Annotated in this window: 191 protein-coding genes, 8 tRNA genes and 1 pseudogene (1 of these 200 only partly in view); 66 read left to right on the forward strand and 134 right to left on the reverse strand. The window is 52.5% G+C overall.

The genetic code is table 11. The features are described from left to right. Window positions 1–25: 25 nt before the first annotated feature. From ACKPCT_RS05870 to ACKPCT_RS05900, 7 genes are all read right to left on the reverse strand, one after another. On the reverse strand, window positions 26–1057 hold the full coding sequence (locus ACKPCT_RS05870) for a LacI family DNA-binding transcriptional regulator (RefSeq protein ID WP_319568660.1): 1032 nt from the start codon (window positions 1055–1057) through the stop codon (window positions 26–28). A gap of 52 nt (window positions 1058–1109) precedes the next feature. Continuing rightward, window positions 1110–2093, reverse strand: coding sequence for an ABC transporter permease (locus ACKPCT_RS05875; protein WP_407652478.1), 984 nt, complete (start codon window positions 2091–2093; stop codon window positions 1110–1112). A gap of 5 nt (window positions 2094–2098) precedes the next feature. Beyond that, window positions 2099–3076, reverse strand: coding sequence for an ABC transporter permease (locus ACKPCT_RS05880; protein ID WP_090073640.1), 978 nt, complete (start codon window positions 3074–3076; stop codon window positions 2099–2101). Beyond that, window positions 3073–4581: a sugar ABC transporter ATP-binding protein gene (locus ACKPCT_RS05885; RefSeq protein ID WP_319568662.1), complete on the reverse strand. Its 1509-nt coding sequence runs from the start codon at window positions 4579–4581 to the stop codon at window positions 3073–3075. Before ACKPCT_RS05885 ends, ACKPCT_RS05880 begins: the two co-directional genes overlap by 4 nt. Window positions 4582–4654: 73 nt before the next feature. After that, window positions 4655–5647 (reverse strand): ABC transporter substrate-binding protein, encoded by a 993-nt coding sequence (locus ACKPCT_RS05890; RefSeq protein ID WP_319569389.1) that lies wholly within the window; start codon window positions 5645–5647, stop codon window positions 4655–4657. Between the two features lie 338 nt (window positions 5648–5985). Beyond that, on the reverse strand, window positions 5986–7500 hold the full coding sequence (locus tag ACKPCT_RS05895) for a sensor histidine kinase (RefSeq protein ID WP_090073645.1): 1515 nt from the start codon (window positions 7498–7500) through the stop codon (window positions 5986–5988). A gap of 15 nt (window positions 7501–7515) precedes the next feature. Next, window positions 7516–8247: a response regulator gene (locus ACKPCT_RS05900; protein WP_090073646.1), complete on the reverse strand. Its 732-nt coding sequence runs from the start codon at window positions 8245–8247 to the stop codon at window positions 7516–7518. A gap of 196 nt (window positions 8248–8443) precedes the next feature. Here ACKPCT_RS05900 and ACKPCT_RS05905 point away from each other — a divergent pair, with 196 nt between their 5' ends. The 4 genes from ACKPCT_RS05905 to ACKPCT_RS05920 all read left to right on the forward strand — a co-directional run bounded on the left by ACKPCT_RS05905 (window position 8444) and on the right by ACKPCT_RS05920 (window position 12722). Beyond that, window positions 8444–9694, forward strand: coding sequence for an ABC transporter substrate-binding protein (locus ACKPCT_RS05905; protein WP_090073648.1), 1251 nt, complete (start codon window positions 8444–8446; stop codon window positions 9692–9694). Window positions 9695–9818: 124 nt separating this feature from the next. Beyond that, window positions 9819–10715: a carbohydrate ABC transporter permease gene (locus ACKPCT_RS05910; protein ID WP_090073649.1), complete on the forward strand. Its 897-nt coding sequence runs from the start codon at window positions 9819–9821 to the stop codon at window positions 10713–10715. After that, window positions 10708–11595, forward strand: coding sequence for a carbohydrate ABC transporter permease (locus tag ACKPCT_RS05915; protein ID WP_090073651.1), 888 nt, complete (start codon window positions 10708–10710; stop codon window positions 11593–11595). Before ACKPCT_RS05910 ends, ACKPCT_RS05915 begins: the two co-directional genes overlap by 8 nt. An 11-nt stretch (window positions 11596–11606) precedes the next feature. Beyond that, the gene (locus ACKPCT_RS05920) at window positions 11607–12722 is read left to right on the forward strand and encodes an ABC transporter ATP-binding protein (RefSeq protein ID WP_090073653.1); all 1116 of its coding nucleotides are present in this window, start codon (window positions 11607–11609) and stop codon (window positions 12720–12722) included. 177 nt (window positions 12723–12899) lie between these two features. On the opposite strand, the gene ACKPCT_RS05925 is transcribed toward ACKPCT_RS05920, so the two are convergent. Then, the gene (locus ACKPCT_RS05925; protein ID WP_319568663.1) at window positions 12900–13790 is read right to left on the reverse strand and encodes a DAPG hydrolase family protein; all 891 of its coding nucleotides are present in this window, start codon (window positions 13788–13790) and stop codon (window positions 12900–12902) included. A gap of 273 nt (window positions 13791–14063) precedes the next feature. On the opposite strand from ACKPCT_RS05925, the gene ACKPCT_RS05930 reads away from it, so the two are divergent. Then, window positions 14064–14969 carry a LysR family transcriptional regulator gene (locus tag ACKPCT_RS05930; protein ID WP_319568664.1) on the forward strand — a complete coding sequence of 302 codons (906 nt, stop codon included), beginning with the start codon at window positions 14064–14066 and terminating at the stop codon, window positions 14967–14969. 526 nt (window positions 14970–15495) lie between these two features. On the opposite strand, the gene ACKPCT_RS05935 is transcribed toward ACKPCT_RS05930, so the two are convergent. From ACKPCT_RS05935 to ACKPCT_RS05965, 7 genes are all read right to left on the reverse strand, one after another. Then, a complete protein-coding gene (locus ACKPCT_RS05935) occupies window positions 15496–16566 on the reverse strand; it encodes a BMP family ABC transporter substrate-binding protein (RefSeq protein WP_090073805.1) in 1071 nt (356 codons plus the stop codon). Window positions 16567–16713: 147 nt separating this feature from the next. Further along, a complete protein-coding gene (locus tag ACKPCT_RS05940; protein ID WP_090073657.1) occupies window positions 16714–17634 on the reverse strand; it encodes an ABC transporter permease in 921 nt (306 codons plus the stop codon). Further along, window positions 17634–18722, reverse strand: coding sequence for an ABC transporter permease (locus ACKPCT_RS05945; protein ID WP_090073659.1), 1089 nt, complete (start codon window positions 18720–18722; stop codon window positions 17634–17636). The genes ACKPCT_RS05940 and ACKPCT_RS05945 overlap by 1 nt, the downstream gene beginning before the upstream one ends. Beyond that, window positions 18712–20301 carry an ABC transporter ATP-binding protein gene (locus ACKPCT_RS05950; RefSeq protein WP_090073661.1) on the reverse strand — a complete coding sequence of 530 codons (1590 nt, stop codon included), beginning with the start codon at window positions 20299–20301 and terminating at the stop codon, window positions 18712–18714. The genes ACKPCT_RS05945 and ACKPCT_RS05950 overlap by 11 nt, the downstream gene beginning before the upstream one ends. A gap of 309 nt (window positions 20302–20610) precedes the next feature. After that, on the reverse strand, window positions 20611–21495 hold the full coding sequence (locus tag ACKPCT_RS05955) for a LysR family transcriptional regulator (protein WP_210186765.1): 885 nt from the start codon (window positions 21493–21495) through the stop codon (window positions 20611–20613). A gap of 251 nt (window positions 21496–21746) precedes the next feature. Continuing rightward, window positions 21747–22442 carry a CDP-alcohol phosphatidyltransferase family protein gene (locus tag ACKPCT_RS05960; protein WP_090073664.1) on the reverse strand — a complete coding sequence of 232 codons (696 nt, stop codon included), beginning with the start codon at window positions 22440–22442 and terminating at the stop codon, window positions 21747–21749. 64 nt (window positions 22443–22506) lie between these two features. Further along, window positions 22507–23502, reverse strand: coding sequence for a DUF2182 domain-containing protein (locus tag ACKPCT_RS05965; RefSeq protein ID WP_090073665.1), 996 nt, complete (start codon window positions 23500–23502; stop codon window positions 22507–22509). Between the two features lie 203 nt (window positions 23503–23705). On the opposite strand from ACKPCT_RS05965, the gene ACKPCT_RS05970 reads away from it, so the two are divergent. The 4 genes from ACKPCT_RS05970 to hspQ all read left to right on the forward strand — a co-directional run bounded on the left by ACKPCT_RS05970 (window position 23706) and on the right by hspQ (window position 27784). Next, complete coding sequence (locus tag ACKPCT_RS05970; protein ID WP_319568665.1) at window positions 23706–24935, forward strand: FAD-dependent monooxygenase; 1230 nt, start codon at window positions 23706–23708, stop codon at window positions 24933–24935. A 133-nt stretch (window positions 24936–25068) separates the two neighbouring features. Further along, on the forward strand, window positions 25069–25941 hold the full coding sequence (locus ACKPCT_RS05975; protein ID WP_175528089.1) for a lysophospholipid acyltransferase family protein: 873 nt from the start codon (window positions 25069–25071) through the stop codon (window positions 25939–25941). A 197-nt stretch (window positions 25942–26138) separates the two neighbouring features. Then, on the forward strand, window positions 26139–27185 hold the full coding sequence (locus tag ACKPCT_RS05980; RefSeq protein WP_319569390.1) for an HpcH/HpaI aldolase/citrate lyase family protein: 1047 nt from the start codon (window positions 26139–26141) through the stop codon (window positions 27183–27185). A gap of 275 nt (window positions 27186–27460) precedes the next feature. After that, window positions 27461–27784 carry a heat shock protein HspQ gene (gene hspQ, locus ACKPCT_RS05985; protein WP_090073811.1) on the forward strand — a complete coding sequence of 108 codons (324 nt, stop codon included), beginning with the start codon at window positions 27461–27463 and terminating at the stop codon, window positions 27782–27784. Between the two features lie 88 nt (window positions 27785–27872). On the opposite strand, the gene ACKPCT_RS05990 is transcribed toward hspQ, so the two are convergent. After that, window positions 27873–28514 (reverse strand): invasion associated locus B family protein, encoded by a 642-nt coding sequence (locus ACKPCT_RS05990; protein ID WP_090073668.1) that lies wholly within the window; start codon window positions 28512–28514, stop codon window positions 27873–27875. Window positions 28515–28926: 412 nt separating this feature from the next. Here ACKPCT_RS05990 and ACKPCT_RS05995 point away from each other — a divergent pair, with 412 nt between their 5' ends. The 3 genes from ACKPCT_RS05995 (at window position 28927) to ACKPCT_RS06005 (ending at window position 34024) form a co-directional block, all read left to right on the forward strand. Next, entirely contained in the window at window positions 28927–30762 is a 1836-nt protein-coding gene (locus tag ACKPCT_RS05995; protein ID WP_319568666.1) for an extracellular solute-binding protein, read from the forward strand. 137 nt (window positions 30763–30899) lie between these two features. Then, window positions 30900–32606 (forward strand): AMP-binding protein, encoded by a 1707-nt coding sequence (locus ACKPCT_RS06000; protein ID WP_319568667.1) that lies wholly within the window; start codon window positions 30900–30902, stop codon window positions 32604–32606. 68 nt (window positions 32607–32674) lie between these two features. Beyond that, entirely contained in the window at window positions 32675–34024 is a 1350-nt protein-coding gene (locus tag ACKPCT_RS06005) for a diguanylate cyclase domain-containing protein (RefSeq protein WP_319568668.1), read from the forward strand. A 469-nt stretch (window positions 34025–34493) separates the two neighbouring features. Here the strand turns inward: ACKPCT_RS06005 and mfd are convergent, their stop codons facing one another. Further along, window positions 34494–37997: a transcription-repair coupling factor gene (gene mfd, locus ACKPCT_RS06010; protein ID WP_319568669.1), complete on the reverse strand. Its 3504-nt coding sequence runs from the start codon at window positions 37995–37997 to the stop codon at window positions 34494–34496. A gap of 108 nt (window positions 37998–38105) precedes the next feature. Beyond that, a complete protein-coding gene (locus ACKPCT_RS06015) occupies window positions 38106–38405 on the reverse strand; it encodes an FAD assembly factor SdhE (RefSeq protein ID WP_090073675.1) in 300 nt (99 codons plus the stop codon). A 182-nt stretch (window positions 38406–38587) separates the two neighbouring features. Between ACKPCT_RS06015 and recG the strand changes: the two genes are divergently transcribed. Then, a complete protein-coding gene (gene recG, locus ACKPCT_RS06020) occupies window positions 38588–40693 on the forward strand; it encodes an ATP-dependent DNA helicase RecG (RefSeq protein ID WP_319568670.1) in 2106 nt (701 codons plus the stop codon). Between the two features lie 57 nt (window positions 40694–40750). On the opposite strand, the gene ACKPCT_RS06025 is transcribed toward recG, so the two are convergent. Then, on the reverse strand, window positions 40751–41587 hold the full coding sequence (locus tag ACKPCT_RS06025; RefSeq protein ID WP_090073679.1) for a DUF502 domain-containing protein: 837 nt from the start codon (window positions 41585–41587) through the stop codon (window positions 40751–40753). Between the two features lie 311 nt (window positions 41588–41898). Between ACKPCT_RS06025 and ACKPCT_RS06030 the strand changes: the two genes are divergently transcribed. Further along, window positions 41899–42276, forward strand: coding sequence for a YbaN family protein (locus ACKPCT_RS06030; protein ID WP_090073680.1), 378 nt, complete (start codon window positions 41899–41901; stop codon window positions 42274–42276). Between the two features lie 16 nt (window positions 42277–42292). On the opposite strand, the gene ACKPCT_RS06035 is transcribed toward ACKPCT_RS06030, so the two are convergent. The 3 genes from ACKPCT_RS06035 to glmU all read right to left on the reverse strand — a co-directional run bounded on the left by ACKPCT_RS06035 (window position 42293) and on the right by glmU (window position 46262). Beyond that, entirely contained in the window at window positions 42293–42877 is a 585-nt protein-coding gene (locus ACKPCT_RS06035; protein WP_090073682.1) for a GNAT family N-acetyltransferase, read from the reverse strand. Between the two features lie 67 nt (window positions 42878–42944). Beyond that, the gene (gene glmS / locus ACKPCT_RS06040) at window positions 42945–44771 is read right to left on the reverse strand and encodes a glutamine--fructose-6-phosphate transaminase (isomerizing) (protein ID WP_319568671.1); all 1827 of its coding nucleotides are present in this window, start codon (window positions 44769–44771) and stop codon (window positions 42945–42947) included. Window positions 44772–44915: 144 nt separating this feature from the next. Next, window positions 44916–46262, reverse strand: a complete 1347-nt coding sequence (glmU, locus tag ACKPCT_RS06045; protein ID WP_319568672.1) for a bifunctional UDP-N-acetylglucosamine diphosphorylase/glucosamine-1-phosphate N-acetyltransferase GlmU — start codon at window positions 46260–46262, stop codon at window positions 44916–44918. A gap of 166 nt (window positions 46263–46428) precedes the next feature. On the opposite strand from glmU, the gene ACKPCT_RS06050 reads away from it, so the two are divergent. Then, window positions 46429–47493 (forward strand): SPOR domain-containing protein, encoded by a 1065-nt coding sequence (locus ACKPCT_RS06050; protein ID WP_319568673.1) that lies wholly within the window; start codon window positions 46429–46431, stop codon window positions 47491–47493. Window positions 47494–47627: 134 nt separating this feature from the next. Next, window positions 47628–48560 (forward strand): DMT family transporter, encoded by a 933-nt coding sequence (locus tag ACKPCT_RS06055; RefSeq protein ID WP_090073690.1) that lies wholly within the window; start codon window positions 47628–47630, stop codon window positions 48558–48560. A 61-nt stretch (window positions 48561–48621) separates the two neighbouring features. On the opposite strand, the gene ACKPCT_RS06060 is transcribed toward ACKPCT_RS06055, so the two are convergent. Beyond that, window positions 48622–49359 carry a cytochrome c biogenesis CcdA family protein gene (locus ACKPCT_RS06060; protein WP_090073691.1) on the reverse strand — a complete coding sequence of 246 codons (738 nt, stop codon included), beginning with the start codon at window positions 49357–49359 and terminating at the stop codon, window positions 48622–48624. Window positions 49360–49780: 421 nt separating this feature from the next. Here ACKPCT_RS06060 and ACKPCT_RS06065 point away from each other — a divergent pair. The 3 genes from ACKPCT_RS06065 (at window position 49781) to ACKPCT_RS06075 (ending at window position 50444) form a co-directional block, all read left to right on the forward strand. Further along, window positions 49781–49856, forward strand: a tRNA-Lys gene (locus tag ACKPCT_RS06065). Between the two features lie 213 nt (window positions 49857–50069). Beyond that, window positions 50070–50145 (forward strand) — tRNA-Lys (locus ACKPCT_RS06070). 223 nt (window positions 50146–50368) lie between these two features. Next, window positions 50369–50444, forward strand: a tRNA-Lys gene (locus tag ACKPCT_RS06075). A gap of 143 nt (window positions 50445–50587) precedes the next feature. Here ACKPCT_RS06075 and tgt read toward each other — a convergent pair. From tgt to coaD, 6 genes are all read right to left on the reverse strand, one after another. Further along, window positions 50588–51748: a tRNA guanosine(34) transglycosylase Tgt gene (tgt, locus tag ACKPCT_RS06080; RefSeq protein WP_319569391.1), complete on the reverse strand. Its 1161-nt coding sequence runs from the start codon at window positions 51746–51748 to the stop codon at window positions 50588–50590. A gap of 50 nt (window positions 51749–51798) precedes the next feature. Further along, entirely contained in the window at window positions 51799–52881 is a 1083-nt protein-coding gene (gene queA / locus ACKPCT_RS06085) for a tRNA preQ1(34) S-adenosylmethionine ribosyltransferase-isomerase QueA (protein ID WP_319568674.1), read from the reverse strand. Window positions 52882–52926: 45 nt separating this feature from the next. Then, complete coding sequence (locus ACKPCT_RS06090) at window positions 52927–53331, reverse strand: VOC family protein (protein ID WP_319568675.1); 405 nt, start codon at window positions 53329–53331, stop codon at window positions 52927–52929. Between the two features lie 39 nt (window positions 53332–53370). Then, window positions 53371–53844, reverse strand: a complete 474-nt coding sequence (locus ACKPCT_RS06095; RefSeq protein WP_319512785.1) for a peptidylprolyl isomerase — start codon at window positions 53842–53844, stop codon at window positions 53371–53373. Window positions 53845–53927: 83 nt separating this feature from the next. After that, window positions 53928–54434, reverse strand: coding sequence for a peptidylprolyl isomerase (locus tag ACKPCT_RS06100; protein WP_090073815.1), 507 nt, complete (start codon window positions 54432–54434; stop codon window positions 53928–53930). Between the two features lie 53 nt (window positions 54435–54487). Further along, window positions 54488–54988 (reverse strand): pantetheine-phosphate adenylyltransferase, encoded by a 501-nt coding sequence (gene coaD, locus ACKPCT_RS06105; protein ID WP_090073699.1) that lies wholly within the window; start codon window positions 54986–54988, stop codon window positions 54488–54490. Window positions 54989–55166: 178 nt separating this feature from the next. On the opposite strand from coaD, the gene ACKPCT_RS06110 reads away from it, so the two are divergent. After that, a complete protein-coding gene (locus ACKPCT_RS06110; protein ID WP_090073700.1) occupies window positions 55167–55430 on the forward strand; it encodes a hypothetical protein in 264 nt (87 codons plus the stop codon). A 207-nt stretch (window positions 55431–55637) separates the two neighbouring features. On the opposite strand, the gene gyrA is transcribed toward ACKPCT_RS06110, so the two are convergent. Further along, complete coding sequence (gene gyrA / locus ACKPCT_RS06115) at window positions 55638–58364, reverse strand: DNA gyrase subunit A (protein WP_090073701.1); 2727 nt, start codon at window positions 58362–58364, stop codon at window positions 55638–55640. A gap of 291 nt (window positions 58365–58655) precedes the next feature. On the opposite strand from gyrA, the gene ACKPCT_RS06120 reads away from it, so the two are divergent. Further along, window positions 58656–59288, forward strand: a complete 633-nt coding sequence (locus ACKPCT_RS06120) for a MarC family protein (RefSeq protein WP_319512781.1) — start codon at window positions 58656–58658, stop codon at window positions 59286–59288. Between the two features lie 66 nt (window positions 59289–59354). Here the strand turns inward: ACKPCT_RS06120 and ACKPCT_RS06125 are convergent, their stop codons facing one another. The 4 genes from ACKPCT_RS06125 to ACKPCT_RS06140 all read right to left on the reverse strand — a co-directional run bounded on the left by ACKPCT_RS06125 (window position 59355) and on the right by ACKPCT_RS06140 (window position 65135). Further along, the gene (locus tag ACKPCT_RS06125) at window positions 59355–60047 is read right to left on the reverse strand and encodes a DarT1-associated NADAR antitoxin family protein (protein ID WP_319568676.1); all 693 of its coding nucleotides are present in this window, start codon (window positions 60045–60047) and stop codon (window positions 59355–59357) included. A gap of 1 nt (window position 60048) precedes the next feature. Beyond that, entirely contained in the window at window positions 60049–60669 is a 621-nt protein-coding gene (locus ACKPCT_RS06130) for a DarT ssDNA thymidine ADP-ribosyltransferase family protein (RefSeq protein WP_319568677.1), read from the reverse strand. A gap of 227 nt (window positions 60670–60896) precedes the next feature. Continuing rightward, window positions 60897–64103, reverse strand: coding sequence for an efflux RND transporter permease subunit (locus ACKPCT_RS06135; RefSeq protein ID WP_319568678.1), 3207 nt, complete (start codon window positions 64101–64103; stop codon window positions 60897–60899). A gap of 18 nt (window positions 64104–64121) precedes the next feature. Then, window positions 64122–65135, reverse strand: a complete 1014-nt coding sequence (locus tag ACKPCT_RS06140) for an efflux RND transporter periplasmic adaptor subunit (RefSeq protein WP_319568679.1) — start codon at window positions 65133–65135, stop codon at window positions 64122–64124. 171 nt (window positions 65136–65306) lie between these two features. On the opposite strand from ACKPCT_RS06140, the gene ACKPCT_RS06145 reads away from it, so the two are divergent. Continuing rightward, on the forward strand, window positions 65307–66254 hold the full coding sequence (locus ACKPCT_RS06145) for a cation diffusion facilitator family transporter (protein ID WP_090073710.1): 948 nt from the start codon (window positions 65307–65309) through the stop codon (window positions 66252–66254). 119 nt (window positions 66255–66373) lie between these two features. Here the strand turns inward: ACKPCT_RS06145 and ACKPCT_RS06150 are convergent, their stop codons facing one another. Beyond that, entirely contained in the window at window positions 66374–66913 is a 540-nt protein-coding gene (locus tag ACKPCT_RS06150) for a single-stranded DNA-binding protein (protein WP_090073711.1), read from the reverse strand. Between the two features lie 386 nt (window positions 66914–67299). Here ACKPCT_RS06150 and uvrA point away from each other — a divergent pair, with 386 nt between their 5' ends. Then, window positions 67300–70194, forward strand: coding sequence for an excinuclease ABC subunit UvrA (gene uvrA, locus ACKPCT_RS06155; RefSeq protein WP_319568680.1), 2895 nt, complete (start codon window positions 67300–67302; stop codon window positions 70192–70194). Window positions 70195–71186: 992 nt separating this feature from the next. Here the strand turns inward: uvrA and ACKPCT_RS06160 are convergent. Next, window positions 71187–71807: a hypothetical protein gene (locus tag ACKPCT_RS06160; RefSeq protein ID WP_319568681.1), complete on the reverse strand. Its 621-nt coding sequence runs from the start codon at window positions 71805–71807 to the stop codon at window positions 71187–71189. 243 nt (window positions 71808–72050) lie between these two features. Here ACKPCT_RS06160 and trmFO point away from each other — a divergent pair, with 243 nt between their 5' ends. After that, complete coding sequence (gene trmFO / locus ACKPCT_RS06165) at window positions 72051–73457, forward strand: methylenetetrahydrofolate--tRNA-(uracil(54)-C(5))-methyltransferase (FADH(2)-oxidizing) TrmFO (protein ID WP_244544715.1); 1407 nt, start codon at window positions 72051–72053, stop codon at window positions 73455–73457. Window positions 73458–73461: 4 nt separating this feature from the next. On the opposite strand, the gene ACKPCT_RS06170 is transcribed toward trmFO, so the two are convergent. The 5 genes from ACKPCT_RS06170 to yajC all read right to left on the reverse strand — a co-directional run bounded on the left by ACKPCT_RS06170 (window position 73462) and on the right by yajC (window position 77899). Beyond that, entirely contained in the window at window positions 73462–74331 is an 870-nt protein-coding gene (locus ACKPCT_RS06170; protein ID WP_319568682.1) for a squalene/phytoene synthase family protein, read from the reverse strand. 24 nt (window positions 74332–74355) lie between these two features. Next, the gene (locus tag ACKPCT_RS06175) at window positions 74356–74751 is read right to left on the reverse strand and encodes an Mth938-like domain-containing protein (protein WP_319569392.1); all 396 of its coding nucleotides are present in this window, start codon (window positions 74749–74751) and stop codon (window positions 74356–74358) included. A 123-nt stretch (window positions 74752–74874) separates the two neighbouring features. Next, window positions 74875–75834 carry a protein translocase subunit SecF gene (gene secF, locus ACKPCT_RS06180; protein ID WP_244544716.1) on the reverse strand — a complete coding sequence of 320 codons (960 nt, stop codon included), beginning with the start codon at window positions 75832–75834 and terminating at the stop codon, window positions 74875–74877. An 18-nt stretch (window positions 75835–75852) separates the two neighbouring features. Next, on the reverse strand, window positions 75853–77487 hold the full coding sequence (gene secD, locus ACKPCT_RS06185) for a protein translocase subunit SecD (RefSeq protein WP_319568683.1): 1635 nt from the start codon (window positions 77485–77487) through the stop codon (window positions 75853–75855). Between the two features lie 76 nt (window positions 77488–77563). Continuing rightward, complete coding sequence (yajC, locus tag ACKPCT_RS06190) at window positions 77564–77899, reverse strand: preprotein translocase subunit YajC (protein ID WP_090073721.1); 336 nt, start codon at window positions 77897–77899, stop codon at window positions 77564–77566. Window positions 77900–78151: 252 nt separating this feature from the next. Here yajC and ACKPCT_RS06195 point away from each other — a divergent pair, with 252 nt between their 5' ends. After that, a complete protein-coding gene (locus tag ACKPCT_RS06195) occupies window positions 78152–79030 on the forward strand; it encodes an ATP-binding protein (RefSeq protein ID WP_319568684.1) in 879 nt (292 codons plus the stop codon). Between the two features lie 23 nt (window positions 79031–79053). Here the strand turns inward: ACKPCT_RS06195 and ACKPCT_RS06200 are convergent, their stop codons facing one another. The 5 genes from ACKPCT_RS06200 to ACKPCT_RS06220 all read right to left on the reverse strand — a co-directional run bounded on the left by ACKPCT_RS06200 (window position 79054) and on the right by ACKPCT_RS06220 (window position 86010). Further along, window positions 79054–79305 carry a hypothetical protein gene (locus ACKPCT_RS06200; RefSeq protein WP_090073723.1) on the reverse strand — a complete coding sequence of 84 codons (252 nt, stop codon included), beginning with the start codon at window positions 79303–79305 and terminating at the stop codon, window positions 79054–79056. A gap of 149 nt (window positions 79306–79454) precedes the next feature. After that, window positions 79455–82313: a valine--tRNA ligase gene (locus ACKPCT_RS06205; RefSeq protein WP_319568685.1), complete on the reverse strand. Its 2859-nt coding sequence runs from the start codon at window positions 82311–82313 to the stop codon at window positions 79455–79457. Window positions 82314–82575: 262 nt separating this feature from the next. Beyond that, entirely contained in the window at window positions 82576–83295 is a 720-nt protein-coding gene (locus ACKPCT_RS06210) for a PopZ family protein (protein WP_090073822.1), read from the reverse strand. 325 nt (window positions 83296–83620) lie between these two features. After that, a complete protein-coding gene (locus ACKPCT_RS06215) occupies window positions 83621–85006 on the reverse strand; it encodes a TolC family outer membrane protein (protein WP_210186767.1) in 1386 nt (461 codons plus the stop codon). Between the two features lie 350 nt (window positions 85007–85356). Beyond that, window positions 85357–86010, reverse strand: a complete 654-nt coding sequence (locus tag ACKPCT_RS06220; protein ID WP_090073727.1) for a protein-L-isoaspartate O-methyltransferase family protein — start codon at window positions 86008–86010, stop codon at window positions 85357–85359. Window positions 86011–86298: 288 nt separating this feature from the next. Between ACKPCT_RS06220 and ACKPCT_RS06225 the strand changes: the two genes are divergently transcribed. Further along, a tRNA-Cys gene (locus ACKPCT_RS06225) sits at window positions 86299–86372 on the forward strand. 124 nt (window positions 86373–86496) lie between these two features. Here the strand turns inward: ACKPCT_RS06225 and ACKPCT_RS06230 are convergent. Further along, window positions 86497–87468, reverse strand: coding sequence for a sensor domain-containing diguanylate cyclase (locus ACKPCT_RS06230; protein WP_319568686.1), 972 nt, complete (start codon window positions 87466–87468; stop codon window positions 86497–86499). A 516-nt stretch (window positions 87469–87984) separates the two neighbouring features. Between ACKPCT_RS06230 and cobD the strand changes: the two genes are divergently transcribed. Next, window positions 87985–89013 (forward strand): threonine-phosphate decarboxylase CobD, encoded by a 1029-nt coding sequence (gene cobD, locus ACKPCT_RS06235; RefSeq protein WP_090073730.1) that lies wholly within the window; start codon window positions 87985–87987, stop codon window positions 89011–89013. Beyond that, window positions 89010–90005, forward strand: a complete 996-nt coding sequence (gene cbiB, locus ACKPCT_RS06240) for an adenosylcobinamide-phosphate synthase CbiB (RefSeq protein WP_319568687.1) — start codon at window positions 89010–89012, stop codon at window positions 90003–90005. The genes cobD and cbiB overlap by 4 nt, the downstream gene beginning before the upstream one ends. Before the next feature lie 45 nt (window positions 90006–90050). Here the strand turns inward: cbiB and cobU are convergent, their stop codons facing one another. After that, window positions 90051–90605, reverse strand: coding sequence for a bifunctional adenosylcobinamide kinase/adenosylcobinamide-phosphate guanylyltransferase (gene cobU, locus ACKPCT_RS06245; RefSeq protein WP_319568688.1), 555 nt, complete (start codon window positions 90603–90605; stop codon window positions 90051–90053). After that, window positions 90602–90886, reverse strand: coding sequence for a hypothetical protein (locus ACKPCT_RS06250; protein WP_244544719.1), 285 nt, complete (start codon window positions 90884–90886; stop codon window positions 90602–90604). The genes cobU and ACKPCT_RS06250 overlap by 4 nt, the downstream gene beginning before the upstream one ends. Window positions 90887–91149: 263 nt before the next feature. Between ACKPCT_RS06250 and ACKPCT_RS06255 the strand changes: the two genes are divergently transcribed. Beyond that, window positions 91150–91225, forward strand: a tRNA-Asn gene (locus tag ACKPCT_RS06255). 61 nt (window positions 91226–91286) lie between these two features. Here the strand turns inward: ACKPCT_RS06255 and ACKPCT_RS06260 are convergent. The 3 genes from ACKPCT_RS06260 to ACKPCT_RS06270 all read right to left on the reverse strand — a co-directional run bounded on the left by ACKPCT_RS06260 (window position 91287) and on the right by ACKPCT_RS06270 (window position 96840). After that, the gene (locus ACKPCT_RS06260) at window positions 91287–94379 is read right to left on the reverse strand and encodes an efflux RND transporter permease subunit (RefSeq protein WP_319568689.1); all 3093 of its coding nucleotides are present in this window, start codon (window positions 94377–94379) and stop codon (window positions 91287–91289) included. A gap of 2 nt (window positions 94380–94381) precedes the next feature. After that, the gene (locus ACKPCT_RS06265; RefSeq protein WP_319568690.1) at window positions 94382–95719 is read right to left on the reverse strand and encodes an efflux RND transporter periplasmic adaptor subunit; all 1338 of its coding nucleotides are present in this window, start codon (window positions 95717–95719) and stop codon (window positions 94382–94384) included. Window positions 95720–95946: 227 nt separating this feature from the next. After that, window positions 95947–96840 carry a LysR family transcriptional regulator gene (locus ACKPCT_RS06270; protein ID WP_319568691.1) on the reverse strand — a complete coding sequence of 298 codons (894 nt, stop codon included), beginning with the start codon at window positions 96838–96840 and terminating at the stop codon, window positions 95947–95949. Window positions 96841–96953: 113 nt separating this feature from the next. On the opposite strand from ACKPCT_RS06270, the gene ACKPCT_RS06275 reads away from it, so the two are divergent. The 3 genes from ACKPCT_RS06275 to ACKPCT_RS06285 all read left to right on the forward strand — a co-directional run bounded on the left by ACKPCT_RS06275 (window position 96954) and on the right by ACKPCT_RS06285 (window position 98666). Continuing rightward, window positions 96954–97502, forward strand: coding sequence for a carboxymuconolactone decarboxylase family protein (locus ACKPCT_RS06275; RefSeq protein WP_319568692.1), 549 nt, complete (start codon window positions 96954–96956; stop codon window positions 97500–97502). A gap of 83 nt (window positions 97503–97585) precedes the next feature. Then, window positions 97586–98050, forward strand: a complete 465-nt coding sequence (locus ACKPCT_RS06280) for a nuclear transport factor 2 family protein (RefSeq protein ID WP_319568693.1) — start codon at window positions 97586–97588, stop codon at window positions 98048–98050. Window position 98051: 1 nt separating this feature from the next. After that, the gene (locus ACKPCT_RS06285) at window positions 98052–98666 is read left to right on the forward strand and encodes a pyridoxamine 5'-phosphate oxidase family protein (RefSeq protein ID WP_319568694.1); all 615 of its coding nucleotides are present in this window, start codon (window positions 98052–98054) and stop codon (window positions 98664–98666) included. Here the strand turns inward: ACKPCT_RS06285 and ACKPCT_RS06290 are convergent. Together ACKPCT_RS06290 and ACKPCT_RS06295 are read right to left on the reverse strand one after the other, a co-directional pair. Continuing rightward, window positions 98663–100675 (reverse strand): acyltransferase family protein, encoded by a 2013-nt coding sequence (locus ACKPCT_RS06290; protein WP_319568695.1) that lies wholly within the window; start codon window positions 100673–100675, stop codon window positions 98663–98665. The genes ACKPCT_RS06285 and ACKPCT_RS06290 overlap by 4 nt on opposite strands. 251 nt (window positions 100676–100926) lie before the next feature. Further along, complete coding sequence (locus ACKPCT_RS06295) at window positions 100927–103746, reverse strand: Calx-beta domain-containing protein (RefSeq protein ID WP_319568696.1); 2820 nt, start codon at window positions 103744–103746, stop codon at window positions 100927–100929. A 621-nt stretch (window positions 103747–104367) separates the two neighbouring features. Here ACKPCT_RS06295 and ACKPCT_RS06300 point away from each other — a divergent pair. Both ACKPCT_RS06300 and ACKPCT_RS06305 read left to right on the forward strand, forming a co-directional pair. Next, entirely contained in the window at window positions 104368–105408 is a 1041-nt protein-coding gene (locus tag ACKPCT_RS06300; protein WP_210186768.1) for a four-carbon acid sugar kinase family protein, read from the forward strand. A gap of 69 nt (window positions 105409–105477) precedes the next feature. After that, window positions 105478–106170, forward strand: coding sequence for a FadR/GntR family transcriptional regulator (locus tag ACKPCT_RS06305; protein ID WP_244544720.1), 693 nt, complete (start codon window positions 105478–105480; stop codon window positions 106168–106170). 181 nt (window positions 106171–106351) lie between these two features. Here the strand turns inward: ACKPCT_RS06305 and pdxA are convergent, their stop codons facing one another. The 6 genes from pdxA to ACKPCT_RS06335 form a co-directional block, all read right to left on the reverse strand. Further along, window positions 106352–107338 carry a 4-hydroxythreonine-4-phosphate dehydrogenase PdxA gene (gene pdxA / locus ACKPCT_RS06310; protein ID WP_319568697.1) on the reverse strand — a complete coding sequence of 329 codons (987 nt, stop codon included), beginning with the start codon at window positions 107336–107338 and terminating at the stop codon, window positions 106352–106354. 57 nt (window positions 107339–107395) lie between these two features. Further along, the gene (locus ACKPCT_RS06315; protein WP_319568698.1) at window positions 107396–108358 is read right to left on the reverse strand and encodes a phosphoglycerate dehydrogenase; all 963 of its coding nucleotides are present in this window, start codon (window positions 108356–108358) and stop codon (window positions 107396–107398) included. Then, window positions 108358–109242, reverse strand: coding sequence for a dihydrodipicolinate synthase family protein (locus ACKPCT_RS06320; RefSeq protein ID WP_319568699.1), 885 nt, complete (start codon window positions 109240–109242; stop codon window positions 108358–108360). The genes ACKPCT_RS06315 and ACKPCT_RS06320 overlap by 1 nt, the downstream gene beginning before the upstream one ends. 4 nt (window positions 109243–109246) lie before the next feature. Continuing rightward, window positions 109247–110749: a tripartite tricarboxylate transporter permease gene (locus ACKPCT_RS06325; RefSeq protein WP_319568700.1), complete on the reverse strand. Its 1503-nt coding sequence runs from the start codon at window positions 110747–110749 to the stop codon at window positions 109247–109249. A 120-nt stretch (window positions 110750–110869) separates the two neighbouring features. Continuing rightward, on the reverse strand, window positions 110870–111835 hold the full coding sequence (locus ACKPCT_RS06330; protein ID WP_090073757.1) for a Bug family tripartite tricarboxylate transporter substrate binding protein: 966 nt from the start codon (window positions 111833–111835) through the stop codon (window positions 110870–110872). A 39-nt stretch (window positions 111836–111874) separates the two neighbouring features. Next, window positions 111875–112336, reverse strand: a complete 462-nt coding sequence (locus ACKPCT_RS06335) for a tripartite tricarboxylate transporter TctB family protein (RefSeq protein ID WP_090073759.1) — start codon at window positions 112334–112336, stop codon at window positions 111875–111877. Window positions 112337–112735: 399 nt separating this feature from the next. Between ACKPCT_RS06335 and ACKPCT_RS06340 the strand changes: the two genes are divergently transcribed. From ACKPCT_RS06340 to ACKPCT_RS06360, 5 genes are all read left to right on the forward strand, one after another. Next, window positions 112736–113854 carry an iron-containing alcohol dehydrogenase family protein gene (locus ACKPCT_RS06340; protein ID WP_319568701.1) on the forward strand — a complete coding sequence of 373 codons (1119 nt, stop codon included), beginning with the start codon at window positions 112736–112738 and terminating at the stop codon, window positions 113852–113854. Between the two features lie 211 nt (window positions 113855–114065). Then, window positions 114066–114782 carry an alanyl-tRNA editing protein gene (locus ACKPCT_RS06345; protein WP_090073762.1) on the forward strand — a complete coding sequence of 239 codons (717 nt, stop codon included), beginning with the start codon at window positions 114066–114068 and terminating at the stop codon, window positions 114780–114782. Window positions 114783–115106: 324 nt separating this feature from the next. Further along, the gene (locus ACKPCT_RS06350) at window positions 115107–115454 is read left to right on the forward strand and encodes a carboxymuconolactone decarboxylase family protein (protein ID WP_090073764.1); all 348 of its coding nucleotides are present in this window, start codon (window positions 115107–115109) and stop codon (window positions 115452–115454) included. A 219-nt stretch (window positions 115455–115673) separates the two neighbouring features. Beyond that, window positions 115674–116522, forward strand: a complete 849-nt coding sequence (gene sseA, locus ACKPCT_RS06355; protein ID WP_319568702.1) for a 3-mercaptopyruvate sulfurtransferase — start codon at window positions 115674–115676, stop codon at window positions 116520–116522. A 202-nt stretch (window positions 116523–116724) separates the two neighbouring features. Continuing rightward, on the forward strand, window positions 116725–117375 hold the full coding sequence (locus ACKPCT_RS06360; RefSeq protein ID WP_175528093.1) for an outer membrane protein: 651 nt from the start codon (window positions 116725–116727) through the stop codon (window positions 117373–117375). 119 nt (window positions 117376–117494) lie between these two features. Here the strand turns inward: ACKPCT_RS06360 and ACKPCT_RS06365 are convergent, their stop codons facing one another. The 4 genes from ACKPCT_RS06365 to ACKPCT_RS06380 form a co-directional block, all read right to left on the reverse strand. Then, complete coding sequence (locus ACKPCT_RS06365; protein ID WP_090073768.1) at window positions 117495–118289, reverse strand: amino acid ABC transporter ATP-binding protein; 795 nt, start codon at window positions 118287–118289, stop codon at window positions 117495–117497. An 18-nt stretch (window positions 118290–118307) separates the two neighbouring features. Next, on the reverse strand, window positions 118308–119612 hold the full coding sequence (locus ACKPCT_RS06370; RefSeq protein WP_319568703.1) for an amino acid ABC transporter permease: 1305 nt from the start codon (window positions 119610–119612) through the stop codon (window positions 118308–118310). 9 nt (window positions 119613–119621) lie between these two features. Then, window positions 119622–120815 (reverse strand): amino acid ABC transporter permease, encoded by a 1194-nt coding sequence (locus tag ACKPCT_RS06375; RefSeq protein WP_319568704.1) that lies wholly within the window; start codon window positions 120813–120815, stop codon window positions 119622–119624. Window positions 120816–120969: 154 nt separating this feature from the next. Next, a complete protein-coding gene (locus tag ACKPCT_RS06380) occupies window positions 120970–121986 on the reverse strand; it encodes an amino acid ABC transporter substrate-binding protein (protein WP_090073830.1) in 1017 nt (338 codons plus the stop codon). 322 nt (window positions 121987–122308) lie between these two features. Between ACKPCT_RS06380 and metC the strand changes: the two genes are divergently transcribed. After that, window positions 122309–123487: a cystathionine beta-lyase gene (gene metC / locus ACKPCT_RS06385; protein ID WP_319568705.1), complete on the forward strand. Its 1179-nt coding sequence runs from the start codon at window positions 122309–122311 to the stop codon at window positions 123485–123487. 155 nt (window positions 123488–123642) lie between these two features. Then, window positions 123643–124845, forward strand: a complete 1203-nt coding sequence (locus tag ACKPCT_RS06390) for a hypothetical protein (RefSeq protein ID WP_319568706.1) — start codon at window positions 123643–123645, stop codon at window positions 124843–124845. Window positions 124846–124852: 7 nt separating this feature from the next. On the opposite strand, the gene ACKPCT_RS06395 is transcribed toward ACKPCT_RS06390, so the two are convergent. The 4 genes from ACKPCT_RS06395 to ACKPCT_RS06410 form a co-directional block, all read right to left on the reverse strand. Further along, window positions 124853–125200: a lipid-A-disaccharide synthase N-terminal domain-containing protein gene (locus ACKPCT_RS06395; RefSeq protein WP_090073777.1), complete on the reverse strand. Its 348-nt coding sequence runs from the start codon at window positions 125198–125200 to the stop codon at window positions 124853–124855. Window positions 125201–125233: 33 nt separating this feature from the next. Next, window positions 125234–126028, reverse strand: a complete 795-nt coding sequence (locus ACKPCT_RS06400; protein WP_319568707.1) for a glycosyltransferase family 2 protein — start codon at window positions 126026–126028, stop codon at window positions 125234–125236. 154 nt (window positions 126029–126182) lie between these two features. Next, window positions 126183–127031, reverse strand: a complete 849-nt coding sequence (locus tag ACKPCT_RS06405) for a phosphatase PAP2 family protein (RefSeq protein WP_319568708.1) — start codon at window positions 127029–127031, stop codon at window positions 126183–126185. 29 nt (window positions 127032–127060) lie between these two features. Further along, on the reverse strand, window positions 127061–128812 hold the full coding sequence (locus ACKPCT_RS06410; protein WP_319568709.1) for an ArnT family glycosyltransferase: 1752 nt from the start codon (window positions 128810–128812) through the stop codon (window positions 127061–127063). Between the two features lie 534 nt (window positions 128813–129346). Here ACKPCT_RS06410 and ACKPCT_RS06415 point away from each other — a divergent pair. Continuing rightward, on the forward strand, window positions 129347–130216 hold the full coding sequence (locus ACKPCT_RS06415; protein ID WP_210186769.1) for a response regulator: 870 nt from the start codon (window positions 129347–129349) through the stop codon (window positions 130214–130216). A gap of 61 nt (window positions 130217–130277) precedes the next feature. On the opposite strand, the gene ACKPCT_RS06420 is transcribed toward ACKPCT_RS06415, so the two are convergent. The 11 genes from ACKPCT_RS06420 to ACKPCT_RS06470 all read right to left on the reverse strand — a co-directional run bounded on the left by ACKPCT_RS06420 (window position 130278) and on the right by ACKPCT_RS06470 (window position 138362). Further along, window positions 130278–131612 carry a TrkH family potassium uptake protein gene (locus tag ACKPCT_RS06420; protein WP_175528094.1) on the reverse strand — a complete coding sequence of 445 codons (1335 nt, stop codon included), beginning with the start codon at window positions 131610–131612 and terminating at the stop codon, window positions 130278–130280. Window positions 131613–131617: 5 nt separating this feature from the next. After that, complete coding sequence (locus ACKPCT_RS06425) at window positions 131618–132286, reverse strand: potassium channel family protein (RefSeq protein ID WP_319568710.1); 669 nt, start codon at window positions 132284–132286, stop codon at window positions 131618–131620. 82 nt (window positions 132287–132368) lie between these two features. Then, window positions 132369–133409 (reverse strand): quaternary amine ABC transporter ATP-binding protein, encoded by a 1041-nt coding sequence (locus ACKPCT_RS06430; RefSeq protein ID WP_244544721.1) that lies wholly within the window; start codon window positions 133407–133409, stop codon window positions 132369–132371. Then, on the reverse strand, window positions 133406–134242 hold the full coding sequence (choW, locus tag ACKPCT_RS06435; protein WP_090073837.1) for a choline ABC transporter permease subunit: 837 nt from the start codon (window positions 134240–134242) through the stop codon (window positions 133406–133408). Before choW ends, ACKPCT_RS06430 begins: the two co-directional genes overlap by 4 nt. Window positions 134243–134335: 93 nt before the next feature. After that, complete coding sequence (choX, locus tag ACKPCT_RS06440; RefSeq protein ID WP_407652456.1) at window positions 134336–135256, reverse strand: choline ABC transporter substrate-binding protein; 921 nt, start codon at window positions 135254–135256, stop codon at window positions 134336–134338. A 178-nt stretch (window positions 135257–135434) separates the two neighbouring features. Next, window positions 135435–135511, reverse strand: a tRNA-Arg gene (locus ACKPCT_RS06445). A 65-nt stretch (window positions 135512–135576) separates the two neighbouring features. Beyond that, window positions 135577–135888: an ETC complex I subunit gene (locus ACKPCT_RS06450; protein WP_175528164.1), complete on the reverse strand. Its 312-nt coding sequence runs from the start codon at window positions 135886–135888 to the stop codon at window positions 135577–135579. A 40-nt stretch (window positions 135889–135928) separates the two neighbouring features. Next, window positions 135929–136005: transfer RNA gene (locus ACKPCT_RS06455), tRNA-Pro, on the reverse strand. Window positions 136006–136104: 99 nt separating this feature from the next. Continuing rightward, entirely contained in the window at window positions 136105–136647 is a 543-nt protein-coding gene (locus ACKPCT_RS06460; RefSeq protein WP_319568711.1) for a DUF192 domain-containing protein, read from the reverse strand. A gap of 158 nt (window positions 136648–136805) precedes the next feature. Then, window positions 136806–137387, reverse strand: a complete 582-nt coding sequence (locus tag ACKPCT_RS06465) for a cold-shock protein (RefSeq protein WP_090074814.1) — start codon at window positions 137385–137387, stop codon at window positions 136806–136808. Between the two features lie 219 nt (window positions 137388–137606). Further along, window positions 137607–138362, reverse strand: a complete 756-nt coding sequence (locus tag ACKPCT_RS06470; protein ID WP_319568712.1) for an SIR2 family NAD-dependent protein deacylase — start codon at window positions 138360–138362, stop codon at window positions 137607–137609. Between the two features lie 55 nt (window positions 138363–138417). On the opposite strand from ACKPCT_RS06470, the gene ACKPCT_RS06475 reads away from it, so the two are divergent. Together ACKPCT_RS06475 and ACKPCT_RS06480 are read left to right on the forward strand one after the other, a co-directional pair. After that, window positions 138418–138837 carry a VOC family protein gene (locus ACKPCT_RS06475; protein WP_319568713.1) on the forward strand — a complete coding sequence of 140 codons (420 nt, stop codon included), beginning with the start codon at window positions 138418–138420 and terminating at the stop codon, window positions 138835–138837. A gap of 269 nt (window positions 138838–139106) precedes the next feature. Beyond that, window positions 139107–140891, forward strand: coding sequence for a monovalent cation:proton antiporter-2 (CPA2) family protein (locus tag ACKPCT_RS06480; protein WP_090074811.1), 1785 nt, complete (start codon window positions 139107–139109; stop codon window positions 140889–140891). A 47-nt stretch (window positions 140892–140938) separates the two neighbouring features. Here ACKPCT_RS06480 and ACKPCT_RS06485 read toward each other — a convergent pair whose 3' ends face one another. After that, window positions 140939–141865 carry a sulfurtransferase gene (locus ACKPCT_RS06485; RefSeq protein ID WP_319568714.1) on the reverse strand — a complete coding sequence of 309 codons (927 nt, stop codon included), beginning with the start codon at window positions 141863–141865 and terminating at the stop codon, window positions 140939–140941. Window positions 141866–141918: 53 nt separating this feature from the next. Further along, window positions 141919–142386: a hypothetical protein gene (locus ACKPCT_RS06490; protein ID WP_319568715.1), complete on the reverse strand. Its 468-nt coding sequence runs from the start codon at window positions 142384–142386 to the stop codon at window positions 141919–141921. A gap of 385 nt (window positions 142387–142771) precedes the next feature. Between ACKPCT_RS06490 and ACKPCT_RS06495 the strand changes: the two genes are divergently transcribed. After that, a complete protein-coding gene (locus ACKPCT_RS06495; protein WP_319568716.1) occupies window positions 142772–144463 on the forward strand; it encodes a U32 family peptidase C-terminal domain-containing protein in 1692 nt (563 codons plus the stop codon). A 60-nt stretch (window positions 144464–144523) separates the two neighbouring features. Here ACKPCT_RS06495 and ACKPCT_RS06500 read toward each other — a convergent pair whose 3' ends face one another. Together ACKPCT_RS06500 and ACKPCT_RS06505 are read right to left on the reverse strand one after the other, a co-directional pair. Beyond that, window positions 144524–145714, reverse strand: a complete 1191-nt coding sequence (locus ACKPCT_RS06500; protein WP_319568717.1) for a saccharopine dehydrogenase family protein — start codon at window positions 145712–145714, stop codon at window positions 144524–144526. Between the two features lie 314 nt (window positions 145715–146028). Next, a complete protein-coding gene (locus ACKPCT_RS06505) occupies window positions 146029–147186 on the reverse strand; it encodes a saccharopine dehydrogenase family protein (RefSeq protein ID WP_090074806.1) in 1158 nt (385 codons plus the stop codon). 201 nt (window positions 147187–147387) lie between these two features. Between ACKPCT_RS06505 and ACKPCT_RS06510 the strand changes: the two genes are divergently transcribed. From ACKPCT_RS06510 to ACKPCT_RS06520, 3 genes are all read left to right on the forward strand, one after another. Continuing rightward, on the forward strand, window positions 147388–149058 hold the full coding sequence (locus ACKPCT_RS06510) for a formate--tetrahydrofolate ligase (protein ID WP_319568718.1): 1671 nt from the start codon (window positions 147388–147390) through the stop codon (window positions 149056–149058). Window positions 149059–149128: 70 nt separating this feature from the next. Beyond that, entirely contained in the window at window positions 149129–150043 is a 915-nt protein-coding gene (gene folD / locus ACKPCT_RS06515) for a bifunctional methylenetetrahydrofolate dehydrogenase/methenyltetrahydrofolate cyclohydrolase FolD (RefSeq protein ID WP_319568719.1), read from the forward strand. 127 nt (window positions 150044–150170) lie between these two features. Then, window positions 150171–150491 carry a DUF1992 domain-containing protein gene (locus tag ACKPCT_RS06520; RefSeq protein WP_175528162.1) on the forward strand — a complete coding sequence of 107 codons (321 nt, stop codon included), beginning with the start codon at window positions 150171–150173 and terminating at the stop codon, window positions 150489–150491. Window positions 150492–150586: 95 nt separating this feature from the next. Here the strand turns inward: ACKPCT_RS06520 and ACKPCT_RS06525 are convergent, their stop codons facing one another. From ACKPCT_RS06525 to ACKPCT_RS06540, 4 genes are read right to left on the reverse strand one after another with little or no spacing between them, the layout of a single operon-like run. After that, window positions 150587–151225 (reverse strand): sarcosine oxidase subunit gamma, encoded by a 639-nt coding sequence (locus tag ACKPCT_RS06525; protein WP_319568720.1) that lies wholly within the window; start codon window positions 151223–151225, stop codon window positions 150587–150589. Next, complete coding sequence (locus ACKPCT_RS06530; protein ID WP_319568721.1) at window positions 151176–154187, reverse strand: sarcosine oxidase subunit alpha family protein; 3012 nt, start codon at window positions 154185–154187, stop codon at window positions 151176–151178. The genes ACKPCT_RS06525 and ACKPCT_RS06530 overlap by 50 nt, the downstream gene beginning before the upstream one ends. Next, window positions 154184–154495: a sarcosine oxidase subunit delta gene (locus ACKPCT_RS06535; protein WP_090074800.1), complete on the reverse strand. Its 312-nt coding sequence runs from the start codon at window positions 154493–154495 to the stop codon at window positions 154184–154186. Before ACKPCT_RS06535 ends, ACKPCT_RS06530 begins: the two co-directional genes overlap by 4 nt. A 14-nt stretch (window positions 154496–154509) precedes the next feature. Next, window positions 154510–155757: a sarcosine oxidase subunit beta family protein gene (locus tag ACKPCT_RS06540; RefSeq protein WP_319568722.1), complete on the reverse strand. Its 1248-nt coding sequence runs from the start codon at window positions 155755–155757 to the stop codon at window positions 154510–154512. Window positions 155758–156763: 1006 nt separating this feature from the next. Here ACKPCT_RS06540 and ACKPCT_RS06545 point away from each other — a divergent pair. The 3 genes from ACKPCT_RS06545 to ACKPCT_RS06555 all read left to right on the forward strand — a co-directional run bounded on the left by ACKPCT_RS06545 (window position 156764) and on the right by ACKPCT_RS06555 (window position 157874). After that, a complete protein-coding gene (locus ACKPCT_RS06545; RefSeq protein ID WP_090074798.1) occupies window positions 156764–156973 on the forward strand; it encodes a cold-shock protein in 210 nt (69 codons plus the stop codon). A gap of 209 nt (window positions 156974–157182) precedes the next feature. Then, window positions 157183–157515: a hypothetical protein gene (locus ACKPCT_RS06550; protein ID WP_090074797.1), complete on the forward strand. Its 333-nt coding sequence runs from the start codon at window positions 157183–157185 to the stop codon at window positions 157513–157515. 182 nt (window positions 157516–157697) lie between these two features. Next, window positions 157698–157874 (forward strand): hypothetical protein, encoded by a 177-nt coding sequence (locus ACKPCT_RS06555; protein ID WP_319568723.1) that lies wholly within the window; start codon window positions 157698–157700, stop codon window positions 157872–157874. Window positions 157875–158091: 217 nt separating this feature from the next. On the opposite strand, the gene ACKPCT_RS06560 is transcribed toward ACKPCT_RS06555, so the two are convergent. The 4 genes from ACKPCT_RS06560 to ACKPCT_RS06575 all read right to left on the reverse strand — a co-directional run bounded on the left by ACKPCT_RS06560 (window position 158092) and on the right by ACKPCT_RS06575 (window position 162416). Then, window positions 158092–159441 (reverse strand): family 4 glycosyl hydrolase, encoded by a 1350-nt coding sequence (locus ACKPCT_RS06560; protein ID WP_319568724.1) that lies wholly within the window; start codon window positions 159439–159441, stop codon window positions 158092–158094. A gap of 121 nt (window positions 159442–159562) precedes the next feature. Further along, window positions 159563–160867, reverse strand: coding sequence for a TRAP transporter large permease (locus tag ACKPCT_RS06565; RefSeq protein WP_319568725.1), 1305 nt, complete (start codon window positions 160865–160867; stop codon window positions 159563–159565). Continuing rightward, the gene (locus ACKPCT_RS06570) at window positions 160857–161315 is read right to left on the reverse strand and encodes a TRAP transporter small permease (RefSeq protein ID WP_175528159.1); all 459 of its coding nucleotides are present in this window, start codon (window positions 161313–161315) and stop codon (window positions 160857–160859) included. Before ACKPCT_RS06570 ends, ACKPCT_RS06565 begins: the two co-directional genes overlap by 11 nt. A gap of 120 nt (window positions 161316–161435) precedes the next feature. Continuing rightward, window positions 161436–162416: a TRAP transporter substrate-binding protein gene (locus ACKPCT_RS06575; RefSeq protein WP_090074793.1), complete on the reverse strand. Its 981-nt coding sequence runs from the start codon at window positions 162414–162416 to the stop codon at window positions 161436–161438. Window positions 162417–162714: 298 nt separating this feature from the next. On the opposite strand from ACKPCT_RS06575, the gene ACKPCT_RS06580 reads away from it, so the two are divergent. After that, a complete protein-coding gene (locus ACKPCT_RS06580; RefSeq protein ID WP_090074792.1) occupies window positions 162715–163632 on the forward strand; it encodes a LysR family transcriptional regulator in 918 nt (305 codons plus the stop codon). 298 nt (window positions 163633–163930) lie between these two features. After that, the gene (gene mprF, locus ACKPCT_RS06585) at window positions 163931–166543 is read left to right on the forward strand and encodes a bifunctional lysylphosphatidylglycerol flippase/synthetase MprF (RefSeq protein ID WP_319568726.1); all 2613 of its coding nucleotides are present in this window, start codon (window positions 163931–163933) and stop codon (window positions 166541–166543) included. Window positions 166544–166605: 62 nt separating this feature from the next. Here mprF and ACKPCT_RS06590 read toward each other — a convergent pair whose 3' ends face one another. The 9 genes from ACKPCT_RS06590 to ACKPCT_RS06630 form a co-directional block, all read right to left on the reverse strand. Next, window positions 166606–167490 (reverse strand): dihydrodipicolinate synthase family protein, encoded by an 885-nt coding sequence (locus ACKPCT_RS06590; RefSeq protein WP_090074790.1) that lies wholly within the window; start codon window positions 167488–167490, stop codon window positions 166606–166608. A gap of 60 nt (window positions 167491–167550) precedes the next feature. Then, window positions 167551–168435 (reverse strand): ribokinase, encoded by an 885-nt coding sequence (locus ACKPCT_RS06595; RefSeq protein ID WP_319568727.1) that lies wholly within the window; start codon window positions 168433–168435, stop codon window positions 167551–167553. Between the two features lie 68 nt (window positions 168436–168503). After that, the gene (locus tag ACKPCT_RS06600) at window positions 168504–169553 is read right to left on the reverse strand and encodes an ABC transporter ATP-binding protein (protein ID WP_319568728.1); all 1050 of its coding nucleotides are present in this window, start codon (window positions 169551–169553) and stop codon (window positions 168504–168506) included. Beyond that, a complete protein-coding gene (locus ACKPCT_RS06605; RefSeq protein ID WP_319568729.1) occupies window positions 169550–170557 on the reverse strand; it encodes an ABC transporter ATP-binding protein in 1008 nt (335 codons plus the stop codon). Before ACKPCT_RS06605 ends, ACKPCT_RS06600 begins: the two co-directional genes overlap by 4 nt. A gap of 3 nt (window positions 170558–170560) precedes the next feature. Then, complete coding sequence (locus ACKPCT_RS06610; RefSeq protein WP_407652479.1) at window positions 170561–171517, reverse strand: ABC transporter permease; 957 nt, start codon at window positions 171515–171517, stop codon at window positions 170561–170563. 5 nt (window positions 171518–171522) lie between these two features. Beyond that, window positions 171523–172500, reverse strand: a complete 978-nt coding sequence (locus tag ACKPCT_RS06615) for an ABC transporter permease (RefSeq protein ID WP_319568731.1) — start codon at window positions 172498–172500, stop codon at window positions 171523–171525. Further along, window positions 172497–173555 carry a nucleoside hydrolase gene (locus tag ACKPCT_RS06620; RefSeq protein ID WP_319568732.1) on the reverse strand — a complete coding sequence of 353 codons (1059 nt, stop codon included), beginning with the start codon at window positions 173553–173555 and terminating at the stop codon, window positions 172497–172499. Before ACKPCT_RS06620 ends, ACKPCT_RS06615 begins: the two co-directional genes overlap by 4 nt. A 4-nt stretch (window positions 173556–173559) precedes the next feature. Then, on the reverse strand, window positions 173560–174537 hold the full coding sequence (locus ACKPCT_RS06625; protein ID WP_319568733.1) for a nucleoside hydrolase: 978 nt from the start codon (window positions 174535–174537) through the stop codon (window positions 173560–173562). An 84-nt stretch (window positions 174538–174621) separates the two neighbouring features. Next, window positions 174622–176187: an ABC transporter substrate-binding protein gene (locus ACKPCT_RS06630; protein ID WP_319568734.1), complete on the reverse strand. Its 1566-nt coding sequence runs from the start codon at window positions 176185–176187 to the stop codon at window positions 174622–174624. Window positions 176188–176367: 180 nt separating this feature from the next. Between ACKPCT_RS06630 and ACKPCT_RS06635 the strand changes: the two genes are divergently transcribed. Then, the gene (locus tag ACKPCT_RS06635) at window positions 176368–177216 is read left to right on the forward strand and encodes a LysR family transcriptional regulator (protein WP_407652457.1); all 849 of its coding nucleotides are present in this window, start codon (window positions 176368–176370) and stop codon (window positions 177214–177216) included. Between the two features lie 41 nt (window positions 177217–177257). On the opposite strand, the gene ACKPCT_RS06640 is transcribed toward ACKPCT_RS06635, so the two are convergent. Next, on the reverse strand, window positions 177258–178373 hold the full coding sequence (locus tag ACKPCT_RS06640; protein WP_319568736.1) for a LacI family DNA-binding transcriptional regulator: 1116 nt from the start codon (window positions 178371–178373) through the stop codon (window positions 177258–177260). 110 nt (window positions 178374–178483) lie between these two features. Here ACKPCT_RS06640 and ACKPCT_RS06645 point away from each other — a divergent pair, with 110 nt between their 5' ends. The 6 genes from ACKPCT_RS06645 (at window position 178484) to eda (ending at window position 185079) form a co-directional block, all read left to right on the forward strand. After that, window positions 178484–179509 (forward strand): TRAP transporter substrate-binding protein, encoded by a 1026-nt coding sequence (locus tag ACKPCT_RS06645; protein ID WP_319568737.1) that lies wholly within the window; start codon window positions 178484–178486, stop codon window positions 179507–179509. A 171-nt stretch (window positions 179510–179680) separates the two neighbouring features. Further along, a complete protein-coding gene (locus ACKPCT_RS06650; protein ID WP_090074779.1) occupies window positions 179681–180256 on the forward strand; it encodes a TRAP transporter small permease subunit in 576 nt (191 codons plus the stop codon). After that, window positions 180253–181572 carry a TRAP transporter large permease gene (locus tag ACKPCT_RS06655; protein ID WP_407652458.1) on the forward strand — a complete coding sequence of 440 codons (1320 nt, stop codon included), beginning with the start codon at window positions 180253–180255 and terminating at the stop codon, window positions 181570–181572. The genes ACKPCT_RS06650 and ACKPCT_RS06655 overlap by 4 nt, the downstream gene beginning before the upstream one ends. A 28-nt stretch (window positions 181573–181600) precedes the next feature. After that, complete coding sequence (locus ACKPCT_RS06660; protein ID WP_319568738.1) at window positions 181601–183400, forward strand: IlvD/Edd family dehydratase; 1800 nt, start codon at window positions 181601–181603, stop codon at window positions 183398–183400. 121 nt (window positions 183401–183521) lie between these two features. Further along, entirely contained in the window at window positions 183522–184451 is a 930-nt protein-coding gene (locus ACKPCT_RS06665) for a PfkB family carbohydrate kinase (RefSeq protein WP_319568739.1), read from the forward strand. After that, a complete protein-coding gene (eda, locus tag ACKPCT_RS06670) occupies window positions 184444–185079 on the forward strand; it encodes a bifunctional 4-hydroxy-2-oxoglutarate aldolase/2-dehydro-3-deoxy-phosphogluconate aldolase (RefSeq protein ID WP_319568740.1) in 636 nt (211 codons plus the stop codon). Before ACKPCT_RS06665 ends, eda begins: the two co-directional genes overlap by 8 nt. 135 nt (window positions 185080–185214) lie before the next feature. Here the strand turns inward: eda and ACKPCT_RS06675 are convergent, their stop codons facing one another. From ACKPCT_RS06675 to ACKPCT_RS06770, 20 genes are all read right to left on the reverse strand, one after another. Further along, window positions 185215–186693 (reverse strand): mannitol dehydrogenase family protein, encoded by a 1479-nt coding sequence (locus ACKPCT_RS06675; protein WP_319568741.1) that lies wholly within the window; start codon window positions 186691–186693, stop codon window positions 185215–185217. Continuing rightward, window positions 186681–187454, reverse strand: coding sequence for an L-iditol 2-dehydrogenase (locus ACKPCT_RS06680; RefSeq protein WP_090074862.1), 774 nt, complete (start codon window positions 187452–187454; stop codon window positions 186681–186683). Before ACKPCT_RS06680 ends, ACKPCT_RS06675 begins: the two co-directional genes overlap by 13 nt. After that, on the reverse strand, window positions 187451–188461 hold the full coding sequence (locus ACKPCT_RS06685) for an ABC transporter ATP-binding protein (protein WP_319569395.1): 1011 nt from the start codon (window positions 188459–188461) through the stop codon (window positions 187451–187453). The genes ACKPCT_RS06680 and ACKPCT_RS06685 overlap by 4 nt, the downstream gene beginning before the upstream one ends. A gap of 9 nt (window positions 188462–188470) precedes the next feature. Next, window positions 188471–189307, reverse strand: a complete 837-nt coding sequence (locus ACKPCT_RS06690) for a carbohydrate ABC transporter permease (protein ID WP_090074774.1) — start codon at window positions 189305–189307, stop codon at window positions 188471–188473. Window positions 189308–189318: 11 nt separating this feature from the next. Further along, on the reverse strand, window positions 189319–190257 hold the full coding sequence (locus ACKPCT_RS06695; protein WP_319568742.1) for a carbohydrate ABC transporter permease: 939 nt from the start codon (window positions 190255–190257) through the stop codon (window positions 189319–189321). A gap of 164 nt (window positions 190258–190421) precedes the next feature. Beyond that, window positions 190422–191717 carry an ABC transporter substrate-binding protein gene (locus tag ACKPCT_RS06700; RefSeq protein WP_407652459.1) on the reverse strand — a complete coding sequence of 432 codons (1296 nt, stop codon included), beginning with the start codon at window positions 191715–191717 and terminating at the stop codon, window positions 190422–190424. A 96-nt stretch (window positions 191718–191813) separates the two neighbouring features. Then, window positions 191814–192848, reverse strand: coding sequence for a LacI family DNA-binding transcriptional regulator (locus tag ACKPCT_RS06705; RefSeq protein WP_319568743.1), 1035 nt, complete (start codon window positions 192846–192848; stop codon window positions 191814–191816). Between the two features lie 247 nt (window positions 192849–193095). Next, window positions 193096–194118 (reverse strand): TRAP transporter substrate-binding protein, encoded by a 1023-nt coding sequence (locus ACKPCT_RS06710; RefSeq protein WP_319568744.1) that lies wholly within the window; start codon window positions 194116–194118, stop codon window positions 193096–193098. Window positions 194119–194501: 383 nt separating this feature from the next. Next, complete coding sequence (locus ACKPCT_RS06715; protein WP_319568745.1) at window positions 194502–196442, reverse strand: FAD-dependent monooxygenase; 1941 nt, start codon at window positions 196440–196442, stop codon at window positions 194502–194504. Between the two features lie 134 nt (window positions 196443–196576). Beyond that, window positions 196577–197431: a 3,4-dihydroxyphenylacetate 2,3-dioxygenase gene (gene hpaD, locus ACKPCT_RS06720; protein WP_319568746.1), complete on the reverse strand. Its 855-nt coding sequence runs from the start codon at window positions 197429–197431 to the stop codon at window positions 196577–196579. A 62-nt stretch (window positions 197432–197493) separates the two neighbouring features. Then, window positions 197494–198807 carry a TRAP transporter large permease gene (locus ACKPCT_RS06725; RefSeq protein WP_090074768.1) on the reverse strand — a complete coding sequence of 438 codons (1314 nt, stop codon included), beginning with the start codon at window positions 198805–198807 and terminating at the stop codon, window positions 197494–197496. Window position 198808: 1 nt separating this feature from the next. Further along, window positions 198809–199309: a TRAP transporter small permease gene (locus ACKPCT_RS06730; RefSeq protein ID WP_090074767.1), complete on the reverse strand. Its 501-nt coding sequence runs from the start codon at window positions 199307–199309 to the stop codon at window positions 198809–198811. After that, on the reverse strand, window positions 199306–200331 hold the full coding sequence (locus tag ACKPCT_RS06735; protein WP_319568747.1) for a TRAP transporter substrate-binding protein: 1026 nt from the start codon (window positions 200329–200331) through the stop codon (window positions 199306–199308). Before ACKPCT_RS06735 ends, ACKPCT_RS06730 begins: the two co-directional genes overlap by 4 nt. Window positions 200332–200483: 152 nt before the next feature. Beyond that, the gene (locus ACKPCT_RS06740) at window positions 200484–201245 is read right to left on the reverse strand and encodes an HpcH/HpaI aldolase/citrate lyase family protein (RefSeq protein WP_319568748.1); all 762 of its coding nucleotides are present in this window, start codon (window positions 201243–201245) and stop codon (window positions 200484–200486) included. A gap of 11 nt (window positions 201246–201256) precedes the next feature. Beyond that, window positions 201257–202057, reverse strand: coding sequence for a 2-oxo-hept-4-ene-1,7-dioate hydratase (gene hpaH / locus ACKPCT_RS06745; protein ID WP_319568749.1), 801 nt, complete (start codon window positions 202055–202057; stop codon window positions 201257–201259). Further along, a complete protein-coding gene (locus ACKPCT_RS06750) occupies window positions 202051–202929 on the reverse strand; it encodes a fumarylacetoacetate hydrolase family protein (RefSeq protein WP_319514526.1) in 879 nt (292 codons plus the stop codon). Before ACKPCT_RS06750 ends, hpaH begins: the two co-directional genes overlap by 7 nt. Before the next feature lie 11 nt (window positions 202930–202940). Beyond that, window positions 202941–204392 carry an NAD-dependent succinate-semialdehyde dehydrogenase gene (locus ACKPCT_RS06755; protein ID WP_319569397.1) on the reverse strand — a complete coding sequence of 484 codons (1452 nt, stop codon included), beginning with the start codon at window positions 204390–204392 and terminating at the stop codon, window positions 202941–202943. 59 nt (window positions 204393–204451) lie between these two features. Beyond that, window positions 204452–205432 carry a 3,4-dihydroxyphenylacetate 2,3-dioxygenase gene (gene hpaD, locus ACKPCT_RS06760; RefSeq protein WP_319568750.1) on the reverse strand — a complete coding sequence of 327 codons (981 nt, stop codon included), beginning with the start codon at window positions 205430–205432 and terminating at the stop codon, window positions 204452–204454. A gap of 125 nt (window positions 205433–205557) precedes the next feature. Beyond that, window positions 205558–207066, reverse strand: a complete 1509-nt coding sequence (gene hpaE / locus ACKPCT_RS06765) for a 5-carboxymethyl-2-hydroxymuconate semialdehyde dehydrogenase (protein ID WP_319568751.1) — start codon at window positions 207064–207066, stop codon at window positions 205558–205560. A 10-nt stretch (window positions 207067–207076) separates the two neighbouring features. After that, window positions 207077–207466 carry a 5-carboxymethyl-2-hydroxymuconate Delta-isomerase gene (locus ACKPCT_RS06770; protein WP_319568752.1) on the reverse strand — a complete coding sequence of 130 codons (390 nt, stop codon included), beginning with the start codon at window positions 207464–207466 and terminating at the stop codon, window positions 207077–207079. Between the two features lie 167 nt (window positions 207467–207633). On the opposite strand from ACKPCT_RS06770, the gene hpaR reads away from it, so the two are divergent. Then, entirely contained in the window at window positions 207634–208098 is a 465-nt protein-coding gene (gene hpaR / locus ACKPCT_RS06775; protein WP_319568753.1) for a homoprotocatechuate degradation operon regulator HpaR, read from the forward strand. A 497-nt stretch (window positions 208099–208595) separates the two neighbouring features. On the opposite strand, the gene ACKPCT_RS06780 is transcribed toward hpaR, so the two are convergent. Beyond that, on the reverse strand, window positions 208596–209564 hold the full coding sequence (locus ACKPCT_RS06780; RefSeq protein WP_319568754.1) for a quinone oxidoreductase family protein: 969 nt from the start codon (window positions 209562–209564) through the stop codon (window positions 208596–208598). Between the two features lie 82 nt (window positions 209565–209646). Here ACKPCT_RS06780 and ACKPCT_RS06785 point away from each other — a divergent pair, with 82 nt between their 5' ends. Further along, entirely contained in the window at window positions 209647–210522 is an 876-nt protein-coding gene (locus ACKPCT_RS06785; RefSeq protein WP_319568755.1) for a LysR family transcriptional regulator, read from the forward strand. A 651-nt stretch (window positions 210523–211173) separates the two neighbouring features. Here the strand turns inward: ACKPCT_RS06785 and ACKPCT_RS06790 are convergent. The 7 genes and pseudogenes from ACKPCT_RS06790 to ACKPCT_RS06820 all read right to left on the reverse strand — a co-directional run bounded on the left by ACKPCT_RS06790 (window position 211174) and on the right by ACKPCT_RS06820 (window position 216280). After that, window positions 211174–211977, reverse strand: coding sequence for an amidohydrolase family protein (locus ACKPCT_RS06790; RefSeq protein ID WP_319568756.1), 804 nt, complete (start codon window positions 211975–211977; stop codon window positions 211174–211176). Next, on the reverse strand, window positions 211970–213022 hold the full coding sequence (locus ACKPCT_RS06795; protein ID WP_407652460.1) for a tripartite tricarboxylate transporter permease: 1053 nt from the start codon (window positions 213020–213022) through the stop codon (window positions 211970–211972). Before ACKPCT_RS06795 ends, ACKPCT_RS06790 begins: the two co-directional genes overlap by 8 nt. Window positions 213023–213050: 28 nt before the next feature. Then, on the reverse strand, window positions 213051–213458 hold the full coding sequence (locus ACKPCT_RS06800) for a tripartite tricarboxylate transporter permease (RefSeq protein WP_319568758.1): 408 nt from the start codon (window positions 213456–213458) through the stop codon (window positions 213051–213053). A 35-nt stretch (window positions 213459–213493) separates the two neighbouring features. Next, window positions 213494–213952, reverse strand: a complete 459-nt coding sequence (locus ACKPCT_RS06805) for a tripartite tricarboxylate transporter TctB family protein (protein WP_210186811.1) — start codon at window positions 213950–213952, stop codon at window positions 213494–213496. A gap of 10 nt (window positions 213953–213962) precedes the next feature. Then, window positions 213963–214916: a Bug family tripartite tricarboxylate transporter substrate binding protein gene (locus ACKPCT_RS06810; protein WP_090074751.1), complete on the reverse strand. Its 954-nt coding sequence runs from the start codon at window positions 214914–214916 to the stop codon at window positions 213963–213965. 515 nt (window positions 214917–215431) lie between these two features. Continuing rightward, window positions 215432–215593 (reverse strand): annotated as a pseudogene (locus tag ACKPCT_RS06815) (transposase); the annotation flags it as partial. A gap of 612 nt (window positions 215594–216205) precedes the next feature. Continuing rightward, a tRNA-Glu gene (locus tag ACKPCT_RS06820) sits at window positions 216206–216280 on the reverse strand. 196 nt (window positions 216281–216476) lie between these two features. Here ACKPCT_RS06820 and ACKPCT_RS06825 point away from each other — a divergent pair. Continuing rightward, a complete protein-coding gene (locus ACKPCT_RS06825) occupies window positions 216477–217421 on the forward strand; it encodes a bifunctional helix-turn-helix transcriptional regulator/GNAT family N-acetyltransferase (protein ID WP_319568759.1) in 945 nt (314 codons plus the stop codon). 21 nt (window positions 217422–217442) lie between these two features. On the opposite strand, the gene recJ is transcribed toward ACKPCT_RS06825, so the two are convergent. From recJ to ACKPCT_RS06850, 5 genes are all read right to left on the reverse strand, one after another. Then, window positions 217443–219257: a single-stranded-DNA-specific exonuclease RecJ gene (gene recJ / locus ACKPCT_RS06830; RefSeq protein ID WP_319568760.1), complete on the reverse strand. Its 1815-nt coding sequence runs from the start codon at window positions 219255–219257 to the stop codon at window positions 217443–217445. Between the two features lie 128 nt (window positions 219258–219385). Beyond that, a complete protein-coding gene (glpX, locus tag ACKPCT_RS06835) occupies window positions 219386–220375 on the reverse strand; it encodes a class II fructose-bisphosphatase (RefSeq protein ID WP_319568761.1) in 990 nt (329 codons plus the stop codon). Window positions 220376–220461: 86 nt separating this feature from the next. Continuing rightward, window positions 220462–221790 carry a homoserine dehydrogenase gene (locus ACKPCT_RS06840; RefSeq protein WP_319568762.1) on the reverse strand — a complete coding sequence of 443 codons (1329 nt, stop codon included), beginning with the start codon at window positions 221788–221790 and terminating at the stop codon, window positions 220462–220464. Window positions 221791–222013: 223 nt separating this feature from the next. Continuing rightward, window positions 222014–223189, reverse strand: coding sequence for an LL-diaminopimelate aminotransferase (locus tag ACKPCT_RS06845; RefSeq protein ID WP_090074745.1), 1176 nt, complete (start codon window positions 223187–223189; stop codon window positions 222014–222016). A 231-nt stretch (window positions 223190–223420) separates the two neighbouring features. Then, complete coding sequence (locus ACKPCT_RS06850; RefSeq protein ID WP_319568763.1) at window positions 223421–223792, reverse strand: hypothetical protein; 372 nt, start codon at window positions 223790–223792, stop codon at window positions 223421–223423. Window positions 223793–224198: 406 nt separating this feature from the next. Between ACKPCT_RS06850 and phaC the strand changes: the two genes are divergently transcribed. The 3 genes from phaC to ACKPCT_RS06865 form a co-directional block, all read left to right on the forward strand. After that, window positions 224199–226082, forward strand: a complete 1884-nt coding sequence (gene phaC / locus ACKPCT_RS06855) for a class I poly(R)-hydroxyalkanoic acid synthase (protein WP_319568764.1) — start codon at window positions 224199–224201, stop codon at window positions 226080–226082. A gap of 326 nt (window positions 226083–226408) precedes the next feature. Beyond that, complete coding sequence (locus ACKPCT_RS06860; protein ID WP_319568765.1) at window positions 226409–227467, forward strand: ABC transporter ATP-binding protein; 1059 nt, start codon at window positions 226409–226411, stop codon at window positions 227465–227467. Between the two features lie 657 nt (window positions 227468–228124). Beyond that, window positions 228125–230686, forward strand: the 5' portion of a protein-coding gene (locus tag ACKPCT_RS06865; RefSeq protein WP_319568766.1) for a glutamate synthase-related protein. It continues 2919 nt past the right edge of the window; the window shows 2562 of its 5481 coding nt (coding positions 1–2562); it begins with the start codon at window positions 228125–228127; its stop codon lies beyond the right edge, outside the window.

Raw genomic sequence — 230686 nt, forward strand, 5'->3', positions numbered from 1 at the left:
ACAGCCAATCAAGCCGGATTCCTGCTCAATACGATGGATGATAGGTCTTTTGTGGCGGTGGTGCGGTTGTTTCCCTGATGACAATCTCTGTTGGAACCACGATGGAGTCCGTGTCCGGATTATCGCCGGAAAGATGGGCGAGCAGCCGTGTCATGGCACGACGTCCAATTTCAAGGCATGGCTGGCGCACGGTCGTCAAGGCGGGCACGAAAGCCTCGGCGAGATAGGTGTCATCAAAGCCGAAGATCGAAAGATCCTCGGGTACGGAAAGCCCTCTCTTTTTGGCCGCACGTATGGCGCCGAAAGCCATTTCATCATTGGCCGTGTAAATGGCGGTCGGTGGGTCTGGCAGATCAAGAAGACGGTCGGCGGCTCTCTCTCCGCTTTGATAGCTGAAATTGCCCTGTTGGATATAGGCCTCCGGCAGCTTGAGCCCGTCGGCCATCATGGCGTGGCGAAATCCCGCCAAACGCCTCACGCTCATGCCTTCGGGAATGGGGCCTGCGATATAGGCAATCTTCTGGTGCCCCAGCGAGACGAGATGATCAATCGCCTCGATGGAGGCGTATTCATTGTCAATGACCACGTGGGTCAAGTCGACATTGTCGATCATTTCAAGAGCCACAACCACTTTTTGGGAGATGTCGTGAGGCAAGTCGCAATCGAGCGGCATTTTGCCGGTCATCAGAATCATTCCGTCAGCACGGCCATCGCTCAACATGTTGAAATAGTCGGCTTCTCGCTTGGGGTCGTCCTCGGTGTTGGCCATCAAGAGCGAGTAACCTGCATCATGGGCTATGCTTTCTGCGCCCTTGAAGATATCCAGATAAAAGGGGTTGCCGATGTCGCGGACCACCACCAAGATCGACATTGTCTTCTGGGTTCTGAGGTTGCGCGCGCTTATGTTGGGGCGATAGTGCAGTGTTTCGGCAATCGCGCGAATATGGCTAAGTGTCGGCTCCGCGACCAGCCCTGTGCCACTCAAGGCGCGCGAGACCGTCGTCGGCGATACACCGGCCTTGAGTGCGATATCTTTGATTTTTGCCCTCTTGTTCACGATTGCCCTCGTTCGCTTCTTATGGTCCCCCTTTTTGTTCCTGTTGTTGTTGCTATCCGCGCAAGGCCTTGCTGCGACCATAGAACAAGAGGAGAACAAGCAGGGTGAGGCCAAACACGACCTGTCGACCGGATTCGCCTATGCTGAGTGTGGTCAGGATGCTTTGCATCAGGATCAACAGGAAAGCACCGGCCATCGTGCCTGTATAGCCGCCTTTGCCTCCGGAAAGTGGGGTTCCTCCGAGAACAACCGCGATGATCGAAGACAGCATGTAGCTATCGCCCACATTGGCAAAGGAGGTACCTGAATAGCCAAGAATGCAGATGCCCGCGAGCGCTGCGAACATGCTCGACAGGGCGAACAGCATGATGCGGATCAGCCGCACCGGCACACCCGCCATATAGGCGGCATTTTCGTTTGAGCCGATGGCGTAAATCTTGTGTCCAAGGGATGTGCGCATCAGCAGGAAGGCCATCAGCAGCCCTACCGCTGCCCAGAGCCATATGATGCCGGGTAGATTGAACAGGAAGGGTTTGGAGACAAAATTGGCAAGCGCAGGAGCTGCTAGGCCCGATGGAATGCCCTGTCTTATGACCACCAGAAGGCCCTGAAGCACGCCGAGCATGCCAAGGGTCATCACAAGCGGCGGAATGCCGAAAATGGTTACGCCAACGCCATTGATCAGACCTACCAGCCCGCCAGCAGCGAGACAAACGAGGATGGCGGCAATGATATTGGCGTTGCTGCCATCCATGACATTGCCAGCGAGCACGGCGCTCAGGGATACGACCCCTCCGACAGAGAGGTCGATCCCCTCGCGTCCCCCCAATATAACCAGATTTTGCCCGGCAGCGACGATACCGAGCAAGGCTGCCACGATGAGCAGACGCAGGATCTGTTCCATCGAAGCAAAGCCGGGTGACAATGCTTCGCCCGCAGTGAGCAGAAGCACGATCAGAATGAATGCGACCAGAAGCGGGTTTTTCAGATAGACAAAGAGTGTGGATCGGGACACTTGCGGGTTGCTATGCTGCATGATGGTCATTGGTTGATCCTCTTGGAAGCCAGAACACCGAGCATCAGCACCACAAGGATTGTCGCCCCTTGGGCCAGATTCTGCCATTGCGACGGGACGCCTGCATAAAAGACAAGCGAGCTGATCAAGCCGATGATGATCGCTCCGATGGCCGAGCCAAAGGCTGACCCGATGCCGCCGGAAAGGGCTGTCCCCCCCAGCACAACAGCGGCCACGCTCGACAGTGTCATGGCTCCGCCCACGAGCGGATCGCCGCTGGCCGTATCACCCGTGATGCAGAAGGCGGCAAGGGCTGCAAAAATACCGCAGATGATATAGCCGTAGATCCGGATGCGCGTCACTGACAGGCCGGATTGATAAGCCGATAGCTGTCCATTGCCCACGGCGAGCAGCTTGGTGACAAGCCCGGTTTTCGCCATGATAGCCAGAAGCGCGATCAGAATGGCGATGAAGAAGAAGACATTGGGAATGCCATAGCTGCGCCCACCATAGACCTTCCAGAAGAGGCTTGGTGCCGGCATGCCAGCCACCGGCAATACCCAGAGCGCGATACCGGAAATAAGAATGCTGGTGGCAAAGGTTGCCACGATGGCTTGCATACGCAAGCCGGAGACGACGATGCCATTCATCAGGCCACATAAGGCGCCGATCGCTATGCCTGCGCCCAGCGCTAACAAAACCACATAGGGTTCGCCGCCGAATTGGCTCATGATCACCACAATGGATACATTGACCAGAGACAGGATGGCTCCCACAGACAGGTCAATATCGGCGGTGTAGACCACAAAGGTCTGGCCCACGGACAGAAACACAAGGGCAAGATAGGTGCTCGCAACGCCCTTGAGCGCACGCACCGTCATACTGTTGGGTTCGGCGATGCCGTTCAGGATGAACAGCAGCATCAGCATGCCAAGCGCCGGTATGAAGGGAAAGCGCCTTAACAAGGTTGCCATGCGGGATTTGAATGATATGGCCTTGGTCATTGTGCCCCCGAATATGCTGCCTCATAGAGGTTGAAGCGTGTCTTGTCTTCGCCCACGAGTTCGCGCGAAACCGAGCCATTGTTGAAGACCAGAATGCGGTCTGAATGGGCAAGCAGCTCGCCATCTTCGGACGAATAGAGAATAATCGCCATGCCTTCGTCCGCGAGCTTGCGCACCAGCGCGAAGAGTTCGCTTTTGGCGCTGAGGTCGATGCCCTTTGTCGGGTCGTCCAACAACAGGATATCGGGCGGATTGGTCAACCAGCGGGCGATGACCACCTTCTGCTGGTTGCCTCCCGAAAGAGAGCTGATGGAGGCTCCGAGGCTGGAATATTTGGTATTGAGTGCGCCGAGAGCAGGCTCGATGATGCGTGCAAGCACACTCGGGAAGGCGAGAAATGTCTTGTCCTTGAGGAAATGGATGGGCGACACATTTTCCATGATGGAACGGCCGGTTATGACACCATCACGCACGCGATCACCGGAAACATAGGAAAAGCCATTCTTGATGGCCGCGCGCGGGTTTGTCGGGTGAACCGCCTCACCATTGAGCAGCAGTGAGCCGGACTGGAGCTTTTCGGCGCCAAACAGGGTGCGTAGCAAGGTCGATTGACCCTGACCGTGCAAGCCTCCAAGGCCGAGGATTTCACCCTTGGCAAGGGAAAAGCCGACATTGCGAATATGCGCTCCCGAGAGTCCTTCGGCGACCAGACAGCTTTCGGTCTTCTTTTCGGCTTGCGGGGCTAGGCTGGCCTCTAGGGCTGCGGCTTCGGGCTGCTCTCCGATCATGTCACGAATGACTGTAGAGTGATCCGTCTCTTCAATAAGGCGCGAGGAAACTGTTGTGCCGTCGCGAATGACGGTGATCCTGTCCGCAATATCGAAGATCTCGTCCATACGATGGGAAATGAAGATGATCGACCGCCCCTCGTCCTTCAGCTCGCGCAAGATGGAGAAAAAGCATTCCACCTGCGAGCGATCAAGCGCTGAGGTCGGTTCATCAAAAATCAGGATCTCGGCTTCGCTGGCCAGCGTCTTCATGATTTCAACCAGTTGTTTCTGGTCGGGGCGCAGCTTCGCCACCGGAGCATCGGGGGTGAACCCCTCTCCGATTACCGTTTCGAATTTGCTGATATAATGCTCAGCTCTCTTGTTGAGTTCGGCATCATCTATCAGGCCACCTGCATGGGTTGGCAGGTGATAAAGGTTGATATTCTGGGCGATTGATAGGCTGTTGGCCAGGCTCAGCTCTTGATAGAACAGGCAAATGCCCATTTCCCGCGCAGCTTGCGGGCCAAACAGCGTGACCGGTTTGCCATTGAGTTCAAACGTGCCGCCATCTGGCCGAACGCTGCCAGCGATGACCTTGCAGAGCGTGCTCTTGCCCGATCCATTGGCTCCAATCAAAACATGGATTTCGCCGCGCTCGAGCAGCAGATCCCCGGAGGCCAAAGCAGTTGTTGCACCGTAATATTTGCAAATCTGCTGTAGCTTCAATCGACTCATGGCGATGCACCTTCGTTATCGTCTGTCGAAGGATGCCGCAGACACTTTAGGTCTGCGGCATCACTCATCGTGATTACTTGAAGTATGCTTCCGCTTCGTCGATGCTCAGCGCGCTTGTGTAGGAATAGAAGCCCGGTTTGCCTTCCAGTTCCTTGGCAACAGTTTCGACATTGTCCCCGTCGATGAACGGAATAGGCAGATACATGGCGTTCTTATACTGGCCTGCAGAGGCCGGTTCTTTCAGTTCCCTACCCTGAAGCATAAACACCGCGACATTGAGAGCGCTGGCCATGACGCCAGGAGGGTTCACAGAGGCGCCTGAGGTGAAATCATTCTTCACCCACAGATCGATGAAGTCCTTGCGGATTTCGCCTGTTGCTGCCACTTCACCGGCTTTTCCGGCATCCATCAGAGAGCGCCAGGCACCCGCTGCCATGCCATCCTGTACCCAGACACCGTCGATATCGGGATAGGTTGCCAGTAGGTTCTGCATGGCCTGCTGGCCTTGTGCCTGATCCCAGTTGGCGTTGACTTCGTTGACGACCTTGATATCAGGATATTGGTCAAACACACTGGTATAGCCAGCAATGCGCATTTCATTGGCCGGATGTCCGGCAACGCCGTTGATGGCGACCACCTGCCCTGAGCCTTCAAGGGTATCTGCGAGCCACTGTGCACTCAGAGCGGCCCAGTTGGTCTGATCGATGCCCACATAGATTGCGTCTTCCGAGGAGACTTCCGCATCGGTCGAAATGACCAGAATGCCATCTTCCTTGGCTTGTGCGAAGACCGGGTCAAAGGCGGTCGGGCTGTTGGGGTTGATGATAATGGCATCGACGCCCTGATTGATGAAATTGCGAACATGCGCAATCTGTCCGGGCACATCAACGTTGGCGCTTTGCACAACGACCTTGATGTCTACGCCCTTGTCTTTCCATTTTTCGGCAGCTGCTTGAGCTTCCTCAATCATCTGGGTGCGCCATTCAGAGCCAACCCAGCCGTTTGACAAGCCGATGGTAAAGTCTTCAGCTTGCGCTACAGGAACAGCCAGAGCCATCACGGCCATCCCCAGAAGTGCTGTTTTCAACTTCATCTGCTTCCTCCCATGTCACAAATGATGGTTGCAGTCTGGGGAGAAATGAAATCGATTTCAAACAAAATTATGAATTCGATTTCATCCCTATTCATTGGCTGTTCTGGGGGGGCTTTGAGAAAAGCTAAAACTTTGGTTTGTAAGGCTTTGAATCTGCAAGAAGACTTTACACATGTGCGAATGCTGTGCCCTATTGTCTGTTGGTTGACACGCCGATTGCATGAATTGTCAATGCTACTAAGTTCTCTAATTCAGAGGCAGATTATCGACAGGTTCTTGTCCATCGAATGCGCTTTACGGACCTTTCGGTACTAGTTCGTGAAAATGTCGCGTGGCAGTGTGATTTCAACGCGCAGGCCTTCGTTGCTATTGTTGAGGGTCATTTCGCCCTTGTGGTTGTGCACGATTTCATTGGCGATACTCAGCCCCAGCCCAACGCCTTTGGTTTTATGGCCTTCATTGCCCCGCTCGAAAGGAAGCAACACCTTTTCGATCTGGTCACTGGGGATGCCTGGACCTCCATCAACGATGGTGATAACGGTCTGCTCGCTGCCATCATAGCCAAGAAACACCTTGGCGTATTTCCCATATTTGAGGCTGTTATCAATGATGTTTGAGAGTGCCCGGCGCAACTGTTTGGGCTTGCCTATCATGAAACCGCGTGTCTGGGTGGAGAGCTCGATGGATGGGGCGACGCTGAATACGGAAGCAACCCCTTCAATTTCAATCGGAAGCGTTGAGTCAAAGCTCACATCCTTGTCCATATCCTGATAGTCATCGCACAGGCTGGTGATGAGCGAACTCAGCGAGAAGCGATGACGCTCTTCGGTATTCTTGTGCAGAGAGAGGAAATCAAGCGCCCCTTCCACAAGATCGTGGATGGTTTCCAGATCGCTGGCAAAGCGCTCTCGGGTCTCTTCTTCCTTGATCATTTCCGTGCGAAGCAACATGCGGGTTACAGGCGTACGCAGATCGTGGGAAATGGCAGCAAGGCCGAGTAGCTGTCGTTCGCGTTCCCGGTCGAAACGTTTGACCAGTTCGCGCATATTGTCCTGAATGGCTAGCGCCTCAGTGGGAGCGAACGGTCCGAGAGATTTGCGCGTGTATTTGGTGCCTTGGCTCAGCTTTCTGAATGGCAGCATGAGAGTGGAGGAAAAGGGGAAGCAAAGCGAAAGAGTGAGTGCGGCGACGAAGAGCGTGAGGAATGCGCCTTGTGTCTCGGAAAAACGCGCCCGCCAGAGCAAGGGAGACGAGATTTCAAGCACCTGATCTTGTTCAAGGAAGATATAGAGCGTGGCTTCTATATCCTGTCTGGCGATGGCCAGAGAAAGGGATGCCAGACGCACAGAAGCCGGGATGGGCTGATTGAAGGTGCGTGATCCATCTGTCGCATCCAGTGTCGGGTTATAGATGCTGTCTTGCTGCAAATCCGTGCTGTTGTTGCGCGAACTGAGCAGTCCCGGTAAAGGCGGATTATCCCTGAAGCGAACCGCTGCCCTGACGCGCTTATCGTTCAATATAAGGATCAGCGGTGACACAAAGCTGTCTTGCTCCCTTGGGAAGCTATTATGAAAGCGGAAGCTATAGGGTTTCTCCTGTCCAGCGCAATTCATTTTGGCCGGTTCGAGACTATTGAGGCAGCGCTCTATGATCTGAGACAGGCGGCCGCCCGTCATTTCTGCAATGGAGAGCTCTGCTCTTCGGTCCAGATAGGTTTGCACCACTATCCAGGTCGTAGCGATACCTGCCATGAAGGCCAGAGAGAGCATTGTCGCGATACGCGCGGCATGGCTGCGTGGGAATATGGACAGAATGGATTGCCGCATGGCCTTCAGCTCTTTCTAGAGAGTGGTCGATCGCGCTGAACTCGTTCCATTGGAGCTTTCAATCTCGCAACAGAATTTGTAGCCCTGATTGCGCACCGTACGGATGTACTGAGCCTTGCTATCCACGTCGGTCAGCTTCTTGCGCAAGCGACTAACCAGAATATCAATACGGCGATCACCAGGCTCAATGTCATGGCCAATCAGCAGCTGGGCCAATTCGTCACGGGATACCGGATTGGGGGACGCCTGTGCCAATATGGAGAGAACGGCATATTCGCGCGTGCTGAGCGGAACAAGCAGATTCCTTGGCGCATGCAACTGCTCGTTCGTCAGATCCAATACCCAGCCATCAAAGGAGAGCTTGCCAGCGGATGTCTTGCGCTCGCCCGGCCCTGTGCGCCTTAACAGCGCATTGATGCGCGCCAACAGTTCGCGTGGATTGAAGGGCTTCTCCATATAGTCATCGGCTCCCAGTTCCAACCCGATGATGCGTTCGGTGTCTCCCTTTACTGCCGAGAGGATGATAATCGGAACAGAAGACGTGGCCCTCACCTTCTTGCAGAATTCAAGGCCGCTTTCACCGGGCAACATCAGATCGACGATCAGTAGATCAAACATGACATTGCCGCGCCTATAGGCAACCTCTGCGGATTCCGAGACCACGCACTGAAAATGGCGTGCATCCAGATAGGAAGACAAAAGCGCTGAAATTTCAGGATCATCCTCAATGATATGGATACGCTGCATCCTGTTTCCTCCCCCCTAATACTCTTGACTAATCCATTTTAGACAACAAGAGTGTCAATGTTACAATTTGTAACATACATCGGTACCAAACACAGTTTCTGATACAAAAACTTACAAAAACCGGCTGCTGGTTCCAGAGAATCCATTCTACAATCAATAGGCATATTTTGTTTTCATTTTATCTTGGGAGGAAAAAATGAAATCTCTGAAGCTCGCTCTTATGGGAGCGATTGCGTTGGCTGCTACGCCACTTGCAGCTCAGGCTGAACCTGTTGCCGAAGTCCTGCACTATTGGACATCTGGCGGGGAAGCCAAGGCCATCAAGGAACTTCAACAAGCATTTCAAAAACGTGGCGGTAAATGGATCGACGCGCCTGTCGCTGGTGGCGGCGGCGATGCGCAGGCCGCAGTGCTGCGTTCTCGCGTATTGGCGGGTGATCCACCTGCTGCCGTTCAGATCAAAGGGCCGAATATTGCCGAATGGGCAGAAGCTGGCGCTCTGGGCGATTTGTCCGACGTAGCCAACGCTCAAGGCTGGGACGACATCCTGCCACAAGCCATCAAGAATGTTGTCAAATATGATGGTCATTATGTTGCCGTGCCGGTCAACGTGCATCGTGTCGACTGGATCTGGGCTAACCCGGAAGTTCTGGCAAAAGTCGGAGCTGAAGTGCCAAAGACCTGGGACGAATTCAACGCAACGGCTGACAAGCTAAAGGAAGCCGGTATCGTTCCGTTGGCCTATGGTGGGCAGCCCTGGCAGGATGCAACGGTTTTCGAAACCGTCGTTCTGGGCATCGGTGGCATCGATTTCTACAAGAAAGCAATGGTAGATCTGGATGAGGACGCTCTTGGCTCTGACACCATGATCAAGGTGTTCGACCAGATGCGGAAAATGCGTGACTATATTGATCCCGATTATCCGGGTCGCGACTGGAACCTGGCCACCGCTATGGTTATGCGCGGGGAAGCCGCCATGCAGATCATGGGCGACTGGGCCAAAGGCGAATTCGCCGCGGCGGGCAAGAAACCCGGCGTCGACTATATCTGCGCTCCTACACCATCCGATGGTGGCTATATTCTGAACTCTGATAGCTTCGCCATGTTCAATGTCTCAGGCGAAGACAAGAAAGAAGGACAGGATTTGTTGGCAGAACTGATCCTGGGTAAGGAGTTCCAGGAAACTTTCAATCTTTACAAGGGATCTATTCCTGCTCGCATGGATGTGCCTATGGATAAATTCGACTCCTGCGCCATCAAATCCATGGAAGACATGACTTCTGCTGCCAAAAATGACACGTTGGTCGGCTCTGTTGCTCACGAGATTGCACAGGCTGGCGCCGTTCGCGGTGCTTTCCTTGACGTTGTAACGGCGCACTTCAATTCTGACATGTCCTCAGAAGAAGCAACCAAGAAACTGATCGATGCGATCAGGCTCGCCAAATAAAAGCTTGCGGGGTTTGGGCCGGCCTTTTGGTCGGCCCTTTCATCCAGGGAGGCTTTCCGCTCCTTTCATATCGCTTGAAAGCAGAGTTTGCCTTGGCCTCCACACCCCAGAAAGGAGAGCCCAAATGGCTAGTGTTGCGGGAAAAATCGCGGTTAGGCTGGAGAGACTGATCCCCAAGCTTGTAATCGCTCCCGGCTTTTTGGCGATATTGCTGTTTGTCTACGGATTCATTATCTGGACGGCCTATATCTCTTTTTCCAAGTCGAAGATGCTGCCCAATTACACCCTGATCGGATTACGTCCGTATGAGCGATTGTTCCAGATGGACCGGTGGAATGTCGCATTCACGAACCTGATAATCTTTGGTGTGGCCTTCATCGCCATATCCATCATTATTGGTGTTTTGCTGGCAATTTTGCTTGATCAGCGCATTCGTATAGAGGGCGCGATCCGCACGATTTACCTCTACCCAATGGCGATTTCCTTCGTGATCACCGGTACCGCCTGGAAATGGATCATGAACCCGTCTCTGGGCCTGGAGACCGTGGTGCGCTCATGGGGCTGGGAGTCTTTTTCCTTTGGATGGATCGTCGATCAGAATATGGCTGTCTATGCGCTTGTCATGGCGGCCGTCTGGCAATCATCCGGTTTCGTCATGGCCCTGTTCCTTTCAGCGCTGAGGAGCGTTGATCAGGATATCATCAAGGCAGCCAGTCTGGATGGGGCATCGACCGCCAAGATCTATCTCAGGATCATTCTGCCTTCCATGCGGCCGGTTTTCATGAGTGCGGTGGTCATTCTGGCCCATCTCGCCATCAAGAGCTTCGATCTCGTGGTTGCATTGACCAACGGTGGCCCGGGATACTCCTCTACGCTGCCAGCCAACTTCATGTATGAGATGACCTTCCGCCGCAACGAGATCGGCGTTGGTGCCGCATCAGCCATCATTATGCTTCTAACCGTGATGGCGATCATGGTGCCATATCTCTATTCAGAACTGAGGGGGTCGAAAAATGTCTAATCTGGATATCGTAAGACCCGAAAATTCGTCATTCCAGTGGGTCGGACGGCTGCTGATCTGGAGCATTTTGTTGCTGTTTTGCTTCTGGTTTCTTATGCCTGCCTATGTGGTTATCAGCACATCTTTGAAAAATCTGGAAGAAATTCGGGGCGGTTCGCTGCTGGCCTTGCCTCATGAATTGAATTTTACCGCATGGCAGCATGCATGGAATCAGGCCTGTATCGGTGTTCAATGCACCGGCTTGCAGCCCTATTTCATGAATTCGGTGATGATGGCCATTCCAGCGGTGTTGTTTTCAACAATCCTTGGCGCGCTGACCGGATACACGCTGACCAAATGGCGTTTCAAGGGCAGCAACATCATCTTTGCGCTCATTCTGTTTGGCTGCTTTGTGCCGTTTCAGGTGGTTATCCTGCCAATGGCTCAGACGCTTGGTATTCTGAGGCTCACCAACACGGTTTATGGCCTCATTCTGGTGCATTCTGTCTATGGCCTCGCCTTCACCACCCTGTTTTTCAGGAACTATTATGTCACGATTCCTGATGAACTCATTCGGGCTGCGACCATTGATGGCGCCGGATTTTTCACGATCTTCTTCCGTATCCTTTTGCCAATTTCCCCACCAATCATCGTGGTGGCGGTCATTTGGCAATTCACCCAGATCTGGAATGACTTCCTCTTCGGTGTCAGCTTTACCACCGGAGGGTCGCAGCCGCTGATGGTTGCGCTCAACAACCTTGTAAACACGACCACCGGGGTCAAGCAGTATAACGTTGATATGGCTGCTGCCCTGATCACCGCAGCGCCGACGCTGCTGGTTTATATCGTTGCCGGTCGATATTTTGTCCGCGGCCTGACCGCAGGCTCGGTAAAAGGATAAGGAGAAGAAATATGGCATCCCTATCAATAAGAAATGCGGTCAAACGCTTTGGGGCGGTCGAGGTCATCAAGAATGTATCCCTCGATCTCAATGATGGTGAATTCCTCGTTCTCCTTGGCGCCTCGGGGTGTGGCAAATCCACTCTGTTGAATATGATTGCCGGTCTGGAGAATATCACGGAAGGAGAAATCCGGATCGGAGATCGGGTCGTCAATGATGTGCATCCCAAGGACCGAGACATCGCGATGGTGTTCCAGTCCTATGCGCTCTATCCGAATATGACCGTGGAGAAAAACATCGCCTTCGGTCTGGAGATGCGCGGCATCCCGAAGGAGGAACGCAACAAGCTGGTGTCGGAAGTGGCGACCATGTTGCAGATTGATCACTTGCTGGACCGGAAACCGGCGCAGCTTTCGGGCGGCCAGAGGCAGCGCGTGGCCATGGGGCGGGCCCTTGTGCGCCGACCAGAAATCTTCCTGTTCGACGAGCCACTGTCAAACCTTGACGCCAAGTTGCGTCTTGAAATGCGCACGGAAATCAAGCGTTTACACAAGGAACTTAACGCCACGATCGTGTATGTGACTCATGACCAGATCGAAGCAATGACGCTGGCGGACCGGATTGCCATCCTTAAGGACGGCATCGTGCAGCAATATGCGACACCGGCAGAGATCTATAACAAACCTACCAACGTCTTTATCGCCAGTCTGGTCGGGTCACCGCCGATGAATTTTCTCAATGCGCGGCTTGAAACCGTGGATGATGATGTGGTGGCCCATGTTCCGCTGACCAAAGATCCCGACGGTCAAAAGCTTGATCTTTCGCTCAAGGGCTATGACTCCGATTTGTCCGCCTATATCGGCAAGGAGGTCATAATCGGCATTCGTCCTGAAAATATCAGCTACACCGAAGAACCTGTAAAGGATGGCCATGAAGTGGTTCAAGGTGAAGTGGATGTTGTCGAGCCAACAGGGGCTGATACTCTCTGCCACATCAAATGGGGCATCAACTCGGTGCTGGCCCGCATCAACAACCGCATCGATGTTGCTATCGGAGACAAGTTCAATTGTGCAATCGATATGAAGCGCACCAATGTCTTCGATAAGAAAACGGAAACGCGTATCTGAAGCGCTCATTGGATTTTAAACAAAAAAGCCGGTCAAGAGATGGCTCTGACCGGCTTTCCTTATAGAGAGGTTTGTCATACGGGTGACTGGCCTCTCAGTCGGGTCGCGCCTTTGGCTCACTTTAATCCCCACATTAAGTGGCGATTGGCGCCTACCCGATACAATATGCCAATTGGTTCAAATCATCGGGCTATTCCCCATATCCGCGTAAATGCGTGGTAGCATCTCGCCAAGGCGGGTAAACTCTCGTAAGCAATGCTGGGCGAGACCTTTCACCGCTGGCGCAGGAACCGCTCTGTCCGGTGGGAGCATGAGGCGAGGTTTGCCATCTCTGATCAGATAGCCCATCCAGAAACGCGTACGGTGTTCAAGGCCCAGTTCTGTTTTCCGGAAGGAATGGCACATGATGGCTGGTGCCGGTATTGCATCCTTTGCTGCTCCAACCGGTTTGGACAACCCGAAACCTCCTGCAAAGGCGGCTATGTTGGGCTCCCTGAAGCGCTCTATGTCGAACCCGAAATCTTGAGGCGAGAGGAATTGAATGGCGATATTCTCCATGCCACCGCCGGCGTCTTCTGTCACATAGTGCACCCTGCCCCAATTACGCTTTGAAAGCGGAATGCTCTCATCCAGCAGCCGCTCTCTATCTTCTGGAGAGACTTGAGTGTCCGCGTGGCAATCGGGATACCAGAGGCGATAGCGCAGACCTTCGAGCGGATGCCAGACAAACCACCAATCGATCATGTCCGTCGTGACATCGGGGTAGAGCATTTTGTTGGCAATGAAACCGGCTCCGTTGGGCAGTATACACCAGCCTGTTTCCGTTTCCAGATATCCCGGATCGAGAAGATCATTGATCTGGTCTGGTAAAATCGCCTTTTGAGGATTACAGGGTTCGTCTATCAGTGCGAGTTGCGACGGATCGGGTTCAGGAATGGCTTCCTTAAAATATTTGGCCAAGGGGCCTGCCAGTTCTGCGTCTGTAAGAGGTAGTCTGGCTGTCTTTTGCGCTGCTTGCGCGAAATACAGATCGGAGTCTATGGCGGGAAAAGGCGTTGGCTCAAGCATCCAGACAGTCCTTTCTGACACCACGCTTTGTCAAGGCCCAGTGCGTCAAGTGTAACTCTCTGAGGTCCACGTGATCCTCCCGTATCTCGAAGTCCCGAACACTATCCTCAAATCTGTTTCTAATCGGATAGCGGGCATAAAATATTTTTTCAACCATAATTTGGCGTAAAGGTTTGGGTTTATTGACTTAGTCCCTTTGCTCGGTGCTGATTTTATGAGTATCGTCAGTGAAAGGCCAATCAGTGAAACTCATAAGCGAAATAAGTCAAATTGATGGATAAGTTTGATCTCAATCTTCTGCGGAGCCTTCAGCTTTTGCTCAAAACATGCAATGTGACACTGGCTGCAAAGGCCCAAGGCGTGAGCCAGTCTGCCATGAGTTACAATCTGGCTCGACTGCGCACCCATTTTGGGGATGAACTCTTGACCCGTCAGGGCGGCAAAATGGTTATGACTCCATTTGCGCACGGGCTTCAATCACCCCTTGAGGAGGTATTTGCCAGTCTGGAAGCGCTTACCGTCAAGGATAAGTCTCTGGATCTTGCCCAGTGTCATGAGAGTTTTGTCATTGCGCTGCCAGATATCGCTGAAGCCGATTTTGCACCCGGATTGTTGGCTCTGGTCCGAAGAGAAGCGCCTAACATGACGTTGCATTTTAACCCTCTTGGGTCGATTGATGTCTATGATGAGCTCGATAGTGGCTCCATTCATTTCGCAATCGGAGCCTATCTGGAAGGACGTGTGCACCATAAGCGGAAACTCATGTTTTATGAGCAATTCCTTTGCCTTTACAATCCAGCATTTTTCGACGAGATCTTGCCTGATGAGCTAGAACAATGGTTGGCCTTGCCGCATTTGGTCATGCAGGAAAGCAAGGGCGAGCCGGATCCGCTGCGGCGGGCTTTGGGCAAAACCTACAAGCGGCTCAAAGTGGCGGCTACCACATCACGGCTAATGCTTGTTCCGCATCTGATAAAGCAAGCGCCAGTGGTTTCCACTCTGCCCTCAAGCATTGCCATGCGCTTTGCTCAGCAGCATGGCTTTAAGGTAGCGGTGCCGCCGTTTAAGCTCAAGGAAGTTCCTATAGCGCTTGTCTGGCATGCCTCCTTTGATAAGTCTCCGGCGCATGTCTGGCTGCGGAATACCATCAGTAACTCTTTTCATCCCACCCATGGTTAGGCAGGTTTGTATCGGTTCCGATCTGGAGAGAGGAGCGTTATGAGAGGGGGGGCTCAAAAAAAATGAGGCCCGACCTGTTGGCTGGACCTCATTGACAGCAATCGTTAGAACGGGTCCCCCAAATAAAACGGCTCCTGGAGTGCTGCCCTGGAAACTTCTGGTGATAAAATATCAACGTTATGGATTTTGCGCCAACTCAACTCAAAAAGCAAGTCTAGAAATGTACCAGTTCAATTGCATATTCTTTAAAATATATACTTTAGGATAAAATGTTTGTTGATTTTTTGGATTCTTGTTCCATGTATTAGGTGCTGTTTGATTATGATTTTAATGAGATATTCTCGTTATTAAGCCTGTTGGGCGTTTTTTATAAATAAACGAAAATAGAATGGGACATCTATTCTCAATTCTCGGGAAAGCGGGCGAAATGTTGGTTGGGTGAGTGTTCTGAATACAAAAATCCCCCGAGACATTATGTCACGAGGGCTTTTTTATTCAGAAATGGCTAAGAGCCGAGTTCTGCATATTATTGCGGAACTTTGCCGTCGATGCCCTGAACGTACCAGTTCATGCCGAGCAGAGTGCCGTCGTCAAGGGTTTCGCCTTCTTTGACCGCCAGGGTGCCGTCCTGCTTGTAGACCGGGCCGTCAAATGGATGCAGCTCGCCAGACTTGATCTTTGCTTCGGTTTCAGCGGCCATTTTGGCAACGTCTTCCGGCATGTTGGTGAAGTCTGCCATGTGAACCATTTCCATGTCAAAGCCACCCCAGGTGTCTTCAGACTTCCAGGAGCCATCCATGACGGCCTGAACGCGGGAAATGTAGTATTCGTCCCAATGGTCGACAATCGCCGTCAGCTGGTTTTTCGGAGCAAACTTGATCATGTCGGAAGCCTGACCGAAGCCAACCACACCGCGTTCTGCTGCTACCTGCAAAGGTGCTGCGGAATCAGTGTGTTGAACCAGGATGTCGGCGCCTTGGTCGATGAGTGCTTTGGCCGCGTCAGCTTCCTTGCCCGGGTCGAACCAGCTGTTGATCCAGATGATCTTGACCTTGATGTCCGGATCGATAGACTGTGCGCCCAGCATGAAAGAGTTGATGCCGCGAATAACTTCCGGAATCGGGGTTGCGCCGATGTAACCAACAATCTTGGACTTGGTCATCTTGGCTGCGATCTGACCGATCACATAGCGGCCTTCATAGAAACGGGCAGCATAGGTGGATACGTTGTCAGCGCGTTTATAGCCGGTTGCGTGTTCGAACTTCACGTCAGGGTATTTCTTGGCTACCTTCACGGTCGGGTTCATGTAACCGAAAGACGTGGTGAAGATGATGTCGTTGCCTGCGCGAGCCAGCTTTTCGATAACGCGTTCAGCGTCCGGGCCTTCAGAAACGCTTTCGACATAGGTGGTTTCAACCTTGTCGCCGAATTTCTTTTCGATAGCCTGACGGCCCTGATCGTGCTGATAGGACCAGCCCATGTCTCCCACTGGTCCGACATAAACAAAGCCGACTTTGGTTTTGTCTGCAGCCTGTGCCCCCAGAGAGGCGGTCAGGCCGAGAGCGACGGCTGCTGCCGCTGCGAATAGTTTACGCATATGTTGCATCCCTCTTTCATTGCCTGATCCGATGGTTCGGATCATGTTCTGAGACTTGTCTCTTTTATGGCGCGCTGCCCTCACAAAAAGACCAGAGCGCTGTTTGTTGCTGCCAACTATGGCAGAAAGCGACCAAAAGCTTGGCCGTCAACGGTCTGGAACAAAGGATTGTCCCAGACAGGAAGGTGTATTGACCCGAGCCACTGTGCGGTTGCGGGAAATGAAAACCAATGCGACGATTGTTGCGAGATAGGGCAAGGCCGATAGCAGCTGCGAAGGCACTTCCCAGCCAGCGCCTTGCGCATGGAACTGTAAGATCAGAACTGCACCAAACAGATAGGCTCCGGCGATTGTACGCCATGGTAGCCAGGAGGCGAACACAACCAGCGCCAGTGCGATCCAGCCGCGGCCTGCTGTCATGTTTTCGATCCACAAGTTGGTGTAGACGAGCGATAGATATGAGCCAGAGAGACCGGAGCAAACGCCGCCGAACAGAACGGCATAAAGGCGCACCCGGTTGACATTGTAACCCAGTGCATGGGCGGAGTTATGGTTTTCGCCCACAGATCGCAAGATGAGGCCCGTGCGACTCTTGAACAGGAACCAGCTTACGCCGAAGACGAGCGCAATGGTCATATAAAACAGGATGTCCTGATTGAATATGGCGTCCCCGATGACGGGGATGTCAGATAGAACCGGAATATCAAGGGTCGGGAGTTTGACGCCGGGTGTGCCAACATAATGCTCGCCGATCATGCCGGAAAAGCCCAAACCCAGCAGACTGAGCGCTAGGCCGGTCGCATATTGGTTGGCCACCAGGCCCAAGGTCAGGAACGCAAAGAGTAGCGCCATGACTGCGCCCCCTGCGATACCGGCCAGAATGCCCAGATAGGGGTTGCCGGTGGTCAGCGATGTGGCAAAGGCACAGACCGCACCCATGATCATCATGCCTTCGACACCGAGATTGAGAACTCCGGACCGTTCCACGACAAGCTCACCGATTGCGGCAAGCAGAAGCGGGGTTGAGGCCGTTACAATAGAGACAAGCAAGGCATCTGCGAATTCCATCAGGCGACCTCTTTTGCGCGCAGCTTGTTGCGCCACACAATGCGTATACGATAGTGAATGAGCGTGTCACAGGCCAGAACATAGAAGAGCAGAATGCCCTGGAATGCCTTGGCTGTTTTTTCCGAAATGCCTAGATCAACCTGTGCGGCCTCGCCACCCAGATAGGAAAGAGCCAGCAACAGGCCAGCAAAGATGGCGCCAATCGGGTTGAGGCGGCCCAGAAAGGCCACGATGATGGCAGTGAAGCCATAGCCCGGCGAAATGGTCGGACGCAGCTGGCCAATTGGTCCGGCAACCTCGAGAATACCGGCAAGCCCTGTGAGCGCGCCAGACACGACGAAGGCGAACACGGTCATCTTTTCCTTTGAGAAACCGGCAAAGTTCCCTGCCCTCGGTGTTTCGCCGATGACCTTGATTTCAAAGCCTTTCAGCGTGCGGATGAAGAGCACGAAGACAAGGATTGCAGCAACGACGGCGAATACCGCGCCGATATGCATCCGCCCACCTTCAAACAGGCTTGGCGTCAGCGCATAATCATTGAACAGGCGGCTTTCTGGGAAATTGTAACCATCCGGGTCTTTCCATGGGCCACGCACGAGGAAATCGAGGAACAGCAGCGCCACATAGGTGAGCATCAGGCTGGTCAGGATTTCGTTGGTGGCAAAGCGGTTCTTAAGCAAGGCCGGAATATAGGCAAATAGCCCGCCGCCGATCGCGCCCATGGCCAGCATGATTGGGAATACGGCATAATTCTGGAAGTCCGGGAACATGATCGGCAGCACGGAGCCGAAGATGGCTCCCATGGTAAACTGCCCCTCAGCGCCGATGTTCCAGTTGTTCGAGCGGTAGCAGATTGTCAGACCCACCGCGATCAGAATGAGTGGTGATGCCTTGACGACCAGCTCCTGAAGACTCCATGGGTCCAGCAGAGGCTCCACGAAATAGACATAGAGGGCCTTGCCGGGGTTAAAGCCGAGCAGACCAAACATGATGGCGCCGGTGATCAGCGTCAGGATAATCGCCAAAACGGGTGACATGAGGGACATGACTTGGGATGGCGCGCCGCGCTTTTGCATTTCAAGCCGCATTGGAGCCTCCATCTTCAGGCGTTGCCTTGGCGGGGATCGACAGATCAACGTCATCTGGCGCATCGCCGTGGACCCCACCCATGAGCAGGCCAACACGTTCAAGGGTCATTTCTTCTACTGGCTTCGCCTCAGAGAGGGAGCCCTTGTTGATGACCGCGATGCGGTCTGCAATTTCAAAAATCTCGTCAAGATCCTGTGAAATGACCAAAACGGCAGTGCCTTTTCTGGCCAGATCAATCAGCGCTTGACGAATGAGCGCTGCTGCCCCTGCATCCACGCCCCATGTGGGCTGGGAGACGATGAGAATGGTCGGGGATCGGTCAATCTCGCGACCGACAACGAATTTTTGCAGGTTGCCACCAGAAAGGCTGCCTGCATTCGGGTCTGGTTCGCCTTTACGGATATCGAAATTTTCGGCAATTCGCTGACCGACTTTGCCGGTTTTGGTGCGCTTGATGAACATGCCCTTGCGGGTCATTGATGGCACATCGGAGCCATGGCGGGTCAACAGAACATTTTCTGATAGCCGCAAGGATGGAACAACCGCATGGCTTAGCCGCTCTTCAGGCACGAAGGCAGCGCCAAGCTTGCGGCGTATGGTGATGCTCTTGTTGCCGACTTTCTGACCATCGATCACAACGGCATCGGCCAGTGTCGCCCGTTCGCCCGAAATGGCGTCGAACAACTCGGACTGCCCATTGCCAGCCACACCGGCAATGGCAACGACTTCTCCCCCCTTTAGGGAGAGACAGATATCCTTGAGTTCAATGGCAAATGGCCCTGATGCGGGTAGATCCAGATGCTCCAGCTGAAGTCTTACCGGGGCATTGGACAGATCGGCTTTCTCGCGCTCAACGGATTTGACGCTCGAGCCAACCATGAGGCTGGCGAGCGAAGACGCCGTTTCTTGAGACGGCGTGCACTGGGCTACCAGCTTGCCATGACGCAGGATAGTGGCCGTATCACAAATGCGCTGCACCTCTTCCAGCCTGTGGCTGATATAGAGGATCGAGCGCCCTTCGCTGGCCAGACGCAGCAGCGTTTTGAATAACAATTCAGCTTCTTGCGGGGTCAAAACGGAGGTTGGTTCATCCATGATGATGAGTTGAGGATCTTGCAGCAGGCACCGTACGATCTCGATGCGCTGGCGTTCCCCGACTGACAGATCTGCTACCAGATTGTTCGCCTTGAGAGGCAGCCCATATTCGTTGCTGACCTGCTCAATGCGCTTGGCAAGATCCGACATCTTCTGCCCTTTGGGCAAAGCCAAGGCGATATTCTCCACGACTGTCATGCTGTCGAACAGGGAAAAATGCTGGAAAACCATGCCGATACCGAGCTTGCGCGCTTCAGCCGGGTCTTTCAGATGGACTTTTTTGCCTTTCCAGATGATCTCGCCCGCAGTGGGCTCAAGAGATCCGTAAAGCATTTTAACAAGGGTCGATTTGCCTGCACCATTCTCGCCCAGAAGTGCGTGGATTTCGCCCGGTTGCACGACAAGATCCACCGCGTCATTGGCCAGCAGAGTGCCAAAGCGCTTGGTAAGGCCTTTGGCTTCAAGAAGGGGAACTGATGTCATCACGACCTGTTTACAGAGCTTGTTTTGAACGATTTCCCATCATTCCCATAAATGCAAAACACTGAATGCTTCTTTAGCAGTCAGTGTAGCGGCGGAAAATCGCCAATCTTATTACAGCTTGGGTTCACACTCTGTTTAAGTGACAATGAATTGACAATCCATACGCAAAATCCTTTTCGTCGCTAAAATTTTGACCTTTTAACGAATTTTTTGAATGGAAATTAATCAGGTCTAATAAATGTGCACAATTAGTGATCAGATGGTCTCTGACTGTTCTCCTTATGCGTCTGATGGCAGGGTGATTGTTGCTCAGGAAAAGCGATTGTTGAAGAATTGCTGAGCATGAGTCAGGAACATCGCCGGGGCCAGCTTCAACTTGCGCTGCTGATGGGTCAGGATCGACAGCGTATTATAATGAAGCTGTTCATCGGTAAGCGGCACGAAACGCAATTCTGCATGATCGAGCGAGTCGTTAAGGCCAATCCGGGTTTGAAAACAGACCCCTAGGTCCCGCGCTGCCAATCGGCGCATCATTTGAAGCGTGCTGACTTCTGCAAAAATGGATGGCTCGGTTTCTGTCTTTGCGAGCAAGCGGTCAAGGGCTGTGCGAAGGGACAGACCGCGCGACGGCAGGATGATCGGGAAATCCAGACAATCATGAAAGCAGCAGGAATCCATCTGGGCGAGCGGGTGATTCTTGTTCACCACGGCACCGATTTCAAAGGCGTGGGAATAATTGACCGCAAGCAGGTCTTCATCCGGCGGATCGAAACAAAAGCCGATGTCGGCGTCGGAATCGATGATCTGACGGGCGATATTGTCGGAATGGGTCACCGTGATCCTGAGCTGGATATCGGGATAGCTCTTGCCAAAGGAAGCCGCAAGATCGGACAGAAGTTCGGTTGCAACGCTTTCTACGCTGGCGATGCGTACAATGCCGCGCTTGAGGCCACGCAGGGCGTCCAGTTCAGAGGTTGTCTGTTCGAAGTCGCGCAGAACATGGGTAACGTGTCGCAAGAGAATCTCACCGGCGGGTGAGAGTTGCAGCCGGCGCCCTACCCGCTCAAACAGCGGTACACCCAGGCTGTCTTCGAGCCAGAGAATTTGTCGATTGACGGCCGAGGAGGCAACATTGAGTTCACGACTAGCCGCGCGGATCGCACCATGCTCGGCAACCGCCGCAAAATAACGCAAAGCCGGAGAATAAAGAAGTCGAGCGCGGTCCAGGATGCTGCTCCATGGTTTGGTGTTTTTCTGCTAGGACATTGACATATATAGCAGGATGAAACAAGCACGACGGATTGCCAAGCGCCTTGGATTGTTCACATTGTGTGTAAGGTATCGTCTGTTTATGGCAACAACCGAAGAGAACAGGATGTCTCCCGCAAAGGCATTGGTTGACTTTCGGAGCGTGCTTTTGATCTGTTGGGCTGCCCTTATTGCTGTCAGCTTGCGGGTCTGATCCTGCGCAAATGGAGTAGTGGTCCGATGGCGAACAGGTAGATGCCGCTGATTGCCAGAATAATACGGTCCAGTGACGTTGGCACCATATTGTTGAAAACGACATGGCAGGCAAATACGGACCAGACGGCCACGAAAACCAGTGTCAGCGGGCGCAGGGATTTGACCCGGACAGGATGAACGAACTCAACGGGAATAAATTGGGCCGCAGCCAACAACACAATTATGATGAAGCCGGTGATCGGATCTGGCGTGAAGAGGAAATAATAAAAGAGCACCCCATTCCAGACCGCCGGAAAGCCACGAAAGGCATTCGAGGGGCATTTCATCTGGTCATTGGCAAAATACAAACCGCCGGTTACGACGATGATGGCACCCGCGATAAGCGAATAAGGCATTGGCATCAAATCCGCTTTCATGAAAGCGAAAGCAGGGATAAAGACATAGGTCGCATAGTCGATGACAAAATCCAGACTGTTGCCACTCCAATTGGGCAAAATCTGCGTGACTTTCATTTTGCGCGCAATCGGTCCATCGATGCCATCGACGAACTGGGCGGCGAGCAGCCAGAAGAACAAGGCTGTCCAGTCGCTGTTCGAAGCGGCCAGTGTTGCCAACAAGGCAAATGCTGCACCAGAGGCAGTCAACAGATGAACTAGAAATGCGGTTTGTTTTTGCATGCGCTGTCCCTATCCCAAACTGCTGCGGGAAGCAATCGGAAACATCAGGCAACTGCCACAAAAATCAAATGCCGAGAATGGTTCGCCCTGCAGGGGAGATGGAGAGCACTAAAAGTCCCCAGATTATGAGGAAAATACCGATACCGCGCGTTACCCATGGATTGGGAACAACCTTCTCTATTGCCATCAATAATCCCAGAATTGCCATCCAAATCACATTCATGACCCCAACAGCAAACATCACAACCATGAGCGCCCATGTGCAGCCGGTGCAAAACAGCCCCTGCTCCAGTCCCATGATATAAGAGCCAGCAAAAGAGCGGAAGAAGCCCTTCTCCGTGCGTCGATTGAAATAGGGAAAGGGCAGCTGGCAACGTAACAGACAGGCCTGCTTGGCTGGTGTAAATTGATAAATGCCAGCGAGCAGCAATGTGCTTGCAGAGAATACCATGGATGCGGGTGCCATAACTGGTGACATGGTCTGGATTTCCGTCAGTCCCCATTGCAGCAGGGTGGCTAGGAAGGCAAAGCCGATCCAGATGCTTAGATAGCCCAAAGTCAGCAACAAGACGGAGAATGGTCCGGCTTTTCTGCCCTTTGCTTCTTGCACGGACGCATAGCTTTTCAGAATTGGTGCGGCGGTGGGTAACATCATGGCAATCGCCATCATGACCCACATGGCAAAGACGATGATGAGATCCTGCATGCCCCAGGCGTCCAGACTGGGCATGCCGAAATGGCCGATAGCAGCAGACGGCGCGCAAACAGCGGCGATGAAGGCACGCGTTGTCGGGTCCAGGCTCTCAAATCCGTTGAAAACGTTGAAGGCAGACATGCCAGGCCCAAGTGCGCGCATGTCCATGTCCGGTGCCATGTCGACTACCATGGCAAACAAATAGAACCATGCAAAAAGAGAGGCCGCTGCGATCGCCAGAAAGAGGGCGATGCGAGGCTTTGCTTCGGCTGCAGCGAGTTCGGGATGCTCCGCACGGAAGCGGGCCATTTGCTTTTGTAATTCCCGGCTGCTGCTGGTGTCGAAAAAATTTCCCAGTGGACTCATCTGGACACCGCCTTTTCTTCGTAAGTGGATTCACGCTGTCATATGAACCGGAGTTGGTGCAAATTGCAAGATAGCCATGGTGTCATAGTGTCAAGGCGGTATAGATGCTCTGATCGGCTCAGGCTGGATTTTCTGCCCCTTACAGGCTATGACCCATGCGAACTCATATGATCCTGCGGAATCAGTCCGCAAAGGGAGCTGTCATGTCGCACGAAAGAAAAGTGGATGTTGCTGTGGTTGGAAGCGGGCCTGCAGGCCATGTTGCTGCCATCCAAATGGCAAAGCTCGGACTCTCTTGTGTTCTGATTGGCCCTGAGCATGGCGGTGAAGACGGGCGAACCACGGCCCTGCTTGGCAGCTCGGTGCCCTATCTTCAAAGTCTGGGACTTTGGGATGGCATTGCAGCGGAGGGGCAAGCCCTCAAGATCATGCGTCTCATTGACGATACCGGACGCCTTTTTAAGGCGCCGACAACGGAATTTGACAGCTCCGAGATCGATCTGGAGGCCTTTGGCTACAATATTGATAACAATCGCCTCGTTGCCACCTTGCATGCCGCTTTGGAAGTGCAGGATCAGGAGCGTGTTATTCAGGATAAGCAGCTCGCTCGCTCTGTTCGGTTGGAGAGCGATGGGGCCATGATCGAGATGGAGGATGGCTCTGTCTGGCAGGCACGGCTTGCCATTGCTGCGGACGGACGCAAGTCCATCGTGCGGGAGGCAGCCGGAGTGGAGATGCGCAAATGGGCCTACCCGCAGACCGCCATGGTGGTCAACCTGCATCATCCCTCAACACCGCACAACAATATCTCGACAGAGTTTCACACCAAGACAGGCCCCTTCACGCTGGTGCCCTATCGAGACGGCTTTACATCAAGTCTCGTGTGTGTGGTCAAGCCTGAAGACGCCGAACGCCTTAAGGGAATGGATCGGCATTTGTTGGCGCTTGAGCTGGAGCGACGATCCCATTCTATTTACGGCGCGTTTGAGGTCATCAGTGATCCGCAGAGCTTCCCGCTTTCCGGCATGGTGGCGAAACAGTTTTACGGTCCGCGTGCAGCGTTGATTGCAGAGAGCGCCCATGCCTTCCCGCCAATCGGGGCACAGGGGCTCAATCTCAGTCTGCGCGATATCTCCAGCTTGGCCGATGTCATTCGAGAAGATGGCGCAGGCGATCCCGGCGCAGATGATGTGGTGCAGACCTATGGTCAGCTGCGGCGCAGCGATATCTGGTCTCGCACAGCAGGAGTGCATATGCTCAATATGTCGCTCATCTCCGCCCTGCCCTTCGGGCAAGGAGCGCGCACGGCCGGTTTGGCACTTGCCAACATGGTTCCTTCCTTACGCAAGTTGATGATGAAAGCGGGACTGGATGCGCCAACGAAGATTGGTTGGACTGCTGACGCCATCAACAAGCGCGAGAAACATTCTTAGTTTTATCCGGCGTGGGCGCTTGGCTGGAACGCAAGCTTTCCACATTGTACATTGCGCTTTTGTGTCACTGAGCTACAAAGGGCCGATACCGAACCGTCCGGTGGGAATTAACAGAAGGCCGCAGGTATTTTGCATGAAGAAAGTCACGCTGGCTCATCGCATTGAATATGCATTGCTGATGTTTGTCATCTTTATCCTGCGATCGATGCCACTCTATGTGTCTTCCGGTTTCATGGGCTGGCTCTGGCGCTCAATCGCACCACGCCTTAGGCGACAGAAGCGGGCGATGGAGCATCTTCGGCTCGCCTTTCCAGAAAAATCCGACGACGAGCTCTATGCCATTACTCTTGCTATGTGGGAGAATCTCGGGCGGACCTTCGCCGAGGCCGTGCTGGCTGACAAAATCGCCAAACGCATGGACGAACTGGTCGAGCAGCCTGAGAATTACCGGCTGATCGTGGACGAGATCAAGCGATCCGGCGGCGTGATCGTCTCTCTGCATTCTGGCAACTGGGAACTGGGCGGCGCGATTTCTTCGCATAACGGGTTTGATTGCTCTGTCGTCATGCAGAAGCTCAAGAATCCTCTGGTTCATGACTATATGGTGCGAAAGCGCGCCGAAACCTTCAGTGGTGGCGTGTTTGTGAAAGGCGACCGTGCCGGTATGCGTGCGCTTACGTCAGTTTCTGGCGGAACGGCTGTGGCGATCATGGGCGATTTGCGCGATCGTCACGGGGCCACAATCGACTTTTTTGGCCGCCCTGCCCCGACCAACAGCTTTCCTGCCCGTCTGGCTCGCAAGAAAGGGGCTCCGCTTATTGCGTTGCGTATCAAACGCACCAGAGGCATTCACTTCAAGGTGCAGGCTGAAATCGTTCCGATGCCCCACAGTGACGCAGTTGAAGACGATATTCTGCAAGCGACCATCGCTGAACAGGCCCAGTTTGAGAGCTGGATCCGTGAAGCTCCGGACCAATGGATGTGGGCACATCGCCGCTGGGGCTAAGCGGGGCGAATTGCCTTGCTCGCGCACCCTACTCTGGCCCGTCAATACGCCATAGCTTCTACCTCTTCCGTATCTTCCCCTACAGTCTTATTGCGCTGCAGCAATTTTTGCGGTGCAAATAGGCGCGAGGATTGCGCTGCTCGATTTGGGCAAAATCGAGAGCTTCTTGCGGCAGCGCGCATAAGGGGAGAGAGATGATGAAAACGCCACGTGCATTTTACAAACCATTGGCCATTGGGGCGCCTGTTCCCTATCGCGACTTGCCGGTGAGAGTGGAGCGCATGATTCATTTCGTGCCGCCGCATATCGAGAAGATGCGCGCCAAGATTCCTGATCTTATCCAGACGGTTGATGTGATATTGGGCAATCTGGAAGATGCCATCCCGGCAGATATGAAAGAAGAAGCGCGAGCTGGTTTCATCCAGTTGGCAAAAGACAATGATTTTGGTTCTACCGGCCTTTGGACGCGCGTTAATTGCCTCAATTCCCCGTGGTTTCTGGACGATGTCATCGATATCGTTTCGCAAGTGGGCAACAAGCTTGATGTCATCATGCTGCCCAAGGTGGAAGGCGCTTGGGATATTCACTATCTCGATCAGCTCCTCGCGCAACTGGAGGCCAAGCACGGGGTTGAAAAGCCGATCCTGATTCACGCGATTTTGGAAACGGCAGAGGGTGTGGCCAATGTGGAATCCATTTGTGCCGCCTCCCCGCGTATGCATGGCATTTCCCTTGGGCCTGCGGACCTCGCCGCATCGCGTGGTATGAAAACGACTCGCGTGGGCGGTGGCCATCCGGGTTATCGGGTGCTTGGTGATGTAGAAGAAGGCACAGAGCGTGCTTTCTACCAGCAGGATCTATGGCACTACACCATGGCCAAGATGGTCGATGCCTGCATGACCTACGGTCTCAAGGCCTTTTATGGTCCCTTTGGGGATTTCTCCGATCCTGACGCTTGCGAGGCGCAATTCCGCAACAGCTTCCTTTTGGGCTGTATGGGAACATGGTCTCTGCACCCCTCACAGGTGAGCATTGCAAAGCGTGTTTTCAGTCCGGACGTAGATGAAGTCAAAATGGCCTTGCGTATTCTGGAAGCCATGCCAGATGGAACCGGAGCCGTAATGATCGACGGCAAAATGCAGGATGATGCCACTTGGAAACAAGCCAAGGTGATCGTCGATCTGGCAAAACAGGTGGCGGAGAAAGATCCGGAAATGGGCGCACTTTATGGTTTGTCCGGCTAGCTTTATGATCTCCGCTGCGGGCGTCTATTGGCACTGACAAGCGGATAAAATGCGTAAAAAGGCTCGGAATCGAGCAAATATTGGCCAGCCTCGTGTTGGCCTTTATTGACTTGGCTTGCCGAGTGTGATGAGTACAGTCCTTCACTTTTTAACGAGCTGATCAAAAGAATGTTCATAGCGTCTGCATCAAAATATATGCTAGGCTAAGGACAATGGCCTTTTGCGAGGCAACGTTAGGCAACTATAAGAAAATGGAGCCTGGTCTCATGGCGGAAATGAAAATAGCAAAATTTCAGATCGGTCAGATCGTGCGCCACCGGGTTTATTCTTTCCGTGGCGTCGTTTTCGACGTCGATCCCGAGTTTGACAATTCGGAAGAATGGTATGATTCCATTCCTGAAGATGTTCGCCCGCGTCGCGATCAGCCTTTCTATCATATCTTTGCGGAGAATGATGAGACGGAATATGTGGCCTATGTGTCCGAGCAGAATTTGCTCAAGGACAGTTCAGGTGAACCTATTCGGCATCCGCAGGTTCGGCAACTCTTCAAGGGCATGAAAGAAGGCATCTATCAGCCGGAAGATGATCTGGTAAATTAGACCGAAAGAGCCGATTCAAAATGTCGCAATAAAAACCGCGATCCGAAATGAACGGATCGCGGTTTTTATTTGTAAAGCCATGACTGGCCTATTCGGCCTTCTGCTTCTGATCAAGCAGCTTCTGGCGCTGTTCTTCAGCACGTTTGCGCAGCAGTTCCTGAAGCTTCTGCTGTTCTTCAGCGGTTTTCTTCAGATCGATCGGGTCGCCGTCATAGCTTGCAGTGAAGCCGCTCAGGGTTAGATCAAAGCGCACTGGCTGTGCTTGCTGGTTGAGCGCGGTGACAGAGATGGTTGCGCCCTTTTTCATCTGATCGACGAATGTGGCGTCAACAGCTACGTCAGAGAAGCATGCATTGGGGAAGCAGATGGAGAAGGTTCCCTTGATCTGCTTGCCTTTGTCGATCTGTATGGTCAGGCCGTGACGCAGCAGCATGCCCGGCGTGATAGCGATGACGAGCGCCTTGCGTTTGGCCCCTTCCAGCTCACGCAGCGAAATCGAAGCAAGAAACTGGCCGGTTTCAGCCTTCAGTTCCTGAGTGATCGCGCAGAGCTGCTTTTTGGTTTTCGCATCTTCGCTGCAGAATTTCATCCAATGCGGAGCATTGGCGTTGTTTGCTTGTGCTTGTGCCTGGGCGCTGTGCACGGGTGCAAGAAATGCGATCGCTGTGAGGGCCATGGTGGCCGACGCAACCGGCAAAATTCTTTTGAAAGCCCTGTCAAACATGACCATTAATAAAAATCCCGATTTTGTTCCGTTACTGCAGGAAGGCGAAGTTCCTGTTCTATATGTCGATCTGTGCGACACTCGATCGTTATGACTGATATTGAAATTGCAGATCTCGTCTTTGCTTTTCCCAGCATCTATGCCAAACGCGGCAAACGGTTGCAATTCAACAGCAGTCCTGAATCCAAAACTAGCCTCTTCATTCACAATGAATTGGGCAGAATAGTGACTATGCGCTATTTCTTCTACAAGCTGTCCGCACAAAATTCCAGAGGCAGAATCATGCTGCGGTGGTTTTCCCGCCTGTGTTAGATTGTTTGCAGAGACTGATTCAACTTATTTCCTCCGGTTCTCCGGTTTGCGACAAAGGACCCCTCATATGGTTTTGGGAGATATTCGCCAGCTATCGATGCAGAAAATGGCTTCGAAGAAGATGCTCTTTTCGGTGCTTGCCGCTTGCGCGTTGATGCTTTCTCCAATTGCAGCAAGCCAGACAAAGGCAGAGCCTGTTCACGGCATCGCCATGCATGGTCAGCCCAAATATGACAAGGATTTCGCCTATCTGGATTATGTCAATCCTAACGCAACCAAAGGCGGCAAGATCACATATGGGCTACAGGGCAGTTTTGACAGTCTCAACCCGTTCTTGCTTAAGGGCGTCGCTCCGCGCGGCCTTTGGGATGTGGACTATGGCCATAATGTCTATGAAGCATTGTTGGCGCGCAGTGACGATGAGGCCTTCTCGCTTTATGGCTTGATTGCCGAATGGGTCGATATGCCCGAAGATCGCTCTTCCATTACCTTCAAAATTCGTGATGAAGCACGCTTTTCGGATGGAACCCCCATCACGGTTGAAGATGTCAAATTCACGATCGATTTGCTGCGTGAGTATGGTCGCCCCGCCTACACAAGCCGAATCAAGCGTATTGCTGCGCTGGAAGAGCCGGGCGAAGGGCAAATCCGTTTTGTGTTTGAAAATGGCGAAGACCGAGAGTTGCCCCTGCTGATCGGTATGCTGCCAGTGTTACCCAAACATGCAATCGATCCGGAGAAATTCTCCAAGTCCGGTATGTATCAGTTTATCGGCTCCGGTCCTTATATGATCAATGAAGTGGATCCTGGCTCGAAGATTGTGCTCAAACGGAACCCTGATTACTGGGGCAAGGATTTGCCCATCAAGGTGGGAAAAGACAATTTCGATGAAATCCAGATCGAATATTATCGGGACGGCACAGCAATGTTCGAGGCCTTCAAGAAAGGCAAGTTTGATCTTCAGCCAGAGTCCGATCCTGCACGGTGGGCCGATCAATATGATTTCAATGCCGTAGAAAAGGGGGACGTCGAAAAAAAGGTCTTTCAGTCCAATCTACCTACCGGCATGTCGGCCTTTGTTTTCAATACGCGCAAACCCGTTTTTCAAAACCGCATTGTTCGGCGCACGCTGGCGACGCTATTTGATTTCGATTGGGTGAACAAGAATCTCTATCACGGCCTCTTCAAGCGTTCAGGCAGCTACTTCCAGAATTCCTCTCTTTCTGCGCTTGGTTTGCCGATGAATGATCGGGAAAAGGAATTGCTGGCTCCTTATCTGGATGAAATGGACCCCGATATTCTGGATGGCAGCTACGCCCCGGTTTCAGCTGCCAATAACAGCGAGATGCGCAAAGTGATGCGTAACGCCATGAAGGCGCTGGCCTCCCAAGGCTATGGGCTGAAGGATGGGGCCATGGTGAATCTGGCCACAGGTGCACCACTTGCTTTTGAATTTCTGTCTACTTCCAAAGAGGAAGAGCGCCTTGCGTTGGTCTATGCGCGTGTGCTGGAGCGATTGGGCATTAAGATGGAAATACGGACCGTCGATTCCGCGCAATATTGGGAGCGGCGCAAGACCATGGATTTCGACATGATGAAGATGTCCTGGAGCGCATCCCTTTCACCTGGGAATGAACAAATGTCCCGTTGGCATTCCTCCCAGAGAGATGTGGATGGGTGGTTTAATCAGGCCGGCGCTGATGACCCTGCCATTGATGCGATGATTGATGCTCTTCTCTCTGCGCGCAGTCAGGACGATTTTACGGCGGCCGTTCGAGCCTTTGACCGAACGCTGATCAACGGCTTTTATGGTGTTCCGCTCTTTCACAAGGGCGAGCAATGGGTTGGTTTATGGAAGAGGATTCGCTATCCGGAAACAGAGGCCAAGGGGCGTCCGTTGGCTGGATATCGTCCGACAACCTTCTGGTATGATGGGGAATAGCAGAAAAAAGCTGCTGTTTTTTGCAAGAAACAAGCAGAAACGGTAGTATAGCCCTCATAAAAGCTGTGTGGCAGATATCGGAATCAGCTACAATTTATTAAAACTGTTTGCGTGTCTAACATACCAAGAGGTCCAGAATGCTCCTCTCAACCCCTGAACAAATCGAAACCTATTCTTCATCAGGTCTGTGGGGGGAAGATCGCCTTGATTTGGTTTTTGCGCGGCACGCCGAGCAACGGCCGGATGATCTGGCACTGATAGATGATCAGGGTTTGCATTCGGTGAGCGGTCGAAGACCTCAATGCCTCTCTTTCATTCGCACATGGCGGCGTGTGGTTGCGCTCTGTGAGTTTCTCACTGGCATTGGCATGAAAGCCGATACGGTGGTTGCGATGCTCATTCCGCCTAGTGCCGACGCCGCTGTGCTGACACTGGTGGCGAGCCGCATGGGCATCATTCTGGCGCCAATCCCTCTCACAAGTGGCGAAGCGGATTTGCGCGAGAAGCTTGAACAGGTCGGTGCCAAGGCGATTGTGTGCTGCTCCCATTATGAAGAAGAAGCTGTGGCGGTGCGCGTGCGCAATGTGGCCGCCGAGATGTTTTCCATCCGCTTTGTTTTTTGCATCGGGGAGAATGCGCCTGAAGGTCTTATTGATCTTGGCGATATTCTGGATGGCGAGGACAATGTGGCCGAAGACGGATTGTTCGAGCATGGCAGCCAGATCAGCGCCAACAGCGTTTTGGCGATCCACTGGAGCTCTGCGGGGAGCGAACAGGCCATGCCGATTGGGCGCAGCCACAATCAGTTACTTGCCATTGCGCGCTATGTTCATGAACAAACGGATCTTAGTAGCGAGCATTGCTCTTTTGTGAGCCACCATTTGTCCGGGCTGATCGGCTTCGCTGTGGGAATGGTTGCGGCTCTTGATGTCGGGGCTCGACTTCAGTTCCACAATTTCCGGACGCTCGGGCGCTATATCAATGCATTGGCCGAGTTTGGCGGGCAGCATGTGGTGTTGCCTGGTGGCCTTTGGGAAGAGGCGCACGCACTCCTGCCGATGCAGGTGCGCGAGCAGCTTATCAGCATCATGCTGGTATGGAATCGTGTGCATGCAGAGCAAACCGTTTTTGCAGAGAATGAAACCGCAGCTCGCCTGATCGACCTGACCAACTTCAAGGATCTTGCCCTCTTCTCGCAAATCCGGCGTCATCCAAGTGAGGTAGGATCGGTGCCCTTGGGGGCAATCAATTCTCTGCATGATCCTTCGCGCGTCTGGATGGAAACCTTCCTTTACGGCATGGAAGAATCTCGCGCACAGACCGACAGCGCGATTGTCGGGGGTGAACTCTGCCTCAAGGGAGCCATGCTGCCTCATTGTGCCTTTCCGCTGGCCGGTGCTGTAGAAGGCAAGACACTGCGTGCGACGGAAGACGGTTTCATTCATACCGAAATTGGCTGTCATCTTGTAACCGAAGAACATGGCGATCAGCGTGCTCTGTTCCGCCCGCTTGGAGATTTGGGCGACGTGTTGGCCTTTGGTGGCTTTACCGAGCGTGGGACGGATCTTGATGCTCTTTATCGGGATTGTATCGTGGTCGCCGATGCGGCGGCATTTGTTGTACCTTCGGAGGAAAACAATCCTGCCCATTTGATGGCCGCGCTCGTGGTGGATGACAAGGAGACTGCGCGGGAAGAATTTTACGCCTATCTCAAGGAAAAACGCGTTTCCAGCATGAAATGGCCACGCGATATCATATTTGTCGAAGCTATTCCGCGCCAGACGAATGGCAGGGTCATGCGAGAAAGCCTGATCGAGGCCAGTCAGGTGGCCAACGTCGCATAATTCCGTTTTGCGCTATTTTTGAATGGCGTTTTTCTGTTCCTTTTCATATGAAGGCGTAAGTCAGCCGAATGGCCAAGCATGCACTCATTTTCACTTCTTCTGATCTTGGCCTTGATACTCCAGCTTGGGCAGATGTTCTCATTCAAGTCAATTTTGCGGTCTGGTCTCATTATGTCCATTCGGATGAAGATCTGGACAAGGTCTCGCAAGAAGCCGGCATCCTGCTGCTGGATCTGTTCGACGTAAAGAGCGAGGATGTGCCCTCTTTGGTCGCCCGAGCCGATGCCTTGCGCAAGCAGTTCGGCTTTGCTGATGCGCGGGTGCCGATGGTGGCCATCGCCGATACATCCATCAGTCTCACCGAAGAACAGATGAAACCCTTCGCTGATGTGCTCAAACCGCCGTTGACGCAGGATCTGATCGCCAATCGTCTGACATCTCTTATGCGCCTGGCAACCATGCGCCGGGAGGCCGAGAGACGGTCGCTGACTTTCAAGCGGTTTGGCGTGGGCTTGCCTGTGGTGCCGCCGCCTAAGGATCTCGATAAGCAAAGCCTGCTTTATCTTGGGGCTGGAGCGGCTTTCCTGCCGGTTCAGCTGGCATTGCCCGAGACGGTGGAAACGGTGGCTGCCCTCACGCCTTCCATGGCTTTGCATTATCTGGAAATGAAGCCATTTGATGCGCTCGTCGTGGAGCTTTGCGACTATAATGAGCATCTCGTCGAATTTATCTCCGAACTTCGGCGCAATCCCAACTATTTCTCATTCCCGATTATTCTGGTCTGCCACAAGCGGGCTGTTCAGGATGGATTGGCAGGTCTTGCGGCCGGGGCTACGGATATTGTCTCTTTCCCCTTCTCCGAACGCTTCTTTGAGAACCGTATAGATATTCTCGTGCGGGAAGAGCGCTATCGGCGCCAATTGCGCAAGATCTTCTCTGAAGCTCGATTGCTGATGCCGACCGATGAAGTGACACGGCTCTATTCAGAGGAGTTTCTCAAATCTCATCTGGATGTGTTGCGGGAGGAAGACGCCGGAGCTTCGGTGACTTTCGTTGGTTTTGATATCACGTTCGATTTAGTGCATGAAAAAAGAGGCGGCGAGAGTCTGCCCCCTGCTCTGCTGGCCAAGGTCAGTCGGCTTATTGCCTCCCTGATGCGGGCCGAAGACATGCTGGCCCGTCTTGATAATGGCTCAGTGGTTGCCTTTTTTCCGGATACGGATCTGTTTGAAGCCCGCATGGCGTTGCAGCGCATTCGCTCGATTGTTCAGCTCAGCCCGTTTGTGGAGCATAGTTCGACGCGGGCGGTCTATGTCACGCTGGACTTCTCTTTGCACTATTGCGATACGCGCAGCCCGGATTTCGATGTCGACAAGATCCTCAAGGATCTGTTTGAAAATCCTGTTGTGCGATTTTGAATATTTTGATGCAATTAAAATATACTATGTGCAATGAGATCTGTTGCCTATTTGGTCAATTCTAACCTTTTGAATAGTCAAATTAAGCCACCTTTTCCCAACTGACATGCAATTGTCAGTACCTGCAAGATAACACGCTAAAAATGCACAGCCACCAAAGGTAATTGTCGCTGCTCCTGCGTCATGTTCACTTTTGTATACTTCTTCAGCGCCGTACATGCATGTTGCAAGTGCGATATGAGTCCCTGGGTACTCGGCAAGAAGCTGCACGATTTCATCTCCAACTCTGTCACTCATTTCTTGCAATTTAGGGCAACTGATAGTTTGTGCAAATATGGGGGGCGAAATTACGAAAAGAAATAACGTACTAATGAAAATAACTCGAATATTTTTTGAAAACATCTGAAGTACCCTATAAAATTGAAATATTTAAAAAGATACTTTTGATTGTATTTTTGTATTTTGAAACTTATGTGACAGATTGTGCCAGCTTGGCCAGTTGCGTCATGATCACGGCCGTGCCCTTGAGGCGGTCGCTGGCAGAGTTCCAGCTGCGGGCCAAAAAGATCTTCTGATCAGGCCGGAGTTTGGCAAGGCTTCCCTGCTCGGTAATATATTGAACCAGCCCCGCAGGGTTTGCGAACTCGTTGTTGCGGAAAGCAAGCACGGCGCCTTTGGGGCCTGCATCGATCTTCTCGACATTGGCCTTGCGGCAGAGCCCTTTGATATAGACGATCTTGAGCAGATGTTTGACCTCTTCGGGCTGAGGGCCGAACCGGTCTGTCAGCTCGGAACCGAATTCATCAATCTCGTCAGCTTCCACCAGATCGGCCAGACGGCGATAGAGATTGAGCCGGAGTTGTAGATCATGCACATAACTGTCCGGAATGAGAACCGGAGTGCCAATGGAAATCTGCGGTGACCATTTGTCTTCCATGATGGTCAAATCACCGGAACGCAGGGATGCCACGGCTTCTTCCAGCATCTGCTGATATAGCTCGTAGCCGACTTCCTTGACATGGCCGGATTGTTCTTCGCCCAACAGGTTGCCTGCACCGCGTATATCGAGATCGTGGCTGGCAAGCTGGAAGCCTGCGCCCAAGGTATCGAGGCTTTGCAGAACCTTGAGGCGTCGCTCTGCGGTTGGCGTGAGGGTCTTTTTAGCGGGAACAGTAAAGAGCGCATAGGCACGGGTTTTGGAACGCCCTACCCGCCCACGCAGCTGGTAAAGCTGGGAAAGACCGAACATATCGGCACGATGCACGATCAGGGTGTTGGCCGTTGGAACGTCAATGCCCGATTCCACGATGGTGGTAGAGAGCAACACATCGAACTTGCCGTCATAGAAGGCTGTCATAATGTCATCGAGTTGACCGGCGGGCATCTGTCCATGGGCAACAGCAACCTTGACTTCAGGCACCTGCTCTTCAAGGAAGGTGTGGACTTGAGCAATGTCGGACACGCGCGGACAGACATAGAAACTCTGGCCGCCGCGATAGCGCTCACGCAACAGGGCTTCACGGATGGTGAGCTTGTCAAAGGGTGAGATAAAGGTGCGTACGGCAAGCCGGTCTACCGGCGGCGTTGCGATCAACGACAATTCGCGGACGCCCGTAAGCGCCAATTGCAGGGTCCTCGGGATCGGTGTCGCGGACAGGGTCAATACGTGCACATCCGCGCGCAGTTCTTTCAGGCGCTCCTTGTGTTTGACGCCAAAATGCTGTTCCTCGTCAATGATCAGCAGCCCGAGATCTCGGAAATCGACGGATTTGCCAAGCAACGCATGGGTGCCAACGACGATATCGACAGAACCGTCCTTGAGGCCTCTTTTCGTCTCATTGAGCTTTTTGGTGGTGACCAGGCGGGAGGCCTGTTCGATGACCAGCGGGAAACCGGCGAAGCGATCCACGAAATTCTTGTAATGCTGACGCGCAAGCAAGGTGGTCGGCACGACCACCGCGACCTGACGGCCGTTCATCGCCGCGATAAAGGCCGCGCGCAGTGCGACCTCGGTTTTGCCAAAGCCCACGTCACCGCAAATGAGGCGATCCATCGGACGGCCGGAGCCCATATCGTCGAAGACCTGCTCGATGGCATTGAACTGGTCTTCGGTCTCGTCAAACGGGAAGCGAGCGACAAATTCGTCATACAGCCCTTCCGGCGGCGTGATGCGTTCGGCCTTGCGCAATTCACGTTCGGCAGCGACCTTGATCAACTGATCCGCCATCATGCGGATCCGTTCTTTCATCTTGGATTTACGTGCCTGCCAGGCAACGCCGCCCAGCTTGTCCAGCTGCGCTTCGGTGTCTTCGGAGCCGTATCGCGAGAGCAGTTCGATATTCTCGACCGGCAGGAAGAGCTTGTCGCCGCCAGCATAGTGGATTTCCAGACAATCATGCGGTGCGCCCGCTGCATCGACGGTCTGAAGGCCCATAAAACGCCCAATACCATGCTCGATGTGAACAACGATGTCGCCTTCGGTCAGGCTGGCAGCTTCGGTCAGAACGTCAGAGCTTTTCTTGCGGCGGCGCTTGGACCGGACAAGGCGGTCGCCCAGAATGTCCTGTTCGCCAATCACCACATCCTTGTCGGTTTCAAAACCGCTTTCTAGCTCAAGGACCGTCAGGCCGACCTGATTGGGTTTGATGACCTGTCGCGCTTGCCATGTCTCGAAGGGAACAAGGCCCCGCATCTCATGGTCTGTCAGCACCTGATGCATGCGCTCGGCTGAACCCGGGGTCCAGCAGGCGATGGTGACGCGTTTTTTATTCTCCTTGACGGTCTTGATATGCTCGATGACCGCGTCGAACACGTTGACATTCTCTGCGCTGCGCTCGGCAGCAAAGGTGCGTCCCTGCTTGCCGCCCATATTGACGACTGTTTCAACGCCGGTTTCGGGCACATCAAAGGGGGAAAGCCTTACGCGCTTCTGGGAGCCAAGAATGCCCGACCAGCCTTCGCGATCCAGATAGAGCAGATGAGGCTCAACCGGCTTATAGGGCACGCCCTGATCTAACCCGCTATCAAGGGTTTCGCGGCGGGCGGCATAATGATCCTGAATAACATCCAGCCGCTCGGTGATGGCATCATCGCTGAGTGGATCGAGGATCACCGGCGCATCATCGGTAAAATCGAACAGCGTTTGCAGATCTTCATTGAAATAGGGCAACCAATGCTCGATGCCTTGATAGCGATGGCCGTTTGAAATGGCTTGATAGAGCAGATCGTCGCGTGTGGTTGCGCCGAAATTGGATGTATAGCGCCGCCGGAAATTGGAAATGGCGTCTTCGGTGAGAACCACTTCTGACGCTGAGACAAGATCAATACCGCGCAGTTGGCCGACTGTGCGCTGGGTATGTTGATCGAACTTGCGGATGCTTTCCAGCGTATCGCCAAAGAAGTCCAGTCTGACCGGCTCCTCTGCTCCGGGCACGAAAAGATCGACAATACCGCCTCTTACAGCATATTCGCCATGTTCGCGCACAGTCGGAGTGCGCAGAAAGCCGTTTGTCTCCAGCCATACTATGAGGTCGTCCATGTCGACCGAATTGCCCGGCTTGGCAGACCAGCTCTGCTTTTTGACCGACTCTTTGCTCGGCACGCGCTGGAGCATGGCATTGACGGAGGTCAGCAGGATGACGGGGGCATCAAAGATATTGTAGGCAAGCCGCGACAGCGCGGTCATGCGACGGGCTGAAATTTCGGCATTGGGCGACACCCTGTCATAGGGCACGCAATCCCATGCCGGAAAAGACAGGCAGGTGAGCTTGGGCGAAAAGAATTTGAGCGCCTGCTCCATGGAGGCCATGCGTCGGTCATCGCGCGCAATATAGACGGCGGCGATTTTCTTGCTCTTGTCTGCCTTCAGGTGGGCTTCAGCCACTTCGGCAACGGCCAATCCCTCCAGTCCATCAGGCACATGGCTGACGTGGAGCATCATGGAAGAGGCTAGGGATTTGGCAATTGTGGACATGGCGGAGAAACAGCAAGGAGGTTGGTGCTACAAGACGGGAAAAGGCTCTATAGCACGAATAGAGCCTTTCTGTCTCTTGGGTCTTTTGAATGTAGGGTGGCAGGCGGCTTATAGAAGCCCGGACTCGAAATTTTTGTGATAGTGCTTGATTCTATGGAACATCGGGCAGTCGAAAGCTTCGGGCACGGGCAGCTCATTGGTGAACCACTGCATCAGGTCTCTGTCATGTTGGTCCATGAGCATTTCCAACTGGTCCAACTCATCATCGGTCAGATTGTCCAGTTCATTGTCGACGAAGCGGCCCAGCATCAGGTCCATTTCCTTGACGCCACGGTGCCAGGCACGCATCAAAATCTTTTTGTGCCGTACATCCATACCTTCACTGCTGCGGGTGGTGCCATGGGACATAGTTGTTTGCTCCTTTAGGGCGTTGTCATTCTTTGCCTCTGTATAGCGACTAGAAGGCGCCTTGTCAGCTATAGATCGTTCGTCTATCACAAAACAAAAGGAGAACATGTATTGACGCGGCCCTTTGAGTTGGCCATGCTTGATGTTAGCCCGTTCCCGTTTACAGAATCATACTTACTGCAATGCGCCCGAACCGTCTCAATCACTATTTTGCGTCTCTGACGACACTGAAGGGTGTTGGCCCGAAAATCAGCCAGTCCTTTGCGCGGCTGTTGCGAGGCGATGTGCTTTTGGAAGCGCGGCGGATCGATCTGCTGTTGCATATGCCCGTCGCTGTTATTGATCGCAGTTTGCAGCCTGCGCTCGCCGAGGCGCCAGATGGCGTGATCGTGACGCTGTGCCTGACGATTGACAAGCATCTGCCGCCACCACGGCATAACAAGCGGGTGCCCTATCGGATTCTGGCCCATGACGAGACCGACGAAATCACGATCACCTATTTCCATGCCAATGGCGGCTATTTAGAGCGGCAAATGCCCGTTGGTTCTGTGCGATATGTTTCGGGCAAGCTGGAGCGCTTTAACGGGGTGCCGCAGATAACGCACCCGGACCATGTGGTGTCCGAGGATGATTTCGCTACCATGCCGCTGATTGAGCCGGTCTATCCTTTGACCGCCGGTCTGTCTGGCAAGATGGTACACAAGACCGTTGAGGCTAGCCTTGAAGATCTTGAGCCTTTGCCGGAGTGGCAGGAAAAGGCATTGCTTGAACGTGAAGGCTGGCCAGCCTTCCATGAAGCACTGGACCGCATTCATAATCCTCTGGGGTTGGCGGATCTTGATCTGACATCTATCGCCAGACGTCGGTTGGCTTATGATGAATGTCTGGCCAGTCAGCTTGCGCTGTCGCTGGTGCGTAGCAATGTGAAGAAAGCCAAGGGGCTGGCGCGTCTTTGGGAGGGCAAACTCAAAGCCGAGCTTACAGAGGCCCTGCCCTTTACGCTCACGGGGAGCCAGCAACAGGCCATCGCCGAGATTGAGGAAGATCTGGCCCTGCCTGAGCGGATGCTGCGTCTGGTTCAGGGCGATGTGGGTAGCGGCAAGACGATGGTCGCCCTGATGGCGGCAGCGGATGTCATCGAGTCCGGTGCACAGGTGGCCATGATGGCTCCGACGGACCTTTTGGCACGGCAGCATTATCAGTCCGTCAAAGCGCTTTGCGAGGCCGTCGGTATTCGCGTGGCCGTGATGACGGGCAAGGACAGCGCCGGAGTGAAGCGACAAACGCTCAAGGCGCTGGAACAGGGGGATATTGACTTTCTCATCGGAACCCATGCCCTCTTCCAGCCGTCTGTGGTGTTTGCCGATCTGGGATTGGCCATCGTTGATGAGCAGCATCGGTTTGGCGTACATCAGCGTTTGACGCTGTCTGACAAAGGGGTGGCGACCGATCTTCTGGTGATGACGGCAACGCCAATTCCGCGCACCTTGGTGCTCACCCATTATGGCGACATGGATGTATCGCTGTTGACCGAAAAACCCGCCGGTCGCAAGCCCATTGAAACCCGCACCATGTCGCTTGATAGGCTTGGAGAGTTGGTCGGTCGGCTCAACACTGCGCTTGAAAAAGGTGCCAAATGCTATTGGGTCTGCCCGCTGGTTGAAGAATCCGAAGTGCTTGAAGTCACAGCCGCAGAAGACAGGTACGAGAGCCTCAAGAAGGTGTTTGGTGATAAGGTTGAGCTTATCCATGGCCGTATGTCAGCTGATGAGAAAAAGGCGGCGATGGAGCATTTCAAGGATGGTGACGCACAAATCCTTGTTGCGACCACGGTGATTGAAGTGGGCGTGGATGTGCCTGAAGCCACCATCATGGTGATTGAACATGCCGAGCGCTTTGGCTTGGCTCAGTTGCATCAGTTGCGCGGGCGTGTCGGGCGCGGCGACAAGGCCTCTTCCTGCATTTTGCTGTTTCAGGGTCCTTTGGGCAACATCGCCAAGGAGCGGCTCAACATGATGCGCGAAACCGAGGACGGGTTCCGCATTGCAGAGGCCGATTTACGCCTGCGGGGCGAAGGCGATGTGCTGGGGACCAAGCAATCTGGCATGCCGGGGTTTCGGGTCACCGACCCTGAGGTGCATAAGGATCTGATGGAAATGGCGCGCAAGGAAGCACGTCTCATTATCGAGATGGATCCGGGGCTGACTGGCAAGCGCGGGGATGCCTTGCGTGATCTTCTGTATCTATTCGGAAGAGATGAAGCCATCCGGCTTTTGAAGGCTGGATAGCCAACAAGGACGCCCGCCAATCGGGGCGTCCAAGATGGGAAGAGCGAAGGTGAGCCCTTATTCGGCAGGTTCTGACTCTTTGGATTTTACTTTCTTGAGTGAAGAAAGTTGATCCTTTGACGCTGGGGCCTTTTCTTCGTCATCCACCTCTATGTCGATCAGTTTTCGGGCCTTTTCGTGGTCTTCTTCAACGGCATGCTTTGCGATGAATTCAGGAGAGACCAAACCAGCTGACACCACGAGCTTGGCGGCATCCTCAACGCTCATGTCGAGCATGATGATGTCACGGCGTGGCACAAACAGCAGGAAACCGGATGTCGGGTTCGGGGTGGTTGGCAGGAATACCGAGATATATCCCTGATGGGCATCACCCGGCTTTTCTTTCTCCTCAATGCGGTGGGCTACTTCACCGGTCGTTTCAGTGGCAACGAAAGCAAGAGCCCAAAGGTCGCGGCGAGGATATTCGATAACCACAGCCTTGGTGAATGTCTTGCCCTTTTGCGACAGCGCCGTTTCGAAAATCTGCTTGAGGGCATTGTAAAGGTTGCGTACGAGCGGCATCCGCCCGACGAACACCTCACCGAAGGTCAACAACGAACGTCCGACAAAGTTCGCCGTCAGAAAACCCAGTATCGTCAGGATGAGGAAGGAAAAGACAAGCCCTACCCCGGGCACGGAAAATGGCAGATAGTTATCCGGGTTGTAGATATGCGGAATATAGGGCTTTACGGTGGAATCGACCCAGCCGATGAAGGCCCATGTGATGTAAAGCGTGATCCCGATTGGGGCAGCGATGACAAGGCCGGTCAGAAAATAGTTTCGCACGCGGGCGCCAAAGGTGAGCCTGCCGCGATCCAGAGGGCCTTTTTTTTCTTCATTATTCTTCGATGTCATCTGTGTTGTTTCCGTATGAGATTGGCACCTGATGCGTCAATTGTCTCTTTCCATGTTCCTTTGGGGCGCAGAAAGAGTCAGATTCAACCTCGGGCCTGATCATGATGTGAGATGGCAAGCTGTCAATCAATTTACGCACTCAATCTATACTAAGATAATGCGCCCTGCTTCGACTTAAAAGATTAAGAAAGCGGTTTCCTGCTCGAAAAATGAGCGAGACCAGTTGTAGAATGGCATTTAACGCAATATCTTGTATGTAATGTTCAGAATTTTCCCCGTTTTTTGTTGCTAAAGGCCAAAAGGGCACAAGCATGAAAAGGTTTCAACAGCCGCTCTATTTGCTTGCGGGTCTTGTCTTGACGGGCATCGGCATTGTGGGCGCTTTTTTGCCTCTGCTGCCCTCGACCATCTTTTTCATTCTGGCCACCTTCTGTTTTGCCAGATCGTCACCACGGCTTGAAGCCTGGCTCTTGCAGCACAGAGTGTTTGGGCCACCGGTTCTGGCATGGCGCGATCATAAGGCGATACCGCGCAAGGCTAAATATTTTGCCTTTGGCGGCATGGCGCTGGGCTTTGCCATGTTTGTTACTGCGGTTCAGCCCGGTGTCTGGCTTTTGATCCCGGTGATCCTGTTTTTTGCCGGTTCCGCGCTTTATGTCGGCACGCGGCCGGATGGCCCGGACGACTGAGCCGAGCGGTGGGTGCTCAGCCCTGAATGGCTGAGGCTGAAGGCGTTTCCTGGTGCTTTTCTCTCAGCGCGTCCCATTCTTCGCGCAGGATACCGTAACCCAGAGAGTCAAAATATTTGCCGTCGAGTATTCGAGCCTTGCGGTAGCAGGCCTCCTGCTTCAGACCGATTTTTTCTGCAAGAGCCATCATGCCAGCGTTGCCGGACCATGTTGTGAGGCCGATCCGCACAAGCGCAGGCCGCTCAGCCAATTGCTTGTCTATCCACATGGGCAAGGCCTTAGAACCAATGCCCCTGCCCCAATGTGATTGATTGAAGAGGACAATGCCCACTTCCAGCCAGTTGGTTCTCTGGTCTTTCCAGTAGTAGGAAACCTCACCCAGAATACGGCCATTTTCTTCATCACAAACCAGTTGAAAATTGAAAGACGGGTTCGGCTTGGTCAGCTCGAAACCGAATTCCATGATTTTCTTGTTCTGATCTGCTTCTGTCGGCATGCCCAGATAAGGGCCATTGAGACGATGAAACGCCTGCTTGGGGGCTATCAGGGCGCGGTATAGTGGCAGGTCTTCAAGCGTTATGGTCCGCAGGATAAGGGGCATGGGGGTACACTTGACTGCCCGCCAGCCAAAGGCAAGCGGGCCTGTTTGTGTGAATGGTGCAGATGGCTTATTCCACAGTTACGGATTTTGCAAGGTTGCGTGGCTGGTCCACGTCAGTACCCATGAAATTGGCAGTGTAGTAAGCCAGCATCTGCACAGGCAGAGCGAAGACAATCGGTGCGATGACGTCTGGGACGGTGGGCATGACGATTGTGGTGCTGTCTTCCAGCGCATTCTTCTTGGCGCCCGACTCATCGGTGATGAGAATGATCCGGCCATCGCGGGCGGCGACTTCCTGCATGTTGGAAACGGTCTTGTCGTAATAGCTGTCATCGGGAGCGATGACGACGACCGGCATGGTTTCGTCAATCAGCGCGATCGGGCCGTGCTTGAGTTCCCCTGCCGCATAGCCTTCGGCGTGAATGTAGGAGATTTCCTTCAGTTTCAACGCGCCTTCCATGGCCAGCGGGAAGTTGGTTCCACGGCCCAGATAAAGCACATGCTTGACCTTGGAAAGCTCATGGGCCAGATCGGCGATGGTGTTGTCTGCCTTCAATGCCTGACGGATGAATTTGGGCAACTCGCTCAACGCTTTGACATAGGCTTGCTCTTCTCCTGCCGAAATGGTTCCACGCGCACGGCCTGCCATGATGGCAAGGGCGAGCAGAACCGAGAGCTGACAGGTGAAAGCCTTGGTGGACGCGACGCCGATTTCTGCTCCGGCAAGGGTTGGGAAAATGACATCGCTTTCGCGCGCTATGGTGCTTTCGGGCACATTGACGATGGAGGCAATATGCTGGCCTTCCTGTTTGCAATAGCGCAAGGAAGCCAGCGTATCGGCGGTTTCGCCAGACTGGGAGATAAAGAGCGCCAGCCCATTCTCCTGCATTGGCATTTCGCGGTAGCGAAATTCGGAGGCGACATCCATGTCGACCGGAATGCGGGCAAGCTTCTCAAACCAGTATTTGGCGACCACGCCTGCATAGTAAGCCGTGCCGCAAGCGCTAAGCGAGATGCGGTTAAGGCTAGCAAAATCAAACGGCAGTTTGCCCTTGAAGCGAACTGTTCCGTTGGCAAAATCCACATAATGGGCCAGCGTATGCTGAATCACTTCTGGCTGTTCATGGATTTCCTTTTCCATGAAATGCTTATAGTTGCCCTTGTCCACGATGTTCGCAGACGCAAGTGCCGTGGTGGCCTGCCGTTCGACATGCATGTTGTCTTCATTATAGAAAGTGGCCGTCCTTCTGGTCAGGACAACCCAGTCGCCTTCTTCCAGATAGGTCACCTCATCGGTGAACGGCGCAAGGGCGAAGGAATCAGAGCCCAGATACATCTCGCCATCCCCATGGCCAACGGCCAATGGAGAGCCTCGGCGGGCACCGATCATCAGGTCCTCTTCGCCGCCAAAGATGATCGCGAGAGAAAACGCGCCTTCCAGACGACCCAGAACGGCGGAGACGGCTTCTATGGGGCGCTTGCCTGCCTGCATTTCGTCATGAATAAGATGCACGACAGTTTCGGTGTCGGTTTCTGTCTCGAATTTATGCCCCTTGGCTGTCAACTCTTCGCGCAACTCGCGAAAATTCTCGATAATGCCGTTATGCACCGCAGCCACGTTGCCAGCCTGATGGGGATGCGCATTGATCTCGTTTGGAATGCCGTGGGTTGCCCAACGGGTGTGGCCGATGCCGATGGTGCCCGGCAATGGGTTTTCAGTCAGCAACTGTTCCAGATTGCGCAGTTTGCCAGCAGCGCGGCGTCTGTCGAGTTTGTTCTGGTTGATCGTGGCGACACCGGCGGAATCATAGCCGCGATATTCAAGCCTCTTGAGGGCATCCACCAATTGTGGCGCTACCGCTTCCTTACCAAGAATTCCGACAATTCCACACATGGCAATCTCTTTCCAACTGACTACGGATAATTTGATTTGAATAATCACTAACGCACTGTTGTGAGATTCTTGAAATCAAATCCGATTGCAGTTTCTAACGAAAACGGAAAAAGGGACGCAAAGCGCCCCTTTGTTCACACTTAATTATTTGGAATCTTTTGATTTTTTGTAACGAAACTGTGCGGCCCAGCCTGCCTTGACGATGGGTCTTGCGCGTGTGAATGCCAGATCATCAGCGTTAACAGGATCGGTGATGACGCTGCCTGCGCCAATGATTGCACCGTCTCCAATGGTTGCCGGAGCCACCAAAGATGTGTTGGAACCGATGAAGGCGCCTTTGCCGATATCTGTCTTGAACTTGTTGAAGCCATCATAGTTGCAAGTGATGGTGCCTGCGCCGATATTCGCCTTGGAGCCGATGCGTGCGTCGCCGATATAGGTCAGGTGGTTGACCTTTGCGCCCTCTTCTACAAGAGATTTCTTGATCTCCACGAAGTTGCCCACCTTCGCTTTTGCTTCCAGAACTGTGCCCGGACGTAGACGCGCATAGGGGCCAATGGCGCAGCCCTCGCCGATTTCTGCATCTTCGAAATAGCAGTTGGCTAAAATGGTGACATTGTCCGCCACGGTTACGCCGGGAGCGAAAAAGACGTTTGGCTCAATGGTGATGTCTTGGCCCAATTTCGTATCATAGGCAAAGAAAACAGTTTCTGGCGCGGTCAGTGTAACACCATTATCCATGGCTTCCTGACGGGCTCTTTGTTGGAATGTCGCTTCAACCTTGGCCAGATGGGCGCGGCTGTTGACCCCCTGCAGTTCGGATTCCGGGGCCTCGATTGCTGTCACTTTGAGCCCTTGTGCGTTGGCCAGTTCCACCGCATCGGTGAGATAATATTCGCCCTGCGAATTGTTGTTCTCTATCTTGTCCAGAAGCTCGAGTAAATGAGCCCCGGAGAAGCCCATGATTCCACCGTTGCAGAAATTGATCTGGAATTCCTCGGGGGTGCAGTCCTTGGCTTCGCGAATGGCGACCAGATTGCCATCTGATTCGAGCAAGCGCCCGTAAGGGTCCGGAGTCTCTGTCCGGAAGCCCAGAACGACAACGTCAAAGCCTTCCGCCAGCTTTTCGCGCATGGCGCTGATCGTTTCTGCGCGCAAGAGCGGGGTATCGCCAAAGAGCACGATGACATCGTCCTTTGCCTCTTCCAGAGCTTCGCGTGCGGCCAGAACCGCATGGGCGGTGCCCAGACGTTCTGTCTGCTCGCAAGCTACGACAGATGGATGCATCTTGCGGGCAGCCTGCAAAACAGGATCCATATCCGGTCCGACGATGAGGGCGACCTGATCGACATCGGCCTGATGAGCGGCGTGGGCCACATGACCAACCATAGACAGCCCGGCGATCTTGTGAAGGACCTTGGGTGTTTTTGATTTCATGCGGGTGCCGTGTCCGGCTGCCAGAATGATTGCCTGGCATGTGCGATGTGTCATCTTTAGCCTCCTGAGACCTGTCTTTGCAGAGTAAAGGACCGTTTATAGTATTTTCCTAAGGAACAATTGAAACAGATATACGAACGGGCCTTGCGGTTACAGCAAAAAAAGACTTTCCTTAAAAATGCGTGAAACATAAGATTCGCGCGTGTAAGGAGGCATTTGTATGGCGCGGCCAGGCAAAGCCATCTTCGATGTGACCATGATGGCCGGTTGGGCGTTTGCGGCAGTGCTAACAGGTTTGGTTGCCTTGACGATGGTGGATGACACCGGTGATTCCGCCCGAGACCCCAATGTTGTGGCAACATTGGACAGCGCCGATGCACGTCTAGTTACCGGGTCTATCGATCAAATGCCGTCCGCCAACCTTGAAAAGGCACTTGGTGAGTCGGAAACGGCTCTCGTCGACCAACAGAATCAGACCTTCAATCCGTTTTCGAAACGAACTGAGATCAATGCGCAGCAGTTGCAGGACTTAATCGCTGAATTGCACAAGATCAAGCAGGAAGTCGGTGCGTTTCATGTAACAATGAAACGGTTGCGTGATGAAAATGATCGTCTGAAACAGCGTTTGGCCAAACTGGAGCTTGATGGCCCTGTTGGGCAGAGTGGCTCAGTACGCGTCGTGGACCTTCCACGACGGGATGATAGCCGCAACCCCTTTATTCTGGCCAATGGTCAGATCTCTCAGCCTATTGATACCCAATCAACGGGATCCATCGGAGCAACCGGCGCTTTGGAAGCCAATAGCGGTTCGTTTGACCCCTTCAAGGTGAATGATCAACCGAACATCAAGGTGACCGAGCAGCCTTTGACGATGGATTTTGAAAGGTCTGCGCCTCATGACGCACAGATGCTGCCCAAAGACAAACCCACAGAGCACGTGGCTTCAGACGGTGCGTTTCAGCCTGTCAGTCAGGTTGTTTCTGCTCCAACAGACGTAAGGTTAAGTAGTCAAACGTCATTTGGGATTGATCTAGGAGCTTTTGTTTCCATCAGTGATATCCGAGCAGCATGGCAAGAGGTTTCTGGTGCGCAGAAGAATCTGGTTGGTGATTTGCGTCCGCTTAGTCGGGTTACAGAGCTTGACGATGGGCGGTTGGCTCTTCACCTCGTTCTTGGGCCTATTCCCAACGCAGCACAGGCTGCGTCGGTTTGTGCGCAATTGAACTATGCCAATTATGATTGTTCGGTTTCCGCCTATCGTGGACAAAGCCTTGCTTTGAACTAGAATGCGGTTTTGTTATCAGTAGGCCTGCTCTTTTGTATGGTGTCTGTCGACAGATAGAGATTGTTTCCGCTCTTTAAAGCAATTATTATCGGCCCCAGAATACCCTCCTTCTTCCAGTTTTTCGGAATTGTCTCTTGTCTCCCAAGTTCTTTGCCTATCTGCTGATGGCGGTCTGCCCGTTTCTGCTCGCCTCGAATATTGTTGTCGGTGCTGCTGCCGTTCATACGATTGAACCCTTTACGCTCACCTTCCTGCGCTGGGGGATTGCGTCAGCGCTCGTTTTGCCCTTTGCGTGGTCATCACTTTATGCCAACCGCAAGGCGCTCCTGTCTGAGTGGAAACTTATTCTGCTGACGGCTTTCATGGGGATGGGATTTAGCGGTTCGGGCGTTTATATGGCGCTCAAACACACCTCGGCCACCAATGGCACGCTGATCTATTCCTCCTGTCCGATCATTATCATCCTGCTGGAATGGATCTTCAGGGGACGCAAGATCTCGCTACGCGAAGCCATAGGGATTATTCTGGGTTTTACCGGTGTGTTGCTGATTGTGTGTAAAGGTCACCTTGAAACGCTATTGGCGATTGAATTTTCAAGCGGCGATCTGCTGTTTGTGGCGGCGGCAACTTCTTGGGCTGTCTACACGGTGCTCTCGAAGAAAAAGCTGTTTCAATCGCTTTCCACGATTGGCATGTTCACGATTGTTGGGCTGGTGGGCGCTGTTATCCAGATCCCGTTCATGATCTGGGAATTAGCCAATTATGACACGCTGCCCACCGGTATGAATCAATGGTTGAGCGTGGCTGGATTGGTCTTTTCGGCCTCTATCGGGGCGCTACTGGCCTATCAATATATGATCCGGGTGCTTGGTCCGGCAACGGCAGGCCTTGTGATGTATTTGATGCCGCCCTTCGGTATTTTTATGGCCGTGATGTTCCTTGGCGAAGACTTCAGAATTTTCCATCTTGTCGGCTTTATTTTGGTGATGAGTGGCGTTGTGCTGGCAACCTTTCCACTCAGCCTTCTGCGCAGACATAGAGCGGTAGAGGCTGTTGCTCAGGAGTAAGCGCCCTTCAAGCTGGCTTGGTCTTTAAAAGGGGTTGGGAGCTGCTTCCAGCCCCTTTCCTTTAGCCGATGGAGTTGAGAGCTGGCAGCATTTCCTGAAGCCAGAAGGCTGCATTCTGCACCTGACCAGTGATGAAAAGAATGCCAGTCAGGACCAGCAAAGCCCCCATGACCTTTTCAACGGTTCCCATATGCTTGCGAAAGCGTTGCATGGTGCTCATGAACTGCCCGGCAAAGAGCGCTGCGAGTAGGAACGGCACGCCCAGACCAAGGCTGTAGGCGGTCAGGAGCATCATGCCGCGTTGAACATTTTCCTCGGTTCCCGCGATTGCCAGAATCGTTGCGAGGACGGGGCCGATGCAGGGGGTCCAGCCAAAGGCAAAAGCCAATCCAATCAAATAGGCGCCAATGATCCCTGCCGGCTTTTTTTGAACGTTTACGCGCGCTTCACGGTAAAGGAAGGCAATTCTGAAAACGCCCAGAAAGTGCAGTCCCATGATGATGATGATGGCGCCAGCAACATAGGAAAAGAAACCCGAATAGAGCTTGAGATATTGCCCTATCACCGAGGCCCCTGCACCCAGAAGCACGAAGATGGTGGTAAAGCCCAGAACGAAGGCCAGAGCGGAAATGAAAATGCGCGTTGCTGCACGCTGTTTGTTCTCGTTGCCGGTGAACTCATCCATGCTCACGCCAGCAATATAGCAAAGATAAGGCGGCACCAACGGCAGAACGCAAGGGGAAATGAAGGAGATGAAGCCAGCGAGAATCGCGCCGGTGATCGATACATCAAAATTCATTTCCTAGCTCCTTCAATTGCGAAATACCAAATTTTCGAATTCATGTTTAAAAAAAAGCGCGGTTTTCTGCTTAGGGGGTGGAGATTGCTTTGTCCAATCACGCTGTCGCGATATGCCTTGCACTCGTCATCCATTTCAGCTGTAGCATGCTGCTTTTAAATATGATGTCCATATCCCTATTTATCCACCTTTGCACTCGGAGATCGGATAAGGGGGCACGATGCCGTTCAGGTCGATTCCAGGAGGTCAGAAACCCAGAGATTGAAGCGTGCATCCAAACACGCCTTGATCGCTTCTCTATTCAGGTTTGAAATCACGAATTTATGACCTTAATGAGGGTTTTCCACGAAAAGTAAAATGAATTTGGCGAGGGTGTTGACTGGGGCGCAAAATGCGTTACAACAGCGCTCACCAACGTTAAGTGCCCGTAGCTCAGTTGGTAGAGCATCCGACTTTTAATCGGACGGTCGAAGGTTCGAATCCTTCCGGGCATACCATTTTCCTCGAAATTTGAAGCGCTTATGGGATTCTCTTAATTGAGGAATTCAGTCGTTTTGGTTTTTAGGTTTGGTTTGGTTTTCCAGACAAATTTGTTGTAGAAAACCATATTTAGCGGAATTCATCGCTCGACTGAGTGGAAAATTCTGCTACAAGGGTCCGGCCTTTAACACAAAGGCAATGCGATGGTTTTACCATCACTTATGGAATATGTGCCCGTAGCTCAGTTGGTAGAGCATCCGACTTTTAATCGGACGGTCGAAGGTTCGAATCCTTCCGGGCATACCATTCCCCTCTCCCCCCAAATCATTGATATTGCAAAGAAGACATCTGGTCTGGCTTGTGATGCAGGCCGCTTTGCATCGACGTGTTCCGCTTGGATGAAAAAATTTAACAAAACGGTGCAGAACACCCAAAAGCGTATTAACGCGTATATTGATTTTTTCTCCTGCTCTGGTAAAAGACTGTCATCAAATTGATAAACAAGACTTCTCGTTTTGTTGTTGGTTAAGCGCCATTAGCTCAGCTGGTAGAGCATCCGACTCTTAATCGGACGGTCCAAGGTTCGAACCCTTGATGGCGTACCACTCTCTTCTTTCACTTTGACCTGCGTTTTATGCATAGACGATTTATGTCATCTCTGGCTGCGTTCTCAGATTTGGCCTAAAGAAAAGGCCACAGCCTCTGGAAGAGACTATGGCCTTGTTGTTAAATGGGACACACAAGCGCTCTAGAGGGCTGGCATATCGCCCCGAGCCCAGCCTTCCTTGACTTCGGCCTTATGGTCTTCAAACCGGCCCGCCTCGATCGCATCACGCATGCCATGCATCAGGCTCTGATAGTAAGCAAGATTGTTCCAGGAAAGCAGCATGGCGCCGAGGGCCTCGTTGGATTTGACGAGGTGATAGAGATAGGCTCGGGAATAGTCACGCGCGGCTGGACAATCGCTCTCAGGGTCCAGTGGGCGCGGATCATCCTTGTGACGGGCATTCTTGAGGTTGACCTTGCCAAAGCGCGTAAAGGCCAAGCCATGGCGTCCTGCCCGTGTTGGCATGACACAGTCAAACATGTCTACACCGCGGCTGACCGCTTCCATCAGGTCATCGGGTGTTCCGACGCCCATCAGATAGCGTGGTTTGTTCTCTGGCAGAATAGGACATGTGACATCGAGAATGTCCAGCATGACGGCCTGAGGCTCACCCACAGCCAATCCGCCGATGGAATAGCCTTTGAGATCCATTGCCTTGAGAGCCAAAGCTGATTCTTCACGCAGACGCGGGATGTCTCCCCCCTGAACAATGCCAAACATGGCCTGACCGGGACGGTCGCCAAATTGAGTCTTGCACCGCTCCGCCCAACGCAGGGAAAGCTGCATGGCCTTTTCAATTTCAATTTCCTTGGCTGGCAGACGCGTGCATTCATCCAGCTGCATCTGAATGTCAGATCCGAGCAGGCACTGGATTTCGATGGAGCGTTCCGGCGTCATCATGAATTTGGCGCCATCAATGTGGGATTTGAACTCAACCCCCTCTTCGCTCATCTTGCGCAACTGCGCCAGAGACATGACCTGAAACCCACCCGAATCCGTCAGAATCGGGTAAGGCCAGTTGGCAAATTTATGCAAGCCCCCAAGGGCATCCACACGCTCCGCACCGGGGCGCAGCATCAGATGATAGGTGTTGCCCAATATGACATCGGCCCCAAGGTCGCGCACTTGTCCCGGATACATGAATTTGACCGTTGCGGCGGTGCCTACCGGCATGAAGGCTGGCGTGCGAATGGTGCCGCGCGGCATGAAGACTTCACCGCGCCGTGCCTTGCCATCCGTTGCCAAAAGCTTGAAGCCAAATTCGGTTGGAGCCGGATTGGGCACAGGCTGGCCTTTGTTCATGCGGTCGGCGCCAAGAGGTGGCGTGGTTTCACTCGGTTGCATCTGATCTGTCATTTGGTCTCTTCTCCTTGCGCCGCGCCTTCTTGTCTTTCAGGCAGCAGAAGCGAAGAATCTCCGTAGGAATAGAAGCGATAGCCATTGGCAATGGCGTGGGCATAGGCCGCCTGCATGCGATCGCGCCCCATAATGGCGGAAACGAGCATGAACAGGGTTGATTTTGGCAAATGGAAGTTGGTCATCAAGCCATCAATGGCGCGGAAGTGATAGCCGGGCGTGATGAAGATATCCGTATCTCCGCAGAAAGGCCGAATGACGCCGTCGTCCCCTGCCGCGCTCTCCAGAAGCCGCAGGGATGTGGTGCCGACAGCAATGATACGGTTGCCGCGGGCGTGGACTGCGTTGAGCTTCTCGGCAAGCGCGGCGCTGATTTCGCCCCACTCGGCATGCATCTTGTGATCGTTGGTGTCTTCTGCCTTAACCGGCAGGAAGGTGCCTGCGCCAACATGCAGTGTCACGAAATGGCGCTCGATCTTCTTTTCATCAAGCATGGAAAACAGACGGTCAGTAAAATGCAAACCGGCCGTGGGGGCAGCTACAGCGCCATCCTTGTCTGCGTAGATCGTCTGGTAATCGGTCTTGTCTTTTTCGTCTTCTGCGCGTTTTGAGGCAATATAGGGGGGCAACGGGATATGTCCCACGGATGCGATGGCCCGATCAAGGGCCGGTCCGTCGCAGTTGAACCGCAGACACACCTCGCCCGCATCGCCTTTTTCTGAAATTTCTGCCGAGAACCTATCGCTGAAGTCAATGCGATCACCCAGCTGGACTTTCTTGGCTGGTCGAGCAAAGGCGCGCCAGGTGGAAAGATCTTCGCGCTTGTGCAGATTGAAATGGATGCCTGCGCGGATTTCGCCCCGTACCCGCGTGCCGGAAAGCTCGGCAGGAATAACCTTTGTGTCATTGAAAACAAGCGCATCGCCCGGCTCAAGAAAATCGGGAAGGTTGAGCACGCTATGGTCTTCGAAAGCGCCGGTTGGTGGCACTAGAAGCAGCTTTGCTTCATCGCGCGGATTGTGGGGGCGCAAGGCGATAGAGTCTTGGGGGAGATCAAAGTCGAAGGAGTCGACGCGCATGGTTCAGGCGATTCTCAAATGGGCGTTTATAGGGCGCCCGGTCATTCAGTTCGACCAAGCGCGGTTTTGCAGGACAACACGATATCCATCGGGATCTTCAAAGGTGATCCCGTCGACATCCCAATAGGTATTGTTGGATTGAACGGGTTCATATCCCGCATTGCGCATCATATCAACCCGTTTCTGCCATTCTGTCTTGTCTGGCAGATAGAAGACGAGCAGGCCTTCTTCATCAGGGGCTTTAGGGGCGGTTATCCCCTGCTCTTTGGTGAATTCAAGATGATAGGGTGCATTCGGGTGGCCGATGATCAGTCCATCAAAGCCATTGTGCCCTTTAAAGGAGCCGAGAAGGGAAAAGCCCAGACCATCGCAATAGAAGCGTTTGATGGCTTCGAAATTGCGACATGAGCGGGCGACGCGCATTTTGGGAAAACGGGTGTCATAGCTCATGGTGGTCCGGGCTCTTCAATCTTTAATGTGCGTCAGACCTTAGAGGTCTGCTGCGACTTTCATGGAAACAATGCTGTCGGGATCCTGAACTGGTTCGCCGCGCTTGATCTTGTCGATATTTTCCATGCCCTCGATAACGTCACCCCAGTAGGTATACTGGTTGTCGAGCCAAGGAGCGGTATCAAAGCAGATGAAGAACTGGCTGTTGGCAGAGTTCGGGTCCATAGCGCGGGCCATGGAGCAAGAGCCGCGAAGATGCTTGGTTGCGGAGAATTCTGCTTTCAGGTTCGGTTTGTCGGAACCGCCGGTGCCGGTGCCATGCGGGCAGCCAACCTGCGCCATGAAGCCGTCGATCACGCGGTGGAAGACGATTCCATCGTAAAAGCCTTCGCGAGCCAACTCTTTGAGGCGTTCGCAATGGGCCGGTGCCAGGTCCGGGCGCAGCGCGATGACAACCTTGCCTTTTGTGGTTTCCATAACGAGTGTGTTTTCGGGATCTTTAATCTCTGCCAATTGTCTCTTCCTTATTGGTTCGAAAGGGTCCTTGAATTCAAGCCACAGGTGGCTTCATCCTGTTGAAGTGTGTTTTAATGGAGTTATTCGGCTGCATCTGCAGCGACCTGCATCTTAACGATGACGTCAGGATTGCGCGGCGGTTCGCCCTTGTTGATCTGGTCAATATATTCCATGCCGGAGGTGACCTCACCCCACACGGTATATTGGCGATTGAGCCATGGCGCATTACCGAAAGTGATAAAAAACTGGCTGTTGGCGCTATTGGGGTTGTTGGTGCGGGCCATGCCAATGGTGCCGCGCTTGAAGGCGTGGTTGCTGAACTCGGCTTTCAGATCAGGAAGATCAGATCCGCCAGCGCCTGTCCCGAGAGGGTCGCCCGTTTGGGCCATAAAGCCATCAATGACCCGATGGAATTTGAGGCCATCATAAAAGCCTTCTCTTGTCAGGGTTTTGATGCGTTTGACATGGTTTGGGGCAATATCGGGAAGCAGCTTGATGACCACCCGGCCATATTTGGTGTCCAGATAGAGCGTGTTCTCCTTGTCCTGAGCCTGTGCGGTCAGGGGAGCAGTCAGCGCAAGCGCCATAACGAGAGCGATGCATGCCAATGTGCGATGAATGAGAGCCATGAAATTTCCTGTCAGCTAGTGAGCTTCTGTTGGAATGCGGCCTGAACTGCATCAGGCACAAACGGAGATATGTCTCCGCCCAAGGTTGCTACCTGCCTTACAAGGCTGGCGGCAATGTGGCGGACTGCTCCGCTCGAAGGCAAATAGATCGTATGAATTTCTGGCGCCAGTGTTTCATTCATACCCGTCATTTGCATTTCGTAATCGAAGTCTGTGCCGTCGCGTAGGCCGCGGATCAGAATGGTGGCGTCAACGCGTTTGGCAACGTCGATGACAAGGTCATCAAAAGCCACCACTTCAAGCACGGTGTTCGTATCCCGCGCGATGGGCGCAACCACTTGGTTGATCAGGGCAAAGCGTTCATCCTTGGAGAAGAATGGTTTCTTGCCGTGATGCACACCAATGGCGAGCACGAGCTTGTCCACGATATGGCACGCGCGCTCAACGATATCGAGGTGCCCCAAGGTGATCGGATCGAAGGATCCCGGGTATATGGCGATTTTGTCTGTCATGAAGAAAGTCCTAGACTCACCGCTCTTCAAGCACAAGACAGAAATGGTCTAACAAACAAGGAAGAAAAAAAATTGAACCATTCTGCACCTTCGCGCGTCTTATAAATGAAGGATGTTAACGAAGGTGAATGAAAGATGAACGGCTCGCTCAGTGCCCTTTCATCTGAGGAGCTCTAAAATGGACACGAAAAGACAGAATGAGGATCCTGTATTCGGGACTGATAAAATGACTGCTCTTAAAAGAACCAAGTTAATCGTAGCAACTGGCCTTCTTGTTTGCTTCATGGGGCTGACCTTTATTGCAGCAAGCGGGCATGCCGCCCTCTCTGAAGGTTATGGTTCCGATTTTGAACTCTCAAGTCTGTCTCTTTGGAATGATGTCCAGTCTGGCCAGTGCATTGCGCGAAAAGGAGCGCAAACCTGTGAGCCGGTGAGCCTCTAAATTCCATAGAATACCCTACCCCGGTGGCTTGGACGATGGTCCATGGCGACACCACCGAGATTTCTGACCTGGTAGAATAAGCAAGTGATCTTGACGGATCACTTGCTTATTTTTTGCGGCTTCTTTATCTCTGCCGTTTTGGGCAAATAAAAAGGGCTCCATGAGAGCCCTTTTCTTTCGTGATCATATTGAATGCCGCCGAAGCGCTTATTCCTGTTCTGGCGTATCATCCGAAGGCGTATCGTCAGAAGGCGTTTCGCCGGATGGTGCTTCACCTGTCGGATCAACACCCGTCTCGTCGGTTTCCTCTTTTTCGTCCTCAGGAATACGCTCTACCGAAACCACACTCTCGTTTTCACGGGTCTTGAAGACCGTGACACCCTGAGTGGAGCGACCTGCGATGCGGATACCATCAATCGGACAACGAATGAGCTGGCCACCATTGGTGACAAGCATGATCTGGTCGGTTTCTTCAGCCGGGAAGCTGGCGACCAGACGTCCGTTGCGCTCGTTGACTGCCATGGCGACGATGCCTTTGCCGCCACGACCCGAGGTGCGATATTCATAGCAGGAAGAGCGCTTGCCGTAGCCATTTTCCGAAAGGGTTAGAACAAACTGTTCTGCCGCTCCCATTTCAGCGTAGCGTTCAACCGGCAATGCGGTGGTTGGTGCATCTGCGGCGACTTCTGCCCCATCCTCGCCATTGACGGCGCGACGGGCGGCATTTGCCTGACGTAGATACTCGTTTCTTTCTTCAGGCGTTGCATCGAAGTGATGAAGGATCGACATGGAGATGACCTTGTCGTCTTCTTCAAGACGGATGCCGCGCACGCCGGTGGACCCGCGAGACTGGAAAACTCGCACATCTTCAACCGGGAAGCGGATGCATTGGCCCTTGGCTGTGGTCAGAAGAACATCATCGGTCGCGCTGCAGGTTTCAACGCCGACGATGCCGTCTTCAGACCCGTCTTCAAACTTCATGGCGATCTTACCGTTGCGGTTGACCTGTTTGAAGTCCGACAGCTTGTTACGACGCACGGAGCCGGAAACGGTGGCGAACATCAGGTCGAGCGTATCCCAGCTCTCTTCATCTTCCGGCAGAGGAAGGATCGACGTGATGATTTCGCCTTGTTGCAGTGGCAACAGGTTGATCAGGGCCTTGCCCTTGCCTTGAGGGGCAGAGAGTGGCAGGCGCCAGACCTTCATCTTGTAGGCAATGCCGCGCGAGGAGAAGAACAGCACCGGCGTGTGGGTATTGCCCACAAACAGCCGCGTGACGAAATCTTCGTCCTTGGTGGCCATGCCCGAGCGCCCCTTGCCACCACGACGCTGTGCGCGGTAGGTGGAAAGCGGAACGCGCTTGATGTAGCCGGAGTGCGAGAAGGTAACGACCATGTCTTCGCGCTGGATCAGATCTTCGTCGTCAAAGTCTGCGCCGCCCTCGACAATTTCCGTTTTACGCGGGGTGGCGAACTCTTCCTTGAGCGCGAGCATTTCATCTTTAACGATGGTGAAAATGCGTTCACGTGAGCGCAGGATGTCAAGATAGTCCGAGATCTTCTCACCCAGCGCATTCAGTTCATCGCCAACCTCATCACGCCCCAGAGCTGTCAGGCGCTGCAGGCGCAGATCGAGAATGGCGCGTGCCTGCTCTTCAGAGAGGTTATAGGTGCCATCTTCATGAATCGTGTGTCGCGGATCGTCGATCAGCGTGATCAGGGGCGCAACATCTTCCGCAGGCCAGCGGCGTTCCATCAACTGGGCCCGGGCCGTTGCCGGATCCGGTGCCTGACGGATGGTGCGGATGACTTCATCAATGTTGGCAACAGCGATGGCCAAGCCAACCAGCACATGAGCCCGATCACGGGCCTTGTTGAGCAGGAACTTGGTCCGGCGGCTGACAACTTCTTCGCGGAAGGCGTTGAAGGCGACCAGAATATCACGCAGGTTCATCAGCTCTGGTTTGCCACCATTCAGCGCAACCATGTTGCAGCCGAAAGAGGTTTGCAGCTGGCTGAAGCGGTAGAGCTGATTGAGAACGACATCGGGGACCGCGTCGCGTTTCAATTCAATAACAACGCGCATGCCCTGACGGTCAGATTCGTCGCGAATATCGGAGATGCCTTCGATGCGCTTGTCGCGCACGGCTTCAGCGATCTTCTCGATCATCGTCGCCTTGTTTACCTGATAGGGAATCTCGTGAACGATCAGCGCCATGCGGTCCTTGCGGATCTCTTCCACATCGACCTTGCTTCGCATCATGACCGAGCCGCGGCCCGTTGCATATGCGCTGCGAATGCCGGCACGGCCAAGAATGATGCCGCCGGTCGGGAAGTCCGGACCCGGGACGATTTCCATCAGCTCTTCGGGGCTGAGGCTCGGATTGTCGATAAGAGCAACGGACGCGTCAATCACTTCGCCCAGATTGTGCGGCGGAATGTTGGTTGCCATGCCGACGGCGATACCCCCTGCCCCGTTGACCAGCAGGTCCGGGAATTTGGCAGGCAGAACAGCCGGTTCGCTTTCGGAGCCGTCATAGTTATCGACGAAATCAACGGTGTCCTTGTCCAGATCGTCCAGCAATGTGGAGGCGACCTTTTCAAGGCGACATTCCGTATAACGCATGGCAGCAGCACTGTCGCCATCGACCGAGCCGAAGTTACCCTGGCCCTCGACAAGCGGAACGCGCAGGGAGAAGTCCTGCGTCATGCGCACCAATGCATCATAAATGGCACTATCACCATGAGGGTGATATTTACCCATGACGTCACCGACAACACGCGCAGACTTGCGGTACGCCTTATTCCACTCGTAGCCATTTTCATGCATCGAATAAAGAATACGGCGATGCACCGGCTTGAGGCCGTCGCGAACATCGGGCAGCGCACGAGACACGATCACGCTCATCGCATAATCGAGATAACTGCGCTTCATTTCATCCGTTATGGATACGGGCTTGATATCGGTACCGGGACCGTCGCCCGAGAGTGTATCTTGTGTATCTGTCAAAGGAGAATCTCTATCCCTGTCAAAAGGTATCCCTGTATAGCTGATTTAGCCTCGTGCAGCAAAGTTTTGCTCGCTTCCTGTGCGCAAAATGGCGCAACAATCACAGGATGGATGTTGAATATGTTGCACGCATGGTCAATGATGGGGTTCACATTTGATATTGCATCGCTTTATCGCACATTGTCCAACCCTGTTTTTCGCAGAAAGGCGCCCTGAATGCCGCCAATTGACGTCATGCTCAATGCATTTGTCACCCTTTTCGTTACCATTGATCCGATTGGTCTTGCGCCGATCTTTCTTGCTGTAACCAGCGGTGCATCCAAGCAGGCACGCATTAAAATCGGGACACGTGCGGTTATCGTGGCTGCGGGGATTTTGTTGATTTTCGCGCTGATTGGCCATGTCATACTGCAGGTTCTGGGTATTTCGCTGCCAGCCTTCCGAATCGCCGGTGGTCTTCTGTTGTTTGCCATTGCCTTCGAGATGGTGTTTGAAAAGCGCGAAAAGCGGAAATCGCAGTCTGCCGAGCAAGCGCTCTCAGATGATGAGATGCATGACATTGCAGTCTTCCCGTTGGCGATCCCGCTCATCGCCGGGCCCGGCGCTATCTCCGCCGTACTGCTTTTGGGCTCTCAATCCTCTGACTGGATCAGCCGCGGGGCGATCTTCGCGATCGTCATTTTTGTGCTTTTGCTGGTGCTGCTGACCTTCGTCGTCGCGGGCTGGGTGGAAAAGATGATGGGCGAAAGCGGACGGAACATCCTGACCCGCCTGCTCGGCGTTCTTCTTGCCGCGCTTTCGGTGCAATTCATCGCCGATGGCATCAAGGCGATCATCGCTGTCGGGTGAAGGGCCGGTTCGAGTCCATAGAGGATGTTGAAAGTCAATATCCTCGCGTGGATGCTCAATAGGCAATCAGATTAGCGAACGCTGAAGTGGAATTCTTCGTTCACGACGTTCGTAAAAAGGTGTCAATAGCTCTTTAAATGAGAGTTCAGATTCCAGAGCTTCTGCAAGGGCACCGCATCTTACCAAAGAAACATACAACGCAGCAGAGAAGGCTTGACAGTTCACCGACTTGTCCGGATTAAACTCGATGTCGGAAAAACCTGCGAACCTACATATATCGGCAGAAAGCTCTTCGTCCTTGTGAAGCGTATTGATGTATAGCCAATCATAGAAAAATGTGCGTGGCTGAATCGGAAACTGCTTTTTAAAGAATTTGAACCCTGTGAGTGTACCGTTCTGTCTTACACGGATTTCCTTCTTTGCTTGTTTTGCGGTCATGTCATATATGTCAGGGAATGGGCCAGAGAAAGCAAAGACCTTGCTCCCTTGAAAAGCGGACTCGACAGAAATTTTGCGATTAGTTGACTTTGTGACAAACGAAAGATTGAAAGCGCTTGCTTTTACCCCTAACTCATCCTCCGATTTGCTTGAAATCTCGAGAATCGGGCTCAACCCAGCTTCGTCGGCGGCGTCATGTAAGGCGGAGATTGATTTCTGCTTTTGGCTGACTGCGAACCCAGGGAACCATTCGAACTCAATTTCCACCTCCTCTACTCCCGGATTGCCCTCGGTCGGAACATATACAAAACGTTTTGCCATTTCACGTCCAGTGTTCGTAGTCTTCTCGCGGTTTAAAAAGTTGCGGTAATGATTGTACACTTTTATCCTTGAAGCGAGTGTAATTATACAGAATTTCAGCTCTCTGAGCATCGTTTTGTGCGCCGACACCAATGATGTATTTCGATTCTATGTCTGCAAAAACCAAAACTTCTGCTTGTGGGTCCGTGGTGAAGTGATCCGGAATACCAAGATCACTGCGCTTCACAGGACCTATGTCCGAAAACATTGCGTCGAAAGATGCTTTATTTTGCAAGCTTTGGGGATTTGTATCTTTGTAGCATCCGGTCGCGGCATTTCTCGCATAGTAGGCACAGGGCTTTTGGATCAGAACGTTTGGATGGAGGAAAAGAACCACCCAAGTGTCGTCTGCGTAGTCTTGCCGAGCACGATAAAACATTTTGTAGTTTGGGAATCCGATAGATACAGACAAGGTTTCTGGATGTCTATCAAGCCTCATGTCGTCATTGAAATTGTAACATAATCCTCGGCGATCCAACTCAGTGCGGCGTAAGAGTCCGTTTATCATAATACTAGGGAAGTTGGAATATTTAGTGAAATGCACTAAATATTTGATACCACGCCCGGTCAAACGATCTTGCATTGAGGTAAGGTTCCTTCATTAACTCTACTTCCGTTTTAGTAGTGTTGATAAATAAACACAACCAAAACAGAAGGAGCTAATACCAAAATGTAACGATAACCGTTGCTATGCACCGAATGCCCGCTTCGTCCGCATAGCTGAAATTTGTTCGTCAGTATAAACGTCTTAACAAAAAGCCCGACACACTGTGCCGGGCTTTTCTTTTGTTTGTGTGCTCTTCCTTCTCGCTAGACCGGCCGGTCAGTCCCTTTGAGGGCGATATAGATGGCCGGGATGACCAGCACTGTCAGCAGGGTTGAGGACGCCAAGCCGAACAGAAGCGAAATGGCGAGGCCCTGGAAGATCGGGTCTGCGAGAATGACCACAGCACCAATCATCGCGGCAAGTGCCGTGAGCATGATGGGTTTGAAGCGGATGGAGCCCGCTTCCAGCAGGACTTCCTCGAGCGGCCTGCCCGACCCCTTTTCATGGCCAACGAAATCGACCAGCAGGATCGAGTTCCTGACGATGATACCGGCAAGCGCAATGAAGCCGATCATCGAGGTGGCCGAGAATGGTGCATGGAAGATCCAGTGACCAATCATGATGCCGATGAGTGTCAGCGGGATGGGCGTCAGGACCACCAGCGGCACGCGGAAGGAGTGGAATTGCGCAACCACAAGGGCATAGATGGCAAGGATGGCGATGCCAAAGGCTGCCCCCATGTCACGGAAAGTGACCCACGTGACTTCCCATTCGCCGTCCCACAAAAGAGCGACTTCTGAATCATCCTCAGGCTGCCCGTGCAGAATGATCTTCGGCTTTGGCAGATCACCCCAGTCATGGGCATCGATTTTGTCCTGTACGGCCAGCATGCCGTAAATAGGCGCCTCGAAGTCTCCGGCAAGGTCGGCCTGAACCATTTCGTTCGGACGTCCATTGTGGCGATAGATCGGGAAGCTTGCCTGCTCGCGATCAATGCGGATCACGTCGCCAAGTTCCACCACGCCGCGTTCGTCGGGAATGGCGTTCTGCGGCACCGGAATGGTCAGGAGCCGTTCGGAAATGGTGAGGTCGGATTTGTCCGGTTTCACAGCGATCTCAACCGGTCGACGTCCGCCGCCCTTATGGGAATAGCCGACCACCTGACCGTTCAGATAATAGGAGATCGTGTTGTAGACATCGCCTTGTGAAACATTGTGATATTCCAGATTGTCCTGATCGATGCGCAGGCGTGCCCGTGTCGTTGGTGTGCCGAAGCTGTCGTCGACATCGACAATGAACGGGACTTCCTCAAACAGCTTGCGCACTTCGGTTGCCACGGCACGACGGGTTTCCGGATTGGGTCCATAGATCTCAGCAAGAAGCGTCGAGAGAACCGGCGGTCCAGGTGGCACTTCCACCACCTTCAGCACGGTGCCTTCTGGCGCAGGCAGATCCTTGATCAGATCACGCACTTCAAGGGCAATCTCATGGCTTGTGCGGCTTCTATCCGCCTTGCCAGACAGGTTGATCTGCAGATCGCCCATTTCCGGGTTGGAGCGGAAGAAATAGTGCCGAACAAGGCCGTTGAAGCCAAACGGAGCTGCTGTGCCTGCGTGAGACTGGATGGACTTGATTTCCTCAACGCCCTCCAGTTTGTGGGCTGCCGCCAGCAGAAGCCGGTCGGTATCTTCCATGGAAGAGCCCTCAGGCAGATCAGCAATGACCTGCATTTCCGATTTGTTGTCAAAGGGCAAGAGCTTCACGGTTACATGCTTGGTATAGATCAGCATGGTCGATCCGATGGTGGCAAAGCCGACGATCAGCAGGAAGGCCCAGGCGTGGCTGCGACCGTGGAGTACGGGTCTGGCAAAGGAGCGATAGACGCGCCCCAACACGCCGCCGTCCTCAGCTTCGCTATGGCCCGGTTTGCCGATGAGATTCATCAGCCATGGGGTCAGCATGACAGCAACGAAGAAGGACAGCACCATTGCGGCAGAGGCAACGGCCGGAATCGGGCTCATATAGGGGCCCATCATGCCGGATACGAACATCATTGGCAGAAGCGCAGCCACAACAGTCAGCGTGGCGATAACAGTCGGGTTGCCCACCTCGGCTACGCCTTCGATGGCTGCCTGAATCTTGGAGCGATCATCCTTCATGGCCCAGTGTCGCGAGATGTTTTCGATCATCACGATGGCATCATCCACGAGGATGCCGATGGCGAAGATCAACGCGAACAGGGATACGCGGTTGATCGTGTAGCCCATCAGATAGGCCGCAGCGAGTGTCAGAAGGATGGTCGTCGGGATGACGATCAACACAACGATGCCTTCGCGAACGCCAATGGCGAGCCCCACAAGAATAACGATGGATACGGTCGCCAGCCCCAGATGATAGAGCAGTTCGTTGGCTTTTTCGTTGGCCGTTTCACCATAGTCGCGGGTTACGTCCACCTGAATGCCCTGAGGGATGATTTCCCCCTTGAGCTGTTCGACGCGATCCAGAATGGAATGCGCGATGACAACGGCGTTGGCACCCTTGCGCTTGGCAATGGCCAGCTCAACAGCGGGCAATCTGTTGAAGCCGCCCCCTTCTTTTGGCGTCAGGTTCCAGACGCGGTGGTCATCCTGACTGCCTCCAACCACGATGGTGGCTACATCCTTGACGTAGACCGGGCGTCCATCAAGCGTGGTGAGGAGCAAAAGGCCGATATCAGGCATACCATCAAGGGTCTGACCAACGGCAACAGGCACTGTTTTGCCCGCTTCACGCACGGAACTGGCCGTGAAGGATTTGTTCGCTGCCTGTATCTTGCCAACCAGCTGTTGCAAAGTGACGCCGTAGAGGGCCAGTTTTTCCGGGTCCGGTTCCACGCGGATCTGGTTGGTCTGGCCGCCGACGATATAGGTCAGGCCAATATTGTCGAGCTTGGCCAATTCTACGCGCAGCTCGTCCGCTATGTCATAAAGAGCGGTATCGTTCCACTTGTCAGCTACCGATGGCTCGGGAGACAGAGTGAGCACCGTGATGGCGACATCATCGATGCCGCGTCCAACGATTAGGGGTTCGGATATGCCCACGGGCATCCGGTCCAGATTGGCGCGAATCTTGTCATGCACCCTGAGAACGGCGGCATCAGAATCCGTTCCCACAAGAAAACGGGCCGTTACGATGACGCGGTCGTCATAGGTGTTGGAATAGACATGATCGATGCCATTGATGCTCTTGATGATGGTTTCCAGCGGTTCCGTGATAAGCTTGACAGCATCTTCTGCCTTGAGGCCATTCGCAGAGACCTGAATATCCACCATCGGCACTGAAATCTGCGGCTCTTCCTCGCGAGGCAACATCATTAGGGCGATGACGCCAAGCGCGAAAGCCGTAATCAGCATCAAGGGCGTCAGGGGCGACGTGATAAAATTCTTGGCCAGGTTGCCCGAAATGCCAAGAGCATGGGATTTCTTACTCATTTTATGACTTTCGTCCCTTTATGGCTGAATGAGTTCGTCGCCGACAGCAACGCCGGTCAGAATTTCAATCATGTTTTTGCCATTCTCATTGTAGGGTTGGCCCACCTGCACCGCGATTTCAGTCGGTTGGCCGTCTATGCCCTTGGCACGCACAAAATCGATGCCTGAACGGGTGAAGACCAGATCACGCGGCACGAGATAAGCCATGCGGCTGCCCGCTCCGACGCGAACCTGAATGCGTTCGCCAACAAAATAGTCGCCCAAGCCTTCAACGCTGGCATCGGCAAGAACCCGCCCATCCGAGATCTCCGGATAAACCTTGACGATCTCGCCGGTTTGCAGACAGGACGGATCGCACTCCATGCCACGACCGGCCAGTTCGATCGGGTCTCCCTTCTTGAGGAATTGGGCGTGGCGCTCTGGCAGAGCCATGCGCAGGATATAGTTGTCTTTGGCAATGGTGGCGATGGATTCGCCGGTCATCACCACGGCACCAACCGTGATGGGCACTTCAAGCACACGCCCGGCCTGAGGCGCCAAAACAGCCCCCTCCTCCATCTGGCGAACAACGACTGCTTTTTGTGCTTTGGCTGCATCGAGATTGCTCTGGGCGACATCAAACTGTGTGTTTGCAGAATCAAGCCGCGCTTTCGTGGTCGAGCCGCGTTCGAAAAGCTGCTGGGCCCTATCAAGTTCGGTCTTGAGGTTGGCTACTTGTCGCTGCGCCGCATTGATCTGGGCATCAAGGGCTTCGATCTGAAGGCTCAGCTTGGGGTCTCGCACCATGGCGATGGTTTCTCCAGCCTCGACATAGCTGCCCTCAGTGACGTTCAGTTCCTCCACGGTGCCAGATGTCCGCACGCGGGCCGAGAGGGAATCTGTGCTCTGCACGGTGGCAAAAACCGCCTTTTTGTCTTCAATGGATGTTTGCTGGACTGTGAAGCTGTTTGCGGTGGTCGCATAGCCTGCAACGGTCAGAGCGAACAAACAGGCCGAAAGAAAAGTGCCTCGTTTTTGGAGTGCATTGCGCATGGAAACTCTCTCCTGCTGTCAAATTACGTATATTAGTAATTACGAATATACGAAAACAATTACATTGTCAAAGCCTCATCTCCAGTTTTTGTCTATTTTCATACTCAGGTCTATCCGGTAGAAGATTGAGCGACAATTTGCTTATAGATACCGTCGTTGGGAGAAAATAACGTGGCATCTCACGGTTCAAAGAAAGTCATTTATGCAGCATTGGCTGGCAATACGTTGATTTCAATTACGAAATTCGTCGCAGCTACAATTACAGGATCATCCGCGATGCTGTCGGAAGGCATTCATAGCCTTGTCGATACCGGTAATCAGGGATTGTTACTCTATGGTATAAGACGCTCCGGGAGACCTGCAGACATCAAGCATCCTTTCGGCTATGGGGCTGAATTGTATTTCTGGGCGTTCGTTGTGGCTCTGCTTATTTTTGCTGTCGGTGCCGGTTTGTCTCTGTATGAGGGCATTGAAAAAGTGCTGCATCCCGAACCGATCGGAGACCCGACGATCAACTTTGTCGTATTGGGAGTGGCCTTCTGCTTTGAAGGGTGGGCTTGGTTTGTGGCCTTGCGCGAATTCCGCAATACGAAGGGCAAGCGGAGTTATTTTCAGGCGGTTGCAGACTCCAAAGACCCAACGGTCTTCACTGTGCTGTTTGAAGACAGTGCGGCCATGCTCGGCCTCATCGTTGCAGCTGTAGGTATTGGCCTTTCCCATTATCTTGAGCTTCCCTGGATGGATGGGGCGGCCTCTATTGTTATCGGCCTTATTCTTGGCATGACCGCGATATTGCTGGCCTATGAAACCAAGAGCCTGTTGATTGGGGAAGCTGCTTCCACCGAGAGCGAGGCCGAGATCGCTGCAATCGTCAATGCGCATCCGGCCGTGACCACGGTCAATGAATTGCGCACCATGCATCGTGGGCCGAACGAAATTCTTCTCGCGCTTAGTCTCGATTTTCGCGATGACATGATTGTGGGGCAGTTGGAGACAGTGATTGCAGATCTTGAGCGTCACATTCGTGAGCGTGTGCCGCAGGTCCATCGCGTCTATATTGAAGCGCAGTCTTATGTAGACCACAAATCGGTCGAAGCGCAGCTGACTTCATCTCACTGAGTTACTCGAGATCCTTTGAACCGATATGCGTTGTAACGACTGGCTAAAAAATAGATCTTTAAAGGAAAAACCCGGCATTGAGCCGGGTTTTTGATTCTTTATCTGTGATGGGATACGCATCAAAACGGAATATCGTCGTCCATTTCGTCGCGGAAGCCACCAGAAGGCTGGCCACCCCCTGAAGGGCCCTGCCCGCCGCCGCCGAAGCCGCCCGGGTTTCCGCCACCATAACCACCGCCACCAGGGCCGCCGAAATCGCCGCCACCGGACTGGCCGCCGCCAAATCCGCCACCGCCACCGCCTTCGCCGCGGTTATCCAGCATGGTGAGGTTGCCATTAAAGCCTTGTAAGACGACTTCTGTGGAATATCGATCCTGTCCGCTCTGGTCCTGCCACTTGCGCGTCTGCAGCTGGCCTTCCAGATAGACCTTTGAGCCTTTTCTGAGATACTGCTCGGCGATCCGACACAGGCCCTCATTGAAAATGACCACGCGGTGCCATTCGGTCCGTTCGCGCCGTTCGCCAGAGTTGCGATCTTTCCAGCTTTCGGAAGTGGCGACAGACAGGTTGCAGATCGGGCGGCCATCCTGAGTTCTGCGAATATCGGGATCTGCTCCCAGATTGCCAACCAGAATGACTTTGTTTACGCTACCGGCCATTGCTTTGTCCTTTGTTTCTTTGCTGTGTCCTGATGATCCGATCAGGGTTTTGGCACAGCATATGCGGCTTCGCTGCTGACTTCCATATGGGCTTTGGCGCAATCCCCATCCTTTGGTTCATGCGTAATTTGCATAGTCGTGTTGCAATGAATAGGTTCACAACATAGAACAAATCAGGTACAAATAAAAGCCCTGCGCCTAACATGACCATGATTGGAAGCAATCAAAATTGGCCATTGCCTTGATTTTTATAAACCGATATTGCATCGGGAGAAAAATGTGACCCGTTGCCAAGGGAGCTGTGATCTCTGGCTCTCCAGGCATCGTAAAGCATAGTCGGGTGAAAACCAGACGCCTGCCTCGCGCTGATAGAAAGACTGTTTGACATGACGATTGATAAAAAAGTGTCCGTTGCACCTTCGATGAAAGCGATATCGATTCGCGGTGCCCGGGAACATAATCTCAAGAATGTTGATCTTGATATTCCGCGCGATCAGCTCGTGGTCATGACCGGCCTGTCTGGCTCCGGCAAAAGCTCGCTAGCGTTTGATACCGTCTATGCCGAAGGGCAGCGACGCTATGTTGAATCCCTCTCGGCCTATGCTCGCCAGTTTCTTGAAATGATGCAGAAGCCCGATGTGGATTCCATTGAGGGGCTTTCTCCTGCCATTTCCATCGAACAGAAAACGACCTCGCGTAACCCGCGTTCGACAGTCGGGACCGTGACTGAGATCTATGACTATCTGCGCCTTCTGTTCGCGCGCGTGGGTATTCCTTATAGTCCGGCGACAGGCTTGCCGATTGAAAGCCAGACGGTCAGCCAGATGGTGGACCGTGTCATGGAGCTGCCCGAGAAGACCCGCTTTTTGCTTTTGGCGCCCATTGTGCGTGGGCGCAAGGGCGAGTTCCGCAAGGAGTTAGCCGAGTTGGTCAAGCGCGGGCTCACGCGCTTCCGGATTGACGGGCAGATGTATGATGACGGCGATTTGCCGACGCTGGACAAGAAGTTCAAACACAATATCGAGGTTGTCGTTCACCGTATGGTGGTCAAGGAAGGCATCGAGAAACGCCTTGCCGACTCGCTCGAATTGGCTCTGGAGTTGGCCGATGGGCTGGCCATCGTCGAAATGGTGGATCAGAAGGAAGAGAATGGGGAAGCCAAGCGGGTTACTTTTTCGGAGAAGTTCGCCTGCCCTGTTTCCGGTTTCACCATTCCGGAGATCGAACCAAGGCTCTTTTCCTTTAACAATCCGTTCGGCGCCTGCCCTGTTTGTGATGGTCTGGGGAGTGAACTTCAGGTGAGCCCCGAGCTCGTCATCCCTGACAACTCCCGGAGCATCAAGGATGGGGCGATTGCGCCTTGGTCCAAGACCTCGTCTCCCTTCTATCGCCAGACGTTGGAGGCGTTGGCCAAGCATTTCGATTTCTCTCTTACGGTTCCCTGGATCGAGCTGCCCTTCAAGGCGCAGGAAGTCATTCTCTATGGTACCGGCAAGGAGAAGGTGCTCTTTGTTTATGATGACGGGGCGCGATCCTACAAGACGACCAAACCGTTTGAAGGTGTCATTCCCAATCTTGAGCGTCGGTTTAGAGAAACCGAGAGCAGCATGGTGCGCGAGGATATTGGCAAATATCAATCTGCCCACGCTTGCTCTGCCTGTGATGGGCATCGCCTCAAACCCGAAGCGCTTGCGGTCAAGCTGGATGGCAAGCATATCTCACAGATTTCAAGTCTTTCCATTCGCGCCGCAGCCCGGTGGGTGCAGGATCTGCCCGCCACCCTGTCTGAAAAACAGATCGAGATTGCGGAACGTATCCTTAAGGAAATTCGCGAGCGGCTGAAGTTCCTCAACGATGTTGGCCTTGAATATCTGACGCTCTCGCGTGGTTCGGGGTCGCTCTCTGGCGGTGAAAGCCAGCGCATCCGGTTGGCCTCCCAGATTGGTTCTGGGTTGACCGGAGTTCTTTATGTTTTGGATGAGCCATCTATCGGCTTGCATCAACGCGATAACGCACGCTTGTTGGAAACACTCAAGCATTTGAGGGATCTAGGCAACACGGTGATTGTCGTTGAGCATGATGAAGACGCTGTGTTGGAAGCTGACTTCGTTGTCGATGTTGGGCCTGGGGCTGGTATTCACGGTGGGCACATCGTGTCTCAAGGCACGCCGGCCGAAATCATGGCCGATCCGGCGTCTCTCACGGGCCAGTATCTTTCTGGTGCGAAGACCGTTTCTGTTGACCATAGTCGCCGCAAGGGAAAGAAAAAGAAACAGATCACGGTCGTCAATGCGCGTGGCAACAACCTCAAAAATGTTACGGCTTCCATTCCTCTTGGCACTTTTACATGTGTGACCGGGGTGTCTGGCGGCGGCAAGTCCACTTTCCTTATTGATACGCTATATAAGAGCGCGGCCATGAAGCTGAACAGGGCGAGGGAGATGCCCTCGCCGCATGAGCGGATCGAAGGGCTGGAGCATGTCGACAAGGTGATCGATATCGACCAGTCCCCCATCGGACGGACGCCGCGCTCCAACCCGGCCACCTATACTGGCGCCTTCACGCCTATTAGAGACTGGTTCGCGGGGCTGCCCGAAGCCAAGGCGCGCGGCTATGCACCCGGTCGCTTTTCCTTCAATGTTAAAGGCGGGCGTTGTGAAGCTTGTCAGGGCGACGGCGTCATCAAGATCGAGATGCATTTTCTGCCGGATGTCTATGTTACATGTGATGTTTGCAAAGGGCATCGCTATAACCGAGAAACACTGGAAGTTCAGTTCAAGGGTAAGTCGATTTCAGACGTACTTGATATGACCGTTGATGAAGCGGCTGACTTCTTCTCTGCGGTTCCTGCTGTACGTGACAGGATGGTGACTTTGCAACGGGTCGGTTTGGGCTATGTGAAAGTGGGGCAACAAGCCACGACGCTTTCTGGTGGCGAGGCGCAAAGGGTCAAGCTTGCCAAGGAGCTTTCGAAACGCTCAACGGGGCGGACGCTCTATATTCTGGATGAACCGACCACAGGCTTGCATTTTCATGATGTGGCCAAGCTGCTCGAAGTTCTTCATGAATTGGTCAATCAGGGCAACACGGTTGCCGTGATTGAGCATAATCTTGAAGTGATCCAGACTGCAGACTGGATTCTTGATCTTGGACCGGAAGGTGGTGACGGCGGCGGGCAGATCGTCGTTGAAGGAACGCCTGAGGACGTCATGAAGTGCGAAGAAAGCTACACGGGTCAGTTTTTGAAAGAACTGAAGGAACGGCGTGATTCTAAATCGTGAGTCCTTTTTGATTTTTATTGAGGGAAAATACGTAATACTTTCGGCGATGCACAATGAGAATTGTTTCTGGGAAAAATTTCAAGCTATTGAACTTGTTCATTTTTTTCCAAAACTCTCATTGTGTTTTAGCATGCATTGATCTAAATCACTGATGTGATCGCTATTTGTGTTGCGTTGCAAAATTCGAAATAATGAATATTGCAATTTTCTGACTTTCCTTCTCAAGATTTTTGCTTTTCACAAGCCCCCTGCTCTTGACCAAGTAAGCATACGTCCTACTACGTATGTTCGCGTGATTTTGAGATTCGAAACCGCATATTTCCAAGTCATTGAAGTGATGTATTAATTTCCTGAATTTCGTTCTGGCTATGCGAAATGTGTGGGGCCTTTGAAATAGCAATGACGGTTTTGCATGATCTGCAAGACAGCTATGCATATTTTTGCAGTGCAAATGTCGGGAGTCTTTTGCTATCTATTTATCAACAGCAACGAGATGTTGATTAGAAATCGAAACAGTCATCTCTTTAGAGATGCAGAGTCACTTGAAGGTTCGGCAACGTAGGATCGAAAAGATGCTTGATACGGTTGTTCAGAATTATAGGCAGTGGCGCAATTTTCGTGACACGGTCGATAATCTTAATCGTCTGTCGAATAGAGAATGCGAAGTCAGCATTTCTCGTGCAGACGTAACGCAGACCGCACGACGCGCGGTTGGTATGTAACAGATTTATAGGAATCCAAACTTTCTCCTCCTCCCGAAAGTCTGAGACGTTTCGAAACGATTCCTCCCCGTTTTGAAACACCCTTAGAAGCCCACCGGATCTCCTCCCCCGGTGGGCTTTTCTAATTTCAGGCATCTAAATCCAAAGAATCGACACTCAACGGTCAGTGGCCGCAGAATGTGTTTTTTGTTATGCGCAGATGCTCTGCCAGCCAGCTATCTCCAGGCTTAGCGGCTGAGCATCATGGTGTGCTGTGGGATAAAAGAGGCTCTAATGTCTGGCTGGGGATTCAGCCATCCAGTCTTCCAGAGGCTTGATCTTGGGAAAGACGCCATTGTCATAGATCCAGCTATCGATCGCGTAGCTTCTGTCATTCTCGGTATTGAGTACGACGGCGGTTGCGTGAGGGTAGCGGCCATCAAGGAAGAAGCCTCGTGCGACCGGCGATTGAACCTTGTGGTATTTCAGAAAGCCATGCTGCTGGGCAAAAGTGATGAGCGATGTGGTGTTACTGGCTTCGTCTATGCAGTCCATCTGGCCGGGAACACCTGCATTTTTCATATCCAACCCGCCTTTGTCCTTATCTGAACCGACATACGGACCGACGCGTTTTTCAAACCAAGCAACAGCATTGCCTATGGCCTTAAGCTCCGCCTCGGGGCTTTTGCGTCCGGCGTAGAGTATTCTCTTGAGTTTTGCAAGATCGCCCTTGGTAAAGTGATAGCCATATTTCAGGCTGCAGCCGAATGCGTGGCAAACATAGATGGTAGTTTTCGTGGGGGCGCGATTGTTCATGGCGCTGATCCAGCCGCTGGTGGAGCTGGATGTCTGGGCGTTGCATCCTGCCAACGCAATCAAAAGGGGAACGGTTGTTATGAGTTTGAATTTCATGAAGATTGTTCCCGCTTGATAGGCCTTCGATCTGTGGTTCAATGTGTGTTATCACTGCGTCGTCAAACTGCCAACAAAAAAGTGGCTATTGTCCTACGAACAAGACCCGAGTTTCCTGCGATGAAATTTGGGTCAGATTTTCAGCATGTCTTGCATTTTTCCAAAACAGTGTTAGGTATCGCTACTCGACGGATTTCTGCCGGTTCGTCAGGCATAGTCAATCCAAACAGAAAGATCAGCGAAGTGACACAGAGCAACAAATCGGTGCGTATCATCGGGGCCGGGCTTGCCGGATCAGAGGCCGCCTGGCAACTGGCCAATGCGGGCATTCCGGTTACCCTTCATGAAATGAGGCCGAATCGTTCAACGGATGCTCATTTGACGGATCATTGCGCCGAGCTTGTATGCTCCAACTCTTTCCGTTCGGATGATCATGAGGCCAATGCGGTTGGCCTGTTGCATCAGGAAATGCGTGAAGCTGGCTCGCTGATCATGGCATGCGCAGATGCCAATTCCATTCCGGCTGGCGGCGCTTTGGCGGTTGCAAGGGAAGCTTTTTCTGAAGCGGTGACGGAAAAGCTCTCCAGTCATCCCCTGATAGTAATTGAACGAGGAGAGCTGGACTCCCTGCCCTCTGCGGATGAAGGCCCCTGTTTGGTGGCGACCGGTCCGTTGACGTCCGAGGCCCTGTCCAAGTCTATTTTGGCGCTGACGGGCGAAGAGTCCCTCGCCTTTTATGATGCGATTGCGCCAATCATTCATTTCGATTCCATCGATATGGATAAAGCCTGGTTTCAGTCGCGATATGACAAAAAAGGCCCGTCGGGCACCGGAGCTGACTATATCAACTGCGCCATGAATGAAGCGGAATATACCGCTTTCCTCGAGGCTATGTTGAGCGCTGATAAAGCCGAGTTCAAGGAATGGGAAAAGGCGAAATATTTTGACGGCTGCTTGCCCATCGAGGTCATGGCCGAACGTGGACGGGACACGCCCCGTTATGGTCCGATGAAACCGGTTGGCCTGACCAACCCGCATAAGCCTGATGAAGACCCGTTTGCAGTCGTCCAGCTCAGACAGGATAACAAGTTAGGTACCTTGTTCAATATCGTCGGCTTTCAGACCAAGATGAAATATGGTGCGCAAGCTGAGGTGTTTCGTATGATCCCGGGGTTGGAAAATGCCCAGTTCGCGCGGCTTGGCGGTATTCATCGCAATACCTTCCTCAATTCGCCCAAGCTTCTTGATGAAAGCTTGCGGCTGAAGAGCCATCCGCACCTGCGTTTTGCCGGACAGATTACCGGTTGTGAAGGCTATGTGGAATCCGCTTCTATTGGCTTGCTCGCTGGTCGTTTCATTGCAGCTGAAATGCATGAGCGGGCTGCTGTGCCTCCACCTGAGACTACGGCTTTTGGTGCCTTGTTGGCTCATATTACCGGTGGGCACTTGATTGACTCCAACGGAGGCAAACGCTCTTTCCAGCCAATGAATATCAATTTTGGCTTGTTTCCACCGGTCGAATTTTCTCGCCGACGTGAGGATGGATCCAAGATGCGTGGCGTAGAAAAGCAGCTTTCCAAGAAAAAAGCTCTTTCCAAACGCGCGCTGGATGACACGAAAGCCTGGTTGGACGCCATTCAAATCAGCTGATTTTCTAGAATTTGCTGGCCATACGCCAAATGCTCCAATAGCTGCGCCAGTTGGAAATCTCAAGATGATCATGAGGTTTCCGCTGGCGTTTTAGTAATATTAGCGGTACAGGTGCGAGAGCCATAAAGGCTGGTGTCAGATGGGCGTTTCCACCCTCTTTTATGTTTTTGAGACCCTCTATGGACTCTTTGTGCAAATCGGACGCTTTCTGGCACAAGGCCATGATCGCCTCTGCGCTCTGCTTGGAGTGCGGCGCAGCGTAAAGGTCCTGCTCTGAAAGGCCAAAACTTTCAAATATATCAAGCGGCAGAAAGAGCTGTTTTGCCTTTGCCGCTTCTGGCCACGTCCGAAGGTGTTCAGCCAGGCTTATGGCCTTGCCTGCTGTCATGAATAGCAGGGCAAGCTGGTCTGGCGATTGGCCATCATTCAAAATGCGACAGGCAAGAGCGAGGCGCATGCCCTTTGTCGATCTCGCGTAGCTATCATAGGTGTTGTCATCCGGAATCGGACTGGTGGAAAGATCTAATGAGTAGGCATCCACGATGGCTTCCAGTTGATCGGACGGGAGCTGGAACTTTTTCTGCGTTTGCTTGAGTGCTGTAGCCAGGGGGCCAATATTGGCCAGCCCGCATCCGTCGGTGAAGTTTGATTGGTTGTCCGATAGGATGTCTCGCCACCATTGCAGTCTGATTTCGCCCATTTCTTTTGAGCTGACCTGAGCGGGTATGCGGCGAAGAGTGGTAAGAAAGGCAAAAAGCGCCATCAGTGCAGGCCGCTTCTCTTGCGGGGCCGTCAGGGCCGCGAAATGGCTGACAGGATCGAGGGCCTTTAATTCACTCTGGCAGAAAGAAAAGATATCTTCGGAACCAGACATGGAGTACTCCGCGTTGATGGTCGGTTATGACACTGGAAATAACGCCGCAGCAACGGCCCGGTCCTCAGATAGCAGAATATTCAAGGTTCTTACCGCTGCGCCCGTGTCCATGATATCCAGCTTTATGCCCGCTTGACGTATGTGGTTCGCAAGCGATTGGGCGAGTGGCACAATGAGATTGCCCGTTCCAAGGATCAGAAGTTCGATGTCGCGGCTTTCAGCCAGCAGCTTTTCAAAGTGATCAGTCGTCAGAGCATTGACTGTTTCGACGTCCCAGCGGTGCACGCCACTGGGCAAAAACAGAATGGCTCCCTGATGGGACATTTCGCCAAAGCGGAAGCCGCCATTGCCATAGAAATCGATTGGGTCATGTCCGGGATAATAGGCATCTGTCATTTCAAGGCCGGATGCCGGAGCCATAGTATCTTGGTCTGTTTCAACCGTTGGATCAGTGTCCACGCCAGAGGTTGTCTCTCCGGCGTGGGAATTGTCTTTCAAATTGGGCGAGGCCTTTTTGCCCTGCAGCCATTTGAATACCATCGATCAGGACGCTGCTGTGCCTTCTACTTCTTCTCCATCGTCTGGCTTCTGAACATGTTCAGACCGCAGATTGAAGAAGATCAGCAGTGGGGCTGCGATGAAGATCGATGAGTAGGTGCCGACGAAAACACCCCAGATCATGGCGAAGGTGAAGGAGCGAATGACCTCCCCGCCAAGGAAATAGAGCGAGCCAAGTGCCAGCAAAGTTGTGAAGGATGTCAGGGTCGTACGAGAGAGCGTCCGGTTGATGGACTGGTCAAGCACTTCCTTGAGCGGCATCTTCTTGTATTTGCGCAAATCTTCACGAATACGGTCGTAAACAACCACGGTATCGTTCAAAGAATAACCGACAATCGTCAGGATAGCTGCGATGGTGGTCAGGTTGAAGTCGATCTGCAACAATGCGAACACACCGATGGTCATGATCACGTCATGCGCCGTAGCGGCAACAGCCCCAACAGCAAACTGCCATTCGAACCGGAACCAGATATAGACCATGATGGCGAGCAACGCCGAGAGGACCGAGATGGCGCCGGTCGTTGCCAGTTCGCCCGAAACTCGGGGACCAACCACCTCAACGCGGCGGTAAGTCACTGCGTTACCGAGGGTTTCCTTGACCAGAGACACGACACGCTGCTGTGCCTCTTCTGCGCTTTCGCCTTCGCCGCCCTGGGTTTGAACGCGGATCAGCACGTCATTCGGTGCGCCGAATTCCTGTACTTCCACATCGCCCAGATCCAACGCATTGAGGTTGCCACGGATAGACGCCAGATCGGCGACATCTTCAGCCGTCTGGATTTCAATCAGAGTACCGCCCTTGAAGTCGATGCCGTAATTGAGGCCCGCGATCAAGAACAATACAATGGATGCGACAAGCAAGGTGGCTGAAAGCGGAAAGCTCCAGTACCGATGCCGCATGAACCGGATTTTGGTGCCATCCGGGATAAAACGAATTGGTTTCATTTTCTTATCTCCGGTAGGTCAGATTGGCAGATTGGATGGGCGACGGTATTTGATCCATGTCGCAACAATCAATCGGTTGAAAGTGAATGCCGAGAAGACGGTCGTTACGATGCCAACGGCCAGCGTAATAGCAAATCCTCGCACTGGACCGGAGCCCAGAGAAAAGAGGATCACTGCGGCGATAAATGTCGTGATGTTGGCGTCGAGAATGGTGCCCAAAGCGCGGGAGTAACCCGCATCAATTGCAGCAATTGTAGAGCGACCATAATTGTTTTCTTCTCGTATGCGTTCGAAAATAAGAACGTTTGCGTCCACTGCCATGCCGACGGTCAACACGATACCGGCGATGCCGGGCAATGTGAGCGTGGCACCGAGGAAGGAAAGTACCCCGAGCAACAGGCAAACGTTCACCGCCAGCGCGATATTGGCAAAAATGCCGAACAGGCCATAGGCAATGATCATGAAGATCACGACGGCAAAAGCACCCACGATACCGGCAATTTCACCGGCAGCAATGGAGTCAGCGCCAAGGCCCGGACCAACCGTCCGTTCTTCAACAATGGTCAGCTTGGCGGGCAACGCACCGGCGCGCATCAACACGGCAAGGTCGTTGGCGCTTTCGGCTGTAAAGGAGCCGGAAATAATGCCGGAACCGCCGCGGATTGGTTCGCGGATGGATGGGGCTGAAATAACCTCTTCATCAAGTACGATGGCGAATGGCAGGCCAACATTCTGCTCGGTAACGCGAGCAAACTTTTTAGCGCCCGATGTATTGAAGCGGAAGGAGACAACCGGTTCGTTTGTACGGGAATCAAATGTGGGCTGCGCGTCATCCAGTTCGTCACCGGAAATCAGAACGCGTTTCTTGACGAGATATGGAACACGGTTTTCCTGAGCTGTCGGGTTCTGTGGATCGTCAGCCTCGTAGAGAATTTCGGAATCCAGCGGTGGACGCGTCTGAAGAGCCGTTTCTGGCGCCATGGACGTGTCGACCATACGGAAAGACAGGTTCGCGGTTGTTTCTAGAATGTCTTTCAGGCGATCCGGGTCTTGCAGGCCAGGGACCTGAACAAGAATGCGATCTTCCCCTTCGCGCTGAATGGATGGTTCGGTCGTTCCGAGTTCGTCAACGCGGCGGCGAATGACTTCTACCGACTGAGCCACTGCGTTTGATACGCGCGAGGTGATGCCCTCCTCGGTCAACACAAGGCGCATCAGGCCATCGTCATTGACTTCGAGCGAGGTTTCCATCGCGCCACCACCAGTGAGTAGCGAGGTCGAGACAGGTTGAACCAGATCTTGCAATTTTTCACGCGCAGCGTCTAGCTGCGTGATATCGCGGATGCGGACCTGAACAGCGCCATCTCTGGCAGCCAGACCAGTGTAACCGATTTTATCTTCACGCAAAGCAGAACGGACATCACCGCGCAGGATCTCGAGCCGATCCTCGATAATGCCTTCTTTTTCCACCTGCATGAGAATGTGCGCACCACCTTGCAGGTCAAGACCAAGCACAATCTTGCTGTTTGGCAGCCAGCTTGGATAATCGGCTTGCAGTTCCTGGTCGGAAAAGAGGTTGGGAATAGAAAAGAGAAGGCCTACAATCACCACTAGCAAAACCAGTGTCACCTTCCATCGGGCAAAATGTAGCATAAGGCTATCCTACCACCATAGGCAGTGCACCCGGACCATGTCCGAGTGCATATGAGTATCAAATATTCGAATGCGATTATTTAGCGTCGCCTGCTGGCTCGCTCTTGGAGCGGACTTCGGCAATCGACTTACGCATCAATTTGATCTTTACGCCTTCTGCAATTTCGACAGAAATTTCATTTTCGTCAGTCGCATTGGTCACTTTGCCGACAATGCCGCCATTGGAGACGATTGTGTCGCCACGACGAACATTGGAAATCAATGCAGCGTGCTTTTTCATCTGCTGACGTTGCGGGCGAATGATCAGGAAATACATGATCACGAAAATCAGGATGAACGGCAAAACGGAAATCAGGAATTCCGGACCGGCGGCGGCACCTGCGCCCTGTGCATAAGCTGGCGTTACAAACATTTCTTGCTCCTTTGAGGCCAGTATGGACGTATCCCGTCCCTTTAGGCTTTTGTAAATTTGAGCGGACTATAGCGGTCCCGGCGGAGATTGCAAATAGTCAGTTGATGGTTTGCAACGTCCGGTCCAATTCTGCTAATCAAGGCTTAGACATAATGATCCTTTGTGCAAAGGGAAAGGGTGAAGGCAGCCATTATTGCTGTTTTTCTGCACCTAATTTGGCACAGGGCGACAAAAGACGGAGACTCCGGTTTCATGACTGCCAAAACACTTGCTGATATTGCCGCAATTCTGAAGGACATACATGCGAGCATCGAGCGTGCTGTCCCCCCACTTCCCGAAGATGTGGATCTTGGAGCGGCGGATGCCTTTGTCTGGCATGCAGATCCGGTACCGCATTTGCAGGCGGTCAGCAAGGTAAACCGGGTGGAGCTTTCTCTCCTCAAAGCGGTCGATCGCAACCGCGATATGATCCTTGAAAATACCCAACGTTTTGCCAAGGGCCTGCCTGCCAACAACGCCCTGCTCTGGGGCGCGCGCGGCATGGGCAAGAGTTCGCTCGTGAAGGCCTGTCATGCGGCGGTCAACAAGGAACTGGAAGGCAAGGCGACCGCACTCAAGCTGATAGAGATTGCGCGCGAGGATATCGATAGCCTGCCAATCCTGATGAATATCCTCAGAGAGCACGAAGAGCGCTGCATTCTCTTCTGTGATGACCTGTCGTTCGATACTGGCGAGACGGCCTATAAGTCGCTCAAGGCGGTTTTGGACGGGGGTATCGAAGGCCGTCCGGGGAATGTATTGTTCTATGCGACCTCGAACCGGCGCCACCTGATGCCACGGGACATGATCGAGAATGAACGCTCAACCTCGATCAACCCGAGTGAGGCCGTACAGGAAAAGGTATCCCTCTCCGATCGTTTCGGGCTTTGGATCGGGTTTCACAATTGCTCTCAGAATGACTATCTGGCGATGGTTGAGGGCTACGTGACTGAATATGGCATCGAGGTGGATGCGGATGAGTTGCGTTCTTCTGCGCTGGAATGGTCAACGACGCGTGGATCCCGCTCAGGCCGTGTAGCCTGGCAGTTCATTCAGGATCTCGCTGGCGCCAAGGGTGTGCAGATTTCGTAAAGACAGCGCCCTTTTGTCTGGCGCTAGTGGGTTATTCTCTGCGCGATGAAACGAAGCTCGGAGCCGATTGCCATTGTTTTGCCGATACGGTCAGGGTGCGTAACGATGAAGGAAGCATCCTCACTCATCGTGTAGCGCGTCCTGTCGTTGATCGGTAGTGTTTGTTCATAGAGCTTTCTCAATAAATGCTCTACCTGACTCTGTTCCATCCGCCTGAAGGATCTGGAGTAGAATTCTTCGGCGCAATCATATCCCTTGATGACCCAGTCAGACATAAAATCCTCCCAGTGTTAAGGTGCATTTGATGGGCCTTACAATGCGAGTTTACGCCTGTTTGCTCTTCTCCTCAATTCAAACAAGGGATATAGAAACCCCGCCAGCGGATGCTAACGGGGTTTCAATTTGTGTCGTGTGCGACCAGACGCTAGAGAGCGGCCAGAATGCGGTCGAGGGCTTCTTGAACCTTGGCTTTCAGTTCATTCTGCTCGGCCAGTTTGGCTTTTTGCTCTTCAACGATCTCTGCTGGAGCGTTGGCAACGAACTTCTCGTTGCCCAGCTTTTTCTCGAATTTTTCGGCGACCTTGGCGATCTTGTCGAGGTCTTTTTCGAGACGCGCCTTTTCCGCATCCAGATCGATGATGCCTGCCAGTGGCAGCGCAACGGTTGCTTCATGAACAACAACCTGAGCGGAGCCCTGTGGCACGGCTTCAGAGACCTTGATGTCTTCAACGCGCGCCAGACGCTTGATGATGGCATCATGGGCTGCAAGGCGGGCCTTGGTTTCCTCGGATGCACCAACAACTTCCAGCTTGAGCTGAGTGGATGGCTTGATATTCATCTCAGACCGGATCGACCGAATGGCAGAGATCATGTCGACCAGCCAGTTGATGTCATCAGCTGCGCCGGTGTCCTTGATGTCAAAGCTCGGCCAGTCTTCAAGAATGAGCAAACCCTTGCGAGCCGGACCGGCTTTGCCGGTTTCTGCCCAGAGTTCTTCCGTGATGAATGGCATGATCGGATGCAGAAGCAGACAGATCTGGTCCAAAACCCAAGCTGCACAAGCCTGTGTTTCGCTCTTGGCTGCGCTCTCGCCCTCGGCCTGCAGAACAGGTTTGGAAAGCTCGATATACCAGTCGCAATAAAGGTTCCAGACAAAGCGATAAAGCGTGTTGGCGGCATCATTGAAGCGATAGGATTCAATGGCGTCAGACACTTCGTTCGCCGCTTTGGCCAACTCGGCAACGATCCACTGGTTGACCGTTTCTTTAACGGCCGAAGGATCAAAGTCAGCGGTGCGTTCGCAGCCATTCATCTGAGTGAAACGGGTTGCGTTCCAGAGCTTGGTGCCGAAGTTGCGGTAGCCTGCAACGCGGCTGGTGGCCAGCTTGATGTCGCGCCCCTGTGCAGCCATGGCCGTCAGGGTGAAGCGAACGGCGTCCGCACCATATTCGTCAACCAGATCGAGCGGATCGATGACGTTGCCTTTGGATTTGGACATCTTGGCGCCATGCTCATCGCGCACCAGCGCATGAACATAAACGGTGTGGAACGGCTCTTCCTTCATGAAGTGCATGGACATCATCATCATGCGAGCAACCCAGAAGAAGATGATGTCAAAGCCGGTAACCAGAACGTCGGTCTGGTAATAGCGTTCCAGCTCGGGCGTCTTGTCAGGCCAGCCAAGGGTGGAGAATGGCCACAGAGCAGAGGAGAACCAGGTGTCCAGCACGTCTTCGTCGCGCTTCAGGTCTACATCCGTGCCATAATGCGCCTTGGCCTGTTCAGCCGCTTCTGCATCATCATGGGCAACAAAGATGTGATCATCCGGGCCAAACCAGGCCGGAATGCGATGGCCCCACCAGAGCTGACGGGAAATACACCAAGGTTCGATATTTTCCATCCACTCGAAATAGGTCTTTTCCCAATTCTGCGGAACGAACTTGGTGCGCCCTTCCCTGACCGAGTCGATCGCTGGACCCGCAAGGGTCTTGGCGTCGGCAAACCATTGGTCAGTCAGCATTGGTTCAATGACAACACCGGAGCGGTCGCCGAACGGCTGCATGATCTTCTTGTTTTCGACGAAAGGAACGTCGTTGCCTTCTTCATCCTTGGCGAAAACGCAAAGGCCTTCAGCGTTGATGGCGTCAACGATCTGCTTGCGAGCCTCGAAGCGATCAAGACCGCGATATTCGTCAGGAACGAGGTTGATTTCATCCACTTCGCGTTCGCCGGGCAATTCGCCGGTCTTGGCGATTTCCAGCGCTTTGGCAGCGCATTCGGCATAAGGGGCGCCATCGGCGCGCATGCCTGCCTGTACGTCCATCAGACGGTAGCAAGGGATCTTGTTGCGTCGGGCAACCTGATAGTCATTAAAATCGTGCGCGCCGGTAATTTTAACGGCACCAGAGCCAAAGTCCGGATCGGGATATTCATCACAAATGATCGGGATCAGACGACGATGCTCTTTCGGTCCAACCGGGATTTCACAAAGCTTGCCAACGATTGGTGCATAGCGCTCATCGGACGGATGAACCGCAACGGCGCCATCGCCCAGCATGGTTTCAGGACGGGTCGTTGCAATGGAAATATAGTCGCGTTCTTCGGTGAAGAGGACATTGCCGTCTTCATCCTTCTCGACATAGGTGTAGGTTTCACCGCCTGCGAGTGGATATTTGAAGTGCCACATATGGCCGTCGACTTCCTTGTTCTCGACTTCGAGATCGGAAATCGCGGTTTCAAATTTCGGGTCCCAATTGACCAGGCGTTTGCCACGGTAGATCAGGCCTTCTTTGTAAAGCTGAATGAAAACCTTCTGAACGGCCTTGGAGAGGCCCTCGTCCATAGTGAAGCGTTCGCGAGACCAGTCAGCAGTGGCACCAAGGCGACGCAGCTGATTGAAGATGGTGCCTCCGGATTCGCCCTTCCACTGCCAGACGCGATCAACAAAGGCATCGCGGCCCATGGAGCGGCGGTCCGGCTCATTGTTGGCGGCCAGTTGGCGTTCAACAACCATCTGTGTTGCGATACCTGCATGGTCCATGCCTGGCTGCCAGAGGACGTCCAGCCCCTTCATGCGGTGATAGCGGATCATGACGTCCTGAAGGGTGTTGTTCAGGGCATGTCCCATGTGCAACGAGCCGGTGACGTTCGGTGGTGGGATGACGATGGAGAAGCTGTCCTGTCCATCCTTCTTGCCAGCGCCGGCTTTGAATGCGCCGGCTTTTTCCCATTCATCATAAAGGCGCGGCTCTACGGTCGCCGCATCAAAAGTTTTTTCAAGCATTGCACATCCATATTGCAGATCGCCCAGCGCGTTCGCTTGCAGATCTGTCATTCTGAGGCTTGAACCGACACAAGCAGAGCTACGACAGCGCACTGGTCGGTACGAAAACTGTATCGGTTATGGTGTAAATCCCATTCCCCCAAAACTGTCAACCATTTGCGAGGCTAACTGGTCAAACTTCGTGCTATGGGCGCAATTTTTACGACAAAAACACGCAATTGGGGGAGTCTTGAGACGATTGTGAAGGAGTTGGGGCGGGCGATCAGCGGTAATGCTGCTCGCCCCTGGACACTCGTTCGATCTCCGCACGCACCAAGCGTTCTACCATCACTGGCAAATTTTGGTCGAGCCATGCCTTGAGCATCGGGCGCAGCATATCTTCGACGACATTTTCAATCGTGCGTGAGTTGTTGTTCAAGATTGTATGAGTCAAATCACCAAAGGCGCTGGTGACCTTCTGAGATGTGTCATCGGAGACCAGAGGTGCGCCGCGTTCGACATTCGGCAGAGGTCCATCGGGCATTGAAGCGGAACTGAAGGCAGACTGAAGAGCTTCAGGAACAGCCTCTTCCAGCTTCTGATTGACGATATCCTCGATCGGAGCCGTTTCCTCCTGCTCCTTGGTTGCCTGCTCTGCATTGGCGAACATGACGTCGTCGTCTTGGGGTTCGACAAAGTCGGATTCTTGCCATTCGGATGAAAGCTCAAGAACGTCTTCTTCCTTGGGGGCTTCTTCCTCTTCCATGGCAGCCATAGCTGCGGCCATGTCGATTTCCTCTTCTTCCGGTTCCGGCTGAGGAGAAGGTTCATCAAACAGGGCGTCGAGCGCTTCCTGACTCATGGCTTCATCGGGATCTGCCTCTGGCTCTTTGGCTGGAGTTGCTTCATCTCCGATAGCAGCTTCTTCATCCGAGATAATCCTACGGATGGAAGCGAGAATCTCCTCCATGGAAGGTTCTTGAGCTGCACTGGAATTTGACATGGCCTCACCCGAAACTAACGACAAACAGGTCATAGAGCGCGCATGTTGCGCCGTGAACATGATTCGCCCATCTTTTAACTATAGAGTGTTTGTCAATTTGTTGAAATCTGTTCCGCAAAAAAGCATCAATGAGATGTGGAGTGAAGGAAATATGCGTTAATTTCCCCGTAATCCTGCTCTTTTCGATCATGCGCAACAAATGAACGATGCTGAAATACTTGTTTTGGTGCGCGATCAATTTGGTCTCAGACCTACCAAAACGCGAAAAGCCGACTATGAGCCGGCTTTTCGTTTGAGTTTTCTTCGCGATCTGAATGTTGGCTACTCAGCGTCCATCTGGGGTGCGCAAGCCAACCCACTTGTCACGAACCGCGTTGTAGTGCTCGGTAGGATCGTAACGCTGCACTTTCAGCTTCAGATTGGAAGCGGAAAGATTGCCGGTTGCGGAGGCAACCGCAAAAGATGCAACGATGCGATCATGTTGCGCCTGAACCAAGGCAATGCGTGCAGAGATCAGGTCTTCCTGCTGATCAAGAACGTCGAGCAGTGTACGCTGACCAACTTTCTGTTCTTCGATCACACCCTGCGTGGCCAGTCGTGCTGCCTTGACCTGTGCCTGAGCGGCTGTGATGGACGGGATACTAGCCTGCAGGGCCGCCCATGCGGAAGCGATGCCGGCTCGAATCTGTGCTCGCGCCAGATCCAGCTGAATGCGCGCCTGACCGAGACTTTCCTTGGCCTGACGAACAGCTGAATGGTTGGCGCCGCCAGAGTAAAGCGGAATGCTGATGTTACCGGTAATGGAAGCGCTGTTGGTTGCGCCGTCAATGTTGGCATTATTGTTGTTGTTCGACCAGCTTCGGCCGGCTTGCCCTGTTACTGAAACAGTGGGAAGCAATGCGCCTTCAGCGATCTTTACAGCCAATTCGGATACATCAACATTGTAGGTTGCTGAGCGGATGGCCGGATGCTGGGAAAGGCCCTGATTGACGGCTGCGTTCAAGGATTTGGGGAACAGATTGTCAACCGAATAGCCGGCAACCAGAGTGCCTGCCTTTTTGCCAACCAGTTGTTCGTAGGTTGCGCGGCTTGCCGTCAGATTGGCTTCCGCAGCATGTACCATGGAAATTGCTGCAGCGAGGCTTGCTTCAGCCTGATTGACGTCGGTATTGATGGTTTCACCAACGGCGAAGCGATCTCTTGCGGAGCGCGCCTGCTCTCTCAGGAAAGCAACATTCTGTTTGCGCAACTCAAGAATGGCCTGGTTCTGCAGGATGTCCATATAAGCTGTGGCTACTTCGAGCAAAACGGACTGTTCTGTGCTTTTGAGGCTTTCTCTTGCTGCTTCAATGGCTGCTTCAGCTTGCTTGACACCATTTTGGGTGCGATTGCCACGATAAAGAATCTGTTGGACCTGAAGCACCATGTTCAGCGTATTGGCTTGGCTATTTTCCAGATACCCGGAACGGAATTCGGAATTTGTCCAACTGCGCTGGGCTGATGCTGTCCCCGAAATCGTCGGGCGATAACCTGCCAGGGCCTGAGGCACATTTTCGTCGGTTGCGCGCAAACCAGCACGCGCCGCGTTGAGCGTCGGGTTGTTGCTATATGCAAGCGACAATGCGTTTGAAAGATTTTCAGCAGAAGCGCCATGCACGTTGCATAGCAGTGCAGTTAAAGCACATAGCGAAATTGTCCGAAGCCTAGCCACACCATTACTCCTAAATGAATTTTCGACATGGTTAGCCTCACCACGTCGATACTTGGATGTTCTTTTGTCGAGGACCATAATAGGAAGACAAATGTATTCCTAGAGGTCAGTCGTTCGATTCTCTTAAAAAAATGTGAATACTGCTTTATTGCAACACTTTAAGAAACGGTGCCGTAAAGATGTAGCCACTATTTTGTCGCACAATGATGTCGTGCATGTGTATCATATTGTGGAAGCTAAAGGATTTCCTCGTGGAAATGTTCTTCCAAGATACTGGTAGCGGTCATTTCTGCTCTTAATTCCTGATTCTGACGGCGAGTCATTATGAAATGATTATCAGGCGATTGCGCTTAGAAATGAAAGGCTTGCGGCTTCTGGAATTCTCTCAGCACTGGCGCGTTGGTATCAAAAGCGGAAATGCTGGAAAAGTTGTCTCCCTTGCGCAGGATGCGCACCGCTTCAGCCATGGTTTTATCACCCTTTGCTGCAACAAGGGTTCCCCCTTCTTTTAACTGCATGAGGAGTGATTGAGGGATCTCTTCCACGGTGCCATTGATGAATATGACATCATAAGGCCCTTCGGAAGGAACGCCTTCTTTTACATCGCCCGGAATTACAGCGACATTGTCATACCCCAGATCCGAAATGGCTGCCTCTGCGGCTGTCGCCAGCGCCTCATCGCTTTCCACTGCAACGACTGTGTTGGATAGCCAAGATGCGATAGCAGCCGTGTACCCAGAGCCAGAGCCGATGATCAGAACGAGATCGTCTGGTTTTATGTCGGCCAGTTGCAGCATTTTCGCCAAAGGCGATGGTTGCGTCATCACGCGCGTATCGGAGATGCGGATGTCTGCGTCCGAATAAGCCAATTCCTGTTTGCTGTCTGGAACAAACTTTTCTCGCGGCACCGAAAGGAAGGCTTTCAGAATAGCGTAGGACGTGACATCTGTCGTGCGGATCTGGTTGTCCACCATGTTACGCCGCGCTTGATCGAACTGGATCATCTTCCGAACTCCTCATCGCTTCACAGGCCTGTACCGGCGGGCTTATAGAGTGCACTATATTAAGTGCTATTCCTTCCGTGGGAAGGCGTATTTCTTTTCAATTTCAATATCGCTCTGATGGCGTCGTGGCAAGGGCAAAGGCTGTATATATACTTAAAGGTGTATGACTTTCTGTGCCGGGAGATAAAATTTCTGGGGGTGTTATCAAAAATGTCAAAAATGTCGTGGATTTGGACTTGAGACATCAATAGCCATTTGCTATTGAGCTTCCACCACATACGCACGGATGGCTCGATGGCGGAGTGGTGACGCAGCGGATTGCAAATCCGTGTACGCCGGTTCGATTCCGGCTCGAGCCTCCAACTCTCCTAAATAATTCAAGCGCTTATTAAGACTTGCTAAAGCAGGTCTTCTGGTTTTGTGCATGCTGTGACATCTGCCTCCTCTTTCATGGCGCGCTTTTTACACTGGCCAGATAAGGACATGTCATGCTGCGATTGTGACGGTTCTGTTCCTGCCTTTGCTTTTCGCCTGATAGAGACATTTATCCGCGACGCGTAACAATTCCGTGACAGAATAGACGTTGCTTGTGTTGAGGGATGAGACGCCAAAGCTGGTGGTAACGGAAATCTCCTGATTACAATAGTAGGTTGGCATATTGGCAATGCTTGTGCGGATTCGTTCCGCAATTTGAAAGGCGTCAGCTATTTCGGTCTGGGGTAGCAATATGGTGAACTCCTCCCCTCCAAAACGAGCTGGTGTATCAAAAGCGCGTATCTGGCTGCGACAGATATCTGCGATCTGCTGCAACACTCTGTCCCCTGCCGCATGGCCATAAGAATCATTCACTTTCTTGAATCTGTCGATATCGAAAAGGATCAGACTCAAATCGGAATCATATCGTTTTGAACGTTCAAGTTCTTGTCGCGCCTTGAGCCAAAAGCCCTGTCTTTGTTGCAGTCCGGTCAGGCAATCGAATGTTGCGAGAGATCTGAGTTCGATTTCGTCAATCACAACGCGCCCCATATCATATAGATTGGCCAGTTGATCGTGAGTAAGCTTGCGTGGCTTGTGGTCCATGATGCAAAGGACGCCAAGATGATGGCCCGAAGGCGATGTCAAAGGCACGCCCGCGTAAAAGCGGATCTTGTGCGGGCCCTGTACGATATCGGAGTTTTTGAAGCGATCATCCAGCAAACTGTCTTCGACAACGAGTGGGTGGCCACTTTCCAATGCGACGGCGCAAAAAGACCCTTCTCTGGTGGCCTCATCCAGATGCAGCCCCTGCTTGGATTTGAACCATTGGCGGTTTTCGTCTGCAAGGGAAATGAGGGCGATTGGGGTATCAAGCAAATCTCTGGTCAGGCGTGTAATGCGGTCAAATGTCTCTTCTGGTTCGGTGTCCAGAATCGCATAGCGCTTCAATTCCTGCAGGCGGCGATGTTCAGTACAAGTCACCAGAAAACTCCCTTGACTGGTGGGGGCAATTTGGCCGGTATTTTGCACAGAGTTTATTAATAAAATGTGACCTCAAGTTGTGATCGTAATTGAATAAAACTTGCCGAAAATTGCACTTTCATGCGGAATGAAATGGCCTTTCTGTAAATGGCCAATTTCTGGCGCGTTCTTGACGGGCATGGAAAAAATATGCGTTATTACATAGATTTATGGACGTTTCATTAGTTATGTTGGGGTCTGATGCGAACATGACCCAGGCCTTTTCTGCTATTGAAAAATTGATTACAATTGCATCTATTGGGCGGCCCTGTTGGGAAAGGTGCAAAAGTTAACGCAATGGGTGCGCTCTATTTGTAAATGCTATTGTTTTGTTGAATTCTCAAATCAATTTGGCATTGGCAATTATTCTGGTCATATCAATCCGAACGGTTGCTCAAAAGCCCGTTTGGGTTTGCATCCCATGGCTAAAAGGTCTATGCGTTAGTCTCAATTGCCGAACAATTTGGGGCTTGGATTATGGTAGCCAGCGACGACAACATTATGATGCATGGGGGCGATCTGTCCGCAGCAATGAACCGATATGGCGGAACACGGGAAGGTTGGCTGGATCTATCTGCTGGTATCAACCACGTGTCTTATCCATTTGATAGAGATTCTGCACTGGATTCAATTGGTTGTCTTCCGACACAAGCGGATCTTGTCGATTGTCTGGCAGCTGCGCGCGTGGCTTACAATGTTCCCGATGAAGTATCGATTGTTGCGTCATCCGGGACGCAGTCTCTTATTCAGTCCATGCCGGTGCTGTTGGGCACAAACCAGAGTTGCCTCATTCTCGGACCGACCTATTCTGAGCATCAGCGCGCCATGGCGCGTGCCGGTGTTGATGTGGCAATGGTCAATGAAGTGCCGAAGGAATTCTTCCCGGGCGATTGCCTGCTGGTTTGCAACCCGAACAATCCCGATGGTCGGACGCTGGAAGCGGAGTTGCTGGTTGAGTTGGCGAGCAAGCTGCATCGCCAGCGGGGGCTGCTCATCGTTGATGAGGCCTTTGCGGATGTAAATCCTCAGTTGAGCGTAATGCCGCATCTCGCTGAAATGCCAAACTGCGTCATTCTGCGCTCCTTTGGCAAATTCTTTGGTCTGTCCGGCATCCGGCTCGGCTTCCTCATGGGGCATGAGGTCCAGATTAGCAAGATTCGCGACATGCTGGGTCCTTGGGCTGTTTCCACCCCTGCCCTGCGCGTTGGCACTCAAGCGCTGAGTGATCTGGAATGGCAAAAGAGCCAGCGTGAAAAGCTTCAGGCTCAAGCCGAGCTGATGGACAAGGTACTCGATAAACGTGGTCTTTACACCGCTGGAGGCACGTCGCTTTTCCGTCTGGTGATCAAGGAAGACGCTCGCGATCTTCATCGCAAGCTGGCTGAAATGCACATCTGGTCACGGATCTTCGACTATCGCTCCGATTATATCCGTTTCGGTATTCCTATCGATCAGAAAGCGATGAACCGATTTGACGAAGCACTTGGCAAGGTTATGTATCGGTGATTCCATTTGGTGGACTGTTCGCAGGTGCGGTCCTTCTGGCTTTGCTTCTGGACGCGGTGTTTGGTGAGCCTGATTGGTTATGGCGCCGGATGCCGCATCCTGTGGTTTTTTTCGGTAAAGCGATTTCCTTTTTCGAGAAACGTTTCAATCGCCCCAAGGACCAAAGTGCCTTATTGGGGCGGTTAGCGGGGACTTTTCCCCTGGCTATCCTTCTTCTGCTGGGCTGCGCTCTGGGAACCGGGATACAGCTCGGGTTGATGGAGCTTGGTGGCGTTGGGGGCGTTCTGATTGCCGTGATTGCTTCGACCCTGCTCGCTCAGAAAAGTCTTTATGAGCATGTGGAGCGGGTCGCCGTGCCGCTATCACAATCTGACTTGCAAGGTGCACGCGCTGCTGTTTCCATGATTGTCGGACGCGACACCAGTAAGCTAGACGAGGCGGGCGTTACGCGCGCGGCCATAGAGAGTCTTGCGGAGAACTATTCCGATGGAATCGTTGCACCACTTTTTTGGCTGGTGCTGTTCGGCCTGCCGGGGCTTATTTGCTATAAAATCGTCAATACTGCCGATAGCATGATTGGTCACCGGAATGAGCGCTACCTCTATTTCGGCTGGGCGGCGGCGAGGCTCGATGATGTGCTCAATCTCATTCCGGCGCGTCTCACCATGATTCTATTGCTTTTCTCGCCTGTTTCCCTGCATCGCTCCCGCACGGTTGCCTTCCAGTCATGGACGCGCTTTTTCGCTGATGCACGGCGCCACCGGTCTCCCAACGCCGGCTGGCCTGAAGGGGCCATGGCCCGCAGGCTTGACATTGCCCTCTCCGGCCCGCGCTATTATGAAAGCGTGTTGGTGGATGAGCCGTTTGTCAACGACACAGGAAGGCGGCAGATCGGAGCAGATGATATTGTGCTGGCTCTAAAGCTGTATGGACGTGCCTGTCAGTGCCAGTTTGTGATCGTTGCACTGCTTGGCACCGGCGCTCTGATCTAAAGGCTGGAAGTCCTTGTGTAGAGCTTCCGACTTATTGCCTCTTCGTCAAAGAACGAGCTTTGGTTGGTCATTTGGTTTGAGCAGAAGGGGTAAGCCGCAGCGCACTTCAACGACACGCTCACACGCTTTGGCAAGTTGCTGATTCAATCTGCCCTGATGGTCGCGGAATTGCCGCACCAGCGGGGATGACGGAACAATCCCCTGCCCCACTTCATTTGAAACGATAACAATATGAGCATGCGTTTCTGCCATGGCATCGAGAAAGCCGCCCACATGGTCTTGCAGCGGTAAATCATGATAAGTCAGATTGTTAAGCCAAAGAGTGGCACAGTCTATTAGAAGCACTGTCTCTGCGTTGTCATGTTCTTTCACGACGCGATCAATGGCGATCTCTTCTTCGATCGCTTGCCAGCGTGGGCCCCGGTCGTCCTTGTGTTTCTGTATCCGTGCTGCCATCTCCTTGTCGCCAGAAAAAACCGGTGACGTAGCCACATAGATCAGATTGAAGGGACTGTCTTCACAGAGCGTCTGAGCAAATGCGCTTTTGCCAGATCTCGCTCCGCCCACAACGAGCGTCGTTCGTGCGGAATGCGTCTTCATGCCAGATCATGCTCCTGTGTTTTCTGAGGCGCTGGAAGCAGTTGGCTTCTCTTGCGCTTTTCCATCTTGATGGCGATCTTTCTGCGATATTTGCGTAAGAATGGCAAATCGATCGAAAGGATCAGTAGGCCGAGCGGGAGCATCCAGAATCCGAGGATCGGTAAGAATCCGAGTATACCACCCAGAATCAAAAGCACGCCCAAGACCTTTCTGGCAAATGGTGACTGGGGTATTTTTATCGTTTTGGGACCAAAGCGAAATTCTTTTTGCGGGCTGATCATCTGACGGGCAATCTTTGCGATGTTGTTGATAATTTACTCTTTTTGCCAATCCACCACGGCAAAACAGCGGAATTATGGCGCTTATGCACTGCTTGGTGCTGTTCTGCAGTTTAAGCTTTCTATGACAGTTGCCCTGTCTTTTCCACTGATCCACAAGAGAAATTAAAAAGATGAAAAAAGGGGCTTGGCAAGCGCGGCTCTCTCCATTAGAAACCACCTCACCAACGTTGAGACGGAAACAACGGATCAACGAAAAAGAGTTTTCCCCAGTAGCTCAGTTGGTAGAGCAAGCGACTGTTAATCGCTGGGTCGCTGGTTCGAGTCCGGCCTGGGGAGCCATATTAAAGGCCTGTTACTTTCGAGTAACAGGCCTTTTTGATTCCTTACATCATGGTGTCGATCAGGCCTTTTTCTTTCCGTATCCGAAGTCTGTCAGAATGGCGAAGAGGCTAGGCACAAGGAAGAGCGACAACACGGTGGCGGTGAGCAAGCCAAAGGCGAGACTGTTGACCAGCGGGATAAGGAATTGCGCCTGTGTGCTCGTCTCGGAGAGCAGCGGCAACAAGCCTGCTATCGTTGTGAGGGATGTCATCACCACAGCGCGCAAACGGGCCTTGGCTGCCTGCTTTGTTGCCTGCAACGGGTCGTGCCCTGCTGCCATTTCCTCATGGATGAAGGATACCAGCAGGATAGAGTTGTTGACTACCACGCCGGAAAGTGTTGCCAATCCCACAAGGCTTGGTATGGAGATATCCAGCCCCATGAGAAGATGGCCGATTACCATGCCGATTGCACCCAGAGGAATGGCTGCCAGCACCACGAAAGGCAAGACATAGCTTCTAAACTGGAAGCTGAGCAGGATGAAGACGAACGCCAGCCCGATATAGAAGTTGGTGAGAAGCGAACCGCCTGTTGTGGCTGCTTCCTTGCCCTGTCCATTGAAGGCGACGCTTACTGCCGGATATGCTTTCTTCAATTGCGGTACGAACCCGGTTTTCACTTCCATCATCAATTCGCGCGCATTGACTACTTTGGGTTTGATGGAGCCCTGAATGGTGACCGTGCGCAGACCGTCCACGCGGTTGATGCGAGCATAGCCGCGACTCTCGGTGATATCCGCTACGGTCGATAGTGGGATTTTTGATCCGTCTGTTGCCGTCACATAGATGGAGTTGATCCCTCCCCGGCTATCAATGGCGCCTTCGGCCAGCCTGACGCGCACATCAACGCCGTAGCGACCCGTCTGGATCTCCAGACCTGTATTGCCCTGAACGACCGCTCTGAGCTCTTCTGAGACGGATTTGGCTGTCAGGCCAAGGCCTCCGGCGTCATCATGCAGCTTGACGATAAACTCGGGTTTGCCTGGGCGCAGATCATCCAGCACATCCACCACGCCTTCGTAATTATAGAGGAAGGCCTTGAGGTCGTTGCCTGCCTGCTTGATCTGTTCAAGATTGCTGCCGCGCAAACGGATGTCGATGGCGTTGCCAGCCACTCCGCGTTCCTTGTCGGTGAATTTCATGGCAAGGCTGCCCGGAACCGGTCCGGTATATTTACGCCATTTGGAGAGCATTTCCTGAAGCGAGCCCTCCCGATCTTGCGCCCGCAGGAGATCGGCACTGATGGTTGCCAGATGGGGGCCCTTCTCGTTGGCGTCTGCGTTGATCCCGTAATAGACAAGGACGTTGTTCACCAGATCCTTGCCATCTTTCTGCATGGGGGCGAAATCCGCGTTGACCTTGTCGAGCGCTTTGACGACCTGCTGCACAGCCAGCTCAGTCTCAGAAAGTGGCGTCCCCTGAGGCATCAGGATACGAGCCTGAATCGTGTCGCTTTCCAGATTGGGAAAGGACCGGAATTTCAGCATCCCGCTGGAGAAGGCGCCAAAGGAGAGAATCAGCAACGCAATGATGAAGCCAGTCGTGAGATAACGCCAACTCACGGCCCAATCGATCATCGGGCCGAAAATACCGGTTCTAAAGCGCTCAAAGCCTCGCTCGAAAGCGGCATGAAAACGGGATTGCTTTCGGCTGCCCTGATTCTTGAGCGAGTGATAAAGGTGCGATGGCAGGATCAGGAAAGCCTCGATGAGGCTGATTGCAAGCGTAATGACCAGAATAACCGGAAGTACCTTGAGGACAGCGCCGATCTTGCCTGCCATAAGGGCCAGTGGGCCAACAATGAGGATTGTCGTCAGGAAGGAGGAAATGACGCTTGGCAGTACCTGCCTTGTGCCGTTTACGGCTGCTTCCAGCTCACTCTCGCCCCGCTTGAGGCGGGCGCCGATATTTTCCGATATGACGATCGCGTCGTCCATCAAGAGGCCGGTGGAGACAATGAGCCCAACCATGGTCATGGTGTTGAGCGTATAGCCCAGCCCTTGCATGGCGAAAATTGCACCCAGGAAGGAGACCGGCAGTCCCATGGCAACCCAGAAGCTGTAGCGCAGGGAGAAGAAGACCCACATGGTCAGGAACACGAGAACAAGCCCCTGTATGCCGTTGTCGGTGAGGATCCGCAGCCGGTCGACGATGTTCGGCGACACATCCTGCGAGATATCGAGACTGACACCCGGAGGGGCGCTGGCACGTTCGCTTTCCAGAATGGTATCGATGAGGGTCTTGATCTTCAGGGTATCCTGATTGGGCGTCTTGGCAATTTCAATCAGGGCGGCGCGCTGGCCGTTGAAAGTGACTTTGTCCTCGGCAAATTCGAAAGTCTTGGTGACGGTGGCGATGTCTTTCAGGCGAACGATGCCACCATCATCTGAGCTCTTGATGACGAGTTCGGCAAATTCACGTGGTTTGCGCCTCTGGTCCGCATAGCGCAACACCAGATCGCCACTCTTTGTTTCCAATGTGCCTGCTGGCAGGTCGACGCTCTGCACCTTGATGGCGTTGGCCACATCGGTGATGCTAAGGCCCAGGTCGCGTAAGGCCGTTTCGGATACACGAATGTCAATCAATGGGTCGGCAAAGCCCTTCATTGTGGCTTGCGCGATCTGCTTGTTGCGCATTACCCGCGAGAGCACCTTGTCGGCATAGGCAAACAGGGCGCCCGGATCGTCAATGCCGGTAATCGCGATTGTCGAGATTGTTGCGGTCCGCTCCATCTTGGTAACGGTGGGGCGCTCTACATTGGCCGGAAAACCGGTAATGGCTTCAATCTCGCTTTTGATATCGTTGTAGAAGGTATCAAAATCGCGCCCCTCGATCATGGTCACGACTGCGATGGCGAGATTTTCTCTGGCTTCACAGGTCATTTCCAGCTTGTCGGGAATAACGCCGAGCGCTTCTTCGAAGCGGAGGCATACCGCCTCTTCAACGTCCAGCGCCGTGGCGCCGGGATAGCTGACGCGAGCCTCCACCTGGGTGGGGTCGGTTGCCGGGAATGTGTCGCGTTGCAGTTTCGGCAAAGCCAGAATGCCGATCAGCAGAATGCCGACCATCAGCAGGTTGGCTGCTGTGGGATGTTTGGCGAAATAGCGGATCATGACTATTTGTTCCCCTCGCTAGGCGCTTTGCCAGAGGCTTCAGCCATTACACGTTCCAGAAGCTTCTTGTCCGGTTTTGGCCCGACTAGCATGCCGTCCACCGGTGCAGGCAGGTCGGATACGACCACCTTGTCATTTGGTTCAAGACCTGACATCAGAACCGCAATGTCGCCCTGAATATAAGCCACCTTGACCGGCTTGAAATGCAGACGCTTTTCAGCGTCCACAACCATCACCTTGCCTTTGCGAATGGCTGATGCGGGAACAGCAATCTTGTCCTTCTTAGGTTGCCCCTGAAGGATGACTTCTACGGCGGTATCTTTGACCAAAGGTGGTTTTTGGCCCGGAGTTGCCTGACCATACGGGTCTGTAACGGTCAACACGATGCCGCGGGTTCTGGTTTTGGGGTTCATGACCGCCGAAACGCGGTCGACCTTGGCATCCCACAGGATATCTTTTTTCGGTGTGCGCAGGATCACCTTGGCTTTCAAGGCGTCATGTCTCTGCGATAGTCCGCCTCCCTCTGCAAGAGCTTCCAATGGAGCCCCCTCCTCGCCAGCTTTGCCAAAGAGTGGATTGAGCGCGCCAATGGGGAATTGCGCGACGATTTCCGCAATGGCTATGCCATCCCCCGAGAAAAGCTGTTGGCCCTTGTTTACATATTGGCCGACGGCGATATCTACGCTTTCGAGCCGTACATCGAAGGGGGCTTTCAGCTCGGTGCGCTCCCGGTTGAGTGCAGCAATTTCGCGCTGTTGCAGCAGCACTTTGCGTTCAGCCTCATTCAATTTGAGCGCGCTCAACAAAGACTGCACCTTGGCATCCTGCGTCAGCAGTGCTCGCTCTGCGGTGTCTACAATCGATTGGGACGCCGAGCCGCGTGAAAGCAATTCGGTTTTGCGGGCCAGATCTTCCTTGAGTAAAGCAAGAGAGCGCTCCTCGATCTTTAATGATACCTTCGTGGTTTCATCTTTTGCATCAAGGGCTTCACTTTGAGCGTCTATCTGAGCCAGGGCTAGGTCATATTCACGTTCGTCGATACGAAGAAGGCTGGTTCCCGCTGCAATGAGCAAACCGTCACGGAGTTTTTCCGAAGTCCAGACTACCGGGCCTGCGACTTGCGCCACGGCATCCCATGTGCGGCTGGGCTGCACCTTGCCAAAGCCTGATATGGAAGGAATTGCGGAGACGGGTTTGGTGGCAATCACTTTGACCGGCGTTGCTTTTTCCTGTTTATCGGTTGCTGCCCTTGGAGGCTTGGCCGCTTGGCTGAAAAACATGAAAAGAGCGATTGCTATCAAGATGGGCGGAAGAACAAGAGTCTTTTTCAGAATGTTCATGGCGAGGCTCATGGTGCTTTCGAAACAGGGAAGAATCAGGACAGAATTTCCTTTAATTCAATGTTTTGAAAGTAGCTTGCGGTTGAGCCTTTGTACAAGTCGCAAATCTTATCCTATGGTATCCTTTTGTATCCATTGAGGCGAGACGTCGCGGTTTGCTGCGATATGCAAACGCGCGGCTATGTCGATAGAGATGGGAGTGTTGCAAGTTGGAGTTTGTAGATGTTCTAGCTGAGGACACTGCGCAAACGCGGTGAGGCGAAGTCTATGAAACTGCGCAGCTTTTGTGGCACCGGTCGACCGAGATAGATAATGTTGACGGGCCATGGCTGTGGCTCATCTTCCATAAGGATGATTTCCAAGCGGCCCTCTTTGACTGCTTTGGATACCTGATAGGACAAAACACGCGTTATACCCAATCCGGAAGCGGCGGCTTCGATTGCGGCCTCGGCGGTATTGACGCCGAGACGCGTATTGACCGGCACTTGTCTTGCGGATTTGTCTGAACCGAATGACCAGCGGTCTGCGGGCATTAGATTTTCAAATGTGACGCAGGAATGAGAGACAAGGTCTTCTGGCGTCTGTGGGTGTCCATGGTTTTGCAGATAGGATGGGCTCGCACAGGCCACTTGTCGCACCTCACCCAATCGGCGCGCGCGCAAGCTGCTGTCTGGCAAATGGCCAATGCGTATGGCTGCATCTATTTGCTCTTCCTGAAGATTGACACTGCGATCCGTTTGCTCCAGACGCGCCGTTACATCCGGGTAGGACGCCAGAAAATCTGTCAGCACCGGCAATATGTGCAAGCGCCCGAACACAATCGGTGCCGTTAGCGTCAAGAGCCCCTTGGGTTCAGAAAACTCCCCGGCCGCAGTGCGCTCTGCTTCATCAACTTCCTCAAGAATTTGGCGACAGGCCGCTACATAGGCTGTGCCCTGATCAGTCACTGTCAGGCCACGGGCCGACCGGTTGAGAATGGTGGTGCCGATACGGCTTTCAAGGTCGGATATCCGACGACTGACCGTTGTGAGTGGCAAACCAAGGCTGCGCGCTGCGGCTGAGAGACTACCCGCATCAACAACGGCAACGAGAACAGACATGGCGTCAAGACGATCAGACATGTTTCCAAATTCCGGAAGGTTTCCTTCCAATCTTATTGTCTTATCAAATAAATTGGAAGCCCTATTTTGACTGCATCGAAAGCAAACGCGATACTAACAAAGGAGAAACAAACATGTCTCGCATACCATACCCATCCACGATTGATGCAGCCCCAGAAGCGTCTCGCCCCCTTCTTGAACAAGTAACCAAGCAGTTGGGCAGCGCGCCGAACCTCTTCCGTCTTGCAGGGGTAAACCCTGCTGCTCTTGAAGGCTATCTTGGTCTTTTCGGTGCGTTGGGCAAAGGACAGTTGCCTGCGGCCACTCGTGAGCGGATTGCGCTGGCTATCTCCGAGTTTAACGGCTGCGGCTATTGCCTTTCGGCTCACACCTATCTGGCAACCAACATTGCCAAGCTGCCAGCCGAAGAGATTTCCGCAAACCGTCAAGGGCGCTCCACTGATGCAAAGGCAAATGCCGCCATCGTCTTTGCTTTGGCAGTTGCCAAAAACCGCGGTCACATCGCAGATGCCGATTTGGCCGCAGTCCGCGCTGCTGGCTACGACAATGCTCAGGTTATCGAAATTGTCCTGCATGTCGCGTTCAATATCTGGACCAACTATCTCAACGAAGTCGCCAAAACAGAGATCGACTTCCCAGTGGCAGAAGGCGTCGCCGCCTAATCGGTGCCCAACTGGCGGCGTTCCCTGTGTTCGCCGCCTTTTTTCTTCTCCCTATTCTTATCATCTCGCTTGAGGAGTTTCTCATGAGCCGACCACCCCTACCCCCGTTTTCGCGCAATGATGCTGTTCGAAAAGTCCGTCTGGCCGAAGACGCCTGGAACAGCCGCGACCCCGAAGCGGTTTCGCTCGCTTATACGCCAGAAAGCCGTTGGCGCAACCGCAGCACATTCCTCAATGGACGCGCGGAGATTGTTGCCTTTCTGAGCGAGAAATGGAGCAAAGAGCTGGACTATCGCCTGATCAAGGAACTCTGGGCCTTTCAAGGTAACCGGATTGCAGTGCGGTTTGCCTATGAATGGCAGGATAAAACCGGTCAATGGACACGGTCCTATGGAAATGAGAACTGGGAATTCGATGAAGAAGGACTGATGGCAGTGCGCTTTGCCTGCATCAATGACCTGCCCATCAAGGAAACGGATCGTCTTTTCCGTTGGCCACTGGGGCGTCGGCCTGATGATCATCCATCCCTTGCTGAGCTGGGGCTGTAAGATGATCCCTCATGGTTTCACACCTAGTGATGTGGCGTTTTCATGCGCGGTAAAAGCCACACAAGAGGCGAAGGGCTCGCGAGAGCTCTATGCCCGTATGGAACAAAAGCGCCCATGGTCCGAACGAGTGACGCCGGAACTGGAGCGTTTCATATCGCAGCAGACGAGCTTTTTCCTTGGCACAGCCAATGCTCAGGGCCAACCTTATATTCAGCATCGGGGCGGGCCCGCTGGATTTCTGCAAGTGCTCACCGATACCCGACTTGCTTTTGCCGATCTGGCTGGAAACAGGCAATATATCACGCTTGGCAATCTTTCGGAAAATCAGCAAGCCTATCTGTTTTTGATCGACTACCAAGAAGCGCGGCGTATCAAGCTTTGGGGCACGGCAAGCGTGGTGGAAGATGATGAAGCGCTGCTGGATCAGCTCAAAATGGCGGAGAGCAAGGGGCGACCTGAGCGGGTTATCCTGTTTGATCTTATCGCGTGGGACGTCAATTGTCCGCAGCATATTCCTCGCAAGATGGACACAGGCAAAGTGTCTGAACTGCTTGCGGAGCGGGACGCGCGCATTGCAGATCTTGAAGCGCGGCTTGCGCGACGCGATGCGCGTTAATTCAGGGCTCTATGGCTTGAGCGCATCGCCGCGATGATATCGGGCAAGATGAGATCAACCCCAAGATTGCTTAGGTGATCATCATCAATATAAAGCGGTCTTTTCCCCTCTACCACCGCGCATGCGCCTTGAGAACAAAACCTCTCATGAGGATAAACAACGGTAACGTCGGGTCTTTTGGCCAACCGCTCCAGGGCCTGGAGTGTTTTGGCCTGTCGCTTGTCAAATGCTTCTCGCTTAGAGATGGGCAACAGGAAGTCGAGATTTGTTGAGCGAATAAGCATCTCGGGTACGTTATAGTCGATCTCGGGCACGGGGCCGACAATGACGACATGAGCACCCAGATCTGTAAAATTGGCTACGGTGCGCGCCAAGGCATCGTTGAAATTGATTTTCTGGCCATTGTTCTTGTCGTCGAACAGCGGTGTAGGCAAGCCCCCATCGCCGGGCGAAACCATATCCGAGGCATAGTTGCCCCAGCGGGTGGAGAGTACAACAAGAGGCACCTTTTTCGCTTTTACGACTTCCTGTAAATAGTGTCCCAGTTGTGCGCATTCCTCGCGGTTTTTCAGCTTTGATATATGAACGTCCAGTAGCGCCGGACAGGCTGGCATCACGGCCAATATGCCACTCATACCAAGCTTATTAAGGTCAGGCTTGAGTTCATGCCAAAGCATTCCTGCATGGCTATCGCCCCACATGATGAACAGCTCATTGTTGCTTGCGCCCTCAGTCTGACATGAAGAGATCGCCGCTTTGCGCATGCCGTGCAATCCTTCAATCGGTGTACAAGGCGGAACCGGGGAGCCCTTATTTTCAACCTGATAATAGATCTCTTGTGCTGGCGGGTTCAACCGCTGCGGAATACCCTTCAAATTGATCACGATACCGGCTATCAGGCACAGGGCAGCTAGTATTGCCCCCATCCCGCCAAGGGCCAGACTATGGCGACGCCCTTCACGCGCTCGCCGTAAGGGGGTTTCTATGAATTTCCAGCTGAGAAAAGACAAGCCGGTGGCAAGCAGGAACAGAACGCATTTCTCTGCAAAAACTAGGTCGCGCCCTAGATACAAGGCCGGAAATACGATGATTGGCCAGTGGAACAAATAGAGCGAATAGGAAATCTGGCCAAAGAACAGTGCTGGAGGAGACGTGACAACCCTTTTGTAAAAACTGCCGTTTCGCGGAACGATTTGCACCAGAACTGCCGTTGCCGAGACGGGCAACAAAGCGACAAGGCCGGGGAACGTGGTGTTCTCATCTATGAGCGTTACGGATGCAACAAGGCCAATGATTGCCGAATAGGTCAAGACAGCTGACAGCGCTTTGCCCGGCTTGAAGCGACCGTCCCAATAGGCGATCAGCCCACCAACACCAATTTCCCAGAAGCGTGTGATGGGCATATAGAAGGCAAAGTTGCTGTCAAAAAGCAAATAGACGGTAAGCACATTGCTGATGAAGGAAATAGCGAGCAAGGCCAGCAGAGCCATCAGAATAGCTTTGGAACGATTGGTCGCAAAGCGTGCCGATAGCAGCAGCAACAGGGGAATGAGGAGGTAGAATTGGAACTCTACACCGAGCGACCATGTGTGTAGCAACGGGATGGTTCTGGCCGCTGCGGCAAAATAGTCCAGACGATCATTGAAATAGATATTGGAGCCGGAAAATAACGCAGCAACGGATGATTCCGCCAGTGAAACAAACTCCTTGGGCGTGTTGATGATGAAGCCAACCGCCAGCGCGAGGGCGACAACCAAAATCAGCGCAGGATAGATCCTGCGGATGCGCCGGTCGTAAAAGCCTGCAAGCGAGAATTTCCCATCGATAATGTCTGGCAGCATGCTGCGCAGAATGACATATCCGGAAATAACATAAAAAACATCTACCCCAACGAAGCCACCAGGAATGAAGGCAAAGTTGAGATGGAACAGGAAGACAGAAAGCACCGCGAATGCCCGTAAACCGTCGATATCCGTGCGATAGCTGGCGCTTTTCACTGGGTCTTTCATCGCTTATCTGGTCCGTGCATTTGGGTCTGTTGGTCTGTTTGTTGCAGAAACTATTGGAAACACCAAATCAAGTAAAGCAATTGATGATTAGCAACATATAGGCGTGAAAAATCCACCTCCTTTTTCGAGAGAAAGAAGGAGAGATCGAGGCGTATATGGCACCGTGATTTTATGAAATGAGAGCGCGCTTGTTGACAGCGATCTATTGCCATCTCTGTCAACTAGCGACAGACACGTCGGGTTACGACGGGTTACAATGTGATATCCAATCCATCGAGTGAAGTCAGATTGACCAACTCAATTTCGAAGTCGGCAACAGCATCGCCGTTATTGTCCGCGAAAAGCATGATGCTTGAGCCCGAGGTCTGGATCCAGACAGCGTTGGCGCTAGCTCCTGCACTGGAAAATTGGAAGCTATCATTTCCTGCCGCCGACAGGTTGGCATCAATGCCAGAGAGATCAATCTGATCTTCCCGGCTCTCGAAGAGGTAGATCATGTCATGCTGGGCTGCGCCCGCCCGGCTATCATTGATGCTATTGAAGACAAAGGTATCAACTGCATTGTCATTGCCTGCATACATTTTGTCGGCTCCGGCGGATCCTATCAGTCTGTCAGCACCCGCGCCCGCATAGAGCTGATCGTTGCCCAGGCCCCCGTTGAGGATGTCATTGCCATTTCCACCATTGAGTATGTCGTTGCCCTGATTGCCATTGAGACGATCATTGCCCAGCTGCCCGTTGAGACGGTCAAAACCGGTGCCGCCATTAAGAGTGTCGTTTCCTCCCTTGCCATTCAACGTATCATTTCCGGCAAGGCCATTAAGGCGGTTGTTACCCATGTTGCCATTCATGATATTGGCTTGCATGTTGCCGGTGCCGTTGATGTTGGCGTTGCCCGACAGGGTCAGATGCTCGATATACTGACTGTTGGCCTTGAGATTGTAGTTGGTGGTGCTGAAGACACGATCGATTCCCTGCCCGGCGAGCTCGTTGATCTTGTCGTTATAGGCGTCGACATAATAGGTGTCGTTGCCGCCATTGCCCGACATGGTGTCCAAGCCTGCTCCACCATAGAGGCGGTCATTATGGGCGCCTCCAAACAGCGTGTCGTTGCCGTTGCCGCCATAGAGCACATCATTGCCATTGCCACCAAACAGGCGGTCATTGCCCTGATTGCCGTTAAGGGTGTCATAGCCATTGTGGCCATAAAGACGGTCATTGCCGGTGCCTCCTATGAGGGTATCAGCCCCGCCCCTGCCGTAGAGTGAGTCATTTCCCGCGAGGCCATTGAGCCGGTTGTTGCCCATGTTGCCATTCATGATGTTGGCTTGCATGTTGCCGGTGCCGTTGATATTGGCGTTACCCGTAAGCGTCAGATGCTCGATATATTGGCTGTTGGCTTTGAGATTGTAGTTGGATGAACTGAAGACACGGTCGGTGCCTTCTCCGGGCTGTTCGTTGACCTTGTCGCCATAGGCGTTGACGTAATAGATGTCATTGCCCGCATTGCCTGACATGGTGTCCAGACCGGCTCCGCCATAAATTCGGTCGTTGCCCGCGCCTCCAACAATCGTGTCATTGCCTGCATAACCGAAGATAGTGTCATTTCCCACGCCGCCAGACAGACTATTGTTTGCCGCATTGCCGCGGATGGTCTGGTTCGTTACATCCGTATTCTGGATGGTAGCAATGCCAGTGGAATCCGCGCTTCCATTGGCAATGCTGCCATTGGGCGTAACGACGAGAGAGAAGATTTCATCTCCCTCACTGACCGTGTCATTAAGGAGCGTAACGCCAACAGACGCGACGGTCTGGCCCGCAAGAAAGGTGACCGTTCCGCTTTTGGCAACATAATCCTGTCCAGCCGTCGCAGTCCCGTTTTCCGTGCTGTAACTGAGTGTAATATCCGAGCTGGATGGCTGAGAAAGTTGCAGTTCGAAAAACACCAGCTTGCCGCTGGTCGTGCCTTCGCTGACGACCGGATCGGAAACAAACAAAGAGACGTCGGTTGCGCTGCCGTCGTCATCCTGAATGATGCCCGTGGCAGAAATACTATCTTCGCCTCCTGCCAAAACGGCGTTTGTTGGCTCATACAGAACGACAGAGAAATTCTCGTACTTTTCAACGTCCGAATCCGCCAGAATAGAGATGATTACCTGTCGCTCTGTTTGCCCAGGTTCGAATGTGATCGTATCATACTTGGTGTAATAGTCGCTCAATGCCGTAGCGCTGCCGTCTTCGCGTGTTGTTGCTCTGACGGTAACGGTGTCGCTGGATGGCTCGGAAAGTGTAACCGTGAAATAGAGATAGGTCTGGTAGTCTGCTTCTTCCATCACACCGCCGGAAAGGGAAACGACGGGCTGGTTTCCCGACCCAGCATCGTCATCGAGTAGATAGGCAGTGCCCGTGGAATCCTCGACAGAATTTGCGATGCTAGAGTTTGGTGTGACAACAAGGTTGAAAAACTCATCCCCTTCGGTGGTGGTGTCGCCAGATATATCCACTGCAATGGTGGCGACGGTCTGGCCCGCTTGAAAGGTTACTGTTCCGCTTTTGGCGGTATAGTCAACGCCTGCGACAGCAGAGCCATCAACGGTCTGATAGGCCAGAGAAATACTCGACGTGGGTGCCTCGGAAAGACGGATCTCGAAGACAGCTTGCTTGGTTCCGCTATCCCCTTCATGGATGATCGGGTCAGAGACAAACAGAGCAAGATCGGAACCGCTGCCATCATTATCCTCGATAATGCCGGTGGCCGTCATGCGATTTTCTCCGCCTGCCAGCGTGGCATTGACAGGGTTGGTCAGTACAACGGTAAAGTTCTCGTCTGCCTCATCTATAGAGTCGCTTTGAGAAAAAATGTAGAACGTCTTTTCAGTTTCGCCTGCAGCAAACGTCAAGGTGCCAGAACCGATATTCACGTCGTCCTGAATGCGGGCGCTACCATCTTGCAGTATGCCCCAATCGACGGATACCTCCGAAGTGGATGCTTCCGAGAGGGTGGCGGTGAAAAGAAAGGGAAATGCTTCTGTGCGAGACAGACTGGCAATGGAGATAATGGGATCCGGCATTCGTTACTCTCTCAAGTGTCAACCAACTGATATGGTGGCAATTGATCCTGTCAATCCTGCCAGCGAAATTGCAGGAGAGAACTCGGTCTGAGCCTTTGGGAAATCCGGATGCATTTTTAAGCGCAGCGCAGCTCAGAAGTCAGAAACAATTGGTTTTTTCGATCTAAAGTTACGTCGTACATACACGTACACAGTAAGGGCAAAGGGTTCATGATGCAAACTTGATTTGAGAAATTCTAAATTAAATTCAAAAAATGGAGATCTATCCATCTCGACTTTGTTGTTTGAAAACAATGGTATAGCTTTCAGTTATGGTTTTGTGTATCACTACTTAATTTCTTAAATTTTGAAATGTGATTATCTAAACTGTGCTGGGTAATAGTTACCTTTTGCCTCTGGGAGAACATCTATTTTTCGTTCTGACAAAGAAACCTTTAGCGTAATAATTGCAGCCAAAGAACCGGTGCTTCTCGACTTGCAAATTTGTCAATAAAATTTTCTTTACACATGGGTACGGCTAAATGCGTTGTTGGATTAAGGCACAGAACATGCTATATTTTTCAAATCAAATATCCCGTGCATCACGTGGAATTCAAAATTAACAAATATATGGGTCTAGACGTGAAGTTAGTTATCGTTGCTGACGATTTGACAGGGGCGCTTGATAGTTCTGTTGCCTTTGCGGATCGTGGCCTGAAAGTTCTCTGTGCCTTGTCTGTTTCCGAGTTGCCTGCGGCTATGTCCGAGGGGGCCGATGTTGTTGCCGTGTCCACGGGTTCCAGAGAAATTTCTCAGGAAGATGCTGTTTCTCGTGTGAAACAGGTATTGTCGATGATCCGATCCCACGAGGGTGCGCAATCACTTCGCATTTTCAAAAAGGTCGACAGTCGCCTCAAAGGGCATGTGGCCGCTGAGATCAAGGCGCTGGGATTTGCAAGTGATCAGACACTGATTTGTCCGGCTATTCCGCGTCTGGGGCGCTTTGTCGAAAACGGGCTTCTGGTTGGCGCAGGTGTTGATACGCCCATTGCTGTCACTGACATCGCAGATTTACCGGAAACATGCGGTCTTGATGCTGCTACGCAACAAGACATCGAGGCTGCCATTTCAGGATTTGCAGATGATGGCCTGTTTGTTGGTGCAGCTGGCCTTGCCGAAGCGTTGGCGAGCAAAATTGCACCCGATCCAAGAACGGACGCTATGCCTGCGCCTGAGGCCCCTGCCCTGTTTGCCATCGGGTCACGCGATCCTGTAACTCTGGCCCAGCTTGGAACGTTCAACATTGTTGGGGCGCCAAACGGGGTTGTGCCAGAGCCTGCCGCATTGCAGAAGGATGTAAAGGTCATCCAGATGACGCCCGGTGAAACTGTTATTTCGGGTCAGGAAGCCGGAGACCTGTTTGCCGACGGTATTTCTAAATGGATTGCACACGCAAAACCCCGCACATTCCTAGGATGTGGGGGAGAAAGTGCCGCAGCTATTTGCGCGCGCTTGAATATCGGAATCTTACAAGTTCTTGGTGAGGTGCTGCCAGGCCTGCCCATGTCGAAATCCATTGGAAGCGGCGATCACTTGTATATCATAACGAAATCAGGTGGCTTTGGGTCTAAGGACACACTTGTAAATTTGGCGTCAAAGCTAGTAAAAGACAGAATGAATTAATGCCAGAGGTTTAGAATCGTGACTCAGAGCAGTGAAGCCAATGAAACAAAGAGCCGGCCAAGAAGGCTTTTGGCTGACAAGGTGTATCACACCCTGTTCAGCCGGATTTCAAATGGCGACTATCCAGTCAATCAACGCATGCCGTCGGAACATCATTTGTCTGAAGAACTCGGTGTCTCCAGGCCGGTGCTGCGCAGTGCTCTTGAAAAGCTTCGCAAGGAAGGCATGATCTATGCCCGGCAAGGTGCAGGTAATTTCGTGCGTGCGCCTTCTGTTTCTCCGGTTGGCTTTGCGCGGGTGGAAACGCTTGCCGATATCCAGAGATGCTATGAGTTCAGGCTGAATCTTGAAACAACCTCTGCTGTTCTGGCTGCGGAGCGGCACAATAAGGCCATTCTTACCGATATGGAAGAAGCTTTGGAAATGATGCGGACAGCAACCGGCAGTCTGGTCCACAGGGAAGATGCCGACTTTGCTTTCCATATTGCTATCGCTAAAGCTTCAAACAACCACTATTTCGAAACGGCGATGCGTGCCTTGCGCGAACATATCTATGTGGGCATGCAGATGCATGGGCAATCCCTGCTTAATGAGGGTGGTAAGGCGCTTTATCATGTGTTTGAAGAGCATGATGAAATCTATCAGGCTATCAAGAATCACGATAGCCAGCTGGCTTCATCCCTGATGCGTGCCCACCTTGAGCATTCGCGGGATCGTTTGTTTGGTGGTGGCCTTATTGATCTGACAATGCCGGATCAGTAACGCATTATTTTTTGTAATTGAGCATCGAACATGAGCGCGGAGATCATCAGGTCTCTGCGCTTTTTCTTTGTCTGTTGCGGCACATGCTTGTGGCACACCCGAAGGAAGGTAAAAAAGAGGGAGCCCGAAGGCTCCCATAAAGGTGGATTAGTTTGAATAGGGATCAGGAGAAAAGGTGATATCACCGTTTGTCCCTAGTTGCCGCAAGCTTGCTTGCGTAATCGAGGGTGCTCAGCATATTGACGTGATTTGCCTTGCCGGTACCCGCGATGTCAAAGGCCGTTCCGTGGTCTACGGAGCAGCGATCAATTGGCAAACCGAGCGAAACATTGACCGCTGAATCAAAGGCAATGATCTTGATCGGGATGTGGCCCTGATCGTGATACTGCGCAATGACAAGGTCAAAGGCGCCGTTATGTGCGCGGTGATAGACGGTATCGGCCGGAACTGGTCCGACAACATTGATGCCTTCTTTCTGCGCCATTTCAACGCCGGGCAAGGTATGCTCGTCATCTTCATCGCCGAAGAGACCACCTTCCCCGCAATGGGGGTTGATGCCTGCAACAGCAATGCGCGGATTGTCATATCCCATCCGCTTGAAGTGCTTGTGGCCCATGCGGATGGTGTCAAGTACGCGTTCAGGCGTGGAGCGCTCGATGGCGGTCTTGAGAGACACATGGGTGGAGATATGCAGCACGTTCAGTGTTTTGGACGCCAGCAACATGAAGGAGCTTTTCGAGCCGGTCAGATGGGCCAGCATGCCGGTGTGACCATCATAGTGATGGCCGGCAGCGTTGAGGGCGGCCTTGTTGATCGGTGCGGTCACAATGCAGGCAGCTTCGCCAGCTTGCACCATGTCAACAGCCTTCTTGATATACTGGAAGGAAGCTTCGCCACAGGCCGGTGACAGAACGCCGAATTCGCCGGGCAGTCCTTCAATTGGCAGATGGATGACGGCCAGAGACCCTTCCTGACCCACAGTGCCATGCGCGTGCAATGGTAGGTCCACTTTGCTCACCGCGATTGCGCGTTCCAGCGTGTCCATGTCGCCGATAACAGCATACTGGGCTCTCTGTTCGGCAGAAAGCGCTGCCATGGCTTTTACAGTCACTTCCGCGCCTACGCCGGAAGGATCGCCCATGGTGATGACTACCGGGCTGTTAGACATGTCTCTCTCCTTAGAATAGAAACGGAGGGCTTTGCAGCCCTCACCTGTTTTTCTTACCTATTTCAGGTCGCCGGCATTGAGGCAACGCTTCGGCATGCCGCCTTCCATGATGGTGGCAATGTCTTCAACGACCATCAAGCCAACATTCTCAACTGCTTCCTTAGTATCGGCACCGGAATGCGGGGTAAAGATCGCATTGGGGTGGCTAAAGACCGGATGAGAGGTTTCAGGTGGTTCCGTGACATAGGCATCAATGGCAACACCGCCCAACTGGCCGCTATCCAGAGCCGCAGCAATGGCGTCCAGTTCAACAACTTCACCGCGGGCAAGATTGATCAGTTTAGCGCCCGGTTTCATCTTGGCGATGGTATCCGGGTTGATCAGTGCTGCATTGTCCTTGCCGCCGAAGATATGCAGGGACACATAATCGGATTTGCCCAGCAGGTCTTCAAGAGACAGGATTTCGATGCTGTTCTCTTTGGCGAATGCCATGTCAGCATAAGGATCGGTTGCAACAACCTTCATGCCAACGCCGATGGCCAGTTTGGCGAGGCGTTTGCCGATGTTGCCGAGGCCTACGATGCCCAGGGTCTTGCCGCCAAGCTGAGTGCCAACGCGGCGTTCCCATTTGCTACTGGTCACGCAAACATGCCCCTGCGGGATGAAGCGGGCCATGGCATACATGAAGCCGACTGCGAGCTCTGCAACAGCGTCTGCGTTCGCGGCAGGCGTGTTGCAAACCGGCATGTTTTTGGCGGAGCAGGCTGGAATGTCGATATTGTCGACCCCTACCCCATGCTTGATGACGGCCTTGAGATTGTCCGCACCGACCAGTGTATCCGCAGTGACAGGAACCAGACCGACAACAAGGATGTCTGCATCTGCGATCTGCTCGGAAACACCGCCGTCCGGTTTGGAGGTGTCATCACAGCGCACGAGATCCCACCCGTGAGCCGCGATTTCATCTGGCACCCGGCCATGTTTGCCAAAGCCGGGTGAAGTGGTGAGTACCTTAACCATTATTTGATCAGCTCATATTTCTTGAGAAGGGCTTCAACCTGTTTGTCCTGCTCAGGATCTGGCAGAAGGGCTGGCTGACGGGAGGCACCAACAGAGTGATCCATGACCCACAGGGCACGCTTCACCATGGCTGGAGGGAAGCCGAGGCCATAGAGGTCTTTACGGAAGTTGCCGTAGATTTCCTGTGCTGCTGCAGCGCCCGCTTCGTCGCCAGCATTGAAGCAGGATACGATCTTGGCAAGCACTTCAGGCATCACGTTGCCGAGGCCGGAGATGCAGCCAGCAGCGCCATTCTGCAAAGCCCAGTGAACCAGATGGTCAGGGCCAGAATAGACGTCAAAGCCTTCTACGTCCTTGCCAACCTGCATGTAAGCTTCCAGCGTTTCTTGCTGACCACCAGAATCCTTGATGCCGGCAATGTTCGGATGGGACGAAAGCTTGCGAGCGGTTTCCGGCTCGATATGGTTCTGGGTACGTGCCGGGATATCATAGAGATAGATCGGCGTGTTGACTGCGTCAGCAACCGTCAGATAGTGACGTTCCAGACCGTCCTGTGTGCAGGCGATGAAGAAAGGCGCAATGACTGCGATACCATCAACACCAATACGGTCGAATTCTTTGGCAAGCTTGACCGTTTCAAAGGTTGCAGGCATGCCAGCATTGACGATGACTTTGCATTTGCCTTTGGCTTCGGAAACCACTTCGTCAGTCAGGCGTACCTTTTCGTCAAAGGTCAGGGCTGAGAAATCGCCGTTTGTGCCTGCGCACAGGATGTTGTTTCCTGCTTCGATCTGCCGACGTACCTGGGCGCGGGTTGCTTCGTAATTAAGTGTCTCGTCTTCGTTAAAGCATGTGACGAGTGCAACATATGCCTCTTTGGTCATGGGGTTACTCCGTTGGGTTTGTGGCTTGCTTGGAATTTTTGGAATTCGCAATAGCCTTGGAAATGAATGGCCAGCCAAGTGACAGAATTGTGAGGCCAATGAACAGAAGGGTGATCGGGCCGGAGATGAATTCAATTACATTGTCACCGGTCTGAAGAAGACCGCGGCGCAGGTTTGATTCCATCATTGGGCCAAGGATAAGGGCGATACACAGGGCAGCCTGACTGAAGCCGAATTTCTGCATACCCCAGCCCAGAACCCCGAAGCCTACCATCGTCAGCAAGTCGACCTGGTTCAGGTTGATCGAGAAGGAACCGATGAAGCAGAAAATGACGATGGAGATCGTGAGCATTCTGCGTGGAACCATCAGGATCTTAGAGAAGAGCGGGATGAGCGCCATGCCGAAGATGAACATGAAGATCGTTGCGATGAAGGTGCCGCCGAAGATGCCGACGACAACGTCCGGGTTGGTCTGGAAGAGCATCGGTCCGGGAGCGAGGCCCTGGATCATCAGACCGCCCATGAGAACGGCAGTCACAACATCGCCAGGAACGCCAAGGGCAAGCAGCGGGATAAGAGCCGAAGCGCAAACCGCGTTGTTGGCGCTTTCGGTTGCGGCAACCCCTGGGACGTGACCGGTGCCGAATTTCTCCGGCGTTTTTGAAGAGCGACGGGCTTCGTTATAGGAAATCCAGGAGGCGGTGCCAGAACCTGTGCCCGGTACGATACCGATAAAGGTACCGATCAGGGAACCGCGGATCAGGGCCGAGGCACTTTCTTTCATTTCCTGCATTGTTGGCCAGCGTCCGGTCACGTTGGTGATGATTGAATCATCCTTGGTGGACAGGCGTTCGAGCTGGGTGAAAACTTCAGACAGAGCGAACAAGCCAATCAGGGCTGGTGTGAAGGCAAAGCCGGAGGCAAACCCATTGATGCCGAAGGTGTAGCGCATGACGCCGGAAATCGGGTCTGCCCCCACACAGGCGATCAAAATGCCAAGCAAACCCGAAATAGCCCCCTTCACCAGATCGCCAGAGAGCGATGCAATGATGGTCAGGCCGAAAAGAGCAAGGGCAAAATATTCCGGAGCACCGAATTCCAAAGCGACGCTGGCGAGCTGCGGGGCAAGCGTTGCGAGCACAATGGCTGCGATGAGGCCGCCAACGGTAGAGGCGATGGTCGCCATTCCGAGGGCCTTACCCGCCTGCCCTTTTTGAGCGAGTGGATAGCCGTCAAGCACGGTGGCTGCAGAGGCTGGCGTGCCGGGGGTTCTAAGGAGAATGGACGAAACACACCCACCATAGATGCCGCCAATATAAATGCCGATCAACATGTTCAGGCCCATGACGGGCGTCATGCTGAAAGTGAGGGGAATGAGCAGGGCAACACCCATTGTGGCAGTCAGGCCAGGCAGGGCGCCGATTACCAGCCCGCCCAAAGTGCCCAGAGCAATCGTCCAGAGTACTTCGAAGTCAAGGAGGGGTGCGAGATAGGAGAGCGTGTCCATGGTCAACTTTCAGGCAAATCTGCTGAAGTCTTCGTCTTCAGACGTGACAGTTGTTTTCGTTGGAGTCTGGAGCGCGGGGACCGCGCTCCAGTAATAGTCGGCTTGAGCAAGCGATTTGGCTTACTTGTTCATGCCCAGCATGCCGAGGTCTTCGAGGACCTTCTTGGCAACGTCACTGTCGTTGTGAACGCGCTTTTCGAAGGTTTCAGCGTCTTCGTAGGTTACGAATTCGCCCATGTCGGTCATCTTCTGAATGAATGCAGGGTCAGTTGCGACGGTTTTAACCGCGTCACGCAGCCATGCCAGAGCATCGGCGTCTACATTCTTCGGAGCGATCAGGCCTTTCCAGGAAGACCATGTGAAGTCAACGCCCTTTTCGACTGCCGTCGGGGTGTCGGGGAACAGGTCGATGCGTTTTTCTTCCATGACGAACAGAGGCGTCATCTGGCCAGCGTCAGCAGCAGCTTTGGCTTCTGCCGGTGAGGCAACCATGGCATCGATATGACCGCCGATGCAGGCTGTGCGGGCTTTGGAAGAGCCCTGGAACGGGATAGACTCGATCTTGATGCCGGCTGCTTCAGCGAATGCCTCTGCGGAGACCTGGTTGGCACCGCCAGCACCGGAGTTGCCGACTTGCGGCTTCTTGGATTTTGCATAGTCTACGAAGCTGTCAAAATCGGTGAACGGTGCGTCTTTACAAGCAACCATTACCTGCAGGGAACGAGCAAACAGACCAACAAAGTTGAAGTCGTCTACTTCATAGTCAGCGCCGCCAATATGTGGCTTGATGGCGATCGGACCCTGAGCAGCAGCGCCGAGGGTGTAACCATCAGGACGACCATGAACGGCTGCAGATGTACCGATAGCACCGCCGCCACCTGGCTGGTTACGGATAACCATCTGTTTGTCTTCGAAGTTCTTTTCGAAGATGTCAGCGAAGACACGCAGGGAAAGGTCGGTAGAGCCACCTGCGGAGTAAGGGACAATGACCTGAATAGGACGTGCCGGGAAATCTGCTGCGGAGACTGTGCCAGCGGCCATGACTGCGGCAGCTGCGACGGAAAGGGTGAGTAGTGATTTTTTCATTCTTTATCCTCCCGAGAATGAACGGTTTGGCTATAGGGTTTATGGCAGCCAGACCGACAGAAGTTCTGTGAAGCCATAATAGACGGCGAGTGTCATGATCACCGGGAACAGGGCAAAGACGAGCCAGCGTCTTTCGCCAAGCAACCAGAGACCAACGAAGAAGGTCACGAGTGTGGCTGGTATGTAGCCGATTGGATAAAATGCGATTGCATAGGCGACCAGAAGGAGTACGAAAGCCAGCATGATGAGCAAAGTGTGCGCATCAGGCATAGAAATGGTCTTGGCTTCTTCCCCACCCGCTTGGGCTTTGGCGCGAAAAATCAAAAGAAGAGATAAGAGCGCGGTGCCACCAATCATGAGCCATGGGACCATGGATGGGCCGGCAACTGAACTGCTCATGCCGCTTTTGATGTCCAGCGTTAGCCAGGCTGAGATAGCGCAGAAGATCAGCAAACCACTGCCAATCCACATGTCGCTTTTGGGTTCCGATACTGTCGACATTTAGTCCTCCAATTAGGGGCGAGGCTGGTTGGCCCCACAGGTCTCCTCGGACCTTGATGGCTACCATGCTTACAATCTGCCAATTTGTCAACTTAAATTGTATCGCCTAGCGAATAGTATAGGTGCTTCTGTTGGCGTGTGTGAATTTATAGTCCTTTACCGTTGATAGAAAAACTCTTCTATATCATTGAATAATAACTGAAAAATTCGATTGTTGATTTGCAATGCTGGTATGCATTTCGTGTTTGGTGGGTTTAATGGTTGGAATTTACATGTAAATACAAGATTGACAAATATTCTATTTGGGCGCAATTTGGGCGTTGAGTTTAATAAAGAGACGGGTGTTTTCATTCGTTCATACAGATATCCGGAAGATCTTCGTTGGGAGGAATTCAACTGATGCTAACCCTTACATCTCCACTAGAAATGCAGTTTCCATCTGTCATCAGGTTTGGCGAAGGGACCATTGGTACCCTTGCTGACTGGATCAAGCAGAAGGGATATAAAGCCCCCTTCGTTGTCGCAGATGCTGTCAATGTTGCGCGACTAGATCTTCTCGGGCTGGAAAATGTTACCTGTTTTGGTGATGTTGTGCCGGAACCTGATATTGCCAATATGGAAAAGGCTGTTGAGGCTGCCGCCGGTTGCGATGTCGTTATCGGGTTTGGTGGCGGGTCTGCCATGGATCTTGCCAAGCTTGTAGCTGTTCTCGTTTGGCAGGATGTCAAATTTGACGATATCTCAGGCCCTCACCGCGCCCTCCCCCGCAAAGTCGGCCTTGTTCAGATTCCGACGACTGCCGGTACTGGCTCTGAAGTTGGCACGCGCGCATTGGTGACCAATCCGGAAACCATGAGCAAGGTTGCAACGGAAAGCGTCCATATGCTGGCTGACCTGGCCATCGTCGATCCCACCATGACCATGACGGTTCCTGCCATGGTAACTGCGGCAACGGGTGTTGATGCCATGGCCCATTGCGTAGAAGCTTTCACGTCCAAACGCTCCCACCCGATCATCGATAGCTATGCGCTGCAGGGTATTGAACTTGTTGGTAAATATCTCAAACGTGCGGTTGAGGATGGTTCAGATGCAGAAGCCCGCACGGGCTTGGCTCTGGCTGCTTTTTATGGCGGTGTTTGTCTTGGTCCGGTCAATACGACCTCGGGGCATGCCATTTCCTACCCTCTGGGAACGCGCTACAAACTGGCGCATGGCATCGCAAATGCGCTGATTTTCCCGCATACGCTGGCTGCCAATGCACCGGCTGCACCTGAGAAGACCGCTAAGGTTTGCAAGGCTCTGGGCTTCACCGGCACCACGACACCAGATGTTCTGGCAGGGGCTCGTTCTTTCTGCGAAGCGCTTGGGCTTGACATGCGTCTACGCGCACATGGCGTGCCAGAAGAAGACCTCGCTTCCATGGCGAAAGAAGCGCACGACATTCGTCGCCTGCTCGACTGGAACCCTGTTGATTTGTCTGTTGCCGATATCGAGGCGATCTATCGTCAGGCTTACTAAGCAATAAGCAACCATTCTGGTTCACTTCCTCCCTTGTGAACCAGCTGAGCGCTCTCTTCAGTCCTCCAAGACAGAGAGCGCTTTTTTTTGCCATTTTTCTTGGTGAGATGACGTCGATTGCAGTCCCTTGCTCTTCTCTCATGGCCGTGCAACAGTGTGAATACTGCAGTCCTGCAAACAATTTTCATAGACAATTTGTGAGGCAATTCCCGTGACCAAAGATCTGTTTCGTGATGATTCTTACCTGACCGGCTGCGAAGCCAAGGTCGTTGATATAAGGGAAGATGGATCCATCGTTCTGGATCAAACCGTATTCTACGCCATGGGGGGTGGGCAGCCTGGGGATGCGGGCGTTCTTACAGCGGCCGATGGCACAAAGGTCGATGTCGCAACGACGTTAAAAGACAAGGAAAGTTCTGATATTCTTCATGTTCCGGCCGAAGGTCAGGGCCATTCATTGTCTGTGGGCGACACTGTGAGTTGTGAAATCAATTGGGATCTGCGCTATAAATATATGCGCTTTCACACGGCTCTGCATTTGCTCTCTGTTGCAGTTCCCTACCCCGTGACTGGTGGTCAGGTCGGTGAAAAGGAAGCGCGCCTCGATTTCAAGTTGCCCGATCCTGATTTTACAAAAGAATCTCTCACCGAAATGCTAATGAAGCTCATCAATCAGGATCACGAGGTCTCAACCCGTTGGATCTCTGATGAAGAGCTTGACGCCCAGCCAGATCTTGTGAAGACCATGTCTGTTCAGCCGCCGCGTGGGTCTGGCAAAGTTCGTCTGGTTGCAATTGGCGACGTGGATTTACAACCCTGTGGCGGGTCTCATGTCAAGAAAACATCCGAGATTGGTGCCGTTGTTGTGTCCAAGATTGAAAATAAGGGTAAACAGAATCGCAGAATTCGAATCAAATTCGCCGACTGAATATAAAGTTGGGCTGGGCTTCATTTAGTACTGTCTCAATTATTGAGACTGGCTTGCGTCTCTTTATCGCGATATTGTTAGTTCAAAACTGGACGCGCCCCGTCCAATCATATGTTAAACAGCGTTATAGTGTTCAGCAGATGCCTGAGATGGACAGGTGTTGATTATGCGCATTCGGGGAATCATAAATCCAAGTTTTAAACAAGCAGAACAAATACTCAATATTTGTACCTGAATATGTTTGAAACTATTGAAATAACATGCAGGAGCGCGTAATACATTAGTCGACCATCATGGTTCACAATTCTAAAAATGAGGTTCGTAATGGCTTCCGATTACAAACAAATGATGAAAGACGTTTCTTCGCAGGTTGCGGTTCTGAAAAAGGACCAGCCAGACACCATCGCCGGATTCTATGCCATGGCTGGTGGAGCGACCAAGAATGGCGCGCTTGACGAAAAGACCAAAGAGCTGATCACCCTGGCAATTGCTGTTGCCTTGCGCTGCGAGCCTTGCATGGCTTTCCATACTGCTGCATTGGTTCGCCTTGGTGTCACCAAGGAAGAACTCGAAGAAACACTCGGTTGCGCCATTTATATGGGCGGCGGCCCGGCTCTCATGTATTCTGCCCATGCAATGGAAGCATTCGAACAGCTTTCCAAAAAGGATTAATCGATCCGGCAGTTCGAGTATTTTTCAAAGACAGAAAGGTCGGCCTGCGCCGGCCTTTTTTGTGTTTGGTCGTCAGCGCTGGGTCGCTCTTTCTTTTTAGTCGTGATTTGTTGTTTGCAAAGATGGTGTCTGCCATTGATAAAATGCTATGCATTGGAATGACTTGTCACCGCTCTTGGCGGCAGCTTGTCGTCAGAGGAAAAGTGTCGGAGAATAAACATGGCTGAGCGTACGAAGTGGTTGGTGGATTCGGAATGGTTGGAAGCGCATCTGGATAGCCCTGATGTCGTTATTCTAGATGGCTCCTGGTATTTGCCTCAGCTTGAACGTGATCCTAAGGCCGAATTCAGGCGTGCGCATATTCCGGGTGCGCTGTTTTTCGATATTGACGAAATTGCAGACTTGTCTACGGATTTGCCGCACATGTTGCCAAGTGCAGAATTGTTTAACGCCGAAGTCTCTAAAATGGGAATCAGTGATGGCCAAACCGTGGTGGTTTATGATGGGCTGGGACTAAGCTCCGCACCGCGCCTTTGGTGGACCTTCCGCGTTATGGGTGTCAAAGACGTTTATATCCTTGATGGGGGGCTGCCGAAATGGAAGGCTGAGAAAAGGCCGGTTACGGATGAGATCCGACCACGCGCGCGCGGTCGTTTCAATGCACAGTTGGACCATGGGGCCGTGCGCAATTTTGATGACATGCTCAAGGCGATCAAGGATGACGGCGTAGAGATTGTTGATGCGCGCTCGGAAGAACGTTGGCGTGGGATTGCACCTGAGCCCCGCCCTCACCTGTCCTCTGGTCGCATGCCTGGCTCAAAGAATGTTCCCTTCAACGGCCTTATCGATGATAACGGCCAATTGAAGGATGTTGCGTTTTTGAAAGAGCGCTTTATTGAGGCCGGTGTCGACCTGTCCAAGCCCATCATCACCTCGTGCGGTTCGGGTGCGACAGCTGCGATCCTCTTTCTAGCACTCGACACAATGGGGCAGAAAAAGCTTTCACTTTATGACGGTTCTTGGACAGAATGGGCCTCAAGGGACGATAGCATCATCGAAAAAGACTAGCATTTTTACGGTTTTCCACCGGATAACTTCATAATTTTGCTTTGATTTGACGGTTTCAGCATGACAGATGTTGCAAAGTTGTCACGGCGGAGTGTCGTCACATTTATGGCTTATTTCGACCACTTTAGGAACAAGTCTCACTGCTAAACGTTAGTCTCTTACGTAATTCACACGAGAAGACAACAAACTAGCGGTGATGAATATGAAAAGAGTAATTATTTCAAGTGCGGTTGTTTTGATGGCTGCGACCGGGGCCAGCATGGCTGCTGACCTGCCGCAATCTGATCCCTACGTAGCGCCTCCGGCTCCGGCTGAGGTCATGGCGGGTAATCCATGGGAAGGTGCTTATGCCGGTGTTGCACTTGGCGGCATCTGGAGCGAAACCAACTCCAATGGCGGTTCTGCTTCTGTGGATGGGGACGGTATGACACTTGGTGGTTATGCTGGTTACAACATGGTTTATGATCATGTCGTGTTCGGCCCTGAATTGCTCGCCAACTACAATACTATCAACGACAAAAGCGCAACCACTCGCTTTGAAAGCAACTGGGACGCCGAATTGCGCGCCCGCGCAGGCTATGATATGGGCTTCTTTATGCCTTATGCAGCCGTTGGCGTTGGTTTTCAGGATGCTGAACTCACCAACCTTGCAACGGATGCAAATGACGACAATGTCCATACCTTTGTCGGTCTGACCGGTGGTGTGGAAGCCATGGTTGCTGAAAATGTATCCATGCGTGCAGAGGCCGGTTACCGTTGGTCTGATGACAAAACCTACAATATCGGTGGTGCCAGCACCAAGACAGATATTGATGGCGCGGTGGCAAAAGTCGGCCTGACCTATCACTTCTAAGATCGCGCTATTTGCGACAGAGCCTGATTGGCTCACCTGACCTTTGTATTTTGAAAAAAAGAGCCCGGGCATTTGCCCGGGCTCTGTTGTTTCTGCCAAGATTATCCAGAGGTTTGTTTCTAGTGAAGAATCTGGCTAAGGAACAGCTTGGTGCGTTCATGCTGAGGATTGGTAAAGAATTCCTCAGGCTCGTTCTGTTCAACGATCTGGCCTGCATCCATGAAGATCACGCGGTTGGCGACCTGCCGGGCAAAACCCATTTCGTGGGTCACACAGAGCATGGTCATGCCTTCTTCGGCCAAAGAGACCATAACGTCGAGCACTTCCTTGATCATTTCAGGGTCAAGGGCTGATGTCGGCTCATCGAACAGCATGATGCGCGGATTCATGCAAAGCGAGCGAGCGATCGCCACACGCTGTTGTTGACCACCGGAAAGCTGTCCGGGATATTTCAGGGCCTGCTCCGGAATCTTGACGCGTTCCAGATAGTGCATGGCAATCTCTTCGGCTTCCTTCTTGGGCATATTGCGTACCCAGATTGGAGCCAGCGTCAGGTTTTCCAAGATTGTTAGATGCGGGAAAAGGTTGAAGTGCTGGAACACCATGCCCACTTCCCTGCGGATCTCGTCGATCTTTTTCAAGTCGTTGGTCAACTCGATACCATCGACAATAATTTTGCCTTCCTGATGCTCTTCAAGACGGTTGATGCAGCGGATCATCGTCGATTTGCCCGAGCCGGAAGGACCGGCAATAACGATGCGTTCGCCACGCATGACTTTCAAATTGATGTCTCTGAGTACATGGAAGTCACCGTACCATTTGTTCATACCATCGATTTCGATGGCAACATCGGTCTCGGAGATTTGCATTTTTTTGACTTCGGCCGGAGACGCTTCGACTGCGTTGTCACTCATTTTATTACTCCTGACTGCTTATCGTTTATGACCGGTGTGCAGCCGGTTTTCCATGAAGATTGAATATCGGGACATACCGAAGCAGAAGATCCAGAAGGTCATAGCTGCAAAGAGGTAACCCGTATGTGATGTAACAGGGGTCGACCAGGTTGGATCAGTGAAGGAGGATTGTACCTGCCCCAGAAGATCGAACAGACCAATGATCAAAACCAGTGTCGTATCCTTGAATAGCCCGATGAAAGTGTTCACGATGCCCGGAATGACGAGTTTGAGAGCCTGCGGCATAATGATCAAGCCGGTAGACTGCCAGAATGTCAGACCAAGAGCGTCTGCCCCTTCATACTGTCCTTTGGGTATGGCTTGCAAGCCTCCTCGAACGACCTCCGCCATATAGGCAGCGGAGAAAAGGGCCACACCGATCAACGCACGCAACAACTTGTCGAAATTGACGCCTTCCGGCAGGAAAAGCGGAAGCACGACAGACGACATGAAGAGCACCGTAATGAGTGGTACGCCGCGCCAGAACTCGATAAAGATTATCGACACCAAGCGGACAACCGGCATCTGGGATCTGCGGCCAAGTGCCAGCACGATCCCCAAAGGCAAGGATGCCACAATGCCGGTGATCGCAATGACCAGGGTAACAAGGAATCCGCCCCAGTTTGCCGTTTCAACGGGTTCCAGTCCGAAATCGATGGACATGACCGCATAAATGATGGCAATGCCGACTCCGATGGCCGACAGGGTCAGAAGAACCGGCTTCATCTTGCCTTGCGTGGCATAGGTGATCAATGCTCCCAATCCCAGAACAATCGCAAAGCCGACAATAAAGCCAACGATATGATCTTCAAAAGACAGGTTGCCACCCGACAGCAGAATGAATGTCATGACCGGGAAGACCAGCAACATGAACAGAACGTTGGCCCGCTTGAACGGAACAGACGGGATTAACGTTGGAATGAGACCTAGTACGCCGACGATGAAGACGATATTGACGCGCCAGATTTGGTCATCAGGATAGCGTCCATAGACGAACTGCGGGAAATAGGCCTTCACATAGGCCCAGCATGCACCATGAGCAGCGCCATTGGCGATGCAGGCTTCTCGGTCGGAGCCTTCCCAAACGGCATTGAGCAGGGCGAAGGGAATGATTGCGCTCAGGATCTGATAGATCACAAAGATACCGAACAGCGTCAATAAGGCATTCGGGATCGAGGATAGGAGATTCTGATGCATCCAGTAGAGCGGCCCTTGCGATGAAATCGGGGCAGACCGCTCGTCGAGCATTTCCTTACGGACAAAGGAGAATGGTTTTTGTGACATGAGGTTCTCCTATCTCTCTACCAACGCAATGGACCGGTTGTACCAGTTCATCAGGATCGATGTTAACAGCGAGATACTGAGATAGACGATCATCCAGACGGCAATAACTTCGATCGCCTGCCCTGTCTGGTTGAGCACAGTGCCGCCTACCGAAACGATATCGGGATAGGCGATGGCAACGGCCAGAGAGGAGTTCTTCGTCAAGTTTAGATATTGGCTTGTGAGCGGCGGTATGATGACGCGCATGGCCTGAGGAATGATGACCAGACGCAAGGTCGGACCATTGCGCAAGCCCAGTGCATGGGCCGCTTCCGTTTGGCCATGGTTCACAGCCAGAATACCCGCACGAACAATCTCGGCAATGAAGGCGCCGGTATAGATCGTCAAAGCCAGCAGCAAGCCGACAAATTCGGGAATGACCTTCATGCCACCTTTGAAGTTGAAGCCTTTGAGCTGCGCATAATCGTAGCTGACGGGCATGCCGGAGACGAGATAGGCTAGAAATGGTAGAATTATAATGAGTCCCAGACTGGTCAGAAAGGCCGGGAACCGTTGACCGGTTGCCATTTGTCGGCGTTTTGCCCAAATGCTGATGCCTATGCTGGCGACAATTGCAATCACAAGTGCCAGCAGAATATTACCTGATCCATCTTCAAAAACAGGGCGCGGCATATAGAGCCCGCGGTTGTTGAGGAAGAAGATATCAAATATCGATGATGACTGCTTGGGATGCGGCAGTGAGCGCAAAACTGCGAAGTACCAAAAGAAAAGCTGCAGCAACAAAGGAATGTTGCGCACGATTTCAATATACATCGTAGCGAGTTTTGAAATGACCCAGTTGTTGGAGAGCCGTGCAACACCCATGACGAAGCCAACGATCGTGGCAAGAAAAATGCCGATCACGGCGATCAAAAGCGTATTCAAAAGCCCCGCGAGCAATGCTTGCCCGTAGGTAGATGTTGCGGAAAGGTCGATAAGGGTCTGGTTCGGCAAAAAGCCAGCGGTGTTTCCCAGAAAACCGAACCCGGAAGCAATATTTTGTTTTTCCAGGTTATGGGAGGCGTTTTGAACGATGCTCCAGAAAAAATATACGAGCCCGGCGACCAGCAAGAGCTGATAAATAATGCCCCTTACCTTCGGATCGTTGAATATCGATCCTTTGGCAGAGCTTCGCTCGGCGGTCTGTTGAGGTTTAGCAGCCATATTATCCTCGTGTGACACCGACCTATCTAAAAAGGCCGATCTATCGAGTGCGACATCCAAACAGTATGCGCGTTTAGATTTTGTTATTCTTTAGATGACGCTTATAAAAAACCCCGGCGGACGGTTTTGTCCTGCCGGGGATCTTTATTGCCAATTAGCGGATAGGCGGTGCGTACTGGAAGCCACCGTTAGACCACAGGGCATTTACGCCGCGGGAAATTTTCAGCGGAGTATCCGGACCTACGTTGTTATCAAAGATTTCAGCGTAGTTACCAACCTGCTTGATGATGTTGTAAGCCCAGTCGTTGGACAGGCCGATATTTTCGCCGAAAGCACCTTCAACGCCGACAAGACGACGGATTGCAGGGTTTTTGCTTTCTTTCATTTCTTCAACATTGGCGGAAGACACGCCGAGTTCTTCAGCGTTGATCATGGCGAAAAGAGACCATTTCACAATGTTGAACCATTCGTCGTCGCCCTGACGGACAACTGGGCCGAGAGGCTCTTTGGAAATGATTTCTGGCAGAACAATATGTTCGTCAGGGTTGGTGAGTTTCAGACGCTGTGCATAGAGACCGGAAGCGTCAGTGGTGTAAACGTCGCAACGACCGCTGTCATAAGCCTGAACAACTTCGTCAGACTTTTCGAACTGAACCAGTTCGAGCTGCATGTCATGAGAGCGGAAATAGTCGGTAACGTTCAGCTCGGTGGTGGTGCCGGTGTTGGTGCAAACAGAAGCGCCATCAAGCTCCAGAGCAGAAGTGATCCCCAGAGATTCACGAACCATGAAGCCCTGACCATCATAATAGTTCACACCAGCGAAGTTCAGACCCAGAGATGTGTCACGGGTCATGGTCCAGGTGGTGTTACGGGAAAGAAGATCAATTTCGCTGGATTGCAGAGCAGTGAAACGCTCTTTAGCAGACAGCGGGGTGTATTTAACAGCAGTAGCATCGCCAAATACGGCAGCAGCAACAGCGCGGCAAACGTCAACGTCGATGCCGGTCCAGTTGCCCTGATCGTCCGGGTTGGAGAAGCCTGGCAGACCCTGGCTAACACCGCACTGAACAGCGCCTTTGGCTTTAACATCTTCAAGGGTTGTTGCGCTGGCAGCGGACGCGCCTACAGCCATGGCAGAACCCATAAGTACGGAAATAAGAACTTTCTTCATTTTGCAGCCTTCGTTTGTTGCCCAAATAAGAATAGGATTGTCTCGATAAGTTTCAGATAGCAATGGATTGCATGAGCAGCCCATGCCCCTGTCGTTTTTGTTGGCCAAGCGTTAAATATACCGTTTGACAGGGGGTATCTCAGAAAATTATTGCACTTGGGTCAAGAGGCAAAATACAGACATGCGGACAATAAGACGAATTTCGCACGAAAATTGTGCACGGATGTCGTAAAACTGAAACTATCTGTTCTTTTTTATGGTTTTAGCAGTTAAATATGCTGAACTTCAAACGGACTAACAGTGCCAGGAGGGCCAAATAAAAATGGCTAAAAACGAAAAATGCACAAAAAACTATCACACTGACACAAGATTAGTCACTACCGGACGAAACCCGGAAGAAAATGATGGTTTTGTAAATCCACCCGTGATTCATGGATCTACCGTAATCTTCAAGTCTACAGAAGAACTTTACTCTGGCAAGGCTAAGTATTCTTACGGGCGCAGAGGAACCCCCACGACCAATGCACTGCGTGATGCTTTAACGGATCTAGAAGGTGCGGCTGGAACAGTTCTGGTGCCGTCCGGGTTGGCTGCCTGTTCGCTGGCCTTGCTTGCTGCCTGTAAAAGTGGTGACCATGTCTTGATCACCGATAGCGCCTACGAGCCGACACGGCATTTTGCTGACACGGTGCTTATTTCCATGGGCGTCGAGGTTGATTACTATGACCCTCTGATCGGCGCTGACATCGGGACGCTCTTTAAGGACAACACCAGTGCGGTATTTACTGAAGCGCCCGGCTCCCAGACCTTTGAGATGCAGGATATTCCTGCGATCGTGAAAGCGGCTCATGCACGCGATATTCTGGTCCTGCTCGACAACACCTGGGCTTCGCCGCTCTATTTCGACAGCATGGGGCATGGCGTTGACATGACCATTCAGGCGGGCACAAAATATATTGTTGGTCACTCTGATGTCATGCTGGGCGCGGTTTCTGCCAATGAAAAAGCATGGCCACGTCTGGAAGCCGTGCATGGGGCCATGGGATATCATGTGGGGCCGAATGACGTTTATCTCGCCTTGCGCGGCCTAAGGACAATGGGGCTGCGGTTGAGGCAGCATCAGGAGAGCGCCCTCGAGATTGCCAAATGGCTGGAGGCTCGCCCCGAAGTGGATCGTGTTCTTTTTCCGGCGTTAGAAAGCGACCCCGGGCACGCCATCTGGAAACGGGACTTCAAAGGAGCTTGCGGACTTATGGGCGTTGTGCTTAAGGACTGCACGCAAAAGCAGGCCTTTGCTTTCATTGATGCGCTGGAGCTGTTTGCGCTCGGCTTCAGTTGGGGAGGTTTTGAAAGCCTCATCACCTATGTTGATCCGCGTAGCTATCGCACGGCAACCACGTGGGACGACCCGGGCAAATTGATCCGATTGCATGTCGGGCTGGAAGATATTGTTGACTTGAAAGAGGATCTGGAAAAAGGATTTGCTGTTCTCAAGATCTAAAGATTAAATGTCGTCGCGGTTAAGATAAGCGGGTTGCCTTACTGGTGATCCGCTTTTGTTTGGGAACAAATTCCTCGTCCGGGCGTTATATGAGGGTAGTCTGTCTTGTGGTCATCGTGACGCTCGACAGGTTGCTTTTATTTGAGACTAAGTTCATGACACAAATAGCCTTTTTTGTAGTAGCAATAGCCGTTGTCGTTTTTCTGGAATTTTCGAATTTTTCTCGTAGTAAAGAGTGGCAAGCAACCATAACACCTCTGGCATCCATTGTTGGAAGTGGGTTTCTTGTTTCAGCGCCGCTGCTTGTTCGATCATTTGGTGGATTTGCTGCCCCGGCCATGATGGTGCTTGTCTTCCTGGCTTTTTTCTTTGGCTGGGCAATCCGTTACAATATTGTCGTTGTTGAAAGCGAGTTGGATAAGGGCCGTGATAAGCTCCTCTCGTCCGTTGAAGAACTAAGCCATATTATTCTCGCTTTTGCCTATTTCATATCTGTCGCATATTATTTGTCCCTACTGGGGAGTTTCCTGCTCACGTCTTTCGGCATCCATAGCAATCACTGGGGCACAGTTATCGCTTTGGGGCTGCTTTTAGGTATCGGTATTCTGGGGTGGTCAGGCGGAGCAGAAAGGGTTGCAAGGCTTGAACGATTTGCGACAACCTTCAATCTCGCAGTGATTGGAGGGTTTCTGGCTTCCCTCGCAGTTATGAATTCACAGATAATGCTTGATGGAAGTGCGTTTTCCGCAGTCGCTGGAAAGCTGTCCACCGCCTCTATTCCTGTGCTACTAGGCCTTTTGGTCGTTGTGCAAGGATTTGAGACGACCCGGTTTACCGGAGGGCGCTTCAAGGCGGATACACGGACAAAGGCGATGAGAGACGCGCAACTTATTTCCGGCATTATTTATCTCGTCTTCTTTTTGCTGTTGTTGCCTCTTTACAAAGATTTGCAACAAGGAGAAGGCGTAGCCGCGGTGATTACCGTCGCCGGTTCTGTTGGACTAATATTGCCTGCAGCACTAACGATTGCTGCGATGGGGAGCCAGATATCGGCAGCTCTTGCAGATGGTATTGGCAATGTCGGTCTCATTCGAGAGGTAACGCACGGCAAGGTAGACGCAAGACATGCCTATCTTCTGGTGACAGTGATCGGCATGGGTATATTGCTGGCAACCAATGTAAATGAGGTCATCTCTCTTGCCAGTCGTGCATTCGCTTTATTTTATGCTCTCCAGTGCTTCGTGGCTTTCGAGGCAGCCAGGAAGAGACCGCAGGACAAATGGCGCAGCTTCGCTTTTTTGATGCTTGCAATTGTTGCTACCGCGATCTTTATGTTTGGTCACGCCGCCGCCGCTTGATGCATTGCTATTCGACGGGCGTATTTTCCATCAACTTCTTGGCTTTGTGTTCCTTGAAGATCAGCCAAACATTGCGAAGATAGATCAGCAGGCCTGCCCCCTGCCCCACAATAAATACAGGATCGGCCCGTTTGAGCGCATAGATGAACAACAGAGCGCCTCCGCCGATGGAAAAAAACCAGAAGGCGACGGGCATGATGGACTTGCCTGCGCGCTCACTGGCAATCCACTGGACCACAAAGCGCATCGTAAACATGGCCTGTGCCACAAAACCAAGGACCAGCCAGACGTCCCACTGCGCGACAAAAACAGTATTGAGCCAGACTTGAATGTCATTCCACAAAGTTGAGTGCATCAAAGGGTCTTTCTAAACATTCTTGCGCGAAGGTTAGTGCTGATCATTGCCAGAGGCATCTGAAGAGATGTCGGGGCTGAGGTCGATTTCGGTGATAACAGGAATTTTCTTACGACGCTTGCGCAGCCAGAGAACACCAAACAGGTCGATGATGCCAACCCAAAGGCGATCGAAAATACCATATTTGGAAACGCCGTGACTGCGCCCGCGGTCAATCACATCGATATGGACCACCTTCAATCCTTCGCGTACGACCAAGGCGGGCAGAAAACGGTGCCATGCTTCAAAGAATGGCAGATTGAGAAAAACCTGCCGGCGGATAACCTTGAGACCGCAACCGGAATCGCGGGTGTTGTCCTTGAGCATGGACTGGCGGATCTTGTTCGCAAGGCGTGAGCCATGCTTTTTGACAAAGCCATCCGTACGTTTCATACGCTGCCCCGCAGCCAGAGCATGATCGGGACCTCCTGCTTTGAGGGCGTCAATCATCTGGGGGAAGAAGGCCGGATCATTCTGGCCGTCACCGTCAAGGGTTGCGATGAATTCCCCCTTGGCGAGTAGAAGCCCCGTACGCACGGCGTTGGACTGCCCGCAGGAGGCTTCGTGACGCACGTGACGCAGCCACGGGCGTGTAGCGGCTGCTTCTTTCAGAAAAGGCCCTGTATCGTCCGTCGAGCCATCATCCACGATAATCAGTTCGAATGCGCGCTCTTTAAGGGCTGCATGCACTTCGTCGATGAGAAAAGCCAGATTTTCTCTTTCATTCTTGCATGGAATAACCACACTGACTTCAAGGGTGTGGTTGAGCGGTGGCAAGGTGGATAGCATGGTGCATTCCCGACGCTGAGTATGGTTTCGATAAGTCTTGCATCGTGGTCTGAATGCAATCCGGCCAATCAGTAGCCCAGAGAATGCGACAGCTTTAAGATGCTCAGCCTTGCGAGGTGATCATTTCGGCACTTTATGCCGAGTTGCTCACTCTTTAGGCTTTTTGCACTAGCATGTGAAGAGCTTTCATGAATTTGGCAAAGGAAAATCCGCCGGTTTTTGGCAATCTGATTAATCCCTCTTGCGCGCGAAACAGCAGCCTGCGTTTTGTGCTGTATTTTGCAAGGAACCATGTAAAAACCGCGCCGTATACAAATCCTGCAACAATATCTGACGGATAATGCGCGCCAACGACAACGCGGGAAAAGGCGATCCAGAGCCCGGCGGCGATCCAAAGCCATTTAAGGCGCGGAAACAACAGCGTAAGAGCAATGGCCATGGCACCAGCCGTTGTGGAATGTCCGGAAGGAAAGCTCTGAAAGGAGGACGCAAATCCGGGTGAATTGAAATAGTGCGCGCCAAACTCCTCGAAATAGCGGGGTCTGCCGCGGCCAAAGAGTATTTTCAGGATATTGTTCGACAGCCCTGCCCCGGCAACAGCGATAAAGATGAAAAGTCCCGCCAATTGTATCTGGCAAAGGGCGGCCTTTGCACCAAGGCTCAGGCGTTGCCATGGAAGCAGAGCTGTCATGAGAACCGCGAGGCCCGATGGCACGAGATAATTCTCAGATTTGCCCCAGCGTGTCACGCTTTGGAAAAGATCGTAGGTTTCTTTTGAGAGCGTTGCTTTCCAATGGCCAGCCGCCTCATCGACAAAGAGCATGCCCAGAGCGATGAAGCTCAAAGTCACCACCAGAACCAACACCCAATCGGGCTCCTTGATGATCGGGTCATACCGTTTCGACCTGGCATGGAAAGCGCGTACGGCTCTTAGAGTCGAAAAGGCAGAATACTGGCTTTTCAACTGGATGAGCGCGGTTTTTACACGAGTAAACGAGGACATATGCCTTTTCGTCTCAATCCTTGCTTTTCTTACATCTTATAGCGATAGAGGCCGAAACTTTGCCATTTGCCACCATTGAGCTTATAGCCCTCAACGGTTGCTGCTTGTTCAAAGTCCCCTCGTCTATCCCCCAACGCATCGAGGAAGGCAGGCTGTTGCTGCTGTTCAACAATTGCGAGGCGACATCCTGCTTCCTTTACGAAGTCGGCGGCACCTTTGCCATTGGTAAGCAATGTGTCTGTTCCGATGAGGAAGACAAGGCTCGGCTCGCTATAGCCCGCACTGGCCACTTCAACGCTCTCGCAAGGCTTGACCATATTGACGCTTTCCTGCAGCTGGTTAGATATCCAGACAGAACGCAATTGAGGGAAAATGGTTCCATGCAGCGAGAGATACAGAACAGGCGCTGTAAGGCACGCAAGTGTGAAGGCAGCCATTACGCGGCCGCGTGTCAACACGGCATAGCTGAGCAACCCAAGACCGGCCGCCACAAGTCCAAGACCGAAGGCAGCAGGGTTGATGATCCCTTCAATGAAAATCAGACCGATGGGAGCACCCAGCCCCAGAATGACTGCGACAATGGGAATGAGTAGGGAGACAATACGTCCCCACAGGCTCGCCCAACTGGTAGCGCGGGCCTCAAGCGCTTCTGCCATAAGAATGGCAAGAGCAGGCATTGCGGGCAACACATAGTGTGGCAGCTTTGTCGGAACGAGTTCGAAAATGATCCAGGTAGGCAAGAGCCACGCCAGAGCAAAGAATACCGTCCGCTGCGCCCGTTGTTTCCAAATCCAGACGACGGACAAAATGAAAAAGACGGAGATAGGCCAGAAAGTGCCGATGCTGGCCGCAAGATAGGTGCCCGGAGGAGCGCCATGGGATTCTTTGCCGGAAGCGACCTTGGCCATCATGTCCTTGCCGATGGAATCCATGTAGAAGGCCCAATCGGTTTTGATGCCGATTGCCAGAAACCACGGAATGGTTATGACAAGGAACAGCGGGAGGCCATATTTCCAGCCAAAGCCCTTCAGCCAACCAACAGATCGCTCCCGAATGGAAAGAGTGATTATGGTCATGATGCTGACCATCAGGATGATCGGTCCTTTGATCAAAACGCCGAAGGCAAGAGCGACCCAGAGTAAGGCGCCCTTCCCTTTGCTCAAGCCACTCCGCAGATCATACATTTCCCAAAGGAGCCACTGCACGGCGAGAATTGTGGCGAGCAGCATGGCGTCCGTTTTGGCCAGCCGCGCTTCGACACCCAGCAATATGGCTGCGGCCATACCAAGGCCGGCGAGAAAGCCGCTGCGCACAGATCCCATGCGCATGCCGACAAGGAAGGTCAAGCCAACGCTGAGCATGGCTCCGGCAAGTGACGGGATGCGGTAGGCCCAAATCGGGGCGTCCCAGTCCTGTCCCGTCGCCTTGACGCTGGCCACTTGCAGCCAATAGATGCCGACCGGCTTTTTGTAGCGTGTCTCATCCTGAAAGCGGATGTCGACATAGTCTCCGGTTTCCATCATCTGTTTTGAGGCCTGAGCGAAGCGGGCTTCATCACGATCAACTGGCGGAATGGAATTGAAGCCGGGCAGAAAACAAACAAGCGCAAAAAGCATCAGTGCTATGAAGGCCTTGGTGCGCGAAGAGCAAAGCGATGACAGATGATGCTCGATGGAATCGCTTAAGGATGTGATCCAGTCCACTTCAGGCTTTTGTGGACCCGTGGTCTGATAGCCGGGAGGACTGTTTGGATCGACAGAAAATGGGCCAAAATCTGACATGGATGTCTCCTAGAATGCTATTCAGCTCCAGCGTATAAATGGGACTGGTGTTTGTTGTTTAGCGGATTTCGAGTGGGTTGGACAGAGCTCTTGCCCATTCGGGATGAAAAAGCTTGGTATGACATGTCCCCTCTGCCCAACAATTACAATATATGAAATTTGGGTGCTCTCGCGTTCGAAGAAGCGTGGCTGTGAAGGGTGCCGATTATGAAAAATGAGGCGAATTGCGTGTAGGAAATTTTGGAATATGGACTGGGATGTATAAATATATTTAGCACTCAATGGTGGTTTGGTTTGGGCCTATTCCGACTATTTGTAGAAAATTATTCTATAAAATTCAATGCTTTACACTAAATATTGTGCTTGTTTTGATTGCGTAACTCAAAACCTAGTAGGGTGTGGTATGATCTTTTTATCTAAACCGGAACAATTGTGGTCATGAAATAGTAATTTTTGTTTTTTATGTCAAAAGCACTCAGCCAACCAACTGGCCCTTCCTATTTACCAATATTTTTTGCGCTAGAGCGAAATGATATGATTTCTCCGAAAAAGGTTCAGCAAGAACCCCATGTTCTTCACAAGATGCTTCGGGTGCTTGTTGCCGATGATAGCGCGATTACGCGCGATGTTATTCGACGCGGCATTCTGGCTTTCAAGAATGATCATTATCTGGACGTCACCTTTGTGGCGGATGGCGCGGAGGCGCTAAAGGTTCTGAAGTCTAAAAAGATCGATGTCGCCTTTATCGATATCCATATGCCGGGCCTGACCGGTCCACAGCTTGTTTCCGAATTACCGAATACGGTTTCCAAAGAATGCTTGACCATCGCCATCTCTGGACGAATGGATGAAAAGTCTGAAGCCGTTCTGAAGGAATTTGGCGCTTATCATTTTATGCAGAAGCCGTTCAAAGCGCAGGATGCTGCTGATGTTTTCATGACTTATATCGTCATGACACAGACCTATCGCATTCTCGTTGTTGACGATTCTGCTACGATGCGAAAACTGACGAAGAAGATCCTTGGGAAAAGCCGGTTCGGCTTTGAAGTCATAGAAGCAGACAGTGCCCGTACCGCACTACAGGCAATCGTCGCCGAGCGCCCTAACCTTATTCTGACAGATTTTCATATGCCGGATGTTGACGGGTTGGAGCTTGCGGGCATGATCCGCAGTGTTTCGGAGCGCATTGGCATCTATATGATGTCGACGAGCGACACCGATCATCTGGAGCGGTCTGCCGCCTTTGTTGGCATCACCGGTTTCCTGAAAAAGCCCTTCACGGCGGCCGATATCGATAGCATCATGCACAAAAGGCTCGATCTCGATACGCCCAAATTTGGCAAGACGAGACCCATGTTCACCTTCCTTGAGCGACCAGTGAATAGCAATCAGGTCTTTATCTAAGCTTGACGGTCTGTCGCTAACGATAAGAAATCGATAGGCCTAGACTATCAATTTGCATTGACTATCCCAGATAGACAGTGCCGGATGGGTAGGAAATCCGTTTTGATTTTTGGGTCGCTAGCACGAACCCGATCGTCAGAGGACCAACGCGCCCAACAAACATAATGAACATGATGATGGTGCGGCCGATCTGGTCAAGATCACCAGTGACGCCTCTGGAAAGACCTACCGTTCCGAATGCAGATACGGTTTCAAAGGCGATATCCAGAAAGTTACCTTCGTGGAACACAAGCATCACAAACATGCTCGATATAATCAGGGCAAGTGACACCATTGCCAGCGCCAGAACCTTCATGATTTGATCGGCGCCGAGCCTGCGTCCGAAAATGTCGATGGCTGTTTGGCGCTTGAAGAAGGCGATGGTAGCCAACAAGAGCACGATGAAAGTCGTGACCTTGATCCCTCCACCGGTGGACGTACTGCCGGAGCCTATCACCATCAGGATCATGAACATCAGAGTGGTGCTGTCATTAAGGGAGGCCATGTCGACGGTGTTAAAGCCCGCCGTTCTAGGGGTTGCCGCCTGAAACAGACTGACAACAAGCTTGGTTCCCCAATTCATTCCACCCAGTGTCTCGGGATTGTTCCACTCCATCAAGGTGAATGCCAGAGTTGAGAATACGAGCAGAATAGCAGTGCCAAAGAGCATCAGCTTGGTGTGCAGTGAGTATTTGCGCCATGAGCGCAGCTGCCAGACATCTGCAATAACCGTAAAGCCCAGTCCGCCAATTACAAAGAGCAGTATGATTGTCAGGTTCAGCAACGGATTCCCCGCCCATTGACTGAGGCTATCAGAATAGAGTGAGAAACCGGCATTGTTGAAGGCGGAAACCGAGTGGAACACCGCACTCCATGCCCCTTGAGCCACGCCCAGATCTGGAATGAAGACAATGGAGAGAACAAGTGCGCCGACCAACTCACATAGAAGCACTATGCGTATGATGACCTTTGTCAGGGCCATGAGATCAGTTGCCGAGGTCTGATTGAGGTCTTCTCGTAAATAGATGCGATTGGAAAAGCCTATGGGAAGGCCGAGCATGGAAAGGATGAGGACCGCAAATGTCATCAAGCCCAATCCACCTAGCTGGATCATGCTGCAGATAATGATCTGGCCATAGATCGTGAAGTCCCTGCCCGTATCGAGCACGGCAAGACCTGTGACTGTGACCGCTGACGTGGCGGTAAATATCGCATCAGACCAGCCAATGGGCGCCACCGTCGCGACGGGCAGCTTCAGGCCGATGGTTCCAGCTACGATGAGGGAGGCATAAAGCAGGACGAGCACCAACGGTGGCGGCAATTGCGTCGCTTTGCGTTTACTGTGCGATACGACCATGATTGTCAGCTCCGGGCACGCAGAGTGTCTCCAAACTGTCTCAAGTTGGCGCGTTTGCCCAGCAGAAGCAGCTTGTCGCCTTCTTTGAGGGTTGCTTGTTGGTTTTCGCCTGAAAAATATTGGCTTTCTCGCATGAACCCGAGTACGCGCAACTCTCCGTGGTTAAACCAATCCGGATCGGATAAGGATTTGCCTTCCAGTACTTCTGGCACCTTGAAGTCGACCACATGGAAACCATTGCCAAGGCTGACATAATCACGCACCTGCGGATTGTGGAGCATTTGCGCAATATGCTGACCGACTTCCTGTTCAGGCAGAATGACGCGGTCCGCCCCGAGGCGCGATAGAATTCTGTGGTGGGTTTTGTTGAGGGCCTTCACCCATATGGTTTCCACGCCGAGAAGTTTGATGTTCATGGTGCATAGGATGTTGGCTTCCAGGTCTTCGCCGATGGCAATAATCGCAACATCATAGTCGGCCAGTCCAGCTTCTTTCAGAGCTGATTCATCCTTGCCGTCTGCAATGATGGCTTCACTCAGCGTATCAGCTAGACGGGCTACATTCTGTTCGTTCACATCGATGCCCAGCACATGATTGCCAAAATTGGCCAACTCGCTGGCGACTGTGCTGCCAAATGTGCCAAGGCCAATAACGGCAAAGCTGCGGCTCTTCATTGCATCAAACCTCAAATGGATTCATGGTTCTTCATCATAGCGATAGAAAGCGGAGAAATACAATCGTAGATCAGGCGGCGCTTTAGTTGCTATCTTCGGACAGGTGTCCCGAGAGAAGCTGCAATGCGTTGCGAGAGGATAGCTCGCCGATGATTTCTCCGTCCCGAGTAACCCCCAAAGGAGTTTGTGTGGTAACCAGATGATCCAGGCTTTCCGACAGAAGCGTATCGTGGGCGATTGTCATTTCATAGCTGCTCCGGCTGGCCTTGACCATGCCGTCACTCACCCTGAGAACGCCCAGGGGATTCATGTTGGCAACAAAGTCCGAAACATAAGCATCGGCTGGTTTGGAAAAAATCGTTTGTGGCGTGCCGATCTGCTTTATGAGGCCCCCTTCCATGATGGCAATCCGGTTGCCAAGCTTAAAGGCTTCATCCAGATCATGACTGACAAACAGGATCGTACGCTTTAACTTTTGCTGCAGGTCGAGCAACTCATCCTGCAGCTTGCAACGGATCAGCGGATCAAGGGCGGAGAATGGTTCATCCATCAGCAGGATCGGGGCTTGTGTAGCAAAGGCTCGTGCGAGCCCTACCCGCTGCTGCATACCGCCGGATAGCTCGCTGACCTGATTGTCAGCCCAGTTTTCCAAGCCGACGAGGGCCAGCTGTTCCAACACGGCTTCCCGCCGGTGGCGTTTGGGCATGCCGGCCAATTCAAGGCCAAGCCCGACATTCTCGGCTACCGTCCGCCAAGGTAGAAGAGCAAATTGCTGAAACACCATGGCGACGCGATTGCGCCTGATTTTACGCAATTGCATTGCGGATGCTTTGGTGACATCAAGCAGCGCATTGCCATTGTTGACATGGACTGCGCCGCGTATCACCGGGTTGAGGCCATTGACAGCGCGCAAAAGAGTGGACTTGCCAGAGCCGGAAAGCCCCATCAGCACGAAGATTTCGCCCTCCTCGACTTCCAGAGAACAATCACGCACGGCCATGAGTTGATTGGTCTTTTCCTGAATAGCAGCGCGGTCCCATTCCTTATCCATAAATGGCAAGGCGGTTTCCGGGTCGTCTCCGAAGACGATTGAAACCTGATCCAGTTTAATGGCGGTGGTCAATTTTCGCGCTTCCTGTTCAAAATGCGATCAAGGATGATCGCGACAACGACGATGACAAAGCCGCTCTCAAAGCCGAGGCTCGTATTGACCTGATTGAGCGCCCGAACCACCGGTACACCGAGCCCATCCGCTCCAACAAGTGCCGAGATCACCACCATCGACAAGGCGAGCATGATGGTCTGGTTGAGACCTGTCATGATTTGCGGCATCGCATAAGGCAATTCGGCCTTTAACAGTACATCTTTCTTCGTGCCTCCAAACGCTTTCACGGCTTCAACGAGCGTGGGCGGGGTCGACGAAATGCCCAATTGGGTCAAACGGATCGGGGCTGGCAAAACGAACACCACCGTCGCGATCAGCCCCGGCACCATACCGATGCCAAAAAAAACGATGGCGGGAATGAGATAAACGAAGGTCGGAAGGGTTTGCATCAAATCAAGGATCGGGCGCATAACAGCATAAAGGCGCGGCCGATGGGCCGCAGCAATGCCGACGGGTACTCCGAGCGCCATACACACGGCGCAAGACGAGAGGACAAGCGTCAGGCTTTCGGTGGTCTCGCGCCAGTAGCCCTGATTGAGGATAAAGAGAAATCCGACACCAACAAGCAGGCAAGTCTTCCAGCTGCGTTGCAAAATCCACGTAATGGCAACGAACACGGCAATGATGATGAGTGGATGCGGGGTGTGCAGTAACCATAGTATGCCATCGATGATATTCTCGATGGTTATGCTCATTGCATCAAGGGCGCCTTCCAAATTCCAGCGAATCCATTCAAAGATTGCGCTTGCCCAATCCCCTACGGGGATCTTGTGGGAATAGAGCCATTCCAAAGCTGGCATTCCTTATGTCTTGATGCGCTCATGTCTCAGCGTATCTTTCATTTGACGAGGCCCCGTTGTGCACGGGCCCCGTCGCTTGCGAGATTACAGCCCCAGAGAATCCTTGGCTGCTGGCAAAGCGTTTTCGCCTTCGCGTGTTTTTACACCATCAAGCCATTGATCCAAAATGGAAGGATTGTCTTTCAACCAAATCTTTGCGGCTTCTTCCGGCTTGATGCCGTCATCCAGAATATAGCCCATAATCTCATTCTCCATTTTCAGGGAGAATTCGAGATTGCTCAGCAGTTTGCCCACATTGGGGCATTCTTTGACATAGCCTGCACGGGTATTGGTGTAAACTGTTGCGCCGCCGTAATTTTCTCCGAAATAGTCATCGCCTCCGCTTAGATAGGTGAGCTTGAAGCTTGAGTTCATCGGATGAGGCTCCCAGCCGAGGAAAACGACCGGCTTGTCGCGCTTGGAAAGGCGCTGCACCTGACTGAGCATGCCCTGTTCGGAGCTTTCGCGCAGTTTGAAATCGCCAAGATCAAAGGCATTCTTCTCGATCATGGACATGATCAGACGGTTGCCGTCATTACCCGGTTCGATACCGTAGATCGTATCCTTCAACGCGTCGCCATGTTCGGCAATACTGTCAAAACTCGTAATGCCTAACTTCGCTCCGGCTTCGTTGGTGGCGAGCGTATATTTCGCGCCCTCTAGGTTGGCGCGAACGGTATCCACCGTCCCCTTTTCTCGATAGGGCTTGATGTCAGCTTCCATCGTGGGGAGCCAAGTACCCAAAAAGACGTCTACCTTGCCTTCCTCCAGCGAAATATAGGTAACAGGCAGGGAGAGCATACGGGTCTCTGTTTTATAGCCAAGGGCCTGCAAAACCGTTGCCGTTGTTGCCGTTGTTGCCGTAATGTCTGTCCAGCCCACATCCGAAAATGTCACTTCAGAACAATCTGCAAAAGCTGCGGATGTCGACATGATTAAAATGGTTGTGGCAGTAGACAGTTTCATAATTCTCTCTCTTTTCCAAATCGGTCCCAAATTTTTCGCAATGCTATTGATTGCGGCCTCGATAAACAAGGGACACCATAAAGAAATTGAATGTCTATTTGATAATCCGGCAATGGTGCACGCATGCCCCAAGTCGCATGAATGCAGCATCACGTCAGAATGACCATGGGAAAAGAAGTGGTGACCCCTGCAGGATTCGAACCTGCGACCTGCTGATTAGAAGTCAGCTGCTCTATCCAACTGAGCTAAGGGGCCATCTTGTTGCGAAGGGAACTGTATCCCCTGCTGGGTATATCTGCAGCATGGAAGTGCTGCTGAGATTAGTGGGTCCAGTTTCCCTCAACGCGCGTGGTGGAGAAATTGTCAGAGTAAGCTTTGACGTTTCTCTTGCGCTCTTTGGGTTTCATAACCAGATAGTCGATATTCTCACGTTCAGCATATGCTATTGCGGCTTCTTTGGTGGGAAACGACAAATTAATCTGCTGGCGTGTATCCGCTGAAGACATATGGCCCATCAGAGGGTCGATTTTTCGGGCAGAAACGGGTTCAAAGGTCAAATGCCAATCCTGACTTGTTGCCTGACCGGACTGCATGGCATTTTTCGAGGGTTTGAAAATTCTCGCTTTTGTCATGGTGCCCTTTCTGACAGGTCTGCCGAATAACCCCATTGAATGGTCGGAGCGAGAGGATTCGAACCTCCGACCCTCTGGTCCCAAACCAGATGCGCTACCAGGCTGCGCTACGCTCCGTGCCAAGCATCGGGCTGATCATGAAACCAGCCCGAAGCGGAATGGCGATTGAATAGCAACAGCATGCCTCCTGGGCAAGCGCAAAAGATGACTCTCTGTCTATTTTGATAATTTGGGTGTGAACAATTGATGAAGCAGTTCGTCACCCACTTTGATATTAAGCTTGTCCACGGTTCCTTTCGGAACTTCAAGAACATATCGAACCGGCCCTGCGGATCCGATGACAGATTCAGAAAGTGGCGTGGTTCCCTTGACGATATGATGGATGCGACCGTCAGGTTCTACAAAGATCATATCAAGGGATATATAGGTATTCTTCATCCACATATAGACAGGCTCGGTATTGCCAAAGTCGAAGAGCATGCCGTTTCTGTCCGCAAGGCTTGTGCGATACATGAGGCCTTTCATGCGGCTGGCGTCGTCGAGCGCCAATTCGATTGTGAATGCGTGGTTCGTCTGCCCGCTTTTGATGACGAGATGCGTTTCTTCAGCCAAAAAGGTGCTGATTTCATACTCTGATATCGTTGCTGGAATCTGTGCTGAGTGGGCGTGTGCCGAAAGCCAAATGGCCAAACCAGCATAAACAATCAGACTAAGCAGGATCAGTGACTGGAGTGAAAACTGGCTTTTGCGCATCTGCATTGGAAATTACCTTAGGTAAAGCGCTGGCAACAAAAAGTTTCGCTGCCCGACCGAGCATCCTGTGAGGGCTGACACAGATCTATATTTAGGCTCAGAAATGGGCAATGAAATGACCAAGCCGAAGACTTGGTGCCGGCAAGAAAGAAAATAAGGTCAATCTAATGGGATGAAGGAATGTGAGCACCGGTAGACGGGCGAATTTCAGTGGCCATCTTCCCTTTTGGGCTGGGGCCATATCTGACAAGCACTTCCTGATGCGGGCGCAATTCGGTGAGGCCATAAATGCGCAGCGTTTCCATATGAATGAAAATGTCAGCGGTCCCCTCACCTTGTGTCAGAAAGCCAAAGCCTTTTTCCCGGTTGAACCATTTCACCCAAGCTTTTTCCAACTCGCTGGTGGGGTTCACTTTGACATGGGTGTTTGCTGGCGGAAGCTGTGAAGGATGGACGGCGCTGCTCTCATCCATGGAAAGAATGCGCAGGGCCTGAAGCCCCTTTGGGCCTTGGAGAACTTCACAAACAACGCGCGCGCCTTCATATGCAGTGCGGTATCCGTCGCGGCGCAGGCAGGTTACATGGAGCAATATATCCGAGCTGTTATCATCAGGCACAATGAAACCGAATCCTTTTGCAACATCAAACCATTTGATTTTGCCTGCAATTTGCGTGACGTCCAATGCCGCATCATCGGCAGTGCCAATGTCAAAAAGTTGCTGCTCTGGTACGACTTTTACACCCATAGCCCTGCCTCAACGCAATTCGTAGCCTCGTTCCCGACTCAATACACTGGTCGATTCTCGGAACGAGGATATCATCTTGACCAGAGACTGCATCAATAATTTTTTAACTTTTTAAGTGATTGGGGTTTGAGACTCTTTGCCCGGAACAAGCTTTTGGCAACTGCCCAAATAATGGTCCTGCAAGTGATCAAATAGTAACTGACTTCTTCAAGAATAGCGTCAGGCTATCAATTTCATGATTGAGCCTATTTCTTGTTGGGACGTCATATCGGCGAGTTCGTCAAGGGGTGTTGAATCTCTATTGATTATGACCAGCTTAGCGCCATGCTGCTTGGCAATTTGCGGGAGTCCTGCGGCTGGATAGACAACCAAGGAAGACCCAAGAACGATAAAGAGATCGCAGTCTCCAGAGTGTCTCATCGCACGCATCATTTTTTCTTCCGGCATCGCCTGTCCAAAATTGATGATGGACGTTTTGACCAATCCACCGCAGTGGGGACATAGAGGAGAGTGGCTGGTTTCTTCGATGTGCCGTTTTGCTTCTGCCAGGGTCATTTCCGCGCCGCAATCAAGGCAACTGGCGACGGTTCCGTTGCCGTGAATCTCGATGATTTTATCCGGATTCTGGCCGCTTCTCTGATGCAGTCCATCAATATTCTGGGTGATCGTGCAGTCCAGTTTCCCGCGCTTTTCAAGACGCACGAGCGCTTTGTGACCCTCATTTGCCTCCGCTGCCAAAAATTCTTCATTTTGGATGAAACGTCTACGCCAGTCTTCCAGACGCGTGTCTTCATCTGCAACGAAATCATCAAACATGATCGGGTCCATCTTAGCCCAAAGGCCATTGGGAGAACGAAAATCAGGGATACCGCTTTCCGTACTAATCCCAGCGCCGGTAAAGGCGACGATATGATCGGCATGGTCAATCAGTTCCAGGAGCTGTTGGGCAAGCTGTTCAGGGCTATTGAAATTCATTTCATCAATCCTATAGTTAGGGGACGACTTTATTCAGCTCTAGGGAAGCATTCATATGAAATATCTCCATACGATGGTGCGAGTCAGCAGCATTGAAGAATCTCTCGATTTTTATTGCAACAAACTCGGTCTGAAAGAAGTCCGCCGTTCAGAAAATCCCGATGGGCGTTTTACGCTCATTTTCCTCTCGGTTGATGGTGAGTTGGAAAATTGCGTTGAACTGACCTACAACTGGGATCCTGAAGAATATGGCGAAGGTCGCAACTTCGGCCACCTCGCTTATGAAGTAGACAATATTTATGAATTTTGTCAAAAATTGATGGACGCCGGTGTTGTTATCAGCCGTCCGCCTCGCGACGGCAATATGGCATTTGTTCGGTCTCCTGATAATATCTCTATCGAGTTGTTGCAGAAGGGTGATCCGCTGCCACCGGCCGAGCCATGGGCATCCATGAAAAATACCGGTAAATGGTAAGCCAACATCTGCGTTGACCTGTTGTCGCGTATAAATTCCAGCCTTTCCGATTGTTTCGGGAAGGCTTTTTTGTAGCCTGATAGTGGAACATATGCGCTGTCATCACATAATCGATACAACGGATGGGTGGATGGTTGTTAGCTTTCCATGCATTCGCGCGGGCACATTATATATTCACCATTTTCAGGGCTATAATGGATTAGAATCAGTATTTCTTTGTAGATTTGGTTTGCTCCAATTATCTCGGTACCGGCAACATGTAGGCGCATATGGCTAATCCCACAGAACCCCTGTTTTTCTCCGAAGCAATCGTATTTCTGGGCGCGGCTGTCGTTGCGGTTCCAATTGCAAAGAGAGCCGGAGTTGGTGCGATTATTGGCTACCTCATCGCAGGCATTGTGATTGGGCCATTTGGGTTGGGGGCAATTCAGTCCGTTGAAAAAATCCAGCCAGTGGCCGAGTTGGGCGTCGTCTTGTTGTTGTTTGTGCTCGGGTTAGAGCTCAATCCAAACCGGTTATGGCGCATGAAGAGCGATATATTCGGGCTGGGAACCAGCCAGATCCTGTTGACCGGGTTCGTTCTTTCCGGTGTCATGATTTTGCTCGGGCTTCCCAATACGGTTGCCATCATCGGCGGCTTTGGCATGGCGCTTTCATCGACGGCATTTGCTGTGCAAATTTTAAAAGATCGGGGCGATTTTTCGTCTGTCTATGGGCAGCGTGCTTTTGGTATCTTGTTGATGCAGGATATTGCCATAGTGCCCTTGTTGGCGATGGTAGATATTCTTGTATCAGGCGGCGCTACACACGCAGAAAGCTCAGCCTGGAACCAGATCGGAATCACGGTTGCTGCCGTGCTTCTAGTGATCGTCGTTGGTAAGTATCTCCTTTCCCATCTGTTCGCTATTCTGGCCAATACGCAAGCGCGCGAAATGATGCTGGCGGCGGCGTTATTGGTGGCACTTGGCAGCGCGGCGTTGATGCATTGGGCTGGATTGTCGATGGCTTTGGGGTCTTTTCTGGCTGGCATCATGCTCGCCGAATCCAGCTACCGGCACACGCTTGAAGCTGATATCTTTCCCTTCCGCTCGCTCCTGATGGGCCTCTTCTTCATGACAGTGGGCATGACACTTAATTTGCCAATCACACTAGCTTATCTCTGGCAGATTATTGTTGGCGTAATCGTGGTCATGGGGCTGAAGGGGCTGGTTTTGTGGCTTCTTGCGAAAATGACCGGCTCTCCGAACGCAGACGCCATGAGAATTGCTGTTACCCTCCCTCAAGCTGGCGAATTCACCTTTGTTCTGTTTGCTGCTGCCACCTCAACCGGTTTTGAAAGCGATCTCTTCACGGTCATGTCTGCGGTCGTCATTCTCTCCATGATCATGACGCCGCTGGTGGGCAAGGCCTATGCCGCCTATATCGCTCGTCGAACCGTCACGGGGGAACGAGAACCAGATGCTGCCCCTGAGAAATTTGACGATCATGCTCCACAGGTACTGGTGGTGGGGTTTGGGCGTTTCGGCATGGTGGTGGCCCAGATGCTCATGTCCAACGGGCTGGGCGTCGTTGCCATTGACAACAATGCGCGCCGGGCTGTTCAAGCGCGCCGGTTGGGCCTTCCCGTTTATTATGGCGATGCGACACGCGAAGATGTGCTTCGGGCTGCGGGGGCTGAAGATGCCCTGCTTATAGCGTTATGCGTTGAGAATGAACAGGTGATGGCCCATGCGATCGAGCTAATCAAGCAGTGCTTTCCCAAGGCCAAAATCTTCTGCCGTGCGACGGACAGGGCACATGCTGTGCAGCTCGCCTTAAGCGAAGTTGACTACCATATTCGAGAAACCTTCGAGAGTGGCATCACCTTCGGGCGGGAAGCTCTTGACCAGCTTGGCATCTCAACGGAGCGAATTGTTGAGATCGAAACGGAGGTCAGACAGCAGGATCTTGAACGCGTTGTTCTTGATTCCGAATCCGACGCAGCAAAGAATAGCGAGAAACTAAAAGAAACGACCGCGCCCGACAAATCAAAGAAAAAGAGTGCTGTCGGCTAAAGGAGCGAGCGCTTGGCATATGCTCTGCTCGCTCATTTCTTTACAGCTTATTTGGGAATGGCAATTGGGTAGTCGGGATATTTTGTCCATTCGGCCATAGAGCCGTCATATAGACGCACATCCTTGTTACCTAGCAATTCATGCGAGACGAACCAACCCAATGAGGCTCTGTGGCCAGAATTGCAAAAAGCGATCTGGGGGCCGCTCATAGGAATATTGCGGTCGGTAAAGATCTTTTTGATTTCCGGCAGAGACAGAAACTGTCCACCCTTAATCGGTTCTACAAGCTTGTCAAAGGGGAGGTTTTTTGAGTTCGGAATGGTCCCGGGCCGTGCGCCCCCTACCTTGCCATAAAATTCGCCCTCGGAGCGATAGTCGACGAAGGATGTGCCTTTTTTCCATTCTGCCAATATTTCTGCGGCCTCAGGCGCCTTGGAGAGATCGGCCATAGCCTCATAATCAACCCGATTGACCGGTACAGGCTGTTTCGACCAATTCGCTTCGGGTAGTTCGCTATAGGCAATCAGGCCGCCATCAAGAATGGAAATTTCTTTATGCCCTAAAATCTTGAAAGTCCAATAGACTCTGGTTGCTATGGCCATTTCATTTGCATTGACGCCGATTGGCGCCAGAATGACATGGGTGTCCTTGGATATACCCAGAGAACCGATCAGTTCAATGAGATAGCGCGTGTCGGGCAACGACATGCCTTTTTTGGGCTTGGGTTGTCGCCATTTATTGAAATCGGTGTTGACGGCCCCGAGAATATGAACGCGGGCATATCCTTCTGCGGGTTGCAGATCCAGTATGGCGATGTTTTCATCAGCATAATGAGTTTGCAGCCATTGGGGCGACACAAGTGGGGTCGCGGCTTGAGCGACGCCGGTAATTGTAGAAAAAACAATCCCCGCGCAGACAGAGAGCGCTGCGCGAAGGTAAATGGATGGATCTTTAATATGGCATTTCAAATTCATCGAGACGCAAGCCTTCTGTTGAACTTAAACTGACATATTAAATAGCACTTTCCTCAGTAGAAGACCAAGAGGAGAATAATGACAATTGCCAGTGCAATAAGCGCCCACATTTGCGGGCCGCCCAGAAAGCCCTTTACTGCCGCTTCTTCAGCTTCCGCCTCGAGTTCTTCAACCGGGTTTTTTGCCTCGTGAAGAACGTCTTCAAACTCGGGTTTATCATTGCTCATGTCATTTCCCTCCAGTTGATCAAATTCGGCTACAAAGCGCGAAAAATAGTCCGACACGATTGCCTTGCTGACGGTGGGGTCATTTTTGACCAGCTTGCCATTCAGTGTCGTATGCAGAGTGCTGTTTAACTCAAGGACCGTCATTTCCCCCTCTTCTTCAGTGAGGGTGATTTTATGACCGCCCTTTGGCAATAAAGCTGCAGGATCTGTTCCTTGCCAATCTACTTCAAGATAGGGACTATTTTCCCCCGCATCAACGAAGTGATACAGATAATGGATGATTTTTCCATCCAAGACGGAGCTATTTATGGTCGCAAGAAGTGTATTTGAGTCCAGTTGTTCAACGTCAATACAATTAGGAAGGAGTCTTTTTAAAGTTACGGGCGACTTAAGACATCTCTTTATTCTTTTGTAATTTGCTGGAAGTCTATATTCACTCTTAAACTGCATGGGGGTGCCTTATTTCGTGTCGTGCGCCTATTGCTATTTGAATGCTGGTTTGGCATGTGGCAGCTATTTCGTTCCTTCGATCATAACATGCGGGATCCGTATTTTTAACTAATATGTTGGCCCAGTACAAATTCGTGTTCGTCATGAACGAGAAAATACCTACTTTGTGACTGGAAAGAGCCGCTTTTGTTTGATATCAAACACGCCTTATCCCGAATAGGAGTTATCTATGAGCGTGTCCGAGACATCCACTCTTGCGACAAGGGTCAAGAGGCCTGAACGAAGCGAACTACTGATGCCTGCAGGTAATCTAGAAAAGCTGAAGATGGCGGTGCTTTATGGCGCTGATGCGATCTATATGGGCACGCCAGACATGAGTCTCAGAACCAAGTCCCAGATGACGCTGGAAGATGTGGTTGAGGGGATCGAGTTCGCCCATGCACATGGCAAGCGGGTTTATCTAACGCTCAATCTGTTTTCTCACAACAAGGACATCGACAAGCTGCCGCAATATGTCGAGACAGTGCGCAAGGTGAAGCCGGATGGGCTAATCGTTGCCGATCCGGGTGTCTTCATGTTCGTCAAGGCGCAAGCGCCCGAGTTGGAATTGCATGTCTCAACGCAGGCAAATGTTTGTTCGTGGCAATCGGTTAAATTCTGGGAAAGCCAGGGAGCCAGCCTCGTTGTTATGGGGCGTGAGGTTTCTTATCCGGAGCTCGCCGAGGTGCGGGAGAAATGCCCTGACCTGAAGCTTGAGGCCTTTGTGCATGGCTCCATGTGCATGACCTATTCCGGCCGCTGCCTGTTGTCGAACTTCATGGCTGAGCGCGGCGCCAATCAGGGCTCCTGCGCAAACAGCTGTCGCTGGAAATACAAAGTACATATGAAGTTACGTGACGGCACTGTGCGCGAACTGAAGCTGAGCGAAGAAAATCTGGAACTGTTTGACTTCTTCCTAGAGGAGGAACAGCGCCCCGGAGAATTGATGCAGATTGTTGAGGATGAGCGCGGTTCCTACATTCTCAATAGCCGGGATCTTTGCATCATGCCCAAGCTGCCAGACTATCTTTCCATTGGCGTTGATAGCCTCAAGGTCGAAGGGCGCGGCAAAAGCCCATACTATGTGGCCCTTGTTGCCCGCGCATACCGCATGGCGATTGATGATTGGTATGAAGACCCGGACAATTGGGATCCTGAAGCCTATATGGAAGAGCTGGCAACGGTACCAAACCGCGGCTATACGCTTGCTTTCCATGAAGGGCGTCTGACCAATTATGCTCATGGCTATGAAGAGACCTCGACCTTTGCTGAGTGGGAATTTGCGGGCATGGTCAAGGAAGTGCGCGATGATGCTTTTGTTGTTCTGGTCAAGAACAAGCTCGAGGCGGGTGATGTTTTCGAGTTTGTCTCCCCTCACCTGCGTTCGCCCATTCCGATCCGCCTTTATGAATTTGAGGATGCCAAAAATGGCACAATCAAGGATGTGGTCAATCCGGGCACGAATCCCGAAATCCGCATTCCCTTCTCGCTGTTTGATCACGAAGATCCTGGCTTGCTGGCCCAGCATGTGCCCGTTATGACCGTCGTACGCAAGGAACGCGCCTTGACGCCGGCGCAGTGGGCGCGACTGAAGCATGATGCTGAAGCCCATGAACTTGAGCTAGGTACCGGCGATGAAGGTCTCTACGGCCGCAAGAATGTGAAGCTTCAAGACGCTCTGGATGCAGACCAGACAAAGCGCTCAACCAAGAGCCCGCGCCTTGGCACAGAAGGCTGCTGTGGTCGTGGCTGTAATGGCTGCACCATCTTCTGGAATGACCCGAAATATGAGAAGGCGCGTACGCTGCTTGCCAAGAACGAACAAGGCAAGTTGCTAACCAAGCAACAGGCACGGCAAGAAGTTATCAAGAAGGTTTCATAACAAATAAGAAGGGAGGGTTTGGCACCCTCCCTTCTTTATATGCGATTGGGATAACTGTTTTTATTCAGCTGCAATAATACGGGATTGGACACAGTAATCTGTGTGATGCACCGCATCTCCCAACTCGGAGATGGTCTCTAGCCATTCGCGAATGACAGCGGGATCTGAGGGCGCAGCCTGCACGCCGGGCTTCAATTTGCCCTTAAAGGCGGCTTCCGTCGCCAGACTGACGGTGTTGGAGACAAGACGCGCCATGGCGCTGGCATGTCTGGTTCCGACGCTATCTATACTTTTGGCCTTGTGCCAGATTGTGATGCCGTTTCGCATAACTTTTAATTCGACCGTCAGCACGACGCGATCAAATTCGCCATCTTCATACAGATAGTCTGCCCAGAGCTTGTCGCTTAGCGGGCCAAGTTCGGCATCTACCTTGTCCGCGTCTGTTGTTTCAATGGTATTGAAAATATCTTTCCATGCTTCGGCCCAACCATTCAGACGCAAAGTACCGCGCACGAAACGCTTCATGGTCCAGTCTTCCGAGATGCCATAGTGCGGCATGAAGACAACCGAGTTGCGGTTCGGGTAGGACTGGAATGTTTCCATGCCCTCAGCAAGGGCCACATCATAGGATTTTACAGCGTCCCATGGTTTGGCGATGTCGATTTCCTTGCCTTCAACGATGGCTTTGGCCGGGTTTTTCAGCGCCTTGAGCACGCCAAGGGGCGACCAGCTGAATTTGTAGGTAAAGTCGTTGGCAATGGCCGGAAAACCACCACAATAGGATTGGAAGTCGTGCTCGTTGTCGGGCGAGAATTGCGGGCTGGCTTTATAATCTTCAATGAGCAAATGTGAAAGCAAATGATCAATGCCGGGGTCAAGCCCGACTTCATTGATAAAGATAAGCCCCTTATCTTTTGCCTCGGCATCAAGCTCTGCCATCTCCGGGCTGATATATGATGAGGAAACAAAGTTTGCCCCCTTCTCAAGGCATAGCTTGGCGATGTTGAGATGCATGGAGGCGGGCAACATGGAAACGACAATGTCGCCCACTGCAATTGCCTTTGCCAACTCGTCGTTGTCGGCTTTATGCAGCGTTACGTTGCCGGTAAGGCCTTTTGTTGCTGCCTTGGCTTTTTCAAGATCCTGCTCCCAAAGATTGACGGGGTAGTCTTTGGCGACAAGTCTGCGGATGCCGGGAACGGAGGCCAGTCCGGCGCCGAGCCAGTGAATTTTCTTGAGTGGTTCGCTCATTGATAACGCTCCAGAGGAAGGGTGTTAGGCAGCTTCTGACTGTCTTTTGTCTGAGCTTTGCGCTTCCTGGTGGGGCGTTCAAGTGGCTTTGTCGGTCACTTTGGCAAAATGGCGGGCATTTTCGTCAATCTGTTTGTGCTAATGACGCAAATGGACAGAATGCCAATGAATTGGGCATGCCTAATAATTAATCTCTGTGCGTTAGTCTTTCGTTTTATGCTTATCCCTAATGGAGCGAAATAAAATATGTTCTTGCGAGTCAAAAAGGCCCGACAGATGCCGGACCTTTGATGCAATGGCTAAATGATGCTCTATCAGGACACATGTTCGGTCAGGTGGAACTCATCCCCATGCGCCTTGATTTCTTCAAACCAGCGATGGATCGTTGTAGGATCTGACGGTGCTGCGGATACGCCCGCAGGGAGAGAGCCTTCCAAAACAGTTTCAACCGCGAGGCTAACAGTAATGGAGACGAGCCGCGCCATGGCTGAGAATTCTTTGCTGCCTTTGGAATCAAGGGCATAGTCTTTGTGCCAGACAACCTTGCCATCTTTGCTGGCCTTCAGGTCAACAACCAGAACAACCCTGTCCGGTTCTCCCTCATCATAAGCATAGTCCGTCCAGAGCTGCTCGCTCATGGCCGCCAGTTTTGCATCGCCATCCGGACCTGCCAATTCATTTTCAACGAAATGGAAAATATCGGCCCACGCATCTGACCAGCCATCAAGGCGCAAGGTGCCGCGTACGAAGGTGTGGACGTTCCAATCGCTGCCCATGCCATAGGCTTGCATGAAGGGCAAGGAGTTGCGGTTTGGATAGGACTGAAAGACTTCTGCGCCACCTGGCAGATTGGCAGAATAGTCTGAAATCGCATCCCATGGTTTCTGTGTGTTGACTTCCTTGCCGCCCATGATGGCTTTTGCCGGGCTTTTGAGAGCCTTGAGAACCCCAAGGGGAGACCAGCTGAATTTATAGCGGAAGTCGTTGGCAACAGCTGGGAAGCCGCCGCAGAAGGACCGGAATTCGTGGCTATTGGCCGGATCGTAAGCGTCGCTTGCCTTGTAATCGCTCATAAGGAGATGGGCTAGCAAATGGTCAAGACCGGGGTCGAGGCCCACTTCGTTGACGAAGGTCAGCCCCTTGGCCTTTGCTTTTTCGTCCAATGCAGCCATTTCCGGACTGACATAGGAAGACGAAACAAAATGAGCGTCTTTCTCAAGGCAAAGTTCGGCAATTTGTAAGTGCATCGTGGCAGGCAGCATGGAAACAGCGACATCTCCGGGCTTCAATTCTGCACTGAGAGCATCAAGGGTGAATTCCTTGACATCGAATGAGCCGCTCAATCCTTGCGTTGCTGCCTCTGCTTTGGAGAGGGTACGGTTCCAAAGGGTGATTTCTCGGTTTTTGGAAATAAGGCGGCGGATACCCGGCACGGAAGAAAGCCCCGCACCAAGCCAATGAATATGTGACATACTACTGTTTCCCTCGTATTTTGTTTCCCTTTGGTATACCAGTATTTTTGTCACCTGCAAGGCGTGACTGCCTGACTTGTCGAAAGAATGGCATTTGTTACAGGGGTAGCTTGATTTTTGCCTGTTGTTCGCAATACATCATCTTAACAGAACCAAAACCAGAGCATTCCACTGTCCGATTAAAAGTGAGACCCGCTATCGATGCAAAGTGATATAGACATTGCCCGCGCCGCCACACTGAAACCAATCGCCCAGATAGGCGAACACCTTTCTATTCCCGCAGAACAGCTAATCCCCTTCGGACATGACAAAGCCAAGCTCTCGCAAGACTGCATGAACGCACTGGCAGATCGCCCCAATGGCAAGCTTATTCTGGTGACGGCCATAAGTCCTACTCCCGCGGGGGAAGGCAAGACAACCACCACAGTTGGGTTGGGTGATGCGCTCAATGCGATTGGCAAGAAGGCAAGCGTCTGTATTCGCGAAGCCTCGCTGGGGCCCTGTTTTGGCGTTAAGGGTGGCGCCGCTGGTGGCGGCATGGCGCAGGTTGTTCCGATGGAAGAAATGAACCTGCATTTCACGGGTGATTTTCATGCGGTAACAGCGGCGCACAATCTGCTCGCCGCGATGGTCGACAATCACATCTATTGGGGCAATGAACTCGACATTGATGTGCGGCGGATCAAATGGCGTCGCGTTGTTGACTTGAATGACCGATCCTTACGGCAGATCACGACGGGACTTGGCGGTGTTGCGAACGGATTTCCGTCAGAATCTGGTTTCGACATTACTGTCGCCTCAGAGGTGATGGCCATTCTTTGTCTGGCAGAAAACCATAAGGATTTGCAGCGCCGTTTGGGCGACATTATTGTTGGCTATCGCAGGGACCGCACACCTGTCTATTGCCGCGATATCGGCGCTGACGGGGCCATGACGGTTCTGCTTAAACAGGCCATCCTGCCCAATCTGGTGCAGACGCTGGAGAATAATCCTGCCTTTGTGCATGGCGGCCCTTTCGCTAATATTGCTCACGGCTGCAACTCGGTGCTTTCCACCAAGGCTGCACTCAAGCTTTCCGATTATGTCGTAACGGAAGCTGGCTTTGGAGCCGATCTCGGGGCGGAGAAATTCTTCAACATCAAATGCCGCAAAGCAGGTGTCGCGCCTGATGCTGCCGTTATTGTGGCAACCGTCAGGGCGCTCAAGATGAATGGCGGCGTAGCCAAGGCCGATTTGGGCACCCCTGATGAGGATGCTGTTTTGGCTGGATGTGCGAATCTTGGTCGCCACATCGAGAATGTCAAAAAGTTCGAAGTTCCTGTCGTTGTTGCAATCAATCATTTCACCTCGGACACCGTAGAAGAAACCGCCGTGGTGCAGCGTTATGTTGAGAGCATGGGATGCAAGGCCATTCTGTGTACGCACTGGGCGGATGGCTCCAAAGGGGCTGTGGCGTTGGCCGAAGCCGTTGTAGCCATGACAGAGCAGGAAAAGCCGCAATTCAAGTTGCTTTATCGGGATTCCATGTCGTTCGTGACAAAAATCGAGATTGTGGCCAAGGAGATTTATGGCGCTAGGGGTGTTCTCATCAACCAGAAGATCCGCCAGCAACTGGAGCAATGGGAAGCGGAGGGTTATGGCGAGCTGCCTGTTTGCATGGCGAAGACCCAATATAGCTTCTCAACAGACCCGACGCTGCTGGGCGCACCAAGTGATTTTGACGTCCCTGTCAGAGAAGTTCGCCTTTCTGCCGGGGCGGGTTTCATTGTCGTGATTTGCGGGGAAATCATGACAATGCCGGGACTGCCGCGCAAACCGGCGGCCCTGTCTATCCACCTTAATGAAAAAGGCGACATTGAAGGCTTGTTCTAAGGAGTCTATAGCTGTTGGCAACTTATTGCCGCATGAGCATGGAATCACACGTCTTGAAAGAGAGAAGCACATGACCGCAACACGCATTGATGGCAAGGCGATTGCCGCAGCGCTGAGAGAAAAAATTGCCGTCGAGGGCAAAAAACTGATCGATGAGACCGGCGTCGTGCCAGGCATTGCAGTGGTCATTGTTGGAGAAGATCCTGCCAGCAAGGTTTATGTCGCGTCCAAAGGCAAAGCTGCCAATGAATGCCATTTCAAATCGGTGGAACATGCTCTGCCAGCAGATACTTCAGAAGACACACTCTTGTCTCTTGTGGGCGAGTTGAATGAAGACGAAAGCATTCATGGCATTCTGGTTCAGCTCCCCCTGCCTGATCATATTGATGAATCCAAGGTGCTGGAATTGATCCGCCCTGACAAGGATGTTGACGGGTTTCATCCAATCAATGTAGGGCTGCTCACTGCAGGAGCCAAAGACAAGGCAATGGTGCCCTGTACGCCAGCGGGGTCGCTTATTCTGACCAAGAGGTCTCTGGGTGATCTTTCCGGCAAATCCGCGGTGGTGGTCGGGCGCTCCAACATTGTTGGCAAACCGATGGCGGCTCTTTTGCTGGCAGAAAGCTGCACGGTAACCATCGCGCATAGCCGGACAAAGGATTTGCCAAGCGTTGTGAAGGCTGCGGATATTGTTGTTGCTGCGGTTGGTCGCCCCCAAATGATCAAGGGCGACTGGATCAAGGATGGTGCGTGTGTCATCGACGTGGGGATCAACCGCATCCCCGCTCCCGAACGTGGGGAAGGCAAAACGCGGCTTGTTGGCGATGTTGATTATGATGGCGCTGCAGAGCATGCGGGTTTCATAACGCCGGTTCCGGGTGGCGTTGGTCCGATGACCATTGCGTTGCTGATGGCCAATACACTCACCTCCGCACGGCGTGCCGCTGGCTTGGAAGACCTTGACTACGCAGCGCTTCTTGGCTGATGCGCTCGGACTGTAAGGCGGTTTGGTCTGGCTCATCAAAGAGCCGTCCACATAACCTTCTACTCATTGAAGTGTCATGAATTTGATCTTATCTTTAAAGGGCCGGAACGGTCTGATGGAGTAAATGATGCCTAACAAAGACGTCACTGAATATCTTATTGCGAAAGTGAAATCGGAAGGTTTGCTTGAAGGTTATAAGCGTGCACGCAAACCCAAGCCACCTCAACAGAGTGACGATACCTTCCTGAAGGCTGGCTATCGCATTTTGGAAGAAACTGGCGCCATGCCGCGCGAAATCGAACTGAAGAAGGCCATCGCCGAAGAGTTCGAAAAGTTGAGCGAAGCCAAGACTGACGAGGAAAAGGAAGAGCATTTCCGCAGATTGGCAGAACTGCAAATGGTGCTTGGCGTAGAGCAGGATGCCCGTCGCAAATTCTATACCGAATGATCTTTATGCATCATATGAAATGAAAGAACCCGCCCTGTTTCAAGGCGGGTTTTCTTTTGGCTCACTAATGCTAAACTATTCTATTTATTCATATTTTAGGCTACGTTATATTCCAACGCAGCATCCAGAAGATAGTCCGAGACATAGTCGGAAAAGGAATTTCTGACAAGAATAGCATAGTGATCACGCGTTGCCCTTTGCCATATTGTGACATCGCATCGCGCATATAGGCTATTGACGCAGTGCCCCTTTCTCCATTTATTGGAATAGAAATCAATTGAGCAGCCCTTGCTTAGCACATCGCGAGAGGATGGCCCCGCAAGGGACAGCATGACTTTGCTATTTGAGATATCAACCAAAGCACAGTGATACTCTGCGAGAGCCAAAGCCATCTCCGGCAGAGGTTTTAAAGAATCTGTTTCATTGGCAATGATCAGCCACTCATCAGGTCCCATCCAGAGAGCGGCAACTTCGCCTTTCTCCTGACTGCTGCATGGCTTGACTGGAAGGGGCGACCCGATCAGATTTTTGACTGCCGCCAGAAACGATTTGTCCGCACTATTGCCGCGCAACGTGATCAAATTAGGCTCACTTTCAAGCGAAAGAGTAACGGCTTGGCCGGAGCCGTTTTTGAGTAGATCTCGTTTGGCATATAAAGGGGATTGAGCTGAAAGGTGCTGCAAGTTATCCATCCCGATGGGCTCCTTCAATGTCATAGAAAATCGGGTCGACAATTGTCACCTTGTGCCAGTTACCCAATGAGAAGCTGTGTAGCTGCTCGCCCTTCCGGCCAAGACCACCTTCAATGAGAGCAAGCGCGATGGAATGACCCAGATGCTCACTCCAGTAACTGGATGTGACATGCCCCACCATGGGAATTGGTGTCGGCGCGTCGGGGTTTTCAACGATCTGCGCGCCTTCCTCCAGAATAAATTCCGGGCTTTCTGTCATCAATCCCACGAGCTGCTTGCGATCACTGCGCACAGTGTCCGGTCTGGCGTGAGATCGCATGCCGATGAAATCCGGTTTGTTTTTGGAGACAATCCAGTTGAGCCCGAGGTCTTGCGGTGTCTGCGATCCATCAGTGTCTTGCCCAACCAGGATATAGCCTTTTTCGGCCCGCAAGATATGCATGGCCTCGGTGCCATATGGCGTTATATTCCATTCCTGTCCAACGTTGGCCACATGGCTCCAAAGAGCAAGTCCATATCGTGCCGGGATATTGATTTCATAGGCCAGTTCTCCAGTGAACGAGATCCGGAATATGCGGGCCATCACGCCGCCGATCTGGACTTCTTTGTGCGTGAGGAACGGGAAGGCTTTTGCGCTCCAATCTTCGTCAGCGTTGAGCCGCTCCATGACATCCCGCGCTTTGGGGCCATTGATGGCAATGGTTGCCCATTCTTCCGTAATAGAAGTGCAATAGACCTTGAGATCAGGCCACTCTGTTTGCAAATAGTCTTCCATATGGCTCAAGACATGTGCTGCGCCGGCAGTGGTCGTTGTGGTTATGAAATGCGTGTCATCAAGGCATGTGATGACGCCATCATCCAACACCATGCCATCTTCTCCGCACATGATGCCATAGCGACAATTCCCGGGCTTCAGGTTCGTGACGGAGTTTGTGTAAAGCCGATTGATGAACTCGCGTGCATCCGGCCCTTGAATATCGATTTTCCCCAAAGTCGAAACGTCGAGCATACCGACGCCCTTGCGTACCGCCTTGCATTCTCGCCTGACCGCTGCGTCCATGTCTTCGCCTGCTCTGGCATAGTACCAAGGGCGGTTCCATTGACCGACATTTTCAAATAGTGCTCCGGCCTTCACATGCGCTTCATGCATCGGGGTTGTGCGCACGGGGTCCGTCAGGGGGCCAACAAAGCGTCCGGCGACTGCCCCGAATGAAACTGGCGTATAAGGCGGACGGAAGGTCGTGGTGCCCGTTTCTTCAATGGAAGATGCGGTTTGCCTGGCCAATATAGCCAAGGCGTTGATGTTGCCGGTTTTGCCCTGATCCGTTCCGAAACCACTTAAGGTATAGCGCTTCATATGCTCAACGGAGTCAAAGCCCTCTCGCTTGGCAAGGGCAATGTCTGCGGCAGTCGTGTCATTTTGAAAATCAACAAACTGCTTGAGTTTCCCTTGATCCGTTGGATTTTGTGCGGGGACCTGCCAGCAGGCTTCGGGCACACCGGAGTCTGGTTCCTCAGCGGCATAACGGCGGGCCGTTTTTCTTGTAGGTTTACCGTAGGCCGCTGCTGCCTTGATGCTCTCACGGCTGCCCGCACGCAGCGCTTCGATCAAGCTGAAGTCGCCATTGGCAGCTCCAATGACAGAGCATTCCTTCTGGCCGTAGATATCCGGCACAAATGCGCATATTTCTGCGTCATAGCGCAGTTTGCCAGAAGCCTGACTAAAGAGATGAACAGCCGGACTCCAACCGCCAGAAATCATCAGAATGTCGGCCTCAAACCGCTCCTCCTTGCCGGTGATCGTATGACCGTTCCATGGTGCAGCATTGACCCCCTTGAAGCGATTGACACCAAGTGTCGCGGTTACAACATGGCCAGACAATAAACGCGTTCCGGTAGCGAACAGCTCTTCAACCAGTGGGCCCTGAGGTTCCTGCCGTGGGTCGATGACGGCAACAAGATCGCCACCAGCCTTTTTGAAATCCAGCGCGGCCTCATAAGCCGCGTCATTGTTGGCAAACAGGATGGCGCTTTTGCCCGGAAGAACAGCGAAGCGATTGACATAGCTTTGAACCGCGCCTGCGAGCATGATGCCCGGCCGATCATTGTCTGAAAAGACCAGAGGCCTTTCATGGGAGCCTGTGGCCAGAATGACCTTGTCAGCGCGAATGTGCCATAGGCGCTCTCTCACATTGGCTGGGGTGGATGCCTCTCCCTTGTGATCAAGACGTCTTTCAATGGCAATGATATAATTCTGGTCGAAATAGCCAATCGCAGTAGTGTTCGGCAAAAGAAGCGCAGTGTCACAGGTTTCCAACTCTGAAGTGACGCCAGAAACCCAATCCATTACACTTATCTTGTCGATGGTTCGGTTTTGAGAAAGCAGAGAGCCTCCAAATTCGGGCAAAGCATCAACCAGAGCCACCCGTGCCCCGGAAAGTGCGGCGTCTCTGGCGGCTGCCAATCCTGCTGGCCCCGCTCCGACCACCATCAGGTCAACATGTCTGTGCATATGGTCATAGACATCGGGATCCGGATCGCTCGGCGCTTTGCCCAATCCTGCGGATCTGCGGATGATTGGTTCAAACACCTTCTGCCATAGCGTGCTTGAGCCGAACATTGTCTTGTAATAGAAGCCGGCGCTCATCAATCGCTGACCTATGCTGCTCAACCGTCTTGCATCATATCGCAAAGAAGGCCATGCGTTGACCGACGCGGCAATGAGCCCCGGATGCAAATAGGTTTCCGTCGCTTTGGAGTTTGGTTCGCTGCGGTTGGACACATTGATTTGCATTATTGCGTTGGGTTCTTCAGGCCCAGCGGTCATGATGCCGCGCGGTCGGGCATATTTCATGGAGCGAGCAACAAGATGGATATCGTTGGCGAGCAATGCGGACGCCAGCGTATCACCCTCATATCCCAGATAGTAGGTGCCATTAAAGCGAAACCGGATCGGAACGTCGCGATTGATCCGCCCGCCAGAGGGCAGTCGATTGACACTCATTTCGCGCCTCCTTTCCGGCTCTCTTTTTTAAGTTCCGCAATAGACGGTTTCTCAAGGGCCGTGTAGGAGCCGATGATTGTGTGATTGCTCGTGTCGCGCAAAAGATTGAACCATCGGCGACACCCATGGACATGGAACCAGCGTTCGCGCATGAGCCCCTTTTTGTTGGGGCGGCCAAAGAGATAGGCTCCCCACGCTTCGTCTGAAACCTCGGAGGGGGAGTCAGGGCGTTCAATATGAGCCTCACCGCCATAGGAAAACTCGGTTTCGTCACGGTCACCGCAATAGGGACATTTGATTTTCAACATATGCTCAGTTCCCTCTAATGCGCGACGCCAGCGGCGCCATGTTCATCAATCAAGTGACCTGTCGAAAAACGATCGAGCGTGAAGGCTGCGTTCAACGCGTGCGGCGCTTCATTGGCGATGGTGTGTGCGAAAACAAAACCGGATCCGGGTATGGCCTTGAACCCTCCGGTGCCCCAGCCTGCGTTGAGATAAAGATTCTTAACTGGCGTAGTTGAGATGATCGGGCAAGCGTCTGGAGTTGTATCGACGATACCACCCCACATGCGCATCAGTTTTAGACGCGAGAAGATTGGAAAGAGTTCCAGTAGGGCAGAAATCTGATGCTCCACCACATGGAACGAGCCCCGTTGAGCATAGGATTGGTAAGCATCAATGCCTGCTCCCAGAACAAGCTCGCCTTTGTCTGATTGGCTCACATAGACATGGACAGCGTTCGACATGACGACTGTATCGAGCACGGGCTTGATTGGCTCGGAAACCATGGCTTGCAAGGGATGACTGGTAATAGGCACAGCAAAGCCAGCCATTTCTGCTAGAACCGAAGAGTGCCCAGCGGTGCAAATACCGATCTTGTGAGCCGTTATGGTGCCGCGATTGGTTTCAACTCCAGTTACGCGGTCGCCTTGCCTGGTAATGCCTGTGACTTCGCAATTCTGGATGATATCAACGCCGCGCATATCGGCTGCGCGCGCGTAGCCCCAGGCAACGGCATCGTGGCGCGCCGTACCTGCCCGTTTTTGTAGGGATGCCCCAAGAACCGGATAACGGGCCTTCTTGTCTGTGCGAATGATCGGGCAGAAGGCCCTCACCGCTTCTGCATCGAGCCATTCTGCATCGATACCATTGAGCTTATTGGCATTTACCCGTCGCTTTGTGTCTCTAACATCCTGCAGGCTATGGGCCAGATTAAGAACACCTCTTTGGCTAAGCATGATGTTGTAATTGAGATCTTTGGAAAGCCCCTCATAAAGTTGCAGCGATTTTTCATATAGATGGGCGGCATCATCCCAAAGATAATTGGAGCGTACGATGGTTGTGTTGCGTCCGGTATTTCCTCCGCCGATCCACCCCTTTTCCAAAACCGCAACTTTTCGAACGCCATGGTTTTTTGCCAAATAGTAGGCAGTAGCAAGACCGTGCCCTCCTCCACCAATAATGATAACATCATAGTGGTTTTTTGGAGTTGGGCTCCGCCATTGCCTAGGCCAATCCTGATGGTAGGTCATGGCGTTGTGAGCGAGAGATGCGAATGAAAAGCGCATTGAATTGCCTCAATGGTGATTGCTGGTCGGCTGCATAGTCCTATTGAATCAGTTTTTTCCCTTAATGGTATGGAAGCCGACCATAGCGTCGAAATCAACCCAGACGAGATAATGCTTTCGTGCGTTTCTCGGGTGTTAGGTGAATTGATCCAAATTTCATGACTGATTTAGAGTTAGTATTTATTACCCTTATTTATTTTTAGGGTAAGTTTTTAATCCTCATGGGTCTCAATCAGAGCTTCAAGCAAACGACATTTCTTCGGAGCCATGTTAATTGCCGGGCAACCAAACGGGGCACGACTGCTAATGGGCTAACACTGTCGCGTGTCTCACGCGACCATGTGCTTGATTAATCGCATTGCGATAGCGGAATATTGACCGGACGGCTACGAATATCTGCTACATGAATTAGAATATCTGGCTGTCTATCATGACGTGCAAGGAAGGAGGTATTTATAGTCATTATGGGCGAAAAATGTCGCTATTGTGCCGATTTTCAAGACTATCCGCGATGAGGTTGAGCATTACTTGGATATGGAAATATATATATTGTTTTTACCATTTTTCTTCTTCCATTGCGGCGTGTTTTGTCCGATGCATTGCTCCTGATTGATTTTCGAGCAAATTGGGAATTTTTGTGGCAAATATTTCGTCATTGACCGCAGTTTTAGCGATTTAAATTATAAATTCGTTTAAATAACTTTCATTGAAATCATTTTTCAAAACGGCACACATGACGTTTTTGTAAGTAATTTCATGATTTTAGATGAAAATATTTTAGATTAGAATTGGTATTTGTAACATTAATGTGAAATTTCCAAACAGACGTAAATCTAATCTTTGAGTTTTGATTTTTGTGATGTAATCTTTAAGCGTTGGTTTTTCTGAAGCGTTTGGTTTGCCGCGCGCGTAAGCGGCTACTCAGGGCCTCACGAAGAAGATGACTACCCCATGGTGTACATGAGGTACCCATGGACAAGACCCTTAAGTCAAAAGGAAATTTGAAATGGCAACCGGAACTGTTAAGTGGTTCAACCCAACCAAGGGCTATGGCTTCATTGAGCCAGCTGAAGGTGGAAAAGATGCGTTCGTTCACATCTCTGCGGTTGAACGTTCCGGCCTAACAACCCTTACCGAAGGTCAGAAGGTTGAATATGAAATGGTTGAAGGTCGCAACGGCAAAGAAAATGCCGATAGTCTAAAAGTGCTTGGCTAAAGCGATCTAACAGTCCATTGAAGGCTTAAACAATCTTGAGACCCTGGTGCCAGCATCGGGGTTTTTTGCTGTCCATATTTTTGTGGCATGTGTCTCTTTTGTCTATTTATTTTTCTCTTCCTCTTGCAGAAATTTGATCTTATTCCTACCTAGTCTATAATGAGTCCGTACCAATCAACGGGCTCGGTTAAGGAAGTGTCTTCACGCACATGTCACGCCAACTGCGAAGCATTCTTGTTATCATGCTTTTGTTGTTCGGGCTTTATGCCGGGACAGGTAAGACATTTGCGCTTGATCACAAGCAGCCGGTGTCTTGTAGCGAAGCGACCAAGATTTCCGCCTCTGACGGCACGCAATTAATCGGCTGCGGTGAAGAACAGCAGTATCAAACCTGTTCTTCAGATGGTTCGTTTTCTTTTTTCCTGATTAAAAGCGACCTTGATACGCACAACGGGCCTTTTCATATCATCCCCTACTCTATTGTAGAGATAGATCTTAGGGGAGCGACCATTCCGCCTGATACCCCTCCTCCCATATCCTGAAGTGATGAGAATTTTTGTTCGTGTTTAGCCCACTCTTTTCAGGAGTGGCGCCAATCGCGATTGCAGTGATCGTTTATCTCGCAGCAAAGCTTAGTAGAGTCTTGTGCGCCCTTGTTGACGCGCAGAAGCTCCTTAGACGGCGTTGCAAAAGGCATTTTTCATTGTCTGACAGAGGACAAATTATGGGCACACCAAACAAACATGCGACCATTATGGGTGAGCGTATGAAACCGGAATTGTCGGAACAGGATGAACTGACGCAGTTTCTGCGCAAGGCATCCAGTTTGGGGTTTTCGGGCAAGGAAATAGATCAGCTCAAGGCTCGATACGGGGCGCACATCGATATTGAAATGCGATAATCGGCCAGCGCCAATTCTCGGCATAGACCCCTGAGGTTTGGCTCTAGGGCTATTTTGAAGGCGGCCTCGCCCGCAATTATATCCTTTACCCGCATTTACATTAAGCTGCTACTCAGCAGCTTACGCGGGACTTGACTGCACATATAAAAACGCTGACGCGGTCTTGTGAACCACGCCAGCGTCAATCTTTATAAGCTCAAAATCTTGCGCTTGCGCCTTAGTCTTTGAGGTTCTCTAGAGCAGTCCAGAGCTCTTCGAACAGGGCTTCGCAGTCGCGTGGAGAGTTGGCGACCAGCGGATCAATCATGAAGCCACTGAAGATCTTCTCCTTGTCATTTTCCATGACACCTTCCAGCACAAGGCCCTGCACCGTCAGGTTCCGGCTCACGAGGGACTGCACAGCAGCAGGCAGAATGCCGCAAGATACGGTTTCGATCTTGTTTTCGCTGACCAGACCGTAGCTTTCCACGATGCTGCCCAAAGGAGCAAAGTTGTTCTGCCCCGTGTTCGGCATGTTCACCTGTGTACGGCAAGGCTTGTCGGAAGCACCGCTGAGCGCCTCAATCATCAAGACACCTTCTTCGCCCGAAGGTTTGAGGTCGGAATCAAGGAATTCCTGGCGGGCTTCGTCCTGCGATGCCTGGCGTTTGACGCGCCATTCGTATGGCGTGAGAACAACGCCCCAGCTATTCAGCTCTTCACCGCTCTTGATATACCATGGAATGAACTCTGCCAGATGGCGGTCCCCCGCTGCTCCAAGTACGCCAAAGCGCTTGAACAGATCCTTGGCAATCTCGAAGTCGGAGTCAAACCAAAGCTCTTCCTTGGTGCGGTTTGCAGCATTGGCTTTCAGGGTATCAACATCAAGAGGCTTCATGGCCGACTTAAATTCTTCGAAGATGTCTTGGCCGTTCCACTGTGCGCCTGTTGCGAAGGTGAAGTGGTTCACGCCAGCAATGTCGAGTTTGATGTCATGACGTGCTGGAAGCGGCACATCATAATGCTCGCTTACCCACTTGCAGAGCATTTCCTGCGTGTGGAACACTTCGTGGCAGCAACCAACGGCCTTGATGTTCGGCTGGGCGGCTACGAGAGCCGCGGTGCACCATGCCATAGGGTTGGTGTAGTTGATGACCCATGCATCAGGGCAAACGTCCATGATGTGATTGGCGAAATCAGCCATGACCGGAATAGACCGAATGGCGCGAGCGATGCCGCCAGGGCCCGTCGTGTCACCAACGCTTTGGTAGATGCCATATTTTTCAGGGATCTTGAGGTCTATGAAACGGTTTTCGGTCGGGCCAGGTTCAATGGAAATAACGACAAAATCCGCACCAGCCAGTGCGCGGTCGAGATCGGCCTCGACCTCAACTTCGAATTTTCCGGTTGCTTCCGGGCGGGAGAAAATGTGCTTGCTGACTTCTTTGTTCTTTTCAGCAGCTTCATTGTTGATGTCATACAGAACGAGACTGCCGCTAAGGGTTTTGGAAAGAGCGAGGTCGGCCATGAGGTGCAGAGCCCACTGCTGACTGCCTCCTCCGATATATGCGATTTTTACGTTTTTCATAAGCTAGGCTTTCGAGTTTGTAATCATGTGAATGAGTTAAACTGAGATGCGGCCAGCACCGTAGACCCTGGTCGCCAAAATTGGCGGCCAAGAGCCATTTTCAGTGACGAGGAACCTGTGATCAGAGCCCGATAAGGCGTGGCAGGAACAGCGTCAGGGACGGAACGTAGGTAACAAGCAACAGCACACCGAATAGAACCGCGAAGACCGGGAGAAGGAACGGAATGATCTTTTCGATCTTCGTATCTCCCACTGCCGCACCCACGAAGAGCACGCAGCCAACAGGCGGAGTGATGTTCCCGATACCGAGGTTGAAAATCATCATTACGCCGAAGTGGATCGGATCCATCCCGAACATGCCGGTACAGATTGGCATCAGGATCGGTGTGAAAATAAGGATCGCTGGTGTGGCGTCCATGAAGGTGCCCAGAATGAGCAAGGAGATGTTGATGATCAGCAGCAGAACGATACGGTTATCGGTCAGTTGCAGAAGCGTTTCGCCGATCATCTGCGGGATCTGGGCATAAGCCATGATCCAGCTCATCAAGCTCGAAACGGCCACCAAAAAGAGAATAACGCCGGTTGTAAGGGCGGTATCGCTCAAGGTTTTCAGCAGCATTTTGCCACTGATGGTTCTGTAGTAGAAAGAAAGCAAAAGGCTGTAGACAACAGCAACCGCAGCACCTTCCGTAGCGGTGAACACACCGCCAACAATGCCGCCCATAACGATGACGATCAGCATCAGAGCAGGAACGGCGTCCCAGAAGACTTTCAGCTTCTGAACGAACGTGCGGTCAGACTTTTCTGTCGGCAGGTTGTGCTTCTTTGCCATGAAGTAGGCAACAACCATCACAGCAACACCCCAAAGGATGCCGGGAATCCAGCCCCCCATGAACAAGCCAGCAACAGAAACGCCACCACTGACGATCGAGAACAGGATCAACAGCCCGCTTGGCGGAATAAGCATGCCTACGGGGCCGGATGCAATATTGATCGCAGCGGAGAAGGCTGGATTATAGCCCTTTTCTTTCTGAATCGGGGCCATGGTGCCGCCAATGGCAGCCGTACAGGCCATGCCAGAGCCGGACAATGTACCAAACAGCATGTTGCCCATAACGTTGGCGTGCGCCAGAGCGCCTGGCATGCGGCCACCAAACATGAGAGCAAGATCGATCAGTTTTCTGGCGATGCCACCATGGTTCATGATGTTGCCAGCGAGCATGAAGAAAGGTACGGCAAGCATGCCGAAGCTGTTGATGCCGCCAAACATCTTCTGGGCGCCCTGAAAGGCAACCATGTCGAATGGCAGAATAACGAGGATTGCCGCTAGGGAACTCAGGCCGATACCGATCGCAATCGGAATGCCGGAGAACATGAAGACCAGAAACAACGGCAACAGGATCATAATGACGAGATTAGTATCCATTCGAACCGCTCCTTATATCTTTAACGACCTCAACAAAATTTTGGGTTTTGAGCAGGACTGAAAGGAATCCCGAGAAGGGAATAATCATATACACCCAGTTCATAGGCAGGTTCATGCTGTCCGAATACTGACCCTCACCTATGAGGACCAATGCGATGCCGCCCTTGATCATGACGATCAGGCAAAACACCAAAACACATGCGAAGCTGAAGACTTCAAACATGATACGGGTCCGCCCCTTGAACATATCCTTGAAAAGTCCAAGTGACATGTGGCGATCAGTGATACCAAAGGCGAGAGCAGCCCCCAGATACACCAACCAGATCATCGTGAACCGCATGGCTTCGTCCGTAAATTGGGGCGGAGCATTAAGAATGTAGCGTGCGAAGACCTGCCAGGATGCCATCACAACGAGCAGGACCAGAAAGACCGTGATCAGAGACAACACAGCCTTTTCCAAATAATTCCGAAATTTCACCATGAAGGTTTGTGCCTTAATTAGAGGAGAAAGGCAGTGTTTCCGGCTTTAGCCGGAAACACATCATACGAGGGTTAGATACCGCTCACCTTACTCTTGAGCTGCTTCAATGCGAGATACGATCTCGGCAGCTTCTTCATTGTTGGCGCGCAGCTCGTCATAGAGCGGCATAACGCGCGCTTTGAAGGGGTCCAGATCAACATCCTTGAAGGTTACACCCTGCTCTTTGGACTGCTCGATCGCCTTCGCAACTTTTTCTTCTTCAAGAACAGCAACACGCTTGGTGTAGTTTTCCGCTTCTTCCTTGAAGATTGCTTTCTGCTCGTCGTTCAGCTTGTCCCAGGTTTTGGTGCTGATGATCAGCACGTCCGGGATGGTGAAGTGACGATCGAAGGAGAAGTGACGAATGACTTCAACGAACTTGCCGTCGATCAGAGAGGTCGGGCTCCCTTCCGCGCCATCCACGATGCCCTGCTGCAGAGCTGTGTAAACTTCACCCCAAGGCACAGGCGTTGCCGTTGCTCCGAGCATTTCGACAGCCTGTGTCATTGAACGACTGTTCGGCACACGGATTTTCAAGCCTTCCAGATCAGCCGGGCTGTTGATTTCCTTGTCTACGGTGTAGAAGCTACGAGCCCCTGCAGTATTCCAAGCAAGGCCCATGAAACCGGAATCCGGATGAGAGTGGAACACATCATCTTTGACTGCGTTCATGGCTTTTTCAACGCCAGCTGCATCTTTAAAGAGATACGGCAGCAGGAAAGCACTGTAGACCGGGTTGAATTTTTCCAGATCCGTTGGTGCAGTCCGCACCATATCCAGAATACCCATGCGCAGCTGGTTGATCATTTCGGATTCGGTACCGAGCACGCCTGCGCCAAATACCTGCACCTCGACGTCACCACCGGTGCGCTCTTCAATTGCAGAGCTGAACTCATTCAGTGCGACAACAGTTGAGTGATTGTTGTTGTGAGAATCCGACACTTTGAGTGTAAGAGCTGATGCAGAAGAGCTAAGAGCCCCGAATGCGATTGAAGCAACCAGAAGTGTTCCGATCTTTCCAAGTCTCATGACTTTCTCCCTTTCGAAACGAGAATTTTAAACTTGAGACAAAGAAAGTATTTTTACGTATTATCCGGCATGACTACTTTTTGAAGCCTCCACCATGGTCGGATAACTGTGTGTTATAGTGCAATCACTCGCAAAAATACCCTCTTTTTGCATATGACAATTTCAGGTTTACTGGAATTGACAAATGGCTTGACGCGAATATAGATTTCTCGAGGCTTTAAATCCAATACAAAAAAACGGCTCTAATATAAATGAATTTTATAGCTGAGAGCGCCGTTTATTCGGGAGAAATCGGAAAATGGATCGCACGCTAGAGCAATTTCTTGAAGTCGCAGACGCAGGGTCTTTTGCTGCGGCGTCCAGTAAGTTATTGATATCTCAACCTGCTTTGACCTACAACATCAAGAAGCTTGAAGAAAAAATGAAGGTCAAACTGTTCAAGCGGTCCTCTCGCGGTGTGCGTCTGACCACTTATGGTGAGACTCTCTATAAAAGTGCGCATCTTATGCGCCGGATTTATGCAAATGCTATAGACAATATTGATCAACTTCGTGAAGAACGCGAGCATGGTATAAGTATTGGTACGGGGTATTCTACCTGGACGCAATTCTTCAAAGATTATTTAATCAAGCATCATCAGGCTTTTCCAAAGGTTTCTATCAATGTCAGTGTCGGGAACATGATGGCCTGTATGGACCATCTGCTCGCCGGTGATATTTCATTGTTCGTCGGGCATATTATCCCAGACTTCAATAAACGTAGCGAAGTAGAATTCATACCTCTTGGCATGGCTGCCGATGCCTATTATGTCCGGCCTGAGCACCCCCTGCTTGCGGAACCGCGTCATCGCGAAGAGATCACCCAATGGCCAACATGTATCGCTGTTCAACCCGAAGACCGACAACTCGGCCAACGTGCAGATGCAAATGAGCCTCGGTCTGACTGGTTTGGCCACACCTTCATGTCAAATTCCATGACGGCTTGTGTTGATATGGTGCTGGAAACCGACATGGTGCTGGTTCATTCGACACAGCTGAATAGTTTTCTTAGCAGTAAGGGGCTTGTTCAAGTTGAAATGGCTCCAGATGAGGAAATCCCTCGCTGGCTCATGGGGATCTATGTTTTGCTCGAGAGAAAATCCGATCCGAGGATTGTTGAAGTTATCGAAGCGATTCAGGCCTTTGCGCCGAATTTCGGGTTCGAGCCGGAAGAATAGCTCTGCACATGTTTGATGGTTTTATCGTTGCTTTAAACGGTAGTATCGGAGTGCGTCTTGGTGTTCTTTGCACTAAGCCTTCCCTTGCGTTTGCGGTGTCTGCTCAGGCGCTTTGGGCATTTGTCTGTTCTGTCGTCGATATTTGCGGAAGTTATTGAGTTATTCTTACAAATTTGTAAGAAATTTGCCCAGTAAACTGTCGCAAATGCTCAGTAATTAGGCGATTCTAATCGGGCCGAATCAATGTTCCAGCTCTCGTTGGTCCTGATTTTGCTAATTTGAAAAGCGAGAGACCAGCTTGTCCAGTTCAAACTCCGATAGCCTAGCTCAATCTGATTGGGCTTCCTATGCAAGAAAAACGGCGCCAATACTGCTTGCTCTCGTTTTGTTCGTGCTCGGTGTTTACGCGCTTTATCACCTTTTAAAGCCAGTCAAGGCGGCAGACGTTATTGCTCAGGTGCGCATGACCCCGTGGTGGACATTGTTGTCTGCTCTTTTGGCAACGGCTGCCGGATATGTTGCGTTGATCGGTTATGACTGGTCAGCCTTGCGGTCCCTAGGCAAGAAAGTGCCTGCCAATGCCATCGCAGTGGGCGGATTTCTTGGCTACAGCTTCGGCAACACAATCGGTGTCAGCGTGATTTCTGGCGGTGCCGTGCGCTATAGGGTCTATTCGGCTTTTGGCTTGAGTTTGTTCGAGATTGCTAGCGTTTCGACCTTTGCAGCGCTCGCTTTCGGCTTCGGTATCACGGTGATCGGCCTTGCTGCTCTGGCGATTCACCCTTACGCGCTGGTGAATATTCTGCCAATCGCACCCGACAGCCTCAGAGTTTGGGCTGGCGTGGCCGCTGTGGCCGTCGTGCTATTCCTGTTGCTTATGTCTCTGAACGGAAAGAGCCTACGATTGGGCAAATTCGAACTCTCGGCACCAACGCCGGGAGTGCTTTTCTCTCAGTTGGCCTTTACCTTGATTGACACCTCCATGGCAGCCCTTACGCTCTATGTCTTGCTGCCGGGGGCTCGCCCTGATTTTCTTACCTTTCTGCCAGTCTTTGCTGCCGCATCAATGGCGGGCGTTCTGAGCCATGTGCCGGGCGGTGTCGGTGTTTTCGAAACCATTATTATTGCAGCGCTGCCCAAGGGTGTGCCGCTTGATCAGATCGCCGCTGCGCTGCTTCTGTATCGGCTTATTTATTATCTTATACCCTTTGCTCTTGCCCTAGCCTTTGTCGCAATCAATGAAGCCCGCTTTGCCGGTGGGTTTATCACCAGACTGTTCGGCGATGTGTCTGAGCCTCTCCGTCCGGTCATGAAGGCAGCCAGTGGCGTGGCTCCCACTCTTATTGGCCTCGCTGTCTTCGGCATAGGCAGTTATCTGGTTCTTATTGCGCTCATGCCTTCAGTCCGGCCTGATGAAATCGATCCCGATGATCTGCTGGCTTCCATTCTTCTTGAGGGTGGCGCCCTCCTCTCTGCCGTTTTGGGTGTCTTGTTGGTCATCTTGAGCCAAGGACTTGTGCGCAGAATATCCGGAGCCTACTGGCTCACTTTAGCTGCTCTCGCTGTAGCTTCTGGTGCAGCTTTGATGAACAAACTCGATCTGGATAGCGTCCTGTTGCTGCTGACTACGGCGATTGTGCTTTGGCCTTTTCGAAGCCTCTTTAACCGTTCGGCCAAATTGACCCGTAGTGTACTAAGCCCGGGATGGTTTGCTCTTGCGGGCGGAATAGCGGTCAGTGCAGCAACAGTGTTTTTCTTCATGCATGAGGCGACCCCGTACAGCACAGATCTCTGGACTGATTTTTCAAGCATAGCTAATACCTCCCGTGCTTTGCGCGCCGGATTGGCCGGATCATCCTTCTTTTTGTTCGTAACTGTTTGGCTCGCCATTCAGCCTGCGACTTTCCATACTAGGCCTCCTGATCAATCGGCCCTACAGAAAGCCCGCGCCATCATTGATCAGCAGAATGACCCTAAAGCCTGTTTGGCTCTGACCGGAGACAAGGAGCTGTTCTTTAACGACAGTGAAGATGCTTTCATCATGTATGCGGTGCAAGGCAACAAGTGGATCGCCTATTCTGACCCTGTTGGACCAAGGGATTCTATCGAGCCCCTCGTCTGGTCATTTTGGGAAGAGGCTTACGATAACGGTGCTCATCCAGTCATGTTCGAGGTGAGCAAAGCCTATCTTTCGCTCTGGATCGAAATGGGCTTTTCCCTCCATAAGATCGGGGAAGAAGCCGAAATTCTATTGCGCGATTTCACCCTTGCTGGCAGTAAGTTCAAATCCATGCGTTCAGCACACAATAAGGCACTGAAGGATGGGTTCGAATTGTCTATCAATGAAGCCCCTCACGATGCAACTTTGATAGCTCAATTGAAGTCGATTTCAGATGCGTGGATTGCGGACAAGATTGGTGGAGAAAAAGGCTTTTCGTTAGGACGGTTTGACCCGGACTATTTGCAGAATTTCCCGATTGCCACCATCAAGCACCATGGGCAGATTGTGGCCTTTGCCAATATTCTTCGTCCGGGGGACGGCTCTCGCGTTTCAATAGACCTGATGCGCTACCCGCCTGAACAGGCCAACGGCGTTATGGAATTCCTATTCATTGAACTGATCGAGTATTCTCGTAGAACCGGTGCTGCGGAATTCAGCCTCAGTCTTGCTCCGCTTGCGGGTCTGCAAGTGCGCAAAGGTGCCCGTCTTTGGAACCGTTTCGGAGCCATTATGTATCGGCACGGTCGGTCCTTCTATAATTTCGAAGGGCTGCGTGCCTTCAAGCAGAAATTCCATCCGGAGTGGCAACCGCGGTTTGTCGCGGTTCCCCCCGGGGTTTCTCCTATCTCGGCGCTAAAAGATGTAACCCTAGTCATATCAGGCGGTGCGGGAAAACTTTTCTGGAAATAGGAACTCCATGACGGTAAGTCGCCTCTGCGCTGTTTGTATTGTCTAAAGGGGCGCTTGACGTTCTAGCTCAAAGCACCCACTTCGCGCAAAACCGCGGCGATTTCATCGCGGGCTTCCTTGCCCAAGGGCGCCTGGGGCGAAATGGGGTCGCCCACCTTGAAGCCCTGCAGATCTAGGGCAGCCTTGATGCATCCCGCTATGGAGTATTTGGCAAAGATTTCATTGATCCGCCAGAGAGGTCGTTGCAGCTCCATCGCCTTGTCCCAGTCACCCTTCTGGGCGGCTTCATAAAGCGCGATGCTCTGTTTAGGCACGATGCAGGCGGGGCCAGCCATCCAGCCCACGCCACCAATCATCATGACACAGGCGGGAATATGCGCGGAGGCGGAGAATACCTCCATACGCCCTCTGGTGCGTTCGATGATGGAAAGCAGGCGCCCGGTATTGGTTGAGGCATCCTTGATATAGCGGATATTATCGATTTGGCTCAAGCGCTCGATAACCGGCAAGGTTAGGTCTGAGCGCTGGAATTGCGGGTTAGTATAGAGCACAACGGGCTTGCCATCCGCAGCTTTGGCAATCTGGGTAAAATAGCTCTCGACCCCGGCTTCACTGACCGGGAAATAGGCTTCCAGAATGGCAAGAATGCCGTCCGCTCCGGCATTGATCATGTGGCGGGTCTGGGCGACAGCGTCTGCGGTCGAGGTTGAGGCCACGCCCGCAATGACAGGCACCCGCCCCTTGTTCGCCTTGATCACGGTGTCCACGACTTCGTTGCGTTGCTGCTGTGAGAGATAGGCGAATTCGCCAGTGCTGCCCAGCGGGGTCAGCCCATGCACGCCGGCCTCGACGAGATGATCAACGAGATCAGTCAGTATGCCCTTCATCACGACACCATCAGAGGTGACAGGCGAGACGAGATAGGGAAAGACACCACGAAAAGACATGATCAAACTCCATTAAAGAGTGGAACCGGACCTGAATAGACGACAGATCCGAGAAAAAACTCAGGCCACATCTGCCGCGAGCGGGATGGACGGTTGAGCCCCGTTCTTGCAACAGGCCAGACTTGCTGCTTTCACCGCCTTGCGAGTGGCGGAGACAGGATCGGCTCCATCGGCCATCATCTGGCAGAAATAACCGCAGAAGGTGTCACCAGCTCCTGTAGTATCGACCACCTTGTCCAGCTTGGGGGACGGCACCTGAACTGGTTCCCTACCCGGTTCGACCACCAGCGCACCTTCGGCGCCCAGCGTTACGATCAACAAGCGATCCTTTTGAGCCACGAAAGCCTTTGCCCGCTGTTCCATAGGGTCGGCCCCAGGCATCAGGGCATCAAATTCGGTTTCGTTGGAAATAACCACATCGGCTTTGTTGGCCAGAGGCAGGTAGGCGTCCTGAAAGGGTGCGGTATTGAGCACGCTTTTGGCTCCGGCCTTTTTTGCCAGATCAAGGGCATGATTGATGGCTGCAAAGGGGATTTCCTGCTGCAATAGCAAAAGGTCACCCTTTGCGAGATCACCAAGTGTATTGTCTGCGGTTTGAGGAGTAACCTCCCCATTGGCACCCTTGACGATGGCGATGGTATTCTCACCGCTGTCTTCCACCTGAATGAAGGCCAGTCCGGTGCTTTCCTTGCAGGCCCTCGTGCGCGTGAGGTCAACACCGGCTTCCTCAAGCAAAGCAAGCGCAAGCTGAGCATGACTATCTGCTCCGGTCAGCCCTACCATGCGCACGGTGCCCCCAGCCCGACGGACGGCAAGCGCCTGATTGGCGCCCTTGCCACCAGCGGACATGTCAAAACCATGGGTGGTGATGGTCTCGCCGGGGCGGGGAAAATCCGCAACACGGATCACCATATCGAGATTGATGGAACCGAAAACCGTAATCATTTTGCTTGTCCTTTTCGTCACGGCACTAAGCTGGGGGCACATTGTCCCATTGGCGATGGGAGCCCGCCCTATCCTTCATCATTGAGGTGGCAGGCAGACATATGCCCTGAAGCAACCGCCTTGAGCATTGGCCGTTCCAGTTTGCAGCGTTCCATGGCATGAGGGCAACGCGGATGGAAGTGACAGCCCGAGGGTGGTTTCAATGGCGAAGGTATCTCTCCCTTGATCGTATGGAAAGAGGAATGCCGCCGTTTCAGGCTGGGGACTTCACTTAAGAGTGCCTGAGTGTAGGGATGGTTTGGCTTGGCGAACAATTCCGCCGTTGTCCCCTGCTCTACGATCCGGCCCAGATACATCACGACAACCCTGTCGGAGATATGACGCACAACGCCGATATCATGGCTGACAAACAAATAGGCCAGATCATATTCATCACGCAGATCCATGAACAGATTGATGATCTGGGCCTGAATTGAGACGTCAAGAGATGCCACGGCTTCATCACAGACCACCAAATCCGGACGCAATGCCAGCGCGCGGGCAATCCCGATCCGCTGTCGCTGACCACCAGAGAACTGGTGCGGAAAGCGGTTCTGGGTGGTGGGATCAACACCACATTGCAGGAGCACTTTCTCGATATGCTCGGTCATCTGCTCTTCTGGCACGACCTTGTGATAGCGGGCAGCCTCGGAAACGGACTTGCCGATACGGTAGCGCGGATTAAGAGAATCGAGCGGATCCTGAAAGATCATCTGGATCTTGAGATGGAATTTTCTGGTCGCTTCCCCTGAAGCATGGGCAACATCCTGCCCCCGATAGAGAATGCGACCTTCTGTCGGGTCATCAATGCCCGCTACGATACGCCCGAGGGTCGACTTGCCACAGCCGGATTCACCGACCAGCCCGACCACTTCACGCTGATGAATGACAAAGGAAGCATCGTCTACGGCATGCACCGTGCGGCGGTTGATGGGCGCACCCAACCGGGCGGCCAGTTTGGCGGCAAAATCAGGCTTACGCTCAAAGCGGCGCGTGACATGATCGATTTCCAGCAAGGGTGCCTGCTGATCCAGGGAAGCCTTTAGCTGCGCTTCTTGTTTTTCGCTATTGGAGATCATGAGACCTGTTCTCCCTGATTGATCGGATGCGCACACCGCACCGAGCGCGCCGCGCTGGTCTGGGTCAGCTCTATGTCGTTCAGGCAATCAAGCTGAACATAAGGGCACCGCGGATGGAACCGGCACCCCTTGGGCATCCGGTCAATGGGGGGCGTCATGCCCGGTATCTGGAACAGACGCGCACCGGGGTCATTGTCCGATGGAATGGACCGGATAAGTCCTTGCGTGTAGGGATGAAGCGGATTGTCGAGAACATCATCCAGAGGGCCCTCTTCCACAACTGATCCCGCATACATCACATAGACGCGTTGGGTCAGTTCAGCCACCACGGTGAGATCATGGGTGATCCAGATAAGCGCCGTGCCGCGCTCTTTGCAGAGCTTTTGCATCTCGGCAATGATCTGCGCCTGAATGGTCACATCAAGCGCCGTTGTCGGCTCATCAGCGATGATCAGATCGGGATTGTTGAGCATGGCAATGGCGATGGCGACACGCTGACGCATACCGCCGGAGAATTGATGCGGATAGGCATAGAGCCGCTCTTCTGGGTCGGGGATCCCCACCATACCGAGCGCATCGCGACAGCGGTTGCGGGCAACCGTCTTGTCAATGCGGGGATCATGGGCGGTGATGGCCTCAATCATCTGCGTATCGATCCGGAGTACCGGGTTGAGGGTCATCATTGGGTCCTGAAAGATCATCGCCATGCGATCGCCCCTGAGAGAGCGCAGACGCTTGGCGGACACTTTGCGCAGATCCTCACCATTGAGCAGGATTTCACCTTTTGATACCCGGCCCGGCCGGTCAATGAGGCCCATGATAGAGAGGCCTGTCACCGACTTGCCGGACCCGGATTCGCCCACCAAACCTACAATTTCACCCGGCTTGATGGCCAGATTGACGTTGCGAACGGCGGCAACGGCTCCCTTGTCGCCGTCAAAAACGGTTTCAAGGCCGCGCAATTCAAGAGCATAGTCAGATCTGCTGGTCATATTTGTAGTCATGATCTAGTCCTTGAACTTCGGATTGAGCACATCGCGCAGGCGGTCGCCTACAAGGTTGATGCCGACGATCAGCAACAACAGGGCCACGCCGGGGAAGACTGAAATCCACCAGTCACCGGAGAGCATATATTTGTTGCCGTTCGAAATGAGCAGACCAAGCGAAGGCTCAGTCACCGGCAAACCGATGCCGAGGAAGGACAAAGTGGCTTCCAGACTGACCGCATAGGCCACACGCATGGTAGCAACAACAATCAGCGGCGGCAGACAGTTTGGCAAAATGTGGTTCATGGTCACCATGCGCGAAGGCAAAGCCAGACAGCGGGCCGCGTCCACATAGGTTCGCCCGCGCTCCACGAGAGCCGCACCACGCACGGTTCGTGCATAATAAGCCCATTGGGTCACCACCAAGGCAACGATGATCTTGTCAACGCCCTGCCCCAGAATGGCCAGCAGAATAAGCGCCACCAGAATGGGAGGAAAGCTGAGTTGAATGTCGACCAGACGCATAACCAGCGTGTCGGTGCGACCACCAAAGTAGGCGCTAATGAGCCCCATCACAGAGCCAATCACCAGCGCAATACCAGCAGAGGCAATACCCACGAAGATACTGGTCCTGAGGCCATAGAGAATGGCGCTATAAAGGTCGCGCCCCTGATCATCTGTGCCCAGCCAATAGGTCATGCCCGAAAAGCTTTCCGAGCCCGGCGGCAGGCGGTTATCCAGGATATCCAGCACGGCCAGATCATAAGGGTTTTGCGGCGCAATCCAGTGAGCGAATAAGGCCGCCAGGAGCATCACCACAACAATCACCGTACCCACAAGCCCCAAGGGGTCTGTCAGGACGCGCTTGATGGCGCTGCGAATGGGCCGTGCAGGTGGCTCGGGCGGGAAGCTGTTGGCCGCTGCAATCTGGGCGGCAAGGTCTTCAGACGGGCCCGATGCGTTCATGTTGCTGGTCATATCGGTCATTCTGATCCCCCATCGATTTTGACGCGTGGGTCAACCAGCGTATAGGTCAGGTCCACGATCAGGTTGATCACTGTAAACATGAGCACCGTAATCATCAGGTAGGCGAGAATAACCGGGCGATCGAGCGTTGTGATGGCGTCGATGATCAGTTTGCCCATTCCCGGCCATGAAAAGATGGTTTCCGTGACCACGGCAAAGGCGATCAACGCGCCAAGCTCCAGACCGACGACGGTGATGAGTGGAATGAGTGTGTTCTTCAGAACATGCAAGAAGACGATCCGCCATTCGCTCACCCCCTTGGCCCGCGCGAAGCGCACATATTCAGACTGCAAGGCTTCGGATACGCCTGCTCGGGTCAGGCGGATGACAAGCGATATCTTGAACAGGGCCAGATTGAGCGCAGGCAGGAAGATATGGGATAGTCCATCGGCGGTAAAAATGCTCAGCGGCACGCCCAGCACATCGATTGTCTCACCACGGCCAGAGGCTGGCAGGATATCCAGCTTGACAGCAAACAGCAGGATCATCATCAGCCCGACCCAGAAAGTGGGCAGCGAGAAACCAAGGATGGAAAAGGCCATAATGCCGCGCGATTCCGGCTTCGATGGACGCAGGCCGGCAATCACCCCAAGCGGAATACCAAAAACCAACCCAAGGAACAGGGCGCTGAAGGCCAGTTCCAGTGTGGCGGGCATGCGCTCGAAAATGAGGCCCAGCGCGGGGCGGTTATAGAGAAAGGAATTTCCCAAATCACCCGATAGCGCTCCTTTGAGGAAGTGCCAATATTGCACCCAGACCGGCTGGTCGAGCCCCATGCGCACGATCAGTTCGGCGCGTTCTTGAGGCGTTGCCGTTGCGGAGATCATGACATCCACCGGGTTGCCAACCAGATACACGCCAACGAAGACGAGGATTGACATCACCAGCAAGGTGAGAAGGGTCTGTCCACCACGGCGAAGAAGATAAGCTGTCATTGCAGGTCTTCCTCCCTGTTTGTTAAGCTCTGATGCTTGTTGGATTTGGTCCTGCGTCCGGTTTGGGCGAGAGACTTGAGATGATCAAGGAATAACGCACGTATGCCATCGCTATTCACCTCCTCAGCGATGCAATGCGGCAAAGTACACCCTTCGTTACTCGATGTATCACTGCAGATTTTCTTGCGGACACGGCTCGTGTGGCCAGCAAGTTCCGGACCAGTGGCCACGCTAATGCGCGAGCGTCGGGTCAAAAACAATTCGGGCGCGACGAGCCAGACGACGGGCAGAAGATCATGAACGGGCCCGCCAGGACCGCCATAAAGCTCAGGATTCTCGCGATCACTGGCACGGAAAAGACGTGCAAAAACTTGCCCTACGAGTCCTGCTTCGCGTGCAATCTGATCCAGATCCCGATGTGTCAGGCGGCATGTCCAGGTAGCATCCAGCGGGAAAAGCGTCAGTGCAATACCGCTCTCGCAAACCATGCGCGCCGCATGTGGATCGCCGAGCATATTCATCTCGGCATATGGGGCTCGGTTACCCAGAGCCTCAAAAGCGCCCCCCATGGCAACGATATTCTCGATTCCTTCGAGGCAAGCCATTTTCCCAGCCAGCTTCATTGCCAGAGCAAGATCTGTCATCGGTCCCGTTACAACAAAAGTGATCGGGTTACCCATGGCTGCAGCGTCCCTGATGGCCTGCGCCATCGCCAGAGCCGCGCTATTTTCCGCATTGTCCACGCCAGCCTCGACAGCAGGTAGGCTGCTTTCAAGATCGACGAGATGATCTTGAAACAGGCCAAGCGCCTTGTGTGCACCGTAAATCTGCTCACGAAGCAGAGGGCCGCTAGAGCCTTCGTAGCAAGCCACCTTGCAAGATGGGACCGCCAGCGCGCATGTGAAGCGTGCATTCTCCAGTGCCGTTTGCATAGCAACATTGCCAGCCACGGCGCCTATGCCGATGAGGTCTATGTCTCTGTCTGCAAGGGCAAACAGAATGGCTGCCATATCATCGATACCGGGGTCTGAAGAAAGAAATATCCGTTTTCCCATCACATCACCCTGCTTGGGAGAGCAATCTGATCCGCTCACTCATGATGGAGAAGACACCGTCTGCATTCACTTTCTGGACGATTTGTGCATCCGCCTTTTCTCCGGTTTGGCCATACCAGTCAGCCACCGTCTGACCATAGCAGAGTTGGCTGTCGCATTCGACGAAGACCTTGGCGAGTTCGGTCTGGAACAGATGTGGCGCAACCAGATAGACGGTTACCAGAGGGTCATGCATGGGGCCGCCATCCGATCCGTAGCGACGCGGATCGTTGCGCGACCAGCCGCTCAAGAGCTCATAAGTCGCAGCGAGCGGCGAACCGGCCTCCCCGCCCTTAAACCATGAGACCCGCTCGGGAGATGTCATCGCCTGATGGGTGGCATCGAGTGGAAGGGCAACATAGTCTAGGCCTGCGGAATAGACTATACGGGCGGCGTGGGGATCTGCCAGCATGTTGAATTCGGATGTCAGGGTGCGGTTGCCTGCAATCCTGTAAGCACCGCCCATAGAAACTACACATTCAATTGATGAGAGCAGCTCGGGGTGTAGCTTGATTAGAAGGGCCAGATTGGTCATCGGCCCCAGTGTGCAAATGGTCAGTTTTTCGTTGTTGGTTTTTGCTGCGCGCAACAATTCAGCCATTTTACCCACCGCATGCTGGGGGGATGGCTGCGTCACCGGATCGGGCAAAACCAGCTTGCCCAGCCCGCCCGCTCCGTGAAATTTGCCAAAGATCGGCTCACCGATCATCGGACTATCACAACCCGCATGAACAGGAATATCTGTTCTACCGGCAAGCTCCAGTATCTTCAGTGCATTTTTGGTGCAGACTTCAAGCGGCACGTTGCCGCAAACAGTGGTAATTGCTTTTACATCCAGCTCGGGAGAACCCAGCGCGAAAAGGATGGCCAACGTGTCATCAACGCCGGGGTCGCAATCGATGATGATGGATTTCTTCTTGGTCGGGGATGCCTTCGCAGACATGGCATAGTCTTTCTGTTAGGGCGAAGCGGTGACTTGATGTCATCGCTTCGCCCTTGGCTCTTGGGGTCTTACTGCGGGGTCTTATTACTTTGCCGAATGGACGTTGGCTGCGAGCGTGTAGCCGTCCGTTCTGCCATTGTAGGTCAGGCTATTTTCCAGCCCCCATGTATGCGCCAAAAAGAAGACAGGGATTACACCCATATCATCTATGGCGATTTTCATGGCTTCCTGAAGCGCCTTGTCCCGCGCATCCGCATCCAGAAGGCTACGGCCACGCTGCAGGGCTTCATCGAAAGCCTTGGAGCTATAGCGACCGCGGTTTCCTCGCCCGGAATTGTCGCCGTAGGTCTCTAGCAGTGGCCCCAGAACGCCGGATGCTTCACCGGTTTCGACGGCTGCACCGCCCATGATAAAACTGAATTCCAGCGCTGACGCGCGCGAGAAATAGACGCTTTTCGGCAGGGTCACGATGTCTGTGTTGATGCCAACACGGGTGAACATCTGCCCGATGGCCTGTGCAACAAGGCTATCATTGGGATAGCGGTCGTTGGAGGCATGGAAGGTCAGATCAAAACCGTTCGGATAGCCTGCTTCTGCAAACAACTCCTTGGCTTTCTTGGGATCATACGGATCCGGCTTCAGACTATCGACATAACCGGTATAGCCTTCAGGTACCAGCTGACCGGCGGGCACACCCTGTTTGTCCATAATCCGATCGATAATCGCCTGACGATTGATGGCCAACGAGAGACCATGGCGGACGCGAACATCCTTAAGCGGGTTCTGTCCATCCGGGCCCTTGGCGAATGGGGAGTCGTCGCGGTCCTGATCCATATGTAGATACATGACGCGGTTGGAGCTGTTGCTGACGATGCCAACGCCGTCTTTATTCTCCAGCGTTCCGATATCAGCAGGCGGCACCTGCTCGATCATGTCAACATCGCCTGAGAGAAGAGACGCAACGCGAGCGGATGGGTTTGAAAAGACCTTATAGGTTACATTGTCCCACTCAGAGACGTCGCCCCAATAGTCATCGTTGCGTGCCAGCTCGATGGTGCTATCCGGAATCCAGCTGACAAATTTGAATGGACCGGTTCCGATCACGCCCTTGCCGGTGTTCAGATCAGAGCTTGGGGTTTCCCCTTCTTCTGACGGCAAAATAGCAATGCGCGAGAGGTTGTTGGGCAAAAGCGGCATGGCTGTTTCGGTCTTGAATTCGACCGTCATCGGGTCAATCGCCGTTACCGCAGTAATGCCCTTCACATAAGGCATGAAAGAGCTTGGGCTATTTTCCGAGGCCAGCTTCACGCGAGCAATAGAGGCCACGACATCGTCAGCATCGAAGTCTGAACCATCGTGGAATTTTACGCCTTCACGCAAATGGAACTGCCAGGTCGTATCGTCAACGGCGGTCCATTCGGTTGCAAGGGCTGGTTTAAGCTGCTGACGATCATCCTGATTGACCAGACCATCAAAGATATTACGAGCCATGGCACTATTGGTGCCTATGACATAGAACTGGGGGTCCATTGAGGTTGGTGAACCGGCGATCCCGATCTTCAGATCAGCAGCAAGAGCTGCAGGGACAGAGAAACAGGTTGCCAGCAAGCCTGCAGCGAGTGTCATCGCGACGCATGGTTTCGATACCATGTATTTTCCTCCCGAAATTTATGATCCAGAGTACCTCCACGGTCTCTGGACAGTTGCAGCCTAACGCCGCAAATCAATAGAACACAATTCAAATTTTCTTGCCGGTCTATGCCGAAATGTTATATTCTACTTTTTATGCATCACATCCAACAGCGCCAGATTGAGGCTTTTCGCGCCGTAATGATCGCAGGATCAATCAGCGCCGCCGCAGCCAACCTTAATATTACTCAGCCAGCAGTTAGCCGTTTGATCCGGGACCTTGAGGCGGAAATCGGCTTTCAGCTCTTCAATCGGGTGCGCGGCAGGCTGGTTCCCCGGGCCCAGGCGTCTAAACTCTTTCACGAAGTTGAGCGGGTTTTTGTTGGGCTCGACCATATTTCTCGTGTTGCGCAGGATATTAATGCTGAATCGGAAGGGTTTATTCGGCTTGGAACCGTGAGCTCTCTAAACAAGTTGTGTGCTTCTGTCGTTTTGCCAGAGGTTCTTGCAGTGCACCCCCGCCTGAGCGTTATTTTCGATACCGAAAGCACTGAACGTGTTTTGGATCTTGTCAGCTTAAGACACTATGATATCGGGCTGATTTGTAGTGAATATGTGCCAACGGGGTTGTTCAGCGTTTTGCTTGGTAGAGGCGATGCTGTTGCTGTTGTGGCACAAGAGCATCCCCTTGCGCAAAAGGAATGCGTCGCCATGGAAGATCTTTCCAGAGAGCGCCTCATTCTTCCCGGCAGAACATCGCCCTTACGACTGTCCTTGGAAAAGACGATTAACGCTGCCAACATCAACACGAGCAATTCCATTGAAGCGTCATTGGCCAATGGTTGCCGACTGGCCTCATCTAATCTGGGCGTTACAATCACAGATCCGCTTGTGGCAAAAACCTCATCTGCAAAAGTCAAGATTCTCAAACTTGAGCCCGCAATGTCAGTCTCTTACCAGTTGGTCAGATTAGAAAAGGCCAGACCGACTGGCCCATCAGCCCTATTCGAAGCCAGTTTCAAAACGGCGATAGAGAAATTGCTAAACTGACTATGAGTGGAAAGACAGCGCGCGCAAGCTGATCAACCCTTTTAAAATTTGCCTGCCAGGTTTTTGGTCGACGATCTCTTTTTTAGTTCGAAGCCGGAGTTAACAATCCGCTTTTTGACGCTTTGAGGTTGGTCTATTTCAGCCAACAGCATTTCAAATGCCATTTTACCTATCTCATAGCGAGGCGTGGCAATGGCTGTGAGAGCCGGATGCATATGCTTGGTCATTTCCATGTCGTGAAAGCTGCATATGCCAAGTTGTTCAGGCACTGAAATCAGGCGCCTCTGTGCCTCGACAAGGACACCTATGCCGATGTCATCATTGTTGCAAAAGATAGCGTCAACAGTCTCGTCTTTTGAAAGCACTTCTTCCAGCATATGACGGCCGAGCCCAACCGAGGATGATTGTGGTGTCGTCACCATTCTTCGTTCATCCCAGAGATTCGCCTCTTGGCAGGCTTTCCGGAACCCATCCAGTCGACGGCGAGAGCGGGCGTCAAGCCGCGCTCCGACACAGCCGGGATTGCGATAGCCGCATTCGATTAGGTGGGCAGCTGCTGCATACCCTGCGGCTTCATGGTCGAATCCTACTGCCATATCTATCGGGGTTCCACCATAATCCATGATCTGAACAATCGGACAGTGTGCAGAAGACAACATCTTTCTTGCTTTTTCTGTCTGTTCAAAGCCTGTCAGAATTAGTCCTGCCGGTTTCTGCCGCAGAAAAGTGCCAATCAACGCTTCTTCCTTAAGCGCACTGTAACGAGTGTCGCCAATCTGGATGAAAAACCGCGTCTCCTCACTGACTTCATAAATCCCATCCAATACATCCTCAAAGACAGTGTTGGTGAGGGATGGAAGCAATAAGCCAATATTGTGCGTGACCCTGGAGGCAAGAGCAGATGCTGCCGGGTCCGGGCTGTATCCCAGCTTCTCAACTGCGGCCTCGACCCTAATGCGCATCTGTGGTGACACCAGTTCCGGCGAACGAATGGTGCGCGAAACAGTGATTGCACTAACATTTGCCGCTTTCGCCACATCAACAAGGGTTGGCTTGCGGGATGATGATGATCGTCTTTTAGCCATGAGTTTATCATAACTTATAGAGTATTTCTGTCTATAGACATTTGGTTGATTGACGAATGATTGCGCAATCATTTATCACTTATGGCGAGGCAACGACAATTCGCTTTGGAGGAAGGGAGAGTCCTGCCTACCCATCACAGAATGGGAAAGCCCATTTACGGATTCACGGGAGGAATCACACAATGAAGCTTGTTACTGTTCGTGCGCTGGCCCTCGGCGCCGTCTCTATTCTGGCATTGGCTTCTGGTGCTTTTGCGCAAGACTATGCCCTGCGCTTCCAGTCATCAGACCCGGCCGGCAACCCCAATTTCGGACTACAGCAAGACTGGGCCAAAATGGTCGCAGAGCAGACTGACGGCAAGGTCACCATCGAAATGATGCCAGTTGAAACCATCGTTGCTCATAGTGAAACGCAGGATGCTGTGGCTGCGGGGATTATCGACGGTCACTTTACAGACACCTCTTACTTCGCGGGTAAGGAACCTGCTCTCGGGCTTATTGCCAATCCAGTCGGAGCCTGGTCAGATCCGAACCAGATGCTCGATTTCGTCTACAACGGCGGTGGCAAAGAACTCATGAATGAGATTCTTGAACCTTATGGACTTCACTTTATAGGCCCGACCACACCGGGGCTTGAAGCCTTTGTGTCCAAGGTGCCGCTTGACGGTGTCGATGACCTGAAAGGTCTTAAGCTTCGTGCGCCAGAAGGCATGGTGCAGAAGGTTTTTGCAGCCGCAGGAGCCGCTCCGGTTAACTTGCCTGGCTCGGAAGTCTTCACCTCGCTCGACAAAGGCGTGATTGATGCCGCCGATTACAACACCTTCTCGACCAACCAGTCGCAAGGTCTGCATGATATTGCCAAACACCCTGTCTACCCCGGCTTCCATTCCCTGCCGTTGATCGAGGTCAGCATCAACAAGGCGACGTGGGATTCCATGCCGGCGGAGGTGCAAAATCAAGTCGCCAAAGCGACCAAGGACTTTGCACAATATCAGATCCAGAAACTGAATGAACGTGATCAGGCGGCCGTTGCCAATTCGGCTTCTGATGTGGTGATTCATGACTGGCCAGCAGCCGAACGTGCCAAGTTCCGTTCTATCGCCAAGAAGCAGTGGGCGGAAGCAGCCAAGGCATCGCCCTATTCTCAGAAGGTCTATGACACTCTGATTGCCTATCTGGAATCAAAGGGACTTATGGGAGCCGACTAGGCACCGGACGGCAAGAGCCGTCTGCTGGGAGAGGCGTCGCCCAGACGCCTTCCCGATGTGCGCCTAACCTGACGCGCTGATCCCGATTGTTAAAACGCCTCCCCGATGAGGCGAGGATCCAGTCGTTCCAGACTAGATCCATTCTCCCCCTTGGCCACCCACAGGTGTCAAATGACCGGATTAGAAAAACCCAACGAAGAGGCCAGTATCGCTGACCACAAGAAACCGCCGAAGGCATGCCCCGAGGCAGGTTTGTTCGGCAGGATCGTAAACCGAATGGGGATTGTTTTCTCTGTCGGTATTCTGGTCTCTGCAGGAATTCTCTTTGTCGAAGTTGTCATGCGCTATGTCTTCAATAGTCCGACAACATGGGCACATGAAACCGTCGTATTTCTCAACGCATGTGCCTTCATCTTCGGCGGCCTATATGTTGCCGCCCATAACAAACACATTCGGGTCGTGCTGGTTTATAGCATGATACCGGATGGACCGCGCCGCTATCTTGATGCCGTAATCTCGTTTGTGTGCATGGTTTCTACCGGTTTTTTCGCCTTTGCATCATGGTCAAGCATCCAGCGTGCGATATGGACACCGCAGGGACAATTCCATCTAGAAACGAGCGGCTCGGCATGGAATCCGCCCTTCCCCGGCACACTGAAGGTGTTCCTATTCGTCATCATGATTGCCCTGACGATCCAGTTTTTCATCTACACACTCAAGTTTGCCTTCAAAGCGGGAGCTAAATGATGGACTTCCTCATGAATATCAAGGCGTTGGGCATTGAAGGTGCCACACTCGCCATGTTCGTCACGCTTGTAGGCCTACTCTTAACCGGTATGCCGCTGGCTTTTGTTACCTTGCTGGTTGCTCTTATATTCGCGCTTGGCTGGATGGGCCCCATGGTCCTGCCACTGATTTCAAGCCGCATTTTCAGTTTCGTCAATTCCTTCGTCTTTGTTTCGGTGCCTATGTTTGTGCTAATGGCTGCCATATTAGACCGATCAGGCATAGCGAGGGACTTGTTTGATGCCATGAAACTGCTCGCGGGTCGTATTCGTGGCGGTGTCGCGTTGCAGACCTTGCTGGTTGCCGTCATCTTGGCTGCCATGTCTGGTATCGTCGGCGGCGAGGTCATCCTTCTGGGGATGCTTGCCTTGCCGCAAATGCTGCGTCTTGGTTACGACCGCAAGCTTGCCATTGGTGTTTGTTGTGCTGGTGGCGCGTTGGGTACTATGGTGCCTCCCTCCATCGTTCTGATCATCTATGGCTTGACTGCCAACGTCTCCATCGGTGATCTGTTTACAGCATCCTTCCTTCCCGGCTTCATGCTGGCCAGTTTCTATGCGGCCTACATTCTCTTTCGTGCCTATACCAATCCAGCTCTCGCACCCATCGCCGAGCCAGAGGACATGACACGCGCCGAAAAGCTGCGCCTGCTCAAGGCTCTGTTCCTTCCCGTCATGGTAGTGATCTTCGTTTTGGGGTCCATTTATGGCGGTATTGCCTCTGTAACAGAAGCTTCCGCAGTAGGCGTGGTAGGCGTACTTCTCTCGACCGTCATTCGGGGTGAATTTAACAAGACCCTGCTGCTTGGTGCCATCCGGCAAACGCTTGCAACCGTGGGCATGATCGTATGGATCGGTATTGGTGCATCTGCCCTAGTGGGAGTGTTCAATCTTATGGGAGGTACTCGGTTTGTCTCGGCTCTTATTCAGGGCGCATCGAACGAACCGATTGTGATCATCCTGTTCATGATGGGCATTCTGTTCCTGCTTGGCATGTTCCTTGACTGGGTCGGTATTGCGCTGCTCTGCATGCCCATCTTTGTCCCAATCGTCAAAGACCTCGGCTACGACCCAGTCTGGTTCGGTGTGGTCTTTGCCATGAATATGCAAGTCAGCTTCCTATCCCCACCATTCGGTCCGGCTGCCTTCTATCTAAAGTCGGTTACACCACCGGATATCTCTTTGGGTGAAATCTTCAAATCGCTCTTGCCGTTCATCTGTCTCCAGATCTTGGCAGTCGCCACCTTGCTCATCTTCCCGGGCATCACAGGCCGCTAGGCAGATGAATAGCCAAAAGGAATTCGTTATGTCCAATGAAAAGAAACGCCGCCCTCTCCGTTCGGAGCTCTGGTTCAACGACCTCTCCAACCCTGAAATGACGGCCATCTATATCGAACGCTATCTCAATTATGGAATGACGCTTGAGGAACTGCAATCTGGCAAACCGATTATCGGCATCGCCCAGACTGGGTCAGACCTGTCACCCTGCAACCGGCATCATCTTGAACTAACGAAGCGGGTCCGCGATGGCATTCGCACCGCTGGCGGCATCCCGATGGAAATTCCGGTTCATCCTATTCAGGAGACGGGCAAACGTCCGACGGCCATGCTTGATCGTAACTTGGCCTATCTCGGCCTTGTGGAAGCCCTGCATGGCTATCCGATTGACGCGGTCGTGTTGAATATCGGCTGTGACAAGACCACTCCTGCCCTGCTTATGGCTGCGGCAACCGTTAACATTCCGGCTATTGCTCTTTCCGTCGGCCCAATGCTCAACGGCTGGTATAAGGGCGAGCGTTCCGGTTCGGGCTCGATTATCTGGGAAGCCCGTCAACAGTTCGCAGCGGGAGCCATTGACGCCAAGCAGTTTCTTCAGATGGCTGCGTCCTCAGCTCCGTCTGTGGGCTATTGCAACACGATGGGGACAGCTTCGACCATGAACAGTCTGGCAGAAGCCCTTGGCATGCAGCTGCCCGGTTCTGCCTCCATTCCAGCCCCTTACCGGGAACGGTCGCAGATTTCTTATGACGTGGGAGAACGCATCGTAGACATGGTGTTTGAAGACCTCAAACCTGCCGATGTCATGACCCGCGATGCGTTTGAAAATGCCATTGTGATCTGCTCGGCGATCGGTGGGTCAACCAATGCGCCTATTCACCTCAATGCCATTGCTCGGCATTTGGGTGTTGAGCTCTCCAACGAGGACTGGGATGCAATTGGTTATGAAGTTCCGCTGTTGACCAATGTACAGCCTGCGGGAGAGTATCTCAGTGAGGATTTCTACCGTGCAGGTGGCCTGCCTGCGGTTATAGGCGAGCTGCTCCGTGCCGGCCTCATTCCTCATCCAGAAGCACTCACTGTTACTGGCAAAAAGTTTGGCGAACTCTATCAGGAAGCCGAAATAGAAGAGCAGGAAGTCATTCGTTCAATTAGCAAGCCACTGGCAGCGCAGGCTGGGTTCCTTAATCTAAGTGGAAATCTTTTCGATACTGCAATCATGAAAACGTCAGTCATTGATGACGAATTCCGTAGCCGATATCTATCCAATCCGGACGACCCCAATGCTTTTGAAGGGCCAGCCTTTGTCTTTGATGGCCCCGAGGACTTCCACAATCGCATTGACGATCCTGATCTCGGGATAACGGCACACAGCATTCTGATCATGCGGGGTGCCGGACCAATCGGCTATCCGGGAGGTGCGGAAGTCGTCAACATGCGTCCGCCGTCTTATCTGATCAAGCAGGATATTCACGCTATGCCATGCATAGGGGATGGCAGACAGTCAGGCACCTCCGGCTCGGCATCGATCCTCAACGTATCGCCAGAAGCCGCAGCAGGTGGCAACCTTGCGATCATCAAGGACGGAGATTTCGTGCGTGTTGACCTGAATAAACGCGCCGTCATGCTTAAGGTTTCAGACGAGGAAATTGCCAAGCGACGCGCCGACTTGCTTGCCAGTGGTGGACCCAACGTGCCTGAGAGCCAGACACCGTGGCAAGAACTGTTCCGCAAGCATGTCCGTCCATTCTCAGAAGGTATGGTTCTGGAAGGCGCAGATAAGTATCGGGACATCGGAAACACCAAAGTTCCGCGTCACAGTCACTAAGCCACACAAGATGATTGCCGGAGATACGACAACAGTCCTCCGGTAATCCTTTCCCCCAACTCGGAGCAATCCTCTGCTCGTATTCCTCTTGCTAAGTTGATTTTTATCGCCGGAGCAATTCATGACGTCAGATTCTCAGAAGCCCATTCTTTTTGTTGGCGCCCTCACCGAGGACAGTATTTTTCGAGTGAGTGGATTTTCCAGTGGGTCCGGCAAGTTTATAGCCGAGCGGGCGACTCGCAACGCTGCCGGTATGGCTTCAAGCGCAGCAACGGCTGCCGCTCGCATTGGCGGCAAGGCAACGCTTTGGGCCAGCGTCGGTGACGATGCCTCAGGAAAGGAATTGATAAAGGATTTGCAGTCCGAAGGCGTCGATTGCGGTCTTGTCCGCACCGTTATTGGAGGTAAGAGCGCTCGAGCAATAATTATCGTTGACGAAACCGGAGAGCGCTGGATCGTCGTCGATTATGACCCGGTGACTCAATCTTCCCCTGAGGGGCTACCAACCAATGACTTCTCACAGTTTAAAGCGGTGATGTGCGATGTGCGCTGGCCTGGTGCCGCTGCGCTTGCCTTGGATGCAGCCAGGGACGCCGGAGCAATGGCCATTCTTGATGCAGACGTCGCCCCACGTGATGTACTCCTTGATCTGGCAAAGCGGGCCACCCATTTGATTGCATCAGAGCCTGGCGCCTCCCTTCTATGCGACAGGAAAAGTTCTCCCGAAAATGCCGTTACCGCGCTCAATGACCGATACGGCGTTGTTGTCTGTGTAACAGCAGGTGGCGACGGCACCTATTGGTGCCCGGCTCAAGGAGGCCCCGTACGGCATGTCGCTGGCCCCAAAGTCGAAGTCGTTGATACATTAGCCGCTGGAGACATATTTCACGGCGCCATAGCGCAAGCTCTATGCGAAGGCCAACCATTGGAAGACGCCATCCGCTTTGCCAGTTCTGCTGCGGCACTCAAATGCACCGTGTTCGGAGGACGTCTTGGTGCGCCCGGACGCGCAGAAACCATCAAGCTCATGGAGGAAACCTATCATGGATGAGCAAACCCTGATTTCCAAACTGAAGGCCGGCCCGGTCATTCCCGTTATAAATCCTGCGTCCGTAAAGGCTTGCCTTGACGCAACCGATGCGCTCGTTGCTGGTGGCGCTATCGCCATCGAAATTACCCTGCGCTCAGATATCGCCCCCAAAGCCCTAGAAGAATGCCGCAAGGCCTATCCGGATATTGTCATCGGGGCTGGGAGTGTGATGGATGTGGAACGCTATGATCAGGCTGAGGCGTTGGGGGCTGATTTTACCATTGCTCCGGGGCGGTGCTTTGATGTCGAGAAACGGGCGAAGGGGCGTTCCGTTGTGCATGTGCCTGGCATCGTAACGCCATCCGAAATCATTCAAGCACGACTTGATGGCTTCCATCTTCTCAAATTTTATCCGTCCGAAGCCATGGGCGGTGCCAAAACCCTCAAGGACTTCGGGCACATTTTCCCGGATATCATGGTCATGCCTTCTGGTGGCATAAGCTATGAGCGCCTTCCAGGCTATGCATCAATTCCCATTGTTCTCTCCGTTGGAGGATCATGGATGTATGCCCAAAATGGTAATTATCGCGAGGCATCAGACATGTCCGACAAAATGAGAAAGTCTCTATATGCCATGCTCAAGTCATGAGCCCTAACGTTGAAACATGCAAGAAGGCTGAAAACTGCGAGTTTTTTTGCTGTGATTGGCACGTCTACGCGAGCGCCTAATACAAGAAAGCCCTGCAATAGCCACGAAAGCTAAGGCAGGGCCCCAAGATAGTGGTCATCGATGCAAATATGTCTGCAAGACGCTATCTACACCATCTTCAGCGAGACATATTGCCCACCGGATGAATGCCTCCCGGAAAAGATCATTCTGGGCGATATCCCCGTAATACTGTCGCTGGTTCAGCCAGTTTGTCGGGTCATCAACCGATGCTTCTGCCACCTTGTTCAGTGCAGCCCAGTTGGGATCATTCGGTTCAATCACAGAGCCGTCTTCTCGTTTGCCATAACAATAGCGCATCCACAAAGCGCTCATCAGCGCCAATCCGTCTATCGGCTGGCCATTTGCCAGCGCATCACGAATGGACGGAATGATGAAGCCCGGTTGACGACTGGAGCCGTCAAAGGCAACACGGCGCGTCGTATCAACAATTTCGGGATTTGAAAAACGGGCTTCAATAAGCTCGAGGTATGAAGATGGCGTCATGTCCGGCACGGGCTTTACATTTGGCAACACCTCACGCTTCATCGTATTCAGCAAAAATGCCCGAATAGCTTCATGGTCCATGCAGCCAGAAATGGTCTTGATACCGAGCAGATCACCTGACATGGAGATTATCTGGTGGCCTCCATTAAGGATGCGCAATTTCATGGTCTCATAGTCATGGACCGACGGTGCAAAGGTAGCTCCGGCCCTATCCCAATCTGGGCGACCTTTGCAGAAGTTATCTTCGATAACCCATTGCCTGAAGCTTTCGTGGGTTACAGGCACTGCATCATCGATGCCGAAAGAATGAACCAACGCCAATTCCTTGGCCCCAGTGGCTGGAACGATGCAATCGACCATCGAATTGGGAAATGTGCAATGCGTCTCGATCCAGTCGGCAAGATCCGCATCTGACAATTTGGCGAGCGAAACAAGGGTGCGCTTCAATATGCCTCCATTGCCTTGCAGATTGTCACAGCACAAGCCGGTAAAGGGGCCGGTTCCCGCCCCCCTTCTCTGCTTGAGCGCTGCAATCATGGCCCCAAAAGCGGTTCGCGGGCTATCTGGGTTGGCAGCATCATGCTCCATATCAGGATGTGTGGCGTCAAACTGTCCTGTCGCCGGATCGAGATAATATCCCCCTTCTGTGACAGTCAGAGCGACAATCCTGATATCAGGTTGGGACATGCGCTCGATAAGCGGGCGATTGCCCTTTTCGACAGGCACATAGTCAATCATCGACCCGGTGACTTCGGCGGACTTCTCCTTGGGGTCCAATCTGATGAGCGTGGTCAGAAAATCCTGTGCCACCAACCGCTCTCTTTGCGCCCTGTCATGATCGCGCACGCCAGCGCCGACAATCGCCCAGTCCTTGGCCAGCCCCATCTCCATCAAGCGATGCAGATACCATGCCTGATGCGCCCGATGAAAATTGCCAAGACCGATATGGACTATTCCGGCAGAAAGGGTTGAACGATCATAGGTCGGAGTTTTAACGCACGAAGGTATATCTCCAAGAGTGTCATTTCTAAGCGGGATCAGCTCAACCATTGTCCACCATCCACATTATAGGTTTGTCCGAGAATGTAATTTGCTTCATCACTCGCGAGAAAAATGGCCATACCGACCAGATCGTCTGCACGCCCCATGCGCCCATAGGGAACCGCCGCATCGACCTCCTTTTTCTTCTGGCCGGGTGCCTTCTGCTCGAGATCGGCAAAGAAACTATCGACACCATCCCAGTGTTCGCCGTCGACCACACCGGGTGAAATCGCATTCACATTGATGCCGTGTTGGATGAGATTGAGCCCGGCAGACTGGGTGAGCGAGATCACCGCTGCCTTCGATGCGCAGTAGACGGACACAAGAGGCTCGCCTCTTCGGCCTGCCTGACTGGCCATATTGATGATTTTGCCCTTGATGCCCTGCGCGACCATGTGGCGAGCAACGGCCTGCATCGTAAAAAGCGTGCCAGCGACATTGATATCAAAGACCCTTTGAAAATCCTCTCGCCGGATCTCGGTGACAGGTGCGGCGGTAAAGAGGGCTGCATTGTTGATTAGAATATCGACCTGCCCCAACGTCTTGACTGCGGTGTCTACTGCAGTCTCAATGCTTTGCTGGTCTGCCACGTCCATTTCAACTGCGTGCGCCTTGCTACCTATGGCATGCGCACTGCTTCTAGCGCGTGCGCTATCAATATCGGCAATGACCACCTCTGCGCCTTCACTTGCATAAGCTCTAGCAAAGGCGAGCCCTATTCCGCGCGCAGCACCGGTAATCAGCGCCTTTTTCCCTTCAAGACGGTTCATGAGACCCGATGCCCCTCGCTATCGAATTTATGGATCTGGTCCATTTGGGCGGAGAGATAGACGGTGTCCCCATGGTTGATTTTTACTTCTCCACCAGCCCGAACGGTCATCGGGTCGCATCCGTCAATGCCATGCACGTGGATGAAAGTGTCTGAGCCAAGATGCTCGGCGACGCCGACCTTGCCTTGCCAGACATTGCCCTCACCTTTCGGGCAAATCTGAACATGCTCGGGACGAACTCCGATTGTATGAGCGCCCAAGGTTCCGGCTTTTTCTCCATCGATGAAATTCATCTTGGGAGAGCCGATGAAACCGGCCACAAACGCGTTGCGGGGTTCTCTATAAAGATCGAGCGGAGAGCCGACCTGCTCAACCCTGCCCGATTGCAACACAACGATCTTGTCCGCCATCGTCATGGCTTCAACTTGATCGTGGGTGACGTAAATCATGGTCGTTTTGAGCTTCTTGTGCATTTCGCTGATTTCAAGGCGCATCCCCACACGCAAGGCTGCATCAAGGTTCGACAAGGGCTCATCAAACAGAAACGCCGTAGGGTCCCGCACAATGGCCCGCCCGATCGCCACGCGCTGGCGCTGGCCGCCCGAAAGCTGCCCCGGTTTACGATCGAGATAGTCGGTGAGGTTGAGAGCCGTCGCTGCCGCTTCAATGCGCGTATTTTGCTCGGCTTCGTTCATTCCGGCCATGCGCAATGGAAAAGCGATATTCTTGCGCACAGACATATGCGGATAAAGGGCATATGTCTGGAAGACCATGGCCAGCCCGCGCTTGGAAGGGGGAATATTGGTAACATCCTCCCCATCGATCAGAATACGGCCCGACGTTACCTCCTCCAGACCTGCAATCAAGCGCAGGAGGGTTGATTTCCCGCAGCCCGATGGCCCGACAAAAACCGCGAATTCACCATCCTCGATGGTCAGGTTCAAGGGCGGGATGACTTCCAGATCACCAAATTTTTTGGTGACATTTTCCAAGACTATACGTCCCATCATTTCCTCCTACTTCACGGCACCAAAGGTCAGACCTTGGACCAACTGTTTTTGACAGAACCATCCCAGCACGATGATCGGCCCGACAGCCGCAGCCGACACCGCAGACAAACGTCCAAAGAAAAGCCCTTCGGGCGCACGATTGCCCTCGATCAGTTTGGAAAGGGTTGCAGCTTCCGTGGTGGTTAGACGGACGGTCCAGTAGGCTTCATTCCAACAGAAAATGAAGCAGAGCAGCGCGGTAGAGGCGATGCCACCCCATGCCAGCGGAATGAGGATCTCCCTCACCTCCCCCCATGTGCTCACGCCATCCATCTTGCCTGCTTCGATAATCTCTCGCGGGATTTCCTTGAAGTAGGTGAACAGCATCCACACCACGATCGGCAGGTTGATGAGACTGAGCACCAGGATCAGCAGGAAGTGCGTATCGAAGATGCCGAGGAAGTTCTTGGTAAGAAAGGTCATCGGATAGAGCACTGCGGCCGCAGGCAACATCTTGGTGGACAGCATCCACATCAGCACGTCCTTGGTGCGTCGGCTTGGGTTGAAAGCCATTGCATAGGCAGACGGAATTCCAACAACCAATGTGAAAATTGTTGCAAAAACCGATGTGATGACCGAATTGGCCGCAAAGCGCCAATAGTCGTAGTTTTCCGTCATGTTGATGTAGTTATCAAGCGTTGGCGTAAAGGAGAATAGAAACTCCGGCTTGACCGCAACAGCATCCGTCTTGAAGCTTGTCAGGATCATCCAGAAGATGGGAAAGAAAAATAGCAGGCCGACCAACCAGGCAAGAACGGTACGACTTGTCTTTGAAAATCTGTTTGTTTCAGCAACGATAGCCATGGTTCAGCTCCTTAATCCATCAATGTCTTGCCAATCATGCGCAGCAGAAAAATCGCCACGATATTGGCCAAAATGACGGCAAAAATCCCTGTTGCGCTGGCTGCACCAATGTTGTTATTGGCGAACTCGCCGATCAGATAGGGAAGATTCTTGTTTCCGTTTCCGCGACTAACGATCTCGATTTCCGCATAGAGCGAGAGATGAAAGATCGCCTGTAGCATCACGACAATCGCGATAGGTCGCCCAAGATGCGGCAGGGTAAGAAAACGGAACTGCGACCATGCCCCCGCGCCGTCCAATACGGCGGCCTCTTTTTGCTGTTGATCCTCAGACTGCAAAGATGTCATGAAAATCAAAACCGCAAAGGGTGTCCATTGCCATGTGACCATGATGATTACGGCGTAGGCTGAGGTCTGCGTAGCCCTAAAGGAAATCGGCTCCAATGTTGGCCACAGCGAGAAGAACCAGCCAACGAGCGGCGCGTCCTTGAGCAAGGTGATCAGGTCGTTGATCCCTCTGATGGCAATACCCTGTAGCCCCAGCACCGGGTCCAGGATCATGTTGATCCAGAGAACCGCGTTGACGGCTGGCATCACGAAGAAGGGAGAAATCAACAAAACCCTCACAATGCCCCGCCCCGGAAAGGCCCGATTGATCAAAATGGCAATCAGAACCCCTAGTGTAACGGTAAGGAACAGAATACTGCTAACAATGAACAGACTATTTTGAACCGCAAACCAGAAGTCCTTTGCATCGAGAACAAACTCATAATTGCCGAACCCGCGCCAGTTGCTCAGCGCAGGAGTTGTCCATTCAGGCCGACGCAAATTATTGAGAACGTATCGAATGAACGAGAAATAAAGCGTCATGCTCAAAGGCACCAGCATCCAAACCAGCAGCAGCAAAACCGCTGGGGTCTGAAGAAGCCGCGCAAGCTTTCTTTTGGACATATCTCACCCGTCCCTGCGAATGACCCCATTCGCATCCCATAGTGCGGGCATGTTGGGCTCCGGCCGATACCGCAACGCACTGCGATCGCCGGAGCCTTTTCAACCCATAATATTGTAAATGTGAAGGTCGATCATGGCCGACCTTCACTGATGTGAGGAGATGGTTATTCGAAGTATCCGGCTTCTTTCATGATGGATTCGGCCGCATCTTGAGAGGCTTCCAAAGCCTCATCGACGGTTTTCGCACCAGAGAGAGCGGCAGCCATTTCTTGAGCGACAGCAGAACCGACTTCGGGAAACTCCGGAATGGCAGCAAACTGCACCCCGACATATGGCTTCAGATCCGTTGCTTCAGGCGCGGCGGATTCAATCGCAGCAAGTTCTGCCGAAGCGAAGTTTGCTGCGGCCTGAAATTCGGGATTTGCGTAAGTTGATTTGCGCGTACCGGTTGGTACAGCCCCCCAGCCAAAGTCCGGATGGTTGGCAACGGCCTGAATATAGTCCTTGGATGTTGCCCACTCGATAAATGCCTTGGCTTCTTCTGCCTTGTCTGTCCCGGTAGGAACAGCCATTGCCCATGCCCAGAGCCAGTTGGCTCCAACAGGGTTGCCAGCATTTGGAGACTGCGCATAGGCAACCCCGTCAACTTCAAGGAATGAGGCCGCAATGGTTGCATCGATCCACATGCCACACTTGCCTTCATTATAAAGCGCAAGAATTTCATTGAAGGAGTTGCCTTCCGAACCCGGAGGGCCGTAGGTGCCAAGGAGATTGACATAGAAGTTAATCGCTTTGTGCCACGCTTCAGTGTCAATCGTAGGCTTGAAGTCTTTGTCGAACCACGCGCCGCCGAACGAGTTCACCATGGCCGTGATGAAAGCCATGTTGTCGCCCCACCCCGGTTTGCCGCGCAGGCAGACGCCATACACGCCTGCATCTGGGTCATGGATTGCCTTGGCCGCAGCCAGAATATTGTCCCAGCTGTCATTGTCGGCAATTGTTACGCCCGCAGCATCCGTCAGGTCCTTGCGATACATGACCATTGAGGACTCGCCGTAGAATGGTGCTGCATATAGCTGACCATCGTAAGACAGGCCGTTGCGAATGGCCGGAAGCATGTCATAGATATCGTAATCGTCACCGAAATTCAGCGGCTCGATCCAACCGGCTTCCCCCCAGATTGGCGCTTCCTGCATACCGATATTGATAACATCATACTGGCCTCCTCCGGTCGCCGTGTCCGAGGTTACCTGCTCACGCAGAACCCCTTCTTCGAGCGAGACCCAGTTGAGCGCCACACCGGTTTTCTCGGTGTAGGCCTCGGCCACTTTCTGCATATTGATCATGTGACCGTTATTCACGATCGCGATTGTCAAGGATTTGTCCCCATCCGCAGCAAAGGCTCCGGTTGCGATAAGAGTCATGGCCGTCGATAGGCCCAATAGTGTTTTGCTAAACATCCAATCTTCCTCCCTAGATTGTGGTGAATAGGGAGGAAATAGAACATGACGATATCGCGCGGTCAACTAATTATTTACGCGCGTAAACATTTAGGATTAGGCTGACTTGCGCATAATCAATTTTCCTTCGAAGAAAGTATCGGGCCTGACCTCCGTGGTCGTTTCACTTTTGACAGATTCCAGAAGGACTTCGACAGAACGACTAGAAATTGCATCATAGTCTTGGGCTATTGTCGTGAGTTGTGGATAAGTAAAACGGGAAAACGGGTGATCGTCCTGCCCAGCGACACGGATATCCGCATCAGGAGCCAAACCGACCTTCAGACCCTTTTCATGACAGGCCGCAAGAAACCCGATTGCCAGACGATCATTGCTGCATAATACCGTACGGGATTTGAAAGCCCCAGAGGCAAGTGCGTGCAGCCCACCCTCATATCCGATATCCTCAAGCGCCCATCCCTCACCATCAATCTGAACAATCTCCGGCTCTAGCCCATGATCTTTCATGGAATTGATATAGCCTTGCCGTCGTTTGCGCGAGTTGGGATTGGGTGGCGTTTTCATTTCAAGAAGCGCAGGAGGTTCACCACTCCGGTAGAGATATTCAACCATCAAAGTCGTAAACTGGGCATTGTCCGATCCAACGAACGCCATCCCTACATCTTTGATATTGCTATCGAACAAAACGGTTGGCACATCCTGACAAAAGGCGGCAACAGCGTCTTGGTTCGACAGGCGGCCAAGTGGTGCCAACAAGACCCCGGAAGGTTTCATTGATCGAAGAGCATCAAATATCTTGCCCTCATGCTCAGCAGAGCCATTCGAGCTGAAAAGCGATGGAGAGTAGCCAGCAGCAACACATTTCTGCTCAAGATTGCGCACCATCTCCCCGAAAAAGGGATCCGACAGATAGGGAACAACAATGCCAATCGTTTTCGTTAATCGCCGGTTCTGGTTGATGGCGTAGATATTGGGGCGATAGTCAAACCGTTCCAGCGCCTCCTCGATCTTTTTGCGTGTCGAGGGCCTGACGCTATTCGGGTCATTGAAGAATTTGGAAACGGTCGGACGCGACAAGCCGCTTGCCTCTGCGAACTGTTCCATATTGCGGATTTTGGGTGTGCGGGCCATTTGTCTGCATCTCATTCTTGTCCTGACAAGGGAAGCACAAAAATTTTACGCGCGCAATTTTAATATTTCCTCCAATAGAACTTCGTCATCAAACCATTGCACAAAACAAAAAACTTCGCGCTCTGAATGAACCAGCATTGCTGTTGCTCAGGACACTAAAAACCCGCCAGAGATTGTCTCTCTGGCGGGTTGAAACCAAAGCAAAGCGCCTTGTGACTAACCCTATAAGGTTGAAGAGGCGGACGCGTTAGTTAGACGGCCTTGCAGTCTGCATCTTGGCCAGAGCTTCTTTAGCATCGAACCCTTGTGCTGTGACGGCTTCTACCCACGCTTTCTCAAGCGGAGTGGCAACGGACAGAAGGTGATCAAGTACTGCGCCATCCGCCGAATAGACATTGATTCCGGCATCGCTGGTCGCTTCGAAGCCCTCCGCATCTTTCTCGTCCCATGCCTTGCCGGCCAGCTCAGAGAAGGCCAGACCGGAAACAGACATGATTGCCTCCTGATCTTCCGGGGAAATGCCTTCCCATTTGGCCTGGTTCATCACAAGGAACCATGAGGTGTTATAAAGCCCGCCACTAACAGTCATCACGTCGGTGAGATGCTTTTCCAGTTTGAAAGCCAGAAGCGAGTCCAACGGCATGCAAACACCGTCAATCACGCCGCGCGTCAGCTTTTCATAGACCTCGCCTGACGACATGAACAGCGTTGTGGCGCCCATACCTTTTAGCAGATCTGCAGGATAGCCCCCCGGAGTACGCACCTTAAAGCCGGCAAAATCGCTCGCCGCCTCGAAATGCCTGTCTTTGGACAGAAGCGCGCCCGGACCGTGGGTGAAAAGACCAAGGACATGCGTCCCTTCATGTTCAGTGGCAGCATCGAGATCTTCGGTGTATACGGTCCAGAAATTCTTCGAAACGCTCACGGCATCATTGCCAAGAAAAGAGAACTGACCGACGCGAGACCTAAGGAACCGGCCATCGTTGATAAAGCTGTGTAGACCATAGGTTATGTCAGCCACGCCATCACGTGCCATGTCGTAATGGGCGGGTGGTGCGCCAAGCGGCTTGGCCAACACACGGATTTTCACACGACCTTCGGTGACCTCTTCGACCTGCTTTGCCCACGGCTTGATCGCCCCCACGACCAACTGATGGCGCGGCGGTAGCCAGCTTGAAAGAACAAGCTCTGTTGCCGCAAAAGCAGGCATGGCTGTCAGTGTGGTGACGAGGGCTACCCCGCCAAGAATAGTGCGTTTGATGATGTTCAACTGTGATCCTCCCAGATTGTCAATTGGGAAGCCGCGTGTTTACGAGGTTCCTCTCCTCGCTCACACCACAACAGGCTCCCTCCGGATTAATACTTAACATGTTAATTTTAAATTAGACAAGTTCAACCTTCGCGGTAGCTCTTTAGCATTGGCGAAGACCGGATAAGTTCACAAGAGCACCAACAACCGGCGGGAGAAGCGCGCGCCCACATTTAAGCTTATTGAAAAGTACAGGCTATACGGATGATTGGGAGTGTGGACCCCAGACGCCATCTGACGCGGACTTGCCCTGATCGCACAGGAGGCCGGGGCCGTATTATGCAGATCCCTTCTATTCTGAAGGGATCTGCTTGTCCGACAAACGAATGTTTAGAGTAATGGTCTTACTGCCCGCGCTGATCCAGCATGAATACATCAAAAAACTCAGTGAGTTGATCATGCGCATCGAGAGGCAAGATAGTCGCAATATGCTGGTCTGGTCTGACCACGACCACACAGCCCTTGGATCGATCAATGCCGCGCATTTCATAGACGTCCTTGTCCGAGTCGGTTTGAAACACTTTCTCGTAATCCCGCAACCCGTATTTACCTTTTGCTGGCCACAGATAGTCCTGTAGGTCGTGCATGGATAAGTCCTGCTGCTGGAAGACGGAATACGTGTCGATGACCGCATCTATATCCGCCCCTTTCGGAGTGTATTTCTTCACCGGCGACTTTTCATTGTTGGCAAGAAAATCAACCAGCCGGGCAGAGGCCGAAGTCGGCTCTATTGGCGATTGCGTATCACCAAACACAAACAGGCGCCAACGACCATCCGCCTTCACCAGATGCCCCAGATGTTGGCTCCGGCCGTCTGCCACGCGCGTAGCTTCAGCAGAGTGGAACCGCTGGCCTATATGAAAGCCCGTTGCCAATTCCTGATTTTCCTGCCCGGTGCAAATGTATGACGGGTAGTATTCGATTGACGTCCCAGCCACAAAGCCGCTCTGACGCTTCATGAACGCTTCAATCTTGGTGGTATCAATCTTGGCCTGCTCGGAAGCGTCCCCTGCAACGGGGCGCGTGGCAACCAATTTTGATAGCTCACGATCAGCGTCAATCAGTTGTTGCGCAACCTTGCGACGCTCCGTGCCATAGGTGCTCAAAAGCTTTGGATCGCTGCGACCTTGCAGAACAGCGGCCAATTTCCATCCAAGATTGAAGGTGTCCGGCAGCGAGGTGTTCAACCCCCACCCGCCCTTCGGGCTATGAGTGTGGCAGGCATCACCAGCCACAAAGGCACGGGGAATAATGTTATCTGAACTGCCAATCGGTCGATTGTCAAAGCGGTCTGCAATGCGCTGGCCTACCTCATAGATGGACCACCAGGCGACCTCTTTCACATCCAGCTTATATGGATGGAACACCTTCTGCGCCTTCGCGATCAGATCCTGCTCGGTCAGTTTGACATCTGCCACGCGTTTATCTTTGCCCAGCAGATCCAGCTCCACATAAAACCTGCAAAGATATCCACCTTCCCGCGGAATCGTCATGACGGCCCCGTGGTCATGAGATTGGAGGAAACTCTTCACACGGATATAGGGAAAATCCGTCTTGAGAAGAATATCCATGACGCCCCACGCCTTGTTGGCAGATTCCCCCTGAAGCCGAATATCCAAGGCTTTGCGCACACTGCTTCGCGCCCCATCGCTCCCGACAATATAACGGGCCTTGATGACCTCTTCGGCTTGCTTGCCTTCTTTATCGGTGCGCTTGAATGTGGCCGTGATCGGATATGCGTCCAAGTCCTGTGTCAGGCTGTCATCAATCTCCAAGGAGACCAGTTCGCGGCTGTAGTGCGGGCGCAAAGCGGTGATGGAGTTTTTCATACCATCCAGCAAGAGCTCGTGAAGGCGTGCCTGATTGACGATCCCATGAGTAAACTCGGAAAGTCCGGCTCTCGCGTCAGGAATTTTATGAGTCAGTTTGATATTCTGCGGATTTTCCGGATCCGGTTCCCAAAATGTATTTTGCTTCAGCTGATAGGTTTCTTTCACGACCATTTCGCTGCTGTTAAACGCTTCCATAATTTCCATAGTGCGAGAAGAAATGCCATCTGCACGTCCGAACAGAAGCGGACCGGGCTCTTTGTCGACAATGCAAGTGGTAATGTCGGCAAACTCGCTCATCTGACGCGCCATGGTCAGACCTGCGGGACCAGTCCCCACAATCAGCACGTCAACTTGAGCCGGCAGATCTTCGATCGGTGGGTTCGGATATGGTTTTCTAGCAGCATCGGGAATCTGATAATTCCCCGGTTTGAAGCCATTTAAATGAAATTGCATGAGGTTTCCTCCCAAATCAATGCAGCTCACTTGTGCTTTAAAATACTGATCTGGCCCGGTGAAGGGCCAGACCTAGGCTGCGCGTGATGGCCCGGGCCCCCATGTCCCGGGCATCTGTTTCCTTAGGCCGCCAATCAGTCGAGAGAAAAGACGACATTGGTTTGACCGGTGCCCGAAGACGGGAAGTATTCGGTGATCACTTCACCTCTGCCCTTATAGTCTTTCCAACCAAGGGCGCCAAAAAGCATGATGGTGTCATGCATATCGCCCTCGCCGTCACAATATTTTGCATAGTCGGGCAGCATATCGAGGAAGAGCTCATTCTCGCCATTTCGCCACATCTCAAGCACACGACGATCCACGACCTCATTGAATTTGGAAGAGATGGTGAAGGTGCCGTTATTCTCGGCATAGATATCATTGGGCCAGATCTGATGGCTGAGTGAGCCGGAGGCGATTAGCGCAACCTTTGAATCGGACTTCTCGATTGCCTTGCGGATCGCCAATCCCAGCCTGCGCGAGCTTTCAAGGCTGTGCACGGTACACATGGCCGCAACGGAAACGACTTTCAAAGCAGAGTCTGCGTTCATGTAGCGCATCGGAACCAACGTGCCATATTCCAGGTCAAGGCTATCGACCTGATGGCTCAGCGTATAGACATCATCCTCTCGCGCAGTCTCCGCGATCAAGTTGCCGAGCGCCGCGTTTCCTTCATATTCGTAAGGCAGATCCTTGATGAACTGGGGAAATTCATGCGAAGTGAACATCCCTTTGAAGCGGTGATTGGCGTTGACATGATAGGCCGCGTTAACAAGCCAATGGGTATCGAGCACCACAAAGGTATCCGCTCCGGCTTCGCGTGCCCGGCGGCCGATCTCGGCATGCCCATCAATGGCGGCCTGTCTGCAGCCTTTCAATTTTGTATCCCGTTCGGACATGACCATGGTTGGTACATGTGTGACCTTGGCGGCCAATACGATTTCACCCATAGCTTTTCCTCCCTCTACGGTGAATGGTGTGCACCCGCTCCCTCACTTCCTGCGTCCCCGGCCTAACCGGCGACCAATAACAGCGAAAGAACGGGAAAGAAAATCAGCAGCAGAAGCCGCAGAATATCGGCGATCCAGAACGGCAGAATGCCCTTGAAGATGGTCTTGAGCGAAACATCGGGCAAGGTCGCCTTGAGAACGAAAACATTCATGCCAATGGGGGGCGTGATCAGCGAGATCTCGGTGACAACAACCACAATGATGCCAAACCAGATCAAGGCGAATTCCGTGTCCGACAGCAGATCCATGCCGAAGTCCAACTGATACATCAGCGGATAGAAGATCGGAACGGTCAACAGGATCATGGAAAGGCTTTCCAGCACAGTGCCAAGAAGCAGATAGATGATGATGATCATCGCCATGATGATCCAGGCATTGACCTCAAGAGAATCAATGAAATAAGCCAACTCATCGGGGAGACCGGCAAGGTTGATATAGTTGGAGAAAACCTCCGCGCCAATGATGACAAGAAAGATCATGGCTGTGCTTTCCGCCGTATCCATCAATGCGCGCCAGACTTCCTTTACCTTCGCATGACCGGTTGCAACGACCATAAGGAGCGCCATACCAGAGCCCATGCCTGCAGCTTCAATCGGCGTGAAGAACCCACCATAGATACCGATCATGATAAAGGCGAACAGTGCGACAGACAGGATGACACCATAGAGGCCTTCGACCGGATGATCGTCAATATCATAGGATTTTGGAGCCAGCGATGGGTTCAGCTTGACAGCGACCCAAACCGCAAGAACATAGCCCAACAATCCTATGATCCCGGGGATGATGCCAGCCAGAAACAGCAGGCCGATATCGCTTTCGGTCAAAATCCCGTAAATGATTAGAATAACCGAAGGCGGAATAAGAATACCCAGTGTACCACCTGCAGCGATTGCCCCCGAGGAAAGGCTGTCGGAATAGCCAAATTTCCGTAAGGATGGCATCGCAACCTTTGACATTGTCGCAGCCGTTGCGAGCGACGATCCTGATACGGCCGAAAAGCCGCCGCAAGACAAAACCGCAGCCATTGCCAGTCCGCCCGGCAGGCGCCTGACAAGACGTTGGGTTGCCGAAAACAATCCAGCAGCGACGCCCGAATAGGCAAGCAGATTGCCCATGAAAATGAACAGCGGAATAACCGAAAGCGAATAGGAAAATACCGTATCGAATGCCGTCGTTGAAACCATGATCAAAGACGCATCGATGCCGCGTAAAAGAGCAAATCCAATGGTCCCAATCACAATCATGGCGATCGCGATTGGGACGCGAAACATGGCAAGCGCCAACAGCAGAGCCGTTGCAATGAGAGGTTCGGTCATATCAAAACTCCTGGCGTTTGCGCATTGGAACGAGCACAATCAGGCCGCTGACCAGATAGGTGATGGCTCCAAGTAAAGCGGCAGGCCAAACCGGCAACGAAAGATCGTTGGTCACAGCGCCGTCTTCGAACAATTTCAAGCCATGCTCCCCAACATTCCAGCTGAGAACAAAGAACACAATTGCCGTAACCGCGGCCCCGAAGCGCCCTATCCGTAAATAGGTCTCGGAACTCCAGAAATGGCTTAGTAGGTCTACCTCCACATGACTGTCCTTGAATGTAGTCATGGGCAGAGCCGCCAGCACCAGATCGGCAAGCAGGATCTGGGTCAATTCAAAGGCGCCGGGCAATGGGGCGTCAAAGAAATAGCGCCCGATAACGTCGATCACGGTTACCGCCACGAGTGTGAGCAGGAAGGCCGCAGCCATTGCAGGCAGAACACGGACGATGATGAAGCGAAGTCCTTTGAGGGGCTTCGGGTGTTTACGATGTGCAGCCATCATTTGTTTGGCTTTACAGTTTGCATGCTCGCAAGAGCAGCGGCGGCATCGTAGCCTTGCGCCTCAACAGCTTCGATCCAAAGTTTCTCAACGCCAGCCGAGACGTCTAGGATTTTGCCCAAAACGGCTTCGTCTGCTGCATAGACAGTGATACCAGCCTTCTTTGTGGACGTGAGGCCCTTGGCATCGGCGTCATCCCAAGCTTTGCCAGCCAGTTCAGAAAAAGCCTCACCGGAAACCGACATGATCGCGGTCTTGTCTTCATCTGAAATGCCATCCCATTTGGCCTGGTTCATCACCAAAAACCAGGAGGTGTTGTAAAGGCCACCGGGCACAGTCATGACGTCGGTGATGTGCTTATCAAGTTTGAAGGCGCGGACTGAATCCATAGCCATGCAAATGCCGTCAATCACACCGCGCGTGAGCTTTTCATAAACTTCACCCGATGACATGAACAATGTGGTCGCGCCCACCCCTGACATCAGGTCAGCAGGATAGCCCCCCGGAGTTCTAAGCTTAAACCCCTGAAACCTGTCCGGGCTGTCAAAATGATAGTCCTTGGAAAGCAGCACGCCGGGACCATGGGTAAAAAGCCCCAAAAGCTTGGTTCCTTCATGTTCCTTGGCCGCCTCCAGCTGACCACCATAGATAGTCCAGAAATTCTTGGAGATTTCGGTCGCACTCTTGCCAAGAAATGAGAATTGCCCAATACGAGAGCGCAGGAAGCGGTCATCCTTGGTAAAACTGTGAAGACCGTATGTGATGTCGGCGACACCATCTTTTGCCATGTCGAAATGCGCAGGGGGTGCCCCCAGAGGCTTTGTAAGAACGCGAACAGTCACGCGTCCTTCAGTGACCTTGTCCACTTGTTTCGCCCAAGGCTTAATGGCTCCCATGACCAACGGATGCCGTGGCGGCAGCCAGCTGGACAGAACCAGTTTAGTGTCAGCACTTGCACCACCACTAGCGAACATGGAAACAGCAAGCATAGCCCCTGCAAGAAAATTACGTCTGGAAATGGTCATTGATATTCCTCCCCCTGTGACCGCCTGTGATCAAATCGGTTTGATGGACAATCTCTCCTCTAAAGTTCGCCGCTCACAGTTCAAATTTTTATTTAACTTGTTAACAATATAGCAGAGTTGGTTCTGCTTTCCATTGCCTACATTTGTCGAATTCAAGCAAAATTCTTTTGCAAGGCAACGAGCCCTGCGCGCAAAACACCGACATCGGAGCCAACGGCCAGAAACTCGACCCCAAGTTGCTTGTAGCCCTGGGCAAGAGATTGATCGGACGTCAAGATTCCCGCTGCTTTGCCTGCTGCCTGAATGCGTTTGAGCGTATCGGTGACGATCTTCTGCACCTCTGGCGCTCCCGGACGCCCCAAATATCCAAGGTCCGCAGCCAGATCAGCTGGCCCTACAAAAACGCCATCAACGCCATCAACAGCAAGAATGTCATCAAGAGCATCAAGCCCGGCCCGGCTCTCTACCTGAAGCAAAACGCAAACCTCTTCGTTGGCGGTTTGTAGATAGTCGGCAATGCCATTATACTCAGAAGCACGAGCCAGAGCCGCCCCCACGCCTCTTACGCCATGTGGTGGATATTTCGCCGACCGAACAACCTCGGCAGCCTGCTCGCTGCTTTCAATCATCGGAACAAGCAGAGTCTGAGCCCCGATATCAAGCATCTGCTTTATCTCGGCCCGATTATCATCGCGTGTCCTGACCACAGCCTGCGTCTTTGCACCGATTGAACGGAGCTGCGCAAGCGTATCGCGCAAACCGTTCGGCCCGTGTTCTCCATCAATCAGCAACCAGTCAAATCCGGTTCCGCTGCACAATTCAGCGACAGATGGATCTCCCAGACCCAGCCAAAGGCCGATTTGTGTCTCACCTGCCTTGAGGCGCGTTTTGAAGATATTCTCTGGGGCTGGCATGGGAGCCTCCTTCATTCAAAATTTACAGTTACATGGCCGAAATCGCCATAATCGGCAGCAATGCGTGTGCCGGCCGGACATTCGATAGGCGCGATGAAGGAGCCGGCCAAGACAACCTGCCCTGCTTCGATGCGCTGGCCATAGTGCCCCATCCGTTCCGATAGCCAGACGATGCCCATGACCGGATCATTCAGCACAGCAGCCCCAAGGCCCGTGGCCGTAACTTCATCATTCTTGGTCAGGATTGCGCCCACCCACCGAAGGTCATACGCCTCGGGTGCATGGCGCTGTTCTCCCAACACGATGCCACCGTTGGCGGCATTATCTGAGACCGTATCGAAAATTTTTCGGGTCTGGCCTGTTTTGGCGTCTTGCCTTGCAATCCGCGTATCCAGTATCTCCAGAGCTGGAGCGACATAATCGGTCGCCGCCAGAACATCCTCCCTACTGACTTTTCCATCCAGTGGAGCTTTCATGATGAAGGCAATTTCCGCTTCGATACGCGGCTGGATAAAGCGGGTCGCCGGTATGGAAGACCCGTTCTTAAAGTCCATATCGTCATAGAGAACCCCACTGTCCGGCGTAGAAATGCCCAGAGCATCCTGCATGACCTTGGACGTCAGACCGATTTTCCAGCCGATGATGGACCGGCCCTGCGCCTTCTTGTGCGGCATTTGAGCAGCCTGAATGGCATAGGCATCGTCCAAAGTAATGTCAGGATATTGAACGGAGAGCAGACCAATCTGCTGCCGTGTCTGTTCTGCCTTCAGCAAATCTGCCGCCGCATTTTGAATGGCTTGTTCACTTAGCATTGTTCATCCTCCACGCCATTGCGTAGCAGGCCAATGCCTTCTGCTTCCACTTCGATCACATCGCCCGGCTTTAACCAGACAGGAGGATCAAATCGCGCGCCAGCCCCAGTGGGTGTTCCGCAAACGATGACGTCGCCAGGAACCAGCGTGCAGAAGGTGGACACATAGGCAATGATATAGCGGAAGCTGAACATCATGCGCGACGTGCGGTCCTGCTGACGCATTTCACCATTGACCCGGGTTGTCAGTTCAATGTCATCCAATTGGTCGGCTGACCGGAAAGGCACAAGCCAAGGGCCTATGGCGCCCGAGCTGTCCCAGTTTTTGCCTTGGGTGACATTGAATTTGGCATGACGCACCCAGTCGCGAATGGTGCCCTCATTACACAGGGTCAGAGCGGCGATATGGTCATAGGCATCCGCTTCAGCGATCCGCCGCCCGCCCTTGCCGATGACAATGGTGACTTCGCCTTCATAGTCGAGCTGAGGACTTTCCGGCGGCCGCACGAGATTGCCTTCATGACCAGTAAAACTGCGCGGAAAGCGAATGAACATCGACGGCTTGGACGGGGCGGCCTGCCCGTCCTTGTACTCGGCATTGCGATCTGGGAAGTTGACCCCGATGCAAATCAGCTTTTCCGGCTTGTCGATAGGAATGAGATAGTCGACATCCTCTTCTCGATAAGCAGCAGAACGCCCTTCCGCTGCCTTGATGAGCTCTTCAAGTGCTCCGGCTTCGATGACTTCCTTGAGGCTCGGAAAACGCGTTCCGAACTCTGGCGTCAAATCGATAATGCCTTCATCCGTTACCAAGCCATAGCGATCGGAACCATTGGCATGAAAGGCCGCAATGCGTGCGGGAATTGATTTCATAGTCAGCCTCCTCAGGCTATTCCGCCGAAGCAGAGATATTTGATTTCAATGAATTCCTCGATGCCATAACGGGACCCTTCCCGCCCGAGGCCAGAGGATTTGATGCCGCCAAACGGCGCTTCAGCTGTCGAGATAAGACCGGTATTGATGCCGACCATTCCATATTCAAGTTGTTCCCCGACCATCCACGCACGCGCCAAATCGCGCGTATAGAAATAGGAAGCCAAGCCGAATTCGGTGTCGTTTGACATGGCAACGACGTCAGCATCCTCTTCAAATCGGAACAGCGGAGCGACAGGACCGAAGGTTTCCTCCGAAGCGATCGCCATATCCTGTGTCACGCCGGTGAGGACCGTCGGTTCAAAGAAGGTGCCCCCCAGTGCATGGACTGAGCCTCCACACATGAGGCTTGCCCCTTTGCTTGTGGCATCTGTGATATGTTCCTCGACTTTGGCAATGGCTTTGTCGTCAATCAACGGACCGAAGATCGTGTCTTGCTCCAAACCATTTCCAACCTTAAGGGTCGACAGTTTTGCAGCGAGTTTTTGTGCGAAAGCCTCATAGACGCCGGATTGGACATAGATCCGGTTGGCACAGACACAGGTTTGGCCATTGTTGCGAAACTTTGAGATGATCGCCCCTTCAACAGCGGCGTCCAGATCCGCATCATCGAACACGATGAATGGCGCATTGCCTCCAAGCTCGAGCGCCAGCTTCTTGACCGTTGGCGCGCATTGTCGCATCAACTCCACCCCCACCGGTGTCGAGCCGGTAAAGGTCAGTTTACGAACCTTTTCACTGCCGGTCATCACCGCCCCAATGGCTCGCGCAGGCCCGGTAATGACCGACAGCAGACCATCAGGAAGCCCTGCCCGTTGCGCAAGGACTGCGAGCGCAATGGCAGAAAAGGGCGTCTGCTCGGCAGGTTTGAGAACCATGGCACAACCGGCTGCGAGCGCTGGGCCTGCCTTGCGTGTGATCATGGCGTTGGGAAAGTTCCACGGCGTAATCGCTGCAACGACACCAATCGGTTGCTTGATGACAACAATCCGCTTGTCCTCGGCATGACCGGGGATCACATCGCCATAAACCCTGCGCGCTTCTTCGGCGAACCACTCGATGAAAGATGCGCCATAGAGGATCTCGCCCTTCGCTTCCGCCAGCGGCTTGCCCTGCTCCAACGTCAGGATCAGCGCCAGATCATCCGCATTCTCGATCACGAGATCGTACCAGCGCCGCAGGATGATCGATCGTTCCTTGGCTGTTTTGGCAGCCCAGAGTTTCTGCGCAGCGTCTGCGGCCTTGATAGCTGCCTCTGTTTCAGCGGCTCCAAGGCTTGGGACACAGCCGATGGTCTCGCCCGTCGCCGGGTTGGTGACCACTATTCCCGTATCGTCCGCAGGTATCCAGTGCTCCCCAACGAGAGCGGCCTGCTTGAGCAGTGACGGATCTTTGAGCATCAGTTAGTCCTCATTTCGAACTGCCTAGGAAGGGCCTTTCCGGCCCATCCCGAACCATCAACTCACGGGGCGATGATCGGGCTTGCTGCCATATCGCTCTGTTTTGGCTCAAGGTCTTCAAACAGGGAGCCATGTTCGAACCAGGACCGTGGAGCCGGTGCTCCCCAAAGAGTCTGGCGTTGAGGATCTTTGAGGTCCCATTTGATGGCCTCCAGATCGGGATCAACAGTTTGATAATCAGAGCAGTAGATCTCGATACGGTGCCCATCCGGATCAAGAATGTAGAGGAAGAAGGCGTTGGAGATGCCGTGGCGACCCGGGCCGCGTTCGATATTGCTTACATAGCCAGTGGTCGCCATCAGATCGCACAGATCGATGATGTTGAGTGGGGTTGGCACCCAGAAAGCGGTGTGGTGCAGGCGCGGCCCCAGACCATTGGTAAAGGCGATATCATGCACGCCGCCCTTGCGATGCGTCCAGGCAGCCCATAGTTTGCCGCTTTCCTCGTCCTCGGTATATTCCGTTACACGGAAGCCAATTTCATTGTAGAAAGCCACACTCTCATCAACCGAAGATGAGAAGCAGTTGAAATGATCGATGCGTAGCGGCTTCACGCCCTTGTAAAGTTCATATTTTTGATGAATTGGAGCAAGGCGATCCATCTGGAAATAGAATTCAATCGGCATGCCGAAATTGTCGACGGTAGCGAGAGTGCGCCCCTGATAATCGCGTTCGACCCATTCAACCCGATGGCCTTTTTGTTTGAACCAATCATGTGCCTTGTCCAGTTCGTCCTCGGAAAACACCTTGAAAGACAGGCTTTGTACATCGCTTTTGTCCGTTTTGCTCAGGACAAGGCAGTGATGGCCACGCTCTTCCAGAGCACGAAGATAGATTGCACTATCCGTCTCATCGGTGACCTGCAGGCCGAGAGTGTCTACATAAAAGCGACGGCTTGCGCTGAGATCCTTGACGCCGAAAACAACGTGGCTCAGGCGTAGAATGTTAAATGGCGGATACAGATTTGGTGCTGGAATAGGCATGTTTCTCTCTCCCCTGGACACATATAGGTGTCCTGTATTTTGTTTTGCGGCTCTCACTGGAACGCTTGATTAACAGTAGTCTGGGGCAGGTTTGCCTGCCCCAATGTGCTCTTGGGTTGAGCCGGTCAGCCCAACCGAGGCACTTTGTGATGTTGTCTTGGGAAGGAAACATTGACGGTTTCCATATAGAAGTCGAAGGACCAGTCCCCACCATCTCGCCCGATGCCGGATGCTTTGACGCCCCCAAACGGCGATGGCAAATGACGCACATTTTCTGAGTTCACCCACATCATTCCGGCCTCAAGGCTGTCGGTCATGCGCATGGCGCGATCCAGATCACTTGTCCAGAGATAGGCCGCGAGGCCATACTGAACATCATTGGCAAGGGCCAAAGCCTCGTCTTCATCCTTAAACGGAATGGCAGTCAGAACGGGACCGAAAATCTCTTCCTGTGCAATGGCCATGCTATTGTTGGCACCGGTGAACAATGTTGGGCTAACAAAGCAACCAACCTCACCGACCTTCTGACCACCAGCTGCAATGGTTGCCCCCTCCTCGCGCGCCTTGGCGAAATAGGACAAGACCTTTTCCTCATGCACCGGATGGATGAGCGGCCCGACGACAGTTTCCGGATCAAGCGGATGCCCGACCTTGATGCTCTTGGCAACGTCTGCCACCTTGGCCGTGAACTCTTCATAGATGCTTTCCTGCACCAGCAGGCGCGAGGATGAGGTGCAACGCTCCCCATTCAGCGAATAAATCATGAAGGTTGCTGCGTTTACTGCGCGATCAAGATCGGCGTCATCAAACACGATTACCGGGTTCTTGCCACCAAGTTCGAAATGGAACCGCTTAAGGGTATCCGCGCCCTGACGCATGATGTGCGAACCGGTGCGACTTTCTCCAACAAAGGCAATAGCCTTGATGTCCGGATGCTCGGTCAAAGCACGACCGGCACCGTCGCCAAACCCGTTGACAAGGTTGAGGACGCCTTTCGGCAACCCAGCCTCTTCCGCGATCTCAACAAGAAGCTTGGCCGTCATGGGCGAAAATTCTGCGGGTTTGTGCACCACGGTGCAACCAGCGGCGAGAGCCGGAGCAATCTTCCAGGTAGACAACATGAAGGGTGTATTCCACGGCGTGATCACACCGATCGGTCCGATCGGCCGGCGCGAAGTCACATTCATCTGATTGGGATTGCGAAGAGCCACCCCGTCTTCGGCTGAAGGGGCCTGATCGGCAAAGAAACGAAAGTTTGCGGCACCACGAACAGCAGCCTTCGACATGAAACGCAGGGCCTGCCCTGTATCCATGCACTCGGTAAAGGCAACTTCCTCGGCCCGGGCTTCAATGGCTTCCGCAACCTTGATCAGGATGGCCTTTCGTTCCTTTCCGGGCATTTTTGACCAACCGACAAAGGCGTCCTTGGCAGCTGCGACAGCCGCATCGATGTCGGACGCATCCCCTTTGGCGACTTGCGCCAGAACAGAGCCGTCCACCGGGGAGATGGTCTCAAATGTATCACCAGTATTCGCAGGGACACTGGCCCCGGCGATATGGTTCATCACACCAGTCTCACGGAATTTCGCAAGATATCCCTGGGCTTTGGATAGATTCTCATCAAGAGCGCTCATAGATCTTCCTTTAATTCTGGCCTGATAGGCGGGCATGAATAGGGGTGTCTTTCCAGCTCAGGTCTGGGTTGATGACACGAATTTCGAGGGAGAGCGCAAAATGCGTCGTGGCCAAAGGTTCTTGAAGAGCGTCGCTGACTGCTGCGAATATCTCGTCCCCTGCAGACTTGAGCTGTGCTGTTGAACGACCAGAACCGACCGACAGGGTGAGTGCCGCAAAATCATTTTGCGGCAGCCCATCAGCAACGATGGCAAAATCCGCCTTGAAGGCACGCACTCGAATTCCCGCCTTAGGGAAAATTCCAGTTTTAAGCATCGCTTCATAGGCTGTACGGCATAGCTCCGCTATGTCAGCACGGCTTTCCAGACCCGCTGAATACTCGATTTTCAGATGTGGCACGATTTCCTCCCAATTATTTACTTAACATGTTAAATTATTCTGCTAATGTCAATCTGGCCACTATTCAATTTTAGTCTAGTGTTACAAAGTCTGGTAATTTGCGATCTTGCATCGATTTCTGAATATTTCTCGACAGTAGAAGCAATCACGCCGAAGGAGTTTAGGGAATGACAAAACAACCGACCCGCGCTGGCATGGAACTGAGCCAGACACAAAGAACGTTGCCAATCGCCCTATTGAGAGCGCGCGAGGCGGTGATGGATTATTTCAGGCCCTTGCTCGCGGAGCATGATGTCACGGAGCAGCAATGGCGCGTGATGCGCGTACTGGATGAGTTGGGAACTGTGGACGCCAGTTTTCTGGCCCGGCAAGCCTGTATTCTTGCCCCTTCCCTTACACGCATTATGCGAACGCTGGAGGCTCGCGGGTTTGTGGAGGTGAGCCGTGATAGCTCTGATGGTCGGCGCACATTGGTCTGCCTGAGTAAGGAAGGAAGCCAATTCATTCGGAAGCTAGCCCCGGCTAGTGCCAAGATTTATCAAGACATTGAAAGCAAAATTGGCGGCGAACGAATTGGCACGTTGCTCGATGAGATCGAGATTCTGCTCGAAGCCCTCAGCCCGGAAAAATGAGACTATATTCGCCATCATCGCCTATGGAGAAGAGGATTGTTGTAAACTAGCGGAAAGCCATGCCGAAGATATTCCCCACAATCATCCCTTTGCTGATGGCATCAAACGAGATTCGTTTCCAACATACGACCTTTTCCTTGCCTAGAATGCATACGATCTGGATTCTGCTCTTGGTGTTGAACACGCTGACTTGGAGGAATAGCTGGGCAAGGCCTGATTACTCGGGACGAGGCTGCATAGCACTTTTTAACCTATTGCCAGAAAGGCGAGAGCTACAGCCGGCCCAATCCGAATTATGGCACAATTGGATGTCTAGGAAATTTTGGGTGATATATATAGAGCCTCGATTTCCCGTTTATCAAAATGGTACGGGGCCGTCCAAATACGGACACTTGTTTACGAGCTTTCTCGGCAGCCCCGTTTTCCCACCCCAGCCATTCGATTGAAGCGCAGCATATGAGACAAGAAGGCTTTTGTGTCTCGTGCCAAAGCTCGCTCTAGATTACCAACAGGGGTATGCCAGTTGTACGGCCGTTTTCCAAAGCTGTTTGCGCTGCACCCGCGTCAGACAGCGGATACAGGATTTCCCTAGGGATTTCAGTACTGGCTTTTAGCGCATGAATCATCACGGGTGTCACTGCATTGTATCGCACCGGATTTGACAGATATGCCATCACACTTGGTGCATGGAATGCAAGACTTCTCAAAGGACTCAAATCTGTTGCTGTTAGCGATGCAAGGGCGCCGCCAGCTTGGCCAATACTTGCAAAGGTTCCAAATTTCTTCGTGGCCTCCAAAGAGGCCCTGAATGTTGGCTCGCCGATGCCATCGATCGTGAAGTCCACACCTTCGCCATCCGTCCAATCTAGCACGGCTTTAGCTATGTCCGCATCTCTGCCAATGATCACGGTATCTGCTCCATAGCCGAAAGCAACTTGCGCCTTTTCATCCGAGCTTGCTGTCGCAATAACCCGCGCGCCCAACAGTTTGGCCCAAGGCACCACAATGCTGGCCAGACCGCCCGCCCCCGCATGGATCAAGATTTTTGTTCCTAGTGACACTGCGTGCACTCTAAAGAGTAGCATATGGGCGGTGAAGGCCCGCAGGAGGCTGCCTGCGGCGTGCGAGTCAGAAATGTCTGCTGGAAGCTTTATCGCGCGCCATGCTGGCAAAATTCGAGCCTCAGCGTATCCACCCACAACGCCGGCGTAGCCAACACGATCCCCTACAGCGAGATGGCTAACACCGTCTCCAATTTCCTCCACCACGCCTACGCCCTCAACGCCGAGAATAGCTGGCATGGGGAGCGGATAGATGCCCTTGCGTTGATAGATATCGATAAAATTCACGCCTGCGAATGTCTGCCGCAGCCGGATTTCGCCGTGTCTCGGCATTCCAGGATCTCGTACGACAAGTGATAGATTCTTGACAGCGCCGGGACCGGACAATTCGATAACCTTGTTCATGATTGACCTCGTTAAATCGTTACGAGGTGAAGGATCTGTAATTTTCTTGCCTTTTGGAATGCGCAAATTGCGCATATATTTGATGCATATTTTAACCTTGAAAGGCGTGTCTGGTGTGATGGATTGGGAGAATATTCGGTATTTCAGAGCCGTGATTGAAACCGGCAGCGTTGCCGCAGCTGCCCGTGAGCTAGGCGTTGAACGAACCACAGTGACCCGACGGATACAAGCGCTCGAGCGAGAAACAGGGCTCGAGCTTTTTGACCGTCGCGGAAGGCGATTGGTGCTGACGGCAGCAGGGCAAGATTATGCTCATGTAACGGGCCGCATGTCTGACGCTGCACAGGAAGCGGCCCTTTGTGCGGAAGGGATACGGCCGGGGATGAGTGGTCGCATCAAAATCTCGGCCCCACCCTCTCTTGCCAAAGCGCGATTGATTGCCCCCCTTTTGGCATTCGGGTTTAAGCATCCAAAACTAGAAATCGAGCTCATTGGTGAAATCGGTTTTGCCTCGCTGCATCGTGGCGAGGCTGATATAGCGGTTCGGTTGTCTCGCCCGGAAGAAGGGGATCTCGCGATTTCCAAAATGAGTTCGATTGCGTTTCACCTCTACGGGCATCGAGATTATGTTGCGAACACGCCCGAAGATAAGAGGCGCTATATTGGTCAAAGCGACGAGACCGTAGCTACGCCACAACATGTGGCCCTCAAACAGATAGCTGGCGGAAAGTTTGCCATTTATTTGGATGACATTGACCTTCAATTGGCCGCTGTCCTCGCAAAGGGCGGCATTGCCGCATTGCCCGATTTCCTCGTCGAGCATCAGGATGACCTAGTGCATTTGGGAGCGAAGACCCCGCTTGTCGAGCGCGAAGTCTGGTCCGTGACCCATAATGCTCAGCGTCACCAAGAAAGGATCAAGGAAACGATCAATGTTATCAGACAGGCTCTTCACTGATGCGTCAGGCTTGAGAAATGATAGGCAGTTTGAAACCCCAAAGTGTCTACAATTATAGGGGCAATTCACTTCAAGTGATGGCAGATCTTCAGGATAAACGCAAACTCCGGGTCCACGACGGTGTCCGTTATCAAATGAAATGGTACCAAAGTGGCTTCAAGGTAAGAGAGCATTTGTCTCATCTGGTTGTAGATACTATGCGGCGGTTTTTCGGTGAAGCAAGCGCCTTTTTTCGAGTGTATCCTGTATGATGATTTTTTTTTGCCTGATGTCTGTCTCATAACCTTTCCTATGGGGTTAGGATGAGACAAAATCTCTCTCTCTTAGCAAATCAACCTAGTTGGACCCATAGGCGTTGATGGCGAACAGGCCCACACCCGATTCTCGCAGGTGTGAGCTTCTCCCGGAAAACTGGGCGATGACATATGCTGCAAATTTTGATTCGCTCATCTTTAAGCACCGTGTTTAGGCCAGCCTCTGGAGCCCGCCACTTTACTACCGCAACAAGTCAGCGGCTTTTTCGGCGATCATCACGACAGGGGATGCGGTGTTGCCGGAGACAACTTTCGGCATGATAGAAGCGTCTATGACCTGCCCCCTCCACGCAGAGATTTCAATGTCATCCGGTTTCAAAATCCCACCCGTGGCTTCCTAGAAGCCATAAAGTTTTTCGGCGTTTTTCCATGTGCAGGCCAGATACTGCTCGGGAGACAGAACCCTCTGCAGCAGCTTCAGCATAGGTGGAATTTGTGGAAGCGGCGGCTTCGTCATCACATGCGGCCAGTCGCTGCCCCAAATGCATTGGTCCGGGTAGGCTTGCGCAATGGTTGCGACCAAAGTGTCCAGATCGTCATAGTGTCCTATCTGGCGGCTGACTCGGGTGGGGGAAAGCTTGACCCAGACGCGGCCCGTATCCATCAGACGGCACAATTTTTGCAAATCCCCAGGCACGTCAGGGTCGACATGGGCAATATGATCTAGAACCAGTAAAACCGCTTTCGGAAGCTTCGGCATAAGAGACGCTATGTCGTCGAAACTCCGTGGTTCGGTGTTCAACTCGATGTGCCAGCCTAGGCCAGCGGCGACTTCACCAAGAGCAGGCAATGTGTGAAGATCGCTGCCCCCCAATCTCGCGCGGTCCTGAATTCTGATGGCACTCACGCCAGCTGCATGCAGCGCTGGCAGATCGGCCGTTTCCGGGTTGATCGCAGCAACACCGCGCAAGGAGAGCCCCACTGATTGCGAGAGTGTTTCAACCAGCCGCGAATTGTCTGTTCCATCGACTGACGCCTGAATGATAACAGCGCGCTTAATGCCTAAAGGAGCCACCTCCTGCTCATAATCCGCAATGTCTACAAGTGGGGGGTCATAGGCCCCGCTTGTCTTTGCTGGCCGTTTGAAGAAGGAATGGATGTGGCAATCACAGACCATGCTGGAATTGGAAAGATTAGCCATCGCGACCGGGCCTCTTGCTTCTGAAATATACGAAGACGCTGGTTGTGATCGACATCACAATAAGCACCAGCAAAATGAGCGTAATGGGAGAATCTGCAAAAATTGCGAACTTTCCACCACTTGTCAGCAAAGCTTGACGCACGCTTTGCTCAAAGGGATGCCCGAGAATGAGGCCGATGAGCAGAGGCGGAAGCGGAAAGCCGCTGCGCCGGAAGAGAAAGCCGAAAAAGCCAGCCCCTAACATGACCCAAACATCAAACAGGTTGTTGTTTACCGAGAAAGCGCCAAACAATGCCAGAATGGCAATCGCTGGCAGCAGATGCCGTGGCTGAATGCGCGTTACATGAATGGCAGCACGGAAAAGAAGAAGGCCAAGGATAACAGTCGGAATAGATGAAAACAGCAACGCTTCAAAAATGGCGTAAACTTCAAGTCCATTCTTTTCAAAGAGAAACGGACCGGGTGCCAAACCATGCAGCATGAATGCGCCCAGAATGACAGCCGTGACCGCGTCTCCGGGGATGCCAAGCGCCAGCGTGGGGACCAGAGCACCGCCCGTCACAGCATTGTTGGCAGCCTCGGGTGCGGCTATGCCTTCGGCTGCGCCCTTGCCGAATGTTTCCGGTTCCTTGGAGCGTGAGCGCGCCAGACTGTAGCTCATGAAGGCAGGAACGGTGGAGCCGATGCCCGGCAGAATACCAACGAAGGTGCCGATCATGGAGGAATAGAGGAGCGTCAGGCGCATGCGCCACATTTCAGCAACGGACACATGGGACGAGCGCAGCTCCGGCATGACATCGGCGCGAACCTCCGGCGCTCGGTTAAATACCTGCAGAAACACTTCCGACATTGCAAAAAGTCCAATCAGGACCGGAATGAGCTGGAAGCCGGATTCCATGGCGAAGGAATTGAACGTGAAACGCGGTGTACCACTGATCGGATCAAGTCCGACAATGCCTGCGCAAACACCAACCAGCACCATGATCAAGGCATCAAGCCGGGAACCGCCGCCAAAAAGCACGATCACCAAAAGTGCAAACAGCATCAACACCGCCATTTCGGCAGGCCCAAAATCAAGCGCCAGTCGCGCCAAAAGGTTCGGCAAGCGCCATGAGCACAAGGCAACTGAAGATATTGCCAAAGACACTGGCAAAAAGCGCCAGCCGCAGGGCGCGTCCACCTTCGCCGCGCCGCGCCATGGGAAAACCATCCATCGCAGTCGCCGCCGAGGATGGTGTGCCGGGTACATTAAGGAGGACAGCGGAAATCGATCCGCCAAAAATTGCCCCCTGATAGACACCCAGAAGCAGTATCATGGCGGGAACGGGCTGCATGGCAAATGTTACCGGAATAAGCAACGCGATAGCCATTGTCGGGCCCAGCCCCGGAATGGCGCCGATAATTACGCCGGTTGTAATGCCGATCAGGGCCGCAGCCACAATCCAGAGATCCAGCAATTGAAGAAATGCATCCCAAAGCACTGCGGAAGTCCTCACACTAAAAATATGTTAATTCATCAAGGAAGGGGAACGCCTATGCCGTAACGCCCGCCATAGTAGACGGTAATGGCGACAATCAAAGGAAGCCCCAAGACAAGCAGCGGCCGCCGCTCACCCAGCGCCAGCGTGGCAACAATGCCAAAAAAGATGGCTCCAGGAAGAAAACCAAAATGCGGCATTGACCAAAGCGCAATAATTGCGGCCAGCAGAACGATGAACACCTGACCATAGCGATGGACAGGACCGATCGGGGTTTTCTGTTCCCCGAAATTCAGGATCAGCCTCAATGCAGAAATTGCTGCCAGCAACCAGAGCACGACCACGGGAACCGTGCGTGCATCCGGCCACTGATCGCCAAAGCTAAAAATCTGAATTTCAGAATCCGCGATCCAGATTCCGACAAGCGAACTGACCAGCAATAGAATGCTGGTCAGAGCTGGCATGGTCAGTTGAAAATGCTTTGTTTTAGAGGTCATTGCCATTCACTTACTTGCTGATTTCTTTAGCAATTTCCTGATAGGCGTAGAAATTTTCCGAGATCGTCTTTTTCAGTGCCTCGCCCGACATGATACGGACTGGTTGGCCGAGCTTGGTCATGAATTTCTTGAATTCATCTGAGCTTGCAGCTTTCGTGAACGCAGTTTCCAGCTTGCTGATGATCGCAGGGTCGGTTCCAGCAGGAGCCAGAATGCCGACAATCGAGGGGAACTCAGCTTTGTAGCCAAGATCATTCAAAGTAGGCGAATCGGGAAATTCAGGATCTCGTGAGCCATCAAGCACACCAAGCAGGCGAAGCTGCCCGTCTTGGACGAGATCACGATAGGCTGGAACGAGCGAGATGTCGACATGACCGCCGAGAACTGCCGCGGTGGCTGCCGAGGCTCCATTGAAAGGCACATGTTGCAAAGCGCCACCCGACTGCTTGGCGACGGAAGTGAATGCCAGATGAGCACCACCAAGCGCACCTGCCGTACCAAAGCTGAGGCTTGTGCCGGATTTTGCCGCCTCAATCATGTCTTCAAATGTCTTGTAGGGCGAATCCGCCTTCACAAGAACGCCATGATAGGGGCCGGAATAGTTGAGAACAGGCTCAAAATCTTTGAGAGGATCGTAACCGACCGGGCGCAGAGCTGGTGTTACAAAAGAGGGTGATGAGGTCGCAGCAATTAATGTGTATCCATCAGCATCAGCCGCCGCAACGGCGCGCATGGCGTTTGCACCGCTGCCACCTGGCATATTTTCAACAACGATCGGTTGGCCGAGCAGCTTTTCGGTCTGCGAGGCAAGCTGCCGTGCGGATGTATCGGTCGTACCGCCAGCGCCATAGGGAATGATGATTTTAACTGCATGGTCTGGATAATTATCCGCAGCCTGAGCGACAAACGGTGTGAGCAGCATACCGGCAGCAAGTGCAAGACCAAAACGACGTGTGATTTTCATATTTTTCCTCCACTAGGGAACTACTCTGCGGAAAGTCCGACACTCTTTTCAAGCATCAGACAACAGAACAGTCGAAACCCAAATTTGACACATCGGAACGGGCAATTTGCATAGCTGTTGCTTCAACTCAGAAAGTTAAACCGCTACGATCGACCATACCTACGATGTCATCCTCCACTGTCGATATTACCTACAGCTACATTAAACAAAAAAGCGCGTATTTCTTAACATTAGAGTTAGAATAACTTCATCAACAAAAACAGCACTTATGCATTGACCGCAAGACACCAGATCAGGTCCACTTCAATCGAATGAAACCGTTCAACATCGCCGGATGAAACAAGGCCAGCTCCACTTATAAATAAGCTCAAGACTGTTCAAACAAACCGGGCTATCTCTCCATAATTCGAAATTGCTCATCCGTGGTCGAGATTGGTATTTGCGGCGGATTTCGTCGAAAAAGTGGTAGATTTTGAGGAGGAATTTGGTGCGGTAAAGAGGCTGTTGATGGCACTTCACGCCGGGATAGAGATCGGATTCGTCATCTTGCGCAGGTTCTGGGCTGTCACTGCGACATAGAATTCGTCCCTGGCTCCATTTGGCCCTCTGAGGCATAACCGATGCAGTTTCATGATGCGCTTGAGATGAGCAAACAGCCTCTCCACCTTTTTTCGCTTGTGAATTGGCGATTAAAATTGACGCACCTGTATCCGTTAGTGTCTGCACACCAAGTGCGGAGGAATAAACAGGTGATATTGATGGACAGTATTTTGAAGTTCCGTCGCAGGGAGCTGCTCGACAGGACGTCAACCGGATGGGCTGGCACAGCTTGTATGACAACGGAATTCGCTACAATAGGGGCAAAACAGGTGGATTGGTTGACCTGCCACTTCATGCCAACCTAGAAGAGTTTCTAATCAACATTCCAAGCCATCAGAAAACCTTCATCACGAAAACCAAATCTTCTGATGAAAGCTATACAACTGAACCGTTCGGCAATTGGTTTGGGAAACAATATAAGGAATCCGCGTTCCTGGGTCACCACATGGATTGCGCAAAGCCGGCGCTACTAAACTGGCCGAGGCTGGAGGCTCCGAGTATGAGGTAATGATCTTCTTGGAACACAAAACGCCGCAGGAAGCACGGAAATATGTAAAGGCAGCGAACAGGAAAGAAGATGGCTGATAATGCCATGGCTAGGCTTAAATGATGTTTACCCCAAACTTTCGTGCTGTACAAAAAAGCCTTCCGAAACTCAATGAGTTGCGGAAGGCTTTTTTGGGTGCGATTGGTACGCCCTACGGGACTCGAACCCGTGTTACCGCCGTGAAAGGGCGGCGTCCTAACCGCTAGACGAAGGGCGCTCATCAATCGGTGAGGCGGTTTATAAAAAGCTTTGTCCTAAAGCGCAAGCCTCAAATTTGGCTTTTTAGACTTTTTTTCATTCCGATGACAGTTTGTCCAAAGACTTTTCATTTCACCTTGCGCAAAGGGGTGCTTTGGGCGTAATTAGTTGCTTAATCGAACTAAAAAATTCAGATAACACAGCGGTGAACCAGAATGTATGTCAGGGACAACCTCGTTAATGATATCCGCACGTCTTCGCGTCAACTTGTACGCCAATGGGGTGTCCTGGCCAAGCATGTGGCAGGGACCGACTATTCTCTAAGCGCTGTGCACGCCGTGTTGGAGATCGGCCTTTCCGACGGCATTAAGTCGAAAGATTTGGCCCATGCCCTGATACTGGAAAAATCGACCATCAGCCGCCTTGTCAAAAGCCTTGTTGAACAGGGACTGGTTGTCAAGGTAAACGACAAAGCCGATAGACGTCAGCAAGGGCTCTCACTCAGCGAGAGCGGGAAAACCCTTTTCGAAGCCATCAACCTGCATGCCAATGAGCAGGTTCGCGATGCACTCGATTCAGTGGACCGGTCAAGTGTCGTAAAAATCGTTGAAGGCTTGAGGCTCTACGCCAATGCTCTTGGGCATACAGAGACAGCGGAAAGTCCACAACGAGTCGAGATTAAAACGGGCTATAGAGCGGGCCTTATTGGCCAGATTTCAGCGCTGCATTCTCAATTCTATTTTGATTTGGTTGGCTTCGGGGCCGTATTCGAGGCAATTGTCGCGAGCGGAATGAGTGAGTTCGTGCAGAGGCTGGACAAGCCTTGCAATCAATTCTGGTATGTCGAAGAGAACGGCAAGTTTTTGGCCAGCCTTGCTCTGGATGGGGAAGATATAGGCGACAATATTGCTCATCTGCGGTGGTTTATCGTAGATGGGAGCTTGCGCGGCAAAGGCGTCGGGCGTCAGCTGTTTAGTCGCGCTGTAGCTTTCTCTGATAAAGCCGGGTTCAAGGAAACTCATCTCTCTACTTTCAAGGGCCTAGATGCGGCGCGCCACATCTATGAGTCATACGGCTTCGAGCTTGTAGATGAAAAGCCGGACACGACGTGGGGCAAGGAAGTCATCGAGCAACAATTTGCGCGCAAACGTGCCGAATAACCTCCTCATTAAAGCCCCTTGCTATGGCCCTTTGACTTCGGCGGCATCAATGATGCGGAGCTGAACGGAGGGCCGTCCTTGCCAATAGTCAAGGGAGAGGCTGCCCGCTACATGTAGGCTACTGCCTCTATTCTCCAGCAATAGCTTGCCGATCGGTTCTTCAGCGGCTCTGAAGCAAATGCCCTTCAGCTTGCCGCCAGAACTGTTTGACAGGGTACAGCGGATGTGTCCCCCCTGCCCTACGACATCGGCAAAGGCTATTTTGTGGGAGGGAAACACGAAGATCGGTTCGGGATTGCCTGCGCCATAGGGGCCTGCCTTTTCAAGCATCTTGACAAGATCTTCTGTAGCGCCGGTCGCGGTCAGGGCTGCGTCAATTCTCAATTCATCGTTGGAGCGTGCTTGTTCCACCTGCTCACTAAGACGTTCATGAAGAAAATGGCGGAATTCTTTTATTTTGTCGGTTTCGATTGTTAAACCGGCCGCCATAGCGTGGCCTCCGCCCTTGACAAGCAATCCTGCCGCATGGGCTGCGCGTACGGCGCCCCCCAAATCAGAACCTGCGATGGAGCGACCCGAGCCCGTGCCAGTACCGTCGGGGCCGAGTGCAATGGCAAAGGCGGGCCGCCGGAATCTTTCCTTGAGACGTGAAGCCAGCAACCCGACGATCCCTGCATGCCAATCAGAACTGTAGGTAACAAGACCCGCCCCGTCGGGGTCTTCCATCAGCTGCCTTTCAGCCTGCGCGATGGCGTCTTCCAGCATGATCTGTTCAAGCGCCTGACGTTCCTTGTTCAGTCTTTCTAGTTCTGAAGCGATATGTTCGGCTTGTGATTGATCCTCACTGGTCAGAAGCTTGGCTCCGAGCGCCGCGTCACCGATACGGCCACCGGCATTGATACGCGGGCCCAGCATGAAGCCCAGATGATAGGGACTGACAGGTCCGGAAACGCGGGAAACGGCCAAAAGCGCATTTAAACCAAGATTCCGGTTGGCACGAATGACCATGAGCCCCTTAACAACGAACGCTCGATTGAGGCCAATAAGAGGAACCACGTCGCACACGGTTCCCAGCGCTACCAGATCCAGCCAGCCAAGCAAATCGGGTGCAGGGCAAACACTTTTGTAAAAGCCGGTCTGTCGCAGCGCTCTGTTCACGGCAACAAGGGTCATGAATGTGACCCCGACAGCTGCCAGATGGCCCAATTGGCTCAGATCGTCCTGCCGGTTTGGGTTGACCAAAGCAACGCAAAGGGGAAGCTCCTCCCCCACCTGATGGTGGTCGATGACTACGACATCGGTCTTGCGCTCATGGGCGCGTTGCAGAGCATCGAAGGAGGTCGAACCGCAGTCCAGAGTAAGAATCAGGGTGTGCCCCTGCTCGATCAATTGGTCCATAGCATCGGGGTTCGGGCCGTAGCCTTCAAATATGCGGTCTGGAATATAGATCGTTGCCTCGCAGCCGCAATGGCGCAGAAACAGAGCCATAAGGGCGCTTGATGTGGCTCCATCCACATCATAGTCTCCAAAGATCGCGATCTTTTCCCGGTTTTGAATGGCGCGGACGATCCGGTCTGCGGCCTTATCCATATCCGTCATGGTGGAAGGATCTGGCATGAGACGCTTGATGCTCGGGTCCAGATAATGCGCGGCGCTTTCGCTATCCTGTCCGCGGGCGACCATGACCCGAGCGACGATATCGGGAATATCTTCCCCTTGTGCAATGGCGCTTGCCAGCTCAACGCCCCTCAGATCCAAGCTTTCTACCCATCTTCGTTCTTTTGCGGATTTATCAACGCCCAAATAGCTTTTGCTGGTTTGATAGTCGGATAGCATTTGCTGGATCTAGTCTCTCGATTGCAGGAATCAGTTTTCGGCTGACAATTTAGCATGTTCGTGCAGGGGAACCACGAAAAAGGCGGGGTATCTTACCCCGCCTTTTTCAAACGCAATGGTCAAGCAAATCAATCAAGATGGAATTTCTCGAACTGACGATGCTCGGTTTCGACCCAGCGAACAGTGCCGGTGGAAGACCGCATCACAACCGTCTGGGTTTTGATAACTTCTTTGCCGAATTTCACACCGGAAAGCATGTTGCCATCGGTTACGCCCGTTGCGGCGAAAGTAACGTCTCCTCCGGCCAATTCCATCATATCGAATTTCTTGGACGGATCTTCAATGCCCATACGGATGGCACGCTGGAGCTGTTCGTCGTTATTGATGACGAGGCGGCCTTGCATCTGACCACCAATACAGCGCAAAGCTGAGGCAGCCAGCACGCCTTCGGGTGCACCACCAATACCCATATAGATATCCATGCCGGATTCGTCAGGGTCGGTGATATGGATGATGCCCTGCACGTCACCATCACCGATCAGACGGATGGCTGCGCCGGTTTCGCGTACATCTTCAATGAGTTTGGCATGACGTGGTCGGTCGAGAATACAGACATTGAGATCAGCAACATCGACGCCCTTGGCTTTTGCCAGCGCGTTGAGGTTATCGGCCGGGGAGCGATCAAGATCAACTAGCCCTTTGGGATATCCCGGGCCAATCGCGATCTTGTCCATGTAGACGTCAGGCGCATTCAGCAGGCTGCCTTCATCTGCAATGGAAATGACGGCAAGGGAGTTTGGCTGGTTCTTGGCGCACAGAGTTGTGCCTTCAAGAGGGTCCAAAGCGATATCAACTTTCGGTCCCTGTTTATTACCGACCTCTTCGCCGATATAGAGCATCGGCGCTTCATCCCGTTCGCCTTCGCCAATAACGACGCGACCGGTGATAGGTAGCTGGTTCAACTCGCGGCGCATGGCATCAACGGCGGCCTGGTCGGCGGCCTTTTCGTTACCCTTGCCTCTCAGGCGTGCTGCGGAAACGGCCGCACGTTCAACAACGCGAACGATTTCCAAGGTCAGGATACGGTCAAGGACCGGTGCTTCTCTGATTTCACTCATTCAAATTCCCCTTTTGCCCCGCGGGGCGATATGTTCAATGAAATCGGCATTCAAGATAAAGCCATTGAATTGAAATTATTCCAATTTCACAATCTCTCAATTCTGATTACTTGTGGAGATGCTACCACATGTCCGTCACTGACGATCGTTTCGATCGCGGTGCGAATAGCTAATTCTGTTGTCTCATAGGTGATAAGAACAACATCCTGATGGTTCTTATCCTTTGAGTTTGTTTCACTTTTCTGTTCTACTTTATATTTTGCTTTTCTTTGAACTATACTTTCGAGTGAAATGCTCTGTTCAGCCATGCGATTTGCGATGGATGCAAAGACACCCGGCTGATCGCTAACCTTAAGACGTATGTAATATCCGCCTTCATGAGCACGCATACGAGCGCGCTTGTAGGGTTCCAATACGGACGCCGGACGTCCGAGTGGTTTCACCTCAAGACCACGGGCAATATCCACGATATCCGCGATTACGGCCGAAGCAGTTGCGTCGCCCCCTGCTCCCGGACCAGACAGCGTGATCGAGCCGATCGCATCGCCTTCAATGGCAACAGCGTTAGTGACGCCATCAATCTGTGCGATGGCGGAATCCTGAGGCACCATGGTTGGATGCACGCGCTGTTCGATACCGGAATCTGTCTTTTGTGCGACACCAAGCAACTTGATGCGATAGCCGAGCTCTTCGGCAGCAGCGATGTCGGCAGGCGTAATAGAGGTGATGCCTTCCAGGAAAATGGAGTCCACTTCGATCTCGTGACCGAATGCAAGGCTGGTAAGGATAGCAAGCTTATGGGCGGTATCGTTGCCCTCGACATCGAATGTCGGGTCCGCTTCAGCATATCCCAGACGCTGGGCATCCTTGAGGCATTCCTCGAAGGACAGTCCCTCATCTTCCATCCGCGTTAGGATGTAGTTGCAGGTGCCGTTTAGAATGCCATAGACGCGCGTTATATTGTTGCTCGTCAAACCTTCGCGGATAGCCTTGATGACTGGAATCCCCCCCGCGACGGCGGCTTCAAAGTTGATGGAGACATTATGCTCTTCGGCGAGTTTGGCCAGCTCGTTGCCATGTTTGGCAAGCAGCGCCTTGTTGGCCGTGATGACATGTTTGCCAGCCTTGATGGCAGCTCTTACGGCATCTTCTGCGGGGCCGCTATCGCCCCCGATCAATTCGACAAAAACATCGATTTTATCGCTTGTGGCCATTTCAACAGGATCTGTGTACCAATCGAACCCGGTCAGGTCGATGCCACGATCCTTGTTTTTGTTTTTTGCGGAAATCGCTTCAACACGGAGTGCTCGACTGGATTTGATGGCCAGTTCATTTTCCATGGAGACGAGACGTTTAAGGGCTGAAATGCCTACAGTGCCAAGACCAGCAAGGCCGAGCTTGAGAGGATCGCTCATTTAGTTTGTAGTCCGATAAGTCGAGTTTATTGTGCTTGCTGTTTTGTCAAATTAATTTCCGAAAGAAAAAAATTCATGAAATTCAAGAGCAAAACGGCTGTTGTTTAGAATAAATACGCAAGCCAACGACCATCCGCAAGAGCAATCTGGCTTTTGCCAGAATTGTGTGCATTCGCGGATGGCATTTTTGTTTCTATCTACAAGCGATCCTGAGGACTTATACTCAAGCAGAGGCCATGAAACGGCGGATGTTGCGGGCAGCCTGTCGGATGCGTTGCTCGTTTTCTACAAACGCAAGGCGAACATAGTCGTCCCCATATTCGCCAAAGCCGACGCCTGGAGCGACCGCAACATGGGCTTCCTCGACAAGGCGCTTGGCAAATTCCAGAGATCCGATGTCGCGGAATTGCTCAGGCACCTTCACCCAGGCAAACATGGTGGCATCCGGACTTGGTATCGGCCAGCCAGCGCGCGTAAAGCTCTCAACCATTACATCGCGGCGGTATTTGTAGACGTCCCGTGCTTCCTTGATGCAGTCTTCCGCCCCATTCAAGGCAGCCGCTGCGGCGACCTGAATAGGTGTAAAAGCACCATAATCAAGGTAAGATTTAACGCGAGTCAGGGCGCGGATCATCCGTTCGTTGCCAACAGCGAATCCCATGCGCCAGCCCGGCATGGAGAAGGTCTTGGATAGCGAGGTGAATTCAACCGCGATATCCTTGGCCCCTTCCACTTCCAGAATGGAGGGTGGCAAATCATCGCCAAAATATATCTCGGCATAAGCCAGATCGCTCAGAACCATGATGTCATGTTCCTTGGCGATCTTGACCACTTCCTTGTAGAAGTTGAGATCAACCGTGTAGGCCGTCGGATTGGACGGATAGTTGACGATGAGCGCGATCGGTTTTGGAATCGAATGGCGTACGGCACGGTCGATGGACCGGAAAAATTCCTCATTCGGTTCGGCCGGCATGGAGCGAACAACACCGCCGGACATGATGAAACCAAAGGAATGTATCGGGTAAGTCGGATTTGGCACGAGCACCACATCACCAGGGCTGGTGATGGCCTGAGCCATATTGGCAAAGCCTTCTTTCGAGCCGAGGGTAGCGACGATTTCGGTTTCAGGATTGAGCTTCACACCGAACCGACGTTCATAATAGGCGGCCTGTGCACGACGAAGGCCAGGAATGCCGCGTGACGTCGAATAGCGGTGTGTCCGGGGATCCTGGATCGTTTCGGTGAGCTTTTCCACGATATGCTTTGGTGTTGGCAAATCAGGATTGCCCATGCCCAGATCGATGATATCCGCGCCCGCCGCTCGCGCCTTCGCCTTAATCCGGTTGACCGGTTCAAAGACATAAGGAGGGAGACGGCGTATTTTATGGAACTCATCCATAGTTAGGCTCCTTGATATTAGGACAGGGACAGAATTGAAGGCTTAGCCTTGTGAAGTGTTGGTGAAAATGGCGCTAACCGGATTGGTTTGCCAGATCTAAATCAGTTTTTGCACATGGGAATTAGTCAATAAGATGGCCACATTAAATGTGGCTACCGACTCCGGACAGGATTCTTGGCAAATCGGCAACTTTGATCAAATGGTCAAATACCAAACAATACCAAGCGGATTTTACTGCTTCGCTCGCGCATTCAGTTGCAAGAGCTCTTCTTCCAATTTCTTTCTCTCTTCGGGCGCCAACAGCGAGGGATCCTTATCCTTGAGATTGGTGATCGCCGGATAGTCCGTTGTGTCGGGGCCTTCATTGAGAAGATCCAGAGAATAACCCAATTGGCTCGGCGCGAAAGGTACGCGCGCGATGGTTGACGCTTGCGCGTTGGAGATTTCGCCTGCCTGCGCATTGGCTGCATCAGGGGTTGATGCAGCATAGACGTCATTGGTATCGGTCAATTCCCCGCTCTCCAGATCGGAGTGTGTCGCAGAGCATCCTGCCAAAAACAAAACGAGAGAAGCGCTAAGAGCAAGGCCAATTTTCTCATTCATCGGTTTCATTCCTGTCAGAAGCGTGCCCGCTTTATGGATCTGTATTTCCAGGGAAAAGATACAGACTGATAAGGAAGCCAATCATGCTTCCTTTTCTATGAGATCACCATGATCTGCATGATACTACAATCAGCAGACTCATCCTGCTCCGAATTGTCGCATTAAAGCATCTATTTATGTCAATCGCCTGTAAATTCAAGAGTTCATCAGATTTTTAGATGTTTTAACCTGTCGACCATAGTGCGATCGGTGTCCTTGGCTATAATGCCAATGGCCTTGTTAATATGTGCTTGTCGGTGTTGTCTAAAGCATGCAAGCGATTATCTTGACCTTCCCGGCCTATCTCGGATTAAGGCACCAGGTCAGATGTTTCCCGTTAATGAATTGTGTGGATCGGCGGCTTTAGATGGTTGATGAGAAAGACAAGGACGATGACACAGCTGGGTCGCACGGCGCGGACAAGACTGCTGGTGCGTCTTCCTCTACCAGTGGAAGTGCGGGGCCGACGGATTTTTCCGATTTCATGATCCACGACCCAGAGAAATTTGCAGCCAACATCGCCAAGGTTGTTGAGCAGGCTGGCAAGGTTGCGTCCGCTTATCTTCGTCCGCGTGAAAATGGCATGGATACGCATACGGTTGACTATGTAAACCATATGGTGCGCACCTTTGGTAAAGTGACGCACTACTGGTCCTCTGATCCGGTGCGTGCGATGGAAGCGCAAACGCGACTTTGGGGGCGCTGTCTTGATCTTTGGGGAGCATCCAGTCGCAAGATGCTCGGAGAAGATGAAGAGGATGTCGCCTTTGCCGGCAAGGATGATTTGCGCTTTAATGATCCGGAATGGCAGAGTAATCCTTTCTTCTCATTCGTTAGGCAGCTCTATCTTATTGCGTCTCAGTGGGCCAATGAAATGGTCAGCGAGGCCGAGACGATTGATGACCACACCCGGCTCAAAGCGCTGTTTTACGTCAATCAGATAATCAATGCGTTCTCTCCCTCCAACTATGTCTTGACGAATCCCGAGCTGCTACGGGAGACGCTGGAAAATGACGGAGAGAATTTGATCCGCGGCATGCAGATGCTGGCCGAGGACATTCAGGCGGGCGGTGGCAATTTGCTCATCCGGCAGACGGATATCTCTGTGTTCGGTCTGGGAGAAAATATTGCCATCACGCCGGGCAAGGTGGTCGCCCAGAATGATATCTGCCAGCTTATCCAGTACGAACCCAACACCGACACAGTATTGAAAACGCCTCTCCTCATCCTCTCTTCATGGATCAATAAATATTACATTCTCGATCTCAATGAGCGCAAAAGCTTCATCAAATGGTGCGTGGAACAGGGCCACACTGTGTTTGCTGTCTCATGGGTCAATCCTGATGAAAGCCTGAAGCACAAGACCTTTGCAGACTATATGCAGGATGGTGTCATCAATTCCATTGAAACAATTCGGCAGATAACAGGCGAGGATCGCGTCAATACAGTCGGCTATTGCGTTGGTGGCACCTTGCTTTCTGCTGCGGCAGCCTATCTTGCAGCCAAAAATCTTGATTGGATCAACAGCATAACGCTCTTTGCTGCGCAGGTGGATTTCACCGAAGCGGGAGACCTCAAGATATTCATCGATGAAGAGCAACTCACCGAGCTGGAAAAGGTCATGAATGCGCAAGGCTATCTGGACGGCATGTCGATGGGCAATGTCTTTAACATGCTGCGGCCAAACGATCTGATATGGCCCTATTTCGTCAACAACTATATGCGGGGGCTTGAGCCGTTTCCCTTCGATCTTCTGTTCTGGAATCAGGACAGCACCCGCATGACGGCGGCTTGTCATTCCTATTATTTACGCAAGTGCTATCTGGAGAATGCGCTGGCAACGGGAACTATGATACTGGATGGTCTGCAGCTTCAACTTTCAGCAATCCGGTCGCCAATCTATTGCCTTGCCATGAAGGAAGACCACATCGCCCCTGCCCGCTCCGTATTCAAGGGGTGCAAGCTCTTTGGGGGACCGGTGGATTTTAGATTAGGCGGCTCGGGACATATTGCAGGCGTCGTCAATCCTCCAGAGCGTCGCAAATATCAATTCTGGCGTGGCGGCCCTGCAGAAGGTGCGCTAGGCGATTGGCTGGAACGTGCGCAGGAAACACAGGGCTCATGGTGGCCTGACTGGCACCGTTGGATTATTACCAAAGAAACATCTTGCGTCGATGCGCGCCCGGTAGGCTCGGAACAATATTCCCCGCTCGAAGACGCTCCAGGCAGCTATGTGAAACAGACATACTGACTACGGACTTTCTCGTTGAAGAGTTTCTTGTTTCAAATGAAACGGGTTGTACTTCCCGTTTCAGTTCGCTTGTCGTTTGCACAACCCCTTAAAAAATCTCACATTTTCAATGCCTTGCCAAAACCATCTAGCAAAGGGAACCCGATAGTGCGACCATGCAACTTGCTACATTAGTTTCATTTAAGCGTCATCGAACCGTAATATCCGGCTTTTTAAATGGTGGATTAAGACTCGTTCACCACATCTAGCAGAATCGATAGCAAGAAGAGATATGTCGCTATCCTCTGCGGCACCCCGTGGCGATTTGATAGCTATAGGAGACTACCGTGGCGAAGCTGACATACGACAATGTTTCTAAAAGCTTCGGCAATATCGAGGTTTTGAAATCCGTCTCACTCGATATTGAAGATGGCGAAATGATTGCCCTACTCGGTCCTTCCGGATGCGGCAAGACAACCATGCTGCGGCTGACGGCGGGGTTTGAGCGCCCCAACTTTGGCGCCATCTATAAAGGCAGCAGCGTCTTATCCGATGCGCGATGCCATTTGGCGCCAGAGAAACGCAATATGGGTATTGTATTTCAGTCCTACGCGCTGTGGCCCAACATGACGGTGGCCGAGAATGTCGCCTATCCTCTCAAGATACGCAAGATTCCCGAAGAGCAGATGGAGGCAATTCTTTTCGATGCACTTGATATGGTTTCTTTGCTAGACTTTGCGGACAAGGAACCCGCGACACTCTCTGGCGGGCAACGGCAGCGGGTGGCACTTGCTCGCTGTCTCGTCATGCAGCCAGATGCAGTGTTGCTCGACGAGCCCCTTTCCAATCTTGATGCTCATTTGCGTGAGGTAATGCAGAATTCCTTTGTCGAATTCCACGAGCGATCTGGCGCCACCATGGTTTATGTAACGCACGATCAGTCTGAGGCCATGGCCATGGCTGATCGCATTGCTGTGATGTTTGATGGTGAATTGGCGCAGGTCGATAAGCCGCAAAATCTTTATAGCCAGCCCAAAACCGAACGCGTAGCCCGTTTTATCGGGCAGAGTTCCATCCTGACAGGCTATCTGGAAAAGCGACAGGATGGATGCTGGCGCGATGTGGTTGTTCATGGACAGGAGTTCCGCACGCGGCAGGATCAATTTGTTGCATCACAGATGGAGGCCTGTCCGGTTAGCTTGTGCGTACGCCCCGAGCATATCAGGCTCGATCAGGAAAACGGATTGCCCGCGCGTGCTGTCGGCTCCACCTATCTAGGCGAGAGATATCGTATTTGCCTTGAGATGAGTGATGGAGCGGAAGTGGTTGCCTATAGCGGGCAATCGGCAAGGTTAGGCTCCAATATACGCTTTACCTTTGACGACGCGTGGGCAATTTTAAACTAGATCTCGCCGGGTTAGTCTCAAGTCAAAGACAGTCTATGCAAGCGCAATGATGGTGTTTCACAAAACTGGACTCGCGAACGATATGGCACAGAGAGTTTTTTGCTGATCGAGTGGATCAGCACTCTTGAGCAATGGAAATCATGAGGCCTATCGCCGCACATTTGCGGGCTTTTCTGCATATAATCAAACATCTTCAGCTTTGGAACGTTTGTATTTAATACACGGACCTGAAGAAACAATTGCGCAGAATGTGCGGAAAAATGACCGGCAAACGAAAAAATCGTCCGTTTTCATCTTTTATGAGCTTGACGCATTCCCCCATACCATTTACGCACAGCCTTAGTTCTGTGACATGAATTCTCGGCATCTGTTTTAAAGAGTAAAATAGATGATCGGGGTTTTTGCGCCCCTTTTTGCAAGAGTTGAGCTATAATTGTCTGTATAACTCAGGTTTCACAGCCTTTTATTACGCGATAGTTCAATGGCGCAGGCACCTTCCAAGGTGCAATGCAAAGCGGAACCGTCGAGCGGTATGCTCGTCGTCATTACGGATCACTGCAATGGTCCGGTTTCGGATAAAGACGACGATCTCGCACTTTGGTCCATATTTTGGACCGGACTTAGAGGTCGCGCCCTTAAAAAGTGAGGATAAGCGGTTTGGAACAGTCTCAGAATCAATTCGGCCTGTATGACCATAGCTTTGAAAAAAGCAGCTGCGGTGTTGGCTTCTTGACTTACAAATCCGGCGTTCAAACCCATGATGTTCTTTTGAAGGCGAACGAAGCTTTGTGCACCGTTCCCCATCGTGGCGGCATGAGCGCGGAAGGTGTCGGCGATGGCGCTGGCGTTTGCGTTGATTTGTCTCTGTCTTTCTTCCGCAAGATCACAGGCCTCCCCACTTTGGAACTGGGCGAATTCGGCGTTGGCAACTTCTTCCTGCCAGAGCTGAAAAAGAACTGGGATGCTGCAGACAAGCTGATCAAGGAAAGCCTTGAAAAGAATGGTTTGCGCATCGTTCTTGTACGCGATGCTCCGGTGAACAATTCGGTCATTCGCCCGGCAGCCTTGAAATATATGCTGACGGTGCATCAGGTTGTTTTCATTAAAGATGAAACGATGGATGCCAAGACCTTTGACCGCAAGATTCATGATGCGCTAATGGCCATTGAAGCCGTGGCTTATCTGGATCCTGACCTCAAGGGGCTTTACCCGCTTTCCATGTCTGCGCATACGCAGGTCTATAAGGGCCGCCTCAACTCGAACGAGGTCATCCCCTATTTTTACGATCTGACCGATGAGGATCACAAGATCCACTCGCTGTTCTTCCATACGCGTTTCTCCACCAACACCGAGCCGCAGCCTTCCATGGCGCAGCCGTTCCGTTTGATGGCGCATAACGGCGAGCTCAACACGGACAAGAAGAACCGTCTCTCTGAAGCAACCATTGCCCAGATGAAAAATCAGCAGATCTATTCCCCTCCCGGGCAGTCTGATTCTGCGCGTCTTGACCAAACGCTGGAGCGTCGTCTGATTGAGGACGATCTTGATCTGATCACGGCTGTTGTGGCCATGATGCCGCCAGCTTGGGAGAATGACACGCGTTTTCCCGAAGATGTTCGCGTGATGCTCGAATATTTCTCTCTTTATGAAGAAAAGAATGACGGACCGGCCGCTTTGATCTTCGGTAACGGCAATGTCGTGGGTGCGCGCCTTGACCGTTTGGGCCTGCGCCCTCTCCGCTCTGTAGAGACGGACGAATATCTTTGTGTGATGTCAGAAGCCGGTCAGGTTGATTTCGATCCTGAAAGCATCCTGCGGCGTGGACGCATCGAAGCTGGTGGCATGCTCTACTATGATCATGAGGCCAAGCAGTCCTTTACGTCTGATGAAGCCCTCAAGATGCTCGCCTCAAAGCGCGACTATCGTTCGCTGCTAGAGAAAGCCCGCAAAAATCTTGATGATCTGCCGCGCACAGATGGCAAAACCAAGGTTGCGGAATCCTTCACCGATGTTCAGCGTTCGGTTGCCTATGGTCTCAACCAGGAAAGCTTCAAGTTCCTGCTCGATCCGATGATGCAGACCGGCAAGGAAAAGATTTCGGCTATGGGCTACGGCGTAGCGATCAACGCGCTGACCGATCAGGAAGGCGGCATGTCGAAATATTTCTCCCAGCGCTTTGCTCAGGTCACCAACCCGCCGCTCGACAGTTTACGCGAAGCAGACGGCATGACCTTGCGTGTTGCCCTGGGTGCGAAGCCACATTTTAACAAAGGCGAAACCAAGCAGTTGGTCGTTCCAACGCCGGTGCTTTCGCCAGATGATCTGGCTGCCATTCGGGCGCAAGGCGATGTGGAAGTCACCGAAATCGCCATGACCTTCCTTGTTGATCACAAAGCCAACAAGACAAAGGCACAGGACGATCTCATCGCCGCCGTTGATGCCGTTTGCGATGAGGTGGAAGAAGCTGCGCGCGAAAAGGGTGGCATCGTCATCCTGTCCGACGCGATGGTGGACGAGAAAAGAGCCGCCATTCCTCTGCCTTTGATGATTTCGGCTGCCAACCAGCGCCTAATTGAACAGGGCGTGCGCTTCCGTGTGTCTCTTGTTGCGGAAAGTGGTCAGATTGCCTCTGCCCATCAGATCGCGACGGCTCTGGGCTTTGGTGCCTCGGCTGTTATGCCGATCGTCGTGGAAGCCCGCGCCATGGAGTTTGCTAAGGGCGACCTTGACGCTGCCAAGGCAAATATCAAGCAGTTCATCTACGCGGCCAACAAATCCCTCATGAAGACCATGGGTAAGGTTGGCCTCTGCACCGCGGAGAGCTACATTGGCGGTGAATTCTTTGAGCCGAACTTCCTTGATACCGACGAAGCCATTCTGAAACGCTACTTCCCCAACATGAAGAACACGGTTGGTGGCGTTGACTTTGCTTCTGTTGCAAAAAGCGTTGTTGATTGGCACATTCGCGCGTGCGAAGTCAAAACCGAAGATGACATTCCTCTGCTCGGCCTCTTTAAAGAGCGTTCCGAGGGGGCCGGTCATACCTATGGTACGTTGGCTGTTCGCGGGTTCGTCGAAATGACCGAAGAGCCGATCCAGTCGGATTTGTCCGCACCTGAAAAGGGCGATGCAAATGTCAATGATCTGCGCCTTCTGCCGGTTGAAAAACTCAAGGATGCTTATGGCAAGAGTTCGGATTCCTATCGGAACACCAGCTTT

The organism is Cohaesibacter marisflavi (assembly GCF_963665895.2).
Taxonomy (GTDB): Bacteria; Pseudomonadota; Alphaproteobacteria; order Rhizobiales; family Cohaesibacteraceae; genus Cohaesibacter; species Cohaesibacter marisflavi.

What these genes read in the sequence shown, in the direction of transcription:
- ACKPCT_RS06325 (WP_319568700.1), bottom strand. Translation starts at nt 110,749, where the DNA reads ATGGACACGCTCTCCTATCTCGCACCCCTCCTTGACTTCGAAGTACTC.
- ACKPCT_RS06615 (WP_319568731.1), bottom strand. Translation starts at nt 172,500, where the DNA reads ATGACAGCTTATCTTCTTCGCCGTGGTGGACAGACCCTTCTCACCTTG.
- sseA (WP_319568702.1), top strand. Translation starts at nt 115,674, where the DNA reads ATGGCTGAGCGTACGAAGTGGTTGGTGGATTCGGAATGGTTGGAAGCG.
- ACKPCT_RS06480 (WP_090074811.1), top strand. Translation starts at nt 139,107, where the DNA reads ATGGCTAATCCCACAGAACCCCTGTTTTTCTCCGAAGCAATCGTATTT.
- ACKPCT_RS05965 (WP_090073665.1), bottom strand. Translation starts at nt 23,502, where the DNA reads ATGAGTCCACTGGGAAATTTTTTCGACACCAGCAGCAGCCGGGAATTA.
- ACKPCT_RS06645 (WP_319568737.1), top strand. Translation starts at nt 178,484, where the DNA reads ATGAAGCTTGTTACTGTTCGTGCGCTGGCCCTCGGCGCCGTCTCTATT.
- ACKPCT_RS06210 (WP_090073822.1), bottom strand. Translation starts at nt 83,295, where the DNA reads ATGTCAAATTCCAGTGCAGCTCAAGAACCTTCCATGGAGGAGATTCTC.
- ACKPCT_RS06595 (WP_319568727.1), bottom strand. Translation starts at nt 168,435, where the DNA reads ATGATTACGGTTTTCGGTTCCATCAATCTCGATATGGTGATCCGTGTT.
- ACKPCT_RS06285 (WP_319568694.1), top strand. Translation starts at nt 98,052, where the DNA reads ATGATCCCTCATGGTTTCACACCTAGTGATGTGGCGTTTTCATGCGCG.
- ACKPCT_RS05920 (WP_090073653.1), top strand. Translation starts at nt 11,607, where the DNA reads ATGGCATCCCTATCAATAAGAAATGCGGTCAAACGCTTTGGGGCGGTC.
- ACKPCT_RS05995 (WP_319568666.1), top strand. Translation starts at nt 28,927, where the DNA reads ATGGCTTCGAAGAAGATGCTCTTTTCGGTGCTTGCCGCTTGCGCGTTG.
- ACKPCT_RS06335 (WP_090073759.1), bottom strand. Translation starts at nt 112,336, where the DNA reads ATGTCGACAGTATCGGAACCCAAAAGCGACATGTGGATTGGCAGTGGT.
- ACKPCT_RS06340 (WP_319568701.1), top strand. Translation starts at nt 112,736, where the DNA reads ATGCTAACCCTTACATCTCCACTAGAAATGCAGTTTCCATCTGTCATC.
- ACKPCT_RS06695 (WP_319568742.1), bottom strand. Translation starts at nt 190,257, where the DNA reads ATGTCCAAAAGAAAGCTTGCGCGGCTTCTTCAGACCCCAGCGGTTTTG.
- ACKPCT_RS06290 (WP_319568695.1), bottom strand. Translation starts at nt 100,675, where the DNA reads ATGAAAGACCCAGTGAAAAGCGCCAGCTATCGCACGGATATCGACGGT.
- yajC (WP_090073721.1), bottom strand. Translation starts at nt 77,899, where the DNA reads ATGTTTGTAACGCCAGCTTATGCACAGGGCGCAGGTGCCGCCGCCGGT.
- ACKPCT_RS06410 (WP_319568709.1), bottom strand. Translation starts at nt 128,812, where the DNA reads ATGTCAGATTTTGGCCCATTTTCTGTCGATCCAAACAGTCCTCCCGGC.
- glpX (WP_319568761.1), bottom strand. Translation starts at nt 220,375, where the DNA reads ATGAGTGAAATCAGAGAAGCACCGGTCCTTGACCGTATCCTGACCTTG.
- ACKPCT_RS06140 (WP_319568679.1), bottom strand. Translation starts at nt 65,135, where the DNA reads ATGCGCAATGCACTCCAAAAACGAGGCACTTTTCTTTCGGCCTGTTTG.
- cobD (WP_090073730.1), top strand. Translation starts at nt 87,985, where the DNA reads ATGGTAGCCAGCGACGACAACATTATGATGCATGGGGGCGATCTGTCC.
- ACKPCT_RS05990 (WP_090073668.1), bottom strand. Translation starts at nt 28,514, where the DNA reads ATGGTCATGTTTGACAGGGCTTTCAAAAGAATTTTGCCGGTTGCGTCG.
- ACKPCT_RS06260 (WP_319568689.1), bottom strand. Translation starts at nt 94,379, where the DNA reads ATGATCCGCTATTTCGCCAAACATCCCACAGCAGCCAACCTGCTGATG.
- glmU (WP_319568672.1), bottom strand. Translation starts at nt 46,262, where the DNA reads ATGACACATCGCACATGCCAGGCAATCATTCTGGCAGCCGGACACGGC.
- ACKPCT_RS06550 (WP_090074797.1), top strand. Translation starts at nt 157,183, where the DNA reads ATGTCACGCCAACTGCGAAGCATTCTTGTTATCATGCTTTTGTTGTTC.
- ACKPCT_RS06840 (WP_319568762.1), bottom strand. Translation starts at nt 221,790, where the DNA reads ATGAGCGATCCTCTCAAGCTCGGCCTTGCTGGTCTTGGCACTGTAGGC.
- ACKPCT_RS06450 (WP_175528164.1), bottom strand. Translation starts at nt 135,888, where the DNA reads ATGACAAAAGCGAGAATTTTCAAACCCTCGAAAAATGCCATGCAGTCC.
- hpaE (WP_319568751.1), bottom strand. Translation starts at nt 207,066, where the DNA reads ATGAGCGCTCTTGATGAGAATCTATCCAAAGCCCAGGGATATCTTGCG.
- ACKPCT_RS06535 (WP_090074800.1), bottom strand. Translation starts at nt 154,495, where the DNA reads ATGTTGAAAATCAAATGTCCCTATTGCGGTGACCGTGACGAAACCGAG.
- uvrA (WP_319568680.1), top strand. Translation starts at nt 67,300, where the DNA reads ATGACGATTGATAAAAAAGTGTCCGTTGCACCTTCGATGAAAGCGATA.
- ACKPCT_RS05940 (WP_090073657.1), bottom strand. Translation starts at nt 17,634, where the DNA reads ATGGAATTCGCAGATGCCTTGCTTGTCTCTATTGTAACGGCCTCAACC.
- ACKPCT_RS06500 (WP_319568717.1), bottom strand. Translation starts at nt 145,714, where the DNA reads ATGAGCGAACCACTCAAGAAAATTCACTGGCTCGGCGCCGGACTGGCC.
- ACKPCT_RS06590 (WP_090074790.1), bottom strand. Translation starts at nt 167,490, where the DNA reads ATGTCTTTTCGTGGTGTCTTTCCCTATCTCGTCTCGCCTGTCACCTCT.
- ACKPCT_RS06110 (WP_090073700.1), top strand. Translation starts at nt 55,167, where the DNA reads ATGGACACGAAAAGACAGAATGAGGATCCTGTATTCGGGACTGATAAA.
- folD (WP_319568719.1), top strand. Translation starts at nt 149,129, where the DNA reads ATGACCGCAACACGCATTGATGGCAAGGCGATTGCCGCAGCGCTGAGA.
- ACKPCT_RS06575 (WP_090074793.1), bottom strand. Translation starts at nt 162,416, where the DNA reads ATGAGACTTGGAAAGATCGGAACACTTCTGGTTGCTTCAATCGCATTC.
- ACKPCT_RS06510 (WP_319568718.1), top strand. Translation starts at nt 147,388, where the DNA reads ATGCAAAGTGATATAGACATTGCCCGCGCCGCCACACTGAAACCAATC.
- ACKPCT_RS06520 (WP_175528162.1), top strand. Translation starts at nt 150,171, where the DNA reads ATGCCTAACAAAGACGTCACTGAATATCTTATTGCGAAAGTGAAATCG.
- ACKPCT_RS06270 (WP_319568691.1), bottom strand. Translation starts at nt 96,840, where the DNA reads ATGTCTGATCGTCTTGACGCCATGTCTGTTCTCGTTGCCGTTGTTGAT.
- queA (WP_319568674.1), bottom strand. Translation starts at nt 52,881, where the DNA reads ATGCGCGTCGACTCCTTCGACTTTGATCTCCCCCAAGACTCTATCGCC.
- ACKPCT_RS05975 (WP_175528089.1), top strand. Translation starts at nt 25,069, where the DNA reads ATGAAGAAAGTCACGCTGGCTCATCGCATTGAATATGCATTGCTGATG.
- hspQ (WP_090073811.1), top strand. Translation starts at nt 27,461, where the DNA reads ATGAAAATAGCAAAATTTCAGATCGGTCAGATCGTGCGCCACCGGGTT.
- ACKPCT_RS06580 (WP_090074792.1), top strand. Translation starts at nt 162,715, where the DNA reads ATGGATCGCACGCTAGAGCAATTTCTTGAAGTCGCAGACGCAGGGTCT.
- ACKPCT_RS06060 (WP_090073691.1), bottom strand. Translation starts at nt 49,359, where the DNA reads ATGAATTTTGATGTATCGATCACCGGCGCGATTCTCGCTGGCTTCATC.
- ACKPCT_RS06465 (WP_090074814.1), bottom strand. Translation starts at nt 137,387, where the DNA reads ATGGGTGTAAAAGTCGTACCAGAGCAGCAACTTTTTGACATTGGCACT.
- gyrA (WP_090073701.1), bottom strand. Translation starts at nt 58,364, where the DNA reads ATGAAGCGCAGTTATCTCGATTATGCGATGAGCGTGATCGTGTCTCGT.
- ACKPCT_RS06415 (WP_210186769.1), top strand. Translation starts at nt 129,347, where the DNA reads ATGATTTCTCCGAAAAAGGTTCAGCAAGAACCCCATGTTCTTCACAAG.
- choX (WP_407652456.1), bottom strand. Translation starts at nt 135,256, where the DNA reads ATGAAACTGTCTACTGCCACAACCATTTTAATCATGTCGACATCCGCA.
- ACKPCT_RS06680 (WP_090074862.1), bottom strand. Translation starts at nt 187,454, where the DNA reads ATGAACCGTCTTGAAGGGAAAAAGGCGCTGATTACCGGTGCTGCGCGC.
- ACKPCT_RS06405 (WP_319568708.1), bottom strand. Translation starts at nt 127,031, where the DNA reads ATGTCCTCGTTTACTCGTGTAAAAACCGCGCTCATCCAGTTGAAAAGC.
- ACKPCT_RS05970 (WP_319568665.1), top strand. Translation starts at nt 23,706, where the DNA reads ATGTCGCACGAAAGAAAAGTGGATGTTGCTGTGGTTGGAAGCGGGCCT.
- ACKPCT_RS06715 (WP_319568745.1), bottom strand. Translation starts at nt 196,442, where the DNA reads ATGCAATTTCATTTAAATGGCTTCAAACCGGGGAATTATCAGATTCCC.
- ACKPCT_RS06330 (WP_090073757.1), bottom strand. Translation starts at nt 111,835, where the DNA reads ATGAAAAAATCACTACTCACCCTTTCCGTCGCAGCTGCCGCAGTCATG.
- ACKPCT_RS05950 (WP_090073661.1), bottom strand. Translation starts at nt 20,301, where the DNA reads ATGACATCAGTTCCCCTTCTTGAAGCCAAAGGCCTTACCAAGCGCTTT.
- ACKPCT_RS06665 (WP_319568739.1), top strand. Translation starts at nt 183,522, where the DNA reads ATGACGTCAGATTCTCAGAAGCCCATTCTTTTTGTTGGCGCCCTCACC.
- ACKPCT_RS06630 (WP_319568734.1), bottom strand. Translation starts at nt 176,187, where the DNA reads ATGGTATCGAAACCATGCGTCGCGATGACACTCGCTGCAGGCTTGCTG.
- ACKPCT_RS06390 (WP_319568706.1), top strand. Translation starts at nt 123,643, where the DNA reads ATGACACAAATAGCCTTTTTTGTAGTAGCAATAGCCGTTGTCGTTTTT.
- ACKPCT_RS05885 (WP_319568662.1), bottom strand. Translation starts at nt 4,581, where the DNA reads ATGAGTCGATTGAAGCTACAGCAGATTTGCAAATATTACGGTGCAACA.
- ACKPCT_RS06130 (WP_319568677.1), bottom strand. Translation starts at nt 60,669, where the DNA reads ATGCAAGATCGTTTGACCGGGCGTGGTATCAAATATTTAGTGCATTTC.
- ACKPCT_RS06200 (WP_090073723.1), bottom strand. Translation starts at nt 79,305, where the DNA reads ATGTCTGACTGGGTCATCAAGGGATATGATTGCGCCGAAGAATTCTAC.
- ACKPCT_RS06425 (WP_319568710.1), bottom strand. Translation starts at nt 132,286, where the DNA reads ATGAAGAGCCGCAGCTTTGCCGTTATTGGCCTTGGCACATTTGGCAGC.
- ACKPCT_RS06030 (WP_090073680.1), top strand. Translation starts at nt 41,899, where the DNA reads ATGAAAAGGTTTCAACAGCCGCTCTATTTGCTTGCGGGTCTTGTCTTG.
- ACKPCT_RS06375 (WP_319568704.1), bottom strand. Translation starts at nt 120,815, where the DNA reads ATGGCTGCTAAACCTCAACAGACCGCCGAGCGAAGCTCTGCCAAAGGA.
- ACKPCT_RS06795 (WP_407652460.1), bottom strand. Translation starts at nt 213,022, where the DNA reads ATGCTGTTTGCACTTTTGGTGATCGTGCTTTTTGGCGGCGGTTCCCGG.
- hpaR (WP_319568753.1), top strand. Translation starts at nt 207,634, where the DNA reads ATGACAAAACAACCGACCCGCGCTGGCATGGAACTGAGCCAGACACAA.
- ACKPCT_RS06805 (WP_210186811.1), bottom strand. Translation starts at nt 213,952, where the DNA reads ATGACCTCTAAAACAAAGCATTTTCAACTGACCATGCCAGCTCTGACC.
- ACKPCT_RS06685 (WP_319569395.1), bottom strand. Translation starts at nt 188,461, where the DNA reads ATGGGACGTATAGTCTTGGAAAATGTCACCAAAAAATTTGGTGATCTG.
- ACKPCT_RS05925 (WP_319568663.1), bottom strand. Translation starts at nt 13,790, where the DNA reads ATGCTTGAGCCAACGCCTTTTCCCGCCATAGACTCCGATCTGTATTTC.
- ACKPCT_RS06700 (WP_407652459.1), bottom strand. Translation starts at nt 191,717, where the DNA reads ATGTTTAGCAAAACACTATTGGGCCTATCGACGGCCATGACTCTTATC.
- ACKPCT_RS06035 (WP_090073682.1), bottom strand. Translation starts at nt 42,877, where the DNA reads ATGCCCCTTATCCTGCGGACCATAACGCTTGAAGACCTGCCACTATAC.
- ACKPCT_RS05960 (WP_090073664.1), bottom strand. Translation starts at nt 22,442, where the DNA reads ATGCAAAAACAAACCGCATTTCTAGTTCATCTGTTGACTGCCTCTGGT.
- ACKPCT_RS06495 (WP_319568716.1), top strand. Translation starts at nt 142,772, where the DNA reads ATGAGCGTGTCCGAGACATCCACTCTTGCGACAAGGGTCAAGAGGCCT.
- ACKPCT_RS06730 (WP_090074767.1), bottom strand. Translation starts at nt 199,309, where the DNA reads ATGATGGCTGCACATCGTAAACACCCGAAGCCCCTCAAAGGACTTCGC.
- ACKPCT_RS06555 (WP_319568723.1), top strand. Translation starts at nt 157,698, where the DNA reads ATGGGCACACCAAACAAACATGCGACCATTATGGGTGAGCGTATGAAA.
- ACKPCT_RS06460 (WP_319568711.1), bottom strand. Translation starts at nt 136,647, where the DNA reads ATGCAGATGCGCAAAAGCCAGTTTTCACTCCAGTCACTGATCCTGCTT.
- ACKPCT_RS05980 (WP_319569390.1), top strand. Translation starts at nt 26,139, where the DNA reads ATGAAAACGCCACGTGCATTTTACAAACCATTGGCCATTGGGGCGCCT.
- ACKPCT_RS06175 (WP_319569392.1), bottom strand. Translation starts at nt 74,751, where the DNA reads ATGGCTCCGGCATCCGGCCTTGAAATGACAGATGCCTATTATCCCGGA.
- ACKPCT_RS06530 (WP_319568721.1), bottom strand. Translation starts at nt 154,187, where the DNA reads ATGAGTGTCAATCGACTGCCCTCTGGCGGGCGGATCAATCGCGACGTT.
- eda (WP_319568740.1), top strand. Translation starts at nt 184,444, where the DNA reads ATGGATGAGCAAACCCTGATTTCCAAACTGAAGGCCGGCCCGGTCATT.
- hpaD (WP_319568746.1), bottom strand. Translation starts at nt 197,431, where the DNA reads ATGGGTGAAATCGTATTGGCCGCCAAGGTCACACATGTACCAACCATG.
- ACKPCT_RS06565 (WP_319568725.1), bottom strand. Translation starts at nt 160,867, where the DNA reads ATGGATACTAATCTCGTCATTATGATCCTGTTGCCGTTGTTTCTGGTC.
- ACKPCT_RS06100 (WP_090073815.1), bottom strand. Translation starts at nt 54,434, where the DNA reads ATGGCGCTTGCGCTGACTGCTCCCCTGACCGCACAGGCTCAGGACAAG.
- ACKPCT_RS05935 (WP_090073805.1), bottom strand. Translation starts at nt 16,566, where the DNA reads ATGCGTAAACTATTCGCAGCGGCAGCAGCCGTCGCTCTCGGCCTGACC.
- ACKPCT_RS05875 (WP_407652478.1), bottom strand. Translation starts at nt 2,093, where the DNA reads ATGCAGCATAGCAACCCGCAAGTGTCCCGATCCACACTCTTTGTCTAT.
- ACKPCT_RS06470 (WP_319568712.1), bottom strand. Translation starts at nt 138,362, where the DNA reads ATGAATTTCAATAGCCCTGAACAGCTTGCCCAACAGCTCCTGGAACTG.
- secD (WP_319568683.1), bottom strand. Translation starts at nt 77,487, where the DNA reads ATGCTACATTTTGCCCGATGGAAGGTGACACTGGTTTTGCTAGTGGTG.
- ACKPCT_RS06735 (WP_319568747.1), bottom strand. Translation starts at nt 200,331, where the DNA reads ATGACCATTTCCAGACGTAATTTTCTTGCAGGGGCTATGCTTGCTGTT.
- tgt (WP_319569391.1), bottom strand. Translation starts at nt 51,748, where the DNA reads ATGAACAAAGGCCAGCCTGTGCCCAATCCGGCTCCAACCGAATTTGGC.
- ACKPCT_RS06275 (WP_319568692.1), top strand. Translation starts at nt 96,954, where the DNA reads ATGTCTCGCATACCATACCCATCCACGATTGATGCAGCCCCAGAAGCG.
- ACKPCT_RS06725 (WP_090074768.1), bottom strand. Translation starts at nt 198,807, where the DNA reads ATGACCGAACCTCTCATTGCAACGGCTCTGCTGTTGGCGCTTGCCATG.
- ACKPCT_RS06505 (WP_090074806.1), bottom strand. Translation starts at nt 147,186, where the DNA reads ATGTCACATATTCATTGGCTTGGTGCGGGGCTTTCTTCCGTGCCGGGT.
- ACKPCT_RS06350 (WP_090073764.1), top strand. Translation starts at nt 115,107, where the DNA reads ATGGCTTCCGATTACAAACAAATGATGAAAGACGTTTCTTCGCAGGTT.
- ACKPCT_RS06785 (WP_319568755.1), top strand. Translation starts at nt 209,647, where the DNA reads ATGCATATTTTAACCTTGAAAGGCGTGTCTGGTGTGATGGATTGGGAG.
- ACKPCT_RS06625 (WP_319568733.1), bottom strand. Translation starts at nt 174,537, where the DNA reads ATGTCTGCGAAGGCATCCCCGACCAAGAAGAAATCCATCATCATCGAT.
- glmS (WP_319568671.1), bottom strand. Translation starts at nt 44,771, where the DNA reads ATGTGTGGAATTGTCGGAATTCTTGGTAAGGAAGCGGTAGCGCCACAA.
- ACKPCT_RS06025 (WP_090073679.1), bottom strand. Translation starts at nt 41,587, where the DNA reads ATGACATCGAAGAATAATGAAGAAAAAAAAGGCCCTCTGGATCGCGGC.
- hpaH (WP_319568749.1), bottom strand. Translation starts at nt 202,057, where the DNA reads ATGCTAAGTGAACAAGCCATTCAAAATGCGGCGGCAGATTTGCTGAAG.
- ACKPCT_RS06090 (WP_319568675.1), bottom strand. Translation starts at nt 53,331, where the DNA reads ATGAGCTATGACACCCGTTTTCCCAAAATGCGCGTCGCCCGCTCATGT.
- ACKPCT_RS06315 (WP_319568698.1), bottom strand. Translation starts at nt 108,358, where the DNA reads ATGGTTAAGGTACTCACCACTTCACCCGGCTTTGGCAAACATGGCCGG.
- ACKPCT_RS06295 (WP_319568696.1), bottom strand. Translation starts at nt 103,746, where the DNA reads ATGCCGGATCCCATTATCTCCATTGCCAGTCTGTCTCGCACAGAAGCA.
- ACKPCT_RS06195 (WP_319568684.1), top strand. Translation starts at nt 78,152, where the DNA reads ATGACTGCCAAAACACTTGCTGATATTGCCGCAATTCTGAAGGACATA.
- ACKPCT_RS05895 (WP_090073645.1), bottom strand. Translation starts at nt 7,500, where the DNA reads ATGCGGCAATCCATTCTGTCCATATTCCCACGCAGCCATGCCGCGCGT.
- ACKPCT_RS06545 (WP_090074798.1), top strand. Translation starts at nt 156,764, where the DNA reads ATGGCAACCGGAACTGTTAAGTGGTTCAACCCAACCAAGGGCTATGGC.
- ACKPCT_RS06600 (WP_319568728.1), bottom strand. Translation starts at nt 169,553, where the DNA reads ATGATCTCCAATAGCGAAAAACAAGAAGCGCAGCTAAAGGCTTCCCTG.
- ACKPCT_RS06640 (WP_319568736.1), bottom strand. Translation starts at nt 178,373, where the DNA reads ATGATTGCGCAATCATTCGTCAATCAACCAAATGTCTATAGACAGAAA.
- ACKPCT_RS05930 (WP_319568664.1), top strand. Translation starts at nt 14,064, where the DNA reads ATGGATAAGTTTGATCTCAATCTTCTGCGGAGCCTTCAGCTTTTGCTC.
- ACKPCT_RS06365 (WP_090073768.1), bottom strand. Translation starts at nt 118,289, where the DNA reads ATGAGTGACAACGCAGTCGAAGCGTCTCCGGCCGAAGTCAAAAAAATG.
- ACKPCT_RS06750 (WP_319514526.1), bottom strand. Translation starts at nt 202,929, where the DNA reads ATGAAATCAATTCCCGCACGCATTGCGGCCTTTCATGCCAATGGTTCC.
- metC (WP_319568705.1), top strand. Translation starts at nt 122,309, where the DNA reads ATGGCTAAAAACGAAAAATGCACAAAAAACTATCACACTGACACAAGA.
- mfd (WP_319568669.1), bottom strand. Translation starts at nt 37,997, where the DNA reads ATGTCCACAATTGCCAAATCCCTAGCCTCTTCCATGATGCTCCACGTC.
- recG (WP_319568670.1), top strand. Translation starts at nt 38,588, where the DNA reads ATGCGCCCGAACCGTCTCAATCACTATTTTGCGTCTCTGACGACACTG.
- ACKPCT_RS05945 (WP_090073659.1), bottom strand. Translation starts at nt 18,722, where the DNA reads ATGCGGCTTGAAATGCAAAAGCGCGGCGCGCCATCCCAAGTCATGTCC.
- ACKPCT_RS06280 (WP_319568693.1), top strand. Translation starts at nt 97,586, where the DNA reads ATGAGCCGACCACCCCTACCCCCGTTTTCGCGCAATGATGCTGTTCGA.
- ACKPCT_RS06135 (WP_319568678.1), bottom strand. Translation starts at nt 64,103, where the DNA reads ATGAGTAAGAAATCCCATGCTCTTGGCATTTCGGGCAACCTGGCCAAG.
- hpaD (WP_319568750.1), bottom strand. Translation starts at nt 205,432, where the DNA reads ATGCCTATTCCAGCACCAAATCTGTATCCGCCATTTAACATTCTACGC.
- ACKPCT_RS06790 (WP_319568756.1), bottom strand. Translation starts at nt 211,977, where the DNA reads ATGGCTAATCTTTCCAATTCCAGCATGGTCTGTGATTGCCACATCCAT.
- ACKPCT_RS06050 (WP_319568673.1), top strand. Translation starts at nt 46,429, where the DNA reads ATGGCGCGGCCAGGCAAAGCCATCTTCGATGTGACCATGATGGCCGGT.
- ACKPCT_RS06320 (WP_319568699.1), bottom strand. Translation starts at nt 109,242, where the DNA reads ATGACCAAAGAGGCATATGTTGCACTCGTCACATGCTTTAACGAAGAC.
- ACKPCT_RS06265 (WP_319568690.1), bottom strand. Translation starts at nt 95,719, where the DNA reads ATGAACATTCTGAAAAAGACTCTTGTTCTTCCGCCCATCTTGATAGCA.
- ACKPCT_RS06560 (WP_319568724.1), bottom strand. Translation starts at nt 159,441, where the DNA reads ATGAAAAACGTAAAAATCGCATATATCGGAGGAGGCAGTCAGCAGTGG.
- ACKPCT_RS06660 (WP_319568738.1), top strand. Translation starts at nt 181,601, where the DNA reads ATGTCCAATGAAAAGAAACGCCGCCCTCTCCGTTCGGAGCTCTGGTTC.
- ACKPCT_RS06220 (WP_090073727.1), bottom strand. Translation starts at nt 86,010, where the DNA reads ATGATCCAGTTCGATCAAGCGCGGCGTAACATGGTGGACAACCAGATC.
- ACKPCT_RS06150 (WP_090073711.1), bottom strand. Translation starts at nt 66,913, where the DNA reads ATGGCCGGTAGCGTAAACAAAGTCATTCTGGTTGGCAATCTGGGAGCA.
- secF (WP_244544716.1), bottom strand. Translation starts at nt 75,834, where the DNA reads ATGAAACCAATTCGTTTTATCCCGGATGGCACCAAAATCCGGTTCATG.
- ACKPCT_RS06170 (WP_319568682.1), bottom strand. Translation starts at nt 74,331, where the DNA reads ATGTCTGGTTCCGAAGATATCTTTTCTTTCTGCCAGAGTGAATTAAAG.
- ACKPCT_RS06705 (WP_319568743.1), bottom strand. Translation starts at nt 192,848, where the DNA reads ATGGCCCGCACACCCAAAATCCGCAATATGGAACAGTTCGCAGAGGCA.
- ACKPCT_RS06160 (WP_319568681.1), bottom strand. Translation starts at nt 71,807, where the DNA reads ATGAAATTCAAACTCATAACAACCGTTCCCCTTTTGATTGCGTTGGCA.
- ACKPCT_RS05910 (WP_090073649.1), top strand. Translation starts at nt 9,819, where the DNA reads ATGGCTAGTGTTGCGGGAAAAATCGCGGTTAGGCTGGAGAGACTGATC.
- ACKPCT_RS06610 (WP_407652479.1), bottom strand. Translation starts at nt 171,517, where the DNA reads ATGACCAGCAACATGAACGCATCGGGCCCGTCTGAAGACCTTGCCGCC.
- phaC (WP_319568764.1), top strand. Translation starts at nt 224,199, where the DNA reads ATGGTTGATGAGAAAGACAAGGACGATGACACAGCTGGGTCGCACGGC.
- ACKPCT_RS06015 (WP_090073675.1), bottom strand. Translation starts at nt 38,405, where the DNA reads ATGTCCCATGGCACCACCCGCAGCAGTGAAGGTATGGATGTACGGCAC.
- ACKPCT_RS06635 (WP_407652457.1), top strand. Translation starts at nt 176,368, where the DNA reads ATGATCGCAGGATCAATCAGCGCCGCCGCAGCCAACCTTAATATTACT.
- ACKPCT_RS06620 (WP_319568732.1), bottom strand. Translation starts at nt 173,555, where the DNA reads ATGGGAAAACGGATATTTCTTTCTTCAGACCCCGGTATCGATGATATG.
- ACKPCT_RS06205 (WP_319568685.1), bottom strand. Translation starts at nt 82,313, where the DNA reads ATGCTTGAAAAAACTTTTGATGCGGCGACCGTAGAGCCGCGCCTTTAT.
- pdxA (WP_319568697.1), bottom strand. Translation starts at nt 107,338, where the DNA reads ATGTCTAACAGCCCGGTAGTCATCACCATGGGCGATCCTTCCGGCGTA.
- ACKPCT_RS06810 (WP_090074751.1), bottom strand. Translation starts at nt 214,916, where the DNA reads ATGAAAATCACACGTCGTTTTGGTCTTGCACTTGCTGCCGGTATGCTG.
- ACKPCT_RS06250 (WP_244544719.1), bottom strand. Translation starts at nt 90,886, where the DNA reads ATGATCAGCCCGCAAAAAGAATTTCGCTTTGGTCCCAAAACGATAAAA.
- ACKPCT_RS06360 (WP_175528093.1), top strand. Translation starts at nt 116,725, where the DNA reads ATGAAAAGAGTAATTATTTCAAGTGCGGTTGTTTTGATGGCTGCGACC.
- cobU (WP_319568688.1), bottom strand. Translation starts at nt 90,605, where the DNA reads ATGAAGACGCATTCCGCACGAACGACGCTCGTTGTGGGCGGAGCGAGA.
- ACKPCT_RS06420 (WP_175528094.1), bottom strand. Translation starts at nt 131,612, where the DNA reads ATGGTCGTATCGCACAGTAAACGCAAAGCGACGCAATTGCCGCCACCG.
- ACKPCT_RS06690 (WP_090074774.1), bottom strand. Translation starts at nt 189,307, where the DNA reads ATGGCTATCGTTGCTGAAACAAACAGATTTTCAAAGACAAGTCGTACC.
- ACKPCT_RS06120 (WP_319512781.1), top strand. Translation starts at nt 58,656, where the DNA reads ATGCCGCCAATTGACGTCATGCTCAATGCATTTGTCACCCTTTTCGTT.
- ACKPCT_RS06845 (WP_090074745.1), bottom strand. Translation starts at nt 223,189, where the DNA reads ATGGATGAGTTCCATAAAATACGCCGTCTCCCTCCTTATGTCTTTGAA.
- ACKPCT_RS05900 (WP_090073646.1), bottom strand. Translation starts at nt 8,247, where the DNA reads ATGCAGCGTATCCATATCATTGAGGATGATCCTGAAATTTCAGCGCTT.
- ACKPCT_RS06370 (WP_319568703.1), bottom strand. Translation starts at nt 119,612, where the DNA reads ATGTCACAAAAACCATTCTCCTTTGTCCGTAAGGAAATGCTCGACGAG.
- ACKPCT_RS06485 (WP_319568714.1), bottom strand. Translation starts at nt 141,865, where the DNA reads ATGAATTTGAAATGCCATATTAAAGATCCATCCATTTACCTTCGCGCA.
- ACKPCT_RS06605 (WP_319568729.1), bottom strand. Translation starts at nt 170,557, where the DNA reads ATGACTACAAATATGACCAGCAGATCTGACTATGCTCTTGAATTGCGC.
- ACKPCT_RS06780 (WP_319568754.1), bottom strand. Translation starts at nt 209,564, where the DNA reads ATGAACAAGGTTATCGAATTGTCCGGTCCCGGCGCTGTCAAGAATCTA.
- ACKPCT_RS06655 (WP_407652458.1), top strand. Translation starts at nt 180,253, where the DNA reads ATGATGGACTTCCTCATGAATATCAAGGCGTTGGGCATTGAAGGTGCC.
- ACKPCT_RS06125 (WP_319568676.1), bottom strand. Translation starts at nt 60,047, where the DNA reads ATGGCAAAACGTTTTGTATATGTTCCGACCGAGGGCAATCCGGGAGTA.
- ACKPCT_RS06400 (WP_319568707.1), bottom strand. Translation starts at nt 126,028, where the DNA reads ATGCTATCCACCTTGCCACCGCTCAACCACACCCTTGAAGTCAGTGTG.
- ACKPCT_RS05905 (WP_090073648.1), top strand. Translation starts at nt 8,444, where the DNA reads ATGAAATCTCTGAAGCTCGCTCTTATGGGAGCGATTGCGTTGGCTGCT.
- ACKPCT_RS05890 (WP_319569389.1), bottom strand. Translation starts at nt 5,647, where the DNA reads ATGGCCGTGATGGCTCTGGCTGTTCCTGTAGCGCAAGCTGAAGACTTT.
- ACKPCT_RS05915 (WP_090073651.1), top strand. Translation starts at nt 10,708, where the DNA reads ATGTCTAATCTGGATATCGTAAGACCCGAAAATTCGTCATTCCAGTGG.
- ACKPCT_RS06540 (WP_319568722.1), bottom strand. Translation starts at nt 155,757, where the DNA reads ATGCGCTTTTCATTCGCATCTCTCGCTCACAACGCCATGACCTACCAT.
- ACKPCT_RS06380 (WP_090073830.1), bottom strand. Translation starts at nt 121,986, where the DNA reads ATGAAGAAAGTTCTTATTTCCGTACTTATGGGTTCTGCCATGGCTGTA.
- ACKPCT_RS06000 (WP_319568667.1), top strand. Translation starts at nt 30,900, where the DNA reads ATGCTCCTCTCAACCCCTGAACAAATCGAAACCTATTCTTCATCAGGT.
- coaD (WP_090073699.1), bottom strand. Translation starts at nt 54,988, where the DNA reads ATGACAGACAAAATCGCCATATACCCGGGATCCTTCGATCCGATCACC.
- ACKPCT_RS06850 (WP_319568763.1), bottom strand. Translation starts at nt 223,792, where the DNA reads ATGAATGAGAAAATTGGCCTTGCTCTTAGCGCTTCTCTCGTTTTGTTT.
- ACKPCT_RS06650 (WP_090074779.1), top strand. Translation starts at nt 179,681, where the DNA reads ATGACCGGATTAGAAAAACCCAACGAAGAGGCCAGTATCGCTGACCAC.
- ACKPCT_RS06740 (WP_319568748.1), bottom strand. Translation starts at nt 201,245, where the DNA reads ATGCCAGCCCCAGAGAATATCTTCAAAACGCGCCTCAAGGCAGGTGAG.
- ACKPCT_RS06395 (WP_090073777.1), bottom strand. Translation starts at nt 125,200, where the DNA reads ATGCACTCAACTTTGTGGAATGACATTCAAGTCTGGCTCAATACTGTT.
- ACKPCT_RS06005 (WP_319568668.1), top strand. Translation starts at nt 32,675, where the DNA reads ATGGCCAAGCATGCACTCATTTTCACTTCTTCTGATCTTGGCCTTGAT.
- recJ (WP_319568760.1), bottom strand. Translation starts at nt 219,257, where the DNA reads ATGCTATCCGACTATCAAACCAGCAAAAGCTATTTGGGCGTTGATAAA.
- ACKPCT_RS06825 (WP_319568759.1), top strand. Translation starts at nt 216,477, where the DNA reads ATGTATGTCAGGGACAACCTCGTTAATGATATCCGCACGTCTTCGCGT.
- ACKPCT_RS06475 (WP_319568713.1), top strand. Translation starts at nt 138,418, where the DNA reads ATGAAATATCTCCATACGATGGTGCGAGTCAGCAGCATTGAAGAATCT.
- ACKPCT_RS06675 (WP_319568741.1), bottom strand. Translation starts at nt 186,693, where the DNA reads ATGGTTGAGCTGATCCCGCTTAGAAATGACACTCTTGGAGATATACCT.
- ACKPCT_RS05880 (WP_090073640.1), bottom strand. Translation starts at nt 3,076, where the DNA reads ATGACCAAGGCCATATCATTCAAATCCCGCATGGCAACCTTGTTAAGG.